This window comes from Streptomyces sp. Q6 (assembly GCF_036967205.1).
Classification (GTDB): domain Bacteria; phylum Actinomycetota; class Actinomycetes; order Streptomycetales; family Streptomycetaceae; genus Streptomyces; species Streptomyces citrinus.
In genome coordinates this window covers 5,679,637-5,910,322 of the sequence record NZ_CP146022.1, presented here as the reverse complement: position 1 = coordinate 5,910,322, position 230,686 = coordinate 5,679,637, and the positions used below count along the sequence as shown (strand labels likewise).

Annotated in this window: 204 protein-coding genes, 1 tRNA gene, 3 rRNA genes and 2 pseudogenes (2 of these 210 running past the window's edge); 98 read left to right on the top strand and 112 right to left on the bottom strand. The window is 71.2% G+C overall.

The window, feature by feature from the left end; genetic code table 11:
* The 3 genes from treS to glgB form a co-directional block, all read left to right on the top strand.
* A protein-coding gene (treS, locus tag V2W30_RS27585) for a maltose alpha-D-glucosyltransferase (RefSeq protein ID WP_338700693.1) crosses the window boundary here: on the top strand, window positions 1-467 show its 3' end. It extends 1,234 nt beyond the left edge of the window; 467 of the gene's 1,701 nt are visible here — the last part of the coding sequence; the start codon falls outside the window, past its left edge; its stop codon occupies window positions 465-467.
* Window positions 468-766: 299 nt separating this feature from the next.
* Window positions 767-2,164: a maltokinase N-terminal cap-like domain-containing protein gene (locus V2W30_RS27580; RefSeq protein ID WP_338700690.1), complete on the top strand. Its 1,398-nt coding sequence runs from the start codon at window positions 767-769 to the stop codon at window positions 2,162-2,164.
* 137 nt (window positions 2,165-2,301) lie between these two features.
* Window positions 2,302-4,524 (top strand): 1,4-alpha-glucan branching enzyme, encoded by a 2,223-nt coding sequence (gene glgB / locus V2W30_RS27575; RefSeq protein WP_338700688.1) that lies wholly within the window; start codon window positions 2,302-2,304, stop codon window positions 4,522-4,524.
* A 68-nt stretch (window positions 4,525-4,592) separates the two neighbouring features.
* Here the strand turns inward: glgB and V2W30_RS27570 are convergent, their stop codons facing one another.
* From V2W30_RS27570 to V2W30_RS27560, 3 genes are all read right to left on the bottom strand, one after another.
* Window positions 4,593-6,821, bottom strand: coding sequence for a HelD family protein (locus V2W30_RS27570; RefSeq protein ID WP_338703780.1), 2,229 nt, complete (start codon window positions 6,819-6,821; stop codon window positions 4,593-4,595).
* A 167-nt stretch (window positions 6,822-6,988) separates the two neighbouring features.
* Window positions 6,989-7,303: a thioredoxin gene (gene trxA, locus V2W30_RS27565; RefSeq protein WP_338700686.1), complete on the bottom strand. Its 315-nt coding sequence runs from the start codon at window positions 7,301-7,303 to the stop codon at window positions 6,989-6,991.
* A gap of 5 nt (window positions 7,304-7,308) precedes the next feature.
* The gene (locus tag V2W30_RS27560) at window positions 7,309-7,725 is read right to left on the bottom strand and encodes a MerR family transcriptional regulator (RefSeq protein ID WP_338700685.1); all 417 of its coding nucleotides are present in this window, start codon (window positions 7,723-7,725) and stop codon (window positions 7,309-7,311) included.
* A gap of 134 nt (window positions 7,726-7,859) precedes the next feature.
* Between V2W30_RS27560 and V2W30_RS27555 the strand changes: the two genes are divergently transcribed.
* A complete protein-coding gene (locus V2W30_RS27555) occupies window positions 7,860-8,633 on the top strand; it encodes an MBL fold metallo-hydrolase (protein WP_338700684.1) in 774 nt (257 codons plus the stop codon).
* 62 nt (window positions 8,634-8,695) lie between these two features.
* Here the strand turns inward: V2W30_RS27555 and V2W30_RS27550 are convergent, their stop codons facing one another.
* Window positions 8,696-9,064, bottom strand: a complete 369-nt coding sequence (locus V2W30_RS27550; protein WP_338700683.1) for a hypothetical protein — start codon at window positions 9,062-9,064, stop codon at window positions 8,696-8,698.
* Between the two features lie 114 nt (window positions 9,065-9,178).
* Here V2W30_RS27550 and V2W30_RS27545 point away from each other — a divergent pair, with 114 nt between their 5' ends.
* On the top strand, window positions 9,179-10,090 hold the full coding sequence (locus tag V2W30_RS27545) for an aldo/keto reductase (protein WP_338700682.1): 912 nt from the start codon (window positions 9,179-9,181) through the stop codon (window positions 10,088-10,090).
* An 85-nt stretch (window positions 10,091-10,175) separates the two neighbouring features.
* Entirely contained in the window at window positions 10,176-11,060 is an 885-nt protein-coding gene (locus V2W30_RS27540; RefSeq protein WP_338700681.1) for an AraC family transcriptional regulator, read from the top strand.
* Here the strand turns inward: V2W30_RS27540 and V2W30_RS27535 are convergent.
* Window positions 11,057-11,617, bottom strand: a complete 561-nt coding sequence (locus V2W30_RS27535) for a cysteine hydrolase family protein (protein ID WP_338700680.1) — start codon at window positions 11,615-11,617, stop codon at window positions 11,057-11,059. The two genes, V2W30_RS27540 and V2W30_RS27535, sit on opposite strands and share 4 nt — an antisense overlap.
* 107 nt (window positions 11,618-11,724) lie before the next feature.
* On the bottom strand, window positions 11,725-13,410 hold the full coding sequence (locus V2W30_RS27530; protein WP_338700679.1) for an MFS transporter: 1,686 nt from the start codon (window positions 13,408-13,410) through the stop codon (window positions 11,725-11,727).
* Window positions 13,411-13,559: 149 nt separating this feature from the next.
* Between V2W30_RS27530 and V2W30_RS27525 the strand changes: the two genes are divergently transcribed.
* Window positions 13,560-14,165, top strand: a complete 606-nt coding sequence (locus V2W30_RS27525) for a TetR/AcrR family transcriptional regulator (RefSeq protein WP_338700678.1) — start codon at window positions 13,560-13,562, stop codon at window positions 14,163-14,165.
* Between the two features lie 142 nt (window positions 14,166-14,307).
* On the opposite strand, the gene rrf is transcribed toward V2W30_RS27525, so the two are convergent.
* The 4 genes from rrf to V2W30_RS27505 all read right to left on the bottom strand — a co-directional run bounded on the left by rrf (window position 14,308) and on the right by V2W30_RS27505 (window position 21,563).
* A 5S ribosomal RNA gene (gene rrf / locus V2W30_RS27520) occupies window positions 14,308-14,424 on the bottom strand.
* Window positions 14,425-14,512: 88 nt separating this feature from the next.
* A 23S ribosomal RNA gene (locus tag V2W30_RS27515) occupies window positions 14,513-17,635 on the bottom strand.
* A gap of 308 nt (window positions 17,636-17,943) precedes the next feature.
* Window positions 17,944-19,468: ribosomal RNA gene (locus tag V2W30_RS27510) — 16S ribosomal RNA — on the bottom strand.
* Together the 16S, 23S and 5S rRNA genes form the textbook arrangement of a ribosomal RNA operon.
* A 703-nt stretch (window positions 19,469-20,171) precedes the next feature.
* Entirely contained in the window at window positions 20,172-21,563 is a 1,392-nt protein-coding gene (locus V2W30_RS27505; RefSeq protein ID WP_338700677.1) for a cation:dicarboxylate symporter family transporter, read from the bottom strand.
* Between the two features lie 181 nt (window positions 21,564-21,744).
* On the opposite strand from V2W30_RS27505, the gene V2W30_RS27500 reads away from it, so the two are divergent.
* The 6 genes from V2W30_RS27500 to V2W30_RS27475 all read left to right on the top strand — a co-directional run bounded on the left by V2W30_RS27500 (window position 21,745) and on the right by V2W30_RS27475 (window position 28,074).
* A complete protein-coding gene (locus V2W30_RS27500; RefSeq protein WP_338700676.1) occupies window positions 21,745-23,382 on the top strand; it encodes a sensor histidine kinase in 1,638 nt (545 codons plus the stop codon).
* Window positions 23,379-24,059, top strand: a complete 681-nt coding sequence (locus tag V2W30_RS27495) for a response regulator (RefSeq protein ID WP_338700675.1) — start codon at window positions 23,379-23,381, stop codon at window positions 24,057-24,059. The genes V2W30_RS27500 and V2W30_RS27495 overlap by 4 nt, the downstream gene beginning before the upstream one ends.
* Before the next feature lie 168 nt (window positions 24,060-24,227).
* On the top strand, window positions 24,228-25,598 hold the full coding sequence (locus V2W30_RS27490) for an extracellular solute-binding protein (RefSeq protein ID WP_338700674.1): 1,371 nt from the start codon (window positions 24,228-24,230) through the stop codon (window positions 25,596-25,598).
* 53 nt (window positions 25,599-25,651) lie between these two features.
* Entirely contained in the window at window positions 25,652-26,458 is an 807-nt protein-coding gene (locus tag V2W30_RS27485) for a sugar ABC transporter permease (RefSeq protein ID WP_338703779.1), read from the top strand.
* Window positions 26,459-27,283: a carbohydrate ABC transporter permease gene (locus V2W30_RS27480; RefSeq protein WP_338700673.1), complete on the top strand. Its 825-nt coding sequence runs from the start codon at window positions 26,459-26,461 to the stop codon at window positions 27,281-27,283. It begins immediately after the preceding gene.
* 89 nt (window positions 27,284-27,372) lie between these two features.
* Window positions 27,373-28,074 (top strand): helix-turn-helix transcriptional regulator, encoded by a 702-nt coding sequence (locus V2W30_RS27475; protein ID WP_338700672.1) that lies wholly within the window; start codon window positions 27,373-27,375, stop codon window positions 28,072-28,074.
* Window positions 28,075-28,104: 30 nt separating this feature from the next.
* Here V2W30_RS27475 and V2W30_RS27470 read toward each other — a convergent pair whose 3' ends face one another.
* A complete protein-coding gene (locus V2W30_RS27470; RefSeq protein WP_338700671.1) occupies window positions 28,105-29,130 on the bottom strand; it encodes an ATP-dependent 6-phosphofructokinase in 1,026 nt (341 codons plus the stop codon).
* 290 nt (window positions 29,131-29,420) lie between these two features.
* On the opposite strand from V2W30_RS27470, the gene pta reads away from it, so the two are divergent.
* From pta to pyk, 3 genes are all read left to right on the top strand, one after another.
* Entirely contained in the window at window positions 29,421-31,496 is a 2,076-nt protein-coding gene (gene pta, locus V2W30_RS27465; protein ID WP_338700670.1) for a phosphate acetyltransferase, read from the top strand.
* Between the two features lie 31 nt (window positions 31,497-31,527).
* Complete coding sequence (locus V2W30_RS27460) at window positions 31,528-32,754, top strand: acetate kinase (RefSeq protein WP_338700669.1); 1,227 nt, start codon at window positions 31,528-31,530, stop codon at window positions 32,752-32,754.
* Window positions 32,755-32,828: 74 nt separating this feature from the next.
* Window positions 32,829-34,259 carry a pyruvate kinase gene (pyk, locus tag V2W30_RS27455; protein WP_338700667.1) on the top strand — a complete coding sequence of 477 codons (1,431 nt, stop codon included), beginning with the start codon at window positions 32,829-32,831 and terminating at the stop codon, window positions 34,257-34,259.
* A gap of 87 nt (window positions 34,260-34,346) precedes the next feature.
* Here the strand turns inward: pyk and V2W30_RS27450 are convergent, their stop codons facing one another.
* The 4 genes from V2W30_RS27450 to V2W30_RS27435 all read right to left on the bottom strand — a co-directional run bounded on the left by V2W30_RS27450 (window position 34,347) and on the right by V2W30_RS27435 (window position 38,554).
* Entirely contained in the window at window positions 34,347-35,627 is a 1,281-nt protein-coding gene (locus tag V2W30_RS27450) for a hypothetical protein (RefSeq protein WP_338700665.1), read from the bottom strand.
* On the bottom strand, window positions 35,617-36,162 hold the full coding sequence (locus V2W30_RS27445; RefSeq protein WP_338700662.1) for a DUF6114 domain-containing protein: 546 nt from the start codon (window positions 36,160-36,162) through the stop codon (window positions 35,617-35,619). Before V2W30_RS27445 ends, V2W30_RS27450 begins: the two co-directional genes overlap by 11 nt.
* 146 nt (window positions 36,163-36,308) lie before the next feature.
* Entirely contained in the window at window positions 36,309-36,938 is a 630-nt protein-coding gene (locus V2W30_RS27440; RefSeq protein WP_338700660.1) for a DUF6230 family protein, read from the bottom strand.
* A 644-nt stretch (window positions 36,939-37,582) separates the two neighbouring features.
* Window positions 37,583-38,554 (bottom strand): tetratricopeptide repeat protein, encoded by a 972-nt coding sequence (locus V2W30_RS27435; protein WP_338700658.1) that lies wholly within the window; start codon window positions 38,552-38,554, stop codon window positions 37,583-37,585.
* A gap of 311 nt (window positions 38,555-38,865) precedes the next feature.
* On the opposite strand from V2W30_RS27435, the gene V2W30_RS27430 reads away from it, so the two are divergent.
* Window positions 38,866-39,483: a TetR/AcrR family transcriptional regulator gene (locus V2W30_RS27430; RefSeq protein ID WP_338700656.1), complete on the top strand. Its 618-nt coding sequence runs from the start codon at window positions 38,866-38,868 to the stop codon at window positions 39,481-39,483.
* 17 nt (window positions 39,484-39,500) lie between these two features.
* Here V2W30_RS27430 and V2W30_RS27425 read toward each other — a convergent pair whose 3' ends face one another.
* The 4 genes from V2W30_RS27425 to V2W30_RS27410 all read right to left on the bottom strand — a co-directional run bounded on the left by V2W30_RS27425 (window position 39,501) and on the right by V2W30_RS27410 (window position 43,382).
* On the bottom strand, window positions 39,501-40,589 hold the full coding sequence (locus V2W30_RS27425) for an alpha/beta hydrolase (protein WP_338700653.1): 1,089 nt from the start codon (window positions 40,587-40,589) through the stop codon (window positions 39,501-39,503).
* An 80-nt stretch (window positions 40,590-40,669) separates the two neighbouring features.
* Entirely contained in the window at window positions 40,670-42,397 is a 1,728-nt protein-coding gene (locus tag V2W30_RS27420) for a methylmalonyl-CoA mutase family protein (protein ID WP_338700651.1), read from the bottom strand.
* 82 nt (window positions 42,398-42,479) lie between these two features.
* The gene (locus V2W30_RS27415; protein ID WP_338700649.1) at window positions 42,480-42,818 is read right to left on the bottom strand and encodes a DUF3817 domain-containing protein; all 339 of its coding nucleotides are present in this window, start codon (window positions 42,816-42,818) and stop codon (window positions 42,480-42,482) included.
* A 51-nt stretch (window positions 42,819-42,869) separates the two neighbouring features.
* The gene (locus V2W30_RS27410) at window positions 42,870-43,382 is read right to left on the bottom strand and encodes a MarR family transcriptional regulator (RefSeq protein ID WP_338700647.1); all 513 of its coding nucleotides are present in this window, start codon (window positions 43,380-43,382) and stop codon (window positions 42,870-42,872) included.
* Between the two features lie 163 nt (window positions 43,383-43,545).
* Here V2W30_RS27410 and V2W30_RS27405 point away from each other — a divergent pair, with 163 nt between their 5' ends.
* Window positions 43,546-44,589 carry a glycoside hydrolase family 6 protein gene (locus tag V2W30_RS27405; protein WP_338700645.1) on the top strand — a complete coding sequence of 348 codons (1,044 nt, stop codon included), beginning with the start codon at window positions 43,546-43,548 and terminating at the stop codon, window positions 44,587-44,589.
* 24 nt (window positions 44,590-44,613) lie between these two features.
* Here V2W30_RS27405 and V2W30_RS27400 read toward each other — a convergent pair whose 3' ends face one another.
* The 4 genes from V2W30_RS27400 to V2W30_RS27385 form a co-directional block, all read right to left on the bottom strand.
* Complete coding sequence (locus tag V2W30_RS27400; protein WP_338700644.1) at window positions 44,614-46,569, bottom strand: kelch motif-containing protein; 1,956 nt, start codon at window positions 46,567-46,569, stop codon at window positions 44,614-44,616.
* Between the two features lie 3 nt (window positions 46,570-46,572).
* Complete coding sequence (locus V2W30_RS27395; RefSeq protein WP_338700642.1) at window positions 46,573-48,342, bottom strand: cellulose synthase catalytic subunit; 1,770 nt, start codon at window positions 48,340-48,342, stop codon at window positions 46,573-46,575.
* A 110-nt stretch (window positions 48,343-48,452) separates the two neighbouring features.
* Window positions 48,453-48,746 (bottom strand): MTH1187 family thiamine-binding protein, encoded by a 294-nt coding sequence (locus tag V2W30_RS27390; RefSeq protein WP_338700640.1) that lies wholly within the window; start codon window positions 48,744-48,746, stop codon window positions 48,453-48,455.
* Window positions 48,743-49,096, bottom strand: a complete 354-nt coding sequence (locus V2W30_RS27385) for a DUF3817 domain-containing protein (RefSeq protein ID WP_338700638.1) — start codon at window positions 49,094-49,096, stop codon at window positions 48,743-48,745. The genes V2W30_RS27390 and V2W30_RS27385 overlap by 4 nt, the downstream gene beginning before the upstream one ends.
* 145 nt (window positions 49,097-49,241) lie before the next feature.
* On the opposite strand from V2W30_RS27385, the gene V2W30_RS27380 reads away from it, so the two are divergent.
* From V2W30_RS27380 to V2W30_RS27365, 4 genes are all read left to right on the top strand, one after another.
* Entirely contained in the window at window positions 49,242-49,880 is a 639-nt protein-coding gene (locus V2W30_RS27380; protein ID WP_338700636.1) for an AIM24 family protein, read from the top strand.
* A 2-nt stretch (window positions 49,881-49,882) separates the two neighbouring features.
* Window positions 49,883-50,536, top strand: coding sequence for an AIM24 family protein (locus V2W30_RS27375; protein ID WP_338703777.1), 654 nt, complete (start codon window positions 49,883-49,885; stop codon window positions 50,534-50,536).
* Window positions 50,533-51,312, top strand: a complete 780-nt coding sequence (locus V2W30_RS27370; protein WP_338700634.1) for an AIM24 family protein — start codon at window positions 50,533-50,535, stop codon at window positions 51,310-51,312. The genes V2W30_RS27375 and V2W30_RS27370 overlap by 4 nt, the downstream gene beginning before the upstream one ends.
* Window positions 51,313-51,408: 96 nt before the next feature.
* Window positions 51,409-51,885: a MarR family winged helix-turn-helix transcriptional regulator gene (locus tag V2W30_RS27365; protein ID WP_338700632.1), complete on the top strand. Its 477-nt coding sequence runs from the start codon at window positions 51,409-51,411 to the stop codon at window positions 51,883-51,885.
* A 57-nt stretch (window positions 51,886-51,942) separates the two neighbouring features.
* On the opposite strand, the gene V2W30_RS27360 is transcribed toward V2W30_RS27365, so the two are convergent.
* Entirely contained in the window at window positions 51,943-53,367 is a 1,425-nt protein-coding gene (locus V2W30_RS27360; RefSeq protein WP_338700630.1) for a HAMP domain-containing sensor histidine kinase, read from the bottom strand.
* Window positions 53,364-54,026, bottom strand: a complete 663-nt coding sequence (locus V2W30_RS27355; protein ID WP_338700628.1) for a response regulator transcription factor — start codon at window positions 54,024-54,026, stop codon at window positions 53,364-53,366. The genes V2W30_RS27360 and V2W30_RS27355 overlap by 4 nt, the downstream gene beginning before the upstream one ends.
* Before the next feature lie 125 nt (window positions 54,027-54,151).
* On the opposite strand from V2W30_RS27355, the gene V2W30_RS27350 reads away from it, so the two are divergent.
* Complete coding sequence (locus V2W30_RS27350; protein WP_338700627.1) at window positions 54,152-54,772, top strand: PepSY domain-containing protein; 621 nt, start codon at window positions 54,152-54,154, stop codon at window positions 54,770-54,772.
* Between the two features lie 158 nt (window positions 54,773-54,930).
* On the opposite strand, the gene V2W30_RS27345 is transcribed toward V2W30_RS27350, so the two are convergent.
* From V2W30_RS27345 to V2W30_RS27330, 4 genes are all read right to left on the bottom strand, one after another.
* On the bottom strand, window positions 54,931-55,503 hold the full coding sequence (locus tag V2W30_RS27345) for a hypothetical protein (RefSeq protein ID WP_338700625.1): 573 nt from the start codon (window positions 55,501-55,503) through the stop codon (window positions 54,931-54,933).
* Complete coding sequence (locus tag V2W30_RS27340; protein WP_338700623.1) at window positions 55,500-56,180, bottom strand: MFS transporter; 681 nt, start codon at window positions 56,178-56,180, stop codon at window positions 55,500-55,502. The genes V2W30_RS27345 and V2W30_RS27340 overlap by 4 nt, the downstream gene beginning before the upstream one ends.
* Window positions 56,181-56,484: 304 nt before the next feature.
* Entirely contained in the window at window positions 56,485-57,441 is a 957-nt protein-coding gene (gene meaB / locus V2W30_RS27335) for a methylmalonyl Co-A mutase-associated GTPase MeaB (RefSeq protein WP_338700621.1), read from the bottom strand.
* 58 nt (window positions 57,442-57,499) lie between these two features.
* On the bottom strand, window positions 57,500-58,717 hold the full coding sequence (locus V2W30_RS27330; RefSeq protein WP_338700620.1) for an acetyl-CoA C-acetyltransferase: 1,218 nt from the start codon (window positions 58,715-58,717) through the stop codon (window positions 57,500-57,502).
* 137 nt (window positions 58,718-58,854) lie between these two features.
* Between V2W30_RS27330 and mce the strand changes: the two genes are divergently transcribed.
* The 7 genes from mce to V2W30_RS27295 all read left to right on the top strand — a co-directional run bounded on the left by mce (window position 58,855) and on the right by V2W30_RS27295 (window position 68,624).
* Window positions 58,855-59,295, top strand: coding sequence for a methylmalonyl-CoA epimerase (gene mce, locus V2W30_RS27325; RefSeq protein ID WP_338700618.1), 441 nt, complete (start codon window positions 58,855-58,857; stop codon window positions 59,293-59,295).
* A gap of 251 nt (window positions 59,296-59,546) precedes the next feature.
* Window positions 59,547-63,530 (top strand): polarized growth protein Scy, encoded by a 3,984-nt coding sequence (gene scy, locus V2W30_RS27320; RefSeq protein WP_338700617.1) that lies wholly within the window; start codon window positions 59,547-59,549, stop codon window positions 63,528-63,530.
* 183 nt (window positions 63,531-63,713) lie between these two features.
* On the top strand, window positions 63,714-64,649 hold the full coding sequence (locus V2W30_RS27315; RefSeq protein WP_338700616.1) for a cellulose-binding protein: 936 nt from the start codon (window positions 63,714-63,716) through the stop codon (window positions 64,647-64,649).
* 86 nt (window positions 64,650-64,735) lie between these two features.
* Window positions 64,736-65,704 carry an ABC transporter ATP-binding protein gene (locus tag V2W30_RS27310; RefSeq protein ID WP_338700615.1) on the top strand — a complete coding sequence of 323 codons (969 nt, stop codon included), beginning with the start codon at window positions 64,736-64,738 and terminating at the stop codon, window positions 65,702-65,704.
* A gap of 1 nt (window position 65,705) precedes the next feature.
* Window positions 65,706-66,476 carry an ABC transporter permease subunit gene (locus V2W30_RS27305; protein WP_338700613.1) on the top strand — a complete coding sequence of 257 codons (771 nt, stop codon included), beginning with the start codon at window positions 65,706-65,708 and terminating at the stop codon, window positions 66,474-66,476.
* 142 nt (window positions 66,477-66,618) lie between these two features.
* Window positions 66,619-67,770 (top strand): ABC transporter ATP-binding protein, encoded by a 1,152-nt coding sequence (locus V2W30_RS27300; protein ID WP_338700611.1) that lies wholly within the window; start codon window positions 66,619-66,621, stop codon window positions 67,768-67,770.
* Window positions 67,767-68,624, top strand: a complete 858-nt coding sequence (locus V2W30_RS27295) for an ABC transporter permease (protein ID WP_338700609.1) — start codon at window positions 67,767-67,769, stop codon at window positions 68,622-68,624. The genes V2W30_RS27300 and V2W30_RS27295 overlap by 4 nt, the downstream gene beginning before the upstream one ends.
* A 21-nt stretch (window positions 68,625-68,645) precedes the next feature.
* On the opposite strand, the gene V2W30_RS27290 is transcribed toward V2W30_RS27295, so the two are convergent.
* Window positions 68,646-68,972, bottom strand: coding sequence for an ATP/GTP-binding protein (locus V2W30_RS27290; protein WP_338700608.1), 327 nt, complete (start codon window positions 68,970-68,972; stop codon window positions 68,646-68,648).
* Between the two features lie 214 nt (window positions 68,973-69,186).
* Here V2W30_RS27290 and V2W30_RS27285 point away from each other — a divergent pair, with 214 nt between their 5' ends.
* Window positions 69,187-70,221, top strand: a complete 1,035-nt coding sequence (locus V2W30_RS27285; RefSeq protein WP_338700606.1) for an LLM class flavin-dependent oxidoreductase — start codon at window positions 69,187-69,189, stop codon at window positions 70,219-70,221.
* A 91-nt stretch (window positions 70,222-70,312) separates the two neighbouring features.
* Here V2W30_RS27285 and V2W30_RS27280 read toward each other — a convergent pair whose 3' ends face one another.
* A complete protein-coding gene (locus tag V2W30_RS27280) occupies window positions 70,313-70,705 on the bottom strand; it encodes an SCO5389 family protein (protein ID WP_338700605.1) in 393 nt (130 codons plus the stop codon).
* 296 nt (window positions 70,706-71,001) lie between these two features.
* Between V2W30_RS27280 and nucS the strand changes: the two genes are divergently transcribed.
* The gene (gene nucS / locus V2W30_RS27275; RefSeq protein ID WP_338700604.1) at window positions 71,002-71,673 is read left to right on the top strand and encodes an endonuclease NucS; all 672 of its coding nucleotides are present in this window, start codon (window positions 71,002-71,004) and stop codon (window positions 71,671-71,673) included.
* 94 nt (window positions 71,674-71,767) lie between these two features.
* Here the strand turns inward: nucS and V2W30_RS41655 are convergent, their stop codons facing one another.
* The 5 genes from V2W30_RS41655 to V2W30_RS27255 all read right to left on the bottom strand — a co-directional run bounded on the left by V2W30_RS41655 (window position 71,768) and on the right by V2W30_RS27255 (window position 76,663).
* Window positions 71,768-72,289 carry a hypothetical protein gene (locus V2W30_RS41655; protein WP_425244606.1) on the bottom strand — a complete coding sequence of 174 codons (522 nt, stop codon included), beginning with the start codon at window positions 72,287-72,289 and terminating at the stop codon, window positions 71,768-71,770.
* Window positions 72,271-74,265, bottom strand: coding sequence for an ATP-binding protein (locus tag V2W30_RS27270; RefSeq protein ID WP_425244605.1), 1,995 nt, complete (start codon window positions 74,263-74,265; stop codon window positions 72,271-72,273). The genes V2W30_RS41655 and V2W30_RS27270 overlap by 19 nt, the downstream gene beginning before the upstream one ends.
* Window positions 74,266-74,503: 238 nt before the next feature.
* Window positions 74,504-74,827 carry an STAS domain-containing protein gene (locus tag V2W30_RS27265; RefSeq protein WP_338700602.1) on the bottom strand — a complete coding sequence of 108 codons (324 nt, stop codon included), beginning with the start codon at window positions 74,825-74,827 and terminating at the stop codon, window positions 74,504-74,506.
* A gap of 176 nt (window positions 74,828-75,003) precedes the next feature.
* Window positions 75,004-75,855 carry a 3-hydroxyacyl-CoA dehydrogenase family protein gene (locus V2W30_RS27260; protein ID WP_338700601.1) on the bottom strand — a complete coding sequence of 284 codons (852 nt, stop codon included), beginning with the start codon at window positions 75,853-75,855 and terminating at the stop codon, window positions 75,004-75,006.
* A 169-nt stretch (window positions 75,856-76,024) separates the two neighbouring features.
* A complete protein-coding gene (locus V2W30_RS27255; protein ID WP_338700599.1) occupies window positions 76,025-76,663 on the bottom strand; it encodes a TetR/AcrR family transcriptional regulator in 639 nt (212 codons plus the stop codon).
* Between the two features lie 82 nt (window positions 76,664-76,745).
* Between V2W30_RS27255 and V2W30_RS27250 the strand changes: the two genes are divergently transcribed.
* The 3 genes from V2W30_RS27250 to V2W30_RS27240 are packed head-to-tail and all read left to right on the top strand — an operon-like array spanning window position 76,746 to window position 78,875.
* Window positions 76,746-77,528: an ABC transporter ATP-binding protein gene (locus V2W30_RS27250; protein WP_338700597.1), complete on the top strand. Its 783-nt coding sequence runs from the start codon at window positions 76,746-76,748 to the stop codon at window positions 77,526-77,528.
* 5 nt (window positions 77,529-77,533) lie between these two features.
* On the top strand, window positions 77,534-78,283 hold the full coding sequence (locus tag V2W30_RS27245) for an ABC transporter permease (protein WP_338703776.1): 750 nt from the start codon (window positions 77,534-77,536) through the stop codon (window positions 78,281-78,283).
* A 19-nt stretch (window positions 78,284-78,302) separates the two neighbouring features.
* Window positions 78,303-78,875, top strand: coding sequence for a cob(I)yrinic acid a,c-diamide adenosyltransferase (locus V2W30_RS27240; RefSeq protein ID WP_338700595.1), 573 nt, complete (start codon window positions 78,303-78,305; stop codon window positions 78,873-78,875).
* 41 nt (window positions 78,876-78,916) lie between these two features.
* Here the strand turns inward: V2W30_RS27240 and V2W30_RS27235 are convergent, their stop codons facing one another.
* On the bottom strand, window positions 78,917-80,401 hold the full coding sequence (locus V2W30_RS27235; RefSeq protein ID WP_338700593.1) for a M4 family metallopeptidase: 1,485 nt from the start codon (window positions 80,399-80,401) through the stop codon (window positions 78,917-78,919).
* A gap of 54 nt (window positions 80,402-80,455) precedes the next feature.
* On the bottom strand, window positions 80,456-81,007 hold the full coding sequence (locus V2W30_RS27230; RefSeq protein WP_338700590.1) for a hypothetical protein: 552 nt from the start codon (window positions 81,005-81,007) through the stop codon (window positions 80,456-80,458).
* Between the two features lie 168 nt (window positions 81,008-81,175).
* Between V2W30_RS27230 and V2W30_RS27225 the strand changes: the two genes are divergently transcribed.
* The 3 genes from V2W30_RS27225 (at window position 81,176) to V2W30_RS27215 (ending at window position 85,040) form a co-directional block, all read left to right on the top strand.
* Entirely contained in the window at window positions 81,176-82,366 is a 1,191-nt protein-coding gene (locus V2W30_RS27225; RefSeq protein ID WP_338700589.1) for a sensor histidine kinase, read from the top strand.
* Window positions 82,363-83,007 carry a response regulator transcription factor gene (locus V2W30_RS27220; RefSeq protein ID WP_338700588.1) on the top strand — a complete coding sequence of 215 codons (645 nt, stop codon included), beginning with the start codon at window positions 82,363-82,365 and terminating at the stop codon, window positions 83,005-83,007. The genes V2W30_RS27225 and V2W30_RS27220 overlap by 4 nt, the downstream gene beginning before the upstream one ends.
* A 173-nt stretch (window positions 83,008-83,180) precedes the next feature.
* Window positions 83,181-85,040, top strand: coding sequence for a glycoside hydrolase family 18 chitinase (locus V2W30_RS27215; RefSeq protein WP_338700586.1), 1,860 nt, complete (start codon window positions 83,181-83,183; stop codon window positions 85,038-85,040).
* Window positions 85,041-85,189: 149 nt separating this feature from the next.
* Here V2W30_RS27215 and V2W30_RS27210 read toward each other — a convergent pair whose 3' ends face one another.
* From V2W30_RS27210 to V2W30_RS27090, 25 genes are all read right to left on the bottom strand, one after another.
* Complete coding sequence (locus V2W30_RS27210) at window positions 85,190-85,645, bottom strand: DUF2550 domain-containing protein (protein ID WP_338700584.1); 456 nt, start codon at window positions 85,643-85,645, stop codon at window positions 85,190-85,192.
* Window positions 85,646-85,792: 147 nt separating this feature from the next.
* A complete protein-coding gene (locus tag V2W30_RS27205) occupies window positions 85,793-86,167 on the bottom strand; it encodes a F0F1 ATP synthase subunit epsilon (RefSeq protein WP_338700582.1) in 375 nt (124 codons plus the stop codon).
* 138 nt (window positions 86,168-86,305) lie between these two features.
* Window positions 86,306-87,742 (bottom strand): F0F1 ATP synthase subunit beta, encoded by a 1,437-nt coding sequence (gene atpD, locus V2W30_RS27200; protein ID WP_338700580.1) that lies wholly within the window; start codon window positions 87,740-87,742, stop codon window positions 86,306-86,308.
* Window positions 87,742-88,659 (bottom strand): F0F1 ATP synthase subunit gamma, encoded by a 918-nt coding sequence (locus tag V2W30_RS27195; RefSeq protein WP_338700578.1) that lies wholly within the window; start codon window positions 88,657-88,659, stop codon window positions 87,742-87,744. The genes atpD and V2W30_RS27195 overlap by 1 nt, the downstream gene beginning before the upstream one ends.
* Before the next feature lie 21 nt (window positions 88,660-88,680).
* Window positions 88,681-90,276, bottom strand: a complete 1,596-nt coding sequence (atpA, locus tag V2W30_RS27190) for a F0F1 ATP synthase subunit alpha (protein WP_338700576.1) — start codon at window positions 90,274-90,276, stop codon at window positions 88,681-88,683.
* 111 nt (window positions 90,277-90,387) lie between these two features.
* The gene (locus V2W30_RS27185) at window positions 90,388-91,209 is read right to left on the bottom strand and encodes a F0F1 ATP synthase subunit delta (protein WP_338700575.1); all 822 of its coding nucleotides are present in this window, start codon (window positions 91,207-91,209) and stop codon (window positions 90,388-90,390) included.
* Window positions 91,206-91,754: a F0F1 ATP synthase subunit B gene (locus V2W30_RS27180; protein WP_338700574.1), complete on the bottom strand. Its 549-nt coding sequence runs from the start codon at window positions 91,752-91,754 to the stop codon at window positions 91,206-91,208. Before V2W30_RS27180 ends, V2W30_RS27185 begins: the two co-directional genes overlap by 4 nt.
* Window positions 91,755-91,792: 38 nt before the next feature.
* A complete protein-coding gene (atpE, locus tag V2W30_RS27175; RefSeq protein WP_255975775.1) occupies window positions 91,793-92,035 on the bottom strand; it encodes an ATP synthase F0 subunit C in 243 nt (80 codons plus the stop codon).
* Between the two features lie 78 nt (window positions 92,036-92,113).
* Entirely contained in the window at window positions 92,114-92,884 is a 771-nt protein-coding gene (gene atpB, locus V2W30_RS27170) for a F0F1 ATP synthase subunit A (RefSeq protein WP_338700573.1), read from the bottom strand.
* Between the two features lie 273 nt (window positions 92,885-93,157).
* Window positions 93,158-93,607, bottom strand: a complete 450-nt coding sequence (locus V2W30_RS27165; RefSeq protein ID WP_338700572.1) for a hypothetical protein — start codon at window positions 93,605-93,607, stop codon at window positions 93,158-93,160.
* 272 nt (window positions 93,608-93,879) lie between these two features.
* Entirely contained in the window at window positions 93,880-95,208 is a 1,329-nt protein-coding gene (locus V2W30_RS27160) for an MraY family glycosyltransferase (RefSeq protein ID WP_338700571.1), read from the bottom strand.
* 157 nt (window positions 95,209-95,365) lie between these two features.
* On the bottom strand, window positions 95,366-96,634 hold the full coding sequence (gene glyA / locus V2W30_RS27155) for a serine hydroxymethyltransferase (protein WP_338700570.1): 1,269 nt from the start codon (window positions 96,632-96,634) through the stop codon (window positions 95,366-95,368).
* Window positions 96,635-96,724: 90 nt separating this feature from the next.
* Entirely contained in the window at window positions 96,725-97,396 is a 672-nt protein-coding gene (locus V2W30_RS27150; RefSeq protein WP_425244604.1) for a protein-tyrosine-phosphatase, read from the bottom strand.
* Complete coding sequence (locus tag V2W30_RS27145; protein WP_338700569.1) at window positions 97,393-98,040, bottom strand: L-threonylcarbamoyladenylate synthase; 648 nt, start codon at window positions 98,038-98,040, stop codon at window positions 97,393-97,395. The genes V2W30_RS27150 and V2W30_RS27145 overlap by 4 nt, the downstream gene beginning before the upstream one ends.
* A gap of 62 nt (window positions 98,041-98,102) precedes the next feature.
* On the bottom strand, window positions 98,103-98,948 hold the full coding sequence (prmC, locus tag V2W30_RS27140; RefSeq protein WP_338700568.1) for a peptide chain release factor N(5)-glutamine methyltransferase: 846 nt from the start codon (window positions 98,946-98,948) through the stop codon (window positions 98,103-98,105).
* Between the two features lie 47 nt (window positions 98,949-98,995).
* Entirely contained in the window at window positions 98,996-100,072 is a 1,077-nt protein-coding gene (prfA, locus tag V2W30_RS27135) for a peptide chain release factor 1 (RefSeq protein WP_338700567.1), read from the bottom strand.
* Window positions 100,073-100,192: 120 nt separating this feature from the next.
* A complete protein-coding gene (rpmE, locus tag V2W30_RS27130; RefSeq protein ID WP_100595864.1) occupies window positions 100,193-100,414 on the bottom strand; it encodes a 50S ribosomal protein L31 in 222 nt (73 codons plus the stop codon).
* A gap of 144 nt (window positions 100,415-100,558) precedes the next feature.
* Complete coding sequence (locus V2W30_RS27125; RefSeq protein ID WP_338700555.1) at window positions 100,559-101,659, bottom strand: LCP family protein; 1,101 nt, start codon at window positions 101,657-101,659, stop codon at window positions 100,559-100,561.
* A gap of 303 nt (window positions 101,660-101,962) precedes the next feature.
* Entirely contained in the window at window positions 101,963-104,008 is a 2,046-nt protein-coding gene (gene rho, locus V2W30_RS27120; RefSeq protein ID WP_338700553.1) for a transcription termination factor Rho, read from the bottom strand.
* A 405-nt stretch (window positions 104,009-104,413) separates the two neighbouring features.
* Entirely contained in the window at window positions 104,414-105,340 is a 927-nt protein-coding gene (gene thrB, locus V2W30_RS27115; RefSeq protein ID WP_338700551.1) for a homoserine kinase, read from the bottom strand.
* Window positions 105,341-105,703: 363 nt separating this feature from the next.
* The gene (gene thrC, locus V2W30_RS27110; RefSeq protein ID WP_338703774.1) at window positions 105,704-106,762 is read right to left on the bottom strand and encodes a threonine synthase; all 1,059 of its coding nucleotides are present in this window, start codon (window positions 106,760-106,762) and stop codon (window positions 105,704-105,706) included.
* A gap of 14 nt (window positions 106,763-106,776) precedes the next feature.
* Window positions 106,777-108,069, bottom strand: coding sequence for a homoserine dehydrogenase (locus tag V2W30_RS27105; protein ID WP_338700549.1), 1,293 nt, complete (start codon window positions 108,067-108,069; stop codon window positions 106,777-106,779).
* Between the two features lie 156 nt (window positions 108,070-108,225).
* Complete coding sequence (lysA, locus tag V2W30_RS27100) at window positions 108,226-109,617, bottom strand: diaminopimelate decarboxylase (RefSeq protein ID WP_338700547.1); 1,392 nt, start codon at window positions 109,615-109,617, stop codon at window positions 108,226-108,228.
* Between the two features lie 31 nt (window positions 109,618-109,648).
* Window positions 109,649-110,710, bottom strand: coding sequence for an ArgS-related anticodon-binding protein NrtL (gene nrtL, locus V2W30_RS27095; RefSeq protein WP_338700545.1), 1,062 nt, complete (start codon window positions 110,708-110,710; stop codon window positions 109,649-109,651).
* Window positions 110,711-110,805: 95 nt separating this feature from the next.
* Window positions 110,806-111,315 (bottom strand): response regulator, encoded by a 510-nt coding sequence (locus tag V2W30_RS27090; RefSeq protein WP_338700543.1) that lies wholly within the window; start codon window positions 111,313-111,315, stop codon window positions 110,806-110,808.
* 177 nt (window positions 111,316-111,492) lie between these two features.
* Here V2W30_RS27090 and V2W30_RS27085 point away from each other — a divergent pair.
* The 5 genes from V2W30_RS27085 (at window position 111,493) to V2W30_RS27065 (ending at window position 115,904) form a co-directional block, all read left to right on the top strand.
* A tRNA-Arg gene (locus V2W30_RS27085) sits at window positions 111,493-111,564 on the top strand.
* Between the two features lie 385 nt (window positions 111,565-111,949).
* A complete protein-coding gene (locus V2W30_RS27080; protein ID WP_338700541.1) occupies window positions 111,950-112,285 on the top strand; it encodes a DUF6083 domain-containing protein in 336 nt (111 codons plus the stop codon).
* 375 nt (window positions 112,286-112,660) lie between these two features.
* Window positions 112,661-114,151 (top strand): long-chain fatty acid--CoA ligase, encoded by a 1,491-nt coding sequence (locus V2W30_RS27075; RefSeq protein ID WP_338700539.1) that lies wholly within the window; start codon window positions 112,661-112,663, stop codon window positions 114,149-114,151.
* 109 nt (window positions 114,152-114,260) lie between these two features.
* Complete coding sequence (locus V2W30_RS27070; RefSeq protein WP_338700537.1) at window positions 114,261-115,040, top strand: NAD(P)H-dependent oxidoreductase; 780 nt, start codon at window positions 114,261-114,263, stop codon at window positions 115,038-115,040.
* A 24-nt stretch (window positions 115,041-115,064) separates the two neighbouring features.
* On the top strand, window positions 115,065-115,904 hold the full coding sequence (locus tag V2W30_RS27065) for a PaaX family transcriptional regulator (protein WP_338700535.1): 840 nt from the start codon (window positions 115,065-115,067) through the stop codon (window positions 115,902-115,904).
* Here the strand turns inward: V2W30_RS27065 and V2W30_RS27060 are convergent.
* Genes V2W30_RS27060 through V2W30_RS27045 form a run of 4 tightly spaced genes read right to left on the bottom strand, consistent with a single transcriptional unit; the run spans window position 115,895 to window position 119,748 of the window.
* Window positions 115,895-116,368, bottom strand: a complete 474-nt coding sequence (locus tag V2W30_RS27060) for a MaoC family dehydratase (protein WP_338700534.1) — start codon at window positions 116,366-116,368, stop codon at window positions 115,895-115,897. The two genes, V2W30_RS27065 and V2W30_RS27060, sit on opposite strands and share 10 nt — an antisense overlap.
* 56 nt (window positions 116,369-116,424) lie before the next feature.
* Window positions 116,425-117,936: a long-chain fatty acid--CoA ligase gene (locus V2W30_RS27055; protein ID WP_338700532.1), complete on the bottom strand. Its 1,512-nt coding sequence runs from the start codon at window positions 117,934-117,936 to the stop codon at window positions 116,425-116,427.
* A gap of 13 nt (window positions 117,937-117,949) precedes the next feature.
* Entirely contained in the window at window positions 117,950-118,822 is an 873-nt protein-coding gene (locus V2W30_RS27050; protein ID WP_338700530.1) for an amidohydrolase family protein, read from the bottom strand.
* Window positions 118,819-119,748: an SDR family NAD(P)-dependent oxidoreductase gene (locus V2W30_RS27045; RefSeq protein WP_338700529.1), complete on the bottom strand. Its 930-nt coding sequence runs from the start codon at window positions 119,746-119,748 to the stop codon at window positions 118,819-118,821. Before V2W30_RS27045 ends, V2W30_RS27050 begins: the two co-directional genes overlap by 4 nt.
* Before the next feature lie 175 nt (window positions 119,749-119,923).
* On the opposite strand from V2W30_RS27045, the gene V2W30_RS27040 reads away from it, so the two are divergent.
* The 10 genes and pseudogenes from V2W30_RS27040 to V2W30_RS26995 all read left to right on the top strand — a co-directional run bounded on the left by V2W30_RS27040 (window position 119,924) and on the right by V2W30_RS26995 (window position 130,163).
* A complete protein-coding gene (locus tag V2W30_RS27040; protein ID WP_338700528.1) occupies window positions 119,924-120,394 on the top strand; it encodes a MarR family transcriptional regulator in 471 nt (156 codons plus the stop codon).
* A gap of 202 nt (window positions 120,395-120,596) precedes the next feature.
* On the top strand, window positions 120,597-121,898 hold the full coding sequence (locus V2W30_RS27035; protein WP_338700526.1) for an MFS transporter: 1,302 nt from the start codon (window positions 120,597-120,599) through the stop codon (window positions 121,896-121,898).
* Window positions 121,895-123,240, top strand: a pseudogene (locus V2W30_RS27030) (alpha/beta hydrolase family protein). Before V2W30_RS27035 ends, V2W30_RS27030 begins: the two are co-directional and overlap by 4 nt.
* A gap of 258 nt (window positions 123,241-123,498) precedes the next feature.
* The gene (locus tag V2W30_RS27025) at window positions 123,499-124,578 is read left to right on the top strand and encodes an acyltransferase family protein (protein WP_338703773.1); all 1,080 of its coding nucleotides are present in this window, start codon (window positions 123,499-123,501) and stop codon (window positions 124,576-124,578) included.
* Between the two features lie 172 nt (window positions 124,579-124,750).
* A complete protein-coding gene (locus V2W30_RS27020; protein ID WP_338700524.1) occupies window positions 124,751-125,485 on the top strand; it encodes a MerR family transcriptional regulator in 735 nt (244 codons plus the stop codon).
* A gap of 215 nt (window positions 125,486-125,700) precedes the next feature.
* A complete protein-coding gene (locus tag V2W30_RS27015; RefSeq protein WP_338700522.1) occupies window positions 125,701-126,852 on the top strand; it encodes a sensor histidine kinase in 1,152 nt (383 codons plus the stop codon).
* Window positions 126,812-127,489, top strand: coding sequence for a response regulator transcription factor (locus tag V2W30_RS27010; RefSeq protein WP_338700521.1), 678 nt, complete (start codon window positions 126,812-126,814; stop codon window positions 127,487-127,489). Before V2W30_RS27015 ends, V2W30_RS27010 begins: the two co-directional genes overlap by 41 nt.
* 255 nt (window positions 127,490-127,744) lie before the next feature.
* Window positions 127,745-128,506, top strand: coding sequence for a UbiA family prenyltransferase (locus V2W30_RS27005; RefSeq protein ID WP_338700519.1), 762 nt, complete (start codon window positions 127,745-127,747; stop codon window positions 128,504-128,506).
* Between the two features lie 98 nt (window positions 128,507-128,604).
* Window positions 128,605-129,447 (top strand): AfsR/SARP family transcriptional regulator, encoded by an 843-nt coding sequence (locus V2W30_RS27000; protein WP_338700517.1) that lies wholly within the window; start codon window positions 128,605-128,607, stop codon window positions 129,445-129,447.
* Window positions 129,444-130,163, top strand: coding sequence for a hypothetical protein (locus V2W30_RS26995; protein WP_338700515.1), 720 nt, complete (start codon window positions 129,444-129,446; stop codon window positions 130,161-130,163). The genes V2W30_RS27000 and V2W30_RS26995 overlap by 4 nt, the downstream gene beginning before the upstream one ends.
* Window positions 130,164-130,321: 158 nt before the next feature.
* Here the strand turns inward: V2W30_RS26995 and V2W30_RS26990 are convergent, their stop codons facing one another.
* The 4 genes from V2W30_RS26990 to V2W30_RS26975 form a co-directional block, all read right to left on the bottom strand.
* The gene (locus tag V2W30_RS26990) at window positions 130,322-131,503 is read right to left on the bottom strand and encodes a lactonase family protein (RefSeq protein ID WP_338700514.1); all 1,182 of its coding nucleotides are present in this window, start codon (window positions 131,501-131,503) and stop codon (window positions 130,322-130,324) included.
* A 155-nt stretch (window positions 131,504-131,658) separates the two neighbouring features.
* Window positions 131,659-131,940, bottom strand: a complete 282-nt coding sequence (locus V2W30_RS26985; protein ID WP_338700513.1) for a hypothetical protein — start codon at window positions 131,938-131,940, stop codon at window positions 131,659-131,661.
* A 602-nt stretch (window positions 131,941-132,542) separates the two neighbouring features.
* Entirely contained in the window at window positions 132,543-134,750 is a 2,208-nt protein-coding gene (locus V2W30_RS26980; protein WP_338700511.1) for an MMPL family transporter, read from the bottom strand.
* 105 nt (window positions 134,751-134,855) lie between these two features.
* Complete coding sequence (locus tag V2W30_RS26975; RefSeq protein WP_338700509.1) at window positions 134,856-135,494, bottom strand: DedA family protein; 639 nt, start codon at window positions 135,492-135,494, stop codon at window positions 134,856-134,858.
* 226 nt (window positions 135,495-135,720) lie between these two features.
* On the opposite strand from V2W30_RS26975, the gene V2W30_RS26970 reads away from it, so the two are divergent.
* Window positions 135,721-136,356 carry a class I SAM-dependent methyltransferase gene (locus tag V2W30_RS26970; RefSeq protein WP_338700507.1) on the top strand — a complete coding sequence of 212 codons (636 nt, stop codon included), beginning with the start codon at window positions 135,721-135,723 and terminating at the stop codon, window positions 136,354-136,356.
* 16 nt (window positions 136,357-136,372) lie between these two features.
* Here V2W30_RS26970 and V2W30_RS26965 read toward each other — a convergent pair whose 3' ends face one another.
* Window positions 136,373-137,014 (bottom strand): MerR family transcriptional regulator, encoded by a 642-nt coding sequence (locus tag V2W30_RS26965; protein ID WP_338700504.1) that lies wholly within the window; start codon window positions 137,012-137,014, stop codon window positions 136,373-136,375.
* Window positions 137,015-137,168: 154 nt separating this feature from the next.
* Between V2W30_RS26965 and V2W30_RS26960 the strand changes: the two genes are divergently transcribed.
* The 6 genes from V2W30_RS26960 to V2W30_RS26935 all read left to right on the top strand — a co-directional run bounded on the left by V2W30_RS26960 (window position 137,169) and on the right by V2W30_RS26935 (window position 141,540).
* The gene (locus V2W30_RS26960) at window positions 137,169-138,155 is read left to right on the top strand and encodes an AfsA-related hotdog domain-containing protein (RefSeq protein WP_338700501.1); all 987 of its coding nucleotides are present in this window, start codon (window positions 137,169-137,171) and stop codon (window positions 138,153-138,155) included.
* A complete protein-coding gene (locus V2W30_RS26955; RefSeq protein ID WP_338700499.1) occupies window positions 138,152-138,808 on the top strand; it encodes an HAD family phosphatase in 657 nt (218 codons plus the stop codon). Before V2W30_RS26960 ends, V2W30_RS26955 begins: the two co-directional genes overlap by 4 nt.
* 50 nt (window positions 138,809-138,858) lie before the next feature.
* Window positions 138,859-139,563: a 3-oxoacyl-ACP reductase FabG gene (fabG, locus tag V2W30_RS26950; RefSeq protein WP_338700498.1), complete on the top strand. Its 705-nt coding sequence runs from the start codon at window positions 138,859-138,861 to the stop codon at window positions 139,561-139,563.
* A 32-nt stretch (window positions 139,564-139,595) separates the two neighbouring features.
* Complete coding sequence (locus V2W30_RS26945; protein ID WP_338700497.1) at window positions 139,596-140,039, top strand: ester cyclase; 444 nt, start codon at window positions 139,596-139,598, stop codon at window positions 140,037-140,039.
* A gap of 89 nt (window positions 140,040-140,128) precedes the next feature.
* A complete protein-coding gene (locus V2W30_RS26940; protein ID WP_338700496.1) occupies window positions 140,129-140,731 on the top strand; it encodes an MFS transporter in 603 nt (200 codons plus the stop codon).
* Complete coding sequence (locus V2W30_RS26935; protein WP_338700494.1) at window positions 140,728-141,540, top strand: MFS transporter; 813 nt, start codon at window positions 140,728-140,730, stop codon at window positions 141,538-141,540. Before V2W30_RS26940 ends, V2W30_RS26935 begins: the two co-directional genes overlap by 4 nt.
* On the opposite strand, the gene V2W30_RS26930 is transcribed toward V2W30_RS26935, so the two are convergent.
* The 5 genes from V2W30_RS26930 to V2W30_RS26910 form a co-directional block, all read right to left on the bottom strand.
* On the bottom strand, window positions 141,440-141,889 hold the full coding sequence (locus V2W30_RS26930; RefSeq protein WP_338700492.1) for a MaoC/PaaZ C-terminal domain-containing protein: 450 nt from the start codon (window positions 141,887-141,889) through the stop codon (window positions 141,440-141,442). The two genes, V2W30_RS26935 and V2W30_RS26930, sit on opposite strands and share 101 nt — an antisense overlap.
* The gene (locus V2W30_RS26925) at window positions 141,886-142,302 is read right to left on the bottom strand and encodes an FAS1-like dehydratase domain-containing protein (RefSeq protein WP_338700490.1); all 417 of its coding nucleotides are present in this window, start codon (window positions 142,300-142,302) and stop codon (window positions 141,886-141,888) included. Before V2W30_RS26925 ends, V2W30_RS26930 begins: the two co-directional genes overlap by 4 nt.
* A 135-nt stretch (window positions 142,303-142,437) precedes the next feature.
* Window positions 142,438-143,544, bottom strand: a complete 1,107-nt coding sequence (locus tag V2W30_RS26920) for a beta-ketoacyl synthase N-terminal-like domain-containing protein (protein WP_338700488.1) — start codon at window positions 143,542-143,544, stop codon at window positions 142,438-142,440.
* A complete protein-coding gene (locus V2W30_RS26915) occupies window positions 143,541-144,758 on the bottom strand; it encodes a beta-ketoacyl-[acyl-carrier-protein] synthase family protein (RefSeq protein ID WP_338700485.1) in 1,218 nt (405 codons plus the stop codon). Before V2W30_RS26915 ends, V2W30_RS26920 begins: the two co-directional genes overlap by 4 nt.
* Window positions 144,751-145,026, bottom strand: coding sequence for an acyl carrier protein (locus V2W30_RS26910; protein WP_338700482.1), 276 nt, complete (start codon window positions 145,024-145,026; stop codon window positions 144,751-144,753). Before V2W30_RS26910 ends, V2W30_RS26915 begins: the two co-directional genes overlap by 8 nt.
* A 218-nt stretch (window positions 145,027-145,244) precedes the next feature.
* Here V2W30_RS26910 and V2W30_RS26905 point away from each other — a divergent pair, with 218 nt between their 5' ends.
* From V2W30_RS26905 to V2W30_RS26895, 3 genes are read left to right on the top strand one after another with little or no spacing between them, the layout of a single operon-like run.
* A complete protein-coding gene (locus tag V2W30_RS26905) occupies window positions 145,245-146,225 on the top strand; it encodes an ACP S-malonyltransferase (protein ID WP_338700480.1) in 981 nt (326 codons plus the stop codon).
* Complete coding sequence (locus V2W30_RS26900) at window positions 146,222-147,880, top strand: NAD(P)/FAD-dependent oxidoreductase (protein ID WP_338700478.1); 1,659 nt, start codon at window positions 146,222-146,224, stop codon at window positions 147,878-147,880. The genes V2W30_RS26905 and V2W30_RS26900 overlap by 4 nt, the downstream gene beginning before the upstream one ends.
* 13 nt (window positions 147,881-147,893) lie before the next feature.
* Window positions 147,894-148,403: a TetR/AcrR family transcriptional regulator gene (locus tag V2W30_RS26895; protein WP_338700477.1), complete on the top strand. Its 510-nt coding sequence runs from the start codon at window positions 147,894-147,896 to the stop codon at window positions 148,401-148,403.
* A 16-nt stretch (window positions 148,404-148,419) separates the two neighbouring features.
* Here V2W30_RS26895 and V2W30_RS26890 read toward each other — a convergent pair whose 3' ends face one another.
* Window positions 148,420-149,451: a Ku protein gene (locus tag V2W30_RS26890; RefSeq protein ID WP_338700476.1), complete on the bottom strand. Its 1,032-nt coding sequence runs from the start codon at window positions 149,449-149,451 to the stop codon at window positions 148,420-148,422.
* Window positions 149,452-149,518: 67 nt separating this feature from the next.
* On the opposite strand from V2W30_RS26890, the gene ligD reads away from it, so the two are divergent.
* On the top strand, window positions 149,519-150,400 hold the full coding sequence (gene ligD / locus V2W30_RS26885) for a non-homologous end-joining DNA ligase (protein ID WP_338700475.1): 882 nt from the start codon (window positions 149,519-149,521) through the stop codon (window positions 150,398-150,400).
* Window positions 150,397-151,287: an RNA ligase family protein gene (locus V2W30_RS26880; RefSeq protein ID WP_338700473.1), complete on the top strand. Its 891-nt coding sequence runs from the start codon at window positions 150,397-150,399 to the stop codon at window positions 151,285-151,287. Before ligD ends, V2W30_RS26880 begins: the two co-directional genes overlap by 4 nt.
* Here V2W30_RS26880 and V2W30_RS26875 read toward each other — a convergent pair.
* From V2W30_RS26875 to V2W30_RS26805, 15 genes are all read right to left on the bottom strand, one after another.
* Window positions 151,233-151,913 (bottom strand): 4'-phosphopantetheinyl transferase family protein, encoded by a 681-nt coding sequence (locus V2W30_RS26875; RefSeq protein WP_338700471.1) that lies wholly within the window; start codon window positions 151,911-151,913, stop codon window positions 151,233-151,235. The genes V2W30_RS26880 and V2W30_RS26875 overlap by 55 nt on opposite strands.
* Complete coding sequence (locus tag V2W30_RS26870; RefSeq protein ID WP_338700469.1) at window positions 151,913-153,478, bottom strand: condensation domain-containing protein; 1,566 nt, start codon at window positions 153,476-153,478, stop codon at window positions 151,913-151,915. The genes V2W30_RS26875 and V2W30_RS26870 overlap by 1 nt, the downstream gene beginning before the upstream one ends.
* Window positions 153,479-153,546: 68 nt before the next feature.
* Window positions 153,547-154,827, bottom strand: coding sequence for an ATP-grasp domain-containing protein (locus tag V2W30_RS26865; protein WP_338700467.1), 1,281 nt, complete (start codon window positions 154,825-154,827; stop codon window positions 153,547-153,549).
* Window positions 154,827-155,654 (bottom strand): thioesterase II family protein, encoded by an 828-nt coding sequence (locus V2W30_RS26860; RefSeq protein ID WP_338700465.1) that lies wholly within the window; start codon window positions 155,652-155,654, stop codon window positions 154,827-154,829. Before V2W30_RS26860 ends, V2W30_RS26865 begins: the two co-directional genes overlap by 1 nt.
* Window positions 155,651-157,462 (bottom strand): non-ribosomal peptide synthetase, encoded by a 1,812-nt coding sequence (locus tag V2W30_RS26855; RefSeq protein WP_338700463.1) that lies wholly within the window; start codon window positions 157,460-157,462, stop codon window positions 155,651-155,653. The genes V2W30_RS26860 and V2W30_RS26855 overlap by 4 nt, the downstream gene beginning before the upstream one ends.
* Window positions 157,463-157,506: 44 nt before the next feature.
* Window positions 157,507-157,770 carry an acyl carrier protein gene (locus V2W30_RS26850; protein WP_338700461.1) on the bottom strand — a complete coding sequence of 88 codons (264 nt, stop codon included), beginning with the start codon at window positions 157,768-157,770 and terminating at the stop codon, window positions 157,507-157,509.
* Window positions 157,767-159,677 (bottom strand): HAD-IIIC family phosphatase, encoded by a 1,911-nt coding sequence (locus V2W30_RS26845; protein ID WP_338700460.1) that lies wholly within the window; start codon window positions 159,675-159,677, stop codon window positions 157,767-157,769. The genes V2W30_RS26850 and V2W30_RS26845 overlap by 4 nt, the downstream gene beginning before the upstream one ends.
* A 27-nt stretch (window positions 159,678-159,704) precedes the next feature.
* Window positions 159,705-160,721: a 3-oxoacyl-ACP synthase III family protein gene (locus V2W30_RS26840; protein ID WP_338700457.1), complete on the bottom strand. Its 1,017-nt coding sequence runs from the start codon at window positions 160,719-160,721 to the stop codon at window positions 159,705-159,707.
* Window positions 160,722-160,798: 77 nt separating this feature from the next.
* A complete protein-coding gene (locus V2W30_RS26835) occupies window positions 160,799-162,277 on the bottom strand; it encodes a M28 family peptidase (RefSeq protein WP_338700455.1) in 1,479 nt (492 codons plus the stop codon).
* 59 nt (window positions 162,278-162,336) lie between these two features.
* A complete protein-coding gene (locus V2W30_RS26830; protein WP_338703772.1) occupies window positions 162,337-165,663 on the bottom strand; it encodes a condensation domain-containing protein in 3,327 nt (1,108 codons plus the stop codon).
* 17 nt (window positions 165,664-165,680) lie between these two features.
* A complete protein-coding gene (locus V2W30_RS26825) occupies window positions 165,681-167,918 on the bottom strand; it encodes a polyketide synthase (protein ID WP_338700453.1) in 2,238 nt (745 codons plus the stop codon).
* Window positions 167,919-167,934: 16 nt separating this feature from the next.
* Window positions 167,935-169,179, bottom strand: coding sequence for an MFS transporter (locus V2W30_RS26820; RefSeq protein ID WP_338700451.1), 1,245 nt, complete (start codon window positions 169,177-169,179; stop codon window positions 167,935-167,937).
* A complete protein-coding gene (locus V2W30_RS26815; RefSeq protein ID WP_338700449.1) occupies window positions 169,176-169,934 on the bottom strand; it encodes a thioesterase II family protein in 759 nt (252 codons plus the stop codon). Before V2W30_RS26815 ends, V2W30_RS26820 begins: the two co-directional genes overlap by 4 nt.
* 61 nt (window positions 169,935-169,995) lie before the next feature.
* On the bottom strand, window positions 169,996-171,249 hold the full coding sequence (locus V2W30_RS26810) for a cytochrome P450 (RefSeq protein WP_338700447.1): 1,254 nt from the start codon (window positions 171,247-171,249) through the stop codon (window positions 169,996-169,998).
* Entirely contained in the window at window positions 171,246-172,979 is a 1,734-nt protein-coding gene (locus V2W30_RS26805; protein ID WP_338700444.1) for a non-ribosomal peptide synthetase, read from the bottom strand. The genes V2W30_RS26810 and V2W30_RS26805 overlap by 4 nt, the downstream gene beginning before the upstream one ends.
* A gap of 222 nt (window positions 172,980-173,201) precedes the next feature.
* Between V2W30_RS26805 and V2W30_RS26800 the strand changes: the two genes are divergently transcribed.
* Window positions 173,202-173,420, top strand: coding sequence for a hypothetical protein (locus tag V2W30_RS26800; RefSeq protein WP_338700442.1), 219 nt, complete (start codon window positions 173,202-173,204; stop codon window positions 173,418-173,420).
* 77 nt (window positions 173,421-173,497) lie between these two features.
* On the opposite strand, the gene V2W30_RS26795 is transcribed toward V2W30_RS26800, so the two are convergent.
* Window positions 173,498-176,416, bottom strand: coding sequence for an AfsR/SARP family transcriptional regulator (locus V2W30_RS26795; protein WP_425244703.1), 2,919 nt, complete (start codon window positions 176,414-176,416; stop codon window positions 173,498-173,500).
* A 150-nt stretch (window positions 176,417-176,566) separates the two neighbouring features.
* Entirely contained in the window at window positions 176,567-177,370 is an 804-nt protein-coding gene (locus V2W30_RS26790; RefSeq protein WP_338700440.1) for an NERD domain-containing protein, read from the bottom strand.
* A gap of 350 nt (window positions 177,371-177,720) precedes the next feature.
* On the opposite strand from V2W30_RS26790, the gene V2W30_RS26785 reads away from it, so the two are divergent.
* The 8 genes from V2W30_RS26785 to V2W30_RS26750 all read left to right on the top strand — a co-directional run bounded on the left by V2W30_RS26785 (window position 177,721) and on the right by V2W30_RS26750 (window position 184,600).
* Window positions 177,721-177,972 (top strand): hypothetical protein, encoded by a 252-nt coding sequence (locus tag V2W30_RS26785; protein WP_338700438.1) that lies wholly within the window; start codon window positions 177,721-177,723, stop codon window positions 177,970-177,972.
* 49 nt (window positions 177,973-178,021) lie between these two features.
* Window positions 178,022-178,651, top strand: a complete 630-nt coding sequence (locus V2W30_RS26780; RefSeq protein WP_338700436.1) for a class F sortase — start codon at window positions 178,022-178,024, stop codon at window positions 178,649-178,651.
* A gap of 37 nt (window positions 178,652-178,688) precedes the next feature.
* Window positions 178,689-179,429: a hypothetical protein gene (locus V2W30_RS26775; RefSeq protein ID WP_338700434.1), complete on the top strand. Its 741-nt coding sequence runs from the start codon at window positions 178,689-178,691 to the stop codon at window positions 179,427-179,429.
* Window positions 179,426-180,700: a HAMP domain-containing sensor histidine kinase gene (locus tag V2W30_RS26770; protein WP_338700432.1), complete on the top strand. Its 1,275-nt coding sequence runs from the start codon at window positions 179,426-179,428 to the stop codon at window positions 180,698-180,700. The genes V2W30_RS26775 and V2W30_RS26770 overlap by 4 nt, the downstream gene beginning before the upstream one ends.
* A gap of 120 nt (window positions 180,701-180,820) precedes the next feature.
* The gene (locus V2W30_RS26765) at window positions 180,821-181,177 is read left to right on the top strand and encodes an SH3 domain-containing protein (RefSeq protein WP_338700430.1); all 357 of its coding nucleotides are present in this window, start codon (window positions 180,821-180,823) and stop codon (window positions 181,175-181,177) included.
* 40 nt (window positions 181,178-181,217) lie between these two features.
* Window positions 181,218-182,603: an FtsW/RodA/SpoVE family cell cycle protein gene (locus V2W30_RS26760; RefSeq protein ID WP_338700428.1), complete on the top strand. Its 1,386-nt coding sequence runs from the start codon at window positions 181,218-181,220 to the stop codon at window positions 182,601-182,603.
* A complete protein-coding gene (locus V2W30_RS26755) occupies window positions 182,600-184,072 on the top strand; it encodes a penicillin-binding transpeptidase domain-containing protein (RefSeq protein WP_338700426.1) in 1,473 nt (490 codons plus the stop codon). The genes V2W30_RS26760 and V2W30_RS26755 overlap by 4 nt, the downstream gene beginning before the upstream one ends.
* Before the next feature lie 75 nt (window positions 184,073-184,147).
* Window positions 184,148-184,600, top strand: coding sequence for a DUF3291 domain-containing protein (locus V2W30_RS26750; protein WP_338700424.1), 453 nt, complete (start codon window positions 184,148-184,150; stop codon window positions 184,598-184,600).
* Here the strand turns inward: V2W30_RS26750 and V2W30_RS26745 are convergent.
* Both V2W30_RS26745 and V2W30_RS26740 read right to left on the bottom strand, forming a co-directional pair.
* Complete coding sequence (locus V2W30_RS26745; RefSeq protein WP_338700423.1) at window positions 184,563-185,447, bottom strand: hypothetical protein; 885 nt, start codon at window positions 185,445-185,447, stop codon at window positions 184,563-184,565. The genes V2W30_RS26750 and V2W30_RS26745 overlap by 38 nt on opposite strands.
* A gap of 38 nt (window positions 185,448-185,485) precedes the next feature.
* Window positions 185,486-186,592 carry a ferritin-like domain-containing protein gene (locus tag V2W30_RS26740; protein WP_338700421.1) on the bottom strand — a complete coding sequence of 369 codons (1,107 nt, stop codon included), beginning with the start codon at window positions 186,590-186,592 and terminating at the stop codon, window positions 185,486-185,488.
* Window positions 186,593-186,725: 133 nt separating this feature from the next.
* On the opposite strand from V2W30_RS26740, the gene V2W30_RS26735 reads away from it, so the two are divergent.
* From V2W30_RS26735 to V2W30_RS26695, 9 genes are all read left to right on the top strand, one after another.
* Window positions 186,726-187,664 (top strand): diiron oxygenase, encoded by a 939-nt coding sequence (locus V2W30_RS26735; protein ID WP_338700419.1) that lies wholly within the window; start codon window positions 186,726-186,728, stop codon window positions 187,662-187,664.
* A 35-nt stretch (window positions 187,665-187,699) separates the two neighbouring features.
* On the top strand, window positions 187,700-188,425 hold the full coding sequence (locus V2W30_RS26730) for a TetR/AcrR family transcriptional regulator (RefSeq protein WP_338700417.1): 726 nt from the start codon (window positions 187,700-187,702) through the stop codon (window positions 188,423-188,425).
* A 96-nt stretch (window positions 188,426-188,521) separates the two neighbouring features.
* On the top strand, window positions 188,522-188,782 hold the full coding sequence (locus V2W30_RS26725; protein WP_338700415.1) for a hypothetical protein: 261 nt from the start codon (window positions 188,522-188,524) through the stop codon (window positions 188,780-188,782).
* A 136-nt stretch (window positions 188,783-188,918) separates the two neighbouring features.
* A complete protein-coding gene (locus V2W30_RS26720; RefSeq protein ID WP_338700414.1) occupies window positions 188,919-190,052 on the top strand; it encodes a C40 family peptidase in 1,134 nt (377 codons plus the stop codon).
* Between the two features lie 91 nt (window positions 190,053-190,143).
* A complete protein-coding gene (locus V2W30_RS26715) occupies window positions 190,144-191,139 on the top strand; it encodes an isopenicillin N synthase family dioxygenase (protein WP_338700413.1) in 996 nt (331 codons plus the stop codon).
* 34 nt (window positions 191,140-191,173) lie between these two features.
* Complete coding sequence (locus V2W30_RS26710; RefSeq protein WP_338700412.1) at window positions 191,174-192,238, top strand: terpene synthase family protein; 1,065 nt, start codon at window positions 191,174-191,176, stop codon at window positions 192,236-192,238.
* Window positions 192,239-192,309: 71 nt separating this feature from the next.
* The gene (locus V2W30_RS26705) at window positions 192,310-193,734 is read left to right on the top strand and encodes a cytochrome P450 (protein WP_338700411.1); all 1,425 of its coding nucleotides are present in this window, start codon (window positions 192,310-192,312) and stop codon (window positions 193,732-193,734) included.
* Window positions 193,731-195,116, top strand: a complete 1,386-nt coding sequence (locus V2W30_RS26700) for a cytochrome P450 (protein ID WP_338700410.1) — start codon at window positions 193,731-193,733, stop codon at window positions 195,114-195,116. The genes V2W30_RS26705 and V2W30_RS26700 overlap by 4 nt, the downstream gene beginning before the upstream one ends.
* Window positions 195,113-196,246: a polyprenyl synthetase family protein gene (locus V2W30_RS26695; protein WP_338700408.1), complete on the top strand. Its 1,134-nt coding sequence runs from the start codon at window positions 195,113-195,115 to the stop codon at window positions 196,244-196,246. Before V2W30_RS26700 ends, V2W30_RS26695 begins: the two co-directional genes overlap by 4 nt.
* Here V2W30_RS26695 and V2W30_RS26690 read toward each other — a convergent pair.
* The 5 genes from V2W30_RS26690 to V2W30_RS26670 are packed head-to-tail and all read right to left on the bottom strand — an operon-like array spanning window position 196,164 to window position 201,526.
* On the bottom strand, window positions 196,164-197,420 hold the full coding sequence (locus tag V2W30_RS26690; RefSeq protein ID WP_338700407.1) for a styrene monooxygenase/indole monooxygenase family protein: 1,257 nt from the start codon (window positions 197,418-197,420) through the stop codon (window positions 196,164-196,166). The genes V2W30_RS26695 and V2W30_RS26690 overlap by 83 nt on opposite strands.
* A 54-nt stretch (window positions 197,421-197,474) precedes the next feature.
* On the bottom strand, window positions 197,475-198,104 hold the full coding sequence (locus tag V2W30_RS26685; RefSeq protein WP_338700405.1) for a GTP-binding protein: 630 nt from the start codon (window positions 198,102-198,104) through the stop codon (window positions 197,475-197,477).
* A complete protein-coding gene (locus tag V2W30_RS26680; RefSeq protein WP_338700403.1) occupies window positions 198,085-198,504 on the bottom strand; it encodes a DUF742 domain-containing protein in 420 nt (139 codons plus the stop codon). Before V2W30_RS26680 ends, V2W30_RS26685 begins: the two co-directional genes overlap by 20 nt.
* Window positions 198,501-198,977 (bottom strand): roadblock/LC7 domain-containing protein, encoded by a 477-nt coding sequence (locus V2W30_RS26675; RefSeq protein ID WP_338700401.1) that lies wholly within the window; start codon window positions 198,975-198,977, stop codon window positions 198,501-198,503. Before V2W30_RS26675 ends, V2W30_RS26680 begins: the two co-directional genes overlap by 4 nt.
* The gene (locus V2W30_RS26670; protein ID WP_425244603.1) at window positions 198,974-201,526 is read right to left on the bottom strand and encodes a nitrate- and nitrite sensing domain-containing protein; all 2,553 of its coding nucleotides are present in this window, start codon (window positions 201,524-201,526) and stop codon (window positions 198,974-198,976) included. Before V2W30_RS26670 ends, V2W30_RS26675 begins: the two co-directional genes overlap by 4 nt.
* A 438-nt stretch (window positions 201,527-201,964) precedes the next feature.
* Here V2W30_RS26670 and V2W30_RS26665 point away from each other — a divergent pair, with 438 nt between their 5' ends.
* Window positions 201,965-202,753 carry a protein phosphatase 2C domain-containing protein gene (locus V2W30_RS26665; protein ID WP_338700399.1) on the top strand — a complete coding sequence of 263 codons (789 nt, stop codon included), beginning with the start codon at window positions 201,965-201,967 and terminating at the stop codon, window positions 202,751-202,753.
* A gap of 38 nt (window positions 202,754-202,791) precedes the next feature.
* On the opposite strand, the gene V2W30_RS26660 is transcribed toward V2W30_RS26665, so the two are convergent.
* Window positions 202,792-203,295: a MarR family winged helix-turn-helix transcriptional regulator gene (locus tag V2W30_RS26660; protein ID WP_338703771.1), complete on the bottom strand. Its 504-nt coding sequence runs from the start codon at window positions 203,293-203,295 to the stop codon at window positions 202,792-202,794.
* A 350-nt stretch (window positions 203,296-203,645) separates the two neighbouring features.
* On the opposite strand from V2W30_RS26660, the gene V2W30_RS26655 reads away from it, so the two are divergent.
* Complete coding sequence (locus V2W30_RS26655) at window positions 203,646-204,470, top strand: lysozyme (protein WP_338700397.1); 825 nt, start codon at window positions 203,646-203,648, stop codon at window positions 204,468-204,470.
* 96 nt (window positions 204,471-204,566) lie between these two features.
* Here the strand turns inward: V2W30_RS26655 and V2W30_RS26650 are convergent, their stop codons facing one another.
* Window positions 204,567-207,419 carry a M4 family metallopeptidase gene (locus tag V2W30_RS26650; protein ID WP_338700395.1) on the bottom strand — a complete coding sequence of 951 codons (2,853 nt, stop codon included), beginning with the start codon at window positions 207,417-207,419 and terminating at the stop codon, window positions 204,567-204,569.
* Window positions 207,420-207,566: 147 nt separating this feature from the next.
* Here V2W30_RS26650 and V2W30_RS26645 point away from each other — a divergent pair, with 147 nt between their 5' ends.
* Window positions 207,567-208,598 carry a LuxR C-terminal-related transcriptional regulator gene (locus tag V2W30_RS26645; protein WP_338700393.1) on the top strand — a complete coding sequence of 344 codons (1,032 nt, stop codon included), beginning with the start codon at window positions 207,567-207,569 and terminating at the stop codon, window positions 208,596-208,598.
* A gap of 15 nt (window positions 208,599-208,613) precedes the next feature.
* Here the strand turns inward: V2W30_RS26645 and lon are convergent, their stop codons facing one another.
* Complete coding sequence (gene lon / locus V2W30_RS26640) at window positions 208,614-211,034, bottom strand: endopeptidase La (RefSeq protein WP_338700392.1); 2,421 nt, start codon at window positions 211,032-211,034, stop codon at window positions 208,614-208,616.
* A 165-nt stretch (window positions 211,035-211,199) separates the two neighbouring features.
* On the opposite strand from lon, the gene V2W30_RS26635 reads away from it, so the two are divergent.
* The gene (locus tag V2W30_RS26635; protein ID WP_338700391.1) at window positions 211,200-211,868 is read left to right on the top strand and encodes a GNAT family N-acetyltransferase; all 669 of its coding nucleotides are present in this window, start codon (window positions 211,200-211,202) and stop codon (window positions 211,866-211,868) included.
* An 86-nt stretch (window positions 211,869-211,954) separates the two neighbouring features.
* Window positions 211,955-212,944 (top strand): annotated as a pseudogene (locus V2W30_RS26630) (DUF3626 domain-containing protein); the annotation flags it as partial.
* A 28-nt stretch (window positions 212,945-212,972) separates the two neighbouring features.
* Here V2W30_RS26630 and V2W30_RS26625 read toward each other — a convergent pair.
* Entirely contained in the window at window positions 212,973-213,761 is a 789-nt protein-coding gene (locus V2W30_RS26625) for a rhomboid-like protein (protein WP_425244602.1), read from the bottom strand.
* A gap of 129 nt (window positions 213,762-213,890) precedes the next feature.
* Entirely contained in the window at window positions 213,891-214,550 is a 660-nt protein-coding gene (locus tag V2W30_RS26620; protein ID WP_338700389.1) for a TetR/AcrR family transcriptional regulator, read from the bottom strand.
* 70 nt (window positions 214,551-214,620) lie between these two features.
* On the opposite strand from V2W30_RS26620, the gene V2W30_RS26615 reads away from it, so the two are divergent.
* The 5 genes from V2W30_RS26615 (at window position 214,621) to V2W30_RS26595 (ending at window position 221,594) form a co-directional block, all read left to right on the top strand.
* Window positions 214,621-215,307, top strand: coding sequence for a spermidine synthase (locus V2W30_RS26615; RefSeq protein ID WP_338700387.1), 687 nt, complete (start codon window positions 214,621-214,623; stop codon window positions 215,305-215,307).
* 94 nt (window positions 215,308-215,401) lie between these two features.
* A complete protein-coding gene (locus V2W30_RS26610; protein WP_338700385.1) occupies window positions 215,402-216,139 on the top strand; it encodes a response regulator transcription factor in 738 nt (245 codons plus the stop codon).
* Window positions 216,136-217,269, top strand: a complete 1,134-nt coding sequence (locus V2W30_RS26605; protein WP_338700383.1) for a HAMP domain-containing sensor histidine kinase — start codon at window positions 216,136-216,138, stop codon at window positions 217,267-217,269. The genes V2W30_RS26610 and V2W30_RS26605 overlap by 4 nt, the downstream gene beginning before the upstream one ends.
* A 240-nt stretch (window positions 217,270-217,509) precedes the next feature.
* A complete protein-coding gene (locus tag V2W30_RS26600) occupies window positions 217,510-221,322 on the top strand; it encodes a multifunctional oxoglutarate decarboxylase/oxoglutarate dehydrogenase thiamine pyrophosphate-binding subunit/dihydrolipoyllysine-residue succinyltransferase subunit (RefSeq protein ID WP_425244601.1) in 3,813 nt (1,270 codons plus the stop codon).
* A gap of 89 nt (window positions 221,323-221,411) precedes the next feature.
* Window positions 221,412-221,594, top strand: coding sequence for a DUF6104 family protein (locus V2W30_RS26595; RefSeq protein WP_019058231.1), 183 nt, complete (start codon window positions 221,412-221,414; stop codon window positions 221,592-221,594).
* A 10-nt stretch (window positions 221,595-221,604) separates the two neighbouring features.
* Here V2W30_RS26595 and V2W30_RS26590 read toward each other — a convergent pair whose 3' ends face one another.
* Window positions 221,605-222,426: a hypothetical protein gene (locus V2W30_RS26590; protein WP_338700378.1), complete on the bottom strand. Its 822-nt coding sequence runs from the start codon at window positions 222,424-222,426 to the stop codon at window positions 221,605-221,607.
* Between the two features lie 165 nt (window positions 222,427-222,591).
* Here V2W30_RS26590 and V2W30_RS26585 point away from each other — a divergent pair, with 165 nt between their 5' ends.
* Window positions 222,592-223,482: a DUF4097 family beta strand repeat-containing protein gene (locus V2W30_RS26585; RefSeq protein WP_338700376.1), complete on the top strand. Its 891-nt coding sequence runs from the start codon at window positions 222,592-222,594 to the stop codon at window positions 223,480-223,482.
* The gene (locus V2W30_RS26580; protein WP_338700373.1) at window positions 223,482-224,516 is read left to right on the top strand and encodes a helix-turn-helix transcriptional regulator; all 1,035 of its coding nucleotides are present in this window, start codon (window positions 223,482-223,484) and stop codon (window positions 224,514-224,516) included. The genes V2W30_RS26585 and V2W30_RS26580 overlap by 1 nt, the downstream gene beginning before the upstream one ends.
* A 24-nt stretch (window positions 224,517-224,540) precedes the next feature.
* Here V2W30_RS26580 and V2W30_RS26575 read toward each other — a convergent pair whose 3' ends face one another.
* The 4 genes from V2W30_RS26575 to V2W30_RS26560 form a co-directional block, all read right to left on the bottom strand.
* Window positions 224,541-225,098: a Clp protease N-terminal domain-containing protein gene (locus V2W30_RS26575; protein WP_338703768.1), complete on the bottom strand. Its 558-nt coding sequence runs from the start codon at window positions 225,096-225,098 to the stop codon at window positions 224,541-224,543.
* Entirely contained in the window at window positions 225,098-225,307 is a 210-nt protein-coding gene (locus V2W30_RS26570; RefSeq protein WP_338700371.1) for a helix-turn-helix domain-containing protein, read from the bottom strand. Before V2W30_RS26570 ends, V2W30_RS26575 begins: the two co-directional genes overlap by 1 nt.
* A gap of 102 nt (window positions 225,308-225,409) precedes the next feature.
* Window positions 225,410-226,372 carry a zinc-binding dehydrogenase gene (locus tag V2W30_RS26565; RefSeq protein ID WP_338700370.1) on the bottom strand — a complete coding sequence of 321 codons (963 nt, stop codon included), beginning with the start codon at window positions 226,370-226,372 and terminating at the stop codon, window positions 225,410-225,412.
* 122 nt (window positions 226,373-226,494) lie between these two features.
* Window positions 226,495-227,709, bottom strand: a complete 1,215-nt coding sequence (locus tag V2W30_RS26560; protein WP_338700368.1) for an NADP-dependent malic enzyme — start codon at window positions 227,707-227,709, stop codon at window positions 226,495-226,497.
* A gap of 565 nt (window positions 227,710-228,274) precedes the next feature.
* Between V2W30_RS26560 and V2W30_RS26555 the strand changes: the two genes are divergently transcribed.
* The 3 genes in view from V2W30_RS26555 to V2W30_RS26545 are tightly spaced (at most 42 nt apart) and all read left to right on the top strand, a layout consistent with a single transcriptional unit that may run on beyond the window.
* A complete protein-coding gene (locus V2W30_RS26555) occupies window positions 228,275-229,240 on the top strand; it encodes an ABC transporter substrate-binding protein (protein ID WP_338700366.1) in 966 nt (321 codons plus the stop codon).
* 42 nt (window positions 229,241-229,282) lie between these two features.
* Window positions 229,283-230,230, top strand: a complete 948-nt coding sequence (locus V2W30_RS26550) for an amino acid ABC transporter permease (protein WP_338700365.1) — start codon at window positions 229,283-229,285, stop codon at window positions 230,228-230,230.
* Between the two features lie 11 nt (window positions 230,231-230,241).
* On the top strand, window positions 230,242-230,686 hold the 5' portion of the coding sequence (locus V2W30_RS26545) for an amino acid ABC transporter ATP-binding protein (RefSeq protein ID WP_425244702.1). Its footprint extends 308 nt past the window's final position; the window shows 445 of its 753 coding nt (coding positions 1-445); it begins with the start codon at window positions 230,242-230,244; the stop codon falls past the right edge of the window.

The following is a 230,686-nucleotide window of genomic DNA, read 5'->3' as shown; positions in this document are numbered from 1 at the left end:
TGCGCACTCCGATGCAGTGGACGCCCGACCGCAACGCGGGCTTCTCCTCGTGCGATCCGGGGCGGCTGTTCCTGCCCACGATCATGGACCCGGTCTACGGCTACCAGGTGACCAACGTCGAGGCCTCGATGTCGTCCCCGTCGTCGCTGCTGCACTGGACGCGGCGGATGATCGAGATCCGTAAGCAGAACCCGGCGTTCGGTCTCGGCTCGTACACCGAGCTGCCGTCGTCGAACCCGGCGGTGATCGCGTTCCTGCGTGAGTACAAGGACGACCTGGTGCTGTGCGTGCACAACTTCTCCCGGTTCGCCCAGCCCACGGAACTCGACCTCCAGGCCTTCAACGGCCGGCACCCGGTCGAGCTGATCGGCGGAGTGCGCTTCCCGGCCATCGGCGAACTGCCGTACCTGCTCACCCTCGCCGGACACGGCTTCTACTGGTTCCGCCTGCGAAAGGACGGAATCTGACCGGGACCTGACCAGGACCTGAGCGGGATCCGACCGGGATCCGCCCGAGGGCCGACGCGCCCGTGCCGCCCCCTACCCCGGGAAGCACGGGCGCGGACCGCCCGAAAAGCCCCCGTTCCCGGTTTCCGTCCCCTCACCCTGGGCACTCTCCCCCAATACCGTGCGGGGCAGGCGCCTCATGGGGCCCGCCCCGGGCCACGGACCCCCGCACTCGGCACGTCCCCACCTCTGGACAGCATCTCGGCACCCGGGTCCCGCTCGCACCGTTCGCCGCGCTCCCGGGGAAAGGACGCGACGCCATGTCGGAAGCCGCAGCACGCCCTGTCGTCCCCGCCGCTGCCCCTCAGGCGGTGGAGGACCCCGAACTGCTCACCTCACTGGACCCGTTGCTGCGCGAATGGCTGCCGCGGCAGCGCTGGTTCGCCGGCAAGGGGCGCCCGGTCACCGGCTTCACCCTCGACTCCCTCACCCAACTCCGGCCGGGAGCCGCCCTGTTGCACCTCCTGGTGCGCGCCCATCAGCCACCGGCCGACGAGGGCCCCGGCGACTGCTACCAGCTCCTCATCGGCACCACCGACGCCCTCGCCCCGCACCTCGCCCCGACCGTGATCGGCCACATCACGCAGGGCCCCCTGGCCGGCCGCACCGCGTACGAGGCGCTCCAGGACCCGGGGCAGGCCGCCGTGCTCCTCGAACGCCTCCGCATACCCGGGGCGCTCGGCGCCCTCCGCTTCCACCGCGGCCCGCACGGCGAGGTGCCGCGCGGCCTGGTCCCGCGCCCCCTCCAGGCGGAACAGTCCAACTCCTCGGTCGTGTACGGGGACCAGCTGATCGCCAAGGTGTTCCGCCGGGTCCTGCCCGGCGTCAACCCCGACCTCGAACTCCCCCTCGCCCTGGCCCGCGAGGGCTGCCACCGCGTCCCCGCCCCCGTCGCCTGGTACGAGACGGGCGATGCCACGGCCCCCGGCGGCACGACCACCCTCGGCCTGCTCCAGCCCTACCTCAAGTCCGCCGCCGACGGTTGGGAACTGGCCCTCAAGCACCTCACCAACCAGCAGGAATTCATTCCCCTGGCACGCGAGTTGGGCCGCGCCACCGCCGAGGTGCACACCGCCCTCGCGCGCGCCCTGCCCACGGTCACGTACACCCGCGCCCACACCGAGCAGCTCGCCGAGGCCATGGCCCGGCGCCTGGAGACGACCGCCCATCAGGTCCCCGCGCTGCTCCCCTACGTCCCCGCCCTGACCACCGCCTTCGACGCCCTCGCCGACCTCGCCGCCGGGGGCCGCAACTGGAAGGCCCAGCGCGTCCACGGCGACCTGCACCTCGGGCAGTGCCTCTACGACCCGGCCGACGGCTGGCAGCTGATCGACTTCGAGGGCGAACCGTCCCGCCCGCTCGCCGAACGCCGCATGCCGCACCCGCCGCACCGCGACATCGCCGGCATGCTCCGCTCCTTCGACTACGCCGCCCGCTCGCACCGCCCCTGGAACCCGGCCTGGTCGGACGCCTGCCGTGCCGCCTACTGCACCGGCTACGCGGACGCCTCCGGCTGGGACCCCCGCACCGACCCGGTCCTCCTGCGCGCCTACGAGACGGACAAGGCGATCTACGAGGCCCTGTACGAGGCCCGCCACCGGCCTGACTGGCTCCCGGTGCCGATGGCGGCGCTGGAGAGGCTGGCGAAGGACGGATAGCGCACGACGTGCGCGCTGCAGGGGCGCGAGACCGCATCGAGGTACGGATCCGCCCGCGCCCCGCCACGACGAACCCCGCACGCGCCCACGCGACGACCACCCGGCAGACGCGAAGGCCACCCGAGGAGGCCCACCCCGTGACCCGCCGCCCGACCACCACCCCGACCGTCACCCCCGCCCCTGTCCCGGAGGCCGACCGCAACCGGCTGCTGGCGGCCACCCACCACGATCCGCACGGAGTGCTCGGCGCCCACCCGACCCACGGCGGGGTGGCCTTCCGCGCCTGGCGGCCCTACGTCAAGGGCGTCGCCGTCCGCACCCCGCAGGGCCTGCACGCCCACCTGCACGACGACGGGGACGGCTTCTTCTCCGCGCTGCTCCAGCTCCGCGAGGTCCCGGCCGAGTACAGCCTGGAGATCGCCTACGAGGACACGACCCAGACCGTCGCGGACGCGTACGCCCTGCTGCCCTCCCTCGGCGACCTCGACCTGCATCTGATCGGCGAGGGCCGGCACGAGCAGCTCTGGACGGCGCTGGGCGCCCGCCCCATGGAGCACCAGGGAGTCCGGGGCACCCGCTTCACCGTCTGGGCGCCGAACGCCCGCGGCGTCCGGGTCGTCGGCAGCTTCAACTTCTGGGACGGCGCGGCCCACAGCATGCGCTCGCTCGGCTCGACGGGGATCTGGGAACTGTTCGTGCCGGACATCGGCGAGGGCGAGCTGTACAAGTACGAGATCACCCGCCCGGACGGCAGCAAGACGATGCGCGCCGACCCGATGGCGACCCGTACGGAGACCCCTCCGGCGAACTCCTCGGTCATCCACACCAGCCGCCACGCCTGGGGGGATGCGGAGTGGCTCGCGCGGCGCGGGGACCGTCCCGCGCACCGGGCGCCGTTCTCCGTCTACGAGGTCCACCTCGCGTCCTGGCGCCCGGGACTGACCTACCGCCAGCTCGCCGAGCAACTCCCCGCCTACATCGCCGATCTGGGCTTCACCCATGTCGAGTTCCTGCCCGTCGCGGAACACCCCTTCGGCGGATCCTGGGGCTACCAGGTCACCGGCTTCTACGCCCCCACCGCCCGCCTGGGCACCCCCGACGACTTCAAACACCTCATCGACACCCTGCACCAAGCAGGCATCGGCGTCCTCATGGACTGGGTCCCGGCCCACTTCCCCCGCGACGACTGGGCACTGGCCGAATTCGACGGCAAACCCCTCTACGAACACGAGGACCCCCTGCGCTCGGCCCACCCCGACTGGGGCACCCTCGAATTCGACTACGGCCGCAAGGAAGTCCGCAACTTCCTCGTCGCCAACGCCCTCTACTGGTGCGAGGAGTTCCACATCGACGGCCTGCGCGTCGACGCCGTCGCCTCCATGCTCTACCTCGACTACTCCCGCGAGGAAGGACAGTGGACCCCCAACCAGCACGGCGGCCGCGAGAACCTCGACGCCGTCGACTTCCTCCAGGAAATGAACGCCACCCTCTACCGCCGCGTCCCCGGCGTCGTCACCATCGCCGAGGAATCCACCGCCTGGGACGGCGTCACCCGCGCCACCCACCACACCGGCCCCACGGGCTTCGGCGGCCTCGGCTTCGGCCTGAAATGGAACATGGGCTGGATGCACGACACCCTGGACTACGTCAGCCACGAACCCGTCCACCGCAAATACCACCACCACGAGATGACCTTCTCGATGGTCTACGCCTACAGCGAGAACTACGTCCTGCCCATCTCCCACGACGAAGTCGTCCACGGCAAACGCTCCCTCGTCTCCAAAATGCCCGGCGACTGGTGGCAGCAACGCGCCACCCACCGCGCCTACCTCGCCTACATGTGGGCCCACCCCGGCAAACAACTCCTGTTCATGGGACAGGAATTCGCCCAGGGCGCCGAATGGTCCGAAGCCCACGGCCCCGACTGGTGGCTCCTGGACCTCGCCTACAGCGCCGCACCCGACCACCGCGGCATCCGCGACCTCACCCGCGACCTCAACACCGTCTACCGCGACACCCCCGCCCTGTGGGAACAGGACACCGACCCGGCCGGCTTCACCTGGATCATCGGCGACGCCGTCGAAGACAACGTCTTCGCCTTCCTGCGCCACGCCACCGACGACACCCCCCTGCTCGCCGTCGCCAACTTCTCCCCCGTCGTCCGCCACGACTACCGTCTCGGCGTCCCCCCCACCGTCCCCGCCTGGCACGAAACCCTCAACACCGACCACACCCGCTACGGCGGCAGCGACATCACCAACCGCGACCCCGTCAAACCCGAAGACACCCCCTCCCACGGCCACCCCACCAGCATCCGACTGACACTCCCCCCACTGGCGACGGTCTGGCTCCGCCCGTAGAGCGCGGCAGGGGCGTGGGGCGCGACCAGCCGCAGTGCGGCCCGCGCCCCACGCCCCGCTGCGAACGATCAGTCAGCGACGGCGAACTGCCGGAGCGGCAGCGGCAGTTCCCCGGAATGCACGATCCCCAGGGACTGCGTCGCCCGAGTGAGCGCCACATACAGGTCGCTGACCCCGAACTCCCCGGGCTCGACCACGAGCACCGAGTCGAATTCGAGCCCCTTGGCCTGCCGCGGATCCAGCAGCACGACCGCCCGCGTCAGATCGGGTTCGGCCCCCGCCACCACCCCGTCCAGCTTCGGCGCCAGCGCACCGTGCAGCGCCCGCGGAGCGATGACGGCGAGCCGCCCCTCCTCGGGGGTCAGCTCGGCCACCGCCGCGGCGACGGCGCCCGGCAGGTCGACCGCGGCACGCGCCCAAGGACGGACGCCGGTCGAGCGGACGGACGACGGCGGCTCGAAGTCCGGGTGCTCCGCCCGGAGCACCGCCGCCGCGACGTCCATGATCTCGGACGGCGTCCGGTAGTTGACCCCGAGCCGCGTGTGCTCGAACCGGTCCTCCACGTACGGCGCGAGAATGCGCTCCCACGAGCCGACCCCGGCCTCCTCGGAGGTCTGGGCCGGGTCCCCGACCAGCGTCATGGACCGGGTCGGAGACCGCCGCATCAGCAGCCGCCACGCCATCGGCGACAGCTCCTGCGCCTCGTCGACGATGATGTGCCCGAACGCCCAGGTCCGGTCGGCGGCGGCCCGCTCCGCGGCGCTGCGGTGGTCCTCCTCCTCGTACCAGTCGGCGACCCGGTCCGCGTCCACGATGTCGTGCGCGGCGAGCACCTCCGACTCGTCCTCGTCCTCGAACTCGTACGTCTCCGAACCCTTCGACAGGTCCAGCACGCCCTGCGCGTAGGCGATCCGCTCCTGCCGCGCGGCCTCGGCCGCGGCCCGCTCGGCGCTGTCGTCGTGCCCGAGCAGCTCGGCGACCTCGTCGAGCAGCGGCACGTCCGCGGCCGTCCACTCCCCGGAGCCCTGCGCGCGACGGATGGCCCGCGCGTCCTCGTCCGGCACGTGGGTGGGTTCGGTCAGGTAGTCGGCGAGGAAGCCCTGCGGAGTGAGGGTCGGCCACAACTCCTCGATGGCGGCGTGGACTTCGCGGCTCGCGGCGACTCCCTTGCCGAGCTGGGCGAGGTCGTCGGGGCCGAGGAAGTTCGGGCCGCCGTACGGGTCGGCGCCCAGCCGCTCGGCGAGCTGCGCGGTGAGCGCGTCGAGCACCCGGAAGGCGAAGTGCGGGCGGGCCAGGTTGTGCGGCAGCTTGGTGTCGCGGGCCGCCTGCCGGGCCTCGTAGGCGATCTCCCAGTCGAGGATCAGGTCCCCGTCGTCGTGCGGGATCACCAACGGGGCGCCGGGCATGGGGATCTGCTGCCGGTCGGTGACGGCGAGCGCGAGGGCCTCGGCCATCGCCGCCGCCCCCTTCACGGCGGCCGCGCGCGGCGTGTCCGTGCCGGTGGCGTGCACGCCGGGGAAGAGCTCGCCGACGGTCGACAGGAGCACACCGGTCTCACCGAGCGCGGGGAGCACCTCGCTGATGTACTTCAGGAACGCCGGGTTGGGTCCGACGATGAGCACGGCCCGCTTGGCCAGCAGTTCCCGGTGCTCGTACAGCAGGAACGCGGCGCGGTGCAGCGCGACCGCCGTCTTGCCGGTGCCGGGGCCGCCCTCGACGACGAGCACGCCCTGGTGCGCGTGCCGGATGATGCGGTCCTGCTCGGCCTGGATGGTCTGCACGATGTCGCCCATGCGGCCGGTGCGGGCCGAGTTCAGGGCGGCGAGCAGCACGGCGTCACCGGTCGGGTCCTCGTACCCGGTGCGCTCCGCGTCGTCGAGATCGAGGATCTCGTCGTGCAGTTCGGTGACCGTGCGCCCGTCGAACGTGAGATGACGGCGCCGGCGCAGACCCATCGGCGTATGACCGGTCGCGAGATAGAAAGGCCGCGCCACCGGCGCACGCCAGTCGATCAACAGCGGCGTGCGCTCGGTGTCGTCGGCACGAATTCCGATACGGCCGATGTGGTGTGCGGTACCGCCCTTGAGGTCAATTCGCCCGAAACAGAGCGACCCCTCGACCGCATTCAGCGCGGCGAGCAGCCCGGACCGCTCCACGACCAGCAGGTCGCGCTCGAGGCGGGCCTGCTGACCGGTCCCGACCGGCGTGATCGCGGCCCGCACGGAGTCCGCGGCGATGCCACGCAGCTCGTCGACGCGGGCGTAGAGCCGGTCGATGAATTCCTGTTCCTTTTGCAGTTCTTTCTGCGGTGCGGCGGATTCCCGGCTTGACAAAACTGCTCCCTGCCCGGTACGGTGTGTTTAGTTGGCCCCCAGTGAGGGGCCTTTTCTGTGGGCACACAGAAACACCGAATATACCCCGGGCGGGGCAGAATTCCAACCGCCGGGAATTCGTTCTCCGTTCCTCAGACGGCCTCGGTCAATTCCTCCAGCAGTCGCCGCTTGGGCCGTGCGCCCACCCGCGACCAGACCGGCTCCCCGGCCTTGAAGACCATCAGCGTCGGCATGGACAGCACCCCGTACCTGGCGGCCGTCTCCGGGTTGGCGTCGACGTCGATCGCCACGACGTCGAGCCGCTCGCGCTCCTCCTCCGCGATCGACCTGAGCACGGGCGCCAGCTGCCTGCACGGCCCGCACCACGTTGCCGTGAACTCCACGAGCACGGGCTTTCCCGCTCGCAGCACCTGCTCCTCGAAGTCCGCGTCCGTCACGTCCCGCATGCCGATCACTCCTGTCGTCGTTCCAGTTCGCAGCGCGGCTCGGCGCCGTGCTGCGTCGCCAGCGCGTCCATGGCCTGTTCGGCGCGCGCCAACTGCGCCCCGACCTTCTCCCGTACGGCACTCAACTCGCCGATCAGCGCGTCGAGTTCGGCGAGCTTGTTGCGGTACACGGCGAGCGACGCCGGGCAGGAGTCGCCCTCCGGGTGCCCCGCGCGCAGACACTCGACGAACGGCCGGGTCTCCTCCAGCTCGAACCCGAAGTCCTGCAACGTGCGGATCTGCCGCAGCGCCCGCAGGTCGTCCTCGTCGTACGTCCGGTAGCCGTTGCCGCCGCGCCGCGCGGGCAGCAGCCCGCGCGACTCGTAGTACCTGAGCGTCCGCGTGGTCGTACCGGCGCGGTCCGCGAGCTCTCCGATGCGCATGCCTGAAACCGTAGACGTTGACCCTGACGTCAAGGCCAGCCGATGCGCGGACCGTCCCGGGAATACCGGGCGCCCGGCGCGTCTTGTTCCCGGTTGACCGGCACCCGCGCCGGTCGCTACCGGGGGAGGACCCAGTGACGACGACCGTCTCCGTCCGCTATGTCGGCGGACCCACATCCGTGATCGAGATCGGCGGGCTGCGACTGCTCACCGACCCGACGTTCGACGCCCCCGGCGAGTACGCGGTCGGTTCCCGGACGCTGGTCAAGACCGCCGGCCCGGCGCTGACGCCCGAGGAGCTCGGCGCGGCCGACGCCGTCCTGCTCTCGCACGACCAGCACCCGGACAACCTCGACACCTCGGGCCGCGCGCTCCTCGCCGGGGTCCCGCTGGTCCTGTCCACGCCCGCCGCCCGCGAGCGGATCGGCGAGACCGTGACCGCTCTGCCCACGTGGGAGCACGTGGACGTCGAGCGCCCCGGCGGCGGCGCCCTGCGCATCACGGGCGTGCCCGCGCTGCACGGCCCCGAGGGCAGCGAACCGGTGGTCGGCCAGGTCACCGGCTTCGTCCTGTCCGGCACGGGCCTCCCCACGGTCTACGTCTCCGGGGACAACGCCTCCCTGGACCGCGTCCGGGACATCGCCGACCGCTTCCCCGCGATCGATGTGGCGGTCCTCTTCGCGGGCGCCGCCCTCACGCCGCTCGTGCCCGGGGTCCCGCTGACGCTGACCAGCGAGCGGGCCGCCGAGGCCGCGCGGCTCCTCGGTGCCCGGCACGTCGTCCCGCTCCACTTCGAGCACTGGGGCCACTTCAGCCAGGACGGCTCCACGCTGACGACGGCGTTCGCCGAGGCCGGCCTGAGCGACCGCCTCCACCTCCTCAAGCCCGGCGAGGCGTTCACCGTCTGACGAGGGACCGTTCGCCGCGCTCGGCGGGGCACCCCGCGGGCGCGGCGCCGGCCTCACCCCGGTCAGGGCCAGTCGACCATCACGAGGAACACCACGTACGTGAGCACAACCGCGAACGGCGCCGCCAGCGCGAACCCGACCCGGCGCGCCGCGAACCGCTCCTCCCACGGCAGCAGCCACGCGGTCAGGAGGACGAGCACCGAAATGGTCAGACCCCACCCGAAGACCGTGAACGCCCGCGCGAAACTCGGGTCGAACGCGGCCAGTTGGGCGTCCGTGCACGAGTCGCACGCCATCCCCGACAGCCCCGCGAACAGGTACGCGAAGAACGCCACCGGCAGTGTGACCAGGGTCGACACGAGCGGCGCGATCCACTGGCGGCTGCGCGCAGGGGTACGTATGACGGGTTCGGCGGCGAGTTCGTGGGTCATGGCTCCATCCAAGTCCGGCCGCCACGACCACACCTGAGCCCAGGTACTCAGACGACGTACTCAGACGACGCCGTCAGGCCCCGGGACATGATCGTGGCAAGGCACAATGCCCCGATGACCGCACACCGACAGGCCGCCACGCCCACCGCCGCCGCGTCCGGCACCTGGCTCCTCGGCGACCTCCCCGTCCGCCGTATCGGATTCGGCGCGATGCGGCTGCCCGGCCGGATCGCCTTCGACAACGCCTCCGTCGCCGACCGCGCGCGGTCGATCCGCGTCCTGCGCCGCGCCGTCGAGCTGGGCGTGAACCACATCGACACCGCCGCCTTCTACTTCTCGGCCCTGCGCTCGGCCAACGAACTCATCAACACCGCGCTCGCCCCCTACCCGGACGACCTGGTCATCGCCACGAAGGTCGGCCCGCGCCGCGACCGCGCGGGCGCCTGGGCCACCTGGGCCCGCCCCGACGAGCTGCGCGGTGACGTCGAGGAGAACCTGCGCCAGCTCGGCCGCGACCATCTCGACGTCGTCAACTTCCGTATGAACGACCGCACTTCGACGGACCTCGCCGAGTACGTGGGCGCGCTCGCCGAGCTGCGCGACGCCGGCCTGATCCGCCATATCGGCGTCTCGGACGTGGACGCGGAGCGGCTCGCGGCGGCCCAGAAGGTGACGCCGATCGTCTGCGTCCAGAACCGCTTCGGCCTCGGCACCGTCCGCCCCGGCGACACCGAACTCCTGCGCTCCTGCGCCGACCAGGGCATCGCCTTCGTCCCGTTCTTCGCGATCGCGGGCCAGGGCGGCCACGCGGGCGCGACCGGCTCCACCGACTCCCCCGCCGTACGGGACATCGCCGCGGCGCACGCCGTCTCCCCCGCCCAGCTGCGGCTCGCCTGGACCCTCCACCAGGGCCCGAACGTGCTTGCCATCCCCGGCACCGGCGATCCCGACCATCTCGCGGAGAACGTGGCCGCGGGAGCCCTCCGCCTCACCCCCGACGAACTGACCGCCCTCGAACAGACCTGACCCGACCTGATCGGGCACAGGATGTCGGGCCCGCGCCGACGCCCGCTCCTAGCGTGGTGAGCACAGAAATCGGAAGGAGACCGGCGTGCTTGACCGGCTCAACGAGGCCATGGACCACATCGAGCACCGTCTCGACCAGCCGCTGGACGTGGCCGAACTCGCCCGGATCGCCACCACCTCGGAGTACCACCTGCGCCGGATGTTCTCCGCACTCGCGGGCATGCCGCTGTCGGAGTACGTCCGGCGCCGGCGGCTCACGGTCGCCGGCGCCGAGGTCCTCGCGGGCGAGGAGCCCCTGCTGACGGTCGCGCTGCGCTACGGGTACGGCTCGGGCGAGGCCTTCGCCCGCGCGTTCCGCACGCTGCACGGCGTCGGCCCCGGCGAGGCCCGCCGCACCGGCGCCGCCCTCGTCTCGCAGCCCCGGCTCTCCTTCCGCCTCACCGTAGAAGGGAGCAGCAGCATGCGATACCGGGTGGTGGAACGTCCCGCGTTCACCGTGGTCGGCCCCAGGGCGCGAGTCCCCCTGGTCCACCTCGGCCCGAACCAGGCGATCATCGACTTCGTCCGAGGTATCGACCGAGGCCTCCTGGACCGTCTGGAGAAACTCTCCGACGCCGAACCGCACGGCATCGTCGCGGTCTGCGACGACCTGGACCCCGGCCGCGCCGAGGGCACCGAACTCGACTACTACCAAGGGGTGATCACCTCGGCGCCCGCCCCCGAGGGCACCGCCGTCCTGCCCGTGCCGGCCGGCACCTGGGCCGTCTTCACGACATCGGGACCGGCCCCCGAGGCCCTCCAACGGCTGTGGAGCGACACGTACACGGAGTGGTTCCCCTCCAACCCGTACCGCACCCGACCCGGACCCGAGATCCTCCGGACCCGCATGTCCCCGGACGGCCGCGAGGCCGACGCGGAGCTGTGGCTGCCGGTGGAACGCGAACCCGCCGCCCCCTCGGGCAGGGCCTAGATCTCCGAAAGGACCACCTCGTCCGCGTCCAGGACGGCGACGGACCGCCCCGGCGCCGTCTGACCCGCCCAGTACAGGTTCGTGTGCGCGATGACCTGGGCGGGTGCGGGCGCCCCGTGCTCGCTGAGATCCTCCGTCGTGTGCGCGTCGCCGACGAGCGTCACGTCGTAGCCCCGCGCGAGCGCGCCGTGGAGCGTGGAGCGCACACAGAAGTCGGTCTGGGCGCCGGCCACCACGAGGCGGCCGACCCCGCGCTCCGCGAGCCGCTCCTCCAGATCGGTGTCCTCGAAGGAGTCCCGGTACGTCTTGTGCACCAGCGCCTCACCGTCCCGGGGCTCCCCCAGCTCCGGGACGTACCGCCAGGCGTCGCTGCCGAACTTCAGCCCGTCGTCGGAGTGCTGCACCCACACCACGGCCACACCCTCGGCTCTCGCCCGGTCCACCAGCGAGGCGATCCGGGCGATGACGGCGTCGCTGTCGATCGAGCACTCCATCACCCCGTTCTGCACATCGATCACGACGAGCGCGGAGTTGGGTCGGTCGGGCAAGGTCGTCATGGCAGCTCCCTGGGCAGAGGTACGGCGTCCGGCATCACGTCGGTCCCCCATCGGCCACCGACAACTCACACCCTAGAAGCCGCCACTGACAATCCCTGGCGTCGGCCTCAGACCCCGCTGTCCACGGGCTCCCGCTCCGCGGCACCGGCCTCCTCCGCCGACCCGGAACCGGCGCCGCGTCCCTTCCCGGGCAGCAGCACCCCCACCACCACCGTGCCGACGCCGAGGATCACGGCCCCGATCACGCTGGTGTGCGCGACGGCGTCCGAGAACGACGAGCCGACCGCGTCGACCATCGTCCGCGCCCCGTCGGCGAGTTGACCGGCCTGCGCCTTGAGCTGCGCCGCCTGCTGCGGGTCACTCGCACCGGCCGCCTGCTCGGCGACCTTGTGGGCCTGCTCCCCGATCCGCTGCGCGACCGCGTACCCGGCGCCCACCGAGTCCTGCGCCGTGGCCAGCGCGTCACCCGGCAGCTTCGTACCGGACGCGGCGTCGGACAGATGCGACGAGTACGAACCGGCGAGCACGGACCCGAGGATCGCGATGCCGAGCGAGCCACCGAGTTCCAGCGACGTGTCGTTGACCGCGCCGCCGACCCCGAGCTCCGACTCCGGGAAGGCGCCCATGATCGCGTCGGTGCAGGGCGAGAGGGCGAGACCGATGGCCAGACCCAGGATGACGAGGGGCAGCACGAAGTCCCCGTACGCCGATCCGGCGTCGACCCGGGTGAGCAGCGCGAGCGCCGCCGTACCACCGACCATGCCCGCCGTCACCGTGATCTTCATGCCGATCCGCGGCGTGAGGTACCCGGTGAGCGCCGAGCCGACGAACACCGCACCGGCCAGCGGCAGCATCCGTACGCCGGTCTCCCAGGCGTCGTAGCCGAGCACGAACTGCAAGTGCTGCGTCAGGTAGTAGAAGGCGCCGAAGACGGCGAGGAAGAAGAGCGCGACGGCCAGGTTCGACCCGGCGAACCGCCGGTCGGCGAACCGGCGCACGTCGAGCACCGGCCGCGGGTGCCGCAACTCCCACACCACGAACCCCACCAGCGCCAGACCGGCGACGACGGCCGCACTGATCGCCTTGACGCCCCACCCGAAGTGCGGCCCCTCGATGATCATGTAGACGAGCGCGCCGACCCACACGACGGACAACAGCCCGCCGACGTAGTCGATCCGTCCGTGCCGCGCGGCCTTCGACGGCGGTACGAGGACCAGCGCGCCGACGATCGCGACGGCGGCGACGGGCACGTTGATCAGGAAGGTGGACGCCCACCCGTGGCTGCGCAGCAGCGCTCCGGCCACCAACGGCCCGGCGGCGATGGCGAGTCCGGCCGTCGCGGTCCAGAGCACGATCGCCTTGGCCCGCTCGGCCCGCGGGAACGTCGCCGCGAGCAGCGAGAGCGTCGCCGGCATGATCATGGCGGCCCCGACACCCATCACGGCGCGCGCCGCGATGACCCCGCCGGAACTGTCGACGAGCGACCCCGAGATGGCGCCACCACCGAAGACGAGCAGCCCCAGGATCAGGGCGCCCCGCCGGCTGTACTTGTCGCCGATGGCACCCAGCAACAGCATCAGCGCGGCATACGGAACCGTGTAGCCGTCGATGACCCACTGGAGATCGGCGCTGGACAGCCCCAGATCCTGGGTCATGTCGGGCGCCGCGACCGTGAGCGCCGTATTGGCCATCACGATGATCAAAAGGCTCAGACAGAGCACGAGCAGCGCCCACCAGCGGCGGGCGTACGGCCGGTCCATCGTGTCGACCGGCTCGTTCATGACGAGGCGCATGGCGCGGAGACCCTCCAGAGAAGCAGAACAGGCCCAAGCCAGCACTTGCACAGGCTTGAGCAATTACACACTGCTGTGCAATCTACGTCGCTGCACAGCAGTGTGCAAATACGCACGCGGGAGGGGTACCCGGGTCTCGGGGTGTGACAATGTGCGGCGTGACTTCTGTACGGGCCGATGCCAACCGCCGCCGCATCCTCGACGTGGCACTCGCCGAGTTGCTGCGTGATCCCGAGGCGTCGATGGACCAGATCGCCCGCGCCGCGGGGGTGGTGCGCCGCACGGTGTACGGCCATTTCCCGAGCCGGGACGCGCTGGTCGGCGCCTTGGTCGACGACGCGGCGCAGGCGGTCGCCGAGGCGCATCGCGCCGGCCGCGAGGGGATCGCCGATCCGGCGGAGGCGGTGGCCCGCTCGATCCTGTCGGTCTGGCCGATCGCGGACCGCTACCGGCTTCTGGTGAATCTGGCCCAGCGCAGTGTCGCCATGGAGGGCATCAGACAGCGCCTCACGCCGGTCCGCCACGAGTGCGTCCGCCTGGTCCAGCAGGGCCTGGACAACGGCGAGTTCACGTCGCCACTCTCGGCGGAGGCTCTGGCGTACGTCCATGAACAGGTGCTGTTCGGCTTGATGGAGGCCGTCAACGACGGAGCCCTCCCGGCGGCGGACGCGGGTCGCGCGGCGGTCGTCACGGTGCTCGCTTCGGTCGGCTATCCGACGAAGGACGCGGAACGGCTGGCCGCAGAGTCGGTCTGAGCGAAAGCCTGAGCATAAAGAGAAAAACGCAAAGAGAAACAGACGTCAGTGCACCGCTCGCTTCCCTCTCTTCGCTTCCCTCTCTTGCCCCGGAACGCAGAAAAGCCCCGTGCCAGAGGCACGGGGCTTTTCCCTAAAACTTGTTCGGCGGCGTCCTACTCTCCCACAGGGTCCCCCCTGCAGTACCATCGGCGCTGTGAGGCTTAGCTTCCGGGTTCGGAATGTAACCGGGCGTTTCCCTCACGCTATGACCACCGAAACACTATGAAACTGTCAACCGGAGTCGTGGCCTATGACTACGACGGTTGTTCATGGTTTCAGAACCAACACAGTGGACGCGAGCAACTGAGGACAAGCCCTCGGCCTATTAGTACCAGTCACCTCCACCCGTTACCGGGCTTCCAGATCTGGCCTATCAACCCAGTCGTCTACTGGGAGCCTTAACCCCTCAAAGGGGGTGGGAGTCCTCATCTTGAAGCAGGCTTCCCGCTTAGATGCTTTCAGCGGTTATCCTTTCCGAACGTAGCCAACCAGCCATGCCCTTGGCAGGACAACTGGCACACCAGAGGTTCGTCCGTCCCGGTCCTCTCGTACTAGGGACAGCCCTTCTCAAGACTCCTGCGCGCGCAGCGGATAGGGACCGAACTGTCTCACGACGTTCTAAACCCAGCTCGCGTACCGCTTTAATGGGCGAACAGCCCAACCCTTGGGACCGACTCCAGCCCCAGGATGCGACGAGCCGACATCGAGGTGCCAAACCATCCCGTCGATATGGACTCTTGGGGAAGATCAGCCTGTTATCCCCGGGGTACCTTTTATCCGTTGAGCGACGGCGCTTCCACAAGCCACCGCCGGATCACTAGTCCCGACTTTCGTCCCTGCTCGACCCGTCGGTCTCACAGTCAAGCTCCCTTGTGCACTTACACTCAACACCTGATTACCAACCAGGCTGAGGGAACCTTTGGGCGCCTCCGTTACTCTTTGGGAGGCAACCGCCCCAGTTAAACTACCCATCAGACACTGTCCCTGATCCGGATCACGGACCCAGGTTAGACATCCAGCACGACCAGAGTGGTATTTCAACGACGACTCCCCAACCACTGGCGTGGCTGGTTCAAAGTCTCCCACCTATCCTACACAAGCCGAACCGAACACCAATATCAAACTGTAGTAAAGGTCCCGGGGTCTTTCCGTCCTGCTGCGCGAAACGAGCATCTTTACTCGTAGTGCAATTTCACCGGGCCTATGGTTGAGACAGTCGAGAAGTCGTTACGCCATTCGTGCAGGTCGGAACTTACCCGACAAGGAATTTCGCTACCTTAGGATGGTTATAGTTACCACCGCCGTTTACTGGCGCTTAAGTTCTCAGCTTCGCACACCCGAAAGTGCACTAACCGGTCCCCTTAACGTTCCAGCACCGGGCAGGCGTCAGTCCGTATACATCGCCTTACGGCTTCGCACGGACCTGTGTTTTTAGTAAACAGTCGCTTCTCGCTGGTCTCTGCGGCCACCCCCAGCTCATGGAGTAAATCCAATCACCAGTGATGGCCCCCCTTCTCCCGAAGTTACGGGGGCATTTTGCCGAGTTCCTTAACCATAGTTCACCCGAACGCCTCGGTATTCTCTACCTGACCACCTGAGTCGGTTTAGGGTACGGGCCGCCATGAAACTCGCTAGAGGCTTTTCTCGACAGCATAGGATCATCCACTTCACCACAATCGGCTCGGCATCAGGTCTCACCCTCATGTCATCCGGATTTACCTAGATAACGGGCTACACCCTTACCCCGGGACAACCACCGCCCGGGCTGGACTACCTTCCTGCGTCACCCCATCACTCACCTACTACCAACTTGGGCCGGCGGCTCCACCACTTTCCATTCCCCGAAGGGTCCGGAACGGCTTCACGGCCTTAGCATCACTGGATTCGATGTTTGACGCTTCACAGCGGGTACCGGAATATCAACCGGTTATCCATCGACTACGCCTGTCGGCCTCGCCTTAGGTCCCGACTTACCCTGGGCAGATCAGCTTGACCCAGGAACCCTTAGTCAATCGGCGCACACGTTTCTCACGTGTGTATCGCTACTCATGCCTGCATTCTCACTCGTGAACCGTCCACAACTCGCTTCCGCGGCTGCTTCACCCGGCACACGACGCTCCCCTACCCATCACGATCCCCGTTGGGGGTATATATCGCAATGACACGACTTCGGCGGTACGCTTGAGCCCCGCTACATTGTCGGCGCGGAATCACTAGACCAGTGAGCTATTACGCACTCTTTCAAGGGTGGCTGCTTCTAAGCCAACCTCCTGGTTGTCTCTGCGACTCCACATCCTTTCCCACTTAGCGTACGCTTAGGGGCCTTAGTCGATGCTCTGGGCTGTTTCCCTCTCGACCATGGAGCTTATCCCCCACAGTCTCACTGCCGTGCTCTCACTTACCGGCATTCGGAGTTTGGCTAAGGTCAGTAACCCGGTAGGGCCCATCGCCTATCCAGTGCTCTACCTCCGGCAAGAAACACACGACGCTGCACCTAAATGCATTTCGGGGAGAACCAGCTATCACGGAGTTTGATTGGCCTTTCACCCCTAACCACAGGTCATCCCCCAGGTTTTCAACCCTGGTGGGTTCGGTCCTCCACGAAGTCTTACCTCCGCTTCAACCTGCCCATGGCTAGATCACTCCGCTTCGGGTCTTGAGCGCGCTACTGAATCGCCCTATTCGGACTCGCTTTCGCTACGGCTTCCCCACACGGGTTAACCTCGCAACACACCGCAAACTCGCAGGCTCATTCTTCAAAAGGCACGCAGTCACGACGCAAGGAACAAGTTCCTTGCGCGACGCTCCCACGGCTTGTAGGCACACGGTTTCAGGTACTATTTCACTCCGCTCCCGCGGTACTTTTCACCATTCCCTCACGGTACTATCCGCTATCGGTCACCAGGGAATATTTAGGCTTAACGGGTGGTCCCGCCAGATTCACACGGGATTTCTCGGGCCCCGTGCTACTTGGGTGTCTCTTAAACGAGCCGCTGACGTTTCGACTACGGGGTCTTACCCTCTACGCCGGACCTTTCGCATGTCCTTCGTCTACATCAACGGTTTCTGACTCGTCTCACAGCCGGCAGACTGTGACAAAGAGATCCCACAACCCCCTGCATGCAACCCCTGCCGGGTCTCACACATACAAGGTTTGGCCTCATCCGGTTTCGCTCGCCACTACTCCCGGAATCACGGTTGTTTTCTCTTCCTGCGGGTACTGAGATGTTTCACTTCCCCGCGTTCCCTCCACATACCCTATGTGTTCAGGTATGGGTGACAGCCCATGACGACTGCCGGGTTTCCCCATTCGGAAACCCCCGGATCAAAGCCTGGTTGACGGCTCCCCGGGGACTATCGTGGCCTCCCACGTCCTTCATCGGTTCCTGGTGCCAAGGCATCCACCGTGCGCCCTTAAAAACTTGGCCACAGATGCTCGCGTCCACTGTGCAGTTCTCAAACAACGACCAACCACCCGTCACAACCCACCGAAGCAGATTTTTACCGGGGCCGGCATTGAGGTCGGGATCGAAATCCGTACCCTCAGATACCCAACAGCGTGCCCGACACCCTCGCCTGTCCTATTCGCTTTCCACGCCGAAGCAGTACTTGCGACCAGAGCAGGTCAAGTGTGCCGAATAATCAACGTTCCACCCATGAGCAACCACCGTCGAACATTTGCCGACGTAATGGCCCTGGACCACCAAGCAAGCTTGGCAGCCTAGATGCTCCTTAGAAAGGAGGTGATCCAGCCGCACCTTCCGGTACGGCTACCTTGTTACGACTTCGTCCCAATCGCCAGTCCCACCTTCGACAGCTCCCTCCCACAAGGGGTTGGGCCACCGGCTTCGGGTGTTACCGACTTTCGTGACGTGACGGGCGGTGTGTACAAGGCCCGGGAACGTATTCACCGCAGCAATGCTGATCTGCGATTACTAGCAACTCCAACTTCATGGGGTCGAGTTGCAGACCCCAATCCGAACTGAGACCGACTTTTGAGATTCGCTCCACCTTGCGGTATCGCAGCTCATTGTATCGGCCATTGTAGCACGTGTGCAGCCCAAGACATAAGGGGCATGATGACTTGACGTCGTCCCCACCTTCCTCCGAGTTGACCCCGGCGGTCTCCTGTGAGTCCCCATCACCCCGAAGGGCATGCTGGCAACACAGAACAAGGGTTGCGCTCGTTGCGGGACTTAACCCAACATCTCACGACACGAGCTGACGACAGCCATGCACCACCTGTACACCGACCACAAGGGGGGCACTATCTCTAATGCTTTCCGGTGTATGTCAAGCCTTGGTAAGGTTCTTCGCGTTGCGTCGAATTAAGCCACATGCTCCGCTGCTTGTGCGGGCCCCCGTCAATTCCTTTGAGTTTTAGCCTTGCGGCCGTACTCCCCAGGCGGGGAACTTAATGCGTTAGCTGCGGCACCGACGACGTGGAATGTCGCCAACACCTAGTTCCCACCGTTTACGGCGTGGACTACCAGGGTATCTAATCCTGTTCGCTCCCCACGCTTTCGCTCCTCAGCGTCAGTAATGGCCCAGAGATCCGCCTTCGCCACCGGTGTTCCTCCTGATATCTGCGCATTTCACCGCTACACCAGGAATTCCGATCTCCCCTACCACACTCTAGCCTGCCCGTATCGACTGCAGACCCGGGGTTAAGCCCCGGGCTTTCACAACCGACGTGACAAGCCGCCTACGAGCTCTTTACGCCCAATAATTCCGGACAACGCTTGCGCCCTACGTATTACCGCGGCTGCTGGCACGTAGTTAGCCGGCGCTTCTTCTGCAGGTACCGTCACTTTCGCTTCTTCCCTGCTGAAAGAGGTTTACAACCCGAAGGCCGTCATCCCTCACGCGGCGTCGCTGCATCAGGCTTTCGCCCATTGTGCAATATTCCCCACTGCTGCCTCCCGTAGGAGTCTGGGCCGTGTCTCAGTCCCAGTGTGGCCGGTCGCCCTCTCAGGCCGGCTACCCGTCGTCGCCTTGGTGAGCCACTACCTCACCAACAAGCTGATAGGCCGCGGGCTCATCCTTCACCGCCGGAGCTTTCAACCCCCCCCCATGCGAGGAGAGGTGGTATCCGGTATTAGACCCCGTTTCCAGGGCTTGTCCCAGAGTGAAGGGCAGATTGCCCACGTGTTACTCACCCGTTCGCCACTAATCCACCCCGAAGGGCTTCATCGTTCGACTTGCATGTGTTAAGCACGCCGCCAGCGTTCGTCCTGAGCCAGGATCAAACTCTCCGTGAATGTTTCCCCGTGATCGGGGTGACACCACGAGAGCGGAACAACCAGGAGGAATAATCCCGGTCGTTCACAGCGTCCTCGCTGTGCGCCTGCCAACCCACTAGAGGCCGACAGGACTTTTTCAAAGGAACCTCATCTTCGACCCGAAAGGGCCGGAGACGGGGTATCAACATATCTGGCGTTGATTTTTGGCACGCTGTTGAGTTCTCAAGGAACGGACGCTTCCTTTGTACTCACCCTCTCGGGCTTTCCTCCGGGCGCTTCCCTTCGGTCTTGCTGTCTTGCGTTTCCGACTCTATCAGATCTTTCCGATCTGATTTCCTCGGGGTCTTGCTGGTCCTGCTTTTCGCTTTCCGGCCTTTCGGCCTTCCTGCGGTGTCGACTCTATCAGATTCTTTCGGGCCTGATTCCCAGTCAACCGGGTTTGTCTTCGCGGCTGTTGGGCCGTTCCGACGTCCAGAACATTAGCGGATTCCCGCCCCCGTACCTAATCGGGGTCGAAATCGAATTCGGGCATGCCGAAAACAATCCCGAAAGGAGATCGTGCTGGTGTTTTGGGTGCCGCATCAGCGGCGGGAGGTGCCGTCCAGGCGCCTGGTGGAGCTCGTGGCTCCCGGACAACTCGCAGGACTCTACGCCACGTCCGGCGGTAGTACAAAAGCGGGGTCCGGTGCGACGCGTCGCACCGGACCCCGCCGCGCGGAGGTCACGCTCCGACCGGCTCCTTCTCCATGCCGGACCCGCCGTCACGGGCTGCGGGGACGTCCTTGGCGTCGTCGTCGCCCGTGTCGAGCAGCGTGCGCTCGTCGAAGGGCAGATCGCCGGCGAGGACGCGCCGTACGCGGTCGCGGTCCACCTCTCCGGTCCACGTACCGATGAGGAGGGTGGCCACGGCGTTGCCCGCGAAGTTCGTCAGGGCGCGGGCCTCGCTCATGAAGCGGTCGATGCCGATGATGAGGCCGACGCCGTCGACGAGACCGGGCCGGTGGGACTGGAGGCCGCTCGCGAGGACCGCGATGCCGGAGCCCGAGACGCCCGCCGCGCCCTTCGACGCGACCATCATGAAGAGGAGCAGACCGATCTGCTGGCCGATGCTCATCGGCTGGTCCATGGCGTCGGCGATGAACAGGGACGCCATGGTCAGGTAGATCATCGTGCCGTCGAGGTTGAAGGAGTACCCCGTCGGGACGGTGATGCCGACGACCGGGCGGCTCACACCCAGGTGCTCCATCTTCGCGATGAGCCGCGGCAGCGCCGACTCCGAGGACGACGTCGACAGAATGAGGAGGAACTCGCGGCCCAGGTACTTGAGGAGCGAGAAGATGTTGAAGCCGGTCGCCAGGCGCAGGATCGCCGCGAGGACGATGCCCACGAACAGGGCGCAGGTGACGTAGAAGCCGATCATGATGGTGGCCAGGGCCTTGAGGGCGTCCACGCCGGTTTCGCCGATGACGGCCGCCATCGCGCCGAACGCGCCGACCGGGGCGGCCCACATGATCATGCCGAGGACGCGGAAGACCAGCTTCTGGATGTGCTCGATGCCGCGCAGGACCGGTTCGCCGCCGCGGCCCATGGCCTGGAGCGCGAAGCCGACGAGCAGGGCGACCAGGAGGGTCTGGAGGACCTCGCCCTCCGTGAAGGCGGAGACGAGCGTCGTCGGGATGATGCCGAGGACGAAGTCGACCGGGCCCTCGGCGGCGTCCTTGGCCGCTGTCTGGCCGACGTCCTTCGTGGCCTCGGTGAGGTGCATGCCGGAGCCGGGGTCGAGGATGTTGCCGACGATCAGGCCGATGGCCAGGGCGACGACGGACATGCAGAGGAAGTAGGCGAGGGCGAGGCCGCCGACCTTGCCGATCTTGGCGGCCTTCCGGACCGAGCCGACGCCGAGGACGATCGTGCAGAAGATGATCGGCGAGATCATCATCTTGATCAGGTTCACGAAGCCCGTGCCGACGGGCTTGAGCTCCTTGGCGAAGTCGGGCCAGATGAAGCCGACGGCGATGCCGAGCACCACGGCCACGATCACGGCGATGTAGAGGTAGTGCGTGCGGTCCCGCCTGGCGGGTGGGGTCGTGGTTGCTTGCCCGGTCTCGGCCACGGTTTCTCCTGACGACGACGTCGGCGTACTGGAACGGTCGTGAAGGTTCACGTACGCACAGGCCGTGCGGCTCACGGTCTGCGGATCCCGGCGACTATCTCCCAGGCCGTGAGGGGCGTCACCCTTCCGTTCATTTAGTTCGCGCTGATACGAGCAGGTGGCGACGAGGCAGACTGGGCGCATGCGCCTCCCCCGTCCCCGCAGCCTGGCCGGCCAGCTGTTCGCGATGCAGGCCGTCCTGGTCGCGGTCGTGGTCGCGGGGTGCGCGCTGTTCACGTATCTCAGTGACCGGGGTCAGGCCGAGACGGCCGCGCGGCGGCAGGCGACGGCCGCGGCGCGGGCGGTGGCGGACTCCGCTTCGGTGCGGGAGGCGATCACCGGGGCGGGGGATCCGACCGCGCGGCTCCAGCCGTACGCGAGCGACGTGCAGCGGCACACCGGGGTCGACTTCGTGACGATCATGGACACGGACGGGATCCGCTGGACGCACCCGGACAGGGACCGGATAGGTGAGCGGTTCCTCGGGCACATCGGTCCCGCGCTGAAGGGGCGGACGTTCTCGGAGACGTACACGGGGACGCTCGGTCCCTCGGTGCGGGTCGTCACGCCGGTGTACGGGGGTGAGCACCGGGTCGTCGGTCTGGTGAGCGCCGGAATCACCATCGACGAGATCACCGCGCAGGCCCGCGGGCAGGTGCTCGCCGTGGCGGGGGTCGCGATCGCCGCGCTGGTGCTCGGCGGTATCGGCACGTACGTGATCAACGCCCGGCTGCGGCGGCACACGCACGGCATGAACGCGGCCGAGCTGAGCCGGATGCACGCCTATCACCAGGCCGCGCTGCACGCCGTGCGCGAAGGGCTCGTGATGCTCGACGCGCAGCGGCGGGTCGCTCTCATCAACGACGGGGCGCGCGAGCTGCTCGGCACGGGCGAGGAGGCCGTGGGGCGGGGCGTCGCCGAGCTGGGGCTGCCCGCGCCGCTGACGGGGGCGCTGCTCGCCGCCGAGCCGCGGGTCGACGAGGTGCATCTGACGGCCGACCGGGTCGTCGTCGTGAACACGTCGCCGGTGGCGAGCGGGGAGCGGCGGGGCACCGTCGTGACCCTGCGGGATCACACCGAACTCCAGTCGGTGATGGGCGAGTTGGACTCGGAGCGGGGGTTCACGCAGGCGCTCAGGTCGCAGGCGCACGAGGCCGCGAACCGGCTGCACACGGTGGTGTCGCTGATCGAGCTGGGGCGTGCGGACGACGCCGTCGAGTTCGCCACGGCGGAGCTGGAGCTGGCGCAGGCGCTGACCGATCAGGTGGTGGGCGCGGTGAGCGAGCCGGTGCTCGCCGCGCTGCTGCTGGGCAAGGCGGCGCAGGCCAACGAGCACGGGGTGGAGCTCGTCGTGTCCGGCGAGACCCGGATCGACGACGGGCTGCTGCCGCAGACGCTGCCCGCCCGCGACCTGGTCACGGTGCTCGGCAATCTCATCGACAACGCGGTCGACGCGGCGCAGGGTTCGCCGCGCGCCCGCGTCACCGTGACGGCCCGCGCGGACGCCGACGCTCTGCTGCTGCGGGTCACGGACACCGGTCCCGGGGTGGATCCGGAGCACGCCGACGCGGTGTTCGAGCGGGGCTGGTCGACGAAGCCGGCCGGGCCCGGCGGTCGTGGCCTCGGCCTGGCGCTCGTCCGGCAGGCGGCGGGGCGCGGCGGTGGGACGCTGGAGCTGGCCCAGGCGCCGGACGGCGGGGCGACGTTCACGGTGCGGCTGCCGCTGTCGGGTGCGGTGCCCGAACAGCGGACGGACTCGGTACGGGAGGCGCGCGCATGAGCGGCGACGGGGGCATCAGGGTCCTGGTGGTCGAGGACGATCCCGTGGCCGCGGACGCGCATGCCCTGTACGTGGACCGGGTCCCCGGTTTCCGTACGGTCGCCCGGGTGCACACGGCCGCCGAGGCGCGGCGGGCCCTGGAGCGCACGCCGGTGGACCTGATCCTGCTCGATCTGCATCTGCCCGACGGGCACGGGCTCGCGCTGGCGCGTTCGCTGCGCGCGGCGGGCCATCAGGCCGATGTGATCGCGGTGACCTCGGCCCGTGATCTGGCGGTGGTCCGCGAGGGGGTCTCGCTGGGCGTGGTGCAGTACGTCCTGAAGCCCTTCACGTTCGCCACGCTGCGCGACCGGCTGGTGCTGTACGCCGAGTACCGGATGTCGACCGGTGAGGCGACGGGGCAGGACGAGGTCGACCGGGCGCTGGCGCATCTGCGCTCGCCCGCGCCGGCCGCGCTGCCGAAGGGGCTGAGCGCGCCGACCCTGGAGCGGGTGACGCACACCGTGCGGGAGGCGGCGCCGGACGGGGTGACCGCCGCGTCGGCCGCGGAGACGGTCGGCATCTCGCGGATCACGGCCCGTCGCTATCTGGAGTACCTGGTCGACTCCGGTCGGGCCGTGCGCAGTCCGCAGTACGGGCAGGTGGGCCGCCCGGAGTTCGTCTACACCTGGAAGTAGCCCGCGGCCGGTCCTTGCGTGACGGCTGTGACCCCCTGGATAACAACGTTGTCACGGCATCGGTGGGGTCCCTTGCACACCCATTGACCCTGATCGGAACCGGACCGTACGTTCACGGGCAGCCCCGCGGACAACGAAGCCCGCGATGCTCCGTAGGAGGTCGTGCCCGTGCGCCCCACCGCCCCTCTCCTCGTCGCCACCGCCCTGCTCGCCGCCGGAACGCTGACCGCCTGTGGCGGGGACTCCGGAAGCGACTCGAACACGATCAAGGTCTCGTTCAAGCAGTCCACGGACAACCAGATCAAGGTCATGGACACGTATCTGGCCGCGATGAAGAAGCAGTTCGAGAAGGCCAACCCGGGCAAGAAGGTCGAGCTGGTCCCGATCAAGGCTCCGGACTCCGAGTACTACACGAAGCTCCAGCAGATGCTCCGCTCCCCCAAGACGGCGCCCGACCTGGTCTACGAGGACACGTTCCTCATCAACTCGGACATCACCAGCGGGTACTTGAGGCCGCTGGACACGTATCTCGACAAGTGGTCGGACTGGGACCAGTTCATCGACACGGCGAAGACGGCGGCGAAGGCGCAGGACGGCAAGACGTACGGCGTCCCGGACGGCACGGACACCCGCGGCCTCTGGTACGACAAGGCGATCCTCGCGACGGCCGGCATCGCGACGCCGTGGCAGCCCAAGACCTGGGACGAGGTCCTGGACGCGGCCCGCGCCATCAAGAAGAAGGTGCCGGGCGTGACCCCGCTGAACGTCTACAGCGGCAAGCCGAACGGCGAGGCCGCGACCATGCAGGGCTTCGAGATGCTGCTGTACGGGACCGAGGGCGCGGACAGCGCCGACCCGCTGTACGACAAGTCGAGCAACAAGTGGATCGCGGGGTCGAAGGCGTTCAAGGACAGCCTGGAGTTCGTGGAGACGGTGTTCAAGGAGAAGCTCGGGCCCGACGTGTCCGACGCCCTCGACCCGAACCTCGCCACGAGCGTGCGCGGTGAACTCCTGCCGGAGGGCAAGCTCGGCATCAACCTCGACGGGTCCTGGCTGCCGCAGGACTGGCTGAAGGGGTCCGGGCACGAGTGGCCCGAGTGGTCCGACAAGCTGGGTCTCGCGCACATGCCGACGCAACACGGCCAGGCGCCCGGAAAGGTCTCCATGTCCGGCGGCTGGACGTGGGCGATCCCGGCCAAGTCGGCCAACCCCGACCTGGCGTTCGACTTCGTCAAGACGATGCAGACGAAGGCGAACGCGCAGCGCTGGTACATCGCCAACTCCGGCATCGCGGTGCGCAAGGACGTCGCCGCCGACCCGGCGTACGTGAAGGCGCAGCCCGGCATCAAGTTCTTCACGGATCTGGTCGCGAGCACGCACTACCGCCCGGCGTATCCCGCGTATCCGAAGGTCTCGACGGCGATCCAGGAGGCGATGGAGTCGGTGACGACCGGTGACGCGTCGGTCGACGAGGCGGCGTCGACGTACGACGAGCAGCTGAAGACGGCGGCCGACGGCAAGGTCGTCAGCAAGCCGTGACCCGTGCCAGGACCGCGCTGCGCGCGCTGCCGGTCGCTCCGGCGACGATCCTCATGGTTCTGTTCCTCGCGGGCCCGATCGCGTACTGCGCCTACATCGCCTTCACCGATCTCCAGCTCACCGGCCAGGCGGAGTCGTCCTTCGTCGGGTTCGACAACTTCACGGCCGCGTTCAGGGACGACGCGTTCCTGAACGCGGTGCGGCTGACGCTCGTCTTCACGTTCCTGTCGTCGATCGTCGGCCAGAACACGCTGGGGCTCGCGCTCGCGGCGCTCATGCAGCGCGCCTCGAAACCGGTCAGGACCGTGACCGGCGCCGTCGTGGTGACGGCGTGGGTGCTGCCGGAGGTCGTCGCCGGGTTCCTCCTGTACGCGTTCTTCCGCCGCGAGGGGACCCTCAACGCCATCCTGGACTGGCTCCATCTCCCGTCCCAGAACTGGCTGTTCACGCTGCCGATCCTCGCGGTGTCGTTCGCGAACGTGTGGCGCGGCACCGCCTTCTCGATGCTCGTCTACTCGGCGGCGCTCTCCGAGATCCCGAAAGAGGTCACGGAGAGCGCCGAGGTCGACGGCGCGAACTCCTGGCAGCGCCTGTGGCACATCACGCTGCCGATGATCCGCCGCTCCATCGGCACGAACCTCATGCTGAACACGCTCCAGACGCTGTCCGTCTTCGGTCTGATCTGGGTGATGACCAGGGGCGGTCCCGGCAACCGGAGCCAGACGCTGCCGCTGTTCATGTACGAACAGGCCTTCCAGAAGAGCATGATCGGCTACGGCACGGCGGTCGCCCTGCTGCTCCTCGTGGTCGGTTCCCTGTTCTCGCTGGTCTACATGCGGCTGCTGCGTACGGAGGCTTGAGTGAAGACCCGTAACCGCAGGCGCCTCACGGCGGACGTGGCCCTGGTCCTGGTGGGGGCCGCGTTCGTCCTGCCGCTGGCCTGGGTGCTGCTCTCCTCGGTGGACGCCGACGCGAACCTGCGGGTGAAGCTGCCCGCGCATCCGACGCTGGACAACTTCGACGCGGTCCTGAAGCCCGACATCACGTTCACGCCGCTGCTCAACTCGCTGATCCTGTGCGGCGGAGCGACGCTGCTCACCGTGGTCTGCGCGGCGCTCGCCGCCTATCCGCTCTCGCGGTACCGCTCGCGCCTGAACACCCCGTTCCTCACGACGACGCTCTTCGCGACGTGTCTGCCGATCACGGCGGTGATGGTCCCGGTCTACGCGCTCTTCGTGCAGGTCAACCTGATCGACACGATGTCGGGCACGATCTACTTCTTCACCGCGTCCCAACTCCCGTTCGCCATCTGGCTGATGAAGAACTTCATGGACGGTGTCCCGAAGGAGCTGGAGGAGGCCGCCTGGACCGACGGCGCGAACACCTTCCAGTCGCTGATCCGGATCGTGCTGCCGCTGATGGGGCCGGGTGTCGCCGTCGTCACGGTGTTCTCCTTCACCATGATGTGGGGCAACTTCTTCGTCCCGTTCATGCTGCTGCTCTCGCCCGACCAGATGCCGGCGTCGGTCAGCATCAACGACTTCTTCGGCAACCGCGGGACGGTGGTCTACGGTCAGCTCGCCGCGTTCTCGATCCTGTACTCGACCCCGGTGATCCTGCTGTACGTGCTGGTCTCCCGGCGCTTCGGCGGCGGCTTCGCGCTCGGTGGCGCCATGAAGGGATGAGCGAGGGCGGGACCTGTACGTTCCTACGACATGTGACCCAAGGCGAACGCACCGTAGCCAAGCGCCCGGTTCCCCCCTACTTTGTGCCCGTGCAGCACACGCCCGCGGCCAACCAGCCCACCCCGCCCTTCAACGCCCCTGCCGCCCGACGCCTGCGTGAGGCGCTCGGGATGGCACCGGGCCATGTCGCGTACGGCATGCGCGCCTCCTACGGACTCGCGCACGTCACGCCCGACCTGGTCATCGCCTGGGAGCACGGGGAGGCGGCACCCACACCGGCCGAACTGACCGCGCTCGCCGGGGCGTTGTGGTGCTCCCCCGGTGAACTCATCGGCGCGCCGCGGACCTTGCGCGAGCACCGGCTGGCGTACGGCCTGGCGCCGGAGGACGTGGCCCGTGCGGTGGGGCTGGAGATCCACTCGTATCTGCACATGGAGGAGACCGGTGAGTGGCGGGGCAACGAGCGGCAGTCGGCGGCGCTCGCCCAGGTGCTGCGTCTCGCGCCGCGCCCGTTCGCGACGGTGACCGGGCGGGACGGGCAGCTCGCGGACCTGTTGCGTTCGGCGGCGACCACCCGCTGGCAGGCGTACGTGAAGCCGCTGTCCCGGCTCGTGCCGGTGCCGCGGCGCGAGGCCGAGGACGTGCTGCACGAGATGCACCTGGAGTACCAGGCGCTGATGGCCGCGACGCTCAGCTGGGGCGGTGGGCCCTCGCGCGGGTCGGGGGACGCGGGGCGGGAGTTCCTGGAGCGGATCCTGGACGAGTTCTGGTCCAGGATCCGCAATCCGTGATCCGTGATCCGTAGGGGACGCGGGGCGGGTCTAGAAGACCGACTCCGCCTCGTCCATCCGGTCCTTGGGGACGGTCTTCAGCTCGGTGACGGCCTCGGCGAGCGGGACCATCGTGATGTCGGTGCCGCGCAGCGCCGTCATCCGGCCGAAGTCGCCGCGGTGCGCGGCCTCCACGGCGTGCCAGCCGAAGCGGGTCGCGAGCACGCGGTCGTACGCGGTGGGCGTGCCGCCGCGCTGGACGTGGCCGAGGATGACGGGCCGCGCCTCCTTGCCGAGGCGGGACTCCAGCTCGTACGCGAGGGCGGTGCCGATGCCCTGGAAGCGCTCGTGGCCGAACTGGTCGATGGCGCCCGTGCCGTAGTCCATGGTGCCCTCGGCGGGGTGCGCGCCCTCGGCGACGCAGATGACGGCGAACTTCTTGCCGCGGGCGAACCGCTCCTCGACCATCTTGACCAGGTCGGCCGGGTCGAAGGGCCGCTCGGGCAGGCAGATGCCGTGGGCGCCGCCGGCCATGCCGGACTCCAGGGCGATCCAGCCCGCGTGCCGGCCCATGACCTCGACGACCATCACGCGCTGGTGGGACTCGGCGGTGGTCTTCAGACGGTCGATCGCCTCGGTGGCGACGCCGACGGCGGTGTCGAAGCCGAAGGTGCGGTCGGTGGAGGAGATGTCGTTGTCGATCGTCTTCGGGACGCCGACGACCGGCAGGCCCGCGTCGGCGAGCATCCGGGCCGCGGTGAGCGTGCCCTCGCCGCCGATGGGGATGAGGACGTCGAAGCCGATCTCCTCGGCGAGCTGCTTGGCGTTGTCGCAGAACGCGCGGAACTTGTCGCGCTCCAGACGGGACGAGCCGAGGATGGTGCCGCCCCGGGCGAGGATGCCGGTGACCGCGTTCACGTCGAGCGGGCGCCAGCGCCCGTCGAGCAGCCCCGCGTAACCGTCCTCGAAGCCGAGCACCTCGTCGCCGTAGTGCGTGACGGCGCGGTGCACGACCGACCGGATCACTGCGTTCAGGCCAGGGCAGTCGCCGCCTGCGGTGAGAACTCCGATACGCATCTGGCTGTGTCTCCTGCTCGCTACTGGTACGTCTGAGCCATGCCGATTCTTCCACGCTCGGAGAGGCACCGCGTTCGCGGACGGCCACATGGGGAGCTTCGGCACGGTCGGAACGGGCACGAGGACCCTGCTGTTCAGGCCCTTTGTCCGGCGGGCGACCTAGCCATGCCCGGAGGTATTGTCAAGGGGGCACGGCTTCCGATACGGCCATTTTTTGCTTCGCGAAGGCGCGGGGCCGGCAGGTACGAGGGGCCGAGGCACCGAGGGACCGAGAGAGAGGGAGAGCACGCGTGACGCGCAGCGTGTACGTGACCGGGATCGACCGGGGCGACGGCCGCCAGGTCGTCGAGCTGGGAGTCATGGAACTCCTGACCCGCCAGGTCGACCGGGTGGGGGTCTTCCGGCCACTGGTCCACGACGGTCCCGACCGGCTCTTCGATCTGCTGCGGGCCCGCTACCGCCTCTCGCAGGACCCGGCGAGCGTGTACGGCCTCGAGTACCACGAGGCGTCCGCGATCCAGGCCGAGCAGGGCACCGACGAACTGGTCTCGCGTCTCGTCGACCGGTTCCACGGGGTGGCCCGCGACTACGACGTCGTCCTCGTGCTCGGCACGGACTTCGCCGACACCCAGCTGCCGGACGAGCTGGCCCTCAACGCCCGGCTCGCCAACGAGTTCGGTGCCTCCGTCCTCCCGGTCGTCGGCGGCAGGAAGCAGCCCGAGGACTCGGTGCGCGCCGAGGCCCGCAACGCCTACCGCGCCTATGACGGCCTGGGCTGCGACGTCCTCGCGATGGTCGTGAACCGGGTCGCGCCGGACGACCGCGACGAGATGCACGAGCGGCTCTCCAACCGGCTGCCGGTCCCCTGCTACGTCCTTCCCGACGAACCCGCCCTGTCCGCGCCGACCGTCTCCCAGATCACCCAGGCCCTCGGCGGCACGGTGCTGCTCGGTGACGACGCGGGCCTGGCGCGCGACGCGCTGGACTTCGTCTTCGGCGGCGCCATGCTGCCGAACTTCCTCAACGCCCTGACGCCGGGCTGCATGGTCGTGACCCCCGGCGACCGCGCCGACCTCGTCGTCGGCTCGCTGGCCGCGCACAGCGCGGGCACGCCGCCGATCGCGGGCGTGCTCCTGACGCTGAACGAGCGGCCCGGCGAGGAGATCCTCAAGCTGGCCGACCGGCTGGCGCCGGGCACCCCGGTGGTCGCGGTGGCCGGCGGTTCCTTCCCCACGGCGGCCGAACTCTTCGCCCTGGAAGGGAAGTTGAACGCGTCGACCCCGAGGAAGGCCGAGACGGCTCTCGGTCTCTTCGAGCGGTACGTCGACACGGCGGGGCTCCTGAAGACGATCCAGGCCCCGTCCTCCGATCGGGTGACGCCGATGATGTTCGAGCACAAGCTCCTGGAGCAGGCCCGCGCGGACAAGCGTCGCGTCGTCCTGCCCGAGGGCACCGAGGAGCGGGTGCTGCGCGCCGCCGACGTGCTGCTGCGCCGCGGCGTCTGCGACCTCACGCTGCTCGGCCCGGTCGAGCAGATCCGCAAGAAGGCGGCCGACCTCGGCGTCGACCTCGCCGACTCGCAGCTCATCGACCCGCAGACGTCCGAGCTGCGGGAGCGTTTCGCCGGCGAGTACGCGGCGCTGCGCGCCCACAAGGGCGTCACCGTCGAGCTGGCCCACGACGTGGTCGCCGACGTGAACTACTTCGGCACGCTGATGGTCCAGGGCGGCCTCGCCGACGGCATGGTGTCGGGGTCGGTGCACTCCACGGCCGCGACCATCCGCCCCGCGTTCGAGATCATCAAGACGAAGCCGGACGCCGCGATCGTGTCGTCCGTCTTCTTCATGTGCCTGGCCGACAAGGTCCTCGTGTACGGCGACTGCGCCGTGAACCCGGACCCGAACGCCCAGCAGCTCGCCGACATCGCCACGCAGTCGGCCGGCACGGCGGCCCAGTTCGGCGTCGACCCGCGGATCGCGATGCTGTCGTACTCCACGGGCACCTCGGGGTCGGGCGCCGACGTCGACAAGGTCCGCGAGGCCACGGAGATCGTCAAGGGCGCGCGCCCCGACCTGCGGATCGAGGGGCCGATCCAGTACGACGCGGCGGTCGAGCCGTCCGTCGCGGCCACCAAGCTGCCCGGGTCCGCGGTCGCGGGCCAGGCGAGCGTGCTGATCTTCCCGGACCTCAACACCGGCAACAACACGTACAAGGCCGTGCAGCGGTCGGCCGGCGCGATCGCCGTCGGCCCGGTCCTCCAGGGGCTGCGCAAGCCGGTCAACGACCTGTCGCGCGGCGCGCTCGTGCAGGACATCGTGAACACCGTGGCCATCACGGCGATCCAGGCCCAGACGCCGGCCACCTGACCCTCGTACCCGACGAAAAGGCACCCCCTCCGTGACTGCGACCCGAGTCCTCGTCCTCAACTCCGGCTCCTCCTCGGTCAAGTACCAGCTGCTCGACATGCGCGACGGCGCCCGGCTCGCCCAGGGCCTCGTCGAGCGGATCGGCGAGGAGACCTCCCGGCTCAAGCACACGCCGCTGACCGGCGGCGGCGGGGAGAGCCGGGAGCAGAACCGGCCGATCGCCGACCACGAGGAGGCCCTGAAGGCGGTGGCCGGCGAGCTGGCGCACGACGGGCTCGGCCTGGACTCCCCCGAGCTGGCCGCGATCGGTCACCGAGTGGTGCACGGCGGCAAGTTCTTCACGCAGCCGACGGTGATCGACGACGCGGTGCTCAAGGAGGTGGAGCGGCTCATCCCGGTGGCGCCGCTGCACAACCCGGCGAACCTCACGGGCATCCGTACGGCGATGGCGCTCCGCCCCGATCTGCCGCAGGTCGCGGTGTTCGACACGGCGTTCCACACGACGATGCCGGAGTCGGCGTCGCGCTACGCGATCGACGTGAAGACCGCCGACGAGCACCGCATCCGGCGCTACGGCTTCCACGGCACGTCGCACGCGTACGTGTCGCGCAGGACCGCCGAGCTCCTCGGCAAGGAGCCGGAGGAGGTCAACGTCATCGTGCTGCACCTGGGCAACGGCGCCTCGGCGTCGGCGGTGCGCGGCGGGGTGTGCGTGGAGACGTCGATGGGCCTGACACCGCTTGAGGGCCTGGTGATGGGTACCCGTTCAGGAGACGTCGACCCGGCCGTCATCTTCCATCTGATGCGGGTGGGCAACATGTCGGCGGACGAGATCGACGTCCTGCTCAACAAGAAGTCGGGCCTGATCGGCCTGTGCGGCGACAACGACATGCGCGAGATCCGCCGTCGTATCGACGAGGGGGACCAGGAGGCGCGGCTCGCCTTCGACATCTACATCCACCGCCTGAAGAAGTACATCGGGGCCTACTACGCGGTGCTCGGCCGGGTGGACGCGGTCGCGTTCACGGCGGGGGTCGGCGAGAACGCGGCGCCGGTGCGCGAGGCTGCGGTCTCGGGTCTGGAGGAGCTGGGCCTCACGGTCGACGGGGAGCTCAATTCCGTACGTTCCGACGAGGCCCGGATCATCTCGCCCGAGTACGCCCGGGTGGCTGTCGCCGTGGTGCCGACCGACGAGGAGCTGGAGATCGCCCGGCAGACGTACGCGCTGGTCGGTGACAGTGACCGTCGTCACGCCTGAGCGCACAACCGCCCATTTGTAGATTCCACCAGACGGAATATTCCGTAGCGAAACAAACCGATAGGATCGCCCCCATGCGCCGTTCCAAAATCGTCTGCACGCTGGGCCCCGCCGTCGACTCCGAAGAGCAGCTCGTCTCGCTGATCGAGGCCGGCATGAATGTGGCCCGCTTCAACTTCAGCCACGGCACCCACGCCGAGCACCAGGGTCGCTACGACCGTGTCCGTGCCGCCGCCACCAAGACGGGCCGCGCCGTGGGCGTGCTCGCCGACCTCCAGGGTCCGAAGATCCGCCTGGAGACGTTCGCCGAGGGCCCCGTCGAGCTGGTGCGCGGTGACGAGTTCACCATCACCACCGAGGACGTGCCCGGCGACAAGTCGATCTGTGGCACGACGTACAAGGGGCTGCCGGGCGACGTGTCGCGCGGTGACCAGATCCTGATCAACGACGGCAACGTCGAGCTCAAGGTGATGGACGTCGAGGGCCCGCGGGTCAAGACGATCGTCATCGAGGGCGGTGTCATCTCCGACCACAAGGGCATCAACCTGCCGGGCGCGGCCGTCAACGTCCCGGCCCTGTCCGAGAAGGACATCGAGGACCTGCGCTTCGCCCTGAAGATGGGCTGCGACATGGTCGCCCTGTCCTTCGTGCGCGACGCCAACGACGTCAAGGACGTCCACAAGGTGATGGACGAGGAGGGCCGCCGGGTCCCCGTCATCGCCAAGGTGGAGAAGCCGCAGGCCGTCGCCAACATGGAGGGCGTCGTCGCGGCGTTCGACGCGGTGATGGTGGCCCGTGGCGACCTCGCCGTCGAGTACCCGCTCGAGAAGGTCCCGATGGTGCAGAAGCGCCTCGTGGAGATGTGCCGCCGCAACGCCAAGCCGGTGATCGTCGCGACCCAGATGATGGAGTCGATGATCACCAACTCGCGCCCCACGCGCGCCGAGGCGTCCGACGTCGCGAACGCGATCCTGGACGGCGCCGACGCGGTCATGCTGTCCGCCGAGTCGTCGGTCGGCGCGTACCCGATCGAGACCGTCAAGACGATGTCGAAGATCGTCCAGGCGGCCGAGGAGGAGCTGCTCTCCAAGGGCCTCCAGCCGCTCGTCCCGGGCAAGAAGCCGCGCACCCAGGGTGGTTCGGTGGCCCGCGCCGCGTGCGAGATCGCGGACTTCCTGGACGGCGAGGCGCTGGTCGCCTTCACGCACTCCGGTGACACGGCCCGCCGGCTGTCCCGCTACCGCGCGGCCCAGCCGATCCTGGCCTTCACCACGCAGGAGAGCACCCGCAACCAGCTCGCGCTGAGCTGGGGCGTGGAGTCGTACGTCGTGCCGCACGTGGACTCGACGGACGAGATGGTCGAGCTGGTCGACGCCGAGCTGATCAAGCTCAGCCGCTTCAACGACGGCGACACCGTGGTCATCACGGCCGGCTCGCCCCCCGGCGTCCCCGGCACCACCAACATGGTCCGGGTGCACCACCTCGGCGGCGGTCAGCGCGACTGACGCACGCACACGGCAATGACTGAGGGCGCCCCCGATGGGGGGCGCCCTCAGTCGTGTGCGGCTCCCGGAAAAGTTCTGTGGGGACAGTCAGCTGTCCTCGATCGTGCTCCGCAGCCCGGGGACGTGCAGGGTGCCGCCGAACTGCGCCGCCTGCGTCACCTTCACGTTGGTGAAGTACAGGATCGGCAGGTTGATCGGCGGCGGGTTCTTGGCGTTGAACGTCATGGGGATGAGCCCGAGCAGATTGCCCGAGAGCTCCTCCGTGTACATCGTCGTCTTCCCGTCGCGGATCGTGGACGTCGAGCCCTTGTCCGACCGGATGTGGAAGGACTTGCCGTTCGGGCCGGGGGCTATCTGGTGCAGATCCCCGATGTCCGTCCCGTCCGAGATGACGTACTTCATGACGCGCTTGGTGGTGCCGTCGGCCATCTTGACGTCGACGAGGCCCTTGTAGTCCGCGCCCTTGAGCAGGAGCGAACTGGCCTCCAACTTCCAGCTGGCGTTCGGCAGTCGGACGGGGGTCTCCTCGTCGGCACCCGCCGCGTCCGTGGCGACCGGGCAGTCCTCGGGGATGCCGGTGGCGCTCGGCGACGGGGTCGCCGCGTCCTCGGCCTTCTCCGTGGCGTCCTTCGCCGCGTCGCCGACCGTGTCCGTGGTGTCCTTGACCGCGTCCCCGGCCTTGTCGGTCGTGTCCTTGACCGTGCCCTCGACCGCGTCCGTCGTGTCCTTGACGGTGTCGCCGAGGTCGCCGGACGACGAGGACGCTGACGCGGACGGCGACGGGGTCGGGCTCGCCGACTCCTTGTCGTCCGGCGTGAACAGGTCCTTGAGCGCGTCGCCGACACCCAGCGGGTCGAGCGGGTTCTTCGTCTCGGACGGCGAGGGCGACGGGGTGGCCGCGTCCTTGCTGTCGGTCGACGTCGACGCGGAGGCGGACGGCGTGGGCGTCGGCTTCGCCGTGTCCTTGCCGTCCGTGGAGCCCGCGGCGGAGTCCTTGTCGCCGTCCGCGCCGTCCGCGCTGTCCTTGGATGCGGACGCGGACGGGGACGGCGTCGGAGTGGCGGACTCCGTGGCCTCGTTCTTGTCGTCGGTGGCGGTCTTGCCGTCCCGCTCCGCCTCGACGGCGTCGGCGCACGCCTTGTAGTCGTCGGCCGAGAAGTTCGTCGGGTTGTCCTTGGCCAGCGCCAGCGTGGGCGTCAGGCCCATACCCATCAGGACGGCCGTGGGCATCGCCGCGATGGCTATGGCCTTGCCCGCGGGCATGTGCAGCCTGGTGAACAGATGCTTCCGCGGCGCCGCGTGTCGCGGCCCGGTTCTCGCACGGGGCTCCTCCACGGAGTCCTCGTGGTGCACCTCGTCAGCCGGCACGGTGCCTCCCGTTCGTCCCGTCATCCGGGCTTGTTCCTGACTCGTCATTTGCGCCCGCGACCTGATGGGGGGCGTCCGCGACGGGCGGCACGACGGCCATCCCCTCGCCGGCGTCGCCCTTCGGCGCTTCCGCCTGCGGCGTGGCAGGGGCCCACGAGATACCGAGGGCGCCACCGACCAGGGCCAGCAGGAAACCGATGACGAATCCGCCGAAGTTGGAGACGACAAGGGAGACCAGAGCGAGCAGGATCGCCGCGACACCCGCGAAGATGCGGGAGTGGTACTGGAACCACATCGTGAGGCCGAGCACGACGAGCAGGACACCGATGATCAGAGATCCCGCACCGGCCGTGGTGGCCATCCGGATCGTCATCGAGCCGAGCGTCAGGTTCGCGTACGGGAAATACATGATCGGGATGCCACCGAGCACGGTCAACATGCCTGCCCAGAAGGGGCGTTGGCCGCGCCAAGTGCGGAACGTCCGGCGTGCGTGGCCGAACCTGTCGCCCAACCCTGCTTGCGCTTCGGCGCTCATGTCGTACAGCTCCTCAGGACTGGCGTTTCGTTCGGTGGTGATGTGTGCGGTACGGGCACGGGGACCGCGGCCGAATCGAGCGGGCCATGTCCCCGCGCCCTTCCGTGAGGCGCGATACGGCGAGGGGAATCGCTAGGCGGTGAGGCCTAGTAGCACTCGATGCCCTTGCCGCTGCCCTTCTTCAGGCTCATGTTCAGCCCGTTGAGCTTGAAGGTGCCGGCGCTCGTCGCCCAGGCGGTCTGGTCGACGTCGGTCAGGGTGGCGTGGGACGCCTCCTGAGCGAAGCCATTGGGGTCGGACTGCTCCTTGCCCCCCTTCATGCCGGGGCCCTTGCTGGAGGACCCGGCAGCCACACCGATGTTGATGTCGGTGAACTCGGCATCCGCCTTGAGCTGCGCGACGTCGATGTAGATCTTGTCGGCATGCGCCGGCTTGCCGCCGCCACCGGCCTTCAGCACCAGCGTCACGTCACCGAGAACCGGCACGTGGGTGACCACGGACTGGCACATGTTGGTGAGGTCGGCCGAGTTGAACGCGGAGACCGAGACCGGGTGAGGGGTCCCGTTCTTCTCCGCGTCGATGGCGCCGTACTGGATCATGCCGTCGGCGTCGAGCTTGTCGACGTGCACCTTGAACGACTGACCCGACACACTGAACGATGCCGCGAGCGCACCCTGGGACAGGGCCACGCCTATCGCGGCTGTCGCCGCGACGCTCGGCACCATGACTACGGCGAACCGCTTCCATCTGGTTCCGCCACGAATCATGGAATTCACGACTTTTCCTCCTTCTCGGACGTACATCTCCTGACCCTGACTGCCACTTACGGCGGCTCAGCCGGGCAGGGATGGGAGAAGTGCTACGTCCTCGGGAAGGAGAGCGCCCGTATCGGAGGTACTGGTCCTCTGCACCCTGATCACCGGCGATCACCCCCGAGCGACAACCACTGGTCGCACCTGAGCCATCACGCGCAACCTGCCGGACAGGCCCAGCCGAATGGCTGAGACCCCCCTGTCCTGAGACCGCCGACGCTCCCCTTGGTTCGCCGACGACCTACTCGGTGGGGACCCAGAACCCCACGGCCCGAATGGCTGACGGACGGTGGGGAGTGGACCGAGCGTGCCCGATCGTGGTGCATTCCAGCCGCTCGCACAAGGGGGTTCGTTACTCACGGGTAACGGACGGATAACCGAACCACGACCACCCGGCATCGACCGACGACGCTGGGTGCTGTCAAGTGAGTTGCCATACACACGGAATCCGGTACGGATCCGGACAGAAGAAGCCCCCCGACTTACTCCAAGTAACAGCGGCCGCCTTTACCAAGTTTTGGTAAAGCGCGACCGCTGTGCGCCCCTGGGGACAGAATTTTCACCCCGGCACCACAAGCCGCGGCGTTTAGGGACTGGTCACCGATGGCTCAGAAGAGAACCCGGGCCAGAGCCGTACGAGCCGTGGTCACCCGGGGGTCGTCGCCGCCCACGACCTCGAAGAGTTCGAGGAGGCGGACCCGTGCGGCGTCCCGGTCGTCGCCCGCCGAACGCGCCACCGCGTCGACCAGCCGACCGAAGGCGTCCTCGACATGCCCGCCGACCAGGTCCAGGTCGGCGGCCGCGATCTGGGCCCGCACGTCGCCGGGGCGCTCCGCCGCGTCCTTCCGGACGGCCTGCGGGTCCATGTCCTGGACGCGCTGGAGGAGTTCGGCCTGGCCGAGGCCGAGCTTGGCCTCGGTGTTGCCCGGGTCGTCGGACAGCACGTTCTTGTACGCCTGGATCGCGCCGGCCATGTCGCCCGCGTCCAGAGCCTGAACGGCCGCTTCGAGAAGGGAGTCGTACGGACCGGCCGGAGCCTCCACGACCGGCGCGGGCCCTTCCGCGTTCTGGTCGACGGTGATGCCCGTGAGCCCGAAGCGCTCCTCGGCGACCTGGATCAACTGGTCGAGCGTGCCCCGGATCTGGGCCTCGGGGGCGGCGCCCTGGAAGAGCGGCAGTGCCTGTCCCGCGACGACGGCGAAGACGGCGGGGATCCCCTGGACCCCGAACTGCTGCATCAGCATCTGGTTGGCGTCGACGTCGATCTTGGCGAGGACGAACCGGCCGCTGTACTCGGCGGCGAGCCGCTCGAGCAGCGGGCTCAGCTGCTTGCAGGGCTCGCACCACTCGGCCCAGAAGTCGATGACGACGGGCACTTCGGTGGAACGCTGGAGTACATCGCGCTCGAAGCCGGCCTCGTCTACGTCGATGACGAGACTGGACGCCGGGACGGCCGCCGGGCCGCCGCCCTGCCGGGCCGCTTCGGCGCGCGCCTGCTCCGCCTTCGCCTTGGCCTCCTGGGCCGCCTTCACCGCGGCGAGGTCGACGACTCCGCTCATGGACATGTTCCGTGGCTGCATGCGTACAGTCTCCCCCTTCCGCGGACGGTTGTGGGCCGGGTCCGGCTCCGTGGGCCTCCCGCCGGATTGCGAGACGCAATGAGAGACACGGAGCGGACTCGGCCGGGCGTTTCGGTACCGGGTCCCCACCCGGCACCAGTGGGTGCCGCTCGTCGTGACCGGCTCGGGGTGCAGATCCGAGTCGACCGTTACGAGTTCGCGCTTTCGCTACGAGTCGTAGCGTAACTGCCGGCCCCGGCGCGTGGGGCCCGAACCCCGGTGATCTGCCTCACCCGCGCCCCGGCGCCTACCGGCCGGTATGGTCCTTGACCATGCAGAGCCGCACGCCGCCCCGTACAGGTCGCCCCCGGTCCGCCGCGGCGGACGAGGCGATCCTGGAGGCGACGCGTGCGGCGCTCGTGGAGCTCGGCTGGTCGAAGCTGACGCTCGGCGACGTGGCGACGCGGGCGGGCGTCGCGAAGACGACCCTGTACCGCCGCTGGGCGGGCAAGAACGAGCTCGTGGTCGACGCGGTGGCCGTCCTCTTCGATGAACTCGAACTGCCCGACAGAGGTTCCCTCGCGGCCGACATCGAGGGCGTGGTCCTTCAGTTCGCGGCGATCCTGGACCGCCCCGAGACGAAGACGGCGCTGATGGCGGTGGTCGCGGAGTCCACCCGGGACGCTCCGCTGCGGGAGCGGATCCGTACGTCGATCGTGGACCGGCAGAAACGTCTCGTCCTGGAGGGACGGGCCCGCGCGGAGCAGCGCGGCGAGCTTCCGGCGGCGCCGGACCCCGCCGCGGCCGCCCGCACCGCGGACCTGATCTTCGACGTGGCGGCGGGGGCGGTGGTGCACCGGACGCTGGTGAGCGCGGAGCCGGTGGACGCCGAGTGGGTCCGCCGGTTCACGCTCCTCCTCCTGGGCGGCCTGGCGGCCGCGGCCGGCTAGGGCCTGTCCGGCGGGCGTCAGTCGTTCCAGGCGCAACTGCCCAGGGTGGCACGGTCCTTGGCGACCAGGGCGTCCGCCTCCGCGGCCGGCAGGGCGCGCGTGCGCCGCGAGAGGCAGACGACGGTCCGGTCGGACCGGCCGGCCAGGTCGACCAGGATCTGGTCCCAGTGGCGGTACTGGACGTCGTGCGCGGAGTCGGCGTACGTCCGCGTCTTCACCGTCGTCCCCGTGAACGCCGACCGCCAGGCGGCGAGCGTGCTCGCCGGGACCGTCGTGTCCTTGTCCCCGTGGTACAGGAACACCGGTGCCCCGAGCTTCGACACGTCGGGGCCCGGCCGGTCGCAGTACAGCCGCTGCTCGTGCACCTGCGGCGCCGGATCGGCCTGCTGGCCGCGCTGGTTGTAGGTCCGCGCGCCGTCCTCGTACGCGGTGTCGGCGAAGCCGGGGATCGCGTGGACGGGGCTGTCGTCGGGGAAGGCCCACCACACGCGCGGGTCCTTGATCTGGTCCTCGACCGCGGCCCTCAGCCGGTCGTCGGTGAGGGCGCAGTACGCGGGCCTGTCGCCGTACGGGGGCAGCGCGGCGGCGAGGTGCAGGGCGCTGACCCGCTCGGGCGCGCGCGAGGCGATCTGGGCGGCGTAGGGGCCGCCGCCGGAGATGGCGACCACCTTGAAGTGCTCGACGCCGAGCCGGTCGAGGACTTCGAGGGCGTCCTCGGCGTAGTCGGCCGCGCCGAGCTTCGGGTCGTAGTCGGTGTCCCCGAAGCCGTTGCGCTCGACCGTGATCATCCGCAGCCCCAGATCCTGTCTGGTGGTCCGGAAGAAGTCGGTCATGTGGACGGCGCGGGCGCTGGTCCCGGTGCCGCCGATGTAGAGCACGGGGGTGCCGTCGGCCGGACCCGAGTCGGTGTAGTGGGCGGTGCGGCCCGACGGGAGTTTCGCGGCGCGCACGTCGGCGCCCAGCGAGTCGAAGGAGTTCTGCACCTTCGGCTCGGCCGGCGGGCTCGCGCTCACCGCCCCGGTGCCGCCGATGGCGATCCCTCCGGCGAGGGCGAGGACGGCGACACCGACGGTGGTCGTGGTGCGGTCGAGCGCGAAGCGTGGCACGGGGAACTCCTGGGGTGCGCGGGACAGTTGACGTGCCCGCGCCTACCCAGTCCGTCCGGACCGACACGCGAAGTGGCTGGTCAGAAGCCCGCCGGCTCGGTGTAGACGCCCCACTCGTCGCGCAGCACGCCGCAGATCTCGCCGAGCGTCGCCTCCGCGCGCACCGCGTCGAGCATCGGCGCGATCATGTTGGCGCCGCTGCGCGCGGCGTCCAGCATGGCGTCCAGCGCGGTGCGCACCGCGGCGTCGTCGCGGCCCGCCTTCCGGTCCCCGAGGGCCCGGACCTGCTCGCGCTCCACCTCGTGGCTGACCCGCAGGATCTCCAGGTCGCCGGTGACGGAGCCGTGGTGGGCGTTGACGCCGACGACCCGCTTGTCGCCCTTCTCCAGGGACTGCTGGTACTGGAACGCCGACTCGGCGATCTCCCCGGTGAACCAGCCGTCCTCGATGCCGCGCAGGATCCCGGAGGTGACGGGACCGATGGGGTGCCGCCCGTCGGGGTGCGCCCGCAGGCCCCGCTCCTTGATCTGGTCGAAGATCTTCTCGGCGTCGGCCTCGATGCGGTCGGTGAGCTGCTCCACGTACCAGGAGCCGCCCAGCGGGTCCGCGACGTTGGCGACGCCGGTCTCCTCCATGAGCACCTGCTGTGTGCGCAGCGCGATCTCGGCCGCCTGCTCGCTCGGCAGGGCGAGGGTCTCGTCCAGCGCGTTCGTGTGCAGGGAGTTCGTCCCGCCGAGCACGGCCGCGAGCGCCTCCACGGCCGTGCGGACGACGTTGTTGTACGGCTGCTGCGCGGTCAGCGAGACGCCGGCGGTCTGGGTGTGGAAGCGGAGCCACTGCGCCTTCTCGCTGCGCGCCCCGTACACGTCCCGCATCCAGCGCGCCCAGATACGCCGGGCCGCGCGGAACTTGGCGATCTCCTCGAAGAAGTCGACGTGCGCGTCGAAGAAGAAGGAGAGGCCCGGCGCGAAGACGTCGACGTCGAGTCCGCGGCTCAGCCCCAGCTCCACGTAGCCGAAGCCGTCGGCGAGGGTGTACGCCAGCTCCTGCGCGGCCGTCGAACCGGCCTCGCGGATGTGGTACCCGGACACCGAGAGCGGCTTGTAGGCGGGGATGGACGACGCGCAGTGCTCCATCAGGTCGCCGATCAGGCGCAGATGCGGCTCGGGCTGGAAGAGCCACTCCTTCTGCGCGATGTACTCCTTGAAGATGTCGGTCTGGAGCGTGCCGTTGAGGACGGCCGGGTCGACGCCCTGCCGTTCGGCCGCGACCAGGTACATGCAGAAGACGGGCACGGCGGGCCCGCTGATCGTCATCGACGTCGTGACGTCACCGAGCGGGATGTCCTGGAAGAGGACCTCCATGTCCGCGGCGGAGTCGATCGCGACGCCGCAGTGCCCGACCTCGCCGAGGGCGCGCGGGTCGTCGGAGTCGCGTCCCATCAGCGTCGGCATGTCGAAGGCGACGGAGAGCCCGCCGCCGCCGTTCGCGAGGATCTTCTTGTAGCGCTCGTTCGTCTGCTCGGCGTTGCCGAACCCGGCGAACTGGCGGATGGTCCAGGTGCGGCCCCGGTAGCCGGTCGGGTAGAGACCGCGCGTGTACGGGTACTCGCCGGGCCACCCGATCCGCTCGAAGCCCTCGTACGTGTCCCCGGGCCGTGGCCCGTAGACGGGGTCGACCGGGTCCCCGGAGAGCGTGCTGAAGTCGGCGTCGCGCTTTCGGGCGGCGTCGTAGCGGGCCTGCCAGCGACGGCGGCCCTCCTCGATGGCGGCGGTACCGGCGGTGGCGTCAGCGTCCTTGCTTCCCATACCTTCGAATTTACTAGGACGTCCTAGTAAATGTCGATGGCGAACCGCCCGCACATCGTGCGAGCGGTGGGATGCCGGGGTGCTACGCCTTGGCGAGGCGGGTGCCGTCGTCCGAGACCTTGGCCTCCAGCTCGGCCGAGACCTTGCGCTCGACGAAGAAGGCGGCGGTCGGGATGGTGCCCGCGATGAGCACCCACAGCTGCTTGCCGACCGGCCACTTCGCCTTGGAGCCCAGGTCGAAGGCGAAGACGAGGTAGATCACGTACAGCCAGCCGTGCGCGATGGCGATGACGCGCGTGACGTCGGCGGCGCCGTCCATGCCGAGCGCGTACTTGGCGATCATGCCGAGGCAGAGGAGGACGAGAAGCACGCCGGTCACGTAAGCCATGATCCGATAGCGGGTCAGCACGGATTTCTTCATGCCTACGAGCCTAACCGGACCCAAAACCGGCGAGAACGCCAGCCCGTCGCCTCAGCCCTCGTCCTCGAAATCGTGGGCCGCCACCCGCAGCGGGCGCAGCATCGCGAAGATCTCGCCGCACTCGTCGCCGTCGTACACGCCGAGTCCGAAGTCCATCGCCATCAGGTCGCGGGTGGCCGACTCCACGACCTCGCGGCCCTTGTCGGTGATGGTGGCGAGCGTGCCGCGCCCGTCGTTGGGGTTGGGTCGCTTGTCGACGAAGCCCGACGTCACGAGCCGGTCGACGGTGTTCGTGACCGACGTCGGATGCACCATCAGACGCTCGCCGATCTTCGACATGGGCAGCTCGCCCGACTTGGAGAAGGTGAGCAGCACCAGCGCCTCGTAGCGCGCGAACGTCAGCCCGTACGGCTTGACGACGGCGTCGACCTCGGCGAGCAGGATCTGGTGCGCGCGCATGATCGAGGTGATCGCCGCCATGGACGGCACGGATCCCCACCGCTGTTTCCAGTGCTCGTCGGCGCGGGCGATGGGATCGAAAGCAAGGCTGAGCGGCTTCGGCACGCCCACGACCTTACCGGCCGGTCACATCGTGGTCAGCCCCGTCTCGGCCTTTGGGCCCCCGGCGCCCGCCACGCCCTAATACACCGTAACGAAGATCCCTTATGCAACGATTGCCCGGTATCGCTCCGCCACTGGTCCACGCGCTCCGACTCCAGGGGTCCTGATGTCCGTCCCGTCCGTCCGCAGGCCCGCACTCACCCTCGGCACGGCCGCCGCCGCGCTGCTCCTGACCGCCCTCGCCACCGGCTGCTCGGGCGGCGGTTCCGACTCCGGCCGCGACCCGGCCGCCGAGGCCGCGGGCCGGACCGCGCCCACCCACGACTCCGACGCGTCACCGTTCTGGGTCGACCCCGCCTCGGCCGCCGCCGTCCAGGCCGACCAGTGGGAGAAGCAGGGCCGCGCCTCGGACGCGGCCGTCATCCGGCGCATCGCCCAGCGCCCACAGGCCATGTGGGTACCGGGCGACTATCCGCGCCCCGCGATCGCCGAGGCCGCCACGCAGGCCACGAAGGCGGACAAGACCATGGTCCTGGTCGCGTACAACATTCCGCACCGGGACTGCGGGCAGCACTCCGCGGGCGGGGCGCACAGCGCGGACTTCTACTACCAGTGGATCGACGCGTTCGCGACGGGCATCGGCGACGCGAAGGCGCTCGTCGTCCTCGAACCCGACGCGCTCGGCCACATCGTCGACGGCTGCACCCCGGCCGAGTACCACGACCAGCGCTACGAGCTGATCTCCGCCGCGATCGACCGCCTGAAGAAGCAGCCGAACACCACGGTCTACGTCGACGCCGGCAACCCGGCCTGGATCCCGGACGCCACCAAACTCGTCGAGCCGCTGCGCCGCGCCGGGATCGCCAAGGCGGACGGCTTCGCGCTGAACGTGTCCAACTTCCAGACCGACCAGTCGAGCTCGGCGTACGGCCGCGGCCTCTCCGAACTGCTCGGCGGCGCGCACTTCGTGGTGGACACGAGCCGCAACGGCGCGGGCCCCTACGCCGACGGCGGCGCCGACTCCTGGTGCAACCCGCCGGGCCGGGCACTCGGCGCCTCACCGACCACGCGGACCGGTGACCCGCTGATCGACGCGTACCTGTGGGTCAAGCGGCCCGGCGAGTCGGACGGCACGTGCCGGGGCGGACCCAACGCGGGCACGTGGTGGGCCGACTACGCCCTGGGGCTCGCCCGCAACGCGGCGGGCTGAGCCCCGGGGCACCTGGTCCGCCGACTACTTCACCTGGATCCACTTCGCCTCGGACGACACTCCGTCGGCGTCCGACACGAACAGCATGTACCAGCCCGGAGGAACCAGCGTCGGGTCCTTCGGGACGTCCACCGTCACCGACCCCTCGCCCTTCTTCAGGCCCAGCTCGATCGACCGCTGCTCCACGTCCGTCGTGTGCGTCACGGCGGAAGGCCGCATCAGCCGCGCCTTCGTGATCGACGCGGCCTGCTCCGTCCGGAACGTGGCCGTGTGGTCGTCCGCCAGGGTCTCGGGACCGTCCCCGAGGACCGGGCGCTGCGCGGCGCCCCGGTGCAGCGCGGGCGGCGTGAAGATCTCCATGCGCTGCTCGAAGTGGCCGAGCTTGGTGTTCTGCTGGTTGTCGTAGAGCGGGTCGGAGCCGAAGGTCACGACCCGCCCGTCGGGCAGCAGCAGCGCCTCGGAGTGGTAGTTGCGGCCGACCTTGGGGGACGCGGCGTCGTGGAACACGTTGTCCTTGGGGTCGTAGAACTGCGCACGGAGGATGTTGCTGTCGCTGCGCCCGCGGTAGTCGCTGGAGCCGTTCGACGTGAAGACCGAGTCGTCCGGCATGATGACGGAGTTCAAGTACCGCGTCCCCTGCGGGAGTCGGGGCCCGGTCTTGAAGGACGGGTTGTCCTCCTTCAGGTCGATGACCGCGGTGCGCGACGTCGCCTTCTTGGACTCGCCGACGCCACCACCGCCCATGATCATGACCTTCTGGTCCTGCGCGGGCGGCAGCAGGAGTGACGCCGACGTCTCCGTCTGGTCGGTGTCGGTCAGCCCCGGCACCTTCTCGAACTTGTTGGTCTTCAGGTCCCAGAGCCCCGGCTCGCGCCCCTTGTCGGCGGGCCCGTACCCGGCGTTGGACGCCGGGTAGAACAGCTTGCCGCCCTTCGTCAGGAACAGCGCCGGGTACGTCGGGAAGTACCGCTTGGGACCCATCGTCCACTTCTTGGTCTTCGGGTCGTAGATCTCGTTGTCACCCGGGTCGATGACCCCGACGTCGTCGAGCCCGGACACGGCGAGCACCTTGCCGTCCTCCAGGCCGACCAGCGTCGGGTACCAGCGGGCCTTCTCCATCGGGTCGACGGGGATGTACTTCTCGGCGACGGGGTCGAACTCGTAGGCCGCCTTGATCCCCTGGAAGTCCTGCTTCTCCGTGGTGATCTTCTCGGAGAGCCCGTACGTGTTGTCGGCGTCGTCGCCCTTGAGGCCCTCGATCTCGTACTGGGCCTGCTTGTCGGTGACGAACTCCTGCCCGTCGGCGGCCGCCTCGACGAAGACGCGTGCCTCGCTCGCCTTCACCTTCGTCTTCCAGGGCTGCATGACCCCGGCCGCGTTGTACGTGATGTCGTAACTGCGCTGGGCCTTGGGCACGGTGACGTCGAACTTCGAGACGTACTCGACGCCCGACGGAGAGCGGAACGTGGTGCCCTTCTTCAGGACCACCGCCTTGTCGGGGTTCTCGTTCTTGACGCGCATGCCGCCGCCGGCCCGCTTGACCTCGCCGTCGAGCAGTTCGTAGCGGGCGGTGCCGCCCGCCACCAGCATGCGTCCGTCGGGGAGTTGGGCGTGCCCGGAGCAGAAGAAGTCCACCGGGGTGGGGATCTTCTTGAAGGTGTTGGCCTTCGGGTCCCACAGGACCGTGTCGAACGACCCGGCGTCGAACTTCTTCTGCTCGTTGCCGGAGCCCGCCACGATCAGCACCTTGCCGGTGTGCAGCAGGGCGGCGTGGATGGCGTTGGTGCGGAACTCGTCGGGGATGTCGACCGCCGACCAGGAGCCGTACTTGGCCTTGTAGCCGGGCTGGGCGATCTTCCAGTCGTAGTACTGCTCGGAGGCGAAGTTCCAGGCGGCCGGGGCGTTCAGGCCGACGAGGAGGGCGATGCCACCCGCTCCCAGGACCGTCTTCTTCGTACGCGGGGAAGGCCGGTAGGCCATGGGTCAGTTCCCTCCTGTGCTCGAGCTGGAGACGCGGGTGGGCGTGGGGGCGATGGGCGCGACGGTCAGGGCCGGCTCCGGCTCGCTCTGCGCGGCGGGCGCCGTGCGGCGCTGTCCGACGGCCCACACCACGAGGGGCGCGAGCGCGATGCACAGGGCGAGGACCGCCCACGTACGCATGGCCACGTGGCTGTGCGCGAGGACGACGGACGCCGCGAGGGACGCGGCGAGCACGGTCGCCCAGAAGAGGTGGATACGGAAGGTCAGGACCCGGTCGGGGCTGGCGTCGCCGCCCTTGGGGGTGACGACGAACCGGCTGGGGCGGCGCAGCAGCGCGGCACCCAACGACTTCAGGTAGATCGGTGCGGAGATCGCCGACATCGCCATACCGGCGAGACCGCCCGACCCCTCGGGCTCGTGCGGCGAGACGTTGTGCCGCCGGTTCCAGAGGTAGAGGCCGATCTGGAGGGCCGCCGCGTCGCTGTAGAGCATGAGCCAGACGGACGCCGAGACTTCCGTGCCGCTCGCCCCGAACCACAGGAAGAGCACGCAACTCAGCACGCCGAGCAGCCAGTTGACGGCCGTCATCGGGTAGTAGACGAGCATCATCGTGTACGAGAACAGCCGGCCGGGCGGCATCGAGAACGGCGCCTTCCAGAACTGCTTGAACAGCGTCTCGTACGTGCCGCGCGACCACCGCATCTGCTGCGTGAAGAAGTCGGTCCAGGAGGCGGGCCCCTCGCCGACGGCCAGCACGTCGGGCGTGTAGACGGAGCGCCAGTGCTTCTTGGTGGCGGGGTTGCGGTGCCGGTGGATCTCGAAGCCGGTCGCCATGTCCTCCGTGATGGAGTCGACGAGCCCGCCGATCTGCTTCAGGGCCGAGATCCTGATGATGTTGTTGGTGCCGACGAACATCGGGGCGCGGTAGCGGTTGCCCGCGCGCTGGATCAGGGCGTGGAAGAGGAACTGCTGCGACTCGGCGGCCTTGGTGACCGGCGACGTGTAGTTGCCGTAGACCTGCGGCCCGACCACGAACGCGACGTCCGGGTCACGGAAGTAGCCCATCATCCGCTCCAGGAACTCGGGGAGCGGCACGTGGTCGGTGTCGACGGAGGCGAAGAACTCGTAGTCGTCGCCGTGCATCGCGAGCCAGGCGTTGTAATTGCCGTGCTTGGTACGGGTCTTGTGGGGACCCTTCTTCTGGTTCCACTCCGGGACGCCGTTGCGGGTGAAGTGCTTCACGCCGAGCTCGGCGCACAGGGCCTTCGCCAGGGCGTCGTCGCCCTCGTCGAGGAGCCAGACGTCGAGCGGTCCGTCGTGGGTGAGGCGCACGGCCCCTTCGAGGGTGGCCCGCACCATCGCGAGGGGTTCCTTGCCGGGGACGTACGTCGTGAGGAACGCGACCCGGGTGCCCGGCTCGGGGGTCACCGGGACGGGGTCCCTGGCGACCAGCGTCGCGTGGGCGATGGAGGTGACGTTGACGAGCATGAAGAGCCCGATCAGCCCGATCGACACCAGCATCACGATGTCGAGCTCGACGAGCCAGCGGTCCCCGCCCTCGCGCTCCACCCAGTGGGTGGGCCACACGAGGTAGGCGAGCAGCAGCCCGGTGAGCAGGGGCGCGAGCGTCATCAGCAGGACCGCGCGTATTCGGTGCGGCTCACGCGAGAGGAGCGATGTGTACTGCACCTTGTAGCCGCCGTCGCGGGGCGGCTCGGTGAGCGGCCCCGCGAGCCTGCTGTAGGTGTCGTAGTCGTAGCCCTCAGGCCGCACTGTGCCCTCCAGGTTCTGGTGATCGAGCGTGCCGATACCCTCACAAAAGGTGAGATTTGTCGGCGTGTCGAACCAGAAGGGGCGTACGAGTGAGGTAAGTGGGCCGCGAGTTACTCGGAGAGGTACCGCTCCACGGTGGCGACCTTGGACGTCAGACCGTCGGTGACCCCGGGGCGGATGTCCGCCTTCAGGACGAGCGAGACGCGGGGAACGCGCTCCTCGACGACGGCGACCGCGCGCTTCACGACGGCCATCACCTCGTCCCAGTCGCCCTCGATCGAGGTGAACATCGCGTCCGTGCGGTGGGGCAGACCCGACTCACGGACGACACGGACGGCGTCGGCGACGTACTCGCCCACGTCCTCGCCGACGCCGAGCGGGGTCACGGAGAAGGCGACGATCATGCGTTCACGACGCCTTCCTTGCGGGCGCGGGAGGCGATGGTCGCGTTCACCGCGGCCTCGGCCTCGCGCTTGAGCTTGCGCTCGGCGAAGAAGCCGCCGGTGGGCAGGACGGAGAGCACGAAGTAGAGGGCGGCCGTGCCGAGGCCCCACTTGGCGCGGTTCCAGGCGTCCGCCCAGAAGATCACGTAGAGCACGAACAGCACGCCGTGCACCATGCCCATCACCGGCACCGCGTTGAAGTCCGTGGTCCGCTTCAGGACCGAGCAGACGAGCAGCAGGATGAAGGAGACGGCCTCCGGGGCGGAGACCAGGCGGAGGCGTCGGAGGGCGGAGGCGGTCTTGAGGTCCACGGGGCACCTTCGGCAGAAGCGGCGAGCAGGGCGGTTGACGCATGCGCGATCGATCTTGTGAATGTACGCACAAGCGTTTCCCATTGTGGCATCAGGGCTCTCGAACCCTGTCGGGGGGCTCCCCCGCCCCGCTACCGTCGTCGTCGTGGCAACGTTCCGACTCCAGGGCAGCAAGATGCTGGCCGTCGACATGACGGGCGACAGCGTCAAGGCGAAGAACGGATCGATGGTCGCCTACGACGGCCGGATGGCGTTCAAGAAGCTGAGCGGGGGTGGCGAGGGGATACGGGGGATGGTGACCCGCCGCATCACGGGTGAGCAGATGACCGTGATGGAGGTGAAGGGCGAGGGCACGTGCTGGTTCGCGGACCGGGCGAGCGAGATCAACCTCGTACAGCTGAGAGGGGACAAGCTGTACGTCGAGGCGAGCAATCTGCTGTGCACGGAGGCGGGCCTGCGCACGGGGACCACGTTCACCGGCATGCGCGGCGCCTCCCAGGGCAACGGACTGTTCACGACAACCGTCGAGGGGCACGGGCAGGCGGCGCTGATGAGCGACGGCCCCGCGGTCGTGCTGCGGGTCGGCCGCGACTACCCGCTGACCGTCGACCCGGGCGCGTACATCGCGCACCAGGGCGACCTGCGGCAGTCGTTCCAGTCCGGGGTGACCTTCCGCACGTTCTTCGGGGAGGGCGGCGGCGAGGCGTTCCAGATCCGTTTCGAGGGCGACGGGCTCGTCTACGTACAGCCCAGTGAGCGCAACACGATCGCGGGGGACGTATGACGATGGCGGTCTTCCGTGAGATCAACGCGAAGATGATCGAGGCGACCGTGGTCCCCGGGCAGCGGCTCTACAGCCAGCGCGGGGCGATGCTCGCGTACCGGGGCGACGTCTCCTTCACCCCCAACCTGCAAGGCGGGCAAGGGGGGTTGATGTCCATGCTCGGGCGGCGGGTCGCGAACGAGGCGACGCCGCTGATGACCGTGGAGGGCAGCGGCACCGTGCTGTTCGGGCACGGCGGCCACCACGTCCAGGTGATCACGCTGACCGGCGACACCCTGTACGTCGAGGCGGACCGGCTCCTCGCCTTCGACGGGACGCTTCAGCAGGGGACCATGTTCATGGGCTCGCAGGGCGGCGTCATGGGCATGGTGCGCGGGCAGGTGAGCGGCCAGGGCCTGTTCACCACCACGCTGAAGGGGCACGGCTCGGTGGCCGTCATGGCACACGGCGGCGTCATCGAGGTGCCCATCACTCCGGGCCGGGCCGTCCACGTCGACCCGCAGGCGTACGTCGCCCACCACGGTGACGTGCGCAACAAGCTGTCCACGGCGCTGGGCTGGCGGGACATGGTGGGCCGCGGCAGCGGCGAGGCGTTCCAGCTGGAGCTGAGCGGGAGCGGTGCGGTGTACGTCCAGGCGTCGGAGGAGAAGCTGTGACCACGGGCCCCACGGTCTACGACCCGGCGACGCTCCCGGTCGACGACAACGTCAACAACTACACCTTCTGCGTGGAACTCAAGGGCAGCCAGTGGTTCCTTCAGAAGGGCAAGATGATCGCCTACTACGGGCGGATGGAGTTCAACGGCATCGGGCACGGCCGGCTCGACCGGCTGGTCCGCACGTCGTTCCATTCGCCGTTGCACGCGAGCGACTGGGTCGTGGCGGAGGGCAGCGGCAAGATGCTGCTCGCGGACCGGGCCTTCGACGTGAACTCGTACGACCTGGATGACGGCAATCTGACCATCCGCGCGGGGAATCTGCTCGCTTTTCAGCCAACTCTCGCGCTGAAGCAGTCGATCGTTCCCGGCTTCCTGACACTCATTGGCACCGGCAAATTCGTAGCGGCTTCAAACGGTCCCGTCGTCTTCATGGAACCGCCTCTGCGCGTAGATCCACAGGCGCTCGTCGGCTGGGCGGACTGCCCGTCGCCCTGCCATCACTACGACCACGGCTATCTGACCGGCGTGATCGGCGGCCTACGTGCGATGACGGGCGTGGGCGGCGTCTCCGGCGAGGAGCACCAGTTCGAGTTCGTGGGCGCGGGGACGGTCCTGCTCCAGTCCAGCGAGTCCTTGATGCCTGAACAGGCGACGGGTGACGTACCTCACCAGGCGGGCGTTCCGGGCGGTGGCCACGGAACCCCCACAGGTCAGCCACAGCAACCGCGCCTTCCCGGACAGCTGGGAGACCTCCAGCGTCGCTTCGGGCTGTGAGCGGTAGTCTGCGGAGTGTGACGCCGGTCGAACGCGTGACCGTGTCACCACCCCCACATTCGTTCGCCTTTCAACTTCTTAGGTAGAATCGATTCCATGGAGACCGACACGGCCACGCAGTGGCTGACCGACGAGGAACAGTGCGCCTGGCGCACCCACCTGGAGGTCAACAGGCTGCTCAACTACCAGCTGGAGAAGGATCTCCAGCCGTTCGGCCTGACGATGAACGACTACGAGATCCTCGTGAACCTCTCCGAGGCCGAAGATCACCGGATGCGGATGAGCGATCTGGCCGCGGCGACCCTTCAGTCGAAGAGCCGGCTCTCGCACCAGATCACCCGCATGGAGAACGCGGGTCTGGTGCGCCGCGAGAACTGTGAGTCGGACCGGCGCGGCCTGTACACCGTGCTCACCGACTTCGGCCTGGAGACCATGCGGAAGGTCGCCCCGCACCATGTGGCGTCCGTACGACAGCACTTCCTCGGACTCGTCTCGAAGCAGGAGCTGACCGACCTGCACAAGGCGCTGAGCCCGATCGCCGAGCACCTGCGTTCGCAGCGCGGCAAACCGTGACCTTTGCGAACGCCCAGGGGTGCGGAGGACCGCCGACCTTCTCCGCACCCCGCCTGGCTAAGGACTTTCCCGGCCCACAGGCAGGCTGAGTTCGAACAGCGCGCCGCCTTGCGGCGCGGTGCGCACCGTCAGGGTGCCACCGTGCCGCTCGGCCACGTCCCGGGCGATGGCCAGGCCCAGACCGGCCCCGCCGCCGTCCCGGGACCGCGCGTCGTCGAGCCGCACGAACCGCTCGAAGATCCGCTCCCGCTGCGCCCGCGGCACCCCGTCCCCGTCGTCGGTGACGGTGACCGTCGCGCGGCCCTCCTCGACGCCCACGACGACCCGGACCCCGGTACGGGCGTGCCGCTGCGCGTTGTCCACCAGGTTGCCGAGGACACGGGCCAACTGCCCGCGCGATCCGGTGACCTGAGCACTCCCCCGCACCTCTACGTCGACCGGGACCCGGTCGCCGGTGCGCTGCGACAGTTCTTCGCGGACCAGGGCGGCGAGGTCCACGGACGCGCCGGACGGCTTCTCCCCCGCGTCGAGCCGGGCCAGCAGGAGCAGGTCGGCGGCCAGTTCCTGAAGTCGTACGGTGTCCTCGACGGCGCCGTCCACATCGAGCAACTCCGGGTGGGCGGCGCCGACCTCGAGCTGGGTGCGCAACGAGGCGATGGGGCTGCGCAGCTCGTGCGAGGCGTCCGCGACGAACCGCCGCTGCCGCTCCACGGAGTCCTGCAACGCGGCCAGCGTCTCGTTCGTCGTCCGGGCAAGCCGGGCCACCTCGTCGTGCGTGTCGGGCTCGGGCACCCGGCGCCCCAGGTCCTGCGAGGCGGTGATGGCGGCCATCTCCGCGCGGATCCCCTCCACGGGCCGCAGGGCGCGCCGCGTCACCAGCCAGGTCGTCCCGCCGACCACCGCGACGAGCAGCGGGAACCCGATGGCCATGGCGAGACCGGCGCTCCCCACCGCGTCCTTCCGGGCGTCGAGCGAGGCGCCCGCGTGGACCAGGACGGTCTCCCCGCGCCGGTCGCCGACCTCCGCCTCGGCGAACCGGTACTCGTCCACGTCGCCGTCCACGGTGGCGCTGCCGGTGCTGTGCCCGGTGATCTCGCCGACCTCACCGGCCTCCGGGTCGTCGTCGTCCGCGTCGTCGTCATCGCCGCGCCCGCCGGGGCGAGCGACCGGGCTCACGCCGGAAACGCCGGTGCCGCTGATCGCCTCCAGGTCGTCGCTGACCGCGAGCACCCGGCCGTCCCGGTCGACGACCTGCACCGGGTGATCCTCGCCGTCGGGCAGTTCGAGATCGGCGTAGGCGGTGCCCGCGGTGATCTGGGCGGCCACGTCACGGGCGGCGGAGTCGGCCTGCCCGTCGGCCTGCGCGGTGAGGTTGCCGCGCAGCGAGAGCAGCACGGCGACGCAGGCGGCGGCCAGGGTCACGGCGACGACGAGCATGGCGCCGAGCGTGGCCCGCGCCCGCACGGACCCCAGCCGCTTCACCGCCCCTCCAGGCAGTAGCCGGCGCCGCGCATGGTGCGGATGAGCCCGGGGCCGAGCTTGCGGCGCAGGGCGCTGATGTAGACCTCGACGATGTTCGGGTCGCCGTCGTAGGCGAAGTCCCAGACGTGTTCCAGGATGTCGGCCTTGGAGACCACCTCGCCGGCGTGCAGCGCCAGGTGTTCGAGGACCGCGAACTCCTTCGCCGCCAGGACGACCTCGTCCTCGCCGCGCAGCACCCGGCGGGCGGCGGTGTCCACGCGCAGCCCGCCGACCTCGATGACGGGAGCGGCCCGCCCGGACCCCCGACGCCGCAACAGCGCTTTCACGCGGGCGACGAGCACCACGTACGAGAAGGGCTTCGTCAAATAGTCGTCGGCCCCGGTGTCGAGCCCCTCGGCCTCGTCGTACTCGCCGTCCTTGGCGGTGAGCATGAGGATCGGCACGTCGTCACCGGCGGCGCGCAGGGCGGCACAGACCCGGTACCCGTTCATGCCGGGCAGCATGATGTCGAGAACGATCAGGTCGTACGGGCCTTCGCTCGCGCGGTGCAGCCCCTCCAGGCCGTCATGGACGACGTCCACGGCGAACCCCTCGGCGGTGAGCCCTTTGGCGAGCGACAGGGCCAGCCGCTTCTCGTCCTCCACGATCAACAGGCGCATGCGTCTCAGGTTCGCAGGTCGAACCTGAAGCGTCCTTCAGCCTTCTTCAGCGGAGCTTCAGGATCACCCCGGCAGTGTGAACCCCGTCAGCAACCGATGAGTCGACACGACACCGGGGAGAACACATGAAGCGCCGTACCACCGTCATCGCCGCCACCGCCGCCGTAGCGCTGCTGGGCGCGGGAGCCGCGACCACCGTGGCCGTAGCCGACGACGACGGCTCGACACGTGCCAAGCAGTCGAGCGTGCGGGTGGCGGACGACGACGCGACCGAGGCGAAGCGGGCGAAGGTCACGGCCGCGGACGCGATCACGGCGGCACTCCGGCACACGCCGGGCATCGCGACGGGCGCCGAGCTCGACTCCGACGACGGCAACCTGGTCTGGGACGTCGATGTGATCGGCCAGGACAACAAGTGGCACCACATCGACGTGGACCCGGGCACGACGAAGATCCTCAACTCCTACGTGGAGCACGAGGACAACGACGGGGACGACGGGGACGACAACGCCGCCCGCGTGGCGGCGACGCTCAAGGACGCGCCCACGTCGGCGGAGGACGCGGCGAAGGCGGCAGCGGCCAAGGGCACGGTGACGTCCGTGGAGGCGGACGACGACGGCACGGTCAAGACCTGGGAGGTGGAGACGACGTCCAAGAACGGCACCGAGCGAAACTGGCACGTGAACCTCGACACGGCGACCGTGACCCCCGACCACGCGTCGGACGACGACGGCGAGGACGACTGACGCTCGGACGGAACGGACGGAACCGGCGGGACCGGCGGGACCGGCGACGGGACCGGCGGGACAGGCGGGACAGGCGACGGACCCCACCAGCCCCACGGGCCCACGGGCCCCCTCCGGACTGACGGGCCCCCTCCGGACTCATCCAACCGATGGCACGCTCACGCCTCCGCGGTAGCGCCCTGCGACGCCGAGCCGACGGCATCCCCCGTCTCCACCGCTTCCGCTACTGCCGGATGGATCGCCGTAGCCAGGGCGGTGACGGCGGGGGCGGCGCCGGCGATCAGAAAACACACGGCCACCGGAACATGCGCCAAGAGCGCGCCGGTGGCCGCAGTGCCGACCGAACTCCCGGCGTTCACGGCGGTGTTGACCCAGGCGCCGGCCTGCGTACGGAACGCGGGACCGGCCGCCTCGTCGGCGATGAGGTAGGCGGTGGTCAGCGCGGGGGCGACGAAGAACCCGGCGCAGGCGGCGGCCAGAGCGAGCGTGAGCAGCCCGGGAGCGAGGGCGGCGGCGCCCAGAGCCATGGCAAGGCCGAGGGCGAGGACCGCGAGCCGAGGTCGGGCGGAGCCACGCCAGTCGACGGCCCCGTTCAGGAGTCCGCCCACCGCGCTGCCGGCGGACAGGGCGGCCAGCACCCAGGCGGCGGCACCGGCCCGACCCTGCGCTTCGGCGGAGGCGAGCACGAGCAGGTCGGCGGCGCCCAGGGCCAGCCCGACACCGAGCGTCACGACCACGGGCTGCCGCAGCCGCCGTACGAGCCGACCGTCACCGCCACCGCCACCCCCGCGCGACGACGCTCGCCGCGCGGCACGGGCCCGACGGCACCCACCGGCGGCATGGCCACGAAGGCCAGCGTCCCCACGGCGACCAGCGCGGCGCTCAGGGCGACGCCAGCGGCCGCGGGCGCGACGAGCACGAGCACGCCCACGAGCAACGGCCCGCTGACGAACAGCACCTCTTCGGCAACGCCGTCGAGGCTGTAGGCGCGCTGCAAGAGCCGCCGATCACCGAACAACTGCCCACAGACGGTACGCATGGCGGGCCCGAGCGGCGGAGTGGAGGCACCCGCCAACCCTCCCCACGCGACCAACACCCACCCAGGCACCCCCGACCGCACAGTGACGACAACGGCGAAGAGCCCGAGCAACCCTGCGTACACCAGAGCCATCGGGGGCAGGGCGCGGCGCGGTCCGTACCGGTCGACGAGCAGGGCGCGCAGCGGCGACAGCAGCACACTGGCGCCGCCGAACACGGCCATCACGGCACCGGCGACGGCGTAGGAGCCGGTGACATCGGTGACGGCCAACATCACAGAGAGCGAGACGATCCCGTACGACAGCCGCCCGACGAGGGCGGCGCAGAAGGTGCGCAGGGCATACGGAGTCCGCAGTACAGCGGCGTACATGACGGGGTTCCTCCAGGCAGGCGTGAGATCTCAACGAGGCGTGACCGCACCGGAGTTCTACGCACACAGAGAGAACATGGGCCTCAAATTACAACGCGACCCCGTGGTTGACCACCCACCGACGCGAGCCCGCGTACGAGACAGGAGGGGACGTGCCGGGGTACCCCCGCAGGACTCCGCAGGAATACAGCGCGGGACGCCCGACATCGGTCGTCCGGAAACGAGACGACCCATCCGGCCGAGGAGGTACCCCGGCACGTCCCCGCCCCACTCCACAACGCTCCGCGACGGGCCCCTCTCACCCTCACCCAGCGGTGATCCCAGCAACCAGCTCATCAGCGGCCCGATACGGATCCAGCTCCCCCGCCACGATCCGCTCGGCCAGCGCCCCGAGCCGCCGATCCCCTGCCAGGTCCCCGATCCGCTCCCGCAGCGCGGTCACCGCGATCGTCTCGACCTCCCGCGAGGCCCGCGCCACCCGCCGCTCGGCGAGCACTCCGCGCTCCTCCATCCACGCCCGGTGCTTCTCCAGCGCCTCGACGACCTCGTCGATCCCCTCGCCGCGCGCCGCGACGGTCTTCACGATCGGCGGCCGCCAGTCGCCGGGCGAGCGCGCCTCACCGAGCCCGAGCATGTGGTTCAGCTCGCGAGCGGTGGCGTCGGCGCCGTCCCGATCGGCCTTGTTGACGACGTACACGTCGCCGATCTCCAGGATCCCGGCCTTCGCGGCCTGGATCCCGTCCCCCATCCCGGGGGCGAGCAGCACCACACTCGTATCGGCCTGGGAGGCGATCTCGACCTCGGACTGCCCGACACCGACGGTCTCCACGAGCACGACGTCACAGCCCGCCGCGTCCAGCACCCGAATGGCCTGCGGCGCGGCCCAGGCGAGCCCGCCCAGATGCCCGCGGGTGGCCATCGAGCGGATGTAGACGCCGGAGTCGGAGGCGTGCTCCGACATCCGCACCCGGTCCCCGAGCAGCGCGCCCCCGCTGAACGGCGACGAGGGGTCGACGGCCAGCACCCCGACCCGCTTCCCGGCCCGCCGGTACGCGCTCACCAGGGCCGACGTGGACGTCGACTTGCCGACGCCCGGCGACCCGGTGAGCCCGACCACGTACGCGTTCCCGGTCAGCGGAGCCAGCGCGGCCATGACCTCGCGCAGCTGCGGGGACGCCCCCTCCACGAGCGAGATCAGCCGGGCCACGGCACGCGGCCGGCCCTCCCGCGCCTGGGCGACCAACGTGGGGACGTCCTGCATCACAGCTCCGCTCTACTGAGACCACTCACCGACAGCCACCGAAAACAGACCGAACCGGTCAGCTCTTGGGTACCCGCACGATCAAGGCGTCACCCTGACCGCCGCCACCGCACAGCGCGGCCGCGCCCACGCCGCCGCCCCGCCGCTTCAGCTCCAGGGCGAGGTGCAGCACGATACGGGCGCCGGACATCCCGATCGGGTGACCCAGGGCGATCGCGCCGCCGTTGACGTTCACCTTTTCCGAGGACACGCCGAGGTCCTTCATCGACTGCACGCTGACAGCGGCGAAGGCCTCGTTGATCTCGACGAGGTCGAGGTCCTCGACGCCCAGCCCCTCCTTCTTCAGGGCGTGCTGGATGGCGTTGGAGGGCTGCGACTGGAGCGAGTTGTCGGGCCCGGCCACGTTCCCGTGCGCGCCGATCTCGGCGATCCACTCGAGGCCGAGCTCCTGCGCCCTGGCCTTGCTCATGACCACCACGGCGGCGGCGCCGTCCGAGATCTGGGAGGCGGTGCCGGCGGTGATCGTCCCGTCCTTGGCGAAGGCGGGGCGCAGCTTGCCGAGGGACTCGACGGTGGTCTCGGCGCGGATGCCCTCGTCCTTGCTGAAGAGCACGGGCTCGCCCTTGCGCTGCGGGATCTCCACGGGCGTGATCTCGGCCTCGAACAGGCCGTTCTTCTGGGCGGCGGCGGCGCGCTGGTGCGAGGCGGCGGCGATCTCGTCCTGCACGCCGCGCTCGATGCCGAGCCGGGTGTTGTGCTTCTCGGTGGAGGCGCCCATCGGGATGCCTTCGAAGGAGTCCGTCAGCCCGTCGTACGCCATGGCGTCGAGCATCTCGATCGCGCCGTACTTGTAGCCCTCGCGGGACTTCGGCAGGAGATGCGGGGCGTTGGTCATGGACTCCTGGCCGCCGGCGACCACGACATCGAACTCGCCGGCGCGGATGAGCTGGTCGGCGAGCGCGATGGCGTCGAGGCCGGACAGGCACACCTTGTTGATGGTCAGCGCCGGCACGTTCATCGGGATGCCGGCCTTGACGGCGGCCTGGCGTGCCGGGATCTGCCCTGCCCCGGCCTGCAACACCTGGCCCATGATCACGTACTGCACCTGGTCGCCACCGATACCCGCACGGTCGAGGGCGGCCTTGATCGCGAAGCCGCCGAGGTCGGCTCCGGAGAAGGACTTGAGCGAGCCGAGCAGACGGCCCATGGGCGTCCGCGCGCCCGCGACGATCACTGAGGTGGCTGCATTCGATTCACGCGTGGTCGTTCCAGACATGAGGCACGGCCCCTTGGAGATGAGGAGTGAACGAGGGTTTACTCGAATGTACTGAGCGGTACCCCACACGTCATCGGCACGGCGGTGTGATCGCGCGCACGTTGCGTAACCACCCCGGACCGCGCTGCACTTACAGCATGCTGACGCGAATCGACCACATCGGGATCGCCTGCCACGACCTCGACGCCACCGTCGAGTTCTACAAGGCCACGTACGGCTTCGAGGTCTTCCACACGGAGGTCAACGAGGAGCAGGGCGTACGCGAGGCCATGCTCAAGATCAACGAGACGTCGGACGGCGGCGCCTCCTACCTCCAGCTTCTCGAACCGACCCGCGAGGACTCCGCGGTCGGTAAATGGCTGGCCAAGAACGGTGAGGGCGTGCACCACATCGCCTTCGGCACGGCGGACGTCGACGGGGACGCGGCGGCCATAAGGGGCAAGGGTGTGCGCGTGCTCTACGACGAGCCCCGGCGCGGTTCGATGGGGTCGCGCATCACGTTCCTGCACCCCAAGGACTGCCACGGCGTACTGACCGAACTCGTCACCGCGGCACCGCAGGAGTCGGCGGAGCACTGACCTCCACATACTCGGGCCGGTAGGGTTGGGGGACGGCTGTCGGGTCCCGTGGGACAACAGGCAGCCGTGGGCCGGGGTCCGGGTATCGGGGGACGAGGGTCGGGGCGGTCGGGCAGCTCACTGGCACAAGCCGGGTGGTCCGACAGCGCCGCCGTTTTCGATCTGACACCATTCCCCGGGGGCCCCGTTCGGCGGATGGACAGGGGCTCGTAAGGAAGTACTTGCGACCAGGGGACGGATGGGACCGCGCAGTGCGGGGCTACGAGAGCCAGGACGGCCGACGGCCGGCTGAGACCGACCATCTCTCGCGGTTCGAAGCCGAGATGGACCGGCTGAAGACCGAGCGGGAGAAGGCCGTCCAGCACGCCGATGACCTGGGCTACCAGGTGGAGGTGTTGCGCGCCAAGCTGCACGAGGCGCGCCGCAGCCTCGCGTCCCGGCCTGCCTACGACGGAGCTGACATCGGCTATCAGGCCGAGCAGCTGCTCCGTAATGCCCAGATCCAGGCGGACCAGCTCCGTGCCGACGCCGAGCGCGAGCTGCGCGAGGCGCGGGCGCAGACGCAGCGCATCCTCCAGGAGCACGCCGAGCAGCAGTCCCGGCTCCAGGCGGAGCTGCACACCGAGGCGGTCAACCGGCGCCAGCAGCTCGACCAGGAGCTGGCGGAGCGCCGCCGCACGGTCGAGAACCACGTCAACGAGAACGTGCAGTGGGCCGAGCAGCTGCGTGCCCGCACCGAGCAGCAGGCCCGCCGCCTGCTCGACGAGTCGCGCGCCGAGGCCGACCAGGCGCTGGCGGCGGCCCGCGCCGAGGCCGAGCGGGTCGCGGCGGAGGCCCGCCGGCGGCTGACGTCCGAGGCGGAGAGCGCACGGGCCGAGGCGCAGGCGACGCTGGCCCGCGCCCGCCAGGACGCGGAGAGGTTGCTGAACGCGGCGTCGACGCAGGCCCAGGAGGCCACCGACCACGCCGAGCAGCTGCGCTCCACCACGACCGCGGAGTCCGACCAGGCGCGCCGCCAGGCCACGGAGCTGAGCCGCGCCGCGGAGCAGCGCATCAGCGAGGCCGACCAGGCGCTGCGCGCGGCCCGCGCCGAGGCGGAGAAGGTGCTGACCGAGGCGAAGGAGGCCGCGGCCAAGCAGCTCGCGAGCGCCGAGTCCGCCAACGAGCAGCGCACGCGTACGGCCAAGGAGCAGGTCGCCCGCCTGGTGCAGGAGGCGACCAAGGAGGCCGAGACCACCAAGTCGGAGGCCGAGCAGATCGTCGCCACCGCGCGCGACGAGGCCGAGAAGCTGATCGCGGAGGCCAAGGAGAAGGCCCGTACGGTCACGGCCGAGGAGACCGCGGGCGAGCTCGCGAAGGCCGCGCGCACCGCCGAGGACGTGCTGAACAAGGCGTCCGAGGAGGCGAAGTCGACGACGCGGGCGGCCGCCGAGGAGGCCGAGCGGATCCGCGCCGAGGCCGAGGCGGAGGCGGACCGGCTGCGGTCCGAGGCGCACGACATCGCCGAGCAGCTCAAGGGCACGGCGAAGGACGACACCAAGGAGTACCGCGCCAAGACGGTCGAGTTGCAGGAGGAGGCGCGCAGGCTGCGCGGCGAGGCCGAGCAGCTGCGGGCCGAGGCCGTCGAGGAGGGCGAGCGGATCCGGGCCGAGGCCCGCCGCGAGGCCGTCCAGCAGATCGAGGAGGCGGCGAAGACCGCCGAGGAGCTGCTCGGCAAGGCGCGCGCGGACGCGGACGAGCTGCGCGGTGCGGCGACGGCGGAGTCCGAGCGGGTCCGTACCGAGGCGATCGAGCGGGCCACGTCGCTGCGCAAGCAGGCCGAGGAGACCCTGGAGCGCACACGCGCGGAGGCCGACCGGCACCGCGCCGAGGCCGAGGAGCAGGCGGAGGCCACCCGGGCCGAGGCGGAGCGCGCCGCGCAGACGCTCAAGGACGAGGCGGAGCGGGCCATAAGCGCCCGGCAGGAGGAGGCGGCCCGCGAGCTGACCCGCCTGCACACGGAGGCCGAGGAGCGCCTGACGGCGTCCGAGACCACGCTGACCGACGCGCGTGCGGAGTCCGAGCGGCTGCGCCGTGAGGCGGCCGACGAGACGGAGCGGCTGCGCACCGAGGCCGCCGAGCGGGTCCGTACGTTGCAGGCGCAGGCCGAGGCGGAGGCGGAGCGCCTTCGTACGGAGGCCGCGTCGGACGCGTCGACGATCCGCGCCGAGGCCGAGACCGTCGCCGTACGGCTGCGGTCGGAGGCGGCGAGCGAGGCGGAGCGGCTCAAGACGGAGGCGCAGGAGTCCGCGGACCGGCACCGCGCCGAGGCGCAGAGCGCCGCCGAGCGGATCGCGGCGGAGGCCGCGGAGACGCTGGCGGCCGCGCAGGAGGAGGCGGCCCGGCGCCGCCGCGAGGCCGAGGAGACGCTCGGCAGCGCGCGCCAGGAGGCCGACCAGGAGCGTGAGCGGGCCCGCGAGCAGAGCGAGGAGCTCCTCGCGGTGGCGCGCGCCCGGGTCGACGAGGCGCAGGCCGAGGCCGCGCGGCTCGTCGAGGAGGCGGACCGGCGGGCGACCGAGATGGTCGGCGCCGCCGAGCAGACGGCGCAGCAGGTCCGCGACTCCGTGGCCGGGCTCCAGGAGCAGGCGCAGGAGGAGATCGCCGGGCTGCGCAGCGCCGCCGAGCACGCGGCGGAGCGCACGCGGCAGGAGGCGCAGGACGAGGCGGACCGGGTCCGTACGGACGCCTACCAGGAGCGCGAGCGCGCCACCGAGGACGCGAACCGGATCCGCGGCGAGGCCGCCGCCGAGTCCGAGGCCGCGAAGTCCCTCGCGGAGCGCACGGTCTCGGAGGCGATCGCCGAGGCGGAGCGGCTGCGTACGGACGCGTCCGAGCACGCGCAGCGGGTCCGCACCGAGGTCGCCGACCTGCGGACGGGCGCCGACCAGGACGCGTCGCGCACCCGTGCCGAGGCCCGCGAGGACGCGAACCGGATCCGGTCGGACGCCGCAGCCCAGGCGGACACCCTGATCACCGAGGCGACGGCCGAGGCCGAGCGCCTGACGTCGGATACGAACGCGGAGGCGGAGCGGGTCCGCGCCGAGTCGACGGCGAAGGCCGAGAAGCTCGTCGGCGACGCGGCCACGGAGGCGGAGCGGCTGCGGGCCGAGTCGACGGCCGCGGCCGAGCAGTTGACGAACGAGACCCGCGCGGAGGCCGAGCGGGTGCGGTCGGAGTCCGTCGCCCAGGCCGAGAAGCTGATCTCGGACGCGTCCGGCGACGCGGAGCGGCTGCGTGCCGAGGCCGCCGAGACGGTCGGCTCCGCCCAGCAGCACGCGGAGCGGATCCGCACGGAGGCCGAGCGCGTCAAGGCGGAGGCCGCGCAGGAGGCCGAGCGCGTCACGGCGGCCGCGCGCGACGAGGCGGAGCGCACTCTGGACGAGGCCCGCAAGGACGCCAACCAGCGGCGTACGGAGGCCGCGGAGCAGGTCGACACGCTCATCACGGAGTCCGCAGCGGAGGCCGACAAGCTGACCCGCGAGGCGCAGGAGGCGGCGCAGAAGACGACCGCGGAGGCGGAGGCGCAGGCCGACACGATGGTCGGCGCCGCGCGGAACGAGGCGGAGCGGCTGGTCTCCGAGGCCACCGTCGAGGGCAACGCCCTGGTGGAGAAGGCCCGTACGGACGCGGACGAGCTGCTTGTCGGTGCCCGCAGGGACGCGACCCAGATAAGGGAGCGGGCCGAGGAGCTGCGCGACCGCATCACGGGCGAGATCGAGGAGCTGCACCAGCGGGCCCGCCGCGAGTCCGCCGAGACCATGAAGAACGCGGGCGAGCGGTGCGACGCCCTGGTCAAGGCGGCGGAGGAGCAGCTGGCCGAGGCGCAGACCAAGGCCAAGGACCTGCTGAACGACGCCAATTCGGAAGCGGGCAAGGTCCGTATCGCGGCGGTGAAAAAGGCGGAGGGCCTGCTCAAGGAGGCCGAGCAGAAAAAGGCCGAGCTGTCGCGCGAAGCCGAAAAGATCTTGGCCGAGGCCCGTGCCGAGTCCACCGCCATGATCGAAAAGGGTCAGCGCGAACTCGACGTCCTGGTCAGGCGCCGCGAGGACATCAATGCCGAGATCTCCCGTGTCCAGGACGTGCTGGAGGCGTTGGAATCTTTTGAGGCACCGTCCGGCGGGGGCAAGGACTCGGGCGTCAAGGCGGGCGCAGCGGCCGGCGCCACACGATCGGGTGGCAAGGGGGCCGAGGGCTAGCCAGCAGGGCAACTGTCGTGCTTCTCAAGGACCTTCGGCCCTGCTTCTGGCAAGCCCTCCACCGGTACGCCACTCAAAAGGGGTGACATTCTCCAGATCAAACAGGCATCTGCTCGATGACACGCCGCCCGGACCCCTAGGATTCCCTCTATCACCTCACCGGTCTCATTCGACAGGAACCCCATGAGCGACACTTCCCCCTACGGCTTCGAGCTTGTGCGGCGTGGGTACGACCGCGCTCAGGTGGACGAACGTATCTCCAAGCTCGTCTCCGACCGTGACAGCGCTCTCGCTCGTATCACTGCTCTGGAAAAGCGCATCGAGGAACTCCACCTCGAGACGCAGAACGCCCAGGCGCAGGTGAACGACGCGGAGCCGTCGTACGCCGGCCTCGGCGCGCGCGTCGAGAAGATCCTCCGTCTCGCCGAGGAGGAGGCCAAGGACCTGCGCGAGGAGGCCCGCCGCGCCGCCGAGCAGCACCGCGAGCTCGCCGAGTCGGCGGCCCAGCAGGTGCGCAACGACGCGGAGTCGTTCGCCGCGGAGCGCAAGGCCAAGGCCGAGGACGAGGGCGTCCGGATCGTCGAGAAGGCCAAGAGCGACGCCTCCCAGCTGCGCACCGAGGCACAGAAGGACGCGCAGTCCAAGCGTGAGGAGGCGGACGCTCTCTTCGAGGAGACCCGCGCCAAGGCCGCCCAGGCCGCCGCGGACTTCGAGACGAACCTGGCCAAGCGCCGCGAGCAGTCCGAGCGGGACCTGGCGTCGCGTCAGGCCAAGGCCGAGAAGCGCCTCGCGGAGATCGAGCACCGCGCGGAGCAGCTCCGCCTGGAGGCCGAGAAGCTGCGTACGGACGCCGAGCGTCGCGCCCGTCAGACGGTGGAGACGGCGCAGCGTCAGGCCGAGGACATCGTCGCGGACGCCAACGCCAAGGCCGACCGCATCCGCTCGGAATCCGAGCGCGAGCTGGCCGCCCTGACGAACCGCCGCGACTCGATCAACGCGCAGCTGACGAACGTCCGCGAGATGCTGGCGACGCTGACCGGTGCGGCCGTGGCCGCCGCCGGCGCGCCGGTCGAGGACGAGCCGATCTCGCGTGGGGTTCCTGCTCAGCAGTCCCGCTAGTGGTTCACGGGTCGTGCACTGACGGCCCGTCAGCCCCCTGCCGCTTCCGAGTGGCAGGGGGCTTTTGCCCGTTCTAGCGTGGCCGCATGATCGAGCTAGAGGGGCTGACGAAGCGCTACGGCGAGAAAACGGCCGTCAACAATCTGACCTTCTCCGTACGACCGGGCATCGTCACCGGCTTCCTCGGCCCGAACGGCGCGGGCAAGTCCACGACGATGCGGATGATGCTCGGCCTCGACAACCCGAGCGCCGGATCGGCCCGGATCGACGGCAAGCACTACGCCCAGCTGAAGAACCCGCTGCGCCACATCGGCGCCCTGCTCGACGCGAAGGCGATGCACGGCGGTCGCAGCGCGCACAACCACCTCCTGTGTCTGGCGCAGTCCAACGGGATCCCCAGGAGCCGGGTGGACGAGGTCCTCGACACGGTCGGTCTCACGGCGGTGGCCCGCAAGAAGGCCAAGGGGTTCTCGCTCGGCATGGGCCAGCGCCTCGGTATCGCGGGCGCGCTCCTCGGCGACCCGCAGATCCTGATGTTCGACGAGCCGGTCAACGGGCTCGATCCCGAGGGCATCCACTGGATCCGCAATCTGATGAAGTCGCTCGCGGCGGGCGGCCGTACGGTCTTCGTCTCCTCGCACCTGATGAGCGAAATGGCGCTCACCGCCGACCATCTGGTGGTCATCGGCCAGGGCCGGCTGCTCGCCGACACCTCCATGGCGGACTTCATCCGGGAGAACTCGCGCAGTTACGTACGCCTGCGCTCGCCGCAGCGCGAGCGGCTCCTCGACGTGCTGCACGCGGCCGGGGTCACCGTCGTCGAGGCGGGCAACGGCACGCTGGAGGTCGACGGCCACTCCGCCGAGGAGCTCGGCGAGCTCATCGGGAGCCACCAGCTCGTCCTGCACGAACTCAGTCCGCAGCAGGCCTCCCTCGAAGAGGCGTTCATGCAGCTGACGGCGGAGTCGGTCGAGTACCACGCGCACACCGAGGCACCGGCCGCGCCCGGCTGGGGCGGCAGCTGGCAGCAGGGCGACAACGAGAAGGGGGCCTGACATGGCCGCGGCCCAGGTCCTCCGGTCCGAGTGGACCAAGATCAAGTCGGTGAACTCGACGGCGCTCACGCTCAGCCTCGCCGTCATCGTCTCCGTCGGACTCGGCATGCTGATCAGCGCCCTGTCGAAGAACGAGTTCAAGAACCTCTCCGCCGAGAACCAGCTGGCGTTCGACCCGACCTTCGTCTCCTTCTCCGGCCTCACGCTGGGCCAGCTCGCGATGGTCGTCTTCGGGGTCCTGGTGGTGGCGAGCGAGTACAGCACCGGCATGATCCGCACGTCGCTCGCGGCGGTCCCGCAGCGCGGCACGTTCCTGTTCTGCAAGGTGGCCGTCGCCGCGGCGCTCACGCTCGTCGTCGCCCTCGTCACGAGCTTCGCGTCGTTCTGGCTCGGCCAGATGATGCTCGGCGACCACAGCACGGACCTCGGCGCCCCGAACGTGCTGCGTGCCGTGTTCGGCGCCGCGGTCTACATGACGCTGATGGCGATGTTCTCCATGGGCGTCGCCGCGATGCTCCGCTCCCCCATGCTCTCGCTCGGCATCCTGATGCCGTTCTTCTTCCTGGTCTCCCCGATCCTCGGCAGCGTCTCGGCGACGAAGAAGGTGGCCCGGTACTTCCCCGACCAGGCGGGCCTGAAGATCATGCAGGTGGTGACCCCGCCGGACGACGACGCTCCCTACGGCCCGTGGGGCGGTCTCGCGATCCTGCTGGTGTGGGTCGCGGCGGCGCTGCTCATCGGTTACGCGCTCCTGAGGAAGCGGGACGCGTGACGCCGTTCGTACGCTCGTGAGGCTTTGCCAGGCCTTGGCCGGAACCGTCAGCACACAGATATCCTCCTAACTCTTACGGGGGCGTGCGCCCCGACGTCCTGAACCTTTCAGAACCGTTCAGAACTTCCGATGGGTGCGGAGAATGATCGAGGCAGTCGGCCTGACGAAGCGCTACGGCGCGAAGACAGCCGTGTACAACCTTTCCTTCCAGGTGCGGCCGGGGACCGTCACCGGCTTCCTCGGACCGAACGGTTCGGGCAAGTCGACGACGATGCGCATGATCCTCGGCCTCGACCAGCCGACCGCGGGCCAGGTGACGATCGGCGGCTATCCGTACAGCAAGCTCCCGAACGCGCCGCGCCAGGTCGGCGCCCTGCTCGACGCGAAGGCCGTGCACGGTGGCCGGACCGCCCGCAGCCATCTGCTGAGCCTGGCGCAGCTCTCCGGCATCCCGGCCCGCCGGGTCGACGAGGTGCTCGGTGTCGTCGGTCTCCAGGAGGTCGCCAAGCGGCGCTCGAAGGGGTTCTCGCTGGGTATGGGGCAGCGCCTCGGCATCGCCGCCGCGCTCCTCGGCGACCCGCAGGTGCTGCTCTTCGACGAGCCGGTCAACGGTCTGGACCCCGAGGGCATCCTCTGGGTCAGGAATCTGATGAAGCAGCTCGCGTCGGAGGGCCGTACGGTCTTCGTCTCCTCGCACCTGATGAGCGAGATGGCCCTCACCGCCGAGCACCTGATCGTGATCGGGCGCGGGCAGTTGCTCGCGGACATGAGCGTCGGCGACTTCATCGCGCACAACTCGGCGGGCTTCGCCCGGGTCCGTACGCCGGACACCGAGCCGCAGCTGCGCGAGAAGCTGGGCGCCGCGCTGACCGAGGCGGGCGGCCAGGTGCTGCCCGAGCAGGACGGCGCGCTGCGCGTCACGGGGCTGCCGCTGCCGCGCATCAGCGACCTCGCCCACGAGGCGGACGTACGCCTGTGGGAGCTGTCGCCGCACCAGGCCTCGCTGGAGGAGGCGTACATGCGGATGACGCAGGGCGCCGTCGACTACCGCTCCACCGTCGACCAGCGCGCGGGTCTGCACGAGCCGCTCGCGCCGGGCATGGTGCCGCAGCAGCAGATGCCGGTGGCGGGCCAGGGCCAGCCGGGCTGGTACGCCCCGCCGCCGCCCCAGGCCCCGCAGCAGCCGCAGCAGCCGCAGGCCCCGGTCGCGAACCCGTACGCGACCGCCCCGCAGCAGCCCCCGGCCGCCCCGCCCGCGGCCGCCGCCCCGACGATGGACAAGGACGCCCGATGAGCACGCCGCCCCCGCCGCCCTACGCCGCTCCGCAGCAGCAGCCGCTGATGTCCGGCCCCGGGTACGCCTCGCCGATCCCGGTGCGCCGTGCCCACCTCGGTGACGCGCTCGCCTCGGAGTGGACGAAGATCCGTTCCGTGCGCTCCACGATGTGGACGCTCGGCGTGATGATCGTGCTCATGGTGGGCATCGGCCTGGCCGCGGCCGCGGTCGTCGCCTCCACCGACGGCGCCGCGGATCCCAGCAGCGAGGAGGTGCTGAGCCTCGGCTTCTTCGGCGTGCTGCTCGGCACCCTGTGCGTGATCACGCTGGGCGTGCTGACCATCGCGTCCGAGTACGGCACCGGCATGATCCGTACGACGATGACGGCCTGCTCCAGCCGCAGCCGGGTGCTCGCCGCGAAGGCGATCGTGTTCTTCGCCCTGGTCTTCGTCCTGACCACGGTGGTCGCCGCGCTCGTCGGCGCGCTCCAGGTCGGCATCGTGGGCGTCGACTCGCCCACCGGCGGCCAGTGGTTCAAGTCGACCGTGGGCGTGGGTCTGTACGTGGCGCTGCTCGGGCTGCTCGGGCTCGCGATCGGCACGCTGGTGCGGCACTCCGCCGGCGCCATCACCATCATGATCGGTGTCGTGCTGCTGCCGCTGGTCCTGGCGATCTTCATGTTCACGGACTCGCTCAAGGACCTTCAGCAGGCCCTGCTGGAGTACTCGATCCCCAGCCAGCTCGCCGTGCTCTACGACAACTCGGTGACCGGCACGGGCCCGACCGGCTGGGACCCGCTGTGGATCATCATCGGTGTCACGGTGGTCGCCCTCGGCGGCGCGTTCCTGTCGCTCAACAGCCGCGACGTGTAAAGGACGCCGCCGGCACGGTCTTCAGTAGCGAGGCGCGTTCCTGGACCGCTGCACCTTCGTGGTGCGGCGGTCCTTCGCGTTCCAGCAGGCCTTGTGCCAGTGTCTGCGGTCGTCCACGCCGCCGAACTGCGGCCAGGCCACGACGTGCGCGACACCGGAGGGGATCTCCTGGTCGCACCCCGGGCAGCGGTACGTCTTCCCCGCCGCGCTCGCGCCCGCCACGTGGCGCACGCTCCACTGCTCACCCTGCCAGTCCTCGCTGGACTGGAACCCGCCGTAGCGCCGCCCCTCGTCCTCGCTGTTGCTGGACGGTCCGCCGTCCTTGGGGCGGTTGCGGCGCGGAGACACGGCTCACCTCACGGGGGTGCTTGTACGGAGCAGGAGTGACGTCCAGCGTAGCCCGACGGGGCAGGGGTACCCGCTCCTCGTCCCGCACCGGCCCCCATCGGGATTCTGAGGAAAATCCGTCAATCTTCATGCCAAGCCGTGTCCTTGGCACTTGCCAACCGTTAATGCCGTCAGGGGGAGTGCCCGCGTCGGCGCTAAGGAAGGCAGGAGTGCGATGCGCGTAGGAACGTTTGTACTGGCCGCCCAGTTCCCGGGCCAGGGGCAGGGGGAGGCGCTGCACCGGGCGGTGCGGTCGGCCGAGGTCGCCGAGGAGGCCGGCCTGGACTCGGTGTGGCTCGCCGAACACCACTTCGTGCCGTACGGGACGTGCCCGTCGGCGATCACCCTGGCCGCCCTGCTGCTCGGCCGCACGCGCACGCTGCGCGTCGGCACCGCGGTGAGCGTGCTGCCGACGGTCCATCCGGTGGCGCTCGGCGAGCAGGCGGCCCTGCTGCACCTCACCTCCGGCGGGCGGTTCTCGCTGGGCGTGGGCCGCGGCGGACCGTGGGTGGACCTGGAGGTCTTCGGCGCGGGCCTGAAGGCGTACGAGGAGGGCTTCCCGGAATCGCTCGACCTGCTGCTGCGCTGGCTGCGCGAGCCCAGCGTCTCCGGCGACGGCGACCGCTTCGCCTTCCGTGACGTACCGGTCGTGCCCCGTCCCGCCGAGGCGATAGGTGACACGGATCCGGACGGGCCCGAGGTCGTCGTCGCCTGTACGTCACCGAAGAGCGTGCGGCTCGCCGCCGAGCGGGGACTGCCGATGCTGCTCGGCATGCACGTGGGCGACCAGGAGAAGGCGGACATGGTCGGCCTGTGGCGGCGCTGCGCGCGCGAGGCCGGACACTCGGCGGCGAGGATCCTGGAGGCGCCCCATGTCTGCGCCGGTGTCGCCCAGGTCGCCGACGACGGCGCGGAGGCCCGCGAGGCACTTCTGAAGGCGATGCCGGGATGGCTGAAACGAGGCCTGGACGCCCATGTCACCGTCGACGGGCGGGTGCGGGCGATGCGCGATCCGCACGCGTACACGGAGATGCTCTGCGGCATCCACCCGGTCGGAACGCCCCAGGTGTGCGCGGACCGGCTGGCCGCCACGTCCGAGCGGACCGGGATCACACGCTTCGCACTGCTGGTCGAGGGCTCCGGCGATCTCGCCGCGACCGAGGAGAACGTACGCCGTCTGGGAGCCGAGGTGCTCCCCCAACTCGGCTGACCGACCGTCGAGTCGATGTGGTGCTTGCCGCCCGGTACAGATGCACCTCCCGCGCACGGGGCGGCAAGCAGCCGTGTTACGCCGTCAGCAGTCAGCAGTCACGCAGCTCCGGCGACTGGTTGAGCAGCTGGTTGCGGACCGAGGTGAAGCGGGCCAGAGTCTCGTCCACCGCCGGGTCGAGCGGGAACACCGCGACCCGGTGGCAGTTCTGGAACGCAAGCCGTACACCGAAGTGCCGCTGCAGCGCGCCGCGTATCGCGTCACTCGCGAGTGCACGCAGCAACTGCCCACGTGCCTGCTCGTCCGGCGGCGGCGTCTGGTTGTCGGCGAACGCTCCGCCGTCGACCTTCAGCTGGGCCACCAAAGAGCTGATCATCTCCCATGCGTAAGGCAGGGAGATCCGGACGCAGTCGACGAATTCCGCTTCGTCGACCTCGCCTCGCTCGGCCTGTTCCAACAGTGCCGGTGAGACGTCGAGCGACATGGGTACTCCTCTCGCACCCCCGGGGAGCGGGGGTTGACGGACAGGCCAGGAACTCGCGGCACGTACAGCCCCTCGAACACGCAGCGTGCACGGTCCGCGACCTCCTGCTTCTACGGTAAGCAACACGTCCGGACGGCAACAGGGCGTAGGGCGCACGGTTCGCTCACAACCGGCCAATAACGAACGGGCGACTTCTGGGATCAAAGGGGTGCCCGGAAGAGGCTCAGGCAGGGCGGTGGCGGGAGTCGGGTGGGCGAATCGCGTCGACGGGCGGGAGTCGAGTAGCGTTGCCCACCATGCGTCTCGTCATCGCCCGCTGCTCCGTGGACTACGCGGGCAGGCTCACCGCCCATCTCCCGTCGGCACCCCGCCTGATCCTTGTCAAAGCGGACGGGAGTGTCTCCATCCATGCGGACGACCGGGCCTACAAGCCCCTCAACTGGATGTCACCGCCGTGCACGTTGAAGGAGGGCACGGGTGACGACGAAGGCACCTGGACCGTCATCAACAAAGCGGGCGAGAAACTCATCATCACGATGGAGGAGATCCTCCACGACTCCTCGCACGAACTCGGCGTCGACCCCGGCCTCATCAAGGACGGTGTGGAAGCGCACCTCCAGGAGCTGCTCGCCGACCGTATCGAGACGCTCGGCGAGGGCTACACGCTGATCCGCCGCGAGTACATGACGGCGATCGGCCCCGTCGACATCCTCTGCCGCGACGCCGAGGGGCAGACCGTCGCGGTCGAGATCAAGCGGCGCGGCGAGATCGACGGCGTGGAGCAACTCACGCGCTATCTGGAGCTGTTGAACCGCGACCCGCACCTCGCGCCCGTGCGCGGTGTCTTCGCGGCCCAGGAGATCAAGCCGCAGGCCCGCGTCCTGGCGACGGACCGCGGCATCGGCTGCACGGTCCTCGACTACAACGCCCTGCGCGGCATCGAGGACGACAAGCTGCGCCTGTTCTGACCGTAGGTTCACGAGAAAAGCCGCGGTCGCGTCCGCTCCGGTACGGAGTGGACGCGACCGCGGCTTCTTCTGTGGCCGGTGGCCGGGCGCGCGGCTACATCACGGTGCCGCTCGCACTGGCCTCGCTCCCGCTCGGAGAGATCGGCGCACTGCTGGTCACCGGCGCGCTCGCCGTGTCGGACGTGTCCGGTGTCGTGGGCGGCGGGGGTGACGACGGAGGCTCGGACGTCGGCGGTTCCTCGGTCGGCGGCTCGGACGTCGGCGGCTTCGTCGTCGGCGGCTTGGAGGACGTCGGCGGCTTCGTCGTGGGCGACTTCGACGGGGACTTGCTCGGCGACTTCGTCGGGTCGTCCGGGTTCTTCGTCCCGCTCGGGTCGTCCGACGGCTCGCCGCTCGTCCCGCTCGACGGTGTCGGGTCGTCCGACGTGCCCGGGATGCCGTCCTTCCCGGGATCGGTCGGCCGCGACGACGTCGCGCCGCCGCCCTTGTCGGCCTTGTCCGCGCCGAGGTCCCCGCCGTTCTCCCCCGCCGAGGCCGACGGGTTGGTGTTGACCTTGTCCGAGGGCGGCTGGTCGTTGTCGGACGTGGCGCCGAGCGTCACGACCGTGCCGAGCACGGCCGCGAGCAGCGCGCCCGCACCGGCAGCGACCAGATTGCGCCGGGTGCCGCTGACGACGGACTTGCGCGACGGCGCCCTGCCGCCGCCGATGACGGTCGGCGGCGGGGTCCCTGCCGGGTCACCAACGTGTCCGGTTCCCGCGGCTGTTCGGGCATCGCGAAGACGGCCGGCACGCCTCCGGGCGGCGACGCCGACTCCTCGTGCATCGCGTCCGGGACCTCCTCGCCGGCCGCCGTGCGCCCGCCGGGCGGCGCGCCGCCGGAACGGTCCGCGACCAGCGCGAGGGCTCTGCGTCCGGCGATCGTGCCGCGCTTGTCGGCGAGGGCGCCACGCAGGCCGATGGAGGCCTCCAGCTCGGCGCGGGCCCGGTCGAGCTGTCCGCCGAGCAGGGCGAGGATCCCCAACTCGTGGTGGAAGTAGGCCTCTTCGGAGACTTCACCGGCGAGCCGGGCCGCCTCCTGACCCGAGCGCAGCGACCGCTCCCACGCGGTCCACGCGAGCCCCGCGGCGAACGCGGGCGCGGCCGCGCGGGCCAGCTCCACGGAGTCGCTGCCCTCGTCCTCGGCCCGCGGAACGGGTACGAGCACGGCGAGCGCGGCGAGCACCGCGTCGGACTCGGCGCAGACCCGCTCGGGGCCGACCGAGGGATGCCCGGCCCACCACGTGTAGTGCCGGGCTGCGGTACGGGCGTGCTCGACGCTGTCGTCGCCGTAGCCCGCGCTCTCCAGCTGCGTCTGCACGTTCGACGCGAGGCGGTAGCGGGCGCCGACCGCGGTGACGAGCGCGCTGGAGACCAGCTCGGCGAGGGCGGCGTCGGCGTGCGTGTCCCCGATGAGGGCGGGCAGGTGCGCCTGGTGCGGGATCTCGCCGCCGAGCGCGACGGCGAACCGGAGTGTGGCGCGGGCCGACGGGCTGAGCCGGGACGCGAGCAGTGCGGCGGGCGCGGCCCCGTCGGCGAGCGAGGGCAGGGGTACGTCGTGTCCGTCGTCGGCGTCGAAGGGCGCGTCGACGGGCGCCGCCTCGGGTCCCTCGTAGTACCCGTACTCGTCGAACGCGCCGGGATCGGCGCGGAGTTGGTCGCGCTGCCGCAGCAGGGCGCCGGCCTGCGCGAACCGCAGCGGCAGCCCTTCGGACTCGAACCAGAGGTCGCCGGCCCACTGCGCCTCGTCGTCGGTCAGCACGCGGCCGACGGCCCGCTCCAGCAGTTCCAGGCTGCCGCCGCGGCCGAGCCCGCCGAGGAAGACCTCCTCGACGTGGGAGTCGGCGGACGGTGCCGCGACGTCGGGCGTCGCGGACAGCAGGAAGGCGCACTCGGGCGTCGCTTCGAGGAGTTCGTCGAGCGCGGCGCCGCCGAACTCCAGGTCGTCGAGGACGACGACGGCACCGATCTCATGGACGAGTTCGAGCAGCAGGGCGCGGTCGGGGCGGTGCAGCGGTGCGTTGTAGACCGCGGTGAAGAGGTCGTACAGGAGGTCGCTCGCCGAGCGCCGGTGTCCGGAGAGCCGGACGACGCCGTCGGGCGCGATGTCGAGGCAGTCCTCGGCGACCTGGTCGAGCAGCGCGGTGCGCCCCGAGCCGGACGGTCCCGTGAGCCTGACGGACCGGCCGCGCGCGAGCAGTCGGACGAGCCGCTCGCGGTCCTCCTGCCGCTCCAGGAGCGGGAGTCGGGGCAGCGCGGGCCCGGCGGGCAGCGGCGGACGGGCGGCGCGCGCGAACTCGATGCGCTCCGCGGCGTCGTACTTCACGGGCCTGCCGGGGCGCTCGCCCGGCGGGCAGGGTTCGATCTCGCTGCCGTCGACTGGGTTGACGGTCAGCAGGTAGTCGCCGGACACGAGCTGCACCGTGCGTGCGAGCGCGGGTGACGGCTGTCCGAAGTCGGGCGTCAGGGGATCGCGCGGCGGGCGCTGGCGGCCCTCGCGATCGTGTACGTCGTCGCGCCGGTCCTGGCTGAAATCTTCCGGTCCCCGGTTCATCGGGTCCATGGTCAAAGCCCCCCAAAAGCGTGGTGTGCCGCTACCCCTCCCGGCCTGTGCACACTGCGCTGTCGCTTCTGGTCCGGTTCCCGCGCGGTGGGTTCGTCGTACCGCGGGCGACCGAACCTTAGACCTTCGCCCAGTATCTATGAACGGGCGGGGTATCGCGCCGCCCGAGACGTCACAGTCTCATGAGGATTGTGCGCGCTTCCCACAGGAATGACCGGTTCCCACCGGCTCAGACGCGCGGCAGCGATTCCACGCCGATGCCGCCTTCGATGGCCAGGATCCGGTGCAGCCGGGTCGCCACCAGAAGGCGCTGCATCTGGGGCGGCACGTCGCGCAGCACCAGGCGGCGTCCGCAGCGGCCGGCGCGCCGGTGGGCGCCCATGATGACACCGAGTCCGGTGGCGTCCCACGAGTCGAGTTCGGACAGGTCGAGCACCAGATCACCGTGACCGTCGTCGACGGCGGTGTGCAGGACCGTACGGGCGTCCGCCGCGCTGCGGACGTCGAGGCGGCCCCCGACGACCAGCTCGACGTGGTCGCCCCTGATGTGCATATGCGCTCCCCGTGCGAGAAGAGAAAGAGTGACGAGAGGTATCCATGTGATCTGGGATGTCACTGCAACTGAATGTCACTGCAACTGACTGACTTGAGGCGTCATAAGTTGCCGTCTGTAAGCGAACCGATACCGAATTCACCCCGAGGGGTGACATGGCGTCAGCCGCGCCTCGTTCAGCCGTGCTTGTAGAAGCCTTGCCCGCTCTTGCGTCCGATGTCACCGGCGTCAACCATCCGGCGCATCAGCTCCGGCGGCGCGAACTTCTCGTCCTGCGACTCCGTGTAGATGTTGCTCGTCGCGTGCAGCAGGATGTCGACGCCCGTGAGGTCGGCCGTGGCCAGCGGTCCCATCGCGTGCCCGAAGCCGAGCTTGCAGGCGACATCGATGTCCTCGGCCGTGGCGACGCCCGATTCGTACAGCTTCGCGGCCTCGACGACGAGGGCGGAGATCAGACGGGTCGTCACGAAGCCGGCCACGTCGCGGTTCACGACGATGCAGGTCTTGCCGACGGACTCGGCGAACTCCCGCGCGGTGGCGAGCGTCTCGTCGCTGGTCTTGTAGCCGCGCACCAGCTCGCAGAGCTGCATCATCGGCACCGGCGAGAAGAAGTGCGCGCCCACGACGCGCTCGGGGCGCTCCGTGACAGCGGCGATCTTGGTGATCGGGATGGCGGAGGTGTTCGAGGCGAGCACGGTGTCGTCGCGCACGATCTTGTCGAGCGTGCGGAAGATCTCGTGCTTGACCTCGAGCTTCTCGAAGACGGCCTCGACGACGATGTCCGCGTCGGCGACCGCGTCGAGATCGGTGGTCGTGGTGATGCGGGCGAGCGCGGCCTCGGCGCCGGCGGCGTCGAGCTTCCCCTTGCTCACGAACTTGTCGTACGACGCCTTGATGCCGTCGGTTCCGCGCGTCAGGGCTTCGTCGGTGACGTCGCGCAGTACGACGTCCCACCCTGCCTGGGCGGAGACCTGGGCGATGCCGGACCCCATGAGACCGGCTCCGATGACGGCGAGCTTCCCTGCCACGTGCGACTCCCCTAACCGCGTACCCGCATACCGCTTAACCACTGTTCACATTGCTCTTTTGCGGACCTTAGCGCCCGTGAGGGGCCCTGTGACCGCCAAGAGACGCGCGTCACGTCTCGAATGACGGACATCACACCGGACGGGTCAGTGATCGATCATCACCGGACCATCAGGCGTCACGGACCGCGTAGTTGAGCACCTTTTCGCTCAGAAGTTCCTCGATGTCGTCGAGGACGTCGAGCATCTCCCGGGAGACCTCGGCGGGGGTGCCGCCGGCGACCATGCGGCGTCCGATGCCCGCCATGACGGTCTGGTGCGCCCAGCCGATCTGACCGGCGATCAGATCGGGCAGCGGATCGTCCTCGGCGGCCTCGACCTCCTGGCGGAGTGTCTCGGTGAGGTCGTCGTGGACCTCCTGCTGGATCGCCCACAGGCGCGAGCGCAGGGTGGGGGCGGCCTGCACGACGCGCATGAAGTCGCTGTAGCCGTCCATCAGGCCGACGCGCGGCGAGACCGTCTCGATCTCCTCGCGCAGCTCGCGCAGGACGGCGGCGGCCGCGGACTCCCCCGGGCCCCGGCCGCGGACCCAGCGGGACATCCGGTCGACGACGCCCTTGGACCGGTCGAGGAACAGGTCCTCCTTGGCCGGGAAGTAGTTGTAGACGGTGTTCACGGAGACGTTCGCCGCGTCGGCGATCTCCGCGATCGTCACGGCGTCGAAGCCGCGCTCCAGGAAGAGACCGGTCGCGACGTCCGAGATGAACTGCCTGGTCTGACGCTTCTTCCGCTCCCTGAGCCCTTCTGCCATGGGCCGATCCTACGGCTTCGCTGGCTTCGCTGAAATTTTGGAGGCATTGCAAAATTTCAATGACTCTGTTTTTCTGGCCCGCATGACGGTCATCAGCACGTCCGGGCTCGCCCGGACCTTCACCACCGAACGCGGCACGGTCGACGCCGTCCGCGGCATCGACCTGCGCGTGCGCTCCGGCGAGATCCTCGGCTTCCTCGGCCCGAACGGGGCGGGCAAGACCACGACCCTGCGGATGCTCACCACACTCCTCGCGCCCACCGGCGGCGCGGCCACCGTCGCGGGCCACGACCTGGTCTCCGACCCGGCGGGGGTGCGGCGCGCGGTCGGTTACGTCGCCCAGTCCGGCGGCACCGATCCACATCTCTCCGTACGCGAGGAGCTCGTCACCCAGGGCCGCCTGCACCGCCTGACGAAGCCTCAGGCGGTCGCGCGGGCAGCTGAGTTGGCGGCCGATCTCGGTCTCGACGGGCTCATGGACCGCAGGACGGCGGCGCTCTCCGGTGGGCAGCGGCGGCGCCTCGACATCGCGATGGGGCTCACCCACCGCCCCGCCGTGCTCTTCCTGGACGAGCCGACGACCGGGCTCGACCCGGCGGGCCGCGCCGACCTGTGGGACCTGGTGCGCCGGCTGCGCGACGAGCACGGCACCACCGTCTTCCTGACCACGCACTACCTCGACGAGGCGGACGCCCTCGCGGACCGGATCGTCGTCGTGGACCAGGGGGTGGTCGCGGCGCAGGGCACGCCGAGCGCGCTGAAGCTGACGTACGGCGGGTCGATCGACGCGTCGTTGCAGGAGACCTTCCTGGCCATCACCGGGCGCGGTCCCGCTCCGGTGGACACGATCCCGGTGGCGGTGTGAACGCGATGAAGACCCTCGCCTCGGACACTCTCCTCATCTTCGGCCGGTACGCCCGCCAGACCCTCTCCTCCCGGTTCCAGATGCTGTTCGGCATCCTCATGCCGCTGCTGTACCTGGTCTTCTTCGGGCCGCTGCTCACGGATCTGCCGCTCGGCGGGACGGGCAGCTCCTGGCAGGTGCTCGTGCCCGGCCTGCTGCTCCAACTCGGCCTGTTCGGCGCCGCGTTCTGCGGCTTCGGGATCATCCTGGAGAAGAACTACGGGGTGGTGGAGCGGATGCGGGTCACTCCGGTGAGCAGGCTCGCGCTGCTGCTCGGCCGGGTCCTGCGCGACACCGCGCTCTTCCTCTTCCAGGCGGTGCTCCTCGTGCTCGCCGCGCTGGCGATGGGCCTGCGCGCGCCGCTCGCCGGGATCCTCATCGGCTTCGTCTTCGTGGCGCTGCTGACGGTCTCCCTGGCGTCGCTCTCGTACGCGCTCGCCTTCCGGGTCCGTACGCCGCAGGAGTTCGGACCCGTCATCAACGCGGTCACGATGCCGTCGATGCTGCTGTCCGGGCTGATGCTGCCGATGGCGCTGGCGCCGGGCTGGCTGAACGCGCTGTCGCACGTCATGCCGGTGCGCTATCTGGTCGACGCGATGCGGGACGCGTACGTGGGCGCGTACGCGACGGCGGACATGCTGTACGGGGCCTTGGTCGCGGTCGCGTTCGCCGGGTTCGCCGTGACGGTGGGCACACGTGTCTTCCGGCGGGCCTGAGCCTCACTACGCTGACCGCATGGTCAAGCTGACGCGCATCTACACCCGTACCGGAGACAAGGGCACCACCGCCCTCGGCGACATGAGCCGCACCGCCAAGACCGATCTGCGGATCTCGGCGTACGCGGACGCCAACGAGGCCAACGCCGTGATCGGCTCGGCGATCGCCCTCGGTGGTCTGGAGGAGGAGGTCGTCGAGGTCCTCGTGCGGGTGCAGAACGACCTGTTCGACGTCGGCGCCGATCTGTCGACGCCGGTCGTGGAGAACCCGGAGTACCCGCCGCTGCGCGTCGAGCAGTTCTACGTCGACAAGCTGGAGGCGGACTGCGACCGCTTCAACGACCAGCTGGAGAAGCTGCGCTCGTTCATCCTGCCGGGCGGCACCGCGGGCGCGGCGCTGCTGCACCAGGCGTGCACGGTGGTGCGGCGGGCCGAGCGGTCGACGTGGGCGGCGCTCGAGGTTCACGGCGAGACGATGAACCCGCTGACGGCGACGTACCTGAACCGCCTGTCCGACCTGCTGTTCATCCTGGCCCGGATCGCGAACAAGGAGGTCGGGGACGTGCTGTGGGTCCCCGGGGGCGAGCGCTAGGGCGCGTCCGCACGCGTTGGCAACGCTCGTGATCGATACACCTAGGGCCTGATGCCGACGGCGTCCCAGGAGTCCCGCACGGCGCGCAGCTCCTCGCTGTCGTCGCCGTACCGGGCCCTGGCCGCCGCGACGGTCAGCCGGGCGAAGTCGGCGAAGCGGGTCCGGTGGCCGATCTCGCCGCTGATGAGAGCGACCCACCAGATGAGGCCCGCGCGCTCCCACGCGTTGCCGCCGAGCGCGGCCGCCAGGCGGTAGAAGGCGTGGCCCGGGATGCCGCCGTTGATGTGGACGCCGCCGTTGTCCCGGTCGGTCCGCACGTAGTCGTCCATGTGGGCGGGCTGCGGGTCCTTGCCGAGCGTCGGGTCGTCGTACGCCGTGCCCGGCGCCTTCAGGGAGCGCAGGCCGACGCCTCGCACGCCGGGGGCGAACAGCCCCGCGCCGAGGACCCAGTCGGCCTCATCGACCGACTGGCCGAGGGAGAACTGCTTGATCAGCAGGCCGAAGACGTCGCAGAGGGACGTGCTGAGCGCGCCGTTCTCCCCGTAGAACTGGAAGGACGTCATCATCTCGGGCAGGCTGCGCCACACCTCGGCCCCGACGAGTTCGGGACAGCGCGTGAAGCGGCCGAAGAGCTTGTTGTCGCCGTCGCCGAACACGATGAGGGAGCCGTTCCAGAAGGAGTTGTTGAACCCCTTGTCGTAGTGGACGGCCGCGGCGAGCGGGCCGCCCTTCTGGACCACGGTGTCCCGCCCCAGCACCTCGCGCACGAACCGGGCGGCCGCCGTCAGACCGTCGTACGCCTCGTCGGCCGCGACGTCACCGGTCGGCGGCCGGCCGCTCCAGCGCACCGGGGGCAGCGCGTCCAGTTCCTTGCCGCCGCCCGCGTCGAAGACGACGACCTCGGCGAGATCCTCCTCGCGCGCCCATGCCTTGACCTCGACCACGCCGTTGCTGACCACGACGCCCAGGCCCTCGTACGCGAGCGGAGGCACGGAGCCGTCGACGATGCGTTCCAGGAGCGTGAGCGGGACCATTCCGGTGTCGGTGCGGATCAGGGGCGCGCCGCCGTCCGGGCGGCCGGCGTCCTCCAGGCGCCGGGTCCACTGCTCCACCTGCGGCCGCGACACCTGGGCGAGCGCGCCGATCTCCCGGATCGCCGCGGCGAGGCGCTCCACCTCGCCGCGCAGCCACTGGTCGCGGACGGCCGGCGAGAGCGCGTCGTCCGCGAGGAACGGAGCCAGCTCCAGCGCCTCGTACCCGCGGTGCACCGTCTCGAAGGACTCGCTGCTGCGGCGGCGCGCGATCAGCTCGCCGTGGTTGTCCCAGGCCGCGCGCGACAGGTTCGGCGCCATCCAGTGCCCGGTCTGCCGGAAGTAGGCGACGGCGGAGCTGTCCCGGGTCAGCTCCGCGTAGATGAGCCGGGCGGCGGTCCGGGCGTTGGTCCGCCCCTTGAGCCACGCCGCGCCGGCCGTGGCGAGACCACCGCCGACGGTGCCGATGAGAGCCGCCAGCAAGGCACTGTCCATGCCCGCATGGTCGGGCCGGCCCGGGGCGGGTGCCAAGGCCCCGGCGGTCGTATTTCACCTGCGTCCCGAGGTCACCGCCGGCTCCTTCTTCGGGAACACCGTGTAGCTCAGCGCGATGATCACGTTGATCGCGATCAGGAACAGCATCCGCTGCTGCCACTGCTCCATGGACCCGGTGTCGCCGCCGTCGCCCACGTACCAGATCGCTCCCTGCAACAGCCCCATGGCGATGACGGCGGCCGCGATCCAGCGCGCGGCGAGCTTCCACTCGTGGATCGCGCGGGGCACGCCGTACTTGGGCGTGGACGGCGGCGGGCCGCCCGCGAAGCGGTGGGCGACGCGGACGTCGACCCACTTCACCGTGGAGTGCCCGAGGGCGACGGAGTAGCCGATGTAGACGGCGGCCAGGCCGTGCTTCCAGTCGGGTGCGGCGCCGTTCTTGAGGTCGACGGCCGTGGCGACGAAGAGCAGGGCCTCCAGGAGCGGCTCGCACAGCAGCACCGCGACGCTCGCCCGGGGCATCTTCGCCCAGTAGCGCAGCGCGAGGCCCGCGGCCAGCAGCACCCAGAAGCCGACCTCGCAGACGATGATCAGCGTGACGATCACGGTGGGCTCCTCTCGCTCCGTGCCCTGGTTCCAGACTCGCCGCCGGATCGGCCGTGATCATCGTCGCCAGTGAGGAATCGCGACTGCATCCTTCGATGTAGCGCGGGCCGGCCCGGCTTCGTCCCGGCGCACCATGCCCGCGCCGCGCCGTACGTGTTGGATGGGGGCATGCACCGCACGGACCTGCCCCGCCCGCACCGCGACGACGTACGGATCGCCGTCGTGGGGCTGCTCGGCGGGCTCGCGCTGTGGGGCATCGGGCTCCGCATGAACACGGGGCGGATGTTCGACGGGGCGTGGCTGCTGCTGCCGCTCTGCGTCATGGCGGGGCTGGAGCTGCTGCGCCGCACGCGGCCTCGGTTCGCCGTGATCGCCGGGACCGTCGCGCTGGTCGCCGACCAGTTCACGCAGGGCAGTCTGGCGACGGTCCTGATGTACACGGACCTGATGTACGCGGGCGCGCTGTACGGGACCCCGGCGGCGGCCCGCCGCCTCCCGGTCGGCACCGGACTGGTCACCGTCGCCTTCACGCTCGGCTTCCTGGCGTGGTGGCGGCGGCCGGAGGCGATCCTGGTGGGCACGGCGGTGGGGCTCGTCTCGTTCGGTCCCGCGGCCACCGGCATGCTGGTGCGCGGCCATCGCGAGACCGCGGCGGCGGAGCGGCTGCGGGCCGAACAGACCGCGCTGCTCGCGGAGATGGACCGCGTGCAGGCGGTGGCGGCGGAGCGCGCGCGGATGGCCCGCGAACTGCACGACATGGTGGCGAACCACCTCTCGGCGATCGCGATCCACTCCACCGCCGCGCTGTCCATCGACGACGACGCCACGACCCGTACCGCGCTGGAGACGATCCGCGAGAACAGCGTCGACGGGCTCGCCGAGATGCGCCGCCTGATCGGTATCCTGCGCGACGCGGGCGGTGACACGGAGCCCGCCGCCGCGCCCACCCTGGACGGGCTCGCCGCCCTCGTCGAGCAGTCCCGTACGAACGGTCTCGACGTCGCCCTGAGCGTCTTCGGCGACACGGACGCGCTCCCGGCCCCGGTCGAGCTGGCCGCCTACCGCATCGTCCAGGAGTCCCTCACGAACGCCCTCAAGCACGCCGCTCCCGGGCCGGTCACGGTCACCGTGGAGCGGGCCGACGACCGTGTCGAGGTGCGGGTGAGCAGCGCGTACGGCGACCGGGACGGGCCGCGCGCGCCCGGTTCGGGCGCCGGGCTCGTCGGGATGCGGGAACGGGCGGCGCTGCTCGGCGGCACGTTCGAGGCCGGGCCCGAGGACTCCGCGCAGGGCAGGACCTGGGCGGTGCGCGCCCGCCTTCCCCTCGACCGTCCCGCCTCCGAAAGGGAGTTGACGTGATCCGCGTGCTCGTCGCCGAGGACCAGGCCGCCGTGCGGTCCGGGCTCGTCCTCATTCTGAACAGCGCCCCCGACATCGAGGTGGTCGGTGAGGCCGAGGACGGCGAGCGGGCGGTGGAGCTGGCCAGGGAGCTGCGGCCCGATCTGGTCCTCATGGACGTGCAGATGCCGCGGCTCGACGGTGTTTCGGCCACCCGCGCGGTGGTCGGCGAGGGCCTGGCGGACGTCCTCGTCCTGACCACCTTCGACCTGGACGCGTACGTCTTCGGGGCGCTGCGCGCGGGCGCGTCCGGCTTCCTGCTCAAGAACACCGACGCGAAGGATCTGATCGAGGCCGTACGGACCGTCGCGGGCGGCGAGGGGCTGATCGCGCCCGCGGTGACCCGACGGCTGATCGCGGAGTTCGCGGCGGGCCCGGAGCGGCGTGAACGCCCGCCCGCTCCGCCCGAGTTGGAGACGCTCACCCGGCGTGAGCGCGAGGTCCTGAGCTGCCTCGGCGAGGGACTGCCGAACGCGGACATCGCCGTACGGCTCGACATGGCGGAGGCCACGGTGAAGACCCATGTCAGCCGGCTCCTCGGCAAGCTGGGGCTGCGCAGCCGGGTCCAAGCCGCCGTGATGGCGCAGGAGTTGGGGGTTTAGCCCCTGTTCCGCAGATTGGCCGAAACCCATAATTGGTTTAGACCTTGACCGATGGTCCAGACCTTTCTATTCTCGCCGCACTGCGGTGAGCACATCCCCCCACTCCGGTGCTCACGGGCGTCGCAGGGTTCCACCCCCATCACGGATCCCGAAACACCCGAGGAGCACCCCCGATGCGCTCAAGTGACGTACCCAGACAGCGACTTCGCCACCGAACGACCGCCGCCCTGGCCACCCTCGTCCTCCCCGCCGCCGCCCTTGTCGGCCTCGCCACCCCGTCCCACGCCGCCGCCGAGGCGACCGCCGTCACCGCGACGTACGCCAAGACCCAGGACTGGGGCACCGGCTTCGAAGGCAAGTGGACCATCAAGAACTCCGGCACCACGTCGGTCAGTTCCTGGACCGTGGAGTGGGACTTCCCGTCCGGTACGAAGGTGACCTCGGCCTGGGACGCGACCGTCACCAACTCCGCCGACCACTGGACCGCCAAGAACCTCTCCTGGAACGGGACCCTCGCCCCCGGCGCCTCGGTCTCCTTCGGGTTCAACGGCTCCGGCTCCGGCGCCCCCTCCGGCTGCAAGCTCAACGGCGCCTCCTGCGACGGCGGCGACGTCCCCGGCGACGCGGCGCCCTCCGCGCCCGGCACCCCGACGGCGTCGAGCATCACCGACACGTCCGTCAAGCTCTCCTGGTCGGCCGCGACCGACGACAAGGGCGTCAAGAACTACGACGTCCTGCGCGACGGCGCCAAGGTCGCGACGGTGACGGGGACCTCGTACTCCGACACCGGCCTGACCGCCGGCACCGACTACTCGTACACGGTCCGCGCCCGCGACACCGCCGACCAGACAGGTCCCGCGTCCGGCGCGGTCAAGGTCCACACCACTGGCGGCGGCACGGACCCGGGCCCCGGCCCGGGCGGCAAGGTCAAGATGGGGTACTTCACCGACTGGGGCGTCTACGGCCGCCAGTACTACCCCAAGAACCTGGAGACCTCGGGCTCGGCGGCGAAGGTCACGCACATCAACTACGCCTTCGGCAACGTGCAGAACGGCCAGTGCACGATGGGCGACGCCTACGCCGACACCGACATGGCGTACACCGCGGCCAACTCGGTCTCCGGCGTCGCCGACACCTGGGACCAGCCGCTGCGCGGCGCCTTCAACCAGCTGCGCCAGCTCAAGGCCAAGCACCCGAACCTGAAGATCATCTGGTCGTTCGGCGGCTGGACCTGGTCCGGCGGCTTCGGCCAGGCCGCGCAGAACCCGGCCGCGTTCGCCGACTCCTGCTACAAGCTCGTCGAGGACCCGCGCTGGGCGGACGTCTTCGACGGCATCGACATCGACTGGGAGTACCCCAACGCCTGTGGCCTGTCCTGTGACACCAGCGGCCAGGACGCCCTGAAGAAGCTGACGACCGCGCTCCGCGCCAAGTTCGGCAGCAGCAACCTGGTGACGGCGGCGATCACCGCCGACGCCTCCGCAGGCGGCAAGATCGAGAAGAACGACTACGCGGGCGCCGCCCAGTCCCTCGACTGGTACAACGTCATGACCTACGACTTCTTCGGCGCGTGGGCGGCCAAGGGCCCGACGGCCCCGCACTCCCCGCTCACCTCGTACTCCGGCATCCCGCAGCAGGGCTTCACCTCCGCCGAGGCGATCGCCAAGCTGAAGGCGCAGGGCGTCCCGGCGTCGAAGCTGCTCCTCGGCATCGGCTTCTACGGCCGCGGCTGGACCGGCGTCACCCAGAAGGAGCCGGGCGGCACGGCCACGGGCCCGGCGGCCGGCACGTACGAGCAGGGCATCGAGGACTACAAGGTCCTGAAGACTAAGTGCCCGGCGAACGGCACGGTGGCCGGCACGGCGTACGCGTACTGCGGCTCCGACTGGTGGTCGTACGACACCCCGGCCACGATCGGCTCCAAGATGACCTGGGCGAAGTCCCAGGGTCTGGGCGGCGCGTTCTTCTGGGAGTTCTCCGGAGACACGTCCAACGGCGAACTGGTGACCGCGATCAACTCCGGCCTCCAGTAACCACTCCCCCACCAGACGAAGCCGGGCTCACGGGAACGCCCCCCGTGAGCCCGGCTTCTTGTCTGTCCGGGACAGATCCCGCGCGACCACGCCCCGTTCACCCTCCCCCGGACCTCGTCCGGGGGATCCCCGACCAACGGGAAGGGCTCTCAGGCCACATTGACGCGTTGGCCGGGCGGCGCCGCCTCCAGCCAGGCGAGGAACCCGGTCAACGCGTCCTCGCTCATGGCCAGTTCGAGCCGGGAACCGCGGTGCGAACAGGCGAGGACGATCGCGTCCGACAGGAGCGCGAGCTCCTCCTCGCCCTCGGGAGCACGCCGCCCGGTGACCTCGATCGCGGCCCGCTCCAGGATCCGGCGCGGCCGGGGCGCGTACGAGAAGACGCGGAACCACTCGATCCGGTCACCGTTGTAGCGGGCGATGCCGTAGCCCCAGCCCTTGCCGGAGGTGTCGTCGGCGCCCGGTTCGGGCGCGTCCCACCGCAGCGAACAGTCGAACGTGCCGCCCGAGCGCTGGATCAGCCGGCGCCGCAGCCCGAAGACGAACAGCCCCAGCAGTACGAGTACGACGACCGCGACTACGCACAGCACGAGAACGAGGACCATCTGCACCGACCTCCTCGCTTCGCGACGGAATCAAACGCCTGATAACGGAACAGCAAAAACAGTTGTAGATCGCCTCAGCCGCGACCCGGTCCGGAGATCATCTCCGGCCTGGGCCGCGGCTGAGGAACGTCACAGGGCTCGCTGGGGTCAGCGGGCCGCCACCGCACGCAGACGGACATCGGCGCGCCGCTCGGCGGACGCGTCCGCGTCCGCCTTGGCACGGTCCAGCGCCCGCTCCGCACGCTGGACGTCGATCTCGTCCGACAACTCGACGATCTCGGCCAGCAGCGACAGCTTGTTGTCCGCGAACGAGATGAAACCGCCGTGGACAGCCGCCACGATCGTGTCACCTTCGGTCGTACGGATCGTCACCGGGCCCGACTCCAGCACACCGAGCAGCGGCTGGTGACCGGGCATGACGCCGATGTCGCCGGACGTGGTGCGCGCGACGACCAGGGTGGCCTCGCCGGACCAGACACTGCGGTCCGCGGCGACGAGCTCGACGTGCAGCTCAGCAGCCAAGGTGGGCTCCTCGGGTCACCACCCGGAAGCACTCGCTGCCGGGTGTTGGGTCAAAGTCTAGTGGGCGTACGACGGGGGGCGGGACACCCGCCCCCCGTCAGGAAGACAGCTGCAAGTCAGCGACCTGCGTCACCGGCTTCAGGAGACGCCGAGCTCCTTGGCGTTGGCCTTGAGGTCCTCGATGCCACCGCACAGGAAGAACGCCTGCTCCGGGAAGTGGTCGTACTCGCCGTCGATGATCGCGTTGAACGCGGTGATCGACTCGTCCAGCGGGACGTCCGACCCGTCGACGCCGGTGAACTGCTTGGCGACGTGGGTGTTCTGGGAGAGGAAGCGCTCCACACGACGGGCGCGGTGGACAGTGAGCTTGTCCTCCTCGCCGAGCTCGTCGATACCGAGGATCGCGATGATGTCCTGGAGGTCCTTGTACTTCTGCAGCACCGTCTTGACGCGCATGGCGGTGTTGTAGTGGTCCGCCGCGATGTAGCGGGGGTCCAGGATCCGGGACGTGGAGTCCAGCGGGTCGACGGCCGGGTAGATGCCCTTCTCCGAGATCGGACGGGACAGAACCGTCGTCGCGTCGAGGTGGGCGAAGGTCGTCGCCGGGGCCGGGTCGGTCAGGTCGTCCGCGGGCACGTAAATGGCCTGCATCGACGTGATCGAGTGACCACGGGTCGACGTGATGCGCTCCTGGAGGAGACCCATCTCGTCGGCCAGGTTCGGCTGGTAACCCACGGCGGACGGCATGCGGCCGAGCAGCGTGGAGACCTCGGAACCGGCCTGCGTGAAGCGGAAGATGTTGTCGATGAAGAACAGCACGTCCTGCTTCTGCACATCGCGGAAGTACTCCGCCATGGTCAGACCCGCGAGGGCCACGCGCAGACGGGTGCCCGGCGGCTCGTCCATCTGACCGAAGACCAGCGCGGTCTTGTCGATGACGCCCGAGTCGGCCATTTCCTCGATGAGGTCGTTGCCCTCACGGGTGCGCTCACCGACACCGGCGAACACGGAGACACCGTCGTGGTTGTTGGCGACGCGGTAGATCATCTCCTGGATGAGCACCGTCTTGCCGACGCCGGCACCACCGAACAGGCCGATCTTTCCACCCTTGACGTACGGGGTGAGAAGGTCGACGACCTTGATGCCGGTCTCGAACATCTCGGTCTTCGACTCGAGCTCGTCGAAGTTCGGCGCCTTGCGGTGGATGCCCCAGCGCTCGCCGTCGTACTTCTCGTCGACGTTCAGAACCTCGCCGAGGGTGTTGAACACCTTGCCCTTGGTGAAGTCGCCGACCGGCACCGTGATGGAGGCGCCCGTGTCGGACACCGGGGCCTGGCGGACCAGGCCGTCGGTGGGCTGCATGGAGATGGCGCGGACCAGGCCGTCACCGAGGTGCTGGGCGACCTCGAGCGTCAGGGTCTTCTTCACGCCGTCCTGCGCCGGGTCGTTGACCTCGACGTGCAGGGCGTTGTAGATCTCCGGCATCGCGTCGACGGGGAACTCCACGTCGACGACCGGGCCGATCACCCGGGCGACGCGGCCCGTGGCAACGGCCGTCTCAACAGTGGTCGTCATTACTTGTCACTCCCCGCGGTCGCGTCGGCCAGGGCGCTGGCGCCACCGACGATCTCGCTGATTTCCTGGGTGATTTCGGCCTGGCGGGCCGCGTTGGCAAGTCGGGAGAGCGTATTGATGAGCTCTCCCGCGTTGTCGGTCGCCGACTTCATCGCGCGGCGCGTGGCGGCGTGCTTGGAGGCAGCCGACTGGAGCATCGCGTTGTAGATACGGCTCTCGACGTACCGCGGCAGCAGGGCGTCGAGGACGTCCTCCGCCGAGGGCTCGAAGTCGTACAGCGGAAGGATCTCGTCCTTGGACGCGGACTCCTCCGCCACCTCTTCGAGGCTGAGCGGCAGCAGACGGCCGTCGATGGCCGACTGCGTCATCATCGAGATGAACTCGGTGTAGACGATGTGGAGTTCATCCACGCCGCCCTCCGCCGTCTCCTTCTCGATGGCCTCGATCAGCGGGCCCGCCACCTTCTTGGCGTCCGCGTACGTGGGCTCGTCGGTGAAGCCCGACCACGACTCCACGACCTTGCGCTCGCGGAAGTTGTAGTGGGCCAGACCACGGCGGCCGACGATGTACGTGTCGACCTCCTTGCCCTCGGCCACGAGCCGCTCGGTGAGCAGCTCGGCGGCCTTGATCGCGTTCGAGTTGAAGGCGCCGGCCAGACCGCGGTCGCTCGTGAGGAGCAGAACCGCGGAACGGGTCGCCGTCTCGGCCTCGGTCGTCAGCGGGTGCTTGGTGTTCGACCCGGTCCCCACCGCCGTGACCGCGCGCGTGAGCTCGGTCGCGTACGGCGTGGAGGCCGCCACCTTGCGCTGCGCCTTGACGACGCGCGAGGCGGCGATCATCTCCATCGCCTTGGTGATCTTCTTGGTCGCGGTGACGGATCGGATGCGACGCTTGTAGACCCGGAGCTGGGCTCCCATGAGTCAGGTCCCTTCCTTACGTCACTTGGAGACGGCGTCGCGCGGAGCGTCCTCGCCGAGAAGCTTCCCGTCCGAGGTCTCGAACTGCTTCTTGAACTCGGCGATGGCGTCGGCGACGGCGGTGAGCGTGTCGTCCGACATCTTGCCGCCCTCCTTGATGGAGGTCATGAGGCCCTGCTCCTTGCGGTGCAGGTACTCCAGGAGCTCCTTCTCGAAGCGACGGATGTCGGCGACCGGCACGTCGTCCATCTTGCCGGTGGTGCCGGCCCAGACGGAGACGACCTGGTCCTCGGTGGCCATCGGCTGGTACTGAGCCTGCTTGAGCAGCTCGACCAGACGCTGACCGCGCTCCAGCTGCGACTTCGAGGCGGCGTCCAGGTCGGAACCGAAGGCGGCGAACGCCTCCAGCTCGCGGTACTGGGCCAGGTCCAGACGCAGACGGCCGGAGACCTGCTTCATCGCCTTGTGCTGCGCGGAACCACCGACTCGGGAGACGGAGATACCGACGTTCAGCGCGGGGCGCTGACCGGCGTTGAAGAGGTCCGACTCCAGGAAGCACTGGCCGTCGGTGATGGAGATGACGTTGGTCGGGATGAACGCGGAGACGTCGTTGGCCTTCGTCTCGACGATCGGCAGACCCGTCATCGAACCGGCGCCCAGCTCGTCGGAGAGCTTCGCGCAGCGCTCGAGCAGACGCGAGTGCAGGTAGAAGACGTCACCCGGGTAGGCCTCGCGCCCTGGCGGGCGGCGGAGCAGCAGGGACACGGCGCGGTAGGCGTCGGCCTGCTTCGAGAGGTCGTCGAAGATGATGAGGACGTGCTTGCCCTCGTACATCCACTGCTGGCCGATGGCCGAGCCGGTGTACGGCGCCAGGTACTTGAAGCCGGCCGGGTCGGACGCCGGGGCGGCGACGATGGTCGTGTACTCCAGCGCGCCGGCCTCTTCGAGCGCACCACGCACGGAGGCGATGGTGGAGCCCTTCTGACCGATGGCGACGTAGACGCAGCGGACCTGCTTCTTCGGGTCGCCGGTGCGCCAGTTGTCACGCTGGTTGATGATCGTGTCGACGGCCAGGGCGGTCTTGCCGGTCTGGCGGTCACCGATGATCAGCTGACGCTGACCACGGCCGACGGGGGTCATCGCGTCGACGGCCTTGTAGCCGGTCTCCATCGGCTCGTGCACCGACTTACGGGCCATGACGCCCGGAGCCTGAAGCTCCAGGGCGCGTCGGCCGCTGGTCTCGATCTCGCCGAGGCCGTCGATCGGGTTGCCGAGCGGGTCGACGACGCGACCCAGGTAGCCCTCGCCGACACCGACGGACAGGACCTCACCGGTACGCGTGACCGGCTGGCCCTCCTCGATGCCGCTGAACTCGCCCAGGACGATGGCGCCGATCTCGCGCTCTTCCAGGTTGAGCGCGAGGCCGAGGGTGCCGTCCTCGAACTTCAGCAGTTCGTTGGCCATGGCCGAGGGAAGGCCCTCGACCTTCGCGATGCCGTCGCCGGCAAGGGTGACCGTACCGACCTCCTCGCGCGAGGCCGCGTCCGGCTTGTACGCCTGGACAAAGTTCTCCAGCGCGTCCCGGATCTCCTCCGGCCGGATCGTGAGCTCCGCCATCTGGGTTCCCTGCTCTCCTTGTTGGGCCCGAAGTGTTCTTGGGGTCTGGGGTCAGCCCCCAGGAATCCTCTGCACGGCCCAACTAGGGCCGTAGTCGTACGTGGTGAGGTGTCAGCCGGCCATGCGGCGGCTGGCGTCCTCGATGCGGTCCGCGATGGAGCCGTTGATGACCTCGTCGCCCACCTGCACCTTGATCCCGCCGAGGACCTCGGGGTCCACGTCCAGGTTGAGGTGCATCTGACGCCCGTAGAGCTTCGCCAGGGACGCACCCAGGCGCTGCTTCTGCGAGTCCGTCAGCGGGACCGCCGTGGTGACGGTCGCCACCATGCGCTCCCGGCGCTCGGCGGCGAGCTTGGAGAGGGACTCGAGTCCCGCTTCCAGGCTACGTCCCCGGGGCGCGGTCACAAGACGCTCGACGAGCCGCTCGGTGGTGGGCTTGGCCCGGCCACCCAGAAGCTCCTTGACCAGGGAGGCCTTGGCCGAGGCCGAGGCGCCCTTGTCGGTCAGCGCGGCACGCAGCGCGGCGTTGGAGGAGACGATCCGGTCGAACCGGAACAGCTCGTCCTCGACGTCGTCCAGCTCGCCGCTCTTCTGCGCCGCGGTGAGGTCCGCGGTGTTGGCCAGCTCCTCGATGGAGTCGACCAGGTCGCGCGAGGCCGACCAGCGGGAGCGGACCAGACCGGACACCAGGTCGACGGCTTCGCCGCCGAGCAGGCCGCCGAGCAGGCGGTTCGCAAGCTCGGCCTTGGCGTCGCCGGCCTGCGCCGGGTCGGTCAGGACCCGACGCAGCGACACCTCGCGGTCGAACAGCGCGGTCACCGCGGCCAGGTCACCGGCGAGCGTCCTGGCGTCGACCGACGTGGAGTCGGTCAGCGCGTCCAGACGCTCTCGCGCGGCGGCGAGGGCCTCGCGGCTCGCTCCGTGGGCGGTCATCGAGCGGCCTCGGCCTTCTCCTCGAGCTCGTCGAGGAAGCGGTCGATGGTGCGCGACTGCCGGGCGTAGTCGTCCAGCGACTCGCCGACCAGCTTGCCGGCCAGGTCGGTGGCCAGCTGGCCGACGTCCTGACGCAGCGCCTGAGAGGCGGCCTTGCGGTCGGCCTCGATCTGGGCGTGACCGGCGGCGATGATTTCCTCACGCTGCCGCTGGCCTTCCGCACGCATCTCGGCGATGAGCGTGGCGCCCTGCTCCTGCGCCTCCTGGCGCAGCCGCGCGGCCTCGTGCCGGGCCTCGGCGAGCTGAGCCTTGTACTGCTCAAGAACGCTCTGTGCCTCGGTCTGAGCGGCCTCGGCCTTCTCGATACCGCCTTCGATCAGCTCGCGGCGCTCTTCCAGCGTCTTGTTGATACGCGGGAGGAGCTTCTTGGCGAAGAAGAAGAAGACGATGGCGAAGGCAAGGGTGCCGACGAGCAGCTCGGGGCCGGGCGGGATGAGCGGGTTCTGCTCCTCCTCGGCCGCGAGTGCAACCAGGTTGGCGATCACATCAGTGCCTTTCGTCGAATCGTGTCAGTAAGAGGTGATTACTTACCGAACACGAACGGCATAACGATGCCGATGAGGGCGAGCGCCTCACAGAAGGCGAAACCAAGAATCTGGTTGGCGCGGATCAGACCAGCGGCTTCGGGCTGACGGGCGAGAGCCTCGGTGCCCTTACCGAACACGATGCCGACGCCGATGCCGGGGCCGATGGCGGCAAGGCCGTAACCGATCGAACCAGTGGAGCCGTGGAGGCCTTCGGCGGCGAGGGTCTGGAGAGCGGACATGCCGGTTCTTCCTTCTCTTTCAAGGGCCGGTGGGGGTTGGCCACCGGACGAATCGGGGGTGAAGCGGAGCGGGCTGGCTCAGTGGTGCTCGGCGAGCGCGCCCTGGATGTACGAGCAGGCGAGGAGCACGAAGACGTACGCCTGGACGGCCTGCACGAAAAGCTCGAAGAGGATCATGACGATCGTCATGACGAACGAGACGCCCGCGGCCGGGACCATCCAGCCGTTCAGCAGGTACCAGGAGGCGACCGTGAACATGACCAGCATGAGGTGACCGGCGAACATGTTGGCGAAGAGTCGCACCGCGTGCGTGAACGGGCGGACCAGCAGGTTCGAGAAGAACTCGATGAACGAGACCAGCCACTTGATCGGGCCGAGCGACGGGTCGTAGCCGACGATGTTCTTCCAGCCGCCGACGAAGCCGTGGCGCTTGAAGGTCAGCGAGACCCACAGCACGTAGACGATGATCGCGAGGACCGCCGGGTACGCGATGACCGAGGCGACCGGGAACTGCGCCAGCGGGATCACGGACCAGACGTTCATGATCCACACGAAGAAGAACAGCGAGACCATCAGCGGGACGTACTTCTCGCCCTCGCGCTTGCCGAGCGTCTCGTAGACGATGCTGCGGCGCACGAAGTCGTAGCCGGCCTCGCCGATCATCTGGGCCTTGCCCGGGACGACCTTGGCGCGACCGAACGCGGCGTAGAAGAAGCTCACGACCACGAGCGAGGTCAGCAGGGCGAGCAGCATCACCTTGTTGAACTCGAACCCGCCGATGGTGAAGATCGGCTGGAACAGGAAGGAGTGCAGGCCCGGCGCCGGGAAGCCACACCCGTTGTCGGACATGATCCGACAGCTCCAGTCAAACGCGAGCTGGGTCGTGTCAGCACTCACCGCGGGCTCCTTCGGCGTGACGCATAAGTACGGCAACCTCGTTGTGTCGGTGCGGCGCGCAGCCGCGGATCGGCACCGGTCTGGTGTTTCGGGTGTGGGGGCGGCGGGCAGGCAATGAGCCTCGCGATCGTGCAGGCGTCAGCTCAGATGCCCGCGCCAGCGATGCCGCAGTTGGCACCGGACGATAGCAGCATCCCGATCGCCCCTTTATCCCGCCCCTACCCGTCACGACGAAGACCCGGTCTTCTCGGGGTTCTCGCTGGTGGTTGAGGCGCTCGCCGAATCGGGATCGACGTAGAAGACCTTCGCCTTGAGGTGCGCGCGGGCCTGGAAGCCCATCCACACGACGGTCGTGGCCACGAGGGTGGCGGCGAAGGCCCGGGGGTTGAACAGCGTGGTGTCCTTGAAGACAGCCACGAAGATGAGGAGCAGCAGCAGCTGAGCGACGTAGAGCATCATGCCCATCGCCTGGAACAGCTGCGGAAGCGATTTGGCCGTCCTGAAGAGGACGAACTGCCCAAGTCCCATGAAAGCGATGACCAGCAGCGTCCCGACGACCGCACCGATGGCCCCCTTGCCACCCGCAACCACACCACTGATCACCGCGGCAATCACGCCGGCGATGGCGGTGGGTACGAGGGCTTGAAGAAGGGTCCGTGCGTCGTTGGACGGCATGGCGGCAGCTCCGCTTTTTGATGGGGGCAGGGTGTCGTCATGGACGAGCGTAGTCCGGGGCCGAGAGGGAACTTCGGGCCAATAGACCGTCGCACTACGGTCCTTCGGCTCTATCCCCGGGTCTCGTGAACGGTATCACAAACTATTTGATGCGGTCTTTACCTAGATGGTGTGCCAACCGTCACACGTGAGGGGGAACCTGCGCGTGTGTGCGCTCGAACGGTCAACTTGTCTGGTATTGGAGCCATTTCGACCCGCCACGGACGTCCCGGTCAACGCGACGATCCCGCCTTACGCCGATCCGTGAACCGCGAACGAGCGCCAATTGCCGTCGCCCCGTTGACTCCTGCCGGAATCGGCGTGCGCTCCGGTTCGTCGTCGCCCTGCTCCGTGGCCTCGTACGGCTCCTCCGCCACGGCCGTACGACGGCGGCGCCGGTAGCGCGGCGGCACCAAGTGCTCGGCCCAGCGCGGGGCGTGCGGCGTGAAGCGCGGCAGCAGGAGCAGCACCAGACCGACGAAGCTCAGCGCGACGATCGTGAGCACGACCCACATCCCCGAGGCCGAGTGCACCGAGTACGCGACCGCGCCGAAGGCGATGAGACCCGACCAGAAGTACATGATCAGCACCGCGCGGGAGTGCGAGTGGCCGATCTCCAGGAGCCGGTGGTGCAGATGCCCGCGGTCGGCGGCGAACGGCGACTGGCCGTTCCAGGTGCGGCGCACGATCGCGAGCACCAGGTCGGCGAACGGGATCGCGATGATCGTGAGCGGCATCACGAGCGGGATGAAGACCGGGAGCATCGCGTGCGTGGTGTCACGGGTGGAGCCGCCGAGGTTGAGCTTGAGGGCGTCCGGGTCGATCTGGCCCGTCATGGAGATGGCGCCGGCCGCGAGGACCAGGCCGATGAGCATCGAGCCCGAGTCGCCCATGAAGATCCGCGCGGGGTGCATGTTGTGCGGCAGGAAGCCCAGGCACATGCCCATCAGGATCGCCGCGAACAGCGTCGCGGGGGCGGCGGCCTCGATGCCGTAGCCGTACCAGATCCGGTACGCGTACAGGAAGAACGCCGCGGCGGCGATGCACACCATGCCCGCCGCCAGGCCGTCGAGCCCGTCCACGAAGTTCACGGCGTTGATCGTGATGACGACGAGGGCGACCGTGAGGAGCGTGCCCTGCCACTGCGTCAGGGAGACCGTGCCGACGCCCGGGATCGGCAGCCACAGGATCGTCAGACCCTGCATGACCATGACGCCGGCGGCGATCATCTGGCCGCCGAGCTTGATGAGCGCGTCGATCTCGAACTTGTCGTCCAGGACGCCGATCAGCCAGATCAGGGCGGCTCCGGAGAGCAGCGCCCGCGGCTCGTTCGACGACTCGAAGACCTTGTCCAGGTTGGCCAGGTGGTCGGCGACCAGGAGGCCCGCGCACAGTCCGAAGAACATGGCGATACCGCCGAGCCGCGGTGTGGGCTCCCGGTGCACGTCTCGTGCCCGGATCTCCGGCATGGCGCCGGCCACGATCGCGAACTTCCGCACCGGGCCTGTGAGCAGATAGGTCACCGCGGCCGTGATGCAGAGCGTCAGCAGGTATTCACGCACGGGCTTCCCCACAGGTATCGCTGGCCATCTCAGCCCCACACCCTAGCTTCGCGTGGTTGAGGTTGAGGACTTCCGGGTAGCGACGATGGTTGCACGAGTGACGTTCCGGTTGCGTCGTGGCGACGTACCGCGAGTGTCCCGAGAGCCCGCCTACCCGCTATCCGGCAGGGTACGGGGGGAATCTTCCGGCCAGGTCACGCACCTCTTCGCGGGCCGCGCGCGGGTCCAGGTCACCGCGGACGACACCCGAGAAGAGCACCGCGATCCGTGCCGCCTCCGGCTCGCCCATGCCCTGGGTGGTGAGTGCGGCGGTGCCCAGGCGCAGGCCGCGGTCGTCCCCGGCCGTGACCTGTGCGGCTCCGCCGCGTGGGAGGGCGCAGGTGTCGACGACCATGCCGGCGGAGGCCAGTCGGCCGCGGGCGGTGCGGCCCGGCACCCCGAGCGGCGCCGGGTCGACGGTGACGAGGTGGGTGTCCGTGCCGCCGGTCGTGACGGCGAACCCCTCCGCGGCGAGGGCTCCGGCCAGCACGCGCGCGTTGGCCACCACCTGGTGGGCGTACGCGGTGAAGGCCGGGGTCGCCGCCTCGCCGAACGCGACGGCCTTCGCGGCGATGGTGTGCATCTGCGCGCCGCCCTGGGTGAACGGGAAGACCGCCCGGTCGACGCGGTCCGCGAGCTCCGCGGAGCACAGCAGCATGCCGCCGCGGGGGCCGCGCAGCACCTTGTGCGTGGTGGCGCAGACGATGTCCGCGTACGGGACCGGGTTGGGGGCCGCTCCCCCGGCGACGAGCCCGATGGGATGCGCGGCGTCCGCGATGAGGTGGGCGCCGACGTCGTCCGCGATGGCACGGAAGGCCGCGTAGTCGATGTGCCGGGGGTACGAGATCGAGCCGCACACGATCGCCTTGGGGCGGTGGGCGCGGGCCAGGGCGTGGACCTCGTCGTGGTCGATGAGCCCGCTCTCCGGGTCGACGCCGTAGGGCACGAAGTCGAACCAGCGGCCCGAGAAGTTCGCCGGGGAGCCGTGGGTGAGGTGGCCGCCGGCCGGCAGGCCCATCGCGAGCACGGTGTCACCGGGCCTGAGAAGGACCGCGTAGGCCGCCAGGACGGCCGAAGAGCCGCTGTGCGCCTGGACGTTGACGTGCTGGGCGCCGAAGAGGGCCTTGGCGCGCTCCACGGCGATCCGCTCGGCCACGTCGACCAGTTCGCAGCCGCCGTGGTGACGGGCGCCCGGATAGCCCTCCGCGTACTTGTTGGCCAGGGGGGAGCCGAGGGCGGCCAGGACGGCGGGGGACGTGAAGTTCTCCGCCGCGATGAGCTGGAGCGAGTCGGCCTGGCGGGCCGTCTCCCCGAGGATGACCTCGGCCAGTTCGGGGTCCTGGCGCAGGAGCTCCGCCAGGGGTGCGGGTGCTGTGGTGACCGGCATCTTCGGCTCCGGGCCTCGCGGTGGGAGGTGGGTGCCTTCCAATGTAGATCCGAAGGGGGCGGGCCGCCCGGGGTCGCCGCCGGAGGGGGACTACTTGACGACGCCCGTGAGCGCCGCGACCACCGGGTCGAGCGCCTCGTTGATCTCGGAGCCCACCGACCGGAAGAACGGCAGCGGGGCGCCGTACGGGTCGTAGACCTCGTCCGCCTCCACGGACGGGGCCAGGAGCCACCCGCGTAGAGCCGCCGCGGCGCGCACCAAGGCCCGCGCACGCTCCACCACGCCGCCGTCCAGCGGGTCGGGGAGGGTCGCCGGGTCTATGGCCCGTACGAGGCGCGTGAACTCCTTCAGGGTGAACGTGCGCAGGCCCGCGCTGTGCCCCATGGAGATGACCTGCGCCCGGTGGTCCCGGGTCGCGGTCAGGACCAGGTCGGCCCTTATGACGTGGTCGTCGAGGAGTTCACGCCCGACGAAACCGGAGGGGTCGGCGCCGAAGTCGGCGAGGACCGTCTCGGCGTTGGCCTCCATCGGGGCGCCCTCGTGGCCCCAGGTGCCCGCGCTCTCCACGACGAGGCCGCCGGCCAGCGGATCACCGAGGCGGTCCGCCAGGGCATGCCTGGTCAGCCGCTCGGTGATCGGCGAGCGGCAGACGTTGCCGGTGCTGACGTGGAGGATGCGGAAGGAATCGCCGGGGAGCACCGGGGGCTCCCCGTACACGACGGCCTCGTTGCCTATGCCACGCCCCGTCTCAGGGGCGGTCAATTCGCCACCTCGAGGTCGGGTACCACCTTGCGCAGCTCCTCGGCGCTGAGGGAGCCCGCGCGCAGCAGCACCGGCACCTTGCCCGTCACGTCGACGATGGACGACGGGACGATGCCCGGGGTCGGGCCGCCGTCGAGGTACACGGAGACGGAGTCGCCGAGCATCTCCTGCGCGGCGTCACAGTCCTCGGGGGCGCGGTGGCCGGTCAGGTTCGCGGAGGACACGGCCATCGGGCCGACCTCGGTGAGCAGCTCGATGGCGACCGGGTGCAGCGGCATGCGCACGGCGACGGTGCCACGGGTCTCCCCGAGGTCCCACTGGAGGGACGGCTGGTGCTTGGCGACGATCGTCAGGGCGCCCGGCCAGAACGCGTCGACGAGCTCCCAGGCCATCTCGGAGAAGTCCGTGACGAGGCCGTGCAGCGTGTTCGGCGAGCCGATCAGGACGGGGCTGGGCATGTTGCGGCCCCGGCCCTTGGCCTCCAGGAGGTCACCGACCGCCTCGGGCGTGAACGCGTCCGCGCCGATCCCGTAGACGGTGTCGGTGGGCAGCACGACGAGTTCGCCGCGGCGGACGGCGGACGCGGCTTCACGCAGACCGGTAGCGCGGTCGGTCGCGTCGTTGGTGTCGTAACGCCGTGCCATTTAGCGGGCCTCCTGCTCTGCGTACTGCTCTGCGTACAGCTCAAAGGGATGAAATACGTCGGTCACGGCATCGCCTTGCGGGCGGTCGCGAACCGAGGCCGGTTGTTGAGGTCCGGGTGGTCGGCCGCGTCGGCCCAGCCCCGCTCCTCGGTGAAGATCCACGGCACCAGGCCGCCCTGGGTGTCCGCGTGCTCGATGACGACGACCCCGCCGGGGCGGAGCAGCCGGTGGGCGGTGCGCTCGATGCCGCGGATCAGGTCGAGGCCGTCCTCGCCGGAGAACAGCGCCATGTCCGGGTCGTAGTCGCGGGCCTCGGGAGCCACGTACTCCCACTCGGTGAGCGGGATGTACGGCGGGTTCGAGACGACGAGGTCGACCTGGCCGTCGAGGTCGGGGAAGGCCTCCAGGGCGTCTCCCTGGCGCAGGTCGACCCTGGACCCCTCGACGTTCTTCCGCGTCCACTTCAGGGCGTCCTCGGACAGCTCCACGGCGTGCACGCGCGAGCGCGGCACCTCCTGCGCGAGCGCGAGCGCGATGGCGCCCGAGCCGGTGCACAGGTCGACGATGAGCGGTTCGACGACGTCCATCGCGCGGACGGCGTCTATGGCCCAGCCGACGACCGACTCGGTCTCCGGGCGCGGCACGAAGACGCCGGGTCCTACCTGGAGCTCCAGGTAGCGGAAGTAGGCGCGGCCGGTGATGTGCTGGAGCGGCTCGCGCGCCTCGCGGCGCGCGGTCACCTCCCAGTAGCGGGCGTCGAAGTCCACGTCCTTGACGGTGTGCAGCTCGCCCCGCTTGACGCCGTGCACGAACGCGGCGAGCTCTTCCGCGTCGTTGCGCGGCGAGGGCACGCCGGCGTCGGCCAGCCGCTGGGTGGCCTGGGCCACTTCCGCGAGCAGCAGGTTCACGCTGGTCCTCCGGGCTGAGCTGTGGACTTACGGACGTACAGAAGGTCTTACGCGGCGGCGAGCTTGGCGGCCGAGTCCGCGTCGACGCACGCCTGGATCATGGCGTCGAGGTCGCCGTCGAGCACCTGGTCCAAGTTGTACGCCTTGAAGCCGACGCGGTGGTCCGAGATGCGGTTCTCCGGGAAGTTGTACGTACGGATCTTCTCGGAGCGGTCGACGGTGCGGACCTGGCTGCGGCGGGCGTCGGCGGCTTCCCGCTCCGCTTCCTCCTGCGCCGCTGCGAGGAGCCTGGAGCGCAGGATACGCATCGCCTGCTCCTTGTTCTGGAGCTGGCTCTTCTCGTTCTGGCAGGAAGCGACGACTCCGGTGGGAATGTGCGTGATGCGCACGGCGGAGTCGGTCGTGTTGACGGACTGGCCACCGGGACCGGAGGAGCGGTACACGTCGATCCGCAGATCGTTCATGTTGATCTCGACGTCGACCTCCTCGGCCTCGGGCGTGACGAGCACGCCGGCGGCGGAGGTGTGGATGCGGCCCTGCGACTCGGTCGCCGGCACACGCTGCACGCGGTGCACGCCGCCCTCGTACTTGAGGCGGGCCCAGACGCCCTGGCCGGGCTCGGTCGCGCCGTTGCCGCCCTTGGTCTTCACGGCGACCTGGACGTCCTTGTAGCCGCCCAGCTCGGACTCGGTGGCGTCGATGATCTCGGTCTTCCAGCCGACGCGCTCCGCGTACCGCAGGTACATGCGCAGCAGGTCGCCGGCGAACAGCGCGGACTCGTCGCCGCCCGCGCCGGCCTTGATCTCGAGGATCACGTCCTTGTCGTCGGACGGGTCGCGGGGCACCAGCAGGAGCCGCAGCTTCTCGGTGATCTCCTCGCGCGCCTTCTCGAGTTCCTTGACCTCGGCGACGAAGTCGGGGTCGTCGGCGGCGAACTCCTTCGCCGTCTCGATGTCGTCACCGTTCTGCTTCCAGGAGCGGTACGTCGCGACGATCGGGGTGAGCTCGGCGTAGCGCTTGTTCAGCTTGCGCGCGTTGGCCTGGTCGGCGTGGACCGACGGGTCAGCGAGCTTCTTCTCCAGATCGGCGTGCTCGCCGATCAGGTCCTCGACGGCCTCGAACATGTCCGGCTCCTGCTTGTACGTGAAGGCTGTGTCATTCCAAAGACAAGGTGCTGCACCGCAAAGCGCCGGTCCCGGTGTCCCCGTTGACCAGGGACACCGGAGACCGGCGCTGAAGCCTCGCTACTTGTTGGCAGCGGCAGCCTTGCCGAAGCGGGCCTCGAAGCGGGCCACGCGGCCACCGGTGTCGAGGATCTTCTGCTTGCCCGTGTAGAACGGGTGGCACTCGGAGCAGACCTCGGCACGGACGGTGCCGGACGAGATGGTGCTACGGGTGGTGAACGACGCGCCACAGGTGCAGCTGACCTGCGTCTCGACGTACTCGGGGTGGATGTCGCGCTTCAAGGTGTCTCCTAGTTTCGGGAGGGCGCCGGGTCGCCACCCGCGGGATACGGGAGCGTGAACCGGAGCCGACGTACCAGTCTGCCAGGACTGGCCGTATCCCCCAAAACGAGGGTCGGGCCCGAACTATTCCCGGCGGGTGTGGGGCTAGTTCACGACGCCCTCCGCGGTGCCGGTCGCCGTCCCCTCGGTGGCGGACTTCGGGACCGCCCTGTCGGCCTTGAGGGCCTTCCAGACCGCGTCGGACTTGGTCCGGTCGACCAGGACGCGGTTGGCGTCGTTCGCGTCGTACTGCACCGGCATCGTGACCATGTTCATGTCGTTGGAGCCGATGCCCTTGAGCCCGTTCGCGAACGAGGTGAGGTCCTTGACCGAGGCGAGCTCCGAGTCCGTCGTCACGGACTTCGTGGCCGTGTTCGCCAGGTCGTAGAGCTTCTTCGGGCTGGTGAAGACGCCGACGTCCTTGATCTGGTCCATCAGGGCCTTCATGAACGCCTGCTGCAACTGGATGCGGCCCAGGTCGCTGCCGTCGCCGACGCCGTGCCGGGTCCGTACGAGACCGAGCGCCTGCTCGCCGTCGAGCTTGTGGGAGCCGGCGTCGAGGTTCAGATGGCTGTCGGGGTCGTTGATGGCCTTGCTGGTGGTGACCTCGACGCCGCCGAGGTCGTCGATGAGCTCCTGGAAGCCGCTGAAGTCGACCTCGACGTAGTGGTCCATGCGGATGCCGCTGATGGACTCGACGGTCTTGACCGCGCAGGCCGCGCCGCCGGTGGAGTACGCGGAGTTGAACATGACGTCGTGCGCCGCGGGGTACTCGCTGCCGTTCTTGTCGGTGCAGGAAGGCCGGTCTATGAGCGTGTCCCTGGGTATGGAGACGATGCTGGCCTTCTTGTGGCCCTTGTAGATGTGGACCACCATCGCGGTGTCGGAGCGGGCCGAGCCCTCGTCCTTGCCGCCGCCGACCTTCTTGTTGTCGCCCGCGCGGCTGTCGGAGCCGAGCACGAGGATGTCCTGCGAGCCGTTGTCGACGTTCTCGGGACGGTCCGTGCCCAGGGCCGCGTTGATGTCGACACTCTTGATGTTGCCGTTGAGCTTGAAGTAGACGTACCCGAGGCCCGTGCCGCCGAGGACGACGACGCCCGCGGCGCTCCACGCCACGATGCGCAGCGCCCTGCCCCGTCCGTCGCGTGGCTTGCGGCGGCGGCCCTTGGCGCGGTGGCGCCCGGGCTTGCTGTCACTGTCCGGCATGTGCTCCTCGCAGGGTCGTTTCGATCGCCATGAAGCGTTGCACAGCGCGCTGTGCCCGCAGAGGAGTGCGCCGGACACGGAACGTAACGGGACCAAGGTCCCGTACCCCTCCCACCTGCACTTTTGTACTCATGAGCCGCATGCTTCACACAGGCCCCGAATTCTTATGCTTGTGGTGAAGGTCTCGGGGTGCCGGGTGCCCCGCCAGGCCCGCGCGGAACTGCGCACCCGGCCGTGAACGCGGCTGAGCCCCGCCGCACGAAGCGACGGGGCTCGGCCCGAGGTACCTGGTTGCGCGAAGCGTCAGTCGTTGCCGTTGCCCGGCGTCGGCGTCGTCTTCTGGATCTGCAGCAGGAACTCGCCGTTCGACTTCGTCTGCTTCATCTTGTCGAGCAGCAGCTCGATCGCCTGCTGCTGGTCGAGCGCGTGCAGCACGCGACGCAGCTTCCAGGTGACCGCCAGCTCGTCGCTGCCGAGCAGGATCTCTTCCTTACGGGTACCGGACGCGTCGACGTCCACCGCCGGGAAGATGCGCTTGTCGGCCAGCTTGCGGTCGAGCTTGAGCTCCATGTTGCCGGTGCCCTTGAACTCCTCGAAGATCACCTCGTCCATGCGGGACCCGGTGTCGACGAGCGCGGTCGCCAGGATGGTGAGCGAGCCACCGTCCTCGATGTTGCGCGCGGCGCCGAAGAAGCGCTTCGGGGGGTACAGGGCGGTCGAGTCGACACCACCGGACAGGATGCGGCCGGAGGCCGGCGCCGCCAGGTTGTAGGCACGGCCCAGACGCGTGATGGAGTCGAGCAGCACGACGACGTCGTGACCCAGCTCCACCAGGCGCTTCGCACGCTCGATGGCGAGCTCGGCGACCGTGGTGTGGTCCTCGGCCGGACGGTCGAAGGTCGAGGAGATGACCTCGCCCTTGACCGACCGCTGCATGTCGGTGACCTCTTCCGGACGCTCGTCGACCAGGACGACCATCAGGTGGCACTCGGGGTTGTTGTGCGTGATCGCGTTGGCGACCGCCTGCATGATCATGGTCTTACCGGTCTTCGGCGGGGCCACGATCAGACCGCGCTGGCCCTTACCGATCGGCGACACGAGGTCGATGATGCGGGTGGTCAGCACGCCCGGGTCCGTCTCCAGGCGGAGGCGGTCCTGCGGGTAGAGGGGCGTCAGCTTGTTGAACTCCGGGCGCCCGCGGCCGGATTCGGCCGCCATGCCGTTCGCCGAGTCGAGGCGGACGAGCGCGTTGAACTTCTCGCGGCGCTCGCCTTCCTTCGGCTGACGCACGGCGCCGGTGACGTGGTCACCCTTGCGCAGGCCGTTCTTGCGGACCTGAGCGAGGGAGACGTAGACGTCGTTGGGACCCGGCAGGTAGCCCGACGTACGGATGAAGGCGTAGTTGTCGAGGATGTCGAGGATGCCCGCGACGGGGATCAGGACGTCGTCGTCGGAGACCTGCGGCTCGTTGCCGAAGCCCTGCTCGTCGCGCCCGCGACGGCCACGGCGGTCACGGTAACGGCCCCGACGGCCGCGGCGGCCGCCCTCGAAGTCGTCGTCGTCCTGCGGGCCGTTGTTGCGGTCGCGGTCCTGCCGGCCGCCGCCACCCTGGCCCTGCTGACGGTCCTGCCGGTCCTGGCGGCCGCCCTGGTCCTTGTTGCCCTGGCCCTGGCCCTGGTCGTCGCCCTTGCCGCCGCGGCGGTCACGGTCGCGGCCCCCACGGTCACGGCGGTCACGGCGCTCGCGACGGCCTTCGTTGCCGCCGTCCTGGCCGTCGCCCTTGTTCTCGGCGCCCTGGCCGTCCTGCTTCGGCTCGGCCTTGGCCTCGGCCGTGACGGTCTCCGGGCTGCCCGCGTCGGCGGTGGCACGACGACGACGGCGCTCACCGGCAGGCTGCTCGTCCCCGGCGCCCTGGCCGGGGATCTCGATCTGCTGCTGCGCGGTGGCCTTCTTCGCCTTGACGTCGGCCGTCTCGGCCTTGTCCGCCTTGACGTCCGCCTTCACGGAGGTGTCGGCCACGGCCTCGTCACCGGTGCGGGCCTTCGAGGTGGCCCGGCGCTTCGGCTTCGCCTCGGCGGCGTCGGCGCTCTTCGCGGGGGCACCGCCGCCCGCCTGCGCCTCCTTGATGACCTCGATCAGCTGGCTCTTGCGCATCCGCGCCGTGCCCCTGATGCCGAGGCCCGATGCGACCTGCTGCAACTCGGCCAGCACCATGCCGTCGAGGCCGGTACCGCGGCGCCGCCGGGAGCCCGAAGCACCGGCAGCCGGCGCAGCAGAGTCCGTGGACGCGGCGGGCGCGGCAGCAGAGCTGTCGGCAGTCACGCCCATCAGATCGGTGGTGTCGCTCACGAAGGGTCCTTCCCTGGAGCGGACGTCGGCCTGTCTGGCTCGGCGACCGGTCGTGCTGTCCGGCGGTGGTCCTGCCTGTACGGACCGTGCCGGGGCGGTTGTCCGCCGATGAGGCGGAAGAATTCATTGGTGGCAGCGATTCCGGATTCCACGGGTGCACGGGATTTCTGTGTCACGCGGCTCGGTCACGCCGGTTCCGGAGCATGCTCGACAACATTCAGTACCGCGTCTCGGCATACGAGGACGATGTACGGAATTGCTGGGGAGGCTCCTGGAAGAATGGTTGTCCCGGACGGGGACACACAGCACCTCGCCATGGTGGGGTCGGGTGCAGACTTGAGGTTAACACTACCGGATCCAACAAACATTCCCCCTCTCTCAATCCGGCAACCGGATGCTTTTCGATCAGACGGCTTGGGAGCCGAGCGGCAGCACACTCGCTCCGTCGACGTCGAGGGCCAGGCGATTCGCCGCCCATCCCTCTCCGGCCAGCCGGGCGACCTTGTCGGCCGCTCCGTCCTCCACCAGGGCGATGACCGTCGGTCCCGCCCCGGAGATCATCGCGGGCACCCCGTCGGCCCGCAGCCGCTCCACCAGTGCGGCGCTCTCCGGCATGGCGGGAGCGCGGTACTCCTGGTGGAGACGGTCCTCGGTGGCCGGCAGCAGCAGCTCGGGGCGCCTGGTCAGGGCCTCGACGAGCAGGGCCGCCCGGCCCGCGTTGGCCGCTGCGTCCACATGAGGGACGGTGCGCGGCAGCAGTCCTCGCGCCATTTCGGTGAGGACCGGCTTTCCGGGTACGAAGACCACCGGAACGACGGAACGCGCGGCGTCCAGACGGACCGCACGCCCCGCGCCGGCCTCCATCCACGCGATGGTGAAACCGCCGAGCAGGCACGGCGCGACGTTGTCCGGGTGGCCCTCGATCTCGGTGGCGAGTTCGAGCAGCGCGGCGTCGTCGAGCCGGGTGTCGCCGCCTATGGTCACGGCGCGCGCGGCGACGACGGCGGCGACGATGGCGGCGGAGGAGGAACCCAGGCCGCGGCCGTGCGGGATCCGGTTGGCGCAGACGATCTCGAGGCCTCGCGGCTGCCCGCCCAGGAGGTCGAAGGCGGTGCGCAGGGAACGTACGAGAAGGTGCGACTCGTCGCGCGGCAGGGTCTCGGAGCCCTCACCCGCGATGTCGATGTTCAGCCCGGAGTCGGCGACCCTGACGACGACGTCGTCGTAGAGCCCCAGCGACAGGCCGAGGCTGTCGAAGCCCGGGCCGAGGTTGGCGCTGGTGGCGGGGACGCGCACCCTGACGGCGGCGGCGCGGAACGCGGGACCGGCCATCGCTCGATGACTCTCCTTGAGCTGCGGGATGTTTCGAGAACTTCCGAAGACTGACGACAGACTGACGACGGTCGAGACTTTCGAGGCTTTCGAGAACTTCCGGGACTTCCGATGTCTTGTGATTCGTACGTCGACACCCGGGCCGCGATCGTCGGAACACGGCTGGAATTCACCGGAGAACGACGGAACGGCGGCGGCACCGCGGCATATGCGGCGGGCGGGTTCGGTACAGCCTATCGAAGGAAGGTTCTGTGGCGACATAGGGCGCACAGGAGGCGCACGATGCGTGTCGTAAGCCCCCTGTGCACCCCCTGTACGGATACGCCCAGTTGACGGGGTATCAGCGGTGGTGCGAACCCGGGATCAGCCGAGGCCGAGGCGCTCGGCGGCCGCGGCCGCGTCGACCGGGACGGTGACGGGCTGCGGGGCACCGGCGACGGCCCAGTCGGGGTCCTTGAGCCCGTTGCCCGTGACGGTGCAGACGATCTTCTGGCCCTTGTCGACCTTGCCCTGCTCGGCGGCCTTCAGCAGACCGGCGACGGACGCGGCGGACGCGGGCTCGACGAAGACACCCTCCTGGGACGCCAACAGCTTGTAGGCGCGCAGGATCTCACGGTCCGTCACCTCGTCGATGAAGCCGCCGGACTCGTCGCGCGCGGCGAGCGCGTAGTTCCACGACGCCGGGTTCCCGATGCGGATTGCGGTCGCGATCGTCGACGGGTCCTTGACGACCTCGCCGCGCACGATCGGCGCGGAGCCGGAAGCCTGGAAGCCCCACATGCGCGGGGTGCGGGAGGCGACGCCGTCGGCCGCGTACTCCTTGTAGCCCTTCCAGTAGGCCGTGATGTTTCCGGCGTTGCCGACCGGCAGGACGTGGATGTCCGGGGCGTCGCCGAGCGCGTCCACGATCTCGAACGAGGCGGTCTTCTGGCCCTCGATACGGAACGGGTTGACGGAGTTGACCAGCGCCACCGGGTAGTTCTCGGAGAGCGAGCGGGCCAGGTTCAGACAGTCGTCGAAGTTGCCGTCGACCTGGAGGATCTTCGAACCGTAGACGAGCGCCTGGCCCATCTTGCCGAGCGCGATCTTGCCGCGCGGCACGAGGACCGCGCAGACCATGCCGGCCCGGACGGCGTACGCGGCGGCGGACGCCGACGTGTTGCCGGTGGAGGCGCAGATGACGGCCTGCGCGCCCTCCTCCTTGGCCTTGGTGATGGCCATGGTCATGCCGCGGTCCTTGAAGGAGCCGGTGGGGTTGGCGCCCTCCACCTTCAGGTGGACCTCGCAGCCCAGGCGCTCGGAGAGGACCTGCGCGGGTACGAGCGGCGTGCCGCCCTCGCGCAGCGTCACGACCGGCGTGGTGCCCGTCACCGGGAGCCGGTCCCGGTACTCCTCGATGATGCCGCGCCACTGGTGGGTCATTCCGGTCATCCCTGCTACTCCCCTTCAACACGCATGATGCTGGCGACACCGCGGACGGTGTCGAGCTGACGCAGCGCGTCCACGGTCCCGGTGAGGGCCGCGTCCGCCGCGCGATGGGTGACGACGACGAGGCTGGCCTCGCCGTCCTTGCCCGACTGGCGCACGGTGTCGATGGAGACTCCATGCTCGGCGAAGACCGTGGCGACCTGTGCGAGGACGCCGGGCTTGTCGGCCACGTCGAGGCTGATGTGGTACCGCGTCACGCTGTCGCCCATCGGTGAGACGGGCAGTTGCGTGTACGCGGAGTCGCCGGGTCCCGTCGCGCCGTTGAGGCGGTTGCGGCATACGGCGACGAGGTCGCCGAGAACGGCGGACGCGGTCGGCGAACCGCCGGCACCGGGTCCGTAGAACATCAGCTGCCCGGCCGCCTCGGCCTCGACGAACACGGCGTTGTACGCGCCGCGGACGGAGGCCAGGGGGTGGTCGAGCGGGATCATCGCGGGGTGCACGCGGGCCGTGACGGACCCGCCGTCCGCGGCGCGCTCACAGATCGCGAGGAGCTTGATGGTGCAGCCCATTTCCTTCGCGGACGCGAAGTCGGCGGCGGTGACCTCGCTCATGCCCTCGCGGTACACGTCGTCGAGACGGACCCGGGTGTGGAAGGCGATCCCGGCGAGGATGGCTGCCTTGGCGGCGGCGTCGAAGCCTTCGACGTCGGCGGTCGGGTCGGCTTCGGCGTAGCCCAGCGCGGTGGCCTCGTCGAGGGCCTCCTGGTAGCCGGCGCCGGTCGAGTCCATCTTGTCGAGGATGAAGTTCGTCGTGCCGTTCACGATGCCGAGGACGCGGTTGACCTTGTCGCCCGCGAGGGACTCCCGCAGGGGGCGTACGAGCGGGATCGCGCCGGCGACGGCGGCCTCGTAGTAGAGGTCGCGGCCGTGCTCCGCGGCGGCGGCGTGCAGGGCCTCGCCGTCCTGGGCGACGAGCGCCTTGTTGGCGGAGACGACGGAGGCGCCGTGCTCGAACGCCGTGGTGATGAGGGTGCGCGCGGGCTCGATCCCTCCGATGACCTCGACGATCACGTCGATGTCGCCGCGTTTCACGAGGGCGGTCGCGTCGGTGGTGATGAGGGCCGGGTCGATGCCCTCACGGACCTTGGAGGGACGCCGGACGGCCACACCCGCGAGCTCGACGGGAGCTCCGATCCGGGCGGCGAGGTCGTCGGCGTGCGTCGTCATGATGCGCGCCACCTCTGAGCCGACAACCCCACAGCCCAGCAGCGCCACCTTCAGCGGACGCGTACGCATCATCCGACCTCTATTCCTTCTGACTACTTCGACTGACTGCTACGCCGACGTCCTGCGACGTCGTGTTGACGTATCTCTCTGATGTCTACGGTGCAACCAGTCTCACCCACCGGACCGGGGTTTCCGCCCCTGGTCCGGATGGTGAGACGTAGATTTCATTTATCCGACGTCGAGACGCAGGAGATCTTCCTCCGTCTCACGCCGGACGATCACCCGGGCCTCGCCGTCGCGCACGGCGACGACGGGCGGGCGCAGTGCGTGGTTGTAGTTGCTGGCCATGGAGCGGCAGTACGCGCCGGTGGCGGGCACGGCGATCAGATCGCCGGGCGCGACGTCGGCGGGCAGGAACGCGTCCTTGACCACGATGTCTCCGCTCTCGCAGTGCTTGCCGACGACGCGGACCAGCATGGGCTCGGCGTCGGAGCGGCGCGAGACGAGGGCGACGGTGTACTCGGCGTCGTACAGGGCGGTCCTGATGTTGTCGGACATGCCGCCGTCGACGGAGACGTACGTGCGCAGGCCCTCCAGCGGCTTGACGGTGCCGACGGTGTAGAGGGTGAACGCGGTCGGGCCGACGATGGCACGGCCCGGCTCGACGGAGATCCGGGGGGTGCGCAGCTTCGCCGCCTCGCACTCGCGCGTGACGATCTCGCTCAGCGCCTTGGCGATCTCGTGCGGCTCGCGGGGATCGTCGTCGCTGGTGTACGCGATGCCGAGGCCGCCGCCGAGGTCGATCTCGGGGAGCTCGATGCCGTGCTCGTCGCGGACCTCGGCGAGGAGTCCGACGACGCGGCGGGCCGCGACCTCGAAGCCGGCCATGTCGAAGATCTGCGAGCCGATGTGGGAGTGGATCCCGATGAGCTCGATCCCGTCGAGCTTGAGCGCGCGCCGCACGGCCTCGGCGGCCTGCCCGCCCGCGAGCGCGATGCCGAACTTCTGGTCCTCGTGCGCGGTGGCGATGAACTCGTGCGTGTGGGCCTCGACGCCGACGGTCACGCGGATCTGCACGCGCTGGCGCCTGCCGAGCCGGTCGGCGATGTGGGCGACGCGGACGATCTCCTGGAAGGAGTCGAGGACGATGCGGCCGACGCCCGCCTCGACGGCGCGCTCGATCTCGTCCTCGGTCTTGTTGTTGCCGTGGAAGGCGATGCGGTCGGCGGGCATGCCGGCGGAGAGGGCGGTGGTGAGTTCGCCGCCGGAGCAGACGTCGAGGTTCAGCCCCTCCTCGTGCAGCCAGCGCACGACGGCGCGGGAGAGGAACGCCTTGCCGGCGTAGAAGACGTCGGCGTCGGGGCCGAAGGCGTCGCGCCAGGCGGCACAGCGGGCGCGGAAGTCGGTCTCGTCGAGGAAGTAGGCCGGGGTGCCGAACTCCTCGGCAAGGCGGGCGACTTCCATCCCGCCGACGGTGACGGTGCCGTGGGCATCGCGGGCCACGGTCTGCGCCCACACCTTCGGGTCGAGGGTGTTGAGGTCGGCGGGCGGCGCGGTGTAGTGGCCCTCGGGCAGGACGTCGGCGTGGCGGGGGCCTGCGGGATGTGCGGAACGGCTCATGACTGCGGTGGGCTCTCTTCTTCTACGTCTTCTACAGATGTTCGGGTGCGTCGATGCCGAGCAGGGACAGACCGCCCGCGAGCACCGTCCCGGTGGCTTCGGCGAGCGCGAGCCGGGCACGGTGGGCGGCCGAGGGTTTCTCCTCGCCCAGGGGCAGGACCGTCGGGTGCAGGTATGTGAGGAAGAGGCCGGCGACGTCGACCAGGTGCCGGACCAGTCGGTCGGGGGCGTGGTGGCGGGCCGCGGCGAGCAGGATGCGGGGGTGGTCGGCGAGCGCGGCGACGAGGTCCTCGCAGCCCGGTACGTCACCGGGGGCGCTGTCGAAGCCGAGGTCCGCGGCGTTGCGCGTCAGGGCGCGGGTGCGGGCGTGGGCGTACCGCACGCGGAACAGCGGATTCGACTCGCGCTGGACGAGGTACGCGGCGCGGTCCTCGGGAGTGGCGGTGCGGGGGTGGTCGTGCGCGGCGGGCTGGAGCAGGGCCCAGCGGGCGGCGTCCGCGCCGAGCAGCTCGACGAGGTTCGACGGGCGGGCCGGCACGGGCCGGAAGGTGACATCGCCGGCGCTCTCGGCGTACGCCACGTCCACGTCGGCGCCCTGGCCGCGAGCGATCCGGGCGAGGGCGTCGGCGGCGACGCGGGCACGGAGCTCGTGAGGAATGCGGAGGACTATGCGGTGGCCGTAGAGGGGGGCGGCGGTTTCCGGGTCGGGGTCCACCGAGCCGGGGTCCGCGGGGCCGAGGGTGGCCGGGCTCTGGCTCGCGGGGCCGGGGGCTGTGGGGCCGAGGTGCGCCGGGCTGAGCGTGAGGTTGAGGAAGCCGGGGCCGGTGACGTCGACGGAGGCGACGCCGGGGGCTTCGGCGAGGTGCCGGGAGAGGATCTCGGCGACCTGGCGCGGGGGCCGGCCCGCGGGACCCGCGAGCTGGAGGGCGACGTTCGTGGCGTAATCGCCGTGTCCGCCGGGGCGCGGCCGCTCGACGACGATGCGCGCGGTACCCGCCTCGACACCGGCGGCCGCGGCCGTGCCGAGCTCACCGTCGTCGACCGCGCGACGTACGGCGCGCAGGACGGTGCGGGAGAGATCGGCGGGGGTCACGGGACAAGCGTATGGGAGGAGGGGGGTGGGTATGCGACCCGGTTTACCTGATGGTCCGGGATACGGACAGACGGCCCGCGCCCCTGGAGGGGTGGTCAGCCACCGGTACGTCCGACCCGCTCAGCCGACTCGGCGTCCCCGCCACCGTCCGACGCCGTCCCCTCCACTGCGCCCCGCGAACGCCCTCGCTCACTCAACTGCCGGACCACTCGCACCAGTTCACCCGGCTCGAAGGGCTTGGCGAGGAAGGCGTCGACCCCGACGTCCAGCCCGTTCTCCACCTCGTACTGGGTGCAGGCGCTGACGACGACGATGGGCAGATCGCTGGTGTGCTCGTCCCCACGGAGCCGCGCGGCGGTCCGCAGCCCGTCCAGACGCGGCATCACGACGTCCAGAGTGATCACGTCGGGCCTCACCTCGTGCACGACGTCCAGGCATTCGGCACCATCGGCCGCGGTCACGACCTCGAAGCCCTCCAGCTCGAGATTGACCCTGATCAGCTGCCGGATGACCTTGTTGTCGTCCACGACAAGGACCCGGCCGGACGCGCCTGGCACAACTCGAGAGTAGGTCGACACCGGCCACCGCGTCCGGGTTTTCCCCACTTCCGCCCCGTACGGAGCCCGTCCGGGGTTTGTACGGCTCCGTACGGGACCCACACCGGGCCGCGCCGGGCCCACACCCGGAACCCCGACGGCCTCTCCCCCACCCGAAATACCTGTTCATGAGGACCCGGGATGAGCTGGTAGGGTTCTACCCGTCGCCACGCACCACGTGGCCACGCCCCCGTAGCTCAGGGGATAGAGCAACGGCCTCCGGAGCCGTGTGCGCAGGTTCGAATCCTGCCGGGGGCACCTTGGATTAGGTGCCTAAAGACCCCGTCACCAGCAGAGATGCTGACGGCGGGGTCTTCTTGTGTGTGCGGGTGCATGGCGTGCCGGGTGGTCTCACGGTCGGGGCTGCGTGGTGGGCGTGGGTGCGTGGTCGGTGAAATAGTCCAATTCGCCACCTACTTGAATCTGGTCAGATGCGCTCACACTCGAGCACATGGGGGCAATCGGGGATCGTGACCGGGACGTATGCCATCGCTGCTCAGAGGCCGGCCCCACCGTGCGTGATCGTGGGCGCATCAGCTTCATGGCCAGACTCTGCGACGGGTGCTGGAACGCCCTCGCCAACCAGATGGCAGAGGCCGACGGGGCGACAGCCGTTCCCCAGCCTGTGCCCGACCCTGATGACGTGTCCTGGATCGAGCCGCCGAGGTGTCCGCTGTGTGGGGCCGAGATCCGGATATGCCCGACCAACTACGACCGCTGGGTCGGCCTGGCCCTGGTGGAGCTTCCCGCCAAGGAAGTTCCCGAGCGGTACCGGTGGCGGTTGACGCCGTTGCGGGGCCCGTCGCGTGTCACCACTGATGTGGTGGCTGTGCGGGTCCGGGGAGTCGACCCGCTCCCCGGTGACCTGGTGGTGCCGGTTCACCGCATGCTGTGCTTTCCCCACGAGGAGATCGCGGAGGCCGAACCGCGTGGCGCAGGCGACCAGCGGGCACCCCGTGGGCGGTCCACGGAGGAGTGACCGGCCGACGGTTGCCCGGCGGATCCGGGACTGTGTGCGGGTGGGCGCCGAGGATCAGGCCCGGGTCTCCGAAGGCCGAGGCAGCTGTTTCGTCGGAGAGTTCCCGGGGGGAACCGGGGCCGGCGCAGTGGACGCGCCAGGTCTGTCGCCGCTCGCCGTGGACCGCCCGAGCGCCCTCGTCCTCCTCAAGGTGTGCGACGTCGCCCCCGGCGGCCAGTGGGCGGGCGGCCATCCAGGCGCTGCGCACCGGCGGAAAAGCGTCCCTTCTCGGCCTCTGTGTCGCCAAGCCCCTCGGCCGACCGGTACGACCGTGCGCGGGACGGACCGCATCTCCGTGCCGTGATCGATCCGCACCGACCTCGATGGAGTGTTCCCATGGCCAATCTGGCCCAGTTCTTGACGGAGACGGCGCAGCGTCGGCCCGAGCGGATCGCGCTGCGGTTCGGCGCGGGGGCGCTCGGTTACGCGGAGTTGGAGGCGGACAGCGTGCGGGCCGCGGCGGTGCTGCGCGCTCAGGGTGTCCGGCGCGGGGACCGGGTCGCTCTGATGCTTCCCAATGTTCCCGAGTTCGTCAGCCTCTACTACGGCGTGCTGCGTGCCGGTGGTGTCGTCGTGCCGCTCAATCCGCTGCTGAAGAAGCGCGAGGTCGCGTACCACCTGGGCGACTCCGGTTCCCGGGTGCTGCTGGAGTGGCACCAGGCACCCGGTGAGGGGCGTGTCGGCGCGGAGGCCGCCGGAGTGCCCCATCTGTCCGTCGCACCCGGCGCGTTCGCGGACGGGGCCGTGGAGGCCGTGGCAGAGACGGACATCGCCGCGACCGCCGACACCGACGTCGCCGTGCTGCTCTACACCTCGGGCACCACCGGCACGCCGAAGGGGGCCATGCTCAGCCACGGCAACCTGCGGCACAACACCGAGGCCGTCGTCTTCGACATCCGGGCGGTGAGCGAGGGCGACGTCGTGGTCGGCTGTCTTCCGCTCTTCCACGCCTTCGGTCAGGTCTGCGCCATGAACGCCGCCGTGCGCGCCGGCGCCTCGCTGACCCTGATCCCCCGCTTCGACCCGGCGGCCGTCCTGCACGCCATCGACCGGGACCGGGCGACCGTGTTCCAGGGCGTTCCCACGATGTACGCCGCGCTGCTCCAGCATCAGCCGGACGTGGACGTGTCCACGCTGCGTCTGTGCACCTCGGGAGGCGCGTCCCTTCCGGTGGAGGTCCTGCACGGCTTCGAGCAGCGTTTCGGCTGCACGGTGCTGGAAGGGTTCGGGATGTCCGAGACCAGCCCGGTCGCGACGTTCAACCATCCGGACCGGCCGCGCAAGGCCGGGTCCGTCGGCACGCCGATCCGGGACGTGGAGGTGCGCCTGCTCGACGAGAGCGGGCACGACGTGGCCGCCGGCGACATCGGCGAGCTGTCCGTACGCGGCCCCAACGTCATGCAGGGCTACTGGAACCGGCCCGAGGACACGGACGCCGTGATCCCGGACGGCTGGCTGCGCAGCGGGGATCTCGCCCGCCGGGACGAGGACGGTTATCTGTACATCGTCGACCGCAAGAAGGACATGATCATCCGCGGTGGGTTCAACGTCTACCCGCGGGAGATCGAGGAGGTGCTCCACGAGCATCCCGCGGTGGCTCTGGCCGCCGTCGTCGGTCTGCCGGACGAGCATCTCGGTGAGGAGGTCGGCGCCGCGGTGGTGCTCCGGCCCGGGGCCGTGGCGACGCCGGAGGAGCTGCGGCAGTTCGCCAAGGACCGGATAGCCGCCTACAAGTACCCGCGCCTGCTGTGGCTGGCGGACTCCCTGCCGACCGGGCCCAGCGGCAAGATCCTCAAGCGGCAGATCGTCCGGCCGGCCACGGCCTGACCCTGGGGACCGTCGGGTGCGTCCCGCTCGGCGCGGGTGGCCGGATTCTTGCGGGGATCGGCCGTCCGGCCAGTCGTGCGGGGCGGGTGGGCGCGCCGAGGGTGGGGGCATGAAGGTTCTTTGGGTTGTTGCGCATCCGGAGCGGCGGTCTCTCACCGGGACGCTGTGGGAGGAAGGGACACGGGCGCTGGAGGAGGAGGGCCATGAAGTGCGCGTGTCCGATCTGTACGGGATGAACTGGAAGGCCGTCGTCGACGAGGGGGACTTCGCCGAGGAGGCGGGGAGCGGGAGGCGGTTGTTCGTCGGGCGGGCTCAGGAACGGGCCTTCAGGGGTGGGGGGTTGAGCGACGATGTGCGGGCCGAGCAGGAGAAGGTGCGGTGGGCCGATGTCGTCGTCTTCCACTTCCCGATGTGGTGGTTCGGGCCTCCGGCGATCCTCAAGGGGTGGTTCGACCGGGTGCTGACGCAGGGGTTCGCGTTCGGGGTCGCCGACGACGACGGAGGCGTGCGGCGGTACGGGGACGGGGGGCTCGCCGGGAAGCGGGCCTGGGTGGTCACCTCCGTCGGGGCCCGCGCGTCCGGGTTCGGGGCGCGCGGGGTGCACGGGGAGATGGAGGAGGTGCTGTTCCCCTTGCTGCACGGGACCTTCTGGTACACCGGGATGGAGGCCCTGCCGCCCTTCGTCGTCTACGGCGCCGATCGGTGCGATGCGCGCGGGTACGCGCGGACCGTCGGTGAACTGCGGCGGCGGGTGCGGGAGTTGGCGGGGATGTCACCCCTCGCGTATCGGCCCGAGCGCGGTGGGGAGTACGACGATGCGCTGGTGCTGCGGGACGATCTCGCTCCGGGGCGGTGCGGTGTCGGGGTGCATCGGCGGGACTCCCGTTGAGGAGCGTCGCTGTACCGTGAACCTGTGAGCTCGGAAGATGCGCTGCGGCCCCAGTCCCTGCTGCTGTCGTTCCTCGGGGACCATGTGCTCGGGCGGGACGTCTGCGTGTACTCGGGGAGCGTCATCGAGGTGTTCGCGCGGGCCGGGGTCGGAGAGCAGGCGACCCGGTCGACGCTGGCGCGGATGGTGCAGCGCGGGCTGCTCAGGAAGCAGCGCGAGGGGCGGCGGATGTACTTCGGGCTCACCGAGCGGTGTGAGGACGTGCTGCGTGACGGGGAGCGGCGGGTCTGGCACGTCGGGGCCGTCAACCGGGAGTGGGACGGGTCCTGGACGCTGCTCGGGTTCTCGCTGCCGGAGTCGTGGCAGCGTCAACGGCACGATCTGCGGGCGCGGTTGACGTGGAGCGGGTTCGGGCCGCTGTTCAGCGGGGTGTGGATCGCGCCCGGCGTCGTGGACGTGACCGCGCTCGTCGCCGAGCTGGGGCTCGGCGCGCACGTGAAGGTCTTCCGTGCGCACGCCGACGACGGGACGGACATCGACGCGATGGTCGAGGAGACCTGGGGGCTCGCCCATGTCGCCGCCGCCTACGAGGAGTTCGGGGCGCGGTGGGAGGAGCGCGGCGGGCAGCCGCCGGACGACGCCGGGGACGCGCTCGCGCTGCGGCTCACCCTTCAGACCGACTGGCTGCGGATCATCCGGCGCGATCCCCGGCTCCCGGTGAAGCATCTGCCCGACGACTGGCCCGCCGAGCGTGCCGAGAAGACGTTCCGCGCCGTGCACGAGCGGCTCAGCCCGCTCGCCGCGTCCGGCGCGGAACGGCTCATCGACCTCGTTCCCGTACGGGACGAGCCGGGTCAGGCGTAGAAGCGGGAGAGGCTTTCCAGGACCGCGGCCGGCTTCGGGTGGCCCTCGATCTCGATCGTGCCGTTCACCGTGATCTGCACGCCTCCGCCCGCGACGTCCTCCACCGACGCGAGTCGCGCGGTGAGGCGGATGCGGGAGCCGACCTTGACCGGGGCGGGGAAACGGACCTTGTTCAGGCCGTAGTTGACCTTCGTCGTGACGCCCTGGACGTCGAGGAGGTCCGTGAAGAGCGGGATGAAGAGGGAGAGCGTCAGGTAGCCGTGGGCGATGGGGGCGCCGAAGGGGCCGGCCGCCGCCTTCCGCGCGTCCACGTGGATCCACTGGTGGTCGCCGGTCGCGTCGGCGAACGTGTTGACGCGGTCCTGGGTGATCTCGATCCAGCCGCTGGTGCCGAGGGCGCCCTCGTCGGTCTCCGCGAGCTTCTTGAGTTCGGCCAGGCCGTTCACGGTGACGGTGTTGCTCATCAGGTCGGGGTTCCTTCTGTGTGGGACGTCGGGATGTGCGGACGGACGTTCAGGGGTCAGGCCGTGTTTCTGCCGTAGTGCTCGCGCACCCGGGACTTGAGGAGCTTTCCGGAGGCGGTGCGCGGGAGTCGGTCCGCCACCACCAGGGATGTGGGGATCTTGTACTTGGCGAGGTGGCCGGCGAGGGAGGCGAGGATCTCGGCCGGGTCGGGTGCCGTGCCCTCGCGCGGGACGATCACGGCACGCGGCACCTCGCCCCACTTGTCGTCGGGTACGCCGATGACGGCGCACTCCGCGATGCCGGGGTGGGCGAGCAGGGCGTCCTCGATCTCGGCGGGGTACACGTTCTCGCCGCCGGAGATGATCATGTCCTTGATGCGGTCGACGATGTGGACGTAGCCGTCCTCGTCGACGCGGGCCGCGTCGCCGCTGCGGAACCAGCCGTCGGCGAAGGCCGCCGCCGACTCGTCCGGCAGGCCCCAGTACCCGGGCATCACGTGCGGGCCGCGGACCAGGATCTCGCCGGTCTCGCCGACCTCGGCCGGGGCGCGGTCCGGCCGCACGACCCGTACGTCGGTGAAGAAGTGCGGGACTCCGGCCGAGCCCGCCTTGGTCACCGCGTGCTCGGCGTCGAGGAAGAGGACGCCGGGCGAGGCCTCCGTCATGCCGTAGCCCTGGAGGAAGGTGAGGCCGCGGGCCTGGTACGTGGCGATCAGGGAGGTGGGGACGGGGGCGCCGCCGCAGAGGAGGGTGCGCAGGGTGGAGAGGTCGGCGCTCCCCCAGCTCTCCTCCCGCGCCACCAGGTCGTACATCGTCGGGACCCCGAACATCGTCGTGACGCCGTACCGCTCGATGAGGGTGAGGGTGCGCGCCGGGTCGAAGGACTCGACCAGGACGCAGGTGCCGCCCTTGAGGAGGACCGGCAGGGCGAGCATGTTGAGGCCCGCCGCGTGGAACAACGGGGCGGACACCAGGGCGACTTCGTCCGCGGCGACGTCGGTGTCGACGAGGACGTTGAGGGCGTTCCAGGTGAGGTTGGCGTGGGTGAGCATGGCGCCCTTGGGGCGGCCCGTGGTGCCCGAGGTGTACATGATGATGCAGGTGTCGTCGCCGGTCACCGGCTCGTCGATCGGCTCGGCGGAGGGCGCCGCGGCGAGCAACTCCTCGTAGGGCGCGCCGACTTCGACGTACGTACCGACGTCGGTCTCGGCCGGCAGGCCCGCGACCAGGCCGGCGTGGCCCGGCGCGTACACGAGGGCCCGTGCCCCGGAGTCGGCGAGCTGGTAGGCGATCTCCGGGCCCGCGAGGCGGGTGTTGAGCGGGACGAAGCAGGCGCCGAGGGCGCCCACCGCGAACAGGGTCTCGACGTACGACGGGTGGTTGGGGCCGAGGTAGGCCACGCGGTCGCCGCGCCGGATGCCACGGGCGCGCAGCGCGTGGGCCAACGCCGTGCAGCGGGCGTGCAGTTCGGCGTAGGTGAGGCGGTCGCCTCCGTGGATCAAGGCGGTGCGGTGCGGCGTCTTGCGGGCCCTGCGTGCGGGCCAGGAACCCAGTCCCTCGTTGCGCATTCCCCACTCCTCTTCAGGGCTTGGTCAGACCGAGCAGGCGGGCCGCGTTGTCCTTGAGGATCCGGGGGCGTACCTCTTCCTTGATGTCCAGCTTCGCGAAGTCGGCGAGCCAGCGGTCGGGGGTGAGCACCGGGTAGTCCGAACCGAAGAGGACCTTGTCCTTGAGGAGCGTGTTCGCGTACTGGACGAGCTGCGGCGGGAAGTACTTGGGCGACCAGCCGGAGAGGTCGATGTGGACGCCGGGCTTGTGCGTGGCGACGGCGAGGGCCTCGTCCTGCCAGGGGAACGACGGATGCGCCAGGATGATCTTGAGGTGCGGGAAGTCGGCCGCGACGTCGTCCACGTGCAGCGGGTTGGAGTACTTGAGGCGGATGCCTCCGCCGCCGGGGACGCCCGCGCCGATGCCGGTCTGGCCGGTGTGGAAGAGGGCGATGGCGCCCGTCTCCTCGATGACCTCGTACAGGCCGTACGCCATCCGGTCGTTGGGGTAGAAGCCCTGGATGGAGGGGTGGAACTTGAAGCCCTTCACCCCGTACTCCTCGACCAGGCGGCGGGCGGCGCGCACGCCCGCCCGGCCGCGGAACGGGTCGAGGGAGGCGAAGGGGATGAGGACGTCGGGGTTGGCGGCGGCGGCCTCGGCCACCTCCTCGTTGGGGACCGGTGCGGTGCCGGTCGCCGACTCGGCGTCGACCGTGAAGACGACGGCCGCCATCTTGCGCTCGCGGTAGTAGGCCGCCATCTCCTCCAGCGTCGGCTTCCGCTTGCCCTCGATCTTGAAGTACGCGGAGGAGGCCTCGTGCAGATCGTCGTCGAGCGAGGCGTGGCCCCGGGAGGAGACCTCGGCGTGCGTGTGGACGTCGATGGCCACCAGGTCGTCGATGTTCACGACGCCTCCGGGACGCGCGGGGCGGGGATGCCGACGGTCTGCGGTTCGGCGCCGAGCGAGGTGGGCCAGGCGTCCGCGAGCGTGTCGGGGCTCCAACCGCCGTCGGCGTAGGCCGCCTTGATCTCCTGCGGGTGCGACCAGAGGGTGACGCGGTCGCCGCCGATGCCGATGGCCTGGCCGGTGATGTCGCGGGCCTCGTCGGAGGCGAGGAAGGGGACGAGCGCGGCGCAGTCCTCGGGCGTCCCGAAGCCCTCGCCCTTGCGCAGGAAGCCGGGCAGCGGGGTGCCGGCGCGCAGCGCCTCCACGTACGGGGCGAAGGCCGGGATCGTCTCGGTCATGGCGGTCGCGGCGACCGGCACGATCGCGTTGACGGTGACGCCGGCGCGGGCCAGTTCCATCGACCAGGTACGGGCCATGGCGGCGATGCCGGCCTTGGCCGCGGCGTAGTTGGTCTGGCCGAAGTTGCCGCGCTGGCCCGCCGGGGAGCCGACGAGGACGAGGGTGCCGCCCTCGCCCTGCTCGCGCATCCGGACGGCGGCGGCGCGGGCGCAGGTGAAGGTGCCCTTGAGGTGGGTGGTGATCACCGCGTCGAAGTCGTCGTCGGTCATCTTCCACAGGACCTTGTCGCGCAGGATGCCCGCGTTGGTGACCAGGATGTCGAGGCGCCCGAACTCCGTCACCGCGCGGGCGACCAGGCGGTCCGCGGCCTCGGCCGTGCCGACCGGGACGACCTCGGCGACGGCGGTGCCGCCCGCGTCGGCGATGGACTTCACGGCGGCGTCGGCGACGGCCTCGTCGATGTCGTTGACGACGACCGAGGCGCCGTGGGCGGCGAGGGCGTGCGCGTAGGCGAGACCGAGGCCGCGGCCGCTGCCGGTGACGACAGCGACCTTGCCGGTGAGATCGATGACGGAGCTCGTGGACACGAGTAAGTCCCTCCAGGGTGGGGCGGTTCGAGGGTGGGCGGGCCCGAGAAGGGTGAATCCGGGGGCTGCATGGAAGGTAAGAGCAATAATTGATGTCGTCAATAGTTGTCGCCGCCACTCTTCGTGCGGGAGACTGGCTCCGCACGCCGCACCCCGCCAGCACCAGGGAGACCGCATGAACCCCGCCCCCATCGACGCGCACGAGCCATGGATGCGCGCCCTGCACGCCGACACCGGCTACCTCCTGTACCGGCTCGGCCTGCGCTCGGGGCAGCTGTTCAACGCCTCGCTCCAGGAGTCGGGGCTGCGCCTGCGGCACTACGCCGTGCTGCGGTTCCTGGCCTCCGAGGCGTCCGGACGGGGCGTGCTCCAGCGGGAGTTGAGCGCCGGTCTCGGCTACGACCCGAGCGCGATCGTGGGCCTGGTCGACGATCTGGAGAAGGCCGGGTTCGCGGAGCGGCGGCCCTCGCCCGACGACCGGCGCAGCCGCATCGTCGTCCTCACCGACAAGGGCCGGTCCTACCTGCGCGACTCGGACGAGGCGGGCCAGCGCGTCACCGGCGAGCTGCTGGAACCGCTGAGCGCGAAGGAGCGCGAGGCGCTGCACGCGCTGCTGCTGCGGGTCGCGGAGGCGGGCCTGGGCTGAGGAGGCCCCGCCACCGGCGGCGCACGGGATGATGTTGTGCAGAATATTGACGGCCGCATGATTGGTGCCTAACTTCCACCGGGCACCGGTGCGGTCCCCCACCGGTGTCTCGGCCAGGCATCGGCATTGGGAGCTCCTCGTGCAGCCGTCCCGCTCATCCGCTCACGCGCCAGACGCTCATCCAGCCCAGGATCTGCGGCAGTTGAGACGTGTCGCGGTCTCCGGACTCATCGGCACCGCCGTCGAGTTCTACGACTTCCTCGTGTACGGCACGGTCGCCGCCCTCGTCTTCGGCGACCTGTTCTTCCCGCAGGCCGACCCCGCGGTCGGCACCATCGCGGCGTTCGGCACGTTCGCCGCCGGCTACGTCGCCCGGCCGCTCGGCGGCATCGTCTTCGGGCACTTCGGCGACCGGCTCGGCCGCAAGTCGATGATGCTGCTGACCATGGCGCTGATGGGCGGCGGCAGCTTCCTCATCGGCGTCCTGCCCACGTACGACGCCATCGGCGTGTGGGCGCCGGTGCTGCTCGTCACGCTGCGCGTGGTACAGGGCCTCGCGATCGGCGGCGAGTGGGGCGGCGCGACGCTCATGGTCGTCGAGCACGCCGAGCGCGCGCACGGCGGGCGGCGCGGACTGTGGTCCGGGTTCACCCAGCTCGGCGCCCCGCTCGGCTCGGTGCTCTCGGCCGGTACGGTCACCCTCGTCTCCTCACTGCCCGACGACGACTTCCGGTCGTGGGGCTGGCGGGTGCCGTTCCTGGTCAGCGTGGTGCTGCTGGCCGTGGGCCTGTTCGTCCGCCTCAAGGTGGCGGAGAGCCCGCTGTTCACGCAGGCCACGAAGGAGCCGGCCCCGGCGAGGCCACCGGTCTTCGAGGTGCTGCGGCGGCCGAAGCCGGTGCTGCTCGCGGCGTGCGTCGGGATCGGCGCTTTCACCGCCCAGTCGCTGCTGACCGGGTTCATGATCTCCTACGCCGTCGACGAGGGGTACGCGCGGCCGCAGGTGCTGACCGCGGTGACGATCGCGTCCTGCGTCGCACTGGTCGTGCTGCCCGCCGCGTCCGCCCTCTCGGACCGGGTGGGGCGCCGCCCGGTCGTCCTCGCGGGGGCCCTCGCCTCGGCCGCGCTCGCCTTCCCGGTGCTCGCGCTGGTCGACTCCGGCTCCCCCGGACTGCTGATCCTCGCGCTCGCGCTCGGCCACGGCGTCGCCCAGTCGACGATGTACGGGCCGCTCGGCGCGCTGCTCACCGAGATGTTCGGCACCAAGGTCCGCTACACGGGCGCCTCGCTCGGCTACCAGGGCGCGACGCTGATCGGCGCCGGGTTCTCGCCGCTGATCGCGAGCAGCCTGCTCGCCTCGTCCGGCGGCGGCTCCACGCCCGTGGCCCTGCTGCTGTGCGGGGGCGCCGCGATCACCGCGCTGACCGTGTGGCGGATGCGCGAGACGCGCGAGAACGCGCTGGAAGCCCCCGTCGCCGCCCCCGCCCCGGAAAGGACCTCGCGTTGAGAGTCTCCGCCCTCACCCTCGCCGCCGCCGTCGCCGTCACGGGGCTGCTGACCGCGCCGCCCGCGCAGGCCGCCGCCGACCGCCACCTGGAGGGGCGACTCCCCTCGGGCGCCGCCTACTTGATGGACGTACCCGGCGACTGGAACGGCACCGTGCTGCTGTTCAGCCACGGCTACCGGCCCGCCGGATCTCCCACGTCCGCGCAGGACGCGCCGAGTGCGGACGCGCAGGCGAAGCTGCTCGCCGAGGGGTACGCGCTCATCGGTTCCTCCTACGCGAGCAACGGCTGGGCCGTGACCGACGCGGTGCCCGACCAGCTCGCCACGCTCGATCTGTTCACCGGGACGTTCGGTGCCGCGCGGCGCACGCTGGCCTGGGGCACCTCGTACGGCGGGCTCGTCACGACGACGCTCGCCGAGCGGCACGCGGACCGGTTCGACGGGACGCTGTCGATGTGCGGGCTCGTGCAGGGCGGTGTGGCCAACTGGAACAGCACGCTCGACCCGGCCTTCGCGCTCAGGACGCTCCTCGGCGCCGACGTGCCGCTGACCGGCTTCGCCGACCAGGGCGCGGCGCAGCGGGCGGCGGCCGCCCTCACCGCGAAGGTCGACGACGCGCAGAGCACGGCGCGGGGCCGCGCCGGATCGCGCTCGCCGCCGCGCTGCACGGCATCCCCGGCCACAACGACCCCGCGCAGACCGAGCCCGCCCCCGGCGACCGGGACGCCGAGCAGGCCAACCAGTACGCGGCGGTGCGCGGGCTGCTCCAGCTCCCCGCGTTCAGCTGGCGGCAGGAGGCGGAGAGCCGGGCCGGCGGCAATCCGTCCTGGAACACGGGCGTCGACTACACGGCGATGCTGCACCGCTCGCCGCTGTTCAAGGAGGTCGACGAGCTGTACCGGAAGGCGGGCGCCTCGCTCGGCGCGGATCTCGGCGCCCTGAACGGCGCACCGCGTATCTCGGCGGATCCGGCGGCGCTGCGCTGGATGCGCGGGACCAGCACGTTCACCGGCCGGCTCACCGATCCGCAGCTCGACATCCACACGACGGGCGACGCGCTGATCCCGGTCCAGTCGGAGGACGCGTACCGCCGGGCGGCGGACAGGGCGGGGTCGGGGCGGCTGCTCGCGCAGGCGTACGTCGACGGGCCCGGCCACTGCACCTTCTCCTCCGGCGAGATGCTGGGCGCCCTGCACGCCCTGGAGCACCGGATCGACTCGGGCCGCTGGGACGCCTCGCCCGGGAGCCTCAACTCCCGCGCGCGGGACGCAGATCCGACGGGAGCGGCACGCTATGTCCCGTACGTCCCGAGTTCGTACCCACGCCCGTACGACAGGTCGTAACACCTGATGACCCTCCGTGACGGCGGCGCCCGGCCGTCGCGGGGTCGTACGACTGTGACAGGCACCACCCATGACCAGCACAGGTTTACGTGCGCCTCGATGGGTGACTACGGTTCCGTGGATGTCTCGCAGCCACATGAACCTCGCAAACCTGAGAAGACGTGTGTCCGGGCGCCGGGGTTCCCTTCTGGAGGGATCGTGAGCGAACCGGTACGGCTGGCGGCGCATCGCACGCCCCTGCCCGAGCAGCGCGTGATCGTGGAGGCCCCTCCGGGGGCGGCGCGGACCACGGCCCCGGCCGCCGCGCGCAAGCACGGCAAGGCGCGGGACGCGTTCTTCGACAACGCGAAGTACCTGGCGATCGTGCTGGTCGCCATGGGGCACGCCTGGGAGCCGCTGCGCGGTGACAGCCGGGCGGCGTCCGCGCTGTACATCACGGTGTACTCGTTCCACATGCCGGCGTTCATCGTGATCTCCGGATACTTCTCGCGCTCGTTCGACGCGAGTCCGAACCGGCTGAAGCGGCTGGTCACCGGGGTGGCCGTGCCGTACGTCCTGTTCGAGGTGGCGTACACGTTCTTCAAGCGGACGGCCGGGGACGATCCCACGTACCCGATCAGCCTGCTCGACCCCTGGTACCTGACCTGGTTCCTGATCGCGCTGTTCGTGTGGCGGCTGAGCACCCCGCTGTGGAAGGTGGTCCGCTGGCCGCTGCCGCTGGCCCTCGCCATCGCGGCGCTCGCGTCGGTCTCCCCCGACATCGGCGACGACCTGGACCTCCAGCGTGTGCTTCAGTTCCTGCCGTTCTTCGTGCTCGGCCTGTGCCTGAAGCCGGAGCACTTCCAGCTGGTGCGCCGCAAGGAGGCGCGGCTGCTCGCGCTGCCCGTCTTCGCGGGCGCCCTGCTGTTCGCGTACTGGGCGGCGCCGCGGATGAACGCCGCCTGGTTCTACCGGCGCGACAGCGCGCAGGAGCTGGCGGCACCCGGCTGGAGCGGCGCCGTGATGACGCTCGCCATGTTCGGCTGCTCGGTGATCCTGGCCGCGTGCTTCTTCGCGTGGGTGCCGGGGCGCAAGCTCTGGTTCACGGCGCTGGGCGCCGGGACGCTCTACGGGTACCTGCTGCACGGCTTCCTCGCCAAGGGCTCCCGCTTCTGGGACTGGTACGAGGTGCACTGGGTGCACACGCCGTGGGGCGAGATCGTGGTGACGCTGGCCGCCGCGAGCGTGATCACCGTGCTGTGCACACCACCGGTGCAGCGGATGTTCCGGTTCGCGATGGAGCCGAAGATGGAGTGGGCGTTCAAGCGCGATACCGCGCAGGCCGCCCGCCGGCATTAACCCGGCCACACCTGTGGAACGTACCTCCGCCTCCCGGGATCTCCCGGGAGGCGGAGGTGTCTACCTCCTTGGAAACAGTGGGCGCCCGCATTTCCCCGGGCGCCTTGTCGAACCGCTTCCGCCTTGCCTAAGGTCCCCGGTAATTCCGAACTGGCCCGAAGGTGCGTGAGACGTGCAGGACCTCTCCGAGCTGAGCGAGCGGGCCGGGATCCCCGAGCGGATGCTGCGTTTCTACGTACGCATGGACTTGCTGCCCGACCTTCCCGCGTACGACGAGAGCCATGTGCGCCGCGTCGCGTTCGTCCGGGCGCTGCTCGACGTGGGCGGCCTCTCGCACCCGGCGATCCGGCAGATCCTGCGCCGTGTCGACACCTCCGAGCCCACGTTCGGGGAGCTCCTCGGCGCGGTGCAGTACGCCCTCCCGGTGCGCGGGTCGACCGCGCAGGACCAGGAGTGGGAGCGGGCCAGAGGGCGGGCCGAGGCGTTCGCCGCGCAGCGGCAGTGGCGGATCGGCGCGGACAACCCGGCCTGGCAGACGCTGACCCAGGTCCTGGTCGCGTGCGAGTGGCTGCGCCAGCACGACCTCCTCGAACTGCTCGGCGCGTACGCCGACGCGCTGGAGCGGCTCGTGGCGGTGGAGGTCGAACTGCTGCGCCGCAAGAGCGATCCGGAGACGGCGGCCACGAGCATGGTGTCGGGGACCGTGCTCGGCGATGTCGCGCTGTGCGCGCTGCGCCGGCTTCTCCACGAGCATTTCTCGCGTTCGGCGGACGACGCCGCGGCGCAGTTCGACGCCGCCGCACCCTTCGCGGAGTCGCGGTTCGCGGAGTCGCGGGATTCCGTGGGGCCGCGGGATTCCGTGGGGCCGGAGCATTCCGTGGATTCACCGGAGACGCACCACGCGTGAAAGTGACGCAGCACACAATCCCCCGACTTCCCACAACATCGGTTTCACGCCACTTAGTTGAGCGTTAATCAGGTACCGCGTGGTACGGCATGGCGCGGCTTGACACCCCCAGGCGGCCGAGGCATGCTCAACCCGATCTTCGGGCCCCCTTCCTCTTGACACCGCGGTCGAGGCGGGAAGGTGCGGTGACGAGCATCGACGGGGGCTGATAAAGAATGGACACCACTTCGCCGCGGGACCCACAGGGCGACACCCTGAATCCTGAAGGCGCGGCGCTCGCCGCCGAATTGCACGACCTGGAAACCGAACTCCTGGAGAGATATCGGCGCCTGCTCGTGGACCAGCACAACCCGCTGGGAATCGAGCAGGAGGCATGGACCACGTGCCGCCAGCAGGCCCAGCACATCATCGCGGAATGCATGCACTCGCTCCGCCACGGGACGCAGCCCCTGCTCAGTCGGCAACTGCTGCAAAAGACGCGGCGCCTGGGCGGTGCCCGCATATCCCAGGGCATCGCACCCGTGCATTCCGTACGGGCCGGGGCCCTGCTCTTCCAGGTCGTCATGGAGGCGCTCAGCGACGCCGTCGTACGTCACCCGGGCGCGGCCCACCAGTTGATGAAGGCCCTGATGAGCCTTCAGACCGCGATCACCAGGCGTCTTGAGGAAGGGGCGGGCGGCTTCGACCTGTTCCTGCTCGACGTGGTGCGCGACGCCGAGCAGCAGGGCCGGCACGGCATGGCCCGCGAGATCCACGACCGGATCGGTTCCGTGGCCTCCCTCGCCCTGCGCCAACTGGAGCTCTACGAGCTGACGCAGGGGCTGACGCCCGCCGCCGACGCCCGGCTCAGCAGCCTCAAACAGGCCATTCTGGAGACGCTGTACACGACGCGGGACATCGTCACCGAGCTGCGCACGCGGACCAACACCACCCGGTCGCTCCAGCTCGCCCTCCAGGCGTTCGTCTCCGCGATGGCCCTGGACGAGCCCGTGGTGGAGATCCGCGTCACCGACCCGGAGGACCTGCTGCCCCGGTCACTGGGCGACGACCTCTTCCTCATGCTCCGCGAGTGCCTGCGCAACGCGATCGCGCACGCCGCCGCTACGCGCGTCGTCATCGAGGTGCACGTCGGGAGCGAGGGGGTGCGGGCCACCGTGCGGGACGACGGGACCGGCTTCTCACCAGGGAAGTCCGCGGGCAACGGGCTGGCCTCGCTGACCGAGCGGACCGGGCTGCTGGGCGGCCGGCTCACCATCGACAGCGCGCCGGGCAAGGGCACGTCCGTCGCCCTGACGGTGCCCGTCGACGAGCACGACAAGGAGAACCATGGACAGCCGTACGGGTACGGACCGGCCGCCGGCGCATGAGCCGATCCGCATCATCGCCGTCGACGACCACTCGCTGCTGCGCGGCGCCCTGTGCGAGCTGATCAACGCCGAGGACGACCTGTGCGTCGTCGCCGACACCGACACCTCCCAGGGCCTCGGCGATCTGGTGGAGCGCCACCGGGCCGAGGTCGTGCTGCTCGACGTGGAGATGCCGGAGCACCACGCGCCCACCGTGGTCGCCGAGTTGGCCCGGCGCTTTCCTCGGCTGCACATCCTGATCCTGACGATGTACAACGACGCGCAGCTGGTGCAGGAGCTGATCGCGCGCGGCGCGCGCGGCTATCTCCACAAGAGCGTGCCGCGGGAATCCCTGCTGACCGCCATCCGCAATGCGGCGACGGACGATCCGCACATGACGATCGCCGTACCCGTCAGCGGAATGGGCGAGTCCGGATTCAGTGAACCGCAGCAGACGCTTTCCCCGCGCGAACGGGAAGTCCTGACGCAGGCCGCCGCCGCGCTGAGCAATCGCCAGATCGCCGGCCGCCTCGGTATTACCGAGGGAACCGTGAAGCGACATCTGCGCAACATCTTCGAGAAGCTCGGCGCGGTCTCCCGTATCGACGCCGTGAACAAAGCAGTTGACGCGCAATTGATCCGGCGTCCCAGAAAGTGAAGGGTGGGACACCCGCTCCCCGCATACACCTAAGGGAGCATGCACCCTGCGCCATGGAGAGCGTTTTATCCGGGCGCCATCCGGATTAGATTCACCGGTATGTCCATAGCGACACCGACAAGAACCGACGTACTCACCGACACCTCCCCGGAAAGGCCCGAACCACCTTTTCGGAATGGACCGTTCCGAATTCTTCTCCTCTGTGCCCAGGAATCCCGCTACGCGGTCCAGCTCATCTTTCTGCTCCGATTCAGCGTGGCCGCGGCGGCGCTCGTACCCGGCGCGGCCGTCTGGCTGTGCTGCGTCGCCTTCACCTATCTCTACAACGGCGTCAGCGACATCGGGGAGGACCGGGTCAACGGCTCGGCCCGGCCGATCGCCCGCGGCGCGCTTCCCGTGCCGACCGCGCGCCGCGTCTGTCTGCTGCTCGTGGCGCTCGCGCTGACCGGCGCGGCCCTGCTCGGCCCGCTGATGTGCCTGCTGACCCTGTGCATGCTGGCCCTCGGATACGCGTACTCCGCGCCCGCGTTCGCGCTGAAGCGGACGACGCCCGGCACCATGGTCGCCGTCCTCGGCAGCGGGGTGCTCACCTATCTCGCGGGGGCCGTCGACGGCACCGGCCGCCTCACGCCCGAACTGGTCGTCTTCGCGCTCGCCCTGACCCTGTGGATGGGGCTGGTCGGCGCGGTCGCCAAGGACTTCTCCGACACCGAGGGCGACGCGCGGCACGGGCGCCGCAACTGGACGCTGCAATGGGGCGGCCGGCGCACCGCGCTCCTGGTGACCTTCAGCTCGCTGGCCATCGGCGTCCTGCTCGCCGTCGCCGCGGTGCTGCTGTCCGCGCCCGGTCTGGCCGGGCCCGCGGCGACGGTGCTGTGCGGCGCGCTCGTGCTGTCCGTGGCGGCGCTGACCGCCGGGCCCGACGCGTCCCGCGCCCGGCGCCGGGTGCCGTACCGGGTCTTCATGGTCACGCAGTACACGGCGCACCTCATCACGTTCGCCCAGCCGCTCTCCTGACGGGTCATCACCGGCCACCGCTCGCCCGGCGGCCGACGCGGATGCGATGTCCGGAGCCGGACCGGAACCACACCAGAGCTACCACGGGGGACCCCCACATGCACTTCACCCAGACAGGCTTCCGAATACCCGACATCACCCCGCGCCCGGCCCCGGCGACCGCACAGGGCCCCACCCTCGGGCTGCGGATCCTCGGCCCGCTGGAGGCGGTCGGCACCGGCGGCCTCACCCACCGGCCGCGCGGCCCCAAGGTCGGCAAGCTGCTCGCGCTGCTCGCCGTGCGGGCGCACGACATCGTCGACGTGGACACGCTCGTCGACGAGCTGTGGGACGACGCTCCGCCGCCCACCGCGGTGAGCACCGTGCGCACGCACATCTACCACCTGCGCCAGGAACTGGAGCGGGCGCTCGGCCCCGGGATCGCGCGGGGCGTTATCACCACGGAGGCCACCGGCTACTCGCTGCGCACCGCGCCGGGCATGCTCGATCTGGAGAGCTTCACGCGCCTGCACGGGCAGGGCAGCGCGGAGCTGCGCGCCGGTCGCCGCGAGCGGGCCCTCGAACGGTTCGACGCGGCGCTCGGCCTGTGGCGCGGGCGCGCCCTCGCCGATGTGGCGCAGGGCCGGGTGCTCGCCGGGCACGCCGCCCGGATCGACGAACTGCGGGTGCGGGCGCAGGAGTTGCGCATCGAGGCGGCGATGGGCCTCGGCCTGCACCGCGAGCTGGTGCCCGAGCTGCGCCATCTGATCGCCGTCGACCCGCTGAACGAGTGGCTGCACGCGCGCCTCATCGACGCCCTGCACCGGTGCGGCCGGCGCGGCGACGCGCTGCGCGCCTTCCACGACGTACGGGCCGTGCTCGCCGAGGAGTTGGGGCTCGAGCCCTCCGCCGACCTGCGGCGGTTGCAGCACGACATCCTGGCGGGCGGGTCCGCGGCATGACCACCACGGCTGACACCGCCGTCCGGGACCCCGGTGCCGCGCCGGGACCTGTCGGCATCACCGTCTGGACCGTCCCGATCGCCGCCGCGTCCGCCGCGGCCGACTTCGACGAGGCGTACGCGGTCCTGGACGCGACGGAGCGGGAGCGGTTCGCGCGGCTGCGCAGGACCGGCGACCGGATGCGCTACCTCGCGGTGCACCACGTCTTCCGGCTGCTGCTCGGCGCGGCGCTCGGTGCCGCGCCCGCCGAGGTGGCGTTCCGCCGGTACTGCGCGCGCTGCGGGGAGGAGGGGCACGGCAAGCCGGTGCCGTACCTGCCGGGTGGCGCCACGCTCTCGGCGAGCCTGTCGCACTCGGCGGCGTACGCGCTGATCGCGCTCTCGGACACGGCGGACGTGCCGGTCGGTGTCGACGTGGAGCGGGTACGCCCCGAGATGGACTGGAGCCGCATCCCGTGCGTCGAGGGCGGCCGCACGACGCACGGCTTCGAGCAGTGGACGCGGGCCGAGGCGCTGGTGAAAGCGGCGGGCACGGGCCTGAGCCGGACCCCGCCGCGCTATACGGGCCAGGTCTTCGGCGGGTGGCGCGCGGCACGCGTGCCGGGCTCCGGACACGAGTGGTACGTACGCAGCGTGCGGTCGCCGCAGGGGTACGCGGCGTCGGTGGCGGCGGGCGTCGCGGGCGCTCGGGTCGGCGTACGGGAGTGGCGCCCCTGAGGACGGGGGTGACAAGAACAAGGGGGCGGCTTCCCGGAGCGGGGAGGCCGCCCCCTTGTACGTGTGCCGGGTGCGGGCGGGCCCAGGGCCTGTCTCCCGGATCCCTCCTGCCCCGCGTGCCAGGCGTCGCGGGGCAGGAGGGATCCGGGAGACAGGCCCTAGCGCAGCAGGACGCAGCTGGGGCTGGGCACCGGGAAGGGCGCGGCGGCCGGGGCCAGGCGGCCCGTGGCCGGGTCGAGGCGGAAGGAACTCACAGACTGGCCGGCCTGGTTGGCGGTGTAGACGTAGCGGTCGGAGGCGTCGAGGGCCACGTCGCGGGGCCAGCGGGTGCCCGGGGCCTTCGCGGTGACCGGCTGCGACTGGACGAGGTGCAGCCTGCGTCCCCGGTCGGCGGTGCGGAACGACTCGACCGTGTCCAGACCCCGGTCCGCGGTCACCAGGAACGCGCCGTCGCGGGTGAGGTGCACGGCGGACGGCGCGTTGCGCGGGTCGAGCCCCGCCGGGGCGACGGAGGCGTGCGCGACCGCGGCGAGCCGGCCGGTGTCCTGGTCGTACGTCCACGTGGTGACGGTGTGGCCGAGCTCGTTGGTGACGTAGGCGAGCCGGCCACCGGGGTGGAAGACGAGGTGGCGGGGCCCCGTGCCCGGCGGCGGGGCGGCGCGGAAGGCCTCGGTGAGGCGGCCGGTGCGGGCGTCGAAGTCGTAGACGTGGATACGGTCGGTGCCCTTGTCGGGGACGAGGACGCGGCGGCCCGCCGGGTCGAAGGCGACCATGTGCGGGTGCGGGCCGCGCTGTTCCTCGGGGTGCGGTCCGCGGCCGTGGTGCCGCAGGACCTGGACGGCCTCGCCGAGGGAGCCGTCGGGGGCGATCGGCAGGACGGCCAGGTGCCCGGAGTCGTAGTTCACGCTCAGCAGGAACCGGCCGTCGGGCGCGACGGCGAGGTGGACGGGGGCCGCGCCGTGGCTGGAGCGCGGGGTGCCCAGCGGGCGCAGGTGCTCGCCGTCGACGCGGTAGGCGTGCAGCGCGCCGGTGGCACCGCCGGGGCGCTGGCTGACGGCGTAGAGGCGGTCACGGTCCGGGGAGAGGGTCAGGTACGAGGGGTTCTCGATGCCGCGTTGCCAGCGGGCGAGGCGCAGTGCGCCGGTGGTGTCGACGCGGGCGATGCCGATGCCCGGCAGGCCGGGGAGGCCGTACTCGCCCTTCGTGAAGCCGCCGAGGTAGGCGAGCCGGGCCGCGGGGCGCGGTGGCCCGGCGGTCAGGGTGCGGGTCGCCGTCCAGCCGGCGGCGGAGGCGGTGGCCGCGGCGGCGAGGGTGAGGAGGTTGCGGCGGGTGGGGTTCATCGGGGGCTCCCGGGAGGGCGTGGCTTCGCGCCGTGGGTTCGGTGGTTCGTTGCCGGGGGCGGTGGGGTGAGGGTGGAGGGCGGGGCTGGTCGCGTCCCGCGGCGGAGCCGCTGTTCGGTCCGGTCCCGCCGGGCCCGCAGCCGAGTTGTTCGCGTCTACACCGTCGCGCCCAGGATCAGGCCCGGGGCGCACAGCACCGCCAGGCCCGCCGCCCCCGCGCCGATGAGGATCTGCCACGGGGTGCGCAGCGCGCGGACGCGGGTGGCCCGGCGGGCGGCCGCCAGGGCCGCCACCGACGCCGCCCACGCGGGGAGCGCGAGGCGGAGGGCGAGTTCGCCGGTGAACAGGGCGCCCGCGCGGGCGGAGACGCACTGGGCCGCCGTACAGACGGCCGGGACCGAGTCACCGGTCCAGGCGGCGGACCCGGCGCACCACACCAGGGGGCCACGGCGAGGAGCGCCGTCAGCCAGACGTAGGGGCCCAGTCCCGTACGGGTCCCGGTGCGCCGCCGGCGCACCGCGAACACGGCGAGCGCCGGGAGCCAGCCCGCCAGGACGCCGAACAGGCCCGCGTGCGACGCCTCGGCGAGCGCCGCCCAGACGCCGTCCGCGCCGTACGGCGCCCGGAGCAGCGCGAGGAGTCCGGTCGCCGCGGCGAGCCCCGCGGCGGTGTGCGCCCAGGTCCGGGCGAAGGAGGGGTGCCCGTCCAGGCGACGTACACCCCGGCGAGCGCGACGAGGAGCAGTGGCGGGCCCGCCGTCACGCCCCAGGCCAGCGGGAAGCCGGGCAGTCCCGAGCCGAGCGGCGCCGCCCCGCCGCCCCCGACGCCGAAGACGGCGGCGAGGACGGCGGTGACGCCCGCGGCGAGCACCGGGGCCGTGCCGGCGAGGCCGGACTCCGGGCGCCGATCGTGCCCCTCGTGCCGGTCGCTCTCCCCGTGCCGGTCCGGCTCGTCGGGAGAAGAGAGGGCACCGCGCCCCGAGGTGCCGCCGACGGGGGTTGGACGGGCTCGGGGCGCGGTGCGGTCCTGGGGGTGGTGGTCACCGGGAGGCCCCGGCGTGCTGGGCCGGGGCGGGCGCGGGGGCCGGCGGCGGGGTGGCCGAGCCCTCCCGCAGGCCGTACTTCTCCCACCAGCGGGCCAGCGGCGCGGGCGCCCACCAGGCCCACTTGCCGAGCAGCGCCATCGTGGCCGGGACGAGGAGGCCGCGCACGATCGTCGCGTCGACGAGGACCGCGATGACGAGGCCGACGCCGATCATCTTCATGAAGAGGATCGAGGACGCCATGAAGCCGCCCACGACCACGACCAGGAGCAGCGCCGCACTCGTGATGATCTTCGCGGTGCGCTGCACGCCGAGTGCGACGGACTCGACGACGTCGCCGCTGACCTCGTACTCCTCGCGTACCCGGGACAGCAGGAACACCTCGTAGTCCATGGCGAGTCCGAAGGCGATCGCGACGACGAGGACCGGGAAGTTGACGTCCACCGCGCCGATCGGGTCGAAGCCGAGGAGGCCGGAGAGATGGCCGTCCTGGAAGATCCACTTGATCGCGCCGAAGGCGGCGAGGAGCGAGAGGAGGTTGAGGATCACGGACTTGAGCGGCAGCAGCAGCGAGCCGAACGCCAGGAACAGGACCAGGAACGAGACGACCGCGACGAACAGCGCCATCCACGGGAGCCGTTCACCGATCATGTCGACGATGTCGACGCGGGAGGCGGGCATGCCGGTGACGAGGGCCTCGGCCCCGTCCGGCGGGTCCACCGACCGTACGTCGCCGACGAGGGTGCGCGCGGCGTCCGACATCGGGTCGGGCGTGTAGTGGAGGGTGACGCGCGCGGTGTCGCCCGCGGTGTTCGTCACGGCCGCCGAGGCCACGCCGTCGATCTTCGCCAACTCAGCTGCGTACGAGGTGACTTGGGCGGTGTCGGCGGGTCCGTCGAAGCGGACGACGGACGTCATGATCTGGGCGGGGTTCGAGGGGAAGTCGGCGGCGAGCTGCTTGCTGACGACCTTCGCGTCGGCGTCCGACGGCAGCACCCACTCGCCGGGCCGCGCCCAGTTCACGCCGAGCAGCGGCGCGCCGAGGCCGACCAGGACGGCGACGATCGCGAGCGTGGAGATCAGCGGCTTGCGCATGACGGCGTGCGCGGTGCGGTACCAGCGGCCTTGCGTCTCCGGCTTCGGGGTACGGGCGCGGCGGCCCGAACCGGGCAGCGGGATGCGCCACTTGTCGATGCCGTGCCCGGTGTAGCGCAGGAGGGCGGGCAGCAGGGTGAGCGCGCCGACCACCGCGAAGGCGACCACCGCCACGGCCGCGTAGCCCATGGAGGACAGGAAGCGGGAGGGGAAGAAGAGCAGTCCGGCGAAGGAGATCGCGACGGCGATGCCGGAGAAGGCGACCGTGCGGCCCGCCGTCGCGGTGGCCCGCTCGACGGCGGTGTCGACGTCGGCGCCCGCGTGCAGTTCCTCGCGGTAGCGGTTCACCATGAACAGCGCGTAGTCGATGGCGAGGCCGAGGCCGAGGATCGTGATGACGTTGATGACGGTGCTGGAGATGTCCGTGAACATCGTCAGGACGCGCAGCACCACGAACGAGCCGAGCGCGACGAACGTGCCGACGGCCAGCGGGAGGAGCGCCGCGATCGCGCTGCGGAAGATCAGCACGAGGAGGATCAGGAGGATCGGCACGGAGAGCATCTCGGCGCGCGCGATGTCCGATCCGGTCAGCGAGTTGACCTGTTCGGTCATCGCGGCGACGCCGCCGTAGCGGACGTCGACGCCCTGGGCCGCGAAGTCCTCCTTGATCTTGCCGAGGGCCTCGACCTGGTCCTGGTCCACGTCGCTGGTGAACTGCACGGTGGCGTAGGTCCGCGTGCCGTCCTTCGAGACGTAGGCGCCCTTGTCCTGGCCGCCGGGGTGCCAGTACGAGTCGAGGCGCTCGATGCCGGTGCGCGGTACGCCGTCGAGGGCGGCGCGCACGGCCGGGCCGAACTCCTCGAACGTGGCGCCGCTGCCGCCCTTGGCCTCGTAGAGCACGATCAGGTCGTTGGACTCGCGGCCGAGCGGGCCCTGGAGCACCTTGTCCGCCTGGACGGACTCGCTCGCCGGGTCGTCGAAGCCGGCGCCTCCGGTGAAGGAGGCGAAGACCCGGGTGCCCCAGACGCCGGCGAAGAGGGTGAAGACGACCGCCGCGACGACGACCCACTTGCGGCGCCGCGCGGTGAATTTTCCGATTGCGGCAAACACTTCTCTCTCCTGAATTCTTCGGCGAATTGACAGGGCGTCCGGGCACCCTGCCCATCAGCCTCACGGAATTGCGGAGCGCGTGGAATTCCCGCTTCGGGTAAGCGGCTATGTCTCTTTCGGTGCAGCGGTGGGGGCGGCGACCGCTCTGCGCTGCGCCAGGGTCGCGGCGCCGCCGATCAGGACCGAGAGGCCGACCCCGATCGCGAGCGAGAAGAGCGGATCGTCGCTGACGGCGCCGCCGAAGTAGCCCGCGCCGACGGAGTAGCCGGCCCACACCGTCTCGGCGAGTGCGGCCCCGAGGGCGAACTTGCGGGCCGGGTAGCGGGCGGCGCCCGCGGCGAGTCCGGCGAGCAGCCGCCCGCTGGGCAGGAAGCGGACGCCGACGACGAAGGCGAGGCCGCCGCGGTGCACGCGGTGCGACGCCCAGTCGAACAACTCGCCCTGTCGGCCGCGGCGGTGGGCCGCGCCGCGCACCCGGCCGCCCGCGGCCCGGCCGAAGCGGTGGATGAGCAGGTCGCCGAGGAGGGCGCTGCCCGCGACCGACGCCAGGACCAGCATCAGGGACATCTCGCCGCGGGCGGCGAGCATGCCGCCGGTGACCAGCAGGACGGCGTTGGGCAGCAGGGGCGGGAGCGTGGTGAGGGCCAGGATCGCGTAGGCCCAGCAGGCCGCTCCGGAGAGCGATCCCGACAGGCCGGACGTGACGTCCAGCCATGCCGCGAGTGAGGCGATGTCGATGTCCATGGCCGCTCCTTTCCCCTCTCGGAGGCCCGTTCCGGTGACCGCGCACTACCTCCTTGGAGACATGCGCGCGGGTCGTTGGTGAGTCGTGTTCGCAGGTCGGAGTGGAGTTAGCGTCGCCGTGGCGGGTGGCGGGCGCCTTCTGCGCTTCAACAGTAACCTACGCTATCGATAGTGGCACTATCGCTAGTGATTCGCACTGCCACTTCCGACGCACACAGGTGGGGCCATGACCGAAGTCACGCTGTTCTTCCGCGAGTTCACCCGCACCCGCCGGGCCACCGGGGCCATCGCGCCCAGCAGTCCGCGCCTGGCCAGAGCCCTGACCCGGTACGTCATCCCGAGCCCCGGCGGGCCACGGGCGGTCCTGGAGGTCGGGCCGGGGACGGGGGCGGTGACCCGGTACGTGGTGGAGGCGCTCGGGCCGCTCGACACGCTGGATCTCGTCGAGGCGAACCCGCGGTTCGCCGCGCTGCTGGCCGAGACGTACGCCGGGGACGGGCGGGTGCGGGTGCTCACCGGTCCGGTCCAGGACCACGAACTGGGGTCGTACGACACGGTGGTGTGCGGGCTGCCGTTCGCCAACTTCGACGCCGCGACGACGGAGGACATCCTGGGGCGGCTGGTCGGGGCGCTGCGGCCCGGGGGGACGCTGTCGTACTTCGCGTACGCGGGGATGCCGCCGCTGCGGCGGGCGCTCACGACGGGGCGGGCGCGGCTGCGCGTCCTCGAACTTCAGTCGGTGATCGGGCGGGTGCTCGCCCGGCACCGGTTCCGCTCGGAGACGGTGCTCGGGAACCTGCCGCCGGCGCGGGTGCACCATCTGGCACCGGTCGCGCCGGTCGCCGTGGGGGCCGGCGTCTGACCGGGCCGGCCGGGCCTCAGGCCGAGCGCCGGGCTCCCTGGAGCTTGGACGAGGCGTCCTCCTGGGCGATGCGGCGCAGGGCCGACATCGCCGCGTCGCCCAGGACGGTGCCGAGGACGACGCCCTCGACCTTGCCGTCCGTGCTCGGCGCGTGCGCGAGCGCCGCCAGCTCCGCCGAGGCCAGTTCGCCCGCGGCCGCCGCGTACTTGTCGAGCAGGACGAGGAGGTCGCCGCGGTCCAGGTCCCGGTACGTCACAACGATCTGGACCAGCGACTGCCAGCCGGGGTTCTCGGGCTTCGCGGTCCAGCCGTGCCGCCGGACCAGCTCGGACACCTCCGCCTCGGCGCGCTCCCAGTCCTCCTGGCCGCCGCGCTCCGAGGCCGACCTGGTGACCGCGGACTGGGCGACGCCGAGCGCGCCGTGCACCGTGCGGTGCGGGGAGTCGACCTCGGCGAGGACGTCACGGGCCGCGGCGATGGACAGCCCGCCGACCTCCAGCATCGCGCGGATCAGCTTGAGCCTGCGCACGTGCCCGTCGTCGTACGCCACCTGGTTCGGACTGGTGCGTTCGCCCGCCGGCAGCAGGCCCTCGCGCGAGTAGTACTTGATGGTCGGCACCGGAACTCCGGTCCGCCGCGCCAGTTCGCCGATACGCATTCCACGAGGATACCCGTCCGCCCCCGCCGTGCCTCCGGCCGCTTTTATCGGCATTGAATTCCGCTGCCATTCGAGTTCCACCGGCCACTGCGACGCTTCCCGGGCAAGACCGTTCCCCTGCCAGTTGCCAGTTCCACTGCCGAAGGAAACAGGTATGACCACAGACGTGGCTCCGGAGATTTCCACGGCGCCCGCAGAACTCAGTTACGGGCGCACCGTCGACCGCTCCCTGGTCCACCGGGCCGCGGTCTCTGAGGTCTTCGTCACCGACATCCGCCCGCTGGCCGAGAAGCGGGTGCGGACCGCCGTCCAACTCCCGCTCACGCACGGCTACTACAGCGACCACGCGCAGCGCCCCGCCGTCTACGACCCGCTGCTGCTCCTGGAGTCCGGCCGGCAGGCCGCGATGGCCGGATCGCACGCGCACATCGGCCTGTCGCGCGGCACCACGATGATCGTCGACACGTTCCGTATCCAACTGGGCGACCTCAAGGGCCTGTTGGTGGGCGACGAGCCGGGACGGCTGGTCATCGACACCGAGTACGTGGGCCGGCCGACCCGGCGCGGGCGCTACCGCAAGGGCACCGTCGTCCAGCGGTACACGCTCGACGGCACGGACATCGGCGAGCACGAGATGGACGTCCTCTTCCTCAACCAGCACGAGAACGAGGTCCTGCGGCACGCCCAGCGCGGCACCCCCGCCCCGCTGACCTCCGAGTTCTGCGACCGGGTGGGCGAGAGCGGATTCGACGGGGAGCCGGGCGCGGTGGGCCGCGGCAACCCGCTCAACGTCGTGCTGTCACGGCCCGTGACCGGGGCCGGCACCGTCACCGCCGAGGTCACCCCGCGCTTCGACAACCGGGCGCTGTTCGACCACGTCTACGACCATCTGCCGGCGATGACGCTCGTCGAGGCCGCGCGGCAGCTCGCCCTGCTCTCCACGGGCGAGCCCGCCGCCACGTACGCGACCGGCTTCGAGGCCCGCTTCTCGCGGTTCGCCGAGCTGGACGACGTCGTGACCGCCGAGGCACCGCGGATCGGGCCCGGCGAAGGGCGGCGCGCCCTGCCCGTGCGCTTCCTCCAGGACGGCGCCGAGATCGCGTCCGTCACCGTCACCGTGACCTCGGGGAGCGCACTGTGAGCCAGGACGGACCCGGCCGCCGGATCGCCGTGTGGACCGACTTCGGAGGCGTTCTGACGCCGCCGATCGCCCACACCATGGGGACGTTCTGCGCGAGCCAGGGCATCGACCCGGTGGTGTTGCAGAGCGCCCTCGGCACGGTCACCGCCCGCTACGGCACCGCCGACGTCATGGAGCCGATCGACACCCCGCTGGTCTCCGAGGAGGCGTGGCTCGCGCAGGTCAGCGAGGTGCTCGCGGCCGAACACGGGGTCACCGGCGTCCACTTGACGTCGCTGGCCGACGCCTGGTTCGACGGGCGCGAGACCAACCACGCCTGGGTGGCGGCGCTGCGCAAGGCGCGGGAGGGCGGCGCGTTCGTCGGACTGCTCTCCAACATGGTGCCGACGTGGGACGCGCACTGGCGCCGCATGGTCGACCCCGCCGCGCTCTTCGACGACGTCCTGCTGTCGTTCGAGGTCGGGCACCGCAAGCCCTCCCCCGGCATGTTCGCGCTCGCCGCCGAGCGGGCCGGGGCGCGCCCCGCCGACTGCGTCCTGATCGACGACCTCGCGCACAACTGCGCGGGCGCCGAGGCCGCCGGCTGGCAGGCGATCCACTTCACCGACACCACCGCCGCGGCCGACCGGCTCGCGGACCTCCTCACGGCCTGAGCCCCCACGCCGTGCCCGTCGCAGCCACGCCAACCACAAGGAGCCAGACCGTGAGCCGTTCCGTGCTCGTCACCGGTGGCAATCGGGGCATCGGCCTCGCCACCGCCCGCGCCCTCGCCGAACAGGGCGACAAGGTCGCCGTCACCTACCGCTCCGGCGAGCCGCCCGAGGGCCTGTTCGGCGTGCGCTGCGACGTCACCGACCCGGCCTCCGTGCGCCGCGCGGTGGAGGAGGCGCGCATCCAGCACGGCCCGATCCAGGTCCTCGTCTCCAACGCCGGGATCACCCGCGACCAGTTGCTCGTCGGCATGGAGGACGCGGACTTCCGCGACGTCATCGAGACGAACCTGCTGTCCGCGGTGACCGTCACCAAGGAGGTCGTCCCCGACATGCTCAAGGCGCGCTGGGGGCGCGTCATCCTCATGTCGTCGATGAGCGCGCTCGCGGGCGCGCCGGGCCAGACCAACTACGCCGCCTCCAAGGCCGGGTTGATCGGTTTCGGCCGGTCCCTGGCCCGCGAGGTCGGCCGCCGCAACGTCACCGTGAACATCGTCTCCCCCGGCCTCATCGAGACCGACATGGTCAAGGACGTCACCGACGCCCGCCGCGAGCACGTCCTGAGCCAGACCTCCCTGTTCCGCGCCGGACGCCCGGAGGAGGTCGCGGCGGCCGTGAAGTTCCTGGCCAGCGAGGAGGCCTCGTACGTCACCGCCGGTGTGATCCCGGTGACGGGCGGCCTCGGCGTCGGCCACTGACCGCACCACCCCACCCCTAGGAAAGGCAGTTCATGTCGAACGACACCGTTCTGGAGATCGCCCAGCAGATGGGGCGCGTCTTCAACGACCTCGACGAGAAGACCGCGTACGAGCTGGTCGCCGACGACTTCGTCGACTACGAGGCCCCGCCCGGCACCCCGGGCGGCCCCGGCGGCTACCTCGGCACCGCCCGCTGGATGAACTCCGTGTTCTCGGAGGCCTGCTGGGACCACATCGACTCGTTCGCGGACGGCGACAAGGCCGTCATCCGGGTCCGCTTCACCGGCATCCACACCGGCGACTTCCTGGGCTTCCAGGGCACCGGCAACAAGGTCGACGTCGAGCACATCCACATCTACCGGGTCGGCGACGACGGACTCGTGCACGAGCACTGGGCCTGCCGTCAGGACCTGTTCCTGCTCGCGCAGATCGGCGCCGTCGAGCTGAAACTGCCGCCGACCGGCACGCAGGCGTAGCGGACCCCCTCCCAGGCCGCCGGACCCGTCATCGTACGGGCCCGGCGGCCTGTCGTACGTACGGACCGAAGAAAGGACGGCACCGAACGATGAAGCAGAAAGGGGCCGCGTGGGCGCTGATCGCGACCTCCGTGCCCATGTTCATGGTCGCGATCGACAACCTCGTCGTCACCAACGCGCTGACCACCATCGCCGACGACCTCGGCACCCGCCAGGCCGGGCTGCAATGGGTCGTCAACGCCTATGTCCTGGCCTTCGCGGGACTGCTCCTCGCCGGGGCCGCGCTCGGTGACCGGATCGGCCGGCGGCGGGTGTTCCTGTGGGGCATCGGCCTGTTCACGGCCGCGTCCGCGGCGTGCGCGCTCGCCGACTCGGTGGGCGCGCTGGTCGCCGCCCGCGTGGTGCAGGGCGCCGGGGCCGCCGCCGTCCTGCCGGTGTCGCTGACCCTCGCCGTCGCCTCGGTCGGCGCCGCGCGGCGGCCGCTCGCGGTCGGGGTGTGGGGCGGCGTCAACGGCCTGGGCATCGCGCTCGGCCCGATGGCCGGCGGCCTGGTCACCCAGGGCCTCGACTGGCACTGGATCTTCGGGATCAACGTGCCGATCGGTCTGCTCGCGCTGCCGCTGGCCCGCTGGGCGATCGCCGAGTCGAAGGGCGCGCCGCGCCCGCTCGACGTGCCGGGGTCGCCCTGGTGACGGGGGCCGTGGTGGCCGCGGTGTGGGGCATCGTGCAGTTCGCCGACGGGGCGGCGGCGCTGGCCCGGTCGCTCGGCGGGCTCGCGCTCTCGGGACTGCTCGGCGCGCTCTTCCTGGCGTGGCAGCGGCGGACGCCGACGCCGCTCGCGCCGCCGCACCTCTACCGGATCCGGCCGTTCATGCTGAGCAACGCCCTCGCCCTGGCGATGTACTTCGGGGTGTTCGGGTCGATCTTCTTCCTCGCCCAGTTCATGCAGGGGCCGATGGGCTACTCGCCGGTCGAGGCGGGCCTGCGGACGCTGCCGTGGACGGCGGCGCCGATGATCGTCGTGCCGGTGGCGAGCGCCCTGGTGGACCGGGTGGGCGGCGGCCGGCTCCAGGCGCTCGGCTGCGCCTGCCAGGCGGCGGCCCTGGTGTGGCTGGCGCTGATCTGCCGGCCCGGTCTGTCGTACGGGGCGATGGTCGGCGCGATGATCCTGGCGGGGGTCGGGATGGGCCTCGTGTTCGCGGCGAACCCGGCGACCGTCATCGGCTCGGTCGCCGAGCACGAGCACAATCTGGCGTCCGGCGTGAACAACACCGTGCGCGAGTTCGGCGGTGCGCTCGGCATCGCCGTGCTCACCGCCGTCTCTCTGCACGGCGGCCTGCGGAGCGCGGTGCTCACGGGGGCCGCCGTGGTGCTGCTCGGTACGTTCGCCGGGCTCGCGATCAGGCCGGCGCCCGGTCGAGGACGGCCCGCGTCCGGGCCAGCACCTTCCGGCCCGCGCAGCGCACTGTCAGATCGACCCGCACCGTCCCGTCTTCCCTGACGTCGGCGACGACGCCGTCGACGGTGAGTTCCACGCCGTCGGCGGTGTCCGGGACGGGCACGGGGCGGGTGAAGCGGGTGCTGTACTCGACGACGTGCGCGCCCGCGCCCTGCTGCCGCGCCCATTCGGTGACGGCGGTCGCGGCCAGGCCCATGCCGAGCATGCCGTGGGCGATGACACCGGGGAGCCCGACGGCCGCGGCGCGGGTGTCGGACCAGTGGATGGGGTTGTGGTCGCCCGACGCGGCGGCGTAGGCGACGAGGCGTTCCCGGGTGAGGCGGAAGGTGCGGGTCGGCATCCTCATGGCGTTCGTCAGGGTGGCCTGAGGACTGTGCGGCTCGGTGGTCATCGGGTCTCGTCCCCCTTGCGTGACACGAGAGTTGAGGTGGTGGTGCAGACGAGTGCGCCGCCGTCCGCCTCGCGGATGCGGCCGCGCAGGGTGACGACGTCGTTGCCGTCGACGGTCTCGGCCGCGACGACCTCGACGGTGACGGTGAGGCGGTCGCCGGGGCGGACGGGACGGACCTGCTCGAACCGCTGGTCCCGGTGGACGACACGGCTGAAGTCGAAGCCGAACCCGGGGTCGTCGGTGACCTGCTTCTCGGCGCGCATGCTCAGGACGATGGGGTAGGTGGGCGGGGCGCCCTCGTCGGGGGCGGAGTCGAGTACGGCGGCGAACTCGCGCACTGCTTCGCGGCCGACCTCGTAAGGGGCGGTCGGTGGGTAGGTACGGCCTACGTAGGCCGTATTGAGAGGTGACACGGGTCTCCGATCGCTCGTTCAAAGCCCCTCCGGCGATTGAGGAGCGGCGGGCCGGGGCGGAGCCCCGGGGCTGGGGACACGCGGACGGCGCCCGGGGCAGTGCCCCTGGGCGCCGTCGCGGAACGGGGCCGGTGCTCAGGACGGGCGGCGGACCACCATCGCCGCCGCGTTGCCGTCGCGGCCGACCGACGTGACCAGGCCCAGGTCGCCCCCGGCCGGGCGGCGGGCCAGCAGCGCCGCCAGTTGCAGGGCGCCGCTCGCGCTGTACGTCTCGCCGAGCGTGTCCGCGACCCGGATCACCTCGGCCGGCAGCGCACCGCCGAGCGCCCGGCGCAGGCCGCGCTCCTCGACCCGGCCCAGACCGCGGTGGTGGCCCGCGCCGAGCGAGACCGCCGCGATGTCCGCCGCCGTGACACCGCTGCGGCCCAGGGCACGCGTCACCGCGTCGGCGAGGCCGTCCGCGTACGACCGCGGGTCCGGTGTGAAACGGACCTCGCAGGCGAGGAGTTCGGCGAGGACGGGGCCGGTGGGCCGCTCCCGCTGGACGGTGAAGACGGCGGCGCCCTCCCCGAGCGCCGCGCCCTCGCGCAGCACGCCGGTGCGGTGCCAGGCCCAGGCGGCGGGCGCGCTCAGCTCCTCCACGCCGCCGACGAGCAGCCGGTCGGCGCGGCCGAGGGTGAGGGCGAGCCGGGCGTGCCGGAACGCGAGGAGCGAGGCGCTCTGGCCGCCGGCGACCGTGGCGTTGAGGCCGCGCAGCCCGTTGCGGATGGCGATCTGGCCGGAGGTGCTGTTCATCACCGTGTTCGGGAAGCGGCCCGGGTTGACCAGATACGGCTTCTCCATGGTGAGGGTGTCGTACAGCAGGGTGCTGTGCGTGGAGACCGATCCGGTGTTGGTGGCGAGGACGACGCCGGTGCGGTCCGGTGCGGCGTCCCCCGGGTCCGCCTCCAGGAGTTCCTTGCAGGCCACCAGGCCGAACGAGGTGAGCCGGTCCAGGTACTTGGTGCCCTTGCGGCCGAGCCGCGCCTTCACGTCGAAGTCGCGTACGGCGCGGACCGGGCGCCCCGGGTAGTCGGCCGCGTCGTCGCCGACCGGCGCCGACGGCGACGCGCCGCCCCCGCCGAGGTGTTCGGCGAGCGCCGCGAGGCCGTCACCGGCGGCGGTGATGACCCCGGCGCCGGTGATGTACAGCGGCTCGACGGGCGCGGCGGGACGGGCCCGTACGGCCGTCACGGTGGTCACGAGACCCTCCCCAGGATGGTGATGACGTTGTTGCCGCCGAACGCGAAGCCGTGGTTCTGCACGATGTCCAGGCGGGCCGGGCGGCCGGTGCCCGGCACGCAGTCCACGCCGTCGCCGAGCGCCGGGTCGGGGACCTCGACGTGGGCGGTGGGCGGCAGGAAGTCCTGCTCCAGGGCCTTGCAGCAGGCGATCGCGCCGAAGCCGGAGGCCGCGCCCATGGTGTGGCCGAGCATCGACTTGATCGAGCTGATCGGCGGGATCCGGTCGCCGAACACCGCGCGGGCGGCGGCGACCTCGGTCGTGTCGTTGGTCGGCGTGCCGGTGCCGTGGGCGCAGATGTAGTCGATCTGCTCCGGGTCGACGCCGGCCGCCCGGTGCGCGGCCGTGATGCACGCGGCGATGCTGGTGGCGTCGGGGTGCACCATGTGGGCGGCGTCGCAGTTCGCGGCGTACCCGAGCACCTCGGCGTAGATCCGGGCGCCGCGCGCCGTCGCGCCCTCGTACGTCTCCAGGACGAGGACGGCGCCGCCCTCGCCGGTGACGATGCCGGAGCGGTCGGCGGCGAACGGCCGGGGCACGTCCTCGGCCATGGCGCCGAGCGCGTAGAACCCGGCGTGCGTGAGGCGGTTGACGGCGTCGGCGCCGCCCGCGAGCATCACGTCGGCCTCGCCGCTGCGCACCAGGTCGTAGGCGTAGCCGAGGGCGTAGTTGGAGGCCGAGCAGGCCGTCGGGATGGTCTGCGTCTCGCCGGTGAGGCGCAGTTCGGCGCTGACGGCGTTGGCGATCCGGGAGGCCGGGGTCTGTCCGGCCAGTTCGCCGTCGACGGCGGACAGGCCGTCCGCCACCCACTGCTCGGCGAGGGCCTGTACGACGGCGGACTCGCCGCTGGTGGTGCCGAGGACGGCGCCGGCGCCGGCGGCGGTGAGCTGCTCCTCGTCGATGCCGGCGTCGGCGACGGCGAGCCGGGCGGCGGCCGCGGCGAGCAGCCCGCTGCGGCCCCAGCGCGCCGGGTCGAGCCGCTTGAGGTGGTCCGCCGGGTCGAAGTCGAGGACCTCACCGGCGTTGGCCCGCGGGAACGCGCTCGCGTCGAAGCTCTCGATGGGCCCGGTGCCGCCGGTGCCCGCCCGTACGGCGTCGGCGAAGACGTCGGCGCCGATGCCGACGGGCGACACCGCGCCGAGTCCGGTGATGACGACGCGGCGGCCCTCAGGCATCCGCGTTCCCGGCGCTGTGCTGGGCGACGGCGGCGACCAGCAGGCGCAGGTTCACCAGGTCGCCGAGTTCGGTCTTGGGGATGGCCACACCGAGTTCCTTCTCGATGCGGGAGACCACCGTGATGAGGGAGAGCGAGTCGCTCTCGTAGTCGTCGATGAAGTGGCCGCCCTCGGTGAGTTCGCCGTCCTCCAGTTCCAGTTCCTCGATGACGATCCGGCTCACCCGCTCGTGGAGGTCCTGCTCGGTCCGTACGGTCTGCGCGGTCATGTCCGTTCCTCTCCTCGCCTGCCGACCCCAACCGGCCGGACCTGATGGACGGTAGGAGCGCCGGGTGAAAGGCGGGTCGAGGGCGGATAAAACACGCTTCGACCGGGGATTGCCCCGGCTTCCATCCGCGCTCGATCGGCCTTTCAAAGGCGCCTGTGACCATCGGCCCGTCCGCACTCCGCTGGAACTCGCGGCAGGGAAGAGCAGGGAAGAGGTCGATGAACGACATGAACGGTCCACGCCTGGCACTGGTGTTTCCCGGTCAAGGAGCGCAGCAGCCCGGGATGGGACGCCCCTGGGCGGGCCGTCCCGGCTGGTTCCTCGCGGAGCGGGCGAGCGAGGTGTCCGGGCGCGACGTCGAGGAGCTGCTGCTGCGCGCCGACGCGGAGCAGCTGCGCCGCACCGACAACGCCCAACTCGCCACGTTCGTCCTGGAGATGGTGATCCTCACCGAGCTGCGGCAGGCGCTCCCCGCGGCGGGCCGGCCGACGGTCTGCGCGGGGCACAGCCTCGGCGAGTACGCGGCCCTCGTCGCGGCCGGTGTGCTCGGTTTCGCCGACGGGGTGCGCCTGGTGACGGCGCGCGGCGAGGCGATGCGCGCGGCCTGCGCGGCCCGACCGGGCACCATGGCCGTCGTCCTCGGGCTGCCGGCCGCCGAGCTGGAGCGGGCCGCCGACGAGGTCCGCGCCGAGGGCGGGCAGGTGTGGGTGGCGAACCTCAACTCGCCGCAGCAGACGGTGCTTTCGGGCTCCGTGGACGGGGTGGCCCGGTGCGCCGAGCTCGCCGAGGAGCGGGGCGCGGCGCGGGTGCTGCCGATCCCGGTCGGCGGCGCCTTCCACACGCCGCTGATGGCGCCGGCCGCGCGGTCCCTCACCGCGGCCCTGGCCGGGACCGAGCTGCTGCACGGTTTCGCGCCGGTGGTGGCGAACGTCGACGCGCGGCCGCGGCGCGGCGCCGACGACTGGCGGGGCCTGCTCAAGGAGCAGGTGACGGCGCCGGTGCGGTGGACGGAGTCGGTGCGCGCCATGGCCGACGAGCTGCACTGCGACATGTTCGTGGAGATCGGGCCCGGCCGGACGCTGACGGGTCTGGCCCGCAAGATCGCGCCGCAGGTCTCGCGGCTCACGGTGAGCGAGCCGGGCCAGTTGCCCGCCGTGCCGTCGCCGGTGCCGTCGACGCCGGTGCGGAGCGTGGCGTGACGGGGCGGGCGGCGGGCGGCGCGCGGTGCTGGGACGCCGTCGTCATCGGCTCCGGGATCGGCGGCCTGGTGTGCGCGGCGTACCTCGCCGTGGCCGGGAAGCGGGTCCTGGTCGTCGAGCAGTCGGGCGTCGCGGGCGGCAACAGCCATGTGTTCCGCAGGCGTCGGGCCTACGAGTTCGACGTGGGCGTGCACTATCTCGGTGACTGCGGGCCCGGCGGGCTGCTGCCCGCGATCCTGGACGGCCTGGGTCTCGCGGACCGGATCGAGTACCGGCCGATGGACCCGGACGGCTTCGACCGTGTCGTCGTACCGGGCGCGACCGTGGACGTGCCGGCGGACTGGGACGCGTACCGCACCCGGGTCCAGGCGGCGTGTCCGGCCGGGGACGCGCCGGGGATCGCCGCGTTCCTCGACGTGGTGGCCGGTCTCGGGGCGGAGCGGCGGGACGCGATCGTGGCCGCCGAGGACGTGCCGATGGCCGACCTCCCGGAGCACGCGCCGCGGTCGGTGGCGTGGGGGCGGCGCACGCTGGCCGAACTCTTCGACCACTGCGGGCTCTCGCCGCTGGCCCGTACGCTGCTCGCCGCCCAGTCCCCGAACTACGGGATGGCGCCCGACGAGGCCACGGTCGCGCTGCACGCCACGGTCACCGACCACTATCTGCGGGGCGCCGCCTATCCGCGCGGCGGCGGGCAGATGCTGGCGGCGGGCCTGCTGGAGGTGATCCGCGCCCACGGCGGCGCGCTGCGCACCCGCTGCCGGGTCACCCGGATCGAGACCGAGGGCGCGCGGGCGCGCGGTGTCGCGTTCGCCGACGGCACGTCGGTGCGGGCCGACGTGGTGGTGTCGAACGCGGACTACCGGCGCACCACGCTGGACCTCGTCGGCGCCGAGCGGCTGCCGCGCAGGCTCGCCACCAAGACCCGCGAGGCCCGGATGGCGCTGCCGTGGGCCGCGGTCTACGTGGCGCTCGACCGGGACGTCGGGCAGCGCGCCAACCTGTGGTGGTACCGCGACGGCGACATCGAGAAGTTCTACGAGCGGCTGCGCGCGGGCACCGTGCACGGCGGCACGGACTTCCTGTTCGCGTCGTTCGCCTCCGGCAAGGACCCGCAGACCCACCGGATCTGCCCGCCGGGGCACTCCAACTTCCAGCTGATGACGCTCTGTCCGCCCGGGTTCGAGCACTGGGGCGTGGCCGAGGGCGAGGCGTACCGGGACAGTCCCGCGTACCGCAGGCACAAGGCGCGGCTCGTCGAGGACGTGCTCGACACGGCGGAGGAACTCCTCGGTCCGCTGCGCGGGCACCTGACACACCTGGAGGCGGCGACGCCGCTCACCCACGAGCGGTACACGCGCTCCAGCGGCGGCACGCCCTTCGGCATGGCGCGGTGGGGTGCGCCGGGCGCGCGTCCGGACACCGCCACGTTCATCGAGGGCCTGTACACGGCGGGCGCCGACAGCAAGTACGGCAACGGCATCACCGGGTCCGCGGTCAGCGGTATCGCCTGCGCGGGGCAGATCCTCGGCCGCCGCCTGATGCACGAGGTGCACACGGGTGCCGTGCTCGGCGATCCGTCCCTGCTGCCGGAGCGGCCGCGGGACTGGGACCCGCTGGCCGTGTCGCGTGCCGACCGCGGCGCGCTCGCGTAGGCCGGCCGGGGACGTGCCGGGTCCGGCCGGGGACCGGCGTGAGCAGGTCGTCGCCGCCGCCGTCGCCGAGTTCGCGGCGGGCGGCTTCCACGGGGCGACCACGGCGGGGATCGCCGGGCGCGTGGGCGTCTCGCAGCCGTATCTCTACCGGCTGTTCCCGGACAAGCGGGCCCTGTTCGCGGCGGCGGCCGAGCACTGCTTCGGCGTGCTGGCGGACACCCTGGAGCGGGCGTGCCGGGGGCTGCGCGGCGCACCGGCGCTGGCCGCCGTCGACGTGGCCTGCGCCGGTCTCCTGGCACAGCGGCGGGAGGTCGTCCTGCTGCTCCTGCACCTGGCGGCGGCCGCGCCGTCGTCGCCGCATCCCGAGGACGCCCGGCGGATCCGCGCGGCCTGGCTCGCCCTGGGGGACGGGGTCGCCGCGCGGACCGGCCTGAGCGGTCAGGCGCTGGGCGCGCGGCTGGCCAGGAGCCTGGTCGCCGATGTCCTGCGGGGCCCTGCCGGTGGCGCCGGGCGCGGGCGCTGACGGCGCGTCCCGGTGCTCAGGCGGAGGCGCGCTTCCTCGGGGTCGTCGTCTTCCTGGCCGAGGTCGTCTTCTTGGCGGAGGCCGTCTTCTTCGTGGCGGCCGTCTTCTTGGCCGTCGACTTCTTGGCGGCCGTCTTCGACGCCGAGCCGCTCTTCGCGGACGTCGACGTGGCCGCGGTCTTCTTCTTCGGCGCGGCCTTCGCCGTCTTCTTGCGGGTCCGGCCGGCGAGGTGGGTGACCTCGGCGACGTCGTCGGGGCCCGACTCGCCGCGCGCCTCCTTCGCCGCGCGCACGCTGCTCTCCAGCGCGGCCATCAGGTCGATGACCTTGCCGCCCTCGGCGGCGGGTGCGGCGGGGGTCTGCGACGACTCCTCACCGGACGTCTTCGCGGTGATCATCTCCTCGACCGCGTCCCGGTAGTCGTCGTGCAGCGAGTCCATGTCGACCTCGCCGAGCGTGTCCATCAGGGCGTCCGCCAGGTCGAGTTCGGCGTCGCGGACCGTGACGTGGGTGTCGGGTGCCGCCTCGTCGGGCGCGCGGATCTCGTCCGGCCACAGCAGCCCGTGCATCGCGATGACGTCGTCGACGACGCGCAGCATGCCGAGGCGTTCGCGGCCGCGCAGCGCGAACTTGGCGATGGCGACATTCTTGCTGCGCTTGAGAGCCTCCCGCAGGAGCGTGTACGGCTTGGCGGCGGGGACGCCGTTCGCCGAGAGGTAGTACGCCGTGTCCATCTGGAGCGGGTCGATCCGGTCCGCGGGGACGAAGGCGACGATCTCGATGGTCCTGGCCGTGGGGATCGGGAGGGAGGCCAGGTCGTCCTCGGTGATCGGGATGATCGAGCCGTCGGCGTCCTCGTACCCCTTGCCGATCTCGGCGGTGGTGACCTCCTTGTCCTCCAGCTCGCACACCTTGCGGTAGCGGATGCGCCCGCCGTCCTCCAGGTGGATCTGGCGGAACGAGATGGAGTGGTTCTCGGTGGCGTTGACCAGCTTGATCGGGATGCTGACCAGGCCGAAGGAGATGGCGCCGTTCCATATGGAGCGCACGGTGGACCTCCCGGTTCCCGTATGGCCGGATATGCGTGTGATGCCCTGATCGCCAGAGTATTACCGTATGACGCCCATCACAGAAGTCGAGGGGCGGCGGATCCCCCTCAGCAATCTGGACAAGGTGCTCCACCCGGCCACCGGATTCACCAAGGGCGAGCTGCTGCACTACTACGCGACGACGGCCGAGGTGCTGCTCCCGCACCTGCGCGACCGGCCGGTCTCCTTCCTGCGCTACCCGGACGGCCCCGAGGGCCAGCGGTTCTTCACCAAGAACGTGCCGCCCGGGACACCCGCCTGGGTGACGACCGCCCAGGTCACCCGGTCGGACGGCGTCTCGCGGCAGATCCTGGTGCAGGACCTCCCGACGCTGATGTGGGCGGCGAACCTCGTCACCGAGTTCCACACACCGCAGTGGCGGACCGATGCCCCGGCGCGGGCCGACCGGCTCGTCCTCGACCTCGACCCCGGGGCGCCCGCCGACATCGTGCAGTGCTGCGAGGTCGGCGTATGGCTGCGGGAGCGGCTCGCCGCGGACGGGCTGCGCGCGTACGCGAAGACGTCCGGGTCCAAGGGCCTGCATCTGCTCGTGCCCCTGGAGCCGACACCGTCCGAGCAGGTCAGCGCGTACGCGAAGGGGCTGGCGCAGGAGGCCGAGCGGGAGCTGCCGCGGCTCGTGGTGCACCGGATGGCGAAGGCCCTGCGGCCGGGCAAGGTGTTCGTGGACCACAGCCAGAACGCGGCGGCCAAGACCACCGCCGCGCCCTACACACTGCGCGCCCGCCCCGAACCGACCGTGTCGACGCCGGTCACCTGGGACGAGGTGGAGCACTGCGAGCACGCCGCTGACCTGGTGTTCCTCGCCGACGACCTCGCTGCGCGGCTCCGGCTCCACGGGGATCTGCTCGCGCCGCTGCTCGCTGCCGACCAGGCCGGGCGGCTGCCGTGAGGGTGCCGGTCGAGGTCGCCCTGGCGGAGGCCGTCGACGCCCTGCCGGACGGGGGCGGCTGGGCCTACGAGCCGAAGTTCGACGGGCACCGCATGGTGATCGTCAGGGAGGACGCCGGGGTGGTGCTCCAGGCCCGGTCCGGGCGGCTGGTGGGCCGCGCGTTCCCCGATCTCGTCGACGCGGCGCTCGCGCTGCCCGCGGGGACGGTCCTGGACGGCGAGGTCGTCGTCTGGCACGGCGGCCGCACCGACTTCGCGGCGGTGCAGCGCCGGGCGGCCGCCGCGTCGGCGGCCAGGGCGCGGGTCCTGGCCCGCGAGCTGCCCGCCTCGTACGCCGCCTTCGACCTGCTCGCCGAGGACGGGAGCGACCTGCGCCGGCTGCCGTACGCCGAGCGGCGGGACCGCCTGGTCGCCCTGCTCGCGCCGGTGGGCCCGCCGCTCCAGGCCGTCCCGTCCACGACCGACCGCGACACGGCTCTGACCTGGTACGAGGCCCTGCCCGCGACCGGCGTCGAGGGGCTGGTCGCCAAGCGGCTCGACGGACGGTACGCGGGCGGGCGGCGGGCCTGGCTGAAGGTGCGGCACAGCGACACCCGGGACGCGCTGGTCGTCGGCTTCACCGGGCCGCCGACCGGGCCGCGCGCGCTGGTCGTCGCGCTGCCGGGCGACGGCTCGCCGATCCTCACCACGCCGCTGCCCGCCGCGCTGCGCGCCGAGGCGGCGCGACTGCTGCCCGCGCCCACCGGGGAGAGCGCCGTCGTCACGGCGGTGGGCGTGGGCGAGGTGACGTACGAACTCCTGGCACAGGAGCCGGAGTTGACCCTGGAGGTGCGTCAGCGTTCGACGCGGCACGGCGCGTTCTCGGCCGAGCCGGTCAGGTTCCGCTGAGCGGGCAGCGTGACGGCCGTCGTGAGCAGCCGGGGTGTCGCCGCCCAGCGGCCGTGCAGCTCGGTCGTGGCGAGCCGCGCGGTGAACCCGCCGTCGCCCGGGTGGATCGTCACCCGCGCGTCGTGGAAGTCCAGCCACTGCCCGGTGAGCGGGTACCACGCCTTGAAGACGCTCTCCTTCGCGGAGAACAGCAGCCGGTCCCAGTGCACCCGCGGATGCAGCCGCTCCAGCCGCCGCAGCGCGGCCTGCTCCTCGGGGTCCGCGACGAGCGTGCGGACCTCGGGCGGCAGCGCCTCGTGCGGTTCGGCGTCGATGCCCACGGCGCGGACCCGGCCCGCCGCCGCGACGGCCGCCGCCCGGTAGCCCGTGCAGTGGGTCATGCTGCCCACCGCGCCGGCCGGCCAGCGCGGCGCCCGGTCGGGTCCGGGCAGCAGCGGGCCCGCCTGGAACCCGGCCGCCGTCAGGGCGCGCCGGGCGCAGTGCCGTACCTGGAGGAACTCCGCGCGCCGCGCCGGGACCGCGTGCGCGATGTGGTCCAGCTCCTCCGGGAAGGCGGGCGGCTGTCGCGGGCCCGCACCGCCGTCGCTCTCGGCCACCGCCACCCAGGCCGGCAGGAGCCCCCGCATCACCGGACGCCGACCGGCCCGTCGGGGGTGGTGACCAGCGCGTGCACCGCGCCGAGCAGCTTGGCGAGCAGGTCGCCGGGCAGGTCGTCGCCGCACCGGTTCACATCGGCCGTGACGTGCAGGCTCAGGCCCGAGCCTGCCGTCTCGTTCAGCGCCTCGATGCGCACGGGCAGGCTGGTGTGGTCGCGCATGTCCTCCTCGACCGCGAGCAGTCCGGCGGTGAGCAGTTCGTCGCGCGGGTGGAAGCGTACGTAGTTGAACGTCACCTCGAACGGGTTGTGCCCGAGCAGTCGGCGCACCTCCGAGTGCGGGAAGCGGCGGTGCGGCAGCAGGTCGTTCTCGGCGTCCAGGGCGAGCCGGCCCGCGGTGCGCCAGTCGGCGCCGGTGAGGTCGAGGCGGACCGGGAGCTGGTTGAGGAACAGGCCGAGGGTGACGTCGGCGCCGGTGCGCTCGGGCCGCCCGTTCAGGAGCAGGCCGACGACCGGTGTGGGCGTCTCCCAGGCCGCGCCGACGGCGGCGCAGGCGGCGGCGAACAGCAGGCTCTTGACGGGCAGGCCCGACGCGGCGGCCAGCTCGTCGAGGCGGCGGGCGTCGTCGGCGGGGACGGTGGCGCTGACCTTGTGGTGGTCGGGGGCCTCGACGCTCGTGCTGCGCTGCGCGGGGAGCAGCTCCTTGAGCCCTTCGAAGTGCCGGGCGCAGGCGGGGTCGGCGACGGCCTCCCGCTCCAGGCGGACGAACTCGGCGTAGGGCACGGGCTCGGGCAGCGCGAGCTCCTCGCCGGCGAGCAGGGCGGCGTATCCGCGGACGAGCTCGTTGAAGAAGACCGCCTCGCTCCACCCGTCGAGGATCGCGTGGTGGAAGGAGTACGAGAGCCGGAAGCGGTCGGCGTCCAGGCGGGCCGCGTGCACCCGCAGGAGCGGGGCGCGCTCCGCGTCGAAGGGGCGGCCGAGCTCCGCCATCGCCTCCTCGTAGCGTGCGGCGGCGCTCTCCTCGTCGAGGCCCTCGTGGTCGTCGAGGGTGAGCGGGATCGGGGCGTCGCGCAGCACGAGCTGCATCGGTTCGCTGAACGTGCCGAGGTCGAAGCGGGTGCGCAGGGTGGGGTGGCGGCGCGACAGCCGGTCGAGGGCGGAGCGCAGCACGTCGGCGTCGAGCGGGCGGTTGACGGTGCGGGAGATGACGTCGAGGTAGAACGCGCCGTCGCTGACCAGGCTCTCGTAGATCAGGCCGAGCTGGAGGCGGGCGGCGGGAAAGGCGTCCTCGGCGTCGTCGGGCACGCGGGCCCGGTCGAGCGGGCTGAGCAGGTCGGTGGCGCGGCCCTGGGCGGCGGGGCCCGCGTCGGCGAGGGCCTGGCAGGCGCCGCGCGGCGTCGGGTTGCGGAACAGGTCGAGCAGCGACAGGGTCAGGCCCTGTTCCTGGGCGGCGCCGATGACTTGCAGGGCGAGCAGGGAGTCGCCGCCCAGCGAGAAGAAGTCGTCGTCGGGGCCGACCTCGTCGGCGCCGAGGATGTCCTTCCAGATCTCGGCGAGCAGGACCTCGGGAGCCAGGGTCGTGGAGCTGTCGTTCATCGCGGTGTGTCCCTCTCGGTGATGCTCGTGGTGCTCGGTGGTGTACGGGTGGGCGCGGCGTTACGCGGTCACAGCGCGCCCAGGTCCGCGCCGGTGACCTCGCGGGGGTCCTCGGCGTCGAAGGCGAAGCGGTAGCGCAGGGTGGCGTCGACGTCCTTGGCGATGGCGGCCAGTTCGGCGACGTCGTCGGCCTCGCCCATGACGATGTCCAGCTCCAGGGTCTGCACGCCGCCGGGCAGCGGGGTGCCCGGCCGCGCGTACGGGCGGTAGAGCGTGACGCCGGGCAGCCGCTTGACCGCGTCGGCGCCGTCGATGCCCAGCAGGGTGCCGGGGGTGCGGGGCGCCGGGTGGAACAGCTGGAAGTAGGCGCGGCCCGTGTAGGGGGCGGGCAGCTCGGGCCGTTCGCCGAGGGCGACGCGGCCGCCGAGTTCGATCAGGTCGAACTTCTGGGCGCGTACGGACAGTTCGTTGATGCCGCCGCCGAGCCGGCCGTTGACCTCGATGAGCCGCGGGCCCGCGGGGGTCAGCTTGATCTCGGTGTGGGTGAGTCCGTCGCGCACCCCGAGCGCCTCGACGGCCCGGCGGGCCAGGTCGCGGCAGACGTCGTCCTCGTCGGCGGTGAACGGCGAGGGCCAGAACCGTCCGGTCTCGCGGAACGGGGGCACCATCGGGAACTTGCCGGTGACGGCGAGGTCGGTGACGGTGCCGCCCTGGACGACGGCCTCGACGGACACGTAGTCGCCGAACGGGCCGCAGTCCCTGCCCCGCAGGTACTCCTCCAGGACGAGGGTGCCGCCCGTGACGAGGCCGGGCCGCTCGTCGCCGAGCAGGGTGCGGGCCAGTTCGCGGCCCTCGTCGGCGTCGGTGACGTAGAAGGTGTTGCGGCTGCCGCCGCCGTGCGCGGGCTTGAGGACGGCGGGCAGGCCGGTCTCGGCGACGGCCTCGTCCCAGTCGGCGAGGCGCTCGACGCGGCGGCAGCGCACGACGTCGACGCCGGCGGCCGACAGGGCGGCGCGCTGCTGCCACTTGTCGGTGAGCAGTCCGATGGTGCGCCGGTCGTGGAAGGGCAGGGCGAGCTGCTCGGCGAGCGCGGCGGCCAGGTGCAGGGCGCGTTCGCTGTACGTGACGATGCCGTCGGGGGCGTGGGCGCGCAGCCGCTCGGCGGCCTGCGGCACCGAGTCGGTGAGCACGACGGGACCGAACTGGGCGAGCAGCGGCTCCATCGCGCGGGTGTGCGCGTCGGGTTCGGCGACGAAGACGCAGTCGGCCCAGGAGGCGAGGCCGACGGCGATGTCACCGGGGTGCGCGGCGCCGTCCGCGTACACGACGACGAGGGTTTTGCGGGGCATCACAGGTGCCTTCCGGGGGTGAGGGCGACGGCAGGGGCCGGGTGGCGCAGGCGGGAGCGGATCAGGCCGCCGAACTCGGCGGTGGCGCCCCGGTAGTAGAAGTGGTCGCCGGGCAGCACGGCCGCGGCGAACGGGCCGGTGGTCCAGGATCGCCAGGCGTCGAGGTGGGGGCGTTCCACCCAGGGGTCGGCGGTGCCGCCGAGGGCGAGCAGGGGGCAGTCGAGGGGGCGCGGCGGGCCGGGGCGGTAGCGGGCCAGGAGCAGGTAGTCGGCGCGCAGGACGGGGATCGCGAGGTCGGCGACGTCGGCGAGGGGGGAGGCGCCGAGGCCCGCGTTGCCGCCCGTGGCGAGCTCCTCGATCCAGTCGCCCCGGGTCATGGAGAGCACGACGGCCGGGTCGAGGCGTTGCAGGTCCGGCGGGCGGGCCGCGGACACGGCGACCAACTCGACGTCCTTGCCGAGGAGTTCGAGGCGGTGGGCGATCTCGTAGCCGAGGACGGCGCCGAGGCTGTGGCCGACCAGGACGAGCGGGCCCTCGGTGTGGTCGGCGATCTCCTCGGCGGCGGTCCGCGCCAGGGCCATCAGGTCGGTGGCGTGCGGTTCGGCGGAGCGGGGGCCGCGCCCGGGGTACTGGAGCGCGAGGACCCGCTCCCCCGGGGCGCGCAGGTCGGACAGCCAGTCACCGACGGCGTACGCGCTGCCGCCGCCGAACGGGGCGAGGACGAAGGTGCGCGACGGCGACGCCTGCGCCGCTACGGGGGCGGTCGCCGGTTCTGTCTTCGGTTCGGTGAACTCCCAGATCAGAGAGGTCAGTTGTCGGCGCCTCACAGGTCGATCACCGTGACCCGGGCGGGCTCGGCCTGTGCCGGTTCCTGGACGCCGGTCAGCGCGGCGGCCAGTTCGGCGACGGTCGCGTGCGCGTACAGCTGCGCGATGACCAGGTCGGGGTGGTGGCGGCGCAGTCGGGCGAAGACGGTGAGCGCCTTGAAGGAGTCGCCGCCGATGTCGAGGAAGCGCTCGTCGCGGCCGATGCCGGTACGGCCGAGCGCCTCTTCCCAGATCCCGGCGATGAGCTGCTCGGTGCCTTCGCGCGGCGCCTGCGCGGGCGCCACGGCCGGTGCGGTCGCGGCGGCGCGTACGGTCTCGCGCAGCGCGGCGAAGTCGGTCTTGCCGTTGAGGTTCGTCGGGATCGCGGCGACGGTGTGCACGGCGCCGGGCACCAGCGCGGAGGGCAGCGTGGCCCGCAGGTCGGCCACGAGCGCGCGCGGGTCGGCGTCGCCCACGAGGTAGGCGACGAGCTCCAACGGGGCGTCCGGCGTGGGGCGTTCACCGGTGACTACGGCCTGGCGCACGCCGGCGCGGGCGAGCAGCGCCGCCTCGACCTCGCCGGGCTCGACGCGGTTGCCGCGGATCTTCAACTGGCGGTCGGCGCGCCCGAGATAGTCGAGGGTGCCGTCCGTCTCGCGTATGACGAGGTCGTCGGTGCAGTAGTGGACGCCCGCGCCGGGCCCGTCCAGTTCGACGAACTTGGCCTGGGTCAGGCCCGCTTCGCCGCGGTATCCGGCGGCGACACAGGCGCCGCCGAGGTAGAGGATGCCGGGGCTGCCGTCGGGCACGGGTGCGAGCCGCTCGTCGAGGACGCGGGCCTCGACGCCGGCCAGCGGGGTGCCGATGGACAGGCGCGGGCCCATGGTGTCGCCGGGCCGCACCCGGTGCATGGTGGCGAGGATGGTCGCCTCGGAGGGGCCGTAGCCGTTGTGCACCTCCAGGTCGGGGCGGACGCGCAGGATCTGCTCGGCGAGGCGCGGCGGGAACGCCTCCCCCGCCACGACGAGCACCCGGCGCGGCAGCAGCGCGGCGAGGTCGCCCTCGGCGGCGAGCGCGGCCAGCTGCGACGGGGTGTACGTGAGGACGTCGGCGGGGTGCGCGGCGAGGTCGGCGGCGAGTGCCCGCGGGTCGAGCGTGGTGTCGCGCGGGTAGACGTCGAGCCGGGCCCCGGAGAGCAGCGCGCCGTACACCGACACCTTGCCGAGGTCGGCGGCGAAGGTGGTGGCGAGGCCGTAGCTGTCGAGGCCGGTGGCGCTCACCCGCTCCTCGAACGCGGCGCAGTAGTTGAGCAGCGCCCGGTGCTGCACCTCGACGGCCTTGGGGGTGCCGGTGGACCCGGAGGTGCACACCAGGTAGGCGGTGTCGTCGGGGTGCAGGCCCGGGTCGACGGTGTACGGGGCGCCGGGGCCGTCGGTGGTGACGGTGCGCACCGGCGCGGCGGCGTCGGCGAGGCGGGGCCGGTTGCGGGCGTCGGTGAGGACGGCGGCGGCCTTGGTGGTGCCGAGCAGGGTGGCGACGCGGTGGTCCGGGTCGGTGGCCTCGATGTGGACGTAGGCGGCGCCGACGGCCCAGGCGGCGAGAACGCCGATCATGCAGCGGTGCGAGCGGTCCATCAGGGTCGCGACGATGTCGCCGCGGCCGACGCCCTGGGCGCGCAGCCACTCGGCGCTCTCGCCCGCGGCGGCCGCCAGCTCCGCGTAGGTCAGCCGTTCCTCGTTCTGGCGCAGGGCCGGGCGGGCGGCGGCGTCGCGTGCCGTGGCCGCGAAGACGTGGGCCGCCGTGCGCGGGGTCGCGGTGGTGCTGGTCATCGGGTGCTCCGTTCGGTGGGTCGAGGCGGACGCGGTCGCGGCGGTCACCGCTGCCGTCCGGCGGTCGCGGTGTCGATCAGGGCCGCGAGGCCGTCGACCGTCTCGGTGCCGAGGTAGGTGCGCAGGTCGAGCTTGATGCCGAAGTGCTCCTCCACGGCGGTGAGCAGGCGCAGCGCGGCGAAGCTGTTCCAGTGGCCGAGCGAGTCGAACCGGGTGTCTTTGGTGAGCTGTGCGGCGGGGACGTCGGTGACGGTGGAGATGACGTCGGCCAGGGCGGTGGGGGCCGAGGCGGCGAGGTGCTCGCTCATGCGATGAGGTGTCCTTCTCGGGAGCCGGCGGCGGCCGGGGCGGTGACGGTGACGGTGATCCACGGGGCGGTGGCGGCGGGGCCCGGGTCCAGGGCGAGGACCCGGCGCTCGGTGCCGTCGGCGCCGGGCTCGGCGAGGGCGAACCCGGCCTCGTCCAGGAAGCGGGCGGCGGGCCCGTTGCGCGGGGTGCGGCGCAGGTCGGCCTCCAGGCGGGCGGCGCCCGCGGCGCGGGCGTGGTCGGCGACGGCGCCGAGGACCGCGTGCTCCACGCCGCGGGCGAAGACGCGGCAGCTCATCACCGCGTTCTCCAGGACCCAGTGGTCGTGGTGGCGGGCGATCCACAGGGCGCCCACGACACCCTCGTCGCCGAACCGGTCGGCGACCTCGAAGGCGTACAGGGCGTGCTCGGGAGAGTCGGCCATGCGGCGGGTGTCGGCCTCGGAGTGGCAGCCGCCGATGAGGTTGAACTGGTTGGTGCGGCCGCCGAGCTGGACGATCCGGGGCAGCGTGTACGCGTCGGCGGCGCGCAGCGTGACCCGCAGGCCGAGGCCGTGCAGGTAGTCCTCGGGCGAGGACTGGTCGGCGCTGAAGCGGTGCCGCTGGGCGCGCGCCCGGTACAGGCCGGTGCGTTCCTTGTCGGTGTCGGTCGTGGTGAGCGCGTCGAAGCCGCCCCCGGCGAGGAGGGCCGCCGCGTGGTCGGCCGGGTCGCCCGCCAGGTGGATCACGGTGACCTCGGGCAGGGAGTGCCGTACGAGGTCGCACTCGAAGGCGGAGTCGTCGGCGAAGACGATGCTGTCGAGGCCGATGTTGAGCTGCTCCGCGATCCGCCGGATGCTGTCGTCCTTGGGCCCCCAGCCCGCCTCCACGGCGACGAAGTCGGTGGCGCGCAGCACGAGTCCGGGGTGTTCGTCGAGGACGCGGGCGACCAGGTCGGGGTCGTTCTTGCTGGCGACGGCGAGGAGCACGCCCTGGCGGCGCAGGGCGAGGGCGGCGCGCTGCACGGCGACGTAGGCGTTGCCCGGGTAGAGCGGGCCGAGCTGGATGTTCTCCGGGCCGTCGTCGCCGAGGACACCGCCCCACAGGGTGTTGTCCAGGTCGAGGACCAGGCACTTCTTGCCGCGTCCGGTGAACGCCCGGGTGTAGGCGGCGACTTCGGCGGCGTAGCGGTCCTCGACGCCGGGTGCCCAGGCCATCTGCGCGAAGGCGTGCAGCCGCCCGTCGCGCAGCGGTCCCGGGTGTTCGGCGAGCAGCGTCTCCAGGTCGACGACGTCCACCCGGTCGGCCTGTTCGGCGAGGTCGAGGAGGCGCAGGTTCAGCTCGCGCCAGAGTCGGGCGAGGGCGGCCCGGCCGCGGTGCGGGACGACGCCGCGCAGCACGGAGGCGGGCAGCGGCACGGTGTTCAGGAGCACGGTGCCCGTGGTGCGCGCGGCGTAGGAGCCGACGGCGGCGGCGAACCGCTCCCAGCGCTCGTCGACCGCGGCGCGCAGCGCGTCGAGGTCGCCGGGGTCGAGGTCGCGGGGCAGGAAGACCTCCTCGTGCACCGGGCACAGGGTCAGGTCGGCGCCGAACGCGTCGAGGTCGGCCACCGCCCCGCCCAGGCGCAGCAGTTGCTGGTCCGGGGCGGCGATCTGGAACTCGGGGGCGAAGCCGGAGGCGAGCAGCGCGACGCGCAGCGGGGCGGCCATCTGGTCGGCGGTGAACGAGGGCGCGAGCGCCACCCGCAGCGGGCGCGGCTCGTGGCCGGGGGCGCACAGCAGGCGCGGGTCCACGGCCGCCAGGATCCGGCCGGCCTCGCGGGCCACGGGGGTGTCGAAGCGGTCGGCAAGGCGGGCCGTGAGGCCCGGGTCGGCGGCGGCACCGGGTTCGGTCAGGCGCCTGGCCCGGGTCAGCAGGTCGTCGTCAGCCATCGGGTGTGGGGGTCCTTCCAGGGGGGTTCAGACGCGCAGCAGCGTGCAGGTCCAGTGCATGCCGGTGCCCATGCTCAGGAGGGCCACGGTGTCGCCCTCGACGAGTTCTCCGGCCGCCGACAGCCGTTCCAGGCTGAGGAGTTGGTCGGCCGGGCCGAAGTGGCCCAGGGTCATGGCGAGTTCGGCGTTGGTGGCTTCCAGCGGGATGCCTAGGTTCTTGGCCAGGTCGCGGAAGGCACCGATGTTGTCGTGCAGGTAGAGCACCCGCTCCAGGGCGCCGGGGGTCAGCCCGACGCGCGCGCAGGCCCGTTCGAGGACCTCGCGGGTGCGGTCGTGCAGCAGGGTCATGAAGTCGTACGTGGCTCTGCCGTCGCCCGCGAAGAACGTGTCCATCCGCTCGATCAGCGGGGCGATGACGGCCGGTTCGGGGTGCTCGGCGTCGAAGGGGCGGGCCGCGCCGCCGGTCTCCATGCGCATGAAGTCGGCGTACCGGCCGTCGCTGATCGTCTCGGTGGCGAGCCAGGCGCCGGAGCCGTGGCCGCGCCGCAGGACCGCGGCGGCGGCGCCGTCGGAGGAGAGCGAGGTGCCGGTGGCGGTGCGGTCCCAGTACGCCTCCGTGATCCGGTTGGCGGCGACGACCAGGGCCGTGCCGTAGCCGGGGTGGGTGGCGAGGCGGCCCGCGACGGTGTCGAAGGCGGTGACGCCGCCGCCGCAGGCCTGGGCGATCAGGACGGCCTCGGCGCCGGTGGCGCCGAGCCGTCCCTGGAGGGCGGCGGCCGCGTCCCAGTACAGGTACTCGGGGACGTCGGGCAGCGCGAGCACGAGCAGGTCCAGGTCCGCGGCGGCCACCTGGGCCTTGCGCAGCGCGGACTCGGCGGCGCGCAGCGCCAGGTCGGTCAGGCCCTCGCCGTCGTCGGCGCGGTGCAGCCTGCGGTAGCCGAGCCCGGCCAGTCGCTGTGGGTCGGCGCCGTATCGCTCGGCGGCCTCCGCCACCGTGACGGGGCGGCCCAGGGCGTGCCCTTGGGCCACGATCCCGAATGACATGTCTCGTCCTTCCCGGGGAGCCGGGGGCGGGGAGGCCCCCGGCTCGTGTGCGGTGCGGTGTGCGTCGCGGGGTGCGGCTAGCGGGCCGCGGCCCCGATGTCGGAGGTGTCGACGGCGAACCGGCCGATCGCCCAGGCCATGGCGCGCGTGTTCTGGTCGAGGATGGTCTTGTTGACCGCGCTCAGGACGTCGCAGGCCTGGTGGTAGCAGGGGTCGAGCATCTGGCCTGCGGTGCCGCCGAACAGGTCGGCCCACGCCTGGGACTTGACGGTGTCGGAGCCCGCGTTGACACCGCCCGCGGGGATGCCCGCGTTGATGAACGCCGAGTGGTCGGAGCGGCCGTCGAGGACCAGGCCGACGGTGGGCAGCTTCTGCTTCGCGAAGTAGCCGTTGACGAGGTCGCTGATGCGCGTGGAGCCGGCGGGCGCGGCGCCGGTCGCGGTCTGCCCGTTGTAGACCTGGCGGGCGAAGTTCGGCGAGGCGATCATCTCCAGGTTGAGGTAGAGCGCCGTCTTCGCCTTCTCGTCGGCGGTGAGCTGGTCGACGTAGAACTGCGAGCCGGCCAGGCCCTTCTCCTCCGCGGCCCACCACGCGAACCGCACGCGGTTCTTCACCTGCGGTGTGTGCCGGGCGAGCTGGACGGCGGTCTCCAGGACGGCGGCGGCGGCCGCGCCGTTGTCGTTGGCGCCGGAGGTGGTGTCGACGGTGTCGAGGTGGGCGCCCATGACGACGGTGTGGTCCGCGCTGCCCGTGGGGGTGTCCGCGATCAGGTTGTACGTCTTCGTCATCTTGTTGTTGCCGCGCAGGTCCAGGTCGAGGGTGACCGGGCCGCTCGCCGCGTCGGCGCGCAGCGCCTCGGTCTCGGCGCGGGTCAGGGTCGCGGTGGGGATGCGCGCGTCGCTCGGCGGGACCATGCGGTAGCGCAGGTTCAGGTCCGCGTTGGGCGAGTTGACGTTCATCAGCATCGCGGAGGCGCCGAGCTCGGAGAGGACCAGCTGCTTCTGCGTGATGAAGCAGTCGGTGCCGACGTCGACGAGGACGATCTTCCCCTTGACGTCCTGTCCGGCGTAGTCGTCGGCGGTGCAGCCGGTGCTCTTGCCCGCGGGCTGGGCGAGTTCGGCGTGCAGGCCGCCGTCGGGGGTGGAGACGGAGAACCGGGCGATGACGGGGTGGAGTTCGCGGGCGGTGGGCGAGGCCTCGGAGCCCTTCTCCGACAGGATGTCGTAGTCGAGGAACTCGAACGGCTGCTTCTTGACCTGGTATCCGGCCCTGGTCAGGGTGCGGGTGATGTAGTCGGCGGAGGCGTCGTAGCCGGCGCCGCCGGAGACGCGGGTGCCGCCGTTGTCGACCGTGGCCTGCTGGATCGCCTCCAGGCGCTTGTACGTGTTGGCGCCGGTGACGTCGCTGGACATGGCGCGGGCCAGGGCGTCCGCGGGGATGGCCGTGGTCTCGGCGCCGGCCGGGGCGGACGCGGCCAGCGGAAGGATGACGGCGCCGGCCGCCAGGGCGGCCAGTGTCCGCAGACGGCTCGGCGTGCGCCGGGATCTCGCGTTCATGTGCGGGGGCTCCTCGTTGCGTGCGGTGCGGGGCTGGATCGGGTGGTTCCCCGGGGGCATCAGGCCCCCGGGCGGTCGGTGAGGGCGGTGCCGTAGGCGTCCGCGAGGCGGGCGATCCGGTCGCCGTCGAACAGTTCGCCGCTGTAGCGCCACAGGACGGCGAGGCGGTCGCCGTCGACGCTCGGGTAGACCTCCAGCGGGCAGGGCCGCTCCATGTCGGCCGGGCGGTCCCGGCCGACGCGGTCGGTGTCCACGTCGCGCAGCACTCCGTCGCTGGTCCGGAAGGCGGGCGCGCCCCAGAAGGAGAACAGGACGCCGGGCACCGGGATGTCGCCGAGCGCGCGGCGCAGCCGGGCGTCGGGGTGGTGGTGGCGCAGCACCTCGAAGTCGAAGCCGCTGCGCGGCACGGCGCGCAGTTCGGTGGCGATGTGGGCGCGGTGGGCGGCCCGGTCGCGGCGGCCCGGCAGGGCCAGGGCGAACGGGTAGGTGGTGTTGAAGTAGCCGACGGTGCGGCCCAGTTCGAGGTCGTCGAAGAGGTCTTCGCGTCCGTGCGCGACGAGTTGCACGGCGACCTCGCCGCCGCGGGCGCCGAGCCAGGTCTGGAAGGCGCTTGCGAGTCCGCTGAGCAGCACCTCGTAGAGGGTGTGTCCGGCGGTGGCCGGCAGCGGGTGGTGGGTGGTGAGTTCGCGGGTGTTGCCCTCGACGCCGCGCGGCCCGTCGGGGACGGTGGCGCGCTGGGCGTCCTCGCCCCAGGCCCGGTCGAGCCAGTAGCCGCCGTCGAGGGCGTCGGGGCGGGTGCGGGCCCAGTGGCCGAGCCGGTCCGCCCACTGGAAGCAGGACGGGCCCGGGGTGCCGAGCGCCCGGTCGTCGCCGTCGCGCAGCAGCGCGTCGAGCTCCTCGGTGAGGACGTTCCAGGAGTACAGGTCGACGGCCAGGTGGTGGACGACGAGCAGCAGCCGGTCGCCCTGCGCCTCGGGCATCCGGACGAGGGCGGCCCGGGTCACGGGGCCCTCGTACAGGTCGAGCGTCTCGTGCAGAGCGGTGGCCCGCTCGTCGAGCGCGTCGAGCGCTTCGCCGGCACTCAGCAGGCGCAGGTCGAACTCGACGACGTCCGGGGCCTGTTCGGCGGCGTACTGGCGCAGCGTGCCGCCGTCGTGCTCGGCGAGGCGGGTGCGCAGCGCGGGGTGGCGGGCGGCGAGGGTGTCGAGGGCGCGGCGGGCCTCGGCCAGGGTGACCGTGCGGCCGAGCCCGTAGCTGACGCCGTGGTTCCAGTGGTCGGGGTTCTTGGCGCCGCGTGCGAGGAACTCCCTTTGTGGCGGGGTGAGTTCGGCGGGCCCGTCGGGTCCGGCCGCTTCCCGTACGAGCGTCTCGTCGACGTCACCGGCTGTGCCGGTGTCGGCGCGCGGGGCGGGTGCGCGGGACGCGGCGGCGGCCACCGCTTCGACGGTGCGGCCGTCCAGGATGGCGCGGGGGCGCACGGAGTGGCCGAGGCGCTCGGCCTGGGAGGCGATGGCGATGGCGACGAGCGAGTCGCCGCCGAGGTCGAAGAAGTCCTCGGTGACGCCGACGCTCTCCCGCTTGAGGTGCTTGGCCCACAACCGCGCGAGGACGCTTTCGAGTTCCGTGCGCGGCGCGACCTGGGCGGCTTGTTCGGCGCAGAGCGCGGCGGTGCGGACGGCCGGGCCCTGTGCGGCGATCCGGTCGAGCAGCGCGCGGTAGTCGTCGAGCCAGCCGCGCACGCTGTCGCCCGCCGGGCCGCCGGGGGCGTACTGGGCGGTGGCCAGCACCTGTGCCCCGTACTCCAGGACGGAGAGCTGGACGGGGAAGGTGGCGGCGCCCTGGCCTACGTCGAGGAGTTCGACGCCGGGGCCGCCGTCGGCGAGCGCCCGCAGCGGCTCGACGTCGCTGTTGAAGCCGAACATCGTGGTGGCGAGGGGGCGTGCCGAGCCGGGCCTGGCGAGGCGCCGGATCCGGTCGGTGGGCAGGCCCTGGTGGGCGAGGGTGGTCAGGGACGCCTCGCGGACGGCGCCGAGCAGGGCGCTGAACGGCTCGTCGGGGCGCACCTCGACGCGGACGACGAGCGTGTTGGCGTAGTTGCCGACGACGGGTTCGTCGGCGGCGGCCCGTCCGGCGGACGGCACGGCGACGGTGATGTCGCGCTCGCCGGTGATCCGCCACTGGAGCGCCACCCAGGCGGCGAGCAGGACCATGTGCGGGGTGCACCGCTCGGTGCTCGCCACCTCGCGCAGGCTGCCGACGAGCCGGTCGCCCAGGGCGAGTTCGGTCCGTCCGCCGTCACCGGTGGGGCCCGGCAGGTCGGTCTGCGGGGCGCCGGCGAGGTAGCGGGACCAGAACGCGGTGAGTTCGTCGCCCTTGGGCGAGTCGAGGAGCGCCCGCTGGTCGTCGACGTGGTCGAGGAAGGTGCGGTCGGTGTCGGTGCCGGGCTCCCCCGCCAGGTCGGCGAAGAGGATCCGCCACGACCAGCCGTCGACGAAGAGGTGGTGGTGGGTGAGGAGCAGCACGTCCCGCTCGGCGTCGGCGAACCCGACCCGGATCAGCTGGTGGCGTGCGGGCAGTTCCGCGTACGGGTCGAGCGGTCGCGCGACCTCGGCGCGCAGCCGGTCGAGCAGCGTCTCGTGCCCGTCGGCGGCGGTGTGCGCGGTGAGGTCCCAGTCGAGCCGTTCCAGCGGGATGTGCGCCCGCTCCTCGGGCACGACGTGCTGGTGCGGCCCGTCGTCGGTGTCCTGGAGGTGGGTGCGGAGCATCGGGTGCCGGTGCACCAGGGCGGCCAGGCGCGCGGCGAGGTCGTGCGGGTCGCCGGGCCGGTCGAGCAGGAAGGCGGCGGGCACGTTGTAGGCGCCGGTGTCGGGGTCGAGCCGGTCCGCGGCCCAGATGGCGGTCTGCGCACCGGAGAGCGGCCCGCTCCCGGCCGCGTCGGCCGACCTGCTCACCGTCTCGACGGGAGTCGTCGACTCCTCCGGTACGGGGATGAGTGAGGCCACGTGCGCGGCGAGCGCGGCGAGGTCCGGGAGGTCGAAGAGGTCGAGGACCTCGATCTCCGTGCCGTAGCGCTCATTGAGACGCGCCACCAACTGGCCACCGTTGAGGGAATTGCCGCCCGCGTCGAAGAAGTCGTCGGGCAGCTCGAGCCCCGGCTCCTTCAGGACATCACGCGCGAAGGCGAGGACCGTGTCGTCGACCCCGAGCGCGGGCGCGGCGACCGGCTCAGGGGCGAGTTCGGTCACGTGCGCGGCGAGCGCGGCGAGGTCCGGGAGGTCGAAGAGGTCGAGGACCTCGATCTCCGTGCCGTAGCGCTCATTGAGACGCGCCACCAACTGGCCACCGTTGAGAGAGTTGCCGCCCGCGTCGAAGAAGTCGTCGGACAGCTCGAGCCCCGGCTCCTTCAGGACATCACGCGCGAAGGCGAGGACCGTGTCGTCGACCCCGAGCGCGGGCGCGGCGGTCCCGGTCGCTGCGGGCGCGGGCTGCGGGGCAGCGGCGGCCGTGCGCGGCCAGCAGTGTTCCTGGGCCGGGGCCGCCGTGGGGAGTTCCACGCGGCGGCGCGGGGCGCGGCCGAGGAGCGTGGCCCAGTCGACGTCGCGGCCCTGCTCGTAGACGTGGCACAGGGCCTCGGCCGGGGTGGTCGCCACGGCGGCGGCGCGTCCGGCGAGCAGGGTGGACAGCGCGCTGCCCGGCGCGAGGTCGACGACGAGGAGGTGCTCGCCCCGGGACGCGAGCGCCGCGTCGAGCGCCGCCGCGTCCGGGGCGCGACCGCCGGGCCGGGCTCGGTCAGCGCGTCGAGTTCGGCCGCGACGGGCACTCCGCCGGCCACACGTGCCGCGGCCTTGCCGAGGCCGTGCGCGAGGACGAGGTCGGCCGCGACACCGGCCGCGGCGAGGACGGCCTGCGCGCCCACGAGCCACATCAGCGCGCGCTGCGCCGGGTTCCACGTGTCGGACGGCAGATGCGCCTCGGCGGCGGCGAGCGCGTCGGCGAACCGCGGGGACGTCAGCGCCTGTCGGCGCAGGGCGTCGAGGTCGGCGTCGCGCAGGTCGCCGACGGCGAGCACCAGCGCGCCGGGCTTCACCGGCTCGGCGCCCTTGCCGTGCAGCACGGCGTCGAGCCGGTCGAGGAGTCCGGCCCCGTCGTGGACCGCCGTCGCGTACCGGTGGGCGGCGTGCTCGCGGCCCACGGTGAGCGTCTCGCTCGCCGCGGCCAGGTCGAATCCGCTCACGTCGGCGGCCACCACGTCGCGCAGGGCGCGCAGTTGGTCGCGCAGGCCCTGCTCGGTGGGGGCAGACAGGACCACGGGGCGTTCGGCGGCGGGCTCGTCGTCGGGGCGTGCCGGGACGGGGCCCTGCTCGACGACCAGGTGCGCGTTGGTCCCGCTGAGGCCGAAGCTGCTGAGTCCGGCGACGCGGGTGCCGTCCGTCGCGGGCCACGGCTCGACGCGGTCGGCGACGCGCAGCGGGGTGGTGTCCAGGGCGAGCAGTTCGGAGGGCTCGGTGAAGTGGGCGGTGGGGAAGACCTCGCCGGCCCGGAACTGGGCGAGGACGCGTACGAGTCCGGCGAAGGACGCCATGCACCCGAGGTGCCCGAGGTTGGCCTTGACGGAGGACAGCGGTCGTACGCCGGTGAAGTCGGGGCCGAACGCGGCGGCGAGGCCCTGGATCTCGATGGGGTCGCCGATCTTCGTGCCGGTGCCGTGCGCCTCGACGTACCCGATGTCGGACGGGGTCACCCCGGCGTCGCGCCACGCGGCGGCGACGACCTCGCCCTGGGCGAGCGGGCTGGGCGCGGTCAGTCCCGTGCTGCGGCCCGCGTCCTGGTTGACGGCGCTGCCGCGGATCACCGCGTGCACGGTGTCGCCGTCGCGCAGGGCATCGGCGAGCCGCTTGACCAGGACGAACCCGCCGCCCTCGCCGTGCGTGGTGCCGTCGGCGGCGGCGTCGAAGGGGCGGCAGCGGTCGGTCGCGGAGAGCACGCCGAGCCCGTCGTCGGCGGCGGCGCTGTGCCGGGGCACGGCGCCGAGCACCAGCTCGTAGCCACCGACGAGCGCGAGGTCGCTCTCGCCCCTGGCCAGCTTCCAGCGGGCCTCGTGCAGCGCCACCAGGAACGAGGAGCAGGACGTGTCGACGACCTGGGCGGGGCCGCGCAGATCGAGGTGGTACGAGATGCGTCCGGCGGCGTAGGCGTGCAGGCTGCCGGTGGTGGCGGGGCCGCCGCGCTGCTCCTCGGGCGGCAGCAGGTTGAACAGGCTGGGGTGCGGGGCGCCGTAACCGCCCACGAGGACGGCCGTGTTGGTGCCGGCCAGCTCGGCGGGGGCGTATCCGGCGGCGCCGATCGCGCGCACCGCGAGCTGGAGCATGCGCCGCTGGCGCGGGTCGACGAGTTCGGCTTCGGCGCGGGAGAGCCCGAAGCGGCGGTGGTCGAACCCGGTGATGTCCTCGATCCAGCCGCCCGCCCGGTCCTCGGGGGTCGGCGTGAGGCCGGTGTCCTGCACGCGCCGCTCGGGCATCGGGCGCATGGTGTGTCCCGCGCCGCGCAGCAGCGCGGTCAGCGCGGTCCAGTCGTCGGCTTCGGGGAACTCGAACGCGACGCCGATCACGGCGAGTCGGTCGGGGGTGGCGGGGTGGGCCATGGGGGAGCCTGCCTCTTCAGCGAGGGTTGACGTCTTGAGGGGCGCGGGCGGTGAGGGCGCGGGCGTCCGGCAGCGCGATCACGGCGAGGTTGGCGACGACGACCAGGACCGCCGCGATCAGCAGCGGCAGCGCCTCGCCGGTCAGGGCCGCTACGGGCGCCGCGACCGCGAGACCCAGCGGCCGGGCGGCGAACGACAGCAGGGCGTCGTAGGAGTCCGCGCGGGCCAGCGCCTCGGCCGGGAAGTGCCGCTGCATGGTGGTCTGCCACAGCGTGTTGAGCACGCCGATGCCGAGCATGGCGATGCCGTACGCCAGCGCGTCGGTCCAGGTCGGCCAGCGCGCGGCGAAGGTGATCAGCGGCAGCGCGAACAGGGCGCCGCACAGCGACGTCACCACCAGCGGCCGCCGGACGTTCAGGCGGGGCGCGACGAACGCGCCGATCAGCATGCCCGCCATGCCCGCCTGGTAGACGACCACCCAGGCGAACTCCCCGCCGAGCCGTTCCACGGCGATCAGCGGGCCGAGGGTCATCAGGACGCCGGCGGCCAGGTTGGAGACGCCGTGGCCGATGAGGTTGGACCAGAACCAGGGGCGGCTGCGCACTTCCTGCCAGCCGTCGGCGAGCTGGCGGAAGAAGCCGGGGCGCCCGTCGCGGGCGGGGGTGACCGAGGGCAGTCCGCCGAGGGTGACGGCGGCGCAGCCGAACACGGCGGCGGTGGCGAGGAACGCCCAGCCCGCGCCGACGGCGACGACCAGGACACCGGCCACGCCGGGGCCCGCGACCAGCGCGATACCGCGGGCCACCCCGAGGTGGCCGTTGGCCTGCATCCGGGACTCCTGCGGCACGGTGGCCGCGACGAGCGGCGACATCGTGGGCGTACCGAAGGCGATGGCGGCGCCGGTGACGGCGGACAGTACGGCCAGGTCGACGATGCGGACGGATCCCGCCAGCAGCTCGGCGCCGATGGCGAGTTGGGCGATACCGCGGATCAGGTCGGCGACGAAGGCGACCCGCTGGGCGGGGAACCGGTCGGCGACGACCCCGCCGATGGGCAGCAGTGCGAGCTGCGGCACGAGTTCGGCGGCGAGCACCAGGCCGAGGTCGGTGGCGCTGCCGGTGGCCTCGATGACGGCGAGGGTGAGGGCGGTGGGCACCAGGGCGGTGGCGAGGAACGACAGGGAGCGTCCGGTGAGCAGCCGCAGGAAGCCCGGCAGCTTCATGACGGAGACGGGGGCGGGCCGGCTCGTGAGGTCGGTCACGGGCGGGCCGCCAGCGCGGCGCCGAGGGTGTCGAGGAGTGCGCCGGGCGCGTTCAGGAAGGCGTAGTGGCCGCCGGGCAGCACCGGGAACGTGACGTCGTCGGCGTACTCCTGCCAGCCCTTCAGCTGGTCCTGGGTGACCTCCGGGTCATCGTCCCAGTGCAGCACGCCGATCGGGAACGGCACCGGTGTGGGGGCCTGCCTGCGGTAGACCCGGTTGGCGTCGAGGTCCTCCTTGAGGACGGCGAGCGCGAGGTCGAGCAGCTGGGGGTGGGCGATGCCGCCCCGCAGCAGCGTCAGCTCCTCCAGTTCGGCGCGCAGCTCCGCGTCCGTCATGTCGAGGAAACGGTCGTGGGGGCAGTGGTGCGGCGCGACCTGGGCGGAGACGAAGACCCGCTCGGGCAGCGGCAGTCCCCGCTCCGCGAGCAGCCGCGCCGTCTCGAAGGCGGGCAGCGAGCCGGCGCAGTGCCCGAAGAAGACGAAGGGCCGGTCCAGGTGCGGGGCGAGGGCGTCGACGAGCTGCTCGGCGAGCTGCTCGTAGGTGCCGTAGTGCGGCTCTCGCAGCCGGCCCTCACGGCCGGGGAGTTGGACGGAGCACACCTCGATGCCGTCGTCGGGTCCGAGCCGCTTGGGCCAGGCGTTGAACATGGACGCGCCGACGCCCGAGTAGGGGAAGCAGAAGACGCGGGCGGTGGCGTCGGCTGCGGGTTTGCGCAGCAGCCAGCGGGAGTGGGGCAGGGCGGTGCCGGCGGACATGGGTGATCCGTCTCGCAATCGTGTGGGGTGGCGGGGCGAGGGAAGGGGGCCGGGGCGCGGGTCAGCGCGGTGCGGTCACCACGGGCAGGTGGGTGAGCCCGGCGATGAACACCGAGCGCAGATGGCGGGCGGGCCCGGCGGTCTCGACCGACCGGAACGCGCGGAAGAACTCGTCGAACAGGACGCGGAAGGTGATCCGGGCGAGCGGGGCGCCCAGGCAGTAGTGCGGGCCGTAGCCGAAGGCGATGTGCCGGTTGTCGTCGCGCAGCACGTCGAAGCGGTACGGGTCGGCGAAGACGCGTTCGTCGCGGTTGGCCGAGCCGACCCAGACGGCGACGGCGTCCCCGGCGGCCACCCGGCCGCCGGCCAGTTCGGTGTCCTGGACGGCGTAGCGCAGGAAGCTGCTGGCGGGCGACGTCCAGCGCAGGCCCTCCTCCACCAGGGAGGGGATCACCGCGTCGGGGTCACCGGCCGCCTTGCGCAGCTGGTCGGGGTGCTCGCTCAGGGCGAGCAGCGTGCCCGAGACGGTGTGCGGGGTGGTCGCGTTGGCGCCCAGCAGGATGCTGTAGCAGTTGTAGATGACCTCTTCGTCGGTGAGCGGGGCGTCGCCCGCGCTCATCGTCATCAGATGCCCGATGAGGTCCTCGGCCGGTCCTTCGCCGGACCGCTTCCTGCGCTCGCGGACCTGCGCGGCGAAGTACTCGAAGGTCTGGTGGTGGGCGACGGCGAGGGTGGCGGCGGGGCTGCCGATGCGGAACTCCGCGTCGTCGGGCGCCGCGGCCATCGCCGTCCAGCGCACGAGGTCGTCCCAGTCCTTCTCCGGTACGCCCATGAGGGCGCCGGCCACGGTCATGGGCAGCCGGTAGGCGCGCTCGGCCACGTCCCAGGCCCCGCCGTCGAGCGCGGGGGCGAGGAACTCGGTGACCGCCCGGCGAATCCGGTCCTCCCAGTCGGCGAGGGCGCGGGCGGTGACCTTGCGGTTCATGGGGCGGCGCAGTTCGCTGTGGCGCGGCGGGTCGGTGGAGACCAGCATCTTGCCCGAGGACACGTCGTCGTGGCCGAGCTGGGTGAGCACGGAGCCGCGCTCGGAGGTGAACTCGCGGTGGTCGCCGAGCACCCGGCACACGTCGTCGTAGCGGGTCACCGACCAGAACCACCGCCCGTCGGGCAGGACTTGGCGGTGCAGCGGGGCGTGCTCGCGCAGATGGGCCCAGAGGGCGTGCGGGTCGCCGCTCGCGTGGAACTCCGGGTCGAACAGGTCGGCGGCGGCCGGGTCCACGGCCTGGCCGGCGACGGGGGCACCGGCGATCCTCATCGGTCGCCCCCGGCCTGCGCGACGGCCTCGGCGAGACCCGCCGGGGTGGGAGCGAGGTAGAAGGTGACCGGGGAGATCTGCACGCCGTACTCGCGCTCCAGGTCGGCGGTGATGCGCACGCCGACCAGCGAGTGACCGCCCAGCTCGAAGAAGTCGTCGTCCGCGCCGATCCCCTCGATGCCGAGGTGGTCGCTCCACAGTCCGGCGACGGCGGCCTCGATGCCGGGGGCGGGGGCGCGGTACTCGGCGTTCAGCTCGGGCCTGGCCGGTGAGGTGTCGGTGGCGAGAGCGGCCCGGTCGACCTTCCCGTTGTCGGTCAGCGGCAGCGCGTCGACGACCCGGATCTGCGAGGGGACGGTGTACGAGGGCAGCACCTCGCCCAGTTCGCGCCGGAGCGCGAGGGTGGCGGGCCGGGCACCGCCGCGGCCGGTCACGAAGGCCACGAGCCGCTTGCCGCCGCCCGGTTGGGGCTGGGCGACGACGGCGGCCTCGGCGATGTCGTCGCGGGCGGCGAGCGCGGCCTCGATCTCGCCGGGCTCGATCCGGAAGCCCCGGATCTTCACCTGGCGGTCGGCGCGGCCGTGGTATTCCAGGACGCCGTCGGCGCGGCGGCTGACCAGGTCGCCGGTGCGGTACATCCGGGCGCCGGGCCGCTCGTCGAAGGGGTCGGGCAGGAAGACGCGGGCGGTCTGCTCGGGGTGGCCCAGGTAGTCGAGGGCGAGCCCGTCGCCGGTCGCGTACAGCTCGCCTCTCTCGCCGTCGGGCACCGGGCGCAGGTCGGCGTCGAGGATGTGCACCCCGGTGCCGCGGATCGGGCGGCCGATCGGCACGGCGCCGTCCACGGGGCCGGTGATCGTGTGGCAGCAGGTGAACGTGGTGTTCTCGGTGGGCCCGTAGCCGTTGACGAGGGTGAGGCCGGGCAGCGCCGCGAGGGCCTGGTTGACGTGCGGCGGCGACAGGACGTCGCCGCCGGCCAGCAGGACCCGTACGCCACCGAGGTCGTCGAGGCCGTACTCCACGACCTGCTGGAAGAGACCGGCGGTGAGCCAGAGCACGGTGATGCCGAAGTGGCCTATGTGCTTGGTCAGTTCGCCGACGGCGAGGTCGCGGTCGGGGGCGATGTCGAGGCGGGCGCCGTTGAGGAGCGGCCCCCAGATCTCCAGGGTGGAGGCGTCGAAGGCGACGGGCGCGTACTGGAGGACGACGTCGTCGGGCCCGATGGTGAGGAAGTCGGCGTCCACGACGAGCCGCAGGACCGCGCGGTGCGGCACCCGGACCCCCTTGGGGGTGCCGGTCGATCCCGAGGTGTAGGCGACGTACGCGACGTCGTCGGGGCCGCTCGTGACAGGGTCCGGGGCCGGGCCCTCGGGCACGGTGTCGAGGTCGTCGCGGGTCAGGACGACGCTCGCGCCGCTGTCGGCGAGCACGACCCGGCGGCGCTCGGCCGGGTAGCGCCGCTCCAGGGCGAGATAGGCGGCGCCGGCCTTGAGGATGCCGAGGAGGGCGACGACGGTCGCCGCGCGGCGGTCGGCGTCGAGGGCGACCACGTCGCCGGGCCGTACTCCCCTGTCCTGCAAGTGCCGGGCCAGGTGGTCGGAGCGGCGGTCGAGCTCCCCATAGGTCAGCTCGGCGTCCTCGCCGCGCACGGCGGTCCGCTCGGGGGCGAGGGACGCCTGCCGCGCGAAGCGCGCTGCGATCGACGGGGGGTGCGTGCCGTACTGGGCGTCCACGGACCATCCTCCAGGTGCGGATCGACACGGTCACCGGGTTTCGGTCACCGCCGCGGCCCATCCTGGGGAGGGCTCCTACCGGTGCGCTTTCGGCCGTATATCGGGGGCGGGTAGCGCGGTGATAGGCGCAGCGATAGCGAGTCGATAGCGGGGCTGCATAGCATCGCTGCACCGAGCAACCAGTTACTCGGCCGACTCATCGGCTTCGGAAAGCGAGCAGACGTGCGGAAGACCCTCTCGATCGCGGTGACCTCCCTGGTAGCAGCGGCCGTCCTCCCGGTGGCGCTCAGCGGGCAGGCTGCCGCCGACACCCCCTGGCCTTCCCCCAGCGACCGGAGCGTGAGTGCGGCGGCGACCCCGCTGGACACGCCGTGGCCGGGCCCGGGTACCGGCACCGGAACGACGGCCACCACCGACGACACCCCGTGGCCGCTGGGCTGACACGTCACGGGGCCCGGTCCATGGACCGGGCCCCGCGCTGTTGGTGCAGGAGCCGGTTCCGCTCCGCCGGACAGGCCCTAGCCGCCGGACCCGGACGGCGTCACCCTGTCCTCCAGGGCGACCTCCAACTGGGCCAGTTCCAGACGCACTTCGGCCGCGCCCACCCGGTCCATGATGCGTTCCCTGGTCGCGATGGCGGCCCGCAGCAGGCGCTGGGCGTCGTCGTTGCGGCCGAGCCGGGCGCTGACGCCGCCGAGCCGCTGGAGCACCCGCGACTCCCCCGCCACGTCCCGCCGCTCCCGCACCTGCCGCAGCAGGTCGGTGAGTACGTCCTCGGCCTCCTCGTACCGCCCCTGACGCTGCATCAGATCACTGAGCACATAGCGCACCTGTAGCTCGACGCGGCGGCTGCCGGCGCCCTGGCAGATCTCAAGGGCCTCGTGCAGATAGCCGCCCGCGGTGCTCCAGTTGCCGCGGTCGCCCTCGAGCCGGGCCATATGGACCAGCACGCTGGCCGCGCCCACCTGGTCGCCCGCCTCCCGGAACTCGCCGAGCGCCACCCAGAAGCGGCCGAGGGCGGCCTCCAGGTTGCGGTTGCGCGCCTCCAGGAGGGCGAGATTGCGCCGGGCCAGCGCGCAGCCGTGCACGTCGCCGAGGCCGATGAACAACTCCAGTGCGGGCACCAGGCGCTGGCGTGCCGCCTTGAGCTGCGAGCGGCTCAGGTGCAGCGAGCCGAGCGAGCACAGCAGCGCCGCGCGGCCCCGGTCGGCGCCGGCGTCCCGCACGCTGTCGAGCGCCTGGAGGTGCGTGCGCTCCCAGTCCTCGAAGTAGCAGCGCGCCTCGAACAGCGAGACCAGTCCGGTGGCCAGGTCCCAGCAGGCCTCCACCTGTCCGGTGCGGGCCGCGAGGCCGACGGCCGCGCACACGTTGGCGCGCTCGGACTCCAGCCAGCCCAGCGGGTCGGCGAGGACCCGGTCCAGGGCGAGTCCGGCCGGGCGGCGGCGCGGCGCGGGGCCGTGCAGGACGGTGAAGTCGCCGCCGTAGATCCGTCGGTGCGCCTCGTCGACGAGGCTGAGCCAGCCGCCGACCACCCGCTCCAGGGCGGCGTCGCCGCCGTCGGCGTCCCGGTGCCGCTCCAGCTCCTCGCGGGCGAACAGCCGGATCAGTCCGGGCAGCCGGTACCGGGGGCTGGACGTCGGGTCGTTGCCCACCACTTCGAGGAGTTGCGCCTCCACCAGCTGGTCGAGGAGGTCGACCGCCTGGAAGAGGTCCACGTCGAGCAGGGCGGCGGCGACCCAGCCGCCGGTCCAGGGCCCGTCCGGCAGGCTCAGCAGACGCAGCAGGCGGCGGGCGCTGTCGTCCAGCGCCTCGTAGGACAGGGCGATCCCGGTGCGGATCGCCAGGTCCCCGTAGGCCAGTTCGTCCAGGCGGCGGTGTTCGTCGGAGAGCCGCTCGACCATCCACGCGAGCGACCAGTGCGGGCGGGCGGCGAGCCGGGCCGCGACGATACGCAGCGCCAGGGGCAGCCGGCCCACGATGCGGCCCAGCGTCTCGGCGGCCTGCGCCTCGCACGACACCCGCTTCTCGCCGACGACGGCGGCGAGCATCCGCAGCACCTCGTCGTCCTCCAGCACGTCCACGGTCAGTGCCCGTACGCCGGGCAGACCGGCCGCCCGGGGGCTGCCGGTGACGAGGACCGCGCCGGGTCCAGGGCCCGGCAGCAGCGGGCCGAGCTGCGCCTCGCCCGTCACGTCGTCGAGGACGACGAGCATGCGCCGTCCGGCGAGCAACTGCCGGTAGAGCGCGGCACGTTCGTCGCAGGACGCGGGGATCGCCTCGCCCGGTACGCCGAGCGCCCGCAGGAACCGGCCGAGCACGTCGCTCGCGGTCAGCCTGCTGCCGGGCGCTCCGCCCAGGTCGCAGTAGAGCTGCCCGTCGGGGAACTCGTGGGCGATCCGGTGGGCGGCGTGCAGCGCGAGGGCGCTCTTGCCGATGCCGGGCGGTCCGGTGAGGGCGACCGCGCGGACGCCCGAGTCGCCGGGTCCGGTGAGCAGTTCCTCGACGGTCCTGAGCCGCTCGGTCCGGCCGACGAACCCCACGACGTCCGGCGGCAGTTGGCGCGGCACGAGCGGGGCGTCGGCCGCTTCGGACGGATCGGGGTCCACGATCACGTCCGCGACCGCGGCGGGCTCGGCGGCGACGGGCGGCGGCGGTCCCGGCGCCGCGGCGGGCGCGACGACCCCGGCCTCGCCGGAGAGGATGGCGAGCTGGATCTCCTTCAGCTCGTCGCCGGGTTCGAGGCCCAGCTCCTCCACGGCGAGCCGGCGCCCGGTGCGGTAGGCCTCCAGCGCCTCGGCGGTGCGTCCCGAGCGGTGCAGGGCGAGCATCAGCTGGCCCCGTATGCGCTCGCGCAGCGGGTGCTCGGCGAGCAAGGTCCTGAGCTCGCCGACCAGTTCGGTGTGGCGTCCCGCGTCGAGCCGCAGCCCCGCGTACGTCTCCAGGGCGGTGAGGCGGGCCTCCTCCAGGTGCTGGGCGCGCAGCCTGAGGAGTTCGCTCCCCGTACCGCTCATTGCGGGGCCGCGCCACAGGGAAAGGACGGAGCGGAGAATCTCCTGCGCCTCGTCGGTGCGGTTTTCCCTGAGAAGTGCGCGTGCTTCGGAAATTCCGGAAAGAAGAACCTGGCTGTCAAGCTCCCCTTCGGAAACCTGAATCATGTAGCCGGGGCCTTTCGTGACGATGCTCGAAGGGCGCCCACTTTCCCCCAGCAACGTCCGCAGGCCAGAGATGCACGTCTGTATCTGTGTCCGCGCGGTAAGGGGCGGAGATTCCCCCCACACCGCCTCCATCAGGGACTCTGTGCTGACTACACGATTCGCTTCGAGGAGCAGGGCGGCCAGAACCGTCTGTTTTCGGCCACGCGGCACCCGGCTCTCCGGCACCGTCTCGAAGGCGACTTCGAGCGGACCGAGAATTCGATACACCGGACCGTTCCGCATAGCCATGCACATCCCCCAGCTCAGAGGTGGCCCCAGCCGCTGATCCGGCTGCTCCCATCGACCACCCAAACGACTGGACTATACATGCGGACGGGTGTGCTCCATAACGGCAGGAGCGCGACGATAACGCAAATAATTCGGTGCCCGGGTTCATATGCGGGCCCATGTCCCGCGGTCCCTCGCCATCGCGTGCAGGGCTTCCACGTCGGCCGGTTTCAGCAGTCCGCCGGAGCGCGCGAGCCCCGAGACGTCGGGCGCCGTCAGGATCCGTACGTCGCGCGGCGGCGCGAGCACGTCCACCGCGACGGGCTCCGTCACCACCAGCGCGGCCCGCACTTCGGCGGTGAGGGCGAACGAGGCACGGGACGCGTCGGCCCGCACCCGGCGCAGCAGCGGCTCCGGTTCTCCGCGGCCGACCGAGACCGTCGGATCGCTCACCCGGACCCGCTGGCGGCGCGCGGGCAGGTCGTGCAGCGCGAACAGACCGCCGGGCCCGATCAGCAGGTGGTGCAGGTGCGAGCCGCCGGGCAGCGGCACCGAGTGCAGCACCCGCCACCCGGCCGCCTCCAGGCCGTCGAGGATCTCGCCGACGAGCTGCTGCGCGGCCAGCGCCCGGCGCCGCGGGTCGACGCGCAGCCTGCGCTGCGGTCCCGGATCGCGGTCGAGGGCGATCACCAGGGCCTCGCCGGGCCGGTTCGGCGCGAGGTCGTCGTCGGGGTGGAGGCTGAGCCTGGCCAGCTCGACGGGGGTGGGCACCGGTGGCGGCCCGACCGTCACCTGCCCGGTGAGGAAGGGGCCGAGCGCGTCGAGGACGTCGTCCCTGCCGGCCTCGCTGAGCAGGTTGACCCTGGCCGCCTCCCGGTCGTACCAGGCGACGTTCCTGCCGTCACCCCCGCACACGTAGAGCCGCTCCCGGCCGTGCCGCCAGGTCGGTACGACGCGCAGTCCGTCCATGCCCCATCACCTCCTGACCATGGGAGCAGCAAGGGCCGCCGCAGGGCAAGAAGCCCGCAAGCGCGACATGCCTCCCGTAACCCCTCGGTCCGGCGGCATTAACCACATCGGGCGCAGAGCGTGGGCTCGCTGTTACACAGTCGCCGAAGTGCCGTGATGCCCGACTTTTACGGTGAAGGCACCACATCAGGTCACACCAGAGGCCGCACCGGACATCACAGGGCCCCACGTCATCGGGGCCGCACGCCAGAGGACCCCGCCTCACGGGGCCTCGCGCCGGAGAACCCACAGGACCGCTCGTCACGGGTCCTCACACGACCTCATCGCACCTCACAGGGACGGAGTCACCCATGCGCCCGCGCCTCACTCTCCTGCGCAGCGCCCTCGTCGCCGCCGCGGTCGGCGGTGCCGTGCTCGTGCCCACCGCGGCGTTCGCGGACGGCCGGCCCCCGGCCGAACCCGGCCACGAGCAGCCCGCGGCGCAGTCACCGGAGGACGTGTCGGCCAACCCGTTCTTCCTCGCGGCGGGCGGTGGGATGGCCGCCGCGGGCGCCGCGGGGCTCGTGTACTCCACGGTGCGGCGCGGGCGCGCCGACGCCTGAGCCCCTCCCCCGCACCCCGGCCCTTCTCCCCGTCCCCTCTGGAGCACCCGTGAAGATCCACGCCCGTATCGCCGCGACCGCGCTCCTCGCGGCCTCCCTGGCCGCCGGGGTCACCGCCTGCGGGCAGGGCGGCGCGAACAGCGGCGGCCCGGCGCCCGACGTGAGCGTCCACGCCACCACCGCCCCGGCCGGGCGGGCGGCGCGGGACGCCCCCGCGATGGACCGCAGCGCCCCGACCGGCCTGCGCATCCCCGCCGCCGGGGTCGACGCGCACTCCATGCTGCGCCTCGGGCTCGACGCGGACCGCGCGCTCCAGGTGCCGCCGGTCGCGAAGGCCGGGGAGCCGGGCTGGTGGACCGGGTCGCCGACGCCGGGGCAGACGGGCGCCTCCGTCCTCGTCGCGCACTACGACACGGCCGGGGGCCCGGCGCTGATGCGTCACGTGGCGAAGGTGCGGGCGGGCGACCGGATCGAGGTGCCGCGGGCGGACGGCAGCACGGCGACGTTCGAGGTGCGCGAGATCCAGCAGGTCAATAAAAAGGAATTCCCCACCCATAAGGTGTACGCGAGCACCGACCGGCCCACGTTGCGCCTCGTGACCTGCGGCGGCCCGATCGTGGACGGTCACCGCAGTGACAACATCATCCTCTTCGCGGACCTCGTCGGAGGCACCGAGTGAGCCGACGCCGGAGAGCGGCCCGGCAGTCAGGAGCGCAGTGACGAACAGGCGTCTCGCCGTCGCGGCCGCCGCCGTGTGCGCCGCCGCCCCGCTCCTCGCGGGCTGCGGCGACGCCGGCGGTCTGCGCAGCGCGGGCGCGACCCCGACGGCGGTGGGCCCGGAGCGGCTGTGGCCCTCGCTGCCGCCCGCCTCCCGCGCCGCCGACGACTACGGCGCGGGCGAGACCGCCGTGATCAAGGGCGTCGACGTACCGGACGGGAACCTGCGCGAGGTCGATCCGGTGGCCGTCGTGCGGGCCCGCGTGAGCGCCGACCCCGAGGACTACAAGGACATCGTGGACGCGGTCGCCGACTGCGGCGCCCCGGGCCGGCGGACCGCGGCATGCCCGGTCCTGAAGGCGTACTACCGGGATCTGAGCGGCGACGGCGAGGACGATCTGCTGGTCGCGGTGCGCGCCCCCAAGCGTCAGCTGTACACGCAGGTCTACACGTACACGGGCGGCAAGCTGATCCAGATCATGGACGACAAGGACGCCGTCATCAACGTCCAGCTCGCCGGGCGCAATGTCGTGGTGCGCTCCGCCGCCGACCTGCCCGGATACGAGTACCGGACGTCCTGGTCGTACGACACGCACCAGAAGGCGATACTGCCGACGCGCGACGAGATCATCCGCACCGGGCCGCCCCGCACCCCGGCGCCCGACGCGTCCCCCACCCCGTCCGTCACCCCGACGGTCTCCCCCCGCCCGTCCCGCACGCCGTCACCGAGCCGCTCATGACGTCCGCGCAGCGGCCGCGGCTGCCGTCCTGGACCGCGTCGCTGACCTGGAAGGCGGCCGCGTTCATCACGGTGATGTGCTGCGCCCTGGCCGCGCTGCTCGGCATCCTCGTGCACGTCTCGGTCACCAACCAGACGGTGGGCCAGGCCCGCGAGCGGGCGCTGACCCTGCTCGGCGAGGCGACCGCGCGGTACGAGGCCGGGGGCCGGCTGCCGCCCGGCGCGGGCGTCGATCCGCCGGACCTGCCCGCCGCGCTGCACGCGCTCGCGGTGCAGGGGCGGCGCGGCACCGAGGTCGGCCGCCACGACTCCCGGCCGACGATGTGGGCGGCGGGCCCGGCGGAGGGCGGCCGGTCCCTCGCCGTGCGGATCGACTACTCGCAGGGCTCGCGCACCATCGACGGCCTCGACCAGGCGATCCTCGGCTCGTCCGTGCTCGCCATCGGGGCGACGCTGCTGGTCGGCGCGTTCGCGGTGACCCGTGTGACCCGGCGGCTGCACACGACGGCCCGGGTCGCGCGCAAGATCAGCGCCGGGGAGCTGGACGCCCGGGTCAACGACCCCCGGACCAAGGACCCCGCGCGCCACCAGGACGAGGTCGCCGCGGTGGCGGGCGCCCTGGACAGCATGGCGTCCTCGCTCCAGGCCCGGATCCTCACCGAGCAGCGCTTCACCGCGGACGTCGCGCACGAGCTGCGCACCCCGCTGACCGGTCTGCACGCGGCGGCCGAGCTGCTGCCGCCGGGCCGCCCCACCGAGCTGGTCCGCGACCGGGTCGCCGCGCTGCGCACGCTCACCGAGGACCTGCTGGAGATCTCCCGGCTGGACGCGCGCAGCGAGCGCGTCGACCTGGACGCGAACTGGCTGGGCCCGGTGGCCGAGCGGGTGGTGCGCGCCTCCGGCACGGTCACCGAGGTCGTCGTCGTACGGGACGTGTGCGTGATGACCGACCGGCGGCGTCTGGAGCGGGTCCTCGGCAATCTCGTGGCCAACGCCCACCGGCACGGCGGCCCGCCCGTGGTGCTCACGGTGAACGGTCCGGTGATCACGGTCAGGGACCACGGCGACGGCTATCCGGCGTACCTGGTGGAGCACGGCCCGCAGCGGTTCCGTACCGAGGGCGGCGCGAAGGGCCACGGTCTCGGCCTGACGATCGCGCTCGGGCAGGCCGAAGTCCTGGGCGCCCGGCTCGTGTTCTCGGCCCCCGAGGACGGCGGAGCGCTGGCGACGCTGACGCTGCCGTACGACGAGCCGGTGGCCTGGCCGGGATAGCCCCAGGTCACCGCCGTCACCCTGGCGGAGCCCGCTGCCGTGCGCATGCCCCGCCCGGCGCATTAGGTGAGAGGCAGGGCCCGTACCGGCCCGGCACCCAGCTCTCCTCAGGAGGCCTCCATGAGCGCACGGACCGTCACCAGCCGCCTCGGCATAGCCGTCGCCGCCGCCACGGTGTTCCTCGGAGTCGCCGCGACAGCGACCCCCGCTCTCGCCGACGACGGCGCGAACAACCACCCGCCGATCTACAAGGGCCGCGTCACCGCCAAGTCGGGGCTGCTGCTGCGGGACGCCCCGACGCGCGGCAGCCGCGTGATCCGCACCGAGCCGTACAACGCGATCGTCCCGATCTTCTGCAAGACGGGCGGCGACAACGTCGAGGGCAACCACCTCTGGTACCTGCTGACCGACGGCACCTGGGCGTGGGGTTCGGCGAAGTACATCAGCAACATCGGCGCGGCGCCCCGCTGGTGCTGACATAACCGGATATCGCGGACTTGCTTGCTACGTTCCCGGCATGACCGGATCAACGGGCTCCACGGGAAGAACAGCACCGTCCTCGGTACCCGCGGTCCGCGTGCCGAAGAGGCGCGGCACCGAACTGGCCCTGATCGTTCTGGCCGTCCTGCTCAGCGTCTACGGATACTGCGACGTGGGGCTCGCGAAGAATGGTTCCGTCCCGCCCGGCGCCGCCGGTTACGGCGCCGGGCTCGGCGTGCTCGCGCTCCTCGCCCACCTCGCGGTCCGGTTCCGCGCCCCGTACGCGGATCCGCTGCTGCTGCCGATCGCCGTGCTCCTCAACGGCCTCGGCCTGGTCCTCATCTACCGCCTCGACCTGGAGACCCCCAACGACGAGGCGGCCCCCACCCAGCTGATCTGGTCGACGCTCGGCGTGGGTCTGTTCATCGCGTTCGTGGTCTTCCTGCGCGACCACCGCGTGCTCCAGCGCTACGCGTACCTGTCGGTCGTCACGGCGCTGATCCTGATGATCCTGCCGATCTTCTTCCCCGCCGTGAACGGCGCCCGGATCTGGATCCGCATCGGCGGCTTCTCCATCCAGCCCGGCGAGTTCGCCAAGATCCTGCTCGCGATCTTCTTCGCCAGCTATCTGGCGGCGAACCGCAACGCCCTCAGATACACGGGCAAGAAGATCTGGAAACTGCAGCTGCCGACGATGCGCGTCTTCGCGCCGATCCTCGCGATCTGGCTGATCAGCGTGGGCGTCCTGGTCCTGGAGACCGACCTCGGTACGTCCCTGCTGTTCTTCGGCCTCTTCATCGTGATGCTGTACGTGGCCACGGGCCGCGGCAGCTGGATCCTGATCGGGCTGGTGCTCGCCGCGGCGGGCGCGGTCCTCGTCGCCTCCTTCGAACCCCATGTGCACAGCCGCGTCGAGGACTGGCTGCACCCCTTCGCCTCCATCGACGCGGGTGAGGGCGCCAGCCAGCTCGCGCAGTCGCTGTTCGCGTTCGCGGCGGGCGGCATGCTCGGCGCCGGGCTCGGGCTCGGCCACTCGATCCTCATCGGCTTCGCCGCCAAGTCGGACTTCATCCTGGCGACCGCCGGCGAGGAGCTGGGCCTGGTCGGACTGACCGCGATCTTCCTGCTGTACGCGCTGCTGGTGGAGCGGGGCTACCGGGCGGGGCTCGCGCTGCGCGACCCGTTCGGGCGGCTCCTGTCGATCGGTCTCGCCTCGATCGTCGCGCTCCAGGTCTTCGTGATCGCGGGCGGCGTGATGGGCCTGATCCCGCTGACCGGCATGGCGATGCCGTTCCTCGCGCAGGGCGGCTCGTCCCTCGTCACCAACTGGATCATCGTCGCGATCCTGATCCGGGTCAGCGACCAGGCACGCGGCGGGCTGCTGTCCGCGGCCCCCATGAACCCGGCGGAGGGCGCCAAGTGACCAAGTACATCCGCCGCGCCTCGGTCTTCTGCCTGGTCCTGCTGGTCGCGCTGCTGCTCAACGCGGCCCGCGTCCAGGTCTTCCAGGCCGAGTCGCTCGACGACAACGCGGCCAACCGCCGCTCCACCATCCAGCGCTACGACCAGCCGCGCGGCGACATCCTCGTCCAGGGCAAGCCGGTCACCGGATCGAAGGACACCGGGGAGTCGCTGCGCTACGAGCGCACGTACAAGAACGGGCCGCTCTACTCCCCCGTCACCGGGTACGCCTCGCAGACGTACGGGACGACGTTCGTGGAGAGCGCCGAGGACGACATCCTCTCCGGCACCGATCCGATGCTCTCGCCGATCCCGTTCTGGGACGAGATCTCGCGGACGCAGGAGCCCGGCGGCAACGTGGTGACCACGATCGACGCGAGCGCGCAGCAGGCCGCGTACTCCGGGCTCGGCGGCAAGAAGGGCGCGGTCGCGGCGATCGATCCGTCGTCGGGGAAGATCCTGGCGCTGGTCTCCACCCCCTCGTACGACCCGGGGGACATCGCGGGGACCGGCAGCTCCACGACGAACGCGTGGTCACGGCTGAACGCCTCGTCCGACCAGCCGATGCTCAACCGGGCGATCCGGCAGACGTATCCGCCGGGTTCGACGTTCAAGGTCGTCACGGCCGCCGCGGTCCTGGAGAACAACGTCGTGAACGGCATCAGCACGCCGACCGACACCCCGTCCCCGTACACGCTGCCCGGTACGACGACACAGCTGACGAACGAGTCCGCGTCGGCGGCCTGCGAGGACGCGACGCTCGAATACGCGCTCCAGGTCTCCTGCAACACCGTCTTCGCCAACCTCGGCGTACAGGTGGGGCTCTCCGACATGGTGAAGATGTCGGAGAACTTCGGCTTCAACGACACCGGCATCAGGGTGCCGATGACCGCCGCCAAGTCGAACTTCGACACCGACATGAACAAGTCGCAGCTGGCGCTCTCCTCGATCGGCCAGTACGACACGGCGGCCACGCCGCTCCAGATGGCGATGGTCGCGGCGGCCGTGGCCAACGGCGGGACGCTGATGTCGCCGCACCTGGTCGACAGGACGACGACGAACGACGGCACCACGGTCTCGTCCACCGGGGACAAGACCTACAAGCAGGCCATGTCCCCCTACACGGCGACCCAGTTGCAGCAGATGATGGTGAACGTGGTCGAGAAGGGCACGGGCACCAACGCGCGGATCTCCGGCGCGACGGTCGGCGGCAAGACCGGCACCGCGCAGAACGGCGTGAACAACGAGGGCATCCCGTACGCCTGGTTCATCTCCTACGCGCAGGCGGACGACGCCTCGCAGCCGCAGGTCGCGGTGGCCGTCGTGGTGGAGGACGCCTCCGCGGACCGGGACGACATCAGCGGCGGCGGCAGCGCGGCGCCGATCGCCCGCGCCGTGATGGAGGCGGTCCTCAACTCCTCGGACTCGTAGGGCGGGAAGTGGCCCCCGTCCCACTCCGCGGAGTGGCCCTGTGCGCGCCCCCGCCCGCCCCGTACCGTCGCGATCATGACGACGTACGAACTCGCGCAGGTGAACATAGGCCGCCTCCGGGCGCCGCTCGACACCCCGGAGATGAAGGACTTCACGAACAATCTGGAGCCGGTGAACGCGGTCGCCGACGCGGCGGACGGCTTCGTGTGGCGGCTCCAGGACGAGTCGGGCGACGCGACCGACTTCCGGATCTACGGCGACGAGTGGCTGCTGGTGAACATGTCGGTGTGGCGCGACACGGAGGCGCTGAAGGCGTTCATGTACCAGGGCACGCACCGTGAACTCCTCGCCCGCAGACGGGAGTTCTTCGAGCGGCTGAGCGAGGCGGTGACGGCCCTGTGGTGGGTGCCCGCCGGGCACCGGCCCACGGTCCGGGAGGCGGAGGACCGGCTCACGCGGCTGCGTGAGCACGGCCCCACCGACCACGCCTTCACCCTGCGGAAGACGTTCGGCCCACCGGCTTCCTGAGTTCCGCGCGGACCTTGGCGGCCGTCTCGGCGGCCGCCTCCAGGTCGATGTCCTGCGGGTCGGGGCTGAGGTTCGCCGCGTCGATCTCGCCGACGGAGGCGCCGGTGTTGTCGTCGACCCAGGCGCACATCGCCATGGTGAGCTCGGTGCCCGCCTGGTTCTTGGTGAGCACCTCGCAGGTGATCGTGGTGTCGGCACCGGCCGGGTGGAAGTCGCGCGGCGCGACGACGACCTTCGCGCCGTCGGACTTCGCGGCGCCCTTCATCATGTTGTCGCGGGAGTCGTCGGTGTCCTTGAAGCGGCCGTACATCCCGGAGACGACGAGGACGCCCTTGCCCGCGTCGCCGTCGGGGGCGTACTGGGCGACGACGGCCGTGGCGTCCTTGGCGTTCCAGGCGCCGTCGGCCTCGTCCTCGATCTGCTGCCCCTCCGGGCCGTCCGACATGTCGTCGGCGAGCTCGTACTTCCCGTCGAGGAGCTTCTGCGGCAGCGCCAGCTGGTACTCGGCCTCGGGGAACGATCCCTCGACCCGCGACCCGATGAACGCGAGCGCGCCGATCCCGACGACGACCACGCCCACGACGCCGGCGACGATGCCGATGATGAGCCCGGTCCGCTTCTTGGGCGGCGGCGGAGCACCCCACGGCGCGGGGTACGGCGCACCGCCCTGCTGCGGGAAGCCCGGGTAGGCGGGCGGCCCGCCGTAGGGGCCGGGCTGTTGGCCGTAATACGGAGGCTGCGGCTGCGGGGCGCCGTAGGACTGCGGGGCGCCGTGGGGCTGCGGGGCACCGTAGGGCTGCGGCTGCTGCTCGTACGGGCCGGGCTGGGGCGGCGGTGGCGTGGACACGTCGGGAACGCTACTGCATGGGCGCCGCCCCGCCCGGGTCAGCCGGTGGTGCCCGCCCGGATCGCCGCGTCGACCTCGGCGACCCGCTCGTGCTCCTCCGCCGCGAACCGCTCGGCGTCGAGCTTCTCGGCGATCTCCTCGTCCTGCGCCATCAGCAGGTCGAGGTTGGAGTCGCCCATCTCGAAGACGCCCATGTCGACGTACGCCTGCTGGAGCCGCTTGCCCCACAGGCCGATGTCCTTGACGCACGGCACGATCCGGCTGAACAGCAACTGCCGGAACAGGGCCAGGAACTCGGACTGCTCCGTGTACTCGTCGGCCTGTGCCTTGGGGATGCCGAAGTCCTCCAGGACCTCCACGCCGCGCAGCCGGTCGCGCATCAGGTAGCAGCCCTCGATGACGAACTCCTCGCGTTCGCGGAGCTCGGCGTCGGTGAGCTGCTTGTAGTAGTCGCGCAGCGCCATCCGCCCGAAGGCCACGTGCCGGGCCTCGTCCTGCATGATGTAGGCCAGGATCTGCCGGGGCAGCGGCTTGTCGGTGGTGTCGCGGATCATGCCGAACGCGGCGAGCGCGAGTCCTTCGATGAGGACCTGCATGCCGAGGTAGGGCATGTCCCAGCGGGAGTCGCGCAGGGTGTCGCCGAGCAGCGCCTGGAGGTTGTCGTTGATCGGGTAGAGCAGCCCGATCTTCTCGTGCAGGAAGCGGCCGTAGATCTCGGCGTGCCGGGCCTCGTCCATGGTCTGGGTGGCGGAGTAGAACTTGGCGTCCAGGTCCGGCACGGACTCCACGATCCGGGCCGCGCAGACCATCGCGCCCTGCTCACCGTGGAGGAACTGGCTGAACTGCCAGGAGGCGTAGTGCTTGCGCAGCTCCCCCTTGTCCTTGTCGGTCATCTTCGCCCAGTGGGGCGTGCCGTACAGGGACATCGCCTCGTCGGGGGTGCCGAGGGGGTCGTACGGATCGACCTCCAGATCCCAGTCGATGCGCTTGGCGCCGTCCCACTGCTTGTCCTTGCCCTTCTGGTAGAGGGCCAGGAGACGGTCGCGTCCGTCGTCGTATTCCCAGCTGAAGCGGGCCGAACTGGCTGACGGTACCTGCCAGTTGGGCTCGTCCGGTGCCCTGGTGTACAGCTCATGCGTCGCCATACCGGCAGGCTCACACGTTGGTAGACGCGGGGTCAACAAGTCGCGCACAAGGGATTGACGCCCTTGCTGACAAGCAGTCTCATAAGACGGAAGACAAGCGTGACCGCCGGTAACCAGAGACTGGGGACAGCCAATGACGACCATGACGGAAGCCGACGCCCTGGAGGGGCTGCGGGACGCGCTCGGTCTGCTCAAGGACCGGGAGCAGGTGGCCGAGCGGCTGCTCGACTCTTCCGCCAAGCACTCCTTCGACCCGGACAAGGAGCTGGACTGGGACGCGCCGTTCGAGGACGGCAAATGGTTCTGGCCGCCGGAGCTCGTGTCCCTGTACGGCACTCCGCTCTGGAAGAAGATGAGCGAGGAGCAGCGCATCGACCTCTCCCGCCACGAGGCGGCGGCGCTCGCGTCCCTCGGCATCTGGTTCGAACTGATCCTGATGCAGCTGCTCGTGCGCCACGTCTACGACAAGGCGGCGACGAGCGCGCACGTCCGGTACGCCCTCACGGAGATCGAGGACGAGTGCCGGCACTCGAAGATGTTCGCGCGCCTGATCACGCGCGGCGAGACCCCGCACTATCCGGTGGCGCCCGTCCACCACAACCTGGGCCGCCTCTTCAAGACCATCTCCACGACGCCGGGCTCCTTCACGGCGACGCTGCTCGGCGAGGAGATCCTCGACTGGATGCAGCGCCTGACCTTCCCGGACGAGCGCGTCCAGACGCTGGTGCGCGGCGTGACCCGCATCCACGTCGTCGAGGAGGCGCGCCATGTCCGGTACGCCCGTGAGGAGTTGCGGCGCCAGATGGTGACGGCGCCCCGCTGGAGCCAGGAGTTCACCCGCATCACCTCCGGCGAGTTCGCCCGCGTCTTCTCGGTGGCCTTCATCAACCCCGACGTCTACACGAACGTCGGCCTCGACAAGCGGCAGGCCATGGCCGAGGTCAAGGCGTCCGGCCACCGCCGCGAGATCATGCAGACCGGGGCGAAGCGCCTCACCGACTTCCTGGACGACATCGGCGTCCTGCGCGGCGTGGGCCGCAAGCTGTGGCAGTCGTCGGGACTGCTGGCCTGACGACGCCGGTGGGCGTGCCGGTTACGCTTCCGGGCATGACCTCGGCAACCGGCACGCCCGCCTACCGACGGCTCAGCGTGGAGGAGCGGCGGGCGCAGCTCCTCGAAGCGGCCCTGTCGCTGTTCGCGCACCGGGCGCCGGAGGAGGTCTCGCTCGACGACGTCGCGGAGGCCGCCGGTGTCTCGCGGCCGCTGGTCTACCGCTACTTCCCCGGCGGCAAGCAGCAGTTGTACGAGGCCGCGCTGCGCTCCGCCGCGGATGTCCTCGAACAGTGCTTCGCGGAGCCGCCCGAGGGCTCCCTCACCTCGCGACTGACCCGCGCGCTCGACCGCTACCTGGCCTTCGTCGACGAGCACGACATGGGGTTCGCCGCGCTCCTGCAAGGCGGCAGCGTCGTCGAGACGTCCCGTACGACGGCGATCGTGGACGGCGTGCGCCGGGCGGCGGCCGAGCACATCCTCAGCCACCTGGCCGCCGCCGAACCAGGACCGCGGCTGCGCATGACCGTCCGCATGTGGATCACGGCCGTCGAGGCGGCGTCCCTGATCTGGCTCGACGAGGACAAGCAACCCCCGCTGGACGAACTCCGCGACGGCCTCGTCGACCAGTTCATGGCGGTCCTCACGGCGACGGCGGCCCGCGACCCCCAGACCGCGGACGTCGTCCGGCAGGCCCTCGCCCTGGAGACCCCGGACGGGCCGGTCGGCGAGCTGGCACGCCGGGTGCTGCCGGTGGTGGGCGAGGCGGCGCACCTGCTGTGACCGGGGTGCGTCCGCCCGCTGGACCTCCCGCGCCGCCCGCGGCGGAACACCTGAGGTGACGCGGTCCGGGGAGGCACGTCAGGGACACTGGCCAGCGTGAAGAGCCAAGACATCCCGTTCGTCGGCGGACCCCTCGACGGCCGCGTGCTGCCCGTCCTGACCACCGCCACCGGCAACCCGCCCAAGGTCTACCGGGTGCCCGTGCCCGACCGGGACGGCGGCCCCGACACCGTGCTCGTGTACGTACGGGAGCCCGTGCCCGGCGAGAAGGCCGTGCGGCTGGTGCGGTGGCGGTACGTGTTCGCGCCCGAGGGGAAGGCCGGACGCACCGTGCGGTGGCCGTGGTCGAAGCCGTAAAGGCGCCTCGCCGCGCGTCCACCGCAGGAGTGGCGGAGTTGGGCCGAAGCGAGCAGCCCGCCGAGTGGACCGGGTGCCTGTCTGTTGATGTTCACGGTGTGGGGTGCGAAGGCTGCCCCGCACCGGAGGTGATGACGTGTCAGGCAGACTGGTGCGGTGGGCTTGCACGGCGGCGGTCGCGGGGGCGCTGCTCGCGCCGGGACCCGCGGGGGCGGTACCGGAGCCGGCCGGCGACAAGTCGGTCGCCGAACTCCTGACGGACCTTCAGCGTCTGTACCGGGAGGCCGAGGAGGCCAGCGAGACGTACAACGCCACCGCGGAGGAGCTCAAGAAGCGCCGCAAGGAGGCGGACGACCTCGCCGGGAAGCTCGCCAGGGCGCGGGGCGCGCTGCACGACAGCCGTACCGACGCCGGGCGCCTCGCCCGCGAGCAGTACCAGGGACGCAGCGAGATCGCCCCGTACGTACGGCTGCTCCTCGCCCGTGATCCGCAGCACGCGCTCGACCAGGGGCATGTGCTGCGCCGGGCGGCCAAGGAGCAGGAGGCCACCGTCGACCGGCTGGTGAGCGGCGAGAAGACGGCCGACGACCTGGCGACGAAGGCACGGGCCGCGCTCGACGAGCAGTTGCAGCTCGCCGAGAAGCAGAAGAAGGAACGCGACGCGGTCGACGGTCACCTCAAGGAGGTCGAGGAGCTGCTCGCCTCCCTGACCACGGACCAGCTGGCCGAGCTCGCCCGCCTGGAGAACGACGGAACGGCGGACGCGCAGCGGAAGTTCATGGCGTCGGGGGCGCTCAGCTCGGTCGGCCGGTCGCCGTCGCGGGAGGGCGACCGGGCGCTCGCGTACGCGGTGCGGCAGATCGGGAAGCCGTACGTGTGGGGCGCGCAGGGCCCGCAGGCGTACGACTGCTCCGGGCTCACCTCGCAGGCCTGGGCGCACGCCGGGCGCCCGATCCCGCGCACCTCGCAGGAGCAGTGGGCGACGCTGCCGCGCGTACCGCTGTCCGAGCTGCGCCCCGGCGATCTCGTCGTGTACTTCCCCGAGGCCACGCACGTCGCGATGTACCTGGGCGACGGAATGGTGGTGCAGGCCCCGCGCCCCGGGGCCCGCGTCAAGGTCTCGCCGATCGCGGCGAACCCGCTGCTCGGGGCGGTGCGGCCGGACCCGGGCTCCGGGTCCATGACGGGGTACCGGGCACCGAAGCTGCCGCCGGGCGCCCGGACGGGCGGGGACGCGGGCTACGGCGACGCGGGGGCGCCGGCCACCTGAGGGCACCCTCGGGGCTCTTAACCCGGGCCTTAGGACCGGGGCATACCTTCCAGGCGTTCCGCGGAAAGGGAATGCGACGGAAGGAGCCCCGATGTCCACAGCGATCGACGGCGTCACCGTGGCGGAGGATTTCGTACCCGTCATCGATCTGTCCGGTACCGACACCCCCGAGGGAAAAGCGCTCGCCGCGAAGGCGATCGGCTCCGCCTGTGAGACGTCCGGCTTCTTCACCGTCGTAGGCCACGGTGTGGACGAGGAACTCGTGGACCGCATGTACGAGAGCTGCCGCGCGTTCTTCGCGCTGCCGGACGAGCGGAAGGCCGCGCACGGCGTGGGCCCCGGCACCAACGGCTTCTACGCCGAGGCCGGCTGCGGGTCCAAGAGCTCCGGCATCGAGTCCCTGCCCGACCTCCAGGAGGTCTTCGCCGCCAGCGTCCGGGACAACAGCGCGCCGCCCGCGGGCGCCGACGCGCTGACGCTGCCCTGGGAAGCCGTGAACCAGTGGCCCGCCGAACCGGCCGACTTCCGTGCCGTGTGGCTCGAGTACAGCGCGGCGATGGAGAGACTCTCGCAGGATCTCCTGCACCTTTTCGCGCTCGCTCTCGGCCTCGACGAGCACTTCTTCGACGACAAGACCGACCAGGCGTCGTCGACGATCTCGGCGAACTACTACTACCCGCTGACCGAGCCGCCGATGGCCGGGCAATTGCGGAAGGGCCCGCACGCCGACTGGGGAAACCTGACGATCCTGCACCAGGACGGCGCGGGCGGACTCCAGGTCGAGCAGCAGGGTCACGGCTGGCGCGACGTCCCGTACACGCGGGGCAGTTTCGTCATCAACATCGGCGACATGATGGAGTTCTGGACCGGCGGGCGCTGGGTCTCGACCATGCACCGGGTGCGCAATCCGCTGCCCGGACAGGAGGGCGAGGCGCGGATCAGCATCCCGTACTTCCACATCCCGAACCCGGACGCGACGATCGAGCCGATCCTCCCGTTCAGCAACGCGCACACCTCGCAGCGGATCAAGACGGCGTCGACGCCCGCCGAGTGGTTCGGCGCGCGGCTCGCCGAGGTCTTCTCCTGAACCGGCCGTCCCCCAGGCCGAAGGAGGCCCGCCCGTGAGCTCCGCCGACGAGTTCTTCCTGCCGCCGCTGCCGCGCCTGCTGCCCGTGGGCTACCACCCCGACGCCGCCCGGATCGAGATCACCTCGAACGGCTGGGTGCGCCGGATGCTGGGCTCCTGCTTCGACTCCGAGGAGTCGCTCCTGTTCTTCCTGCGCCAGCGCAACGGCCTGTACGGGCCGCTGACGGTGCCGCACGCGCGGCCGGAGCGGGCCCAGAACATCGCCGACTGGTACCAGTTCGTCACCGTCATCGACAGCTTCGTGTCCGACGAGGCGGCCCTCGGCGGCGACCACGCCGCGGCGGGCGAGGCGTTCGCCGCCGTCCTCAGCGACCTGCGGGACGGCGAGCGGGGCGCGGTGGCGACCACCGTGTACGGGCGCGCCGCGCAGGACCTGTGGCGGCGGATCTCCGCCGGGATGAGCCCGGCGCAGGTCGATCGTCTGGTGGCGAGCCTGGAGGCCTTCCTGCGGGGCTGCGCGGCGGAGATCCGCTGCAAACTGGACGGCCGGGTGACCGACTTCGAGAGCTGCATGCGCGTACGGGACGACAGCTTCGGCTGCGCGTTCCTGGAGCTGTTCACCGAGTACGCGGCCGAGGCCGACCTGAGCGGACCGGTTGCCGCCGGCGTGTTCGACGAGGTCCACCACCACGGCATGCGGCAGCTGATCGTGGTCAACGACCTGCTGTCGTGGCGCAAGGAGTACGCCGAGCGCGACACGATGACGACCGTGCGGGTGCTGTGCGAGCACGAGGGTCTCGCGCTCCAGGACGCCGTCGACCGGCTGTGCGGACTGGTCGCGCACCACGAGCGGGCCTACATCGCCGCGCGGGACCGGCTGCTCGCGGGGCCGCACGGAGGCTCCGCCGACGTGCGCGCGTATCTGCGCGGACTCGACCATCTCATCGGCGGGAGCCAGGAGTTCGAGTACCTGACGCCCCGCTACTTCGGTGACGGCGCGGTCTGGGACGGCTCGACGTCGGGCTGGATCAGCCTCACCGCCCCGGTGGCCCGCTTCCGCCCGGCCCCGGCGCACGACCGCGCCACCGTCTCCGTGTGACCGTCCCGGCTCCGCCCGGGGACCGCCCGCCGCGTACACCCCTGCCCGCCCCGTGCCGACCGAGGAGTGTCATGACCACCGTCTCGCCCGCGCCGCCCCGCACGGCGCGGTACGCCGTCGCGCCCGGCGCGCTGCCCCTGCTCGGCCACGCCGTGCCGCTGGCCCGGCGGCCGCTGGAGTTCCTGACGGGGCTGCCGCGGTACGGGGACCTGGTCGAGGTCCGGCTGGGCCGCAGGCCCGCCGTCATGGTGTGCCACCCGGACCTGATCAAGCGCGTACTCCTCGAGCCGCGCACCTTCGACAAGGGCGGACCGCTCTTCGACAAGGCCGAGGAGCTGGTCGGCAGCGGCCTGTTCGCGGCGACCTGGGAGCCGCACCGCCGGCAGCGCCGGATGATGCAGCCGGGCTTCCACCAGGCACGGATGCCGGGCTACGCGACCGTCATGCGGGAGGAGATCGCGGCGCTGCTCGACGGCTGGAGCGACGGGCAGCAGGGCGATGTCCGCGACGAGATGCACACGGTGACCCTGCGCATCGCCTCCCGCACCATGTTCACCAACCCGGTCAGCGGGCGGGCCGCGGCCGAGGTGCAGGAGTGCATGCCGATCATCAACCGCGGCGTCTACAAGCGCATGGTCGCGCCCACGGCCCTCCTGGAGAAGCTGCCGACCCGCGAGAACCGGGAGTTCGCCCTCGCTCACGAGCGGATGCGCGTGGTGGTCGACGAGACCATCGGGCAGTACCGCGCCGCGGGCGTGGACCACGGCGACCTGATGTCCATCCTGATCGGCGCCGTGGACGAGGAGACGGGCCGCGGCCTGTCCGAGACGGAGATCCACAAGCAGGTCATGACGCTGCTCGCCGGCGGCATGGAGACCACGGCGAACGCCATCTGCTCGACGCTGCACCAGATCACCACGCACCCGGAGGTCGAACGGAGGCTGTGCGCGGAGCTCGACACGGTGCTCGGCGGCCGGCCCGCGACGTTCGAGGACATCCCCCGGCTCCCGTACCTCAACCGGGTGCTGTACGAGACCCTGCGGCTGCGGCCGCCGGTGTGGCTCCTGACGCGGACGACCACCCACGCCACCGAGCTGGGCGGCCGTCCGATCCCCGAGGGCGCCATCGTGCTGCTCAGCCCCTATCTGCTGCACCACAACCCGGAACTGTTCGCGGACCCGGAGACGTTCGACCCCGACCGGTGGCTGCCGGAGCGCGTCGACGATGTCACCGAGGCGGCCATGCAGCCGTTCATCATGGGCAACCGCAAGTGCATCGGCGACAAGTTCGCGCTCACCGAGGCGATGCTCGTCATCGCCTCGATCCTCGCCCGCTGGACGCTGCGCCCGGTCCCGGACGCGAAGCGCACACCGCTGCCGGAGGCGACGCTCGGGCCCGGCCCGATGCCGATGGTGCTGCGCCGGCGGACGGTGACGCACCGCACGGCGGCCCCCGCCGAGACCGGCCGCTGCCCCTACACGGGCGGCACGGCGTGAGCGCCGCCCGGCCGGGCCCCGCCGAGGCCCCGCACGCGCTGCCGCTGCTCGGCCACGCCCTGCACCTGTGGCGCCGCCCGCTCCCCTTCCTGCGCGAACTGCCGCACCACGAGGGCCTGGTGACGCTCCGCCTGGGACCCGCCCGCGCCTACCTGGCCTGCGGTCCCGAAGCGGTGATGACGGTCCTGCACGATCCGCGGACCTTCGACAAGGGCGGCCCGCTGTTCGAGAAGGCCCGGCTGCTGGTGGGCGACGGACTCGTCAGCTCGGACTTCGTGACGCACCGCCGCCAACGCCTGCTGATGCAGCCCGCGTTCGCCTCGGCCCGGCTGCCGGCGCACGCCCGGCCGGTCGCCGAGGAGACCGCCGCGACGCTGGCCGACTGGCACCCGGGCCGGACGGTCGACGTGGGCCACGAGATGCACCGGCTGACCCTGCGGATCGCCGCCCGCTCGCTGTTCGGCGGGCAGCTCGGCGAGCGGGCCGTCGCCGAGGTCGTCGACTCCATGCCCGTCATCATGCGGGGCGTCTACCAGCGCATGCTCGTCCCGGCCGGCTGGGCGCACCGGCTGCCGCTGCCCGCCAACCGCCGCTTCGCACGGGCCCGCGCCACCCTGCACCGCGTCATCCGCGACACCGTCCACGCCTACCGCGAGGCGGGCCGCGACCACGGGGACGTGCTGTCGATCCTGGTGAGTTCGCGCGACGACCACGGCGACGCGCTGAGCGACCAGGAGATCCACGACCAGGTGATGACGCTGATGATCGGCGCGACCGAACCGCCGGGCGACGCGCTGACCTGGGTGTTCCACCTGCTCGCCGCGCACCCGCGGATCGAGCGCGCGCTGCACGCCGAGATCGACGACGCCACCCGCGCGCACGCCGGGCCGCTCGGCCCCGACGCGCTGCCGAACCTGGAGCTGACCCGGCGCGTGATCCTGGAGACGCTGCGCCGCTACCCGCCCGCCTGGCTGCTCAGCCGGACCGTCACCCGGGACACCACCCTGGGCGGGCACCGGCTCGCACGGGGGGCCACGGTGCTGTTCAGCCCGTACCAGCTGCACCACGATCCGGCGCTCTTCCCCGATCCCCTGCGCTTCGATCCGGACCGCTGGCTCGACCCGTCGCCGATGTCCCGGGCCGCGCTGCTGCCCTTCGGCGCGGGCAACCGCAAGTGCATCGGCGACGAGGTGGCGCTGACCGAACTGACGCTGGTGGTCGCCGCGGTCGCCGCCCGTTTCCGGCTGCGGCCGGTGCCGGGCACCGTGGTACGCCCCCTCGCGCGGGCGTCGCTGGGCGCGGGGCGGGTTGCGATGACGGTCGAGCGGCGCGCCCGCGGCGCCGTCGACCACACGGCACGACACGAGGCGGTGGCGTCATGACAGGGAACACGACGATGATCAGGCCGCGGCCGCAGGTGCCGCGGACCGAGGCGTACGGGGTGCTGGCCCGCCATCTGGGGGCGACCGGCCTCGACGCGGACCTCCGGGCCGTCCTGGACGCGATCGGCGCCGCGGTGCGCGGCAGCCCGCTGGCCGTGCCGCCCGCCATGGCCGAGGTCCTCTCCGGCGGCAAGCGGCTGCGCCCGCTGTTCGTGCTGGCCACCGCGTGGGCGGGCCGCACCGGCGCCGCACGGCTGCGGGAGAGGGCCGTGGGCGGCGCCTGCGCGGTGGAGCTGCTGCACCTGGCGAGCCTCGTGCACGACGACCTCATGGACGACGCCGCGACCCGGCACGGGGTCGCGACGATCAGCGCGCGGGCCGGTGCCGGCCGCGCCCTGCTCGCCGGTGACGTGCTGCTCGGCCACGCGTACACCGCGGCGGCCGGGCTGGGCGCCGACGCCGCCGCGCTGGTCGGCCGCACCCTGGTGCGGCTCTGCGAGGGGCAGGCCGAGGAGGCGGGGCACCTCTTCGACGCGGACCGCTCCGCGCACTCCTACTTCAGCGCGATCGCCGGGAAGACGGGGGCGCTGATCGAGGCGTCCTGCCGGATGGGCGCGCTCGCCGCCGGGTACGACGCCGCGACCGGCGCCGCGCTCGGCCGCTTCGGCCACCACCTCGGCATCGCGTACCAGCTCCTCGACGACCTGACGGACCTCACCGAGGACTCGGCGGCCCTCGGCAAACCGACAGGTCACGATCTCGCCGAGGGCGTCTACACGTACCCGACGATCTGGGCGCTGCACCACGATCCGGGGCTGCGCCCGCTGCTGCTCGACCTGGCCCGGCACGACGGCCCGCGGGCCGGTCCGGCCGCGGCGGCCGCCGACCGGGTCCGCGCGAGCGGGCGCTCGACGCGACCCGGCAGGCGATCGCCCGTGAGCGGCGCCGCTGCCTGGACGCGCTGGCCGTCGCGGGCGACGGGCTCGGCCCGCGGGGCGTGGACCTGCTGGCGGAGCTGGCCGTCGCGACCGTGGACCGCGGCCTCGGCTACGACCCGGACACGGAGGCCAGGTACGCGCCGGTCTTCTCCGGCTCGTAGAAGAAGTTCTCGAAGTCGGCCGGGTTGTTGAAGCCGTTCGCGAACCGGTCGGCGACGGGCGGCAGCTGGCCGGCCGCGCCGATCAGGTTGAGGACGTGCTCCGGCGGCGCCTGGAGCATGGTGTTCGTCCACTTGGTGACGTGCTGCGCGGTGTCCCAGTAGCGGTCGAACGCCGACTGCATCCACTCCTCGTCGAACGGCTTGTCGCCGTGCTCGACGATCGCGGCGAGGTACGCGGCGGCGCACTTGGACGCCGAGTTGGAGCCCTGGCCGGTGATCGGGTCGTTGGCGACGACGACGTCGGCGACACCGAGGACCGCGCCGCCGCCGGGCAGCCGGCCGATGGGGTTGCGGACGGTGGGGGCGTAGCGGCCCGCCAGCGTGCCGTTCGCGTCGGTCAGTTCGACCTTCGTGGCGCGCGCGTACTCCCAGGGCGTGAACTTCTCCATCAGCTCCAGGGTGAGCGCGAGGTGCTCGGAGGGGTCCTTGACGCCCTTGAACGCGTCGACCGGGCCGCCGGGGACGCCCTCCCAGAAGAGGATGTCGGCGCGGCCGGAGGTGGTGAGGGTCGGCATGACGAAGAGCTCGCCGACGCCGGGGACGAGGTTGCAGCGGACCGCGTCCATGTCCGGGTGCTCGGGGCGTACGCCCAGGCCGTGGACGTAGGCGACGGCGAGGGCGCGCTGCGGCTCGCTGTACGGGGACTTCTCGGCGTCGCGGCCGAACATCGACACCAGTTCGCCCTTGCCCGCGGAGACGAGGACCAGGTCGTACGTGCGCGAGAAGTAGTCGAGGTCGGAGACCGCCGCGCCGTGGATGACGAGCTGGCCGCCGCGCTGCGCGAACGTCTCCATCCAGCCGGCCATCTTCACGCGCTGGTCGACGGACTGCGCGAAGCCGTCCAGCTTGCCGACCCAGTCGATGGCGCGCTGGGTGGGGCCCGGGTCGTGCGAGCCGGGGGCGGCGACGGAGACGCCGAGGCCCTCGATCCTCGGGGCCTGCGACTCCCAGAAGTTGAGCTGGAGGTCGCGCTCGTGCTGGAGCGCGGTGTGGAACATGCACTGCGTCGACATGACCCGCCCGGAGCGGATCTCGTCGGCCGTGCGGTTGGACATCAGGGTGACCTCGTACCCGTGGGACTGGAGGCCCAGGGCGAGCTGGAGACCGGACTGACCGGCTCCGACGACGAGTATCTTCCGCGACATATCGACTGCCTCTAACTCACTGATAACTGGCGTATGGGTACGGGGACTTCGGCGCTACTCGGGGGTGGCGTCCAGGGCGTGGCCGACCAGGGCGAGCAGCGTCTCGATCGCCGAGATCCGGCGGCGCGCGTCCATCACGAGGACGGGCACGTGCGGCGGCACGGTGAGCGCCTCGCGCACGTCGTCCGGCGCGAACTCCTCGCTCCCGTCGAAGTGGTTGACGGCCACGACGTACGGCAGTCCGCAGCTCTCGAAGTAGTCGAGCGCGGGGAAGCAGTCGGACAGGCGGCGGGTGTCGGCGAGCACGACGGCGCCGATCGCGCCGCGCACCAGGTCGTCCCACATGAACCAGAAGCGCTGCTGGCCCGGCGTACCGAAGAGGTAGAGCACCAGGTCGTCGTCGAGCGTGATGCGGCCGAAGTCCATGGCGACCGTGGTGGTCGTCTTGTCGGGCGTCGCGGTGAGGTCGTCGGTGTCCTCGCTCGCCCGGGTCATCAGCGCCTCCGTCTGGAGGGGCTGGATCTCCGAGACGGCGGTCACCAGCGTCGTCTTGCCGACGCCGAAGCCACCCGCGACGACGATCTTCGTGGCGATCGGGGCCCGGGTCCGGTCCGTCTGCCAGGCCTGCAACTGCTCGTCCTCGCCGGGGAGTCCCGCGACGAGTTCAGAGACGGCGGAGTCCACTCAGCACCCTTTCCAGGAGCGCGCGGTCCGGCTGTCCCGGGCCGTGACCTGTTCCGTACACGCGGATCTTTCCCTGGTCGGCGAGGTCGCTGAGGAGCACGCGGACCACGCCCAGGGGCATCTTGAGGAGCGCGGCGATCTCGGCGACCGTGCGCATGCGGCGGCACAGCTCGACGATGGCCCGCATCTCCGGCATGACGCCCGCGAGGGTGCCCTTGCCCAGTTCGAGGCGCTCGTCGGCCGCTTCGAGTTCGAGCGCGGCCACGAACGTCTCGACGAGCAGCACGTGCCCGAAGCGGGTCCGGCCGCCGGTGAGGGAGTAGGGGCGGACACGGGCGGGCCTGCGCCCCCCGCCGCGCACGGGGAGTTTGCTCGTACTGCTCGTACTGCCGGCTGTCATCGGGTGGTCTCCATCGACTGGCGCAGTTCGCTGCGGAGTTCGGGCGTCAGGACGTGCCCGGCACGGCCGACGAAGAGCGCCATGTGGTACGCGATGACGCTCATGTCGCAGTCCGGGGTGGCGTGCACGCCGAGCAGGGAACCGTCACTGATCGACATGACGAAGAGGCTGCCCTCTTCCATCGCGACCATGGTCTGCTTGACGCCTCCGCCGTCCATCAGCTTGGCGGCGCCGATGGTCAGGGAGCCGACGCCGGACACGATGGTGGCCAGGTCGGCACTCGATCCCTTGGGGCCGCCGCTGTGGCCGGCCGGGGTCTGTCGGTTCCTCCCCGGGTCCGAGGAGAGCAGGAGCAGTCCGTCGGACGAGACGACGGCGACGGAGAGGAGCCCTGGCACCTCCTCGACCAGATTGGTCAGCAGCCAGTGCAGGTTGCGTGCTGCCGAACTCAGTGCAGGGGTGGGCGCAGTCAACTGCTTGCCTCCTCGGCGGTGTCCCCCTTGGCTTCTCCACTAAGTACTGGGTCCTCGGCCAGCTCGACCTCCACGTCCCTGCGGCCCTCCTGGGCGCCGCGGTGGAAGCCGCCGAGCCGGCGCCGCAGCGCGTCCGCGTCGACGGAGCCGGTGCGCGGCTTCGGAGCGGGGGCGGCGGCGGTGACCTTCGGGGTGCGCTTGGGCAGGCCCTTGTCGGTGAGGCGCTCGCCGGTGGGGGCGGGCGGCTCGGCGGGCGTGCGCTGCGGCGGCACCTCGGCGGCGGGAGCGGGCGCCGGCGGCTCGGCGGGGCTCTCGTCCGCGGTGCGCTCGTGCGTGTCGGGCTCCGCGTCGTAGCGGGCCGGCGGCGCGACGAGCTCCATCGTCGTCTCGGCCTCGGACTCCCGTACGGCGTGCTCGGCGGCCTGGATCAGCGGGTCAGCGGCGCCGGGGGCGGGCAGCGTACGGCCGTCGAGGACGTTGGAGTTGGCCTCGGCCTCGGAGCCCGGCAGGTGTACGGCGGGCGCGCCGCCGGGCACGGGTACGGCGGGCGGTACGGCCGCCGCGGGGACCGGGGCGAGCAGCGCGGTGGGCAGGACGACGACGGCCGCGATGCCGCCCTGCTTCTGCTCGCGCAGCCGGACCCGCAGGCCGTGCCGGGCGGCGAGGCGCGCGACGACGTACAGGCCGAGGCCGAGCCCGTCGGTGTCCTCCGGGTCGTGCGCCTGCTCGGCGCTGAAGGCGGCGAGCCGGGCGTTCAGCTCGCGCATCCGGTCCTCGGCCATGCCGATGCCCTCGTCCTGCACGGAGAGCATCACCTCGCCGTTCTCCAGGAGCCAGCCGGAGACCTCGACGGCGGCGTCCGGCGGCGAGAACGACGTGGCGTTCTCCAGGAGTTCGGCCACGAGGTGGCTGAGGTCGTCGGCCGCGAACCCGGCGATGTGCGCGTGCGGCGGCAGCGCGGCGATGCGTACCCGCTCGTACCGCTCGATCTCGGAGACGGCGGCGCGCGCGACGTCGACGAGGGGGACGGATCCGGCGTGCTGCTGTCCGTGCTCGGCGCCCGCGAGGACCAGCAGGTTCTCGCTGTGGCGCCGCATGACGGTGGCGAAGTGATCGAGCTTGAAGAGGGTAGCGAGCCGCTCCGGGTCCTGCTCGCGCTCCTCCAGGCCCTCGATGACGCCGAGTTGGCGCTCGACGAGGCCGAGGGTGCGCAGGGCCAGGTTGACGAACGTGCCGTGGATGGAGTGCCTGGCGCGCTCCAACTGGACAGCCGCCTCGGCCAGTTCGGCGCGCAGCGCGTCGCGCTCGTCGGCCATCCGCTGGCGCTCGCCGATCAGGTGCTTGCGGTCGGACTCCAGGGTGGCCTGGCGCTCGTTGAGGGCGACGGCGTGCGCGTGCAGGGCGTTGACGGAGCGGACGACCTGGGCGAACTCGTCGTTGCGGCCGGTGAACTTGACCGGCTCCTCCGTCAGCGGCGCCTCGGCGACGCGGGCCGAGCCGATCCGCAGCACGGCCAGCGGCCGGGTCAGCGAGCGGGCGGCGCCCATGGCCACGCCCACCGCCGAGAGGAGCAGGACGCCGATGAGCGCGATCCGCAGCTCCAGGGCGGTCACGTCGTCGTCGCGCAGCTGCTCCAGGCGCTTGACGCGCTGGTCGCCGAGGGCGGCCTCGGCGCCCCGCATGAGGTCGATGCGGGCGGTCAGGGCGGCGTCGACGCTCTTGCTCCTGTAGCCGAGCTCGGCGTCGGAGAGCGTGGGCGCGTCGGTGAGCCGCTTCAGGTAGGAGTCGGCCTTGGCGGCGTCGGGTCCGGTGACCGTCGAGTCGTACGCGTTCACGGAGGCGGCCGGGGCGGACTCGCGGAAGTCGTCGAGGGCGGCCCGCTCGCGCACCCGGGCCAGCTGGGCCGCGGCGCTCAGCTCGTCCCGCTGCCCGCTGTCGGCGGAGTCCTCGCTCACCACGGTCTTCGGCAGGCCCGTGACGGGGTCGACGACGGTCGTGGTGTCCGTGGAGCGCGGGACGGCGTACGCGGCGAGCAGCAGCCCCCGTGCGGCCGACGCCTGCTCGACGGCGCGGTCCAGGTCGGCGAGGGCGTGCGCGCCGGCGCCGGCGCGGGCCGGGATCCGGTCCGCCAGGTCCTCGGCGAGCCGGTGCAGCTCGGCGATGGCCTTCGAGTACGCGGTGTGCGCCTCCAGGGCCGAGCCCTTGCCGGTGAGGGCGGCGCGGCGCACGGCGGCGATCTCGTCGATGGAGCGGCGCAGGGTCCCGGGCGCGTCGGCCCGCAGCTCCTGCACCTGCCGGTCGACCCGCGCGCTGCGCGCCTCGGTGAGCCCCTGGCCCTTGGGGCGCCCGGCGGCGATGTAGACGGTGACCTCGTCGCGCTCGTCGGCGAGGGCGTGCGACAGGGAGAGCGCGAGCTGGGTGCGCGCGGCGTCGTCGACCAGCTCCTGCGTGTCGCTGAGCCGGCCCGACGCGGCGACGACGGAGGGGACTCCCGCCCCCGCGATGGCGGCGGCCACGACGGCCACCGCGACGATCAGCCGGTTGCGCACGCGCGCGCGTTTGCCGGTCCCGATCACGGGTGGGGCGCCAAGACCGCTGTCCCCGTTACCGCCGGAGGTGTTACGCAACCTGGTGCTCGCATTCCTGACTCGTCGTACCCCTGGGCCGGATGACGGTCCGTCAACACAGGTGCCCCTCTGGCATGGCTCCTGACCATTCCAGTGCCGGTGAGCAGCGGGCGTGCATCACCTGCCCCGCCACCCGAAGGAGTGAACATCGACCGGGAGTTGAGGAGCAAGTTCCCCGCTCGACTTCACCATCCTTTCCCGGAGAGCCGGTTGGACGTCCTTCACAGGCTTTGGCAAGATGCCCCGCCACCCGTCCACCGGAGTTGATCATTCCGCCCCAAACCCCCCACCATGACCTGCTGGTACGGTCCAACTCCCGCGATTCGTCCACCTTGTGAAGACGCCGTGCAGACTGGCCGGATGCGCATCGACCTGACCACCGAGCCCGGTGACCCCGCCCGCCCGAACGAGGACTACGCATCCGTCGCGGTTCCGGCGTCCGGACAGGGCGGATCACTCGTCGTCCTCGACGGCGTCACCCCTCCGTCCGGCGACGCGGGCTGTCTGCATTCCGTCCCCTGGTTCACGGCCCACCTCGGCGGCGCACTGTCCGAACTGTCCGCTACGCGGCGGGATATGACCCTGCTTGACATCCTCTCCACCGGCATCACACGGACCGCCGACACCCACCGCGGAACCTGTGACCTTTCTCACCCGCGCACGCCTCAGGCAACCGTCGTCCTCGCGCGCTGGGACGCGGACGTGGTCGAGCATCTGGTGCTCTCCGACTCGGCGTTGCTCGTCGAGGCGCCGGACGGCACGGTGACCGCGCTCCTCGACGACCGCCTGTCCCGGGTCCCGCGCGCCTGCCTGGTCTCGGACGAGGTGGCCGACGCGACCGTGCGCAACAAGGAGGGCGGCTTCTTCACGGCGGCGGCCGACCCGGCGGTGGCGTCCCGCGCGGTGACCGGCACGCTCCCCCGCGCCGACGTCCGCGCCCTCGCGGCGATGACGGACGGCGTGACCCGCTGGGTGGACACGTTCGGCGAGGGCGACTGGACGGACCTGTTCGCCCTCGTCCGCAAGGAAGGCGCCTCGGGCACGGTGTCCCGGGTCCGCGCCCTGGAGACCGCGGACGAACACACCCGGACCCACCTACGCCGCAGCAAGACCCACGACGACGCCTCGGTGGTGTTCGCGGAACTGTGACGGCCCGGGGCCCCCGCGCGTGACGGCCGCGGGCCCGTTCACTCCTCGATTCCGGCGTTCAACTGGTGCAGCAGCCGGGCCAGTTCCGCGACCTCACGGCGGTCCCAGCCCGCCAGCTGGCGCACGTACCGCATCCGCCGCGCGTCCCGCACCTCGCGGCAGTTGGCGCGGCCGTGCCCGGTGAGGGAGACGAGCCAGGCGCGGCCGTCCGCGGGGTCGGGTTCGCGGGAGACCAGGCCGAGGTCCTCCAGGGCGCGCAGCTGGCGGCTCATCGTCGCCTTGCCGACGCCGATGTACGCGGCGAGCGTGGTCGCCCGCTGCGCGCCGCACTCGTCCAGGCGGGCGAGGAGCCCGTACGCGGACGGTTCCAGGTCCGGGTGGACCTCGCGGGCCATCTCCCCCGAGGAGGCCCGCGCGCGGCGCAGGAAGACCGTCAACTCCCGCTCCAGGGACAGGAATTCGTGGTCCACACCAGTCGGCGCGGCGGCGGAGTTCGCGTCACGTTCCGCGTTCCGCCGCTCGCCGTTCCCGTCTTCGTGCACGTCAGCACCCATGGCCAGAGATTCCCCGGGTTTCCGAATTCTGAAAGTTTTCGCCAATCGCCGCCATCGCCGCAGCTCCGCCAGTATTTCGCAGGAGTAGACCAACGGCGGCATCCAGGCCCCCTTCCCTCGCCCTGGTCTACATGCGTAGCGTCATGCACGACAGCGCGGATGGCATGTTCATACCATCGACATGTCGACAGGTCGCCGCTGCGCACTTCCCCACGGCACAGCACCAGGCCCGCACTGTCCAGGCCGGCACCCCGCAGGCCGGCACCCGCACAGGTCAGCACAGCACAGGTCATCGATCAGCACCCCTGATCCCCCACGAGGCCTTCGGAGGCACTCACATGCCCGTGCACAGACCCGGAACCAGCCGCCGCACCCGCGCCACCGCGGCCGGAGCCCTGTTCGCAGCGCTCTCCCTCTTCCTCACCCTGCCGAGCGCGGCGCACGCCGCCGACACCCCCACCCGCGGCGAGGCCTACCTCGGCATGGGCGTCGCGGCGCACGACGGCGACACCGGCCAGGGCCCCGTCACCCGGGCCACCCAGACCGAGGGCGTCGACGTCAGCAGCCACCAGGGCAACGTGTCCTGGTCCACGCTCTGGGGCAGCGGCGTGAAGTGGGCCTACGTCAAAGGCACCGAGGGCACGTACTACACGAACCCCTACTTCGCGCAGCAGTACAACGGCTCCTACAACGTGGGCATGATCCGCGGCTCGTACCACTTCGCCACCCCCGACACCACGAGCGGCGCCACGCAGGCCAACTACTTCGTGGACCACGGGGGCGGCTGGTCGCGGGACGGCAAGACCCTGCCGGGCGCGCTCGACATCGAGTGGAACCCGTACGGCGCCGCCTGCTACGGCAAGACGCAGAGCGCGATGGTGACCTGGATCCGGGACTTCCTGAACCAGTACAAGGCCCGCACCGGCCGTGACGCCGTCATCTACACGGCGACGAGCTGGTGGACGCAGTGCACCGGCAACTCCTCGGCCTTCGGCGCCACCAACCCGCTGTGGGTCGCCCGCTACGCCGCCGACCCGGGCACGCTGCCCGCGGGCTGGGGCTACTACACGATGTGGCAGTACACGTCGTCCGGTCCGACGGTCGGCGATCACAACAAGTTCAACGGCGCCCTGGACCGCGTACAGGCGCTCGCCAACGGCTGAGCCGGTCCCGCCCGTACGGCAGACCCGTACGGCAGACAGGAGAAAGCGGCCGGTTCCCCCACGGAACCGGCCGCCTTCGTCTGGGGTGGGCTCAGCTCAGCACTTGCCCGCCGGCCTGTCGCGCTTCACGAGGTTCGTGGAGCCGGTGGTGCCGTCCAGCCACAGCACGCGCTGTCCGGTGTCGGCGGCCGCGTAGGCCTGGTCGCCGCGGTTGCAGGAGACGCGCTTGGGGCCGCCCTTGCCGTCGGGAGCGACCTGGTACAGCTTCGGCAGCGTCGCGTTGGCCCACGTGGTGGCCGGGGGCAGCTGGGTGACGGTGACCGCGTCGTCCGAGGCGGTGAGCGTGTACGCGTACAGCGAGCCGGTGCCGGACTCCGGGGTGACGGTGAGGGGGTTCGTGCCGTCGAGGCCGGCGCGGCGCACCATGGCCTTGCCGCCGTCGGTCAGGTCCGTGTCCTCGATCCAGAAGACGCCGTCGTCGGTGATGGCGGTCTGGCCGACGCTCTGCACGCCGCTGCTGACGGGCATCGCCTTGGTGGTGCCGGCCGCCGCGTCGAAGACGTTGACGCCGAGCACGGCGTTGCCGTTCGCGTCGGGCGTCAACGCCGCGAAGGCGATCTTGCCGTTCTTGACGGAGGGCAGGCCCGAGATGCGGTAGGGACGGCCGCCGTCGACCAGGCCGACCTCGCCGGTCTTCATGTTGACGTACCGGACGTTCGTCACGCCGTACTGCGGGTTGGTCGCGGTGTACGCGACGTAGTCGCCGTCCACGACGAGCCCGGAGACGTCGCTGCCGATGGCGTCGACCCGCTTGGCGAGTCCGCCGCCGACCGGGCGCGCCATGATGGAGACGCCGTTGCTGCTGTAGTCGGCCCACACCACGGTCTTGCCGTCGGTGTTCGCGTAGACGTTGTAGTCACCGTTGTTGGGGCTCACCTGCTGGGGTGCGCCCTTGCCGGAGGTGTCGCCCACCCACACCGAGTACGGCTCGCTGCCGTCCTCGTTGCTGCGCGAGACGGCGTACTTGCCGCCGCCCGCGCCGACGTTGGTGGAGGACGTGTTGACCGCGGTCAGGAGGGTGTCCGTGTCGACGCCGAGCTTGGTCTCCCAGCCGGGCACGATGCCGTGCCGGGCGAAGGCGTCCTCGACGGTCTGCACCTGGGCCTTGGTGGCGCCCAGCTCCTGTGCGGCCGCGAGGACGGCGGCGCGGCCCTCGGTGAAGCCGTCGAGCGGCGTCATGTACGCGGTCAGCGCGCGGTAGACGACCTGGTCGGCGAAGTCGCCGCCGAAGCTCTTGCGGATGTCCCACAGCGCGCCCGAGAAGATCGGCGAGTTGAGGTGCACGCCGCCGCTGTCACCGCGGGCGGTGACGCCGATGAAGTCCTTCTGCGTGGTCATGTCGTTGTTGAGGTCGCGCAGCGCGCACTCGCGCGGCGACAGCGTGGTGCACAGGTCCTCGCCGAGCAGACCCGAGTCCGGGTCGTCCATCGACTGACCGCTCGACTCCAGGTCGATGGCGTTGCCGAAGTAGTCCGAGATCGCCTCGTTGATCGCGCCGGACTGGCCCACGTACACGAGGTTCGCGCTGTGCTCGGTGACGCCGTGCGTCATCTCGTGGCCCACGACGTCGGCGTCCGCCGAGAAGGTGCGGTAGTCGCCGCCTCCCTGGCCGTACACCATCTTGCTGCCGTCCCAGAAGGCGTTGTTGTACGGGCCGCCGTTGGCCGTGACGCCGACGAGCGAGTAGATGTACTCGTCCTTGTCGTCGAGCCCCTTACGGCCGAAGTGGTCCTTGTAGTAGCCGTAGACCTTGTTGGCGGCCCAATGGGCGTCCACCGCACCGGAGTCGGTGGCGTCGGCGCCGAACTCGGGGGTGGTCGAGGAGAAGACCTTGACGCCGCTCGGCCAGGTGCCGGACGCGTACGCGACGTCGACGCCGCGCGCGTCGTAGGTCTTCAGCATGGGGCCTTCGTACGGGTCCTCGGCGGTCCGGAACCCGTAGTCGATCATCTGGTAGGTGCCGTCGGCGCCCTTGTACAGGTTGAGGTCGGCCTTCTCGCCGTTGTAGCGGGTGCCGGAGCCCTTGACGAGGAACGGCGGGACGGACGTGGTGGCGGCGTCGTCCGCGGTCGTCGCCGCGTCCTGCGTCTGTCCGGTGGCCGTGTCCGTCGAGCCGAAGGACTGGATGCCGCTGTACTGGAGCAGCGGGAACCCGGAGTGGGCGTCGACGTACACCTCCTGCCGCACCGGCGTCCCGTCGGCCGGGTTGCTGCCCGTGACGGTGATGTGGCGGGCGAGCACGCCCTCGCCCTGCGGCAGGACGACGACTCCTTCGGCCTTGCCGCTGAGCGGGTTCTCGCCGGCCTTGGCGCCCTTGGCGGGTGCGCGCAGCGGGGCCGTGCCGAGCTGGGTGGCCGCGGCGGCGACGGCGCGCTGGATCGCGACCTTCTCGGAGACCTTCGGCGTGACCGTGTCCAGCTTCAGCTCGGTGAAGTACTTGCCGGACGTGCCGGTGACGGTGCGCTTGCCGTCCTTCTTCTCCATGCGGACCACGTACTGGCCGCCGAGCACTTCGACGCCCCGGTACTTCTGCTGGAGCCGGACCGTCTCGCGGCCGCCCTTGGCGGTCGTGGTGCCGAGCGAGGTGAGGTCCTTCGCCGAGGTGTCCGCGATGTGGTAGCGGCCCTTCTTGCCGGCGAGGTGGCCGCGGGCCGCGTCGGCGGCGCTGTCGGTGGCGGACACCTCGTCGTGCAGCCCGGTGACGAGCGAGGGGGTGTCGGTGTCGGTGTCCGCGCCGTTCACGACCGGGGCCGTGGTGTCGGCCGCCTGCGCGGCCGACACTCCGGTGACCATCAGGCCCGCGGCGGCGAGCAGTGCCGCCACTCCGTGGGCCGCGGCTATGCCCCGGCCCCGGCTCGTGTCCTTACGTCTGCGTGCTGAGGTCCCCACAGTTGCCCTCCGGTGCCACTGATGCGTGAACGGATGTCGGTGCGGCCATGCAAAGGCCGGGCACCCCGTGGGAACAATGCGTTCCGGGTGCTTACTTGTGTACGTGCACACTTGTGTGGCCTGCATCGATCAACGGAAAATGCCCAGGTGACATCGGGTGGGCACGACGCGCAGTGGCAGGCTCTCGGACTCGGCGAGGAAGAGCTCAGGGTGTACGAAGCCCTGCTCACACCGCCCGCGTTCACTTCGCGGGCGGGGCTCGCGCGGGCGGTCGGGCTCTCGGTCCGGCGGACCGGCGCCGTCCTCGGCCACCTCGCCGACCGCGGTTTCACGGTGCCGCAGCCGCGCGGCGGCACGGTGCCCGTCGCGGTCGCGCCCGCGACGGCCCTGCGCAATCTGCTCCATCACCGCCAGGCGGAACTCCTGCACCGGTCGGCCGAGTTGGAGGAGCTCACCGGTTCCGTGGACCGGCTCGCCGCGCAGCTCCTGAGCGCCACCCCCGCGGACGTCCGGGCGATGGGCATCGAGACGGTCCGCGGCGGCCGGGCGATCAGCGAGCGCATCGCGGCGATGCTGGCGTCGGCGACCGAGGAGGTGGCGCTCCTGGACCGCCCGCCGTACGCGTCCTCCCAGCCGGACGGCATGCCGACCCCGCTCGACATGGCGTCGCCCGTGCGGCGCGGGGCACGGGTGCGGGCGGTCGTGGACCGGGAGGGCTTCACCTTTCCCGGGCGGGCGCGCGGCCTCAACGACCTTGCCGCGCAAGGGGTTCAGATACGGGTCGGCCAGGACCTGCCGACCAAGCTGTTCACCGTCGACCGGCGGGTGACGCTGCTGCCGCCGACCGACGCGGCGGACCCGACGGCCTCCGCGCTCGTGGTGAACGACTCGCTACTCAGCCACGCCCTGGTGCCGCTGTTCGAGGCGGTGTGGGAGCGCTCCATGCCGATCGGTTCGGACTCCCCCGACCAGGTCACGGACGAGGACCGCGAGCTCCTGACGATGCTCGCCTCGGGCCTGAAGGACGAGGCGATCGCCCGCCGCCTCGACCTCCATGTGCACACGGTGCGCCGCCGCATCACCCGTCTGATGACGATGCTGAACGCGCAGACCCGCTTCCAGGCGGGTGTGCGGGCGACGCTGAGGGGCTGGCTCGACTCCAGCCCCTCAGGCACCTGACGGTCCGCGCGCGGCTCACGCGGCGACGGGGACCTCCACCTTCACCTCGGCCGGGGCCAGGGCCAGTTCGAGAACCTGTCGGACGTCCGTCACCGGGTGCACCTCCAGCTTCTCCAGGACCTCCGCCGGGACATCGTCCAGGTCGGCCTCGTTGCGCTTCGGGATGATGACGGTCGTGATGCCCGCCCGGTGCGCGGCGAGCAGCTTCTGCTTCACGCCGCCGATGGGCAGCACCCGGCCCGTCAGCGAGACCTCACCGGTCATCGCCACATCCGTACGGACGAGGCGTCCGCTCAGCAGCGACGCGAGGGCGGTCGTCATCGTGACGCCCGCGCTCGGCCCGTCCTTCGGCACCGCGCCCGCGGGGAAGTGGATGTGCACGCCCCGCTCCTTCAGGTCGGCGACGGGCAGCTCCAGTTCGGCGCCGTGGGAACGCAGGAAGGACAGGGCGATCTGCGCCGACTCCTTCATGACGTCACCCAGCTGACCGGTCAGGGTCAGCCCGGCCGCCCCGGTCTCCGCGTCGGCGAGGGACGCCTCGACGAAGAGGACGTCGCCACCGGCTCCGGTGACCGCGAGGCCGGTCGCGACACCCGGCACCGCCGTGCGCCGCTCGGCCGGGTCCTGCGCGGACTCGGGCACGTGGTGCGGCCGCCCGATGAGCGCCCGCAGGTCACCCTCGCCGACCGTGAACGGCAGCTCCCGGTCGCCGAGTTCGTGCTGGGCCGCGACCTTGCGCAGCACCCGCGTGACGGCCCGCTCCAGGTTGCGGACACCGGCCTCCCGCGTGTACTCACCGGCGAGCTTGCGCAACGCGTCCTCGTCGAGGGCGACCTCACCGTCGGCGAGTCCGGCGCGCTCCAGCTGTCGCGGCACCAGGTGGTCCCGCGCGATGACGACCTTCTCGTCCTCGGTGTAGCCGTCGAGGCGGACGAGCTCCATCCGGTCGAGCAGTGCCTCGGGGATGGCTTCGAGCACGTTCGCGGTCGCCAGGAACACGACGTCGCTCAGGTCCAGCTCCACCTCCAGGTAGTGGTCCCGGAAGGTGTGGTTCTGCGCCGGGTCGAGCACTTCGAGGAGGGCGGCGGCCGGGTCGCCCCGGAAGTCCGATCCCACCTTGTCGATCTCGTCGAGCAGCACGACCGGGTTCATGGACCCGGCCTCCTTGACGGCCCGCACGATCCGTCCCGGCAGCGCGCCCACGTACGTACGCCGGTGGCCGCGGATCTCGGCCTCGTCCCGGACGCCGCCGAGCGCGACGCGGACGAACTTGCGGCCCATGGCGTGGGCGACGGACTCACCGAGGCTCGTCTTTCCCACTCCGGGCGGGCCGACGAGCGCGAGCACGGCACCGCCGCGCCGCCCGCCGACGACCCCGAGCCCCCGCTCGGAGCGCCGCTTGCGCACGGCCAGGTACTCGGTGATCCGCTCCTTGACGTCGTCGAGACCGAAGTGCTCGGCGTCGAGGACGGCGCGGGCGCCGCGGATGTCGTACGCGTCCTCGGTCCGCTCGTTCCACGGCAGTTCGAGGACGGTGTCCAGCCAGGTCCGGATCCAGGAGCCCTCCGGCGACTGGTCGCTGGACCGCTCCAGCTTGTCGACCTCCTTGAGGGCCGCCTCGCGGACCTTCTCGGGCAGGTCGGCGGCCTCGACGCGGGCCCGGTAGTCGTCGGACTCCTCGCCGTCCTGCTCGCCGTTGATCTCGCGCAGTTCCTTGCGTACGGCTTCGAGCTGGCGGCGCAGCAGGAACTCGCGCTGCTGCTTGTCGACGCCTTCCTGCACGTCCTTGGCGATGGTCTCGGCGACGTCCTGCTCGGCGAGGTGCTCACGCAGCTGGGCGGTGGCGAGCTTGAGGCGGGCGACCGGGTCGGCGGTCTCCAGGAGTTCGACCTTCTGCGCGGTCGTGAGGAACGGGGAGTAGCCGGAGTTGTCGGCGAGGGCGGACACGTCGTCGATCTGCTGGACGCGGTCCACGACCTGCCAGGCTCCGCGCTTCTTCAGCCAGTTCGTGGCGAGCGCCTTGTACTCCTTGACGAGTTCGGTGACCGCGCCGGGCAGCGGCTCGGGCACCTCCTCCTCGACGGTCACGCCCTCCACCCACAGAGCGGCGCCGGGCCCGGTCGTGCCCGCGCCGATGCGCACGCGGCCGCGGCCGCGGATCAGCGCGCCCGGGTCGCCGTCGGCGAGGCGCCCCACCTGCTCGACGGTGCCGAGCACACCGGTGTTCGCGTACGTGCCGTCGACCCGCGGAACAAGGAGCACCTTCGGCTTGGTTCCCCCGTCGGGCCCGCTGGAGCGGGCGGCGGCCTGAGCGGCCTCCACCGCGGCGCGTACGTCGGTGTCGTTCAGGTCCAGCGGCACCACCATTCCGGGCAGCACGACCTCGTCGTCGAGGGGCAGCACCGGCAGGGTGAGTGGGTTGGACGTCGAAGCCATGATCTCTCCCTAGGCAGTCAAGTTGAGCTATGTCGACTCAATGCTTGAGCACCTCCGAATGTTCCCGACCGCGCGTTCGCTGTCAGCGATCACCTCTGTCGCGCCGGAACACCGCACACGTAAGGTTCACTCACCACAAGCAACCATTACATCCGGGGAGTGGCCATGGCGGACGCGGGCGTGGATCGTGTGGATCACGTACGGGACTGGGTCGACGGCTGGGTCGTCTCGCGCGGGGCGACTCCCCCGCTCGTCGAGCCCTGGGGCTACACGATCCACGTGGGCCTGCCGCAGCAGGTCGGCCGGCACGTCATCGGCGCCACGAACGACGCGGTGCGCGAGGAGGACGTCCGCAAGGCGACGGAGTCGACGCGCGCCAGGAACACCCACCTGAAGGTCTTCGCGGACCCGGCCCGGGTGCTGCCCTGGCTCGGCCCGGAATGGGAGCCGTACGGCTCGGACGACTACCTGATGACGACGGAGCTGACCCCGGCACCGGCCCCCGAGGTCCCCTCCGGCTACCACCTGCGCTCCTGGACCCGCGGAGCCGTCACCCGCCTCCTGATCACCGACGCCGACGGCGCCTTCGCGGCGCGCGGCCAGGTCGTGCCGACCGGCGCGAGCGCGGTGGTCGACCAGATCGAGACGTCCGAGGACCACCGCCGCAAGGGCCTCGGCCGGGTCATCATGGGCACGCTCCACGCGGCGGCCCACGCCACGGGCGCCACCCGAGCCGTCCTCGCCTGCACCCCCGAGGGCCACCTCCTCTACAAGGCGGTGGGCTGGCGGACGGTGGCCCCCCTGACGAACGCGACGTACGTGGGCCCGCGCTGAGCACCTGCCCCGCCCGCCCCTGAGCGGCCGGGCCCGTACCGGAATCCCTTTGCCCGGCCCGGTCGCACACCCCGATACTGCGGCGCATGACCCCGCCCCCGCCGACCCCCGCGCAGCAGGCCGCCCTGCGGCACGTGCGCGCGGCCGGTCGCGCGGGCCGCGCCGACGCCCTCGCCCGGCTGCGCGGCCACGGAGTCACGCCCGCCAAGGCGGCCGCACTGATCGCGACGGTGCGCGCCCACGCGCGCGTGACCCTGAACTTCCACCCGGACCGCCTCGTGCCCGCGCTCGGCCACCGCGCCACCGTCGCCGAGCGGCTCGCCGCCGACGGCCGGTACCGCGGCCAGTACGAGACGGGTCTGTCGAACGGCAGCCGCAGCGCGCACCCGGGCGGCCCGCGCGACGGGTGGGAAGAGCGGCTGTTCGGCGGGGCCTACCGGAGCGCCGCCCCCGAGCAGCGGCCCACGTACGGGGCGTTGAACCTCATGCGGCACGCGGACGGCGCCGCGCCCCGGTTCGGGTCGTGCCATGTGCGGCTGCGGCCCGAGGTGAACGAGCGGACCAGTTTCTGCTTCGGCGACAGCCATGTCGGCCCGGCCGACATCGGCACGGCGGACGCGCTGCACCCCGTGCTCGCCGCTCTCGTGGCGGACGCGGCGATGACGGGCGCGTCGCTCGGTGTGCGGGGCGCCGACCCGGTGACGGCGATCCGCGCGCTGCCGGAAGGCGCACCGCGGCCCATCGGCCGCTCCCTCGACTTCTCCGTGGAGGCGCAGGTGCACGGCGACGTGGACCTGGCCAGGGACGCGGAGGCGCTCGTCCTCGACCCGTCCTTCCGCGGCACCCGGAGCGGCGACCTGCTCGCCGGCCTCGGACTGCCGGTGGAGTGGCACTGCGGGTTCGTCCTGCGCCCGGCGGGCCGGGACGCGGAACTCGCCGCGTTCCGCGGCCCCGCGCTGCCGTCGGTCGCGGCGCGGGTGGCCGGCGAGTTCGGGACCGGCGGCGCCCTCGACGCGGCGGCCGTCGGACGGGCGGCCGCCTCGGTCGTCAGGTCACCGCGGAGCTGGTCGGCCCACGGCGGCCAGGACGCGGTCCTGCAGTACGTCAAGCAGCTGTGGCACTGCCTCGTGCGGTTCGGGGTGTCTCCGCCGCCGGTCGGGGGCGGGTCCAGCGGCGGACCAGGGGCCAGGTCGCCACACCGATGGCCAGGGCCAGCAGATGTCCCCAGTTGCTCAGCGGATCGGTGAACGCGATCAGGTCCGCGACGAGCATTCCGCCGAAGCCGAGCAGCACCAGGAGGCGGGGCCACGGGGTGAGCAGGCCGGCCAGCGCTCCTATGCTCGCGGCGACACCGAAGCTGATGCCGTAGTCGAGGCGGTGCAGGGAGCTGTCGGGAAGGTGGCCCGCCAGCACGGAGAAGCCGACCGGGACCTCCGTGGCGAGGGTCGCGAGGACGTGGCCGAGCAGGAAGACGCCGGCCGCGCGCACTCCTCCTATACGCCGCTCCAGGGCGGTCAGGACGACGACGAAGGCGATCACGAACGGTGACGTGATGCCGCCCGCGATCCACAGCGCGCTGGCCAGCAGCACGAGCACCGGCGACTGGGCCAGATGGGCGACATCGGTGCTGGATGCGCGGAGCAGCGAGGAGACCGTGTCCGGGTCCCCGAACTGCATGTACAGCGAGGTGCCGACGAGGACGACGGCGTACGTGAAGGTGAACGGTGTGCCGGACGGCGTGGGCAGCAGCCGCCACGGCCGCAGCCGGGCGAGGCGTCCGCGGGGCAGCCGCTCCGGGACCGGCGCCCCGGGCTGCGCGGGAACGGCGGGCAGCGGACCCCGCGGGTCGCGCAGCTCGCGTATGTCGGCGTCGGCCGTCACATCCGGTTCCACCCGGGACACCCCTTTCCTGCCGATCCACCCCACCCTTCGCCCCACCGGGTGCCGTTGTCTGTGACCGGCGACACGTGAGGCGCGATGCACAGCAACCTCACAGCAGCGGGCGACGTCCGCAACCCGCCCTCAGCGACGCGCGGGCAGCCCGGCCCCGTCGACCGTGACGGAGCGCAGCAGACGGTCGAGATAGGAGCGGAGCCGCCCCACCATGTCGTACGTGTCGGGGGCGAGCGCCCACTGGAGCTGGAGCCCGTCCATGACAGCGGCGAGCTCGGCGGCGACGCCCTCGGGGTCGGTGTCCGGCCTCAGCTCGCCGCGCTCGACGGCGGCCCGCAGCGGGGCCGCGGTCTTCGCGATGACGGTGCGGTACCGGCGTACGAAGAAGTCGTGGGCGGGGTGGCCCGGCTCACCGGCCTCGCCGGCCAGGACGTTGAACATCTTGGTGCGGCCGGGGCGCTCGGCGTTGTGCGCGGCGAGCTCGACGAGCAGTTCGAACACCTCGACGGGCGTGGCCGGCTCCCGCGAGAAGAACCGCTCGACGTCCTGCTCGTCGCTGCGCCGCAGCACCGAGACGAGCAGGTCCTCCTTGGAGCGGAAGTGGTGCAGCAGCCCGCCCTGCGTGATCCCCACGTCCTTGGCGATCCGGGCCAGCGAGGAGGCGTGGAAGCCCCACCGCGCGTAGTGCTCGACGGCGGTGTCCAGGATCCGGGCGCGCCGCTCGTCCCCCACGGCATAGCTGCCGCGGACCGCGGGTCTACGGGACTTCTGCTCCTGACTGCGCTCCATGTGTCCACCCTATGAGCCGGTCCGCGCACCTCCGCCCGCGCCCACCGCCCCGTACGTGAAACTGGCCCGCATGAGCACCGCGTACCCGGAAGAAACCACCGTCGTCCTGGACCGCCGTGAGGGCCCCTTCGGCGAAATCGTCCTGAGGCGCCGCCACGACCTGCTCCAGATCATCGCCAACGGCACGTTCCTGATGGACACGTCCGACGGCCGCTCCGAGCGACTGCTCGTGGACGCGGCCCTGGACGCGCTGCCCGACGATCGCGAACACCCCGACGTCCTCATCGGCGGCCTGGGCGTCGGCTTCTCGCTCGCCCACGCGGCGGCGGATCCGCGCTGGGGCCGGATCACCGTCGTCGAGCGCGAACCGGCGATCATCGACTGGCATCGCGACGGTCCGCTGACCCACCTCTCGGCCGAGGCGCTCGCCGATCCGCGCACCGAGATCGTCGAGGCCGATCTCGTGCACCACATCCACACAACCACCGCGACATATGACGCGCTCTGCCTCGACATCGACAACGGCCCGGACTGGACCGTGACCGAGGACAACGAGAACCTCTACTCGCCCGCGGGCCTCGCCGCCTGTGCCGCTCGTCTCAACTCCGGTGGCGTGCTGGCCGTTTGGTCCGCACAGCCCTCCGCAAATTTTGAAAGAACCTTGCGGAATGCCGGATTCCGGGCGGTCCGCACCGAAGAGATCCCCGTTGTCCGAGGCGTACCCGACGTGGTGCACCTCGCAGTACGGGCCGCGTAGCCGACCGGCGGTAACTCCCCGTACGCTGACGTCCGAAACCCAGATCATTCAAGCGTCAAGCGCGCCACGGTGGCGCGCATTCAGGGGCGGGGCGATGGAGCAGACACACACCTCCCACAACACCAGCACGGCGGCGCCGGGCGCCCAGCGACGGGTACTCGTCGTCGAGGACGACCCCACGATCGTGGAGGCCATCGCCGCCCGGCTGCGTGCCGAGGGATTCCTCGTGCAAACCGCACAGGACGGCCCGTCAGCGGTCGACACGGCCGAGGCCTGGCAGCCCGACCTGCTGATTCTCGACATCATGCTGCCCGGCTTCGACGGCCTCGAGGTCTGCCGTCGCGTGCAGGCCCAGCGGCCGGTGCCGGTGCTGATGCTGACGGCGCGCGACGACGAGACCGACATGCTGGTCGGTCTCGGCGTCGGCGCCGACGACTACATGACGAAGCCGTTCTCCATGAGAGAGCTGGCGGCGCGGGTCCACGTCCTGCTGCGCCGCGTCGAGCGGGCCGCGCTCGCCGCCGCGACTCCGCGCAGCGGGATCCTCCGCCTCGGCGAACTGGAGATCGACCACGCGCAGCGCCGCGTGCGGGTCAGGAGCGAGGACGTCCACCTCACTCCGACCGAGTTCGACCTGCTGGTCTGCCTGGCGAACACGCCGCGCGCCGTCCTCTCCCGCGAGCAGCTGCTCGCCGAGGTGTGGGACTGGGCCGACGCCTCGGGCACCCGTACCGTCGACAGCCACATCAAGGCGCTGCGCCGGAAGATCGGGGCGGAGCGCATCCGGACCGTGCACGGCGTCGGTTACGCGCTGGAGACGCCGACCCCATGAGCGCCGGGGACCGGGCACCGCACTCACGGCCGCTCAAGCCGCCCCTCAACCCGCACTGGGCGACCGGCGGCCTGCGCCCGTTCTCGATCAAGGCGAAGCTCGGCACGCTCGTGGTCGTCTCCGTCTTCATCACCACGGGCCTGCTCATGGTGGCGATGTACACGGCGACGGAGCTCCGCTTCATCACGGTGTTCTCGATCATCGCGACACTGCTGATCACGCAGTTCGTGGCGCACTCGCTGACCGCGCCGCTGGACGAGATGAACACGGTGGCCCGCTCCATCTCGAACGGGGACTACACGCGCCGGGTGCGCGGCGACGGCCGCCGCGACGAACTGGGCGACCTGGCGGTGACGATCAACCGCATGGCCGACGAGCTGGCCGCGCAGGACCAGCAGCGCAAGGAACTCGTGGCGAATGTCTCCCATGAGCTGCGCACCCCCATCGCGGGCCTGCGCGCGGTCCTGGAGAACGTGGTCGACGGCGTGATGAGCGCCGATCCCGAGACGATGCGTACGGCGCTGAAGCAGACGGAGCGGCTCGGCCGGCTCGTCGAGACCCTCCTCGACCTCTCCCGTCTGGACAACGGTGTCGTGCCGCTCAAGGCCCGCCGCTTCGAGGTCTGGCCCTATCTGTCGGGAGTGCTGAAGGAGGCCAACATGGCCGTCTCCCAGCGCGCCGGCATCGCCTCGGGCTCCGGCACGCACACCCGGACCGACGTCCATCTGCACCTCGACGTCTCACCGCCCGAGCTGACCGCGCACGCCGACCCGGAGCGCATCCACCAGGTCGTGGCGAATCTCATCGACAACGCGGTGAAGCACTCCCCCGCGCACGGCCGCGTCACCGTACGGGCCCGGCGCGGGCCCTACCCGGAGTCCCTGGACCTCGAGGTCCTCGACGAGGGCCCCGGCATCCCGCAGTCCGAGTGGCACCGGGTCTTCGAGCGCTTCAACCGGGGCGCCGCGGCCAAGGGCGCACAGGGCAAGGGCGACGGCGGCACGGGACTCGGGCTCGCCATCGCGCGCTGGGCCGTGGACCTGCACGGCGGCCGGATCGGCGTGGCCGAATCGGCACGCGGCTGCCGGATCAAGGTCACTCTTCCGGGAGAGCCGAGAACGCAAAGTTGACGTAGGGTTTCGGTCAGGCAGGGGTCAAGCCGCGCCAGGGCGTACTCAGACGCGCCGGGCGCGGATCCGAACGTACGCAAACCCCGGTTGTTTCCCGCCATTTCCAGGCCCGAAACACAACTTCCAGTGTGACTTACGCGACGGATCACCGGCCCGGTCTGCACGTGCCGCTGATGGAGGCGTAGCCTTTATTCCCGCTGTCCATCACCTTGTGAGAAGCGGAAGAGGGCGGTTCACGCCGTGTCGCCACAGTCCCCCAGTAACTCGAGCATCTCCACCGAGACCGACCAAGCCGGGCAGGGCAAAAACCCTGCTGCCGCCTTCGGTCCCAACGAGTGGCTCGTCGACGAGATCTATCAGCAGTACCTCCAGGACCCGAATTCGGTAGACCGAGCCTGGTGGGACTTCTTCGCCGACTACAAGCCCGGTGCCGCAGCCGCGGGGGCTGCGCCGACTGAGCCTGTGAAGACACCGGCCCAGAAGCCCGCGGCCCCGGCCGCACCCGCACCCGCACCCGCACAGCCCGTTGCCGCATCTCCCGCACAGACTGCCGCCCCGGCTGCCGCACAGACTGCCGCCCCAGCTCCCGCCCAGGCGCCCGCCGCGCCGAAGCCGGCCGCTGCCGCGACTCCCGCACCTGCTCCTGCACCGAAGAAGGCTGAAGAAGTGACGACCGAGGCCCCTGCCGGCCCCGAGTTCGTGACGCTGCGCGGTCCCGCCGCCGCCGTCGCGAAGAACATGAACGCCTCCATCGAGGTCCCCACGGCCACGTCCGTGCGCGCCGTCCCGGTGAAGCTGCTGTTCGACAACCGCATCGTCATCAACAACCACCTCAAGCGCGCCCGCGGCGGGAAGATCTCCTTCACGCACCTCATCGGGTACGCGATGGTGCAGGCCATCAAGGCCATGCCGTCGATGAACCACTCCTTCGCGGTCAAGGACGGCAAGCCGACCCTGGTCAAGCCGGAGCACATCAACTTCGGCCTCGCCATCGACCTCGTGAAGCCCAACGGCGACCGTCAGCTGGTCGTCGCGGGCATCAAGAAGGCCGAGACGCTGAACTTCTTCGAGTTCTGGCAGGCCTACGAGGACATCGTCCGCCGCGCCCGTGACGGCAAGCTGGGCATGGACGACTTCACCGGCGTCACGGTCTCGCTGACCAACCCCGGCGGCCTCGGCACCGTCCACTCGGTCCCCCGCCTGATGCCCGGACAGTCGGTCATCATGGGCGTCGGCTCGATGGACTACCCGGCGGAGTTCCAGGGCACGTCCCAGGACACCCTCAACAAGCTCGGCATCTCGAAGGTCATGACGCTCACGTCGACCTACGACCACCGGGTCATCCAGGGCGCCGCCTCCGGCGAGTTCCTGCGCGTCGTCGCGAACCTCCTCCTCGGTGAGAACGAGTTCTACGACGACATCTTCAAGGCCCTGCGCATCCCCTACGAGCCGGTCCGCTGGCTCAAGGACATCGACGCCTCGCACGACGACGACGTCACCAAGGCCGCCCGCGTCTTCGAGCTGATCCACTCCTACCGGGTCCGCGGCCACGTCATGGCCGACACCGACCCGCTGGAGTACCGCCAGCGCAAGCACCCCGACCTCGACATCAACGAGCACGGGCTGACGCTGTGGGACCTGGAGCGCGAGTTCGCCGTCGGCGGCTTCGCCGGCAAGTCGATGATGAAGCTCCGCGACATCCTCGGTGTGCTGCGTGACAGCTACGTCCGCACGGTCGGCATCGAGTTCATGCACATCCAGGACCCGAAGCAGCGCAAGTGGATCCAGGACCGTGTGGAGCGCCCGCACTCGAAGCCGGAGCGCGAGGAGCAGCTGCGCATCCTGCGCCGGCTGAACGCCGCGGAGGCGTTCGAGACGTTCCTCCAGACGAAGTTCGTCGGCCAGAAGCGCTTCTCCCTGGAGGGCGGCGAGTCCGTCGTCCCGCTGCTCGACGCGGTCATCGACTCCGCCGCCGAGGCCCGCCTCGACGAGGTCGTCATCGGCATGGCCCACCGCGGCCGCCTGAACGTCCTGGCGAACATCGTCGGCAAGTCGTACGCGCAGATCTTCCGCGAGTTCGAGGGCAACCTCGACCCGAAGTCGATGCACGGCTCCGGCGACGTGAAGTACCACCTGGGCGCCGAGGGCACCTTCACCGGCCTGGACGGCGAGCAGATCAAGGTCTCGCTGGCCGCCAACCCGTCCCACCTGGAGACGGTCGACCCGGTCATCGAGGGCATCGTCCGCGCCAAGCAGGACATCATCAACAAGGGCGGCACGGACTTCACGGTCCTGCCCGTCGCCCTGCACGGTGACGCGGCCTTCGCGGGCCAGGGCGTCGTGGCCGAGACGCTCAACATGTCGCAGCTGCGCGGCTACCGCACGGGCGGCACGGTCCACATCGTCATCAACAACCAGGTCGGCTTCACCGCCGCCCCGGAGTCGTCGCGCTCCTCCATGTACGCCACCGACGTGGCCCGCATGATCGAGGCGCCGATCTTCCACGTGAACGGCGACGACCCCGAGGCCGTCGTCCGCGTCGCGCGCCTCGCGTTCGAGTTCCGTCAGGCGTTCAACAAGGACGTCGTGATCGACCTCATCTGCTACCGCCGCCGCGGTCACAACGAGTCGGACAACCCGGCGTTCACGCAGCCGCTGATGTACGACCTGATCGACAAGAAGCGCTCGGTGCGCAAGCTGTACACCGAGTCCCTCATCGGTCGCGGCGACATCACCCTCGAAGAGGCGGAGCAGGCGCTCCAGGACTTCCAGGGGCAGCTGGAGAAGGTCTTCACCGAGGTCCGCGAGGCCGTCTCGCACCCGGGCGAGGCTCCCATCCCGGAGCCGCAGGCCGAGTTCCCGGTGCCGGTGCAGACCGCGATCTCCCAGGAGGTCGTCAAGCGCATCGCCGAGTCCCAGGTCAACATCCCGGACAACATCACCGTCCACCCGCGTCTGCTGCCGCAGTTGCAGCGCCGCGCGTCGATGATCGAGGACGGGACGATCGACTGGGGCATGGGCGAGACCCTCGCCCTCGGCTCCCTCCTCCTGGAGGGCACCCCGGTCCGCCTGTCCGGCCAGGACTCGCGCCGCGGCACGTTCGGCCAGCGCCACGCGGTCCTGATCGACCGGGAGACCGGCGAGGACTACACGCCGCTGCTGTACCTCTCCCCGGAGCAGGCCCGCTACAACGTCTACGACTCGCTGCTCTCCGAGTACGCGGTCATGGGCTTCGAGTACGGCTACTCGCTGGCGCGTCCCGAGTCCCTCGTGCTGTGGGAGGCGCAGTTCGGCGACTTCGTCAACGGCGCGCAGACGGTCGTCGACGAGTACATCTCGGCCGCCGAGCAGAAGTGGGGCCAGACGTCCGGCGTCACCCTGCTGCTGCCGCACGGCTACGAGGGCCAGGGCCCGGACCACTCCTCGGCCCGCATCGAGCGTTTCCTCCAGCTCTGCGCCCAGAACAACATGACGGTCGCGATGCCCACGCTCCCGTCGAACTACTTCCACCTCCTGCGGTGGCAGGTGCACAACCCGCACCACAAGCCGCTGGTGGTCTTCACGCCGAAGTCGATGCTGCGCCTCAAGGCCGCCGCGTCGAAGGTGGAGGAGTTCACGTCGGGCGGCTTCCGTCCGGTCATCAGCGACGACTCGGTCGAGGCGAACGCGGTCAAGAAGGTCGTCTTCGTGTCGGGCAAGCTGTACTACGACCTCGAGGCCGAGCGGAAGAAGAGCGGGATCACCGACACCGCGATCATCCGCGTCGAGCGTCTGTACCCGCTGCCGGGTGCCGAGCTCCAGGCGGAGATCAGCAAGTTCCCGAACGCCGAGAAGTACCTGTGGGCCCAGGAGGAGCCGGCGAACCAGGGTGCGTGGCCGTTCATCGCGCTCAACCTGATCGACCACCTGGACCTGGCGGTCGGCGCCGACATCCCGCACGGCGAGCGGCTGCGCCGCATCTCGCGTCCGCACTCCTCGTCCCCGGCGGTCGGCTCGGCCAAGCGCCACCAGGCGGAGCAGGAGCAGCTGGTGCGTGAGGTGTTCGAGGCGTAGGTCTCGTACGGCACATCCGGGGCCCCGCTTCGAGTCGTCACGGCTCGGGGCGGGGCCCTCGCGCGTGTCCGGCCGGGGATAATGGGGGCATGTACTTCACGGACCGTGGCATCGAAGAGCTGGAGAAGCGGCGAGGCGAGGAGGAGGTCACCTTCGAGTGGCTCGCCGAGCAGCTGCGGACCTTCGTGGATCTGAACCCGGACTTCGAGGTGCCGGTGGAGCGCCTGGCGACGTGGCTGGCGCGGCTGGACGACGACGAGGACGACGAGTAGCGCCCAGGAGTCAGTCGCGGGTCGCGCGCATCCTGTCGTACGCGAATCCGAGGGCGCCGTGGGCGAGCAGGACGGCGCCGGCGGTGAGCCAGCCGCCGCTGCGCCGCCGCAGGCCGTAGAGGGTGAGCGGGACCCCGGCGGCGAGCTGGGCGGCGGCGACGCAGCGGGCCCGGGGCCCGCGCAGCCAGGGGCCGACGCTGCTGCTCTCCACGACGTCGAGCTCGGCGTGCACCGCGTCCCGCCAGCCCGACCACGCGACGCGCTCCGCGTCCGGCTGCACGCGGGCGACCTCGCGCAGGCGGTCCGCCGGTTCGCCGGGCGTCAGGCCCGCGGGGAGCGTGAGCCCGGCGCGGGTCAGGACCGCGAGCAGGCCGCGCATCCGGGCGCGGGCGTCGGCCTCGGTGTCGGGTTCGGCCAGGGACTCCAGGGACTGCATGTCGAGTACGGGGTCGAGGCCGAGGCGGGCGGCGAAGGTGCGCAAGGCCTCGTGCTCGCCGACCGGGGTGCCGTTCGCGAGCCATTCGTAGCCGACGGGGCGGCGGAATCCCGAGGCGAGCGTGAAGCCGCTGTGGTCGGCGTCCCACCACAGCGCGAGCACCGGCCAGGGCGCGCCGACGGCGAGCGCTCCGGCCCAGCCTCCGAGGACCCGGTCGACGGGTTCGCCGCCACCCGCCGAGGCCGTCCAGGGCTTCGTCTCCGGTACGAGGACGCTCCACTCGCGTCCGGCCGCGGCGAGCAGCATGCGCTCGCGCAGCAGCTGGGCGGCGGGGCCGACGACGGTGGGTTCGGCGCGGCAGAGCAGGAGGGCACCGGCGGGTTCGGGGGACGGCATGGCCCCACGCTAGGGCAATTTGCCCGACTTGGACCACACATGACCACCCGAGGGCGACCACCGGCCGCGTCCGCGCTCTCGACAGTCTTGACTTCCCGGAACCGCGATATATCGTGTTTACGAGAGGACGCGATATGGCGTGTTCACTCCCGAGGAGGTCGCACCATGCCCGAGTGGTCCGTCGCAGAGCCGCAGAAACTCGCCTTCGACGAGCCGGTGACGGCCCTGCACGTACGCATCGTGAACGGAACGGTGAACGTGGTGGGCACGGACGAGAGCTCGGCCCGCCTGGAGATCTCGGACATCGAGGGGCCACCGCTCCTGGTGAAGCAGGAGCCGGACGGCACGTTGTCCGTCGCGTACGACGACCTGCCCTGGAAGGGCTTCCTCAAGTGGCTCGACCGCAAGGGCTGGCACCGCAGCGCGGTCGTCTCCCTCGCGGTGCCGTACGGCACCCGGGTCGAACTCGGTGTGGTCGGCGCGGGCGCGGTCGTCTCCGGCATACAGGGGCGTACCGAGGTGAAGGGCGTCACCGGCGACACCACGCTGGTGGGCGTCACAGGCCCGGTGCGCACCAGCACGGTCTCCGGCAGCGTGGAGGCGCAGGCGGTCACCGGCGATCTCAGGTTCAACTCGGTGTCGGGCGATCTGACCGTGCTGGACGGCTCGGGGTCCTTCGTGAAGGCGGACACGGTCAGCGGTTCGATGATCGTGGACCTGGACCCGGCGGGGCCGACGGACGTGAGCCTGGCGAGCGTCTCCGGCGAGATCGCCATCCGCATCCCGCACCCGGCGGACACGGAGGTCGAGGCGAACACGGCGAGCGGCGCGGTGTCGAACGCCTTCGAGGGCCTTCGGGTCTCCGGCCAGTGGGGCGCGCACAAGATCACGGGCCGCCTGGGGGCGGGCTCCGGCAAGCTGAAGGCGACGACGGTGTCCGGCGCGATCGCCCTCCTGCGCAGGCCGCCGACGGACGACGCGACACCGGCCGACGCTCCTGCCGATTCCCCCGCCGACGCCCCTGCCGACTCCTCCGCCGACAAGAAGGTGCTCTGATGGCTCCCGTCTTCGCCCACGGCCGACTGCGCCTGTACCTCCTCAAGCTGCTCGACGAGGCACCGCGTCACGGGTACGAGGTGATCCGCCTGCTGGAGGAGCGGTTCCAGGGCCTGTACGCGCCCTCGGCCGGCACGGTCTACCCGCGCCTGGCCAAGCTGGAGTCCGAGGGCCTGGTCACGCACACCACCGAGGGCGGCCGGAAGGTCTACGCGATCACGGACGCGGGCCGCGCCGAACTGGCCGATCGCAGCGGCGAGTTGGCGGATCTTGAGCTGGAGATCCGCGAGTCGGTGGCCGAGCTGGCCGCCGAGATCCGGGACGACGTGCGGGGCGCGGCGGGCGATCTGCGCCGCGAGGTCCGGGCGGCCACCTCCCAGGCGCGCACCTCGGGCGGTCCCGGTGCCTTCAAGGACGCCAAGGACCCGAAGGACGCCCCGGACTTCAGGGACAGCGAATCCTGGAGCGCGGCCAAGGAGGAGCTGCGCCGCGCCAAGCAGGAGTGGAAGGAGCAGGCGCGGCGGGCCAAGGACGAGAGCCGCCGGGCGCGCGACGAGGCGCAGCGGGCACGCCGTCAGGCCAAGGAGACCCAGGACAAGGTGCGGGCGCAGGCGCAGGAGGAGCTCCAGCGGATGGCCAAGCGCGTGCAGGACCAGGTCCAGGACCACTTCGCGCGCGGCGACTGGCCGACGGGCGTCCGCGAGGGCTTGTCCGAACTGGCCAAGGAGTTCGGCGAGTTCGGCAAGTCCTTCGGCAAGGACACGGCTCGCCCGGCGCCGGACGCCGGCCCGGAGCCCCAGTACCGCCCACCGTCCGACGAGGTCCCCGCCGAGTACGTCCCGTCGTGGGCGGCGGAGGACTCCACCGGCGACCCGGCCCGCGATCTGGACCGGCTCCTGGACCGCTTCCGTGACGACATCCGCGACACGGCGCGGGACCACGGCGTGACCGCCGACCAACTCCGCTCGGCCCGCCGCCATTTGTCGGAGGCGGCGGCCCACATCGGGGCGGCGCTGCGGGTACCGAAGGGGTGAGTTCCCGGGGCGGGGGCGCGGAGGTCAGCTCGCCGCCGCCTCGCCGCCCCCGTACAGCACCCGCTCCACCGACCCCGCGGTCACTCCGTGTGCGGCCAGGGCCTCGGCGGCGACGCCGGGGCGGGTGGTCAGGGCGAGCAGCAGGTGTTCGTCGCCGATGGCGCGGTCGCGGTGGGCGAGAGCGGCGCGCAGGGACGACTCCAGGACGCCCTTGGCCTCGCGGCTGAAGGGGCGGCGGCCGCCCAGTCGGCGGCCACCGGTCAGCGCGCCGACGCCGTGGGCCTGTTCGACCCGGGCGACGATCTCGTCCACGTCGATGCCGAGACCGGCGAGGGCCTCCGCGTCCGCCTGGGAGAGGCCCGCGCGGCGGCGGGCGTCGGCCAGGGAGCGGCCGATGACGTCACGGCGTCCGTCGGCGTCGACGCCGAGCGCGCCGAGGGCGAAGGAGCCCCGGGTGCCGCGCCGGTCGAGGAGCGAGAGCAGCAGATGCCCCTCGTCGACGTACTCCGCGCGTTCCCGTTCCGCGTGTGCGACGGCGCCCTTGACCACGTCGCGGGCGCCCTTGGTGAATCGCTCGAACATCATCGCCTCCCGTACTTCTTGTGCACGGCCTGCCTGCTGATTCCGAGCTCGGCCGCGATGTCCTGCCACGACCAGCCCTGATTGCGCGCACTGCGCACCTGTACCGCTTCCAGCTGCTCCAGCAGCCGCCGCAGCGCGGCGACCGCCCGCAGCCCGACCCGCGGATCGCGGGCGCCCGCCTGCTCGGCGAGATCCGTTGCCTCGGTCATGGTGTCAATGTAGGTTGACGCTCCCCTCATGTCAACCGAAGTTGACATGAGGGGAGAAAAGAAGGGGCGCCCCGAGTGGACGCCCCTTTCCCGTACGCCGCCTCAGACGGTCAGCACGACCTTTCCGAACAGCTCGCCGCCCGCCATCTTCTCGAAGCCCTCGCGCGCCCGGTCGAGCGGCAGCACCTCGTCGATCACCGGCCGCACGCCCGTCGCCGCACAGAAGGCCAGCAGGTCCTCCAGCTCGTCCTTGGACCCCATCGTCGAGCCGACGACCTTCAGCTCCAGGAAGAAGATGCGGTTCAGCTCGGCGGCCTTCGGGTTGGGGCCGCTGGTCGCGCCCGAGATGACCAGCGTGCCGCCCGGCTTCAGGGACTTGACGGAGTGCGACCAGGTCGCCGCGCCCACCGTCTCGATCACGGCGTCCACGCGCTGCGGCAGCCGCGCCCCCGACTCCACGGCCTCGACCGCGCCCAGTTCGAGCGCCCGCTTGCGCTTGGCCTCGTCACGGCTGGTCGCGAAGACGCGCAGCCCGGCCGCCTTGCCGAGGGCGATGGCGGCCGTGGCGACACCGCCGCCCGCGCCCTGCACAAGGACCGAGTCGCCGGGCCGTACGCCCGCGTTCGTGAAGAGCATCCGGTACGCCGTCAGCCACGCCGTCGGCAGGCACGCGGCCTCCTCGAAGGAGAGCTCCTTCGGCTTCGGCAGCACGTTCCACTGCGGCACGGAGACCTGCTCGGCGAAGGTGCCCTGGTACTTCTCGGTGAGGATGGAGCGGCCCTCGCGCGGGCCGACCCCGTAGCCGGTCTGCCCGATGACGGAGTGCAGCACGACCTCGTTGCCCTCGCTGTCGATCCCGGCGGCGTCGCAGCCCAGGATCATCGGCAGCGCCTCCTCGCCGAGTCCGACCCCGCGCAGGGACCACAGGTCGTGGTGGTTGAGGGAGGCGGCCTTGACGTTCACGGTGGTCCAGCCGGGCCGGTTCTCGGGGGCGGGCCGCTCCCCCAACTCCAGGCCGTTCAGCGGCTGATCACGGTCGATGCGGGCTGCGTAGGCGGCGAACATGACCTTGACGATAAGTGGCGCGGCGGGCACGCGGAACCACCCCGGCCTGTGACACACATCCCCTGGCGCGGCGCACGGAAAAGGCCCCGCCGAGGGCGGGGCCTTTACCGGACAGCCGGCCGCTAGCGGCGGGCGACGCCCTCGGCGCGGGCCGCGGCGGCGACCGCGGCCGTGACGGCCGGAGCCACCCGCTCGTCGAACGGCGACGGGATGACATAGCCGGCGGCGAGCTCATCGCCCACCACGGCGGCCAGCGCGTCGGCCGCGGCGATCTTCATGCCCTCGGTGATCCGGGAGGCGCGCACCTGGAGGGCGCCCGCGAAGATGCCGGGGAACGCCAGCACGTTGTTGATCTGGTTCGGGTAGTCCGAGCGCCCGGTCGCGACCACGGCCGCGTACTTGTGGGCGACGTCGGGGTGCACCTCGGGGTTCGGGTTCGCCATCGCGAAGACGAAGGCACCCGGCGCCATCGAGGCGACCGCCGACTCGGGGACCGTACCGCCCGAGACACCGACGAACAGGTCGGCACCGGCGAGCGCGTCCTCGAGGGATCCGCTCAGACCGGCCTTGTTGGTGATCTCGGCCAGCTCACGCTTGACCGACGTGAGGTCCTCGCGGTCCCGGCTGACGATGCCCTTGCGGTCGGTGACCGCGACGTCGCCGAGACCGGCCTCCAGGAGGAACTTCGCGATCGCCACGCCCGCCGCACCGGCGCCGGAGATCACACCGCGCAGCTCGCCGAGCGAGCGCCCGGACAGCTTCGCCGCGTTCTTCAGCGCGGCCAGCGTGACCACGGCCGTGCCGTGCTGGTCGTCGTGGAAGACCGGGATGTCGAGCTTCTCCTGGAGCCTGCGCTCGATCTCGAAGCACCGGGGCGCCGCGATGTCCTCCAGGTTGACGCCGCCGAAGGACGGCGCGAGCCGCACGACGGTGTCGACGATCTCGTCGACGTCGGTCGTCGCGAGCGCCAGCGGCACCGCGTCGACACCGCCGAACTGCTTGAAGAGAATGGCCTTGCCCTCCATCACCGGGAGGGATGCCTCGGGACCGATGTCACCGAGTCCGAGCACGGCCGTACCGTCCGTCACGACAGCCACGACGTTGGACTTCCATGTGTAGTCGTGGACGAGTTCCGGCTGCTCGGCGATCGCGCTGCACACTTTCGCGACGCCGGGCGTGTACGCCAGGGACAGGTCGTCCTTGTCGCGGACCGGCACGGTGGCCTGCACGGCCATCTTGCCGCCGCGGTGCAGCGCGAACGCCGGATCGAAAGGCTCGTCGGTGCCTTCGTTGCCGGTACTGCTGTCGCTGCGAGGATTGACGATCTCCGCTGCCACTTGTCTGACCCCTTAAGTCTTATTGCATCAGTGAGGGTGTCCGCTCCTGGTTGAGGAGCGGGCGGGCACCGCGTACGCACCGTTCGGTCACGTTGGTGAACCGCTGCACGGGCACGTACACGACGGGCGCGCCGCACGCGCGCCCTGAGCCCCGGATGAGGGGTGTAAAGAACCTTCTTACCTGACGGACGCGGTCGCGCACGAGTGCATACGTGATCGATCACGCGGCGGTGACATGACTCATAGCCGAATATGTGGACAAGTCATCGACTCATGCTCAAAGGGCGATGAAAGTCCGCCCGAATAATGAGACAGCGGACAGTTCGCCGGAGAATCTCCGGCCGCCGGGCGATACGTCCGCAGATGATGTGGGCCCTATGCACCCTGATGCGCGGGCCTGTTGGGCGGCTTGGTCCACCTGTTATCCGATTTTGACATCTCAGACACCCTGAGGCGGCCAGTCCGAATGGCAAGATGCCGTCATCACACGAGGTCGCGACACCCGAAGGTGTGTGCCAAGGCGACCGAGCACGGCAACTCCCTCACCCTGCCGGAGGAACCAACCATGACCGCAAGCACCACCCGTCGTACGACCGCGAAGTCCGCGAAGTCCCGGATAGCCGCGGTCGGCGCGATCGCGGTCGCCGGCACTCTGCTGCTGACCGGCTGCGGTGACCAGACCAAGTCCGACGAGAGCAGCTCGGACAAGGCGTCGTCGAAGGCCGCACCGCTCGCGAGCAAGCTCCCCAAGGAGATCCGCGACAAGGGCGTCATCCGCGTCGGTTCCGACATCGCGTACGCGCCCGTCGAGTTCAAGGACAAGTCGGGCAAGGCCATCGGTATCGACCCCGACCTGGCGGACGCGCTCGGCAAGCAGCTCGGCGTGAAGTTCGAGTTCCAGAACGGCACGTTCGACACCCTGATCACGGGTCTGCGCTCGAACCGCTACGACCTCGCCATGTCGGCCATGACCGACACCAAGGACCGTCAGGACGGTGTCGACTCCGACACCGGCAAGAAGGTCGGCGAGGGCGTCGACTTCGTCGACTACTTCAACGCGGGCGTCTCGATCTACACGCCGAAGGGCAAGACCCAGGGCATCAAGACCTGGGACGACCTGTGCGGCAAGAAGATCGTCGTCCAGCGCGGCACGGTCTCCCACGACCTCGCCAAGGCGCAGGCCAAGAAGTGCCCGTCGGGCAAGAAGCTCGGCATCCAGGCCTTCGACGACGACCAGCAGGCCCAGACCCGCCTGCGCTCCGGTGGCGCCGACGCCGGTTCCTCCGACTTCCCGGTCGCCGCGTACGCGGTGAAGACCTCGGGCGGCGGCAAGGACTTCGAGATCGTCGGCGAGCAGGTCGAGGCCGCCCCGTACGGCATCGCGGTCGCCAAGGACCAGACGGAGCTGCGCGACGCCATCAAGGCCGCGCTGGACGCCGTCATCAAGAACGGCGAGTACGAGAAGATCATCGCCAAGTGGGGTGTCGAGGCCGGTGCCGTCGACGCCGCCACCGTCAACGGCGGCAAGTAAGCGCCGAGCGCGCGCAGTCGACGTCGTTGAAAGGCAAGATCCGTGTCTGTTGACATAGAGAAGACGGGCGGCGGCCCCGAGGACACGCCGCCGCCCGCGGCCGCGCCGGAAGCCATCAAGGCGATCCCGGTCCGGCACTACGGGCGTTACGTCGCGGCGGTGATCGCGCTCGGCATCCTGGGCTCGATCATCTACGCGTTCGCCCAGGGCAAGATCAACTGGGGCGCCGTCCCCGACTACTTCTTCGACGACCGGATCATCTCCGGCGTCGGAAGGACCCTGCTCCTGACGGTCCTGTCGATGACGGTCGGCATCGTCGGCGGTGTCCTGCTCGCCGTGATGCGCCTGTCGAAGAACCCCGTGACCAGCTCGATCGCCTGGTTCTACATCTGGTTCTTCCGCGGCACCCCGGTCCTGGTCCAGCTGTTCGTCTGGTTCAACCTGGGTCTGGTCTTCGAGTACATCAACCTCGGGCCGATCTACAAGGACTACTGGTCGTCGTTCATGACGCCGTTCCTGACGGCGCTGCTCGGTCTCGGTCTGAACGAGGCCGCGTACATGGCGGAGATCTGCCGCGCCGGCCTGCTCTCGGTCGACGAGGGGCAGACGGAGGCCTCGCACGCGCTCGGCATGAGCCACACCAAGACGCTGCGCCGGGTGGTCATCCCGCAGGCGATGCGCGTCATCGTGCCGCCCACGGGCAACGAGGTCATCAACATGCTGAAGACGACCTCGCTGGTGTCGGCGGTGCAGTATCCCGAGCTGTTCAGAGCGGCCCAGGACATCGGCCAGCAGTCCGGTTCGCCGGTGGAGATGTACTTCCTGGCCGCGGCCTGGTACCTGATCATGACGTCGCTGCTCAGCGTCGGTCAGTACTACATCGAGCGCTACTACGCCCGTGGCTCCAGCCGTCAACTGCCGCCCACGCCCTGGCAGAAGGTGCGCGCGAGCGTGTTCTCCGTGGGCCGCCCGAAGGGAGCCCTGCGATGACCGAGCACGCCATGGTCAAGGCCGAGGGCGTCCACAAGTCCTTCGGCAACGTCGAGGTCCTCAAGGGCATCGACCTGGAGGTCAAGCAGGGTGAGGTCTTCTGCCTCATCGGCCCCTCCGGCTCCGGCAAGTCGACGTTCCTGCGGTGCATCAACCACCTGGAGAAGGTCAACGCCGGGCGGCTCTACGTCGACGGCCAGCTGGTCGGCTACCGGCAGCAGGGCGACAAGCTCTACGAACTCCGCGACCGGGAAGTCGCGTTGAAGCGGCGCGACATCGGCATGGTGTTCCAGCGCTTCAACCTCTTCCCGCACATGACGGCGCTCGAGAACGTCATGGAGGCGCCGGTCCAGGTCAAGCGGCAGTCGAGGGCGCAGGCCCGGACCCGCGCCCAGGAGCTGCTCGACCGCGTCGGCCTGGCCGACAAGGCGGGCAACTACCCCTCGCAGCTCTCCG

Bases quoted from the DNA above. Each gene is read 5' to 3' on its own strand.
- V2W30_RS27580 (WP_338700690.1), top strand. From the start codon at position 767: ATGTCGGAAGCCGCAGCACGCCCTGTCGTCCCCGCCGCTGCCCCTCAG.
- trxA (WP_338700686.1), bottom strand. From the start codon at position 7,303: ATGCGGGACGTGACGGACGCGGACTTCGAGGAGCAGGTGCTGCGAGCG.
- V2W30_RS27560 (WP_338700685.1), bottom strand. From the start codon at position 7,725: ATGCGCATCGGAGAGCTCGCGGACCGCGCCGGTACGACCACGCGGACG.
- V2W30_RS27550 (WP_338700683.1), bottom strand. From the start codon at position 9,064: ATGACCCACGAACTCGCCGCCGAACCCGTCATACGTACCCCTGCGCGC.
- V2W30_RS27545 (WP_338700682.1), top strand. From the start codon at position 9,179: ATGACCGCACACCGACAGGCCGCCACGCCCACCGCCGCCGCGTCCGGC.
- V2W30_RS27535 (WP_338700680.1), bottom strand. From the start codon at position 11,617: ATGACGACCTTGCCCGACCGACCCAACTCCGCGCTCGTCGTGATCGAT.
- V2W30_RS27530 (WP_338700679.1), bottom strand. From the start codon at position 13,410: ATGCGCCTCGTCATGAACGAGCCGGTCGACACGATGGACCGGCCGTAC.
- V2W30_RS27525 (WP_338700678.1), top strand. From the start codon at position 13,560: ATGTGCGGCGTGACTTCTGTACGGGCCGATGCCAACCGCCGCCGCATC.
- V2W30_RS27500 (WP_338700676.1), top strand. From the start codon at position 21,745: ATGCGCCTCCCCCGTCCCCGCAGCCTGGCCGGCCAGCTGTTCGCGATG.
- V2W30_RS27495 (WP_338700675.1), top strand. From the start codon at position 23,379: ATGAGCGGCGACGGGGGCATCAGGGTCCTGGTGGTCGAGGACGATCCC.
- V2W30_RS27485 (WP_338703779.1), top strand. From the start codon at position 25,652: ATGGTTCTGTTCCTCGCGGGCCCGATCGCGTACTGCGCCTACATCGCC.
- V2W30_RS27470 (WP_338700671.1), bottom strand. From the start codon at position 29,130: ATGCGTATCGGAGTTCTCACCGCAGGCGGCGACTGCCCTGGCCTGAAC.
- pyk (WP_338700667.1), top strand. From the start codon at position 32,829: ATGCGCCGTTCCAAAATCGTCTGCACGCTGGGCCCCGCCGTCGACTCC.
- V2W30_RS27445 (WP_338700662.1), bottom strand. From the start codon at position 36,162: ATGAGCGCCGAAGCGCAAGCAGGGTTGGGCGACAGGTTCGGCCACGCA.
- V2W30_RS27435 (WP_338700658.1), bottom strand. From the start codon at position 38,554: ATGCAGCCACGGAACATGTCCATGAGCGGAGTCGTCGACCTCGCCGCG.
- V2W30_RS27430 (WP_338700656.1), top strand. From the start codon at position 38,866: ATGCAGAGCCGCACGCCGCCCCGTACAGGTCGCCCCCGGTCCGCCGCG.
- V2W30_RS27420 (WP_338700651.1), bottom strand. From the start codon at position 42,397: ATGGGAAGCAAGGACGCTGACGCCACCGCCGGTACCGCCGCCATCGAG.
- V2W30_RS27415 (WP_338700649.1), bottom strand. From the start codon at position 42,818: ATGAAGAAATCCGTGCTGACCCGCTATCGGATCATGGCTTACGTGACC.
- V2W30_RS27405 (WP_338700645.1), top strand. From the start codon at position 43,546: ATGTCCGTCCCGTCCGTCCGCAGGCCCGCACTCACCCTCGGCACGGCC.
- V2W30_RS27400 (WP_338700644.1), bottom strand. From the start codon at position 46,569: ATGGCCTACCGGCCTTCCCCGCGTACGAAGAAGACGGTCCTGGGAGCG.
- V2W30_RS27390 (WP_338700640.1), bottom strand. From the start codon at position 48,746: ATGATCGTCGCCTTCTCCGTGACCCCGCTCGGCGTCGGCGAGGACGTG.
- V2W30_RS27375 (WP_338703777.1), top strand. From the start codon at position 49,883: ATGGCGGTCTTCCGTGAGATCAACGCGAAGATGATCGAGGCGACCGTG.
- V2W30_RS27365 (WP_338700632.1), top strand. From the start codon at position 51,409: ATGGAGACCGACACGGCCACGCAGTGGCTGACCGACGAGGAACAGTGC.
- V2W30_RS27355 (WP_338700628.1), bottom strand. From the start codon at position 54,026: ATGCGCCTGTTGATCGTGGAGGACGAGAAGCGGCTGGCCCTGTCGCTC.
- V2W30_RS27350 (WP_338700627.1), top strand. From the start codon at position 54,152: ATGAAGCGCCGTACCACCGTCATCGCCGCCACCGCCGCCGTAGCGCTG.
- V2W30_RS27340 (WP_338700623.1), bottom strand. From the start codon at position 56,180: ATGTACGCCGCTGTACTGCGGACTCCGTATGCCCTGCGCACCTTCTGC.
- meaB (WP_338700621.1), bottom strand. From the start codon at position 57,441: ATGCAGGACGTCCCCACGTTGGTCGCCCAGGCGCGGGAGGGCCGGCCG.
- V2W30_RS27330 (WP_338700620.1), bottom strand. From the start codon at position 58,717: ATGTCTGGAACGACCACGCGTGAATCGAATGCAGCCACCTCAGTGATC.
- mce (WP_338700618.1), top strand. From the start codon at position 58,855: ATGCTGACGCGAATCGACCACATCGGGATCGCCTGCCACGACCTCGAC.
- V2W30_RS27315 (WP_338700616.1), top strand. From the start codon at position 63,714: ATGAGCGACACTTCCCCCTACGGCTTCGAGCTTGTGCGGCGTGGGTAC.
- V2W30_RS27310 (WP_338700615.1), top strand. From the start codon at position 64,736: ATGATCGAGCTAGAGGGGCTGACGAAGCGCTACGGCGAGAAAACGGCC.
- V2W30_RS27305 (WP_338700613.1), top strand. From the start codon at position 65,706: ATGGCCGCGGCCCAGGTCCTCCGGTCCGAGTGGACCAAGATCAAGTCG.
- V2W30_RS27300 (WP_338700611.1), top strand. From the start codon at position 66,619: ATGATCGAGGCAGTCGGCCTGACGAAGCGCTACGGCGCGAAGACAGCC.
- V2W30_RS27295 (WP_338700609.1), top strand. From the start codon at position 67,767: ATGAGCACGCCGCCCCCGCCGCCCTACGCCGCTCCGCAGCAGCAGCCG.
- V2W30_RS27285 (WP_338700606.1), top strand. From the start codon at position 69,187: ATGCGCGTAGGAACGTTTGTACTGGCCGCCCAGTTCCCGGGCCAGGGG.
- V2W30_RS27280 (WP_338700605.1), bottom strand. From the start codon at position 70,705: ATGTCGCTCGACGTCTCACCGGCACTGTTGGAACAGGCCGAGCGAGGC.
- nucS (WP_338700604.1), top strand. From the start codon at position 71,002: ATGCGTCTCGTCATCGCCCGCTGCTCCGTGGACTACGCGGGCAGGCTC.
- V2W30_RS27270 (WP_425244605.1), bottom strand. From the start codon at position 74,265: ATGAACCGGGGACCGGAAGATTTCAGCCAGGACCGGCGCGACGACGTA.
- V2W30_RS27265 (WP_338700602.1), bottom strand. From the start codon at position 74,827: ATGCACATCAGGGGCGACCACGTCGAGCTGGTCGTCGGGGGCCGCCTC.
- V2W30_RS27255 (WP_338700599.1), bottom strand. From the start codon at position 76,663: ATGGCAGAAGGGCTCAGGGAGCGGAAGAAGCGTCAGACCAGGCAGTTC.
- V2W30_RS27250 (WP_338700597.1), top strand. From the start codon at position 76,746: ATGACGGTCATCAGCACGTCCGGGCTCGCCCGGACCTTCACCACCGAA.
- V2W30_RS27245 (WP_338703776.1), top strand. From the start codon at position 77,534: ATGAAGACCCTCGCCTCGGACACTCTCCTCATCTTCGGCCGGTACGCC.
- V2W30_RS27240 (WP_338700595.1), top strand. From the start codon at position 78,303: ATGGTCAAGCTGACGCGCATCTACACCCGTACCGGAGACAAGGGCACC.
- V2W30_RS27235 (WP_338700593.1), bottom strand. From the start codon at position 80,401: ATGGACAGTGCCTTGCTGGCGGCTCTCATCGGCACCGTCGGCGGTGGT.
- V2W30_RS27225 (WP_338700589.1), top strand. From the start codon at position 81,176: ATGCACCGCACGGACCTGCCCCGCCCGCACCGCGACGACGTACGGATC.
- V2W30_RS27215 (WP_338700586.1), top strand. From the start codon at position 83,181: ATGCGCTCAAGTGACGTACCCAGACAGCGACTTCGCCACCGAACGACC.
- V2W30_RS27210 (WP_338700584.1), bottom strand. From the start codon at position 85,645: ATGGTCCTCGTTCTCGTGCTGTGCGTAGTCGCGGTCGTCGTACTCGTA.
- atpD (WP_338700580.1), bottom strand. From the start codon at position 87,742: ATGACGACCACTGTTGAGACGGCCGTTGCCACGGGCCGCGTCGCCCGG.
- V2W30_RS27195 (WP_338700578.1), bottom strand. From the start codon at position 88,659: ATGGGAGCCCAGCTCCGGGTCTACAAGCGTCGCATCCGATCCGTCACC.
- atpA (WP_338700576.1), bottom strand. From the start codon at position 90,276: ATGGCGGAGCTCACGATCCGGCCGGAGGAGATCCGGGACGCGCTGGAG.
- V2W30_RS27185 (WP_338700575.1), bottom strand. From the start codon at position 91,209: ATGACCGCCCACGGAGCGAGCCGCGAGGCCCTCGCCGCCGCGCGAGAG.
- atpE (WP_255975775.1), bottom strand. From the start codon at position 92,035: ATGTCCGCTCTCCAGACCCTCGCCGCCGAAGGCCTCCACGGCTCCACT.
- atpB (WP_338700573.1), bottom strand. From the start codon at position 92,884: ATGTCCGACAACGGGTGTGGCTTCCCGGCGCCGGGCCTGCACTCCTTC.
- V2W30_RS27165 (WP_338700572.1), bottom strand. From the start codon at position 93,607: ATGCCGTCCAACGACGCACGGACCCTTCTTCAAGCCCTCGTACCCACC.
- glyA (WP_338700570.1), bottom strand. From the start codon at position 96,634: ATGCCGGTCACCACAGCACCCGCACCCCTGGCGGAGCTCCTGCGCCAG.
- V2W30_RS27145 (WP_338700569.1), bottom strand. From the start codon at position 98,040: ATGGCACGGCGTTACGACACCAACGACGCGACCGACCGCGCTACCGGT.
- prfA (WP_338700567.1), bottom strand. From the start codon at position 100,072: ATGTTCGAGGCCGTCGAGGACCTGATCGGCGAGCACGCCGATCTGGAG.
- V2W30_RS27125 (WP_338700555.1), bottom strand. From the start codon at position 101,659: ATGCCGGACAGTGACAGCAAGCCCGGGCGCCACCGCGCCAAGGGCCGC.
- thrB (WP_338700551.1), bottom strand. From the start codon at position 105,340: ATGGCCGGTCCCGCGTTCCGCGCCGCCGCCGTCAGGGTGCGCGTCCCC.
- thrC (WP_338703774.1), bottom strand. From the start codon at position 106,762: ATGACCCACCAGTGGCGCGGCATCATCGAGGAGTACCGGGACCGGCTC.
- V2W30_RS27105 (WP_338700549.1), bottom strand. From the start codon at position 108,069: ATGATGCGTACGCGTCCGCTGAAGGTGGCGCTGCTGGGCTGTGGGGTT.
- lysA (WP_338700547.1), bottom strand. From the start codon at position 109,617: ATGAGCCGTTCCGCACATCCCGCAGGCCCCCGCCACGCCGACGTCCTG.
- V2W30_RS27075 (WP_338700539.1), top strand. From the start codon at position 112,661: ATGGCCAATCTGGCCCAGTTCTTGACGGAGACGGCGCAGCGTCGGCCC.
- V2W30_RS27070 (WP_338700537.1), top strand. From the start codon at position 114,261: ATGAAGGTTCTTTGGGTTGTTGCGCATCCGGAGCGGCGGTCTCTCACC.
- V2W30_RS27060 (WP_338700534.1), bottom strand. From the start codon at position 116,368: ATGAGCAACACCGTCACCGTGAACGGCCTGGCCGAACTCAAGAAGCTC.
- V2W30_RS27055 (WP_338700532.1), bottom strand. From the start codon at position 117,936: ATGCGCAACGAGGGACTGGGTTCCTGGCCCGCACGCAGGGCCCGCAAG.
- V2W30_RS27040 (WP_338700528.1), top strand. From the start codon at position 119,924: ATGAACCCCGCCCCCATCGACGCGCACGAGCCATGGATGCGCGCCCTG.
- V2W30_RS27015 (WP_338700522.1), top strand. From the start codon at position 125,701: ATGGACACCACTTCGCCGCGGGACCCACAGGGCGACACCCTGAATCCT.
- V2W30_RS27010 (WP_338700521.1), top strand. From the start codon at position 126,812: ATGGACAGCCGTACGGGTACGGACCGGCCGCCGGCGCATGAGCCGATC.
- V2W30_RS27000 (WP_338700517.1), top strand. From the start codon at position 128,605: ATGCACTTCACCCAGACAGGCTTCCGAATACCCGACATCACCCCGCGC.
- V2W30_RS26995 (WP_338700515.1), top strand. From the start codon at position 129,444: ATGACCACCACGGCTGACACCGCCGTCCGGGACCCCGGTGCCGCGCCG.
- V2W30_RS26990 (WP_338700514.1), bottom strand. From the start codon at position 131,503: ATGAACCCCACCCGCCGCAACCTCCTCACCCTCGCCGCCGCGGCCACC.
- V2W30_RS26975 (WP_338700509.1), bottom strand. From the start codon at position 135,494: ATGGACATCGACATCGCCTCACTCGCGGCATGGCTGGACGTCACGTCC.
- V2W30_RS26970 (WP_338700507.1), top strand. From the start codon at position 135,721: ATGACCGAAGTCACGCTGTTCTTCCGCGAGTTCACCCGCACCCGCCGG.
- V2W30_RS26965 (WP_338700504.1), bottom strand. From the start codon at position 137,014: ATGCGTATCGGCGAACTGGCGCGGCGGACCGGAGTTCCGGTGCCGACC.
- V2W30_RS26960 (WP_338700501.1), top strand. From the start codon at position 137,169: ATGACCACAGACGTGGCTCCGGAGATTTCCACGGCGCCCGCAGAACTC.
- V2W30_RS26945 (WP_338700497.1), top strand. From the start codon at position 139,596: ATGTCGAACGACACCGTTCTGGAGATCGCCCAGCAGATGGGGCGCGTC.
- V2W30_RS26940 (WP_338700496.1), top strand. From the start codon at position 140,129: ATGAAGCAGAAAGGGGCCGCGTGGGCGCTGATCGCGACCTCCGTGCCC.
- V2W30_RS26930 (WP_338700492.1), bottom strand. From the start codon at position 141,889: ATGACCACCGAGCCGCACAGTCCTCAGGCCACCCTGACGAACGCCATG.
- V2W30_RS26915 (WP_338700485.1), bottom strand. From the start codon at position 144,758: ATGCCTGAGGGCCGCCGCGTCGTCATCACCGGACTCGGCGCGGTGTCG.
- V2W30_RS26910 (WP_338700482.1), bottom strand. From the start codon at position 145,026: ATGACCGCGCAGACCGTACGGACCGAGCAGGACCTCCACGAGCGGGTG.
- V2W30_RS26905 (WP_338700480.1), top strand. From the start codon at position 145,245: ATGAACGACATGAACGGTCCACGCCTGGCACTGGTGTTTCCCGGTCAA.
- ligD (WP_338700475.1), top strand. From the start codon at position 149,519: ATGACGCCCATCACAGAAGTCGAGGGGCGGCGGATCCCCCTCAGCAAT.
- V2W30_RS26875 (WP_338700471.1), bottom strand. From the start codon at position 151,913: ATGCGGGGGCTCCTGCCGGCCTGGGTGGCGGTGGCCGAGAGCGACGGC.
- V2W30_RS26870 (WP_338700469.1), bottom strand. From the start codon at position 153,478: ATGAACGACAGCTCCACGACCCTGGCTCCCGAGGTCCTGCTCGCCGAG.
- V2W30_RS26865 (WP_338700467.1), bottom strand. From the start codon at position 154,827: ATGCCCCGCAAAACCCTCGTCGTCGTGTACGCGGACGGCGCCGCGCAC.
- V2W30_RS26855 (WP_338700463.1), bottom strand. From the start codon at position 157,462: ATGACCAGCACCACCGCGACCCCGCGCACGGCGGCCCACGTCTTCGCG.
- V2W30_RS26850 (WP_338700461.1), bottom strand. From the start codon at position 157,770: ATGAGCGAGCACCTCGCCGCCTCGGCCCCCACCGCCCTGGCCGACGTC.
- V2W30_RS26845 (WP_338700460.1), bottom strand. From the start codon at position 159,677: ATGGCTGACGACGACCTGCTGACCCGGGCCAGGCGCCTGACCGAACCC.
- V2W30_RS26840 (WP_338700457.1), bottom strand. From the start codon at position 160,721: ATGTCATTCGGGATCGTGGCCCAAGGGCACGCCCTGGGCCGCCCCGTC.
- V2W30_RS26835 (WP_338700455.1), bottom strand. From the start codon at position 162,277: ATGAACGCGAGATCCCGGCGCACGCCGAGCCGTCTGCGGACACTGGCC.
- V2W30_RS26825 (WP_338700453.1), bottom strand. From the start codon at position 167,918: ATGGCCCACCCCGCCACCCCCGACCGACTCGCCGTGATCGGCGTCGCG.
- V2W30_RS26815 (WP_338700449.1), bottom strand. From the start codon at position 169,934: ATGTCCGCCGGCACCGCCCTGCCCCACTCCCGCTGGCTGCTGCGCAAA.
- V2W30_RS26810 (WP_338700447.1), bottom strand. From the start codon at position 171,249: ATGAGGATCGCCGGTGCCCCCGTCGCCGGCCAGGCCGTGGACCCGGCC.
- V2W30_RS26795 (WP_425244703.1), bottom strand. From the start codon at position 176,416: ATGCGGAACGGTCCGGTGTATCGAATTCTCGGTCCGCTCGAAGTCGCC.
- V2W30_RS26790 (WP_338700440.1), bottom strand. From the start codon at position 177,370: ATGGACGGACTGCGCGTCGTACCGACCTGGCGGCACGGCCGGGAGCGG.
- V2W30_RS26785 (WP_338700438.1), top strand. From the start codon at position 177,721: ATGCGCCCGCGCCTCACTCTCCTGCGCAGCGCCCTCGTCGCCGCCGCG.
- V2W30_RS26770 (WP_338700432.1), top strand. From the start codon at position 179,426: ATGACGTCCGCGCAGCGGCCGCGGCTGCCGTCCTGGACCGCGTCGCTG.
- V2W30_RS26765 (WP_338700430.1), top strand. From the start codon at position 180,821: ATGAGCGCACGGACCGTCACCAGCCGCCTCGGCATAGCCGTCGCCGCC.
- V2W30_RS26760 (WP_338700428.1), top strand. From the start codon at position 181,218: ATGACCGGATCAACGGGCTCCACGGGAAGAACAGCACCGTCCTCGGTA.
- V2W30_RS26750 (WP_338700424.1), top strand. From the start codon at position 184,148: ATGACGACGTACGAACTCGCGCAGGTGAACATAGGCCGCCTCCGGGCG.
- V2W30_RS26740 (WP_338700421.1), bottom strand. From the start codon at position 186,592: ATGGCGACGCATGAGCTGTACACCAGGGCACCGGACGAGCCCAACTGG.
- V2W30_RS26735 (WP_338700419.1), top strand. From the start codon at position 186,726: ATGACGACCATGACGGAAGCCGACGCCCTGGAGGGGCTGCGGGACGCG.
- V2W30_RS26730 (WP_338700417.1), top strand. From the start codon at position 187,700: ATGACCTCGGCAACCGGCACGCCCGCCTACCGACGGCTCAGCGTGGAG.
- V2W30_RS26715 (WP_338700413.1), top strand. From the start codon at position 190,144: ATGTCCACAGCGATCGACGGCGTCACCGTGGCGGAGGATTTCGTACCC.
- V2W30_RS26705 (WP_338700411.1), top strand. From the start codon at position 192,310: ATGACCACCGTCTCGCCCGCGCCGCCCCGCACGGCGCGGTACGCCGTC.
- V2W30_RS26695 (WP_338700408.1), top strand. From the start codon at position 195,113: ATGACAGGGAACACGACGATGATCAGGCCGCGGCCGCAGGTGCCGCGG.
- V2W30_RS26690 (WP_338700407.1), bottom strand. From the start codon at position 197,420: ATGTCGCGGAAGATACTCGTCGTCGGAGCCGGTCAGTCCGGTCTCCAG.
- V2W30_RS26680 (WP_338700403.1), bottom strand. From the start codon at position 198,504: ATGACAGCCGGCAGTACGAGCAGTACGAGCAAACTCCCCGTGCGCGGC.
- V2W30_RS26665 (WP_338700399.1), top strand. From the start codon at position 201,965: ATGCGCATCGACCTGACCACCGAGCCCGGTGACCCCGCCCGCCCGAAC.
- V2W30_RS26655 (WP_338700397.1), top strand. From the start codon at position 203,646: ATGCCCGTGCACAGACCCGGAACCAGCCGCCGCACCCGCGCCACCGCG.
- lon (WP_338700392.1), bottom strand. From the start codon at position 211,034: ATGGCTTCGACGTCCAACCCACTCACCCTGCCGGTGCTGCCCCTCGAC.
- V2W30_RS26635 (WP_338700391.1), top strand. From the start codon at position 211,200: ATGGCGGACGCGGGCGTGGATCGTGTGGATCACGTACGGGACTGGGTC.
- V2W30_RS26620 (WP_338700389.1), bottom strand. From the start codon at position 214,550: ATGGAGCGCAGTCAGGAGCAGAAGTCCCGTAGACCCGCGGTCCGCGGC.
- V2W30_RS26615 (WP_338700387.1), top strand. From the start codon at position 214,621: ATGAGCACCGCGTACCCGGAAGAAACCACCGTCGTCCTGGACCGCCGT.
- V2W30_RS26610 (WP_338700385.1), top strand. From the start codon at position 215,402: ATGGAGCAGACACACACCTCCCACAACACCAGCACGGCGGCGCCGGGC.
- V2W30_RS26605 (WP_338700383.1), top strand. From the start codon at position 216,136: ATGAGCGCCGGGGACCGGGCACCGCACTCACGGCCGCTCAAGCCGCCC.
- V2W30_RS26595 (WP_019058231.1), top strand. From the start codon at position 221,412: ATGTACTTCACGGACCGTGGCATCGAAGAGCTGGAGAAGCGGCGAGGC.
- V2W30_RS26590 (WP_338700378.1), bottom strand. From the start codon at position 222,426: ATGCCGTCCCCCGAACCCGCCGGTGCCCTCCTGCTCTGCCGCGCCGAA.
- V2W30_RS26585 (WP_338700376.1), top strand. From the start codon at position 222,592: ATGCCCGAGTGGTCCGTCGCAGAGCCGCAGAAACTCGCCTTCGACGAG.
- V2W30_RS26580 (WP_338700373.1), top strand. From the start codon at position 223,482: ATGGCTCCCGTCTTCGCCCACGGCCGACTGCGCCTGTACCTCCTCAAG.
- V2W30_RS26575 (WP_338703768.1), bottom strand. From the start codon at position 225,098: ATGTTCGAGCGATTCACCAAGGGCGCCCGCGACGTGGTCAAGGGCGCC.
- V2W30_RS26570 (WP_338700371.1), bottom strand. From the start codon at position 225,307: ATGACCGAGGCAACGGATCTCGCCGAGCAGGCGGGCGCCCGCGATCCG.
- V2W30_RS26565 (WP_338700370.1), bottom strand. From the start codon at position 226,372: ATGTTCGCCGCCTACGCAGCCCGCATCGACCGTGATCAGCCGCTGAAC.
- V2W30_RS26555 (WP_338700366.1), top strand. From the start codon at position 228,275: ATGACCGCAAGCACCACCCGTCGTACGACCGCGAAGTCCGCGAAGTCC.